This is a genomic window from Corynebacterium nasorum, from assembly GCF_022345765.1.
Lineage (GTDB): Bacteria > Actinomycetota > Actinomycetes > Mycobacteriales > Mycobacteriaceae > Corynebacterium > Corynebacterium kefirresidentii.
The window spans coordinates 230,098-397,937 of the sequence record NZ_JAKRDR010000001.1 but is presented as its reverse complement, the minus strand read 5'-3'; the positions used below and the strand labels follow the sequence as shown (position 1 = coordinate 397,937).

General features: G+C 58.0%; 152 protein-coding genes and 7 tRNA genes (1 of these 159 running past the window's edge). 53 read left to right on the top strand and 106 right to left on the bottom strand.

The annotated features are described in order from the left end of the window. Positions 1-87: 87 nt before the first annotated feature. The 7 genes from MHK04_RS01880 to MHK04_RS01850 are packed head-to-tail and all read right to left on the bottom strand — an operon-like array spanning position 88 to position 6,359. The gene (locus MHK04_RS01880; protein WP_023021516.1) at positions 88-495 is read right to left on the bottom strand and encodes a metal-sulfur cluster assembly factor; all 408 of its coding nucleotides are present in this window, start codon (positions 493-495) and stop codon (positions 88-90) included. After that, on the bottom strand, positions 496-948 hold the full coding sequence (gene sufU, locus MHK04_RS01875) for a Fe-S cluster assembly sulfur transfer protein SufU (protein ID WP_023021515.1): 453 nt from the start codon (positions 946-948) through the stop codon (positions 496-498). After that, positions 945-2,192, bottom strand: a complete 1,248-nt coding sequence (locus tag MHK04_RS01870) for a cysteine desulfurase (protein WP_239207676.1) — start codon at positions 2,190-2,192, stop codon at positions 945-947. Before MHK04_RS01870 ends, sufU begins: the two co-directional genes overlap by 4 nt. 45 nt (positions 2,193-2,237) lie before the next feature. Next, positions 2,238-2,996: a Fe-S cluster assembly ATPase SufC gene (gene sufC, locus MHK04_RS01865; protein WP_023021513.1), complete on the bottom strand. Its 759-nt coding sequence runs from the start codon at positions 2,994-2,996 to the stop codon at positions 2,238-2,240. A gap of 29 nt (positions 2,997-3,025) precedes the next feature. After that, positions 3,026-4,180, bottom strand: a complete 1,155-nt coding sequence (gene sufD, locus MHK04_RS01860) for a Fe-S cluster assembly protein SufD (RefSeq protein ID WP_239207675.1) — start codon at positions 4,178-4,180, stop codon at positions 3,026-3,028. A 5-nt stretch (positions 4,181-4,185) separates the two neighbouring features. Next, entirely contained in the window at positions 4,186-5,625 is a 1,440-nt protein-coding gene (sufB, locus tag MHK04_RS01855; RefSeq protein ID WP_023021511.1) for a Fe-S cluster assembly protein SufB, read from the bottom strand. Beyond that, positions 5,622-6,359: a helix-turn-helix transcriptional regulator gene (locus MHK04_RS01850; RefSeq protein WP_023021510.1), complete on the bottom strand. Its 738-nt coding sequence runs from the start codon at positions 6,357-6,359 to the stop codon at positions 5,622-5,624. The genes sufB and MHK04_RS01850 overlap by 4 nt, the downstream gene beginning before the upstream one ends. Before the next feature lie 269 nt (positions 6,360-6,628). Here MHK04_RS01850 and mptB point away from each other — a divergent pair, with 269 nt between their 5' ends. From mptB to MHK04_RS01825, 5 genes are all read left to right on the top strand, one after another. Next, complete coding sequence (gene mptB / locus MHK04_RS01845) at positions 6,629-8,353, top strand: polyprenol phosphomannose-dependent alpha 1,6 mannosyltransferase MptB (protein WP_239207674.1); 1,725 nt, start codon at positions 6,629-6,631, stop codon at positions 8,351-8,353. A 6-nt stretch (positions 8,354-8,359) separates the two neighbouring features. Further along, positions 8,360-9,289: an ABC transporter ATP-binding protein gene (locus MHK04_RS01840; RefSeq protein WP_239207673.1), complete on the top strand. Its 930-nt coding sequence runs from the start codon at positions 8,360-8,362 to the stop codon at positions 9,287-9,289. A gap of 57 nt (positions 9,290-9,346) precedes the next feature. Next, on the top strand, positions 9,347-10,111 hold the full coding sequence (locus MHK04_RS01835) for an ABC transporter permease (RefSeq protein ID WP_239207672.1): 765 nt from the start codon (positions 9,347-9,349) through the stop codon (positions 10,109-10,111). A gap of 69 nt (positions 10,112-10,180) precedes the next feature. Further along, entirely contained in the window at positions 10,181-11,209 is a 1,029-nt protein-coding gene (locus tag MHK04_RS01830; protein ID WP_034655361.1) for a COX15/CtaA family protein, read from the top strand. 64 nt (positions 11,210-11,273) lie between these two features. Beyond that, on the top strand, positions 11,274-12,263 hold the full coding sequence (locus MHK04_RS01825; protein WP_239207671.1) for a quinone oxidoreductase family protein: 990 nt from the start codon (positions 11,274-11,276) through the stop codon (positions 12,261-12,263). 88 nt (positions 12,264-12,351) lie between these two features. Here MHK04_RS01825 and MHK04_RS01820 read toward each other — a convergent pair whose 3' ends face one another. Continuing rightward, the gene (locus tag MHK04_RS01820; protein WP_239207670.1) at positions 12,352-13,296 is read right to left on the bottom strand and encodes a heme o synthase; all 945 of its coding nucleotides are present in this window, start codon (positions 13,294-13,296) and stop codon (positions 12,352-12,354) included. A gap of 347 nt (positions 13,297-13,643) precedes the next feature. Between MHK04_RS01820 and tkt the strand changes: the two genes are divergently transcribed. The 5 genes from tkt (at position 13,644) to pgl (ending at position 20,216) form a co-directional block, all read left to right on the top strand. Next, positions 13,644-15,716, top strand: coding sequence for a transketolase (gene tkt / locus MHK04_RS01815; protein WP_239207680.1), 2,073 nt, complete (start codon positions 13,644-13,646; stop codon positions 15,714-15,716). A gap of 29 nt (positions 15,717-15,745) precedes the next feature. Next, complete coding sequence (gene tal, locus MHK04_RS01810) at positions 15,746-16,831, top strand: transaldolase (protein WP_239207669.1); 1,086 nt, start codon at positions 15,746-15,748, stop codon at positions 16,829-16,831. Between the two features lie 99 nt (positions 16,832-16,930). Next, complete coding sequence (gene zwf / locus MHK04_RS01805; protein WP_023021501.1) at positions 16,931-18,463, top strand: glucose-6-phosphate dehydrogenase; 1,533 nt, start codon at positions 16,931-16,933, stop codon at positions 18,461-18,463. Positions 18,464-18,477: 14 nt separating this feature from the next. Continuing rightward, positions 18,478-19,413 carry a glucose-6-phosphate dehydrogenase assembly protein OpcA gene (locus MHK04_RS01800; RefSeq protein WP_239207668.1) on the top strand — a complete coding sequence of 312 codons (936 nt, stop codon included), beginning with the start codon at positions 18,478-18,480 and terminating at the stop codon, positions 19,411-19,413. Between the two features lie 41 nt (positions 19,414-19,454). Further along, complete coding sequence (gene pgl, locus MHK04_RS01795; RefSeq protein WP_023021499.1) at positions 19,455-20,216, top strand: 6-phosphogluconolactonase; 762 nt, start codon at positions 19,455-19,457, stop codon at positions 20,214-20,216. Positions 20,217-20,367: 151 nt separating this feature from the next. Here the strand turns inward: pgl and secG are convergent, their stop codons facing one another. The 4 genes from secG to gap form a co-directional block, all read right to left on the bottom strand. After that, positions 20,368-20,601, bottom strand: a complete 234-nt coding sequence (secG, locus tag MHK04_RS01790; protein ID WP_005324856.1) for a preprotein translocase subunit SecG — start codon at positions 20,599-20,601, stop codon at positions 20,368-20,370. Positions 20,602-20,784: 183 nt separating this feature from the next. Next, positions 20,785-21,567, bottom strand: a complete 783-nt coding sequence (tpiA, locus tag MHK04_RS01785) for a triose-phosphate isomerase (protein WP_023021498.1) — start codon at positions 21,565-21,567, stop codon at positions 20,785-20,787. A gap of 37 nt (positions 21,568-21,604) precedes the next feature. Next, positions 21,605-22,822 (bottom strand): phosphoglycerate kinase, encoded by a 1,218-nt coding sequence (locus MHK04_RS01780; protein ID WP_239207667.1) that lies wholly within the window; start codon positions 22,820-22,822, stop codon positions 21,605-21,607. A 119-nt stretch (positions 22,823-22,941) separates the two neighbouring features. Continuing rightward, positions 22,942-23,949, bottom strand: coding sequence for a type I glyceraldehyde-3-phosphate dehydrogenase (gap, locus tag MHK04_RS01775; protein WP_239207666.1), 1,008 nt, complete (start codon positions 23,947-23,949; stop codon positions 22,942-22,944). A 541-nt stretch (positions 23,950-24,490) separates the two neighbouring features. Here gap and MHK04_RS01770 point away from each other — a divergent pair. Next, a complete protein-coding gene (locus tag MHK04_RS01770) occupies positions 24,491-26,137 on the top strand; it encodes an L-lactate permease (protein WP_200287483.1) in 1,647 nt (548 codons plus the stop codon). A gap of 130 nt (positions 26,138-26,267) precedes the next feature. Here MHK04_RS01770 and whiA read toward each other — a convergent pair whose 3' ends face one another. The 25 genes from whiA to pyrR form a co-directional block, all read right to left on the bottom strand. Then, positions 26,268-27,257: a DNA-binding protein WhiA gene (gene whiA, locus MHK04_RS01765; protein WP_023021494.1), complete on the bottom strand. Its 990-nt coding sequence runs from the start codon at positions 27,255-27,257 to the stop codon at positions 26,268-26,270. Between the two features lie 171 nt (positions 27,258-27,428). Beyond that, positions 27,429-28,424: a gluconeogenesis factor YvcK family protein gene (locus MHK04_RS01760; protein ID WP_239207665.1), complete on the bottom strand. Its 996-nt coding sequence runs from the start codon at positions 28,422-28,424 to the stop codon at positions 27,429-27,431. A 23-nt stretch (positions 28,425-28,447) separates the two neighbouring features. After that, on the bottom strand, positions 28,448-29,329 hold the full coding sequence (rapZ, locus tag MHK04_RS01755; RefSeq protein ID WP_198010471.1) for an RNase adapter RapZ: 882 nt from the start codon (positions 29,327-29,329) through the stop codon (positions 28,448-28,450). A 40-nt stretch (positions 29,330-29,369) separates the two neighbouring features. Then, the gene (gene uvrC, locus MHK04_RS01750) at positions 29,370-31,445 is read right to left on the bottom strand and encodes an excinuclease ABC subunit UvrC (protein WP_023021491.1); all 2,076 of its coding nucleotides are present in this window, start codon (positions 31,443-31,445) and stop codon (positions 29,370-29,372) included. A 3-nt stretch (positions 31,446-31,448) separates the two neighbouring features. Beyond that, a complete protein-coding gene (locus tag MHK04_RS01745) occupies positions 31,449-31,997 on the bottom strand; it encodes a PH domain-containing protein (RefSeq protein WP_023021490.1) in 549 nt (182 codons plus the stop codon). Positions 31,998-32,070: 73 nt separating this feature from the next. After that, entirely contained in the window at positions 32,071-32,550 is a 480-nt protein-coding gene (ribH, locus tag MHK04_RS01740; protein WP_239207664.1) for a 6,7-dimethyl-8-ribityllumazine synthase, read from the bottom strand. 40 nt (positions 32,551-32,590) lie between these two features. Beyond that, entirely contained in the window at positions 32,591-33,853 is a 1,263-nt protein-coding gene (locus tag MHK04_RS01735; RefSeq protein ID WP_023021488.1) for a bifunctional 3,4-dihydroxy-2-butanone-4-phosphate synthase/GTP cyclohydrolase II, read from the bottom strand. A gap of 11 nt (positions 33,854-33,864) precedes the next feature. Continuing rightward, on the bottom strand, positions 33,865-34,479 hold the full coding sequence (locus tag MHK04_RS01730) for a riboflavin synthase (RefSeq protein ID WP_239207663.1): 615 nt from the start codon (positions 34,477-34,479) through the stop codon (positions 33,865-33,867). Between the two features lie 35 nt (positions 34,480-34,514). Beyond that, a complete protein-coding gene (gene ribD / locus MHK04_RS01725) occupies positions 34,515-35,537 on the bottom strand; it encodes a bifunctional diaminohydroxyphosphoribosylaminopyrimidine deaminase/5-amino-6-(5-phosphoribosylamino)uracil reductase RibD (protein ID WP_239207662.1) in 1,023 nt (340 codons plus the stop codon). Further along, on the bottom strand, positions 35,537-36,205 hold the full coding sequence (rpe, locus tag MHK04_RS01720) for a ribulose-phosphate 3-epimerase (protein ID WP_034655367.1): 669 nt from the start codon (positions 36,203-36,205) through the stop codon (positions 35,537-35,539). Before rpe ends, ribD begins: the two co-directional genes overlap by 1 nt. A 19-nt stretch (positions 36,206-36,224) precedes the next feature. Then, entirely contained in the window at positions 36,225-37,778 is a 1,554-nt protein-coding gene (locus tag MHK04_RS01715; protein WP_239207661.1) for an RsmB/NOP family class I SAM-dependent RNA methyltransferase, read from the bottom strand. After that, complete coding sequence (gene fmt, locus MHK04_RS01710; protein WP_239207660.1) at positions 37,775-38,725, bottom strand: methionyl-tRNA formyltransferase; 951 nt, start codon at positions 38,723-38,725, stop codon at positions 37,775-37,777. The genes MHK04_RS01715 and fmt overlap by 4 nt, the downstream gene beginning before the upstream one ends. A gap of 76 nt (positions 38,726-38,801) precedes the next feature. Continuing rightward, positions 38,802-39,314, bottom strand: a complete 513-nt coding sequence (def, locus tag MHK04_RS01705; RefSeq protein WP_239207659.1) for a peptide deformylase — start codon at positions 39,312-39,314, stop codon at positions 38,802-38,804. Positions 39,315-39,412: 98 nt separating this feature from the next. After that, a complete protein-coding gene (locus MHK04_RS01700) occupies positions 39,413-41,455 on the bottom strand; it encodes a primosomal protein N' (protein WP_239207658.1) in 2,043 nt (680 codons plus the stop codon). 11 nt (positions 41,456-41,466) lie between these two features. Beyond that, entirely contained in the window at positions 41,467-42,699 is a 1,233-nt protein-coding gene (gene metK, locus MHK04_RS01695) for a methionine adenosyltransferase (RefSeq protein ID WP_023021480.1), read from the bottom strand. Positions 42,700-42,808: 109 nt separating this feature from the next. Beyond that, entirely contained in the window at positions 42,809-44,056 is a 1,248-nt protein-coding gene (coaBC, locus tag MHK04_RS01690) for a bifunctional phosphopantothenoylcysteine decarboxylase/phosphopantothenate--cysteine ligase CoaBC (RefSeq protein WP_200287469.1), read from the bottom strand. Positions 44,057-44,186: 130 nt separating this feature from the next. Beyond that, on the bottom strand, positions 44,187-44,489 hold the full coding sequence (gene rpoZ, locus MHK04_RS01685) for a DNA-directed RNA polymerase subunit omega (RefSeq protein ID WP_005324891.1): 303 nt from the start codon (positions 44,487-44,489) through the stop codon (positions 44,187-44,189). Between the two features lie 40 nt (positions 44,490-44,529). Continuing rightward, positions 44,530-45,099, bottom strand: a complete 570-nt coding sequence (gene gmk, locus MHK04_RS01680) for a guanylate kinase (protein ID WP_023021478.1) — start codon at positions 45,097-45,099, stop codon at positions 44,530-44,532. An 8-nt stretch (positions 45,100-45,107) separates the two neighbouring features. Beyond that, entirely contained in the window at positions 45,108-45,428 is a 321-nt protein-coding gene (mihF, locus tag MHK04_RS01675) for an integration host factor, actinobacterial type (protein WP_005328460.1), read from the bottom strand. A 259-nt stretch (positions 45,429-45,687) separates the two neighbouring features. Beyond that, positions 45,688-46,527: an orotidine-5'-phosphate decarboxylase gene (pyrF, locus tag MHK04_RS01670; protein WP_239207657.1), complete on the bottom strand. Its 840-nt coding sequence runs from the start codon at positions 46,525-46,527 to the stop codon at positions 45,688-45,690. Next, positions 46,511-49,852: a carbamoyl-phosphate synthase large subunit gene (carB, locus tag MHK04_RS01665; RefSeq protein WP_239207656.1), complete on the bottom strand. Its 3,342-nt coding sequence runs from the start codon at positions 49,850-49,852 to the stop codon at positions 46,511-46,513. The genes pyrF and carB overlap by 17 nt, the downstream gene beginning before the upstream one ends. Before the next feature lie 25 nt (positions 49,853-49,877). Beyond that, positions 49,878-51,059 (bottom strand): glutamine-hydrolyzing carbamoyl-phosphate synthase small subunit, encoded by a 1,182-nt coding sequence (gene carA, locus MHK04_RS01660; protein ID WP_239207679.1) that lies wholly within the window; start codon positions 51,057-51,059, stop codon positions 49,878-49,880. A gap of 23 nt (positions 51,060-51,082) precedes the next feature. Continuing rightward, the gene (locus MHK04_RS01655) at positions 51,083-52,420 is read right to left on the bottom strand and encodes a dihydroorotase (RefSeq protein WP_239207655.1); all 1,338 of its coding nucleotides are present in this window, start codon (positions 52,418-52,420) and stop codon (positions 51,083-51,085) included. Positions 52,421-52,454: 34 nt separating this feature from the next. Continuing rightward, positions 52,455-53,411 carry an aspartate carbamoyltransferase catalytic subunit gene (locus MHK04_RS01650; protein WP_200287458.1) on the bottom strand — a complete coding sequence of 319 codons (957 nt, stop codon included), beginning with the start codon at positions 53,409-53,411 and terminating at the stop codon, positions 52,455-52,457. Positions 53,412-53,413: 2 nt separating this feature from the next. Then, positions 53,414-54,022 carry a bifunctional pyr operon transcriptional regulator/uracil phosphoribosyltransferase PyrR gene (gene pyrR / locus MHK04_RS01645; RefSeq protein WP_049360744.1) on the bottom strand — a complete coding sequence of 203 codons (609 nt, stop codon included), beginning with the start codon at positions 54,020-54,022 and terminating at the stop codon, positions 53,414-53,416. Between the two features lie 142 nt (positions 54,023-54,164). Here pyrR and MHK04_RS01640 point away from each other — a divergent pair, with 142 nt between their 5' ends. From MHK04_RS01640 to MHK04_RS01630, 3 genes are all read left to right on the top strand, one after another. Beyond that, entirely contained in the window at positions 54,165-55,508 is a 1,344-nt protein-coding gene (locus MHK04_RS01640) for a TIGR01777 family oxidoreductase (protein ID WP_239207654.1), read from the top strand. Between the two features lie 265 nt (positions 55,509-55,773). Then, positions 55,774-56,265, top strand: coding sequence for a YbjN domain-containing protein (locus MHK04_RS01635; RefSeq protein WP_239207653.1), 492 nt, complete (start codon positions 55,774-55,776; stop codon positions 56,263-56,265). Continuing rightward, a complete protein-coding gene (locus MHK04_RS01630; protein WP_239207652.1) occupies positions 56,258-56,770 on the top strand; it encodes a YbjN domain-containing protein in 513 nt (170 codons plus the stop codon). The genes MHK04_RS01635 and MHK04_RS01630 overlap by 8 nt, the downstream gene beginning before the upstream one ends. An 84-nt stretch (positions 56,771-56,854) precedes the next feature. Here the strand turns inward: MHK04_RS01630 and MHK04_RS01625 are convergent, their stop codons facing one another. From MHK04_RS01625 to efp, 3 genes are all read right to left on the bottom strand, one after another. Next, positions 56,855-57,709, bottom strand: a complete 855-nt coding sequence (locus tag MHK04_RS01625) for a PPK2 family polyphosphate kinase (protein WP_239207651.1) — start codon at positions 57,707-57,709, stop codon at positions 56,855-56,857. 109 nt (positions 57,710-57,818) lie between these two features. After that, complete coding sequence (nusB, locus tag MHK04_RS01620) at positions 57,819-58,448, bottom strand: transcription antitermination factor NusB (protein WP_239207650.1); 630 nt, start codon at positions 58,446-58,448, stop codon at positions 57,819-57,821. A gap of 11 nt (positions 58,449-58,459) precedes the next feature. Then, positions 58,460-59,023: an elongation factor P gene (efp, locus tag MHK04_RS01615; protein WP_023021466.1), complete on the bottom strand. Its 564-nt coding sequence runs from the start codon at positions 59,021-59,023 to the stop codon at positions 58,460-58,462. Positions 59,024-59,286: 263 nt separating this feature from the next. Here efp and MHK04_RS01610 point away from each other — a divergent pair, with 263 nt between their 5' ends. Beyond that, the gene (locus MHK04_RS01610) at positions 59,287-60,183 is read left to right on the top strand and encodes a GDSL-type esterase/lipase family protein (RefSeq protein ID WP_239207649.1); all 897 of its coding nucleotides are present in this window, start codon (positions 59,287-59,289) and stop codon (positions 60,181-60,183) included. Here MHK04_RS01610 and MHK04_RS01605 read toward each other — a convergent pair. The 13 genes from MHK04_RS01605 to aspS all read right to left on the bottom strand — a co-directional run bounded on the left by MHK04_RS01605 (position 60,180) and on the right by aspS (position 75,342). Then, entirely contained in the window at positions 60,180-61,286 is a 1,107-nt protein-coding gene (locus tag MHK04_RS01605) for a M24 family metallopeptidase (protein WP_239207648.1), read from the bottom strand. The two genes, MHK04_RS01610 and MHK04_RS01605, sit on opposite strands and share 4 nt — an antisense overlap. Before the next feature lie 119 nt (positions 61,287-61,405). Then, positions 61,406-61,834, bottom strand: coding sequence for a type II 3-dehydroquinate dehydratase (gene aroQ, locus MHK04_RS01600; RefSeq protein WP_200287445.1), 429 nt, complete (start codon positions 61,832-61,834; stop codon positions 61,406-61,408). Between the two features lie 3 nt (positions 61,835-61,837). Next, entirely contained in the window at positions 61,838-62,908 is a 1,071-nt protein-coding gene (aroB, locus tag MHK04_RS01595) for a 3-dehydroquinate synthase (RefSeq protein WP_239207647.1), read from the bottom strand. Between the two features lie 64 nt (positions 62,909-62,972). Beyond that, positions 62,973-63,509 carry a shikimate kinase gene (locus MHK04_RS01590; protein ID WP_239207646.1) on the bottom strand — a complete coding sequence of 179 codons (537 nt, stop codon included), beginning with the start codon at positions 63,507-63,509 and terminating at the stop codon, positions 62,973-62,975. A gap of 3 nt (positions 63,510-63,512) precedes the next feature. Further along, complete coding sequence (aroC, locus tag MHK04_RS01585) at positions 63,513-64,724, bottom strand: chorismate synthase (protein ID WP_200287441.1); 1,212 nt, start codon at positions 64,722-64,724, stop codon at positions 63,513-63,515. Between the two features lie 68 nt (positions 64,725-64,792). Then, entirely contained in the window at positions 64,793-65,185 is a 393-nt protein-coding gene (locus MHK04_RS01580) for a prepilin peptidase (RefSeq protein WP_239204059.1), read from the bottom strand. Between the two features lie 113 nt (positions 65,186-65,298). Next, the gene (locus tag MHK04_RS01575; RefSeq protein ID WP_239207645.1) at positions 65,299-66,126 is read right to left on the bottom strand and encodes a shikimate dehydrogenase; all 828 of its coding nucleotides are present in this window, start codon (positions 66,124-66,126) and stop codon (positions 65,299-65,301) included. 29 nt (positions 66,127-66,155) lie between these two features. Further along, complete coding sequence (gene mltG, locus MHK04_RS01570; RefSeq protein ID WP_239204544.1) at positions 66,156-67,349, bottom strand: endolytic transglycosylase MltG; 1,194 nt, start codon at positions 67,347-67,349, stop codon at positions 66,156-66,158. A 38-nt stretch (positions 67,350-67,387) separates the two neighbouring features. Next, complete coding sequence (ruvX, locus tag MHK04_RS01565) at positions 67,388-67,939, bottom strand: Holliday junction resolvase RuvX (protein WP_239207644.1); 552 nt, start codon at positions 67,937-67,939, stop codon at positions 67,388-67,390. Positions 67,940-67,949: 10 nt separating this feature from the next. Beyond that, on the bottom strand, positions 67,950-70,634 hold the full coding sequence (alaS, locus tag MHK04_RS01560) for an alanine--tRNA ligase (protein ID WP_239207643.1): 2,685 nt from the start codon (positions 70,632-70,634) through the stop codon (positions 67,950-67,952). 101 nt (positions 70,635-70,735) lie between these two features. Further along, on the bottom strand, positions 70,736-72,127 hold the full coding sequence (locus MHK04_RS01555; protein WP_239207642.1) for a replication-associated recombination protein A: 1,392 nt from the start codon (positions 72,125-72,127) through the stop codon (positions 70,736-70,738). 43 nt (positions 72,128-72,170) lie between these two features. Then, positions 72,171-73,385 carry a protein kinase family protein gene (locus MHK04_RS01550; RefSeq protein ID WP_239204067.1) on the bottom strand — a complete coding sequence of 405 codons (1,215 nt, stop codon included), beginning with the start codon at positions 73,383-73,385 and terminating at the stop codon, positions 72,171-72,173. Between the two features lie 124 nt (positions 73,386-73,509). After that, positions 73,510-75,342: an aspartate--tRNA ligase gene (gene aspS, locus MHK04_RS01545; RefSeq protein WP_239207641.1), complete on the bottom strand. Its 1,833-nt coding sequence runs from the start codon at positions 75,340-75,342 to the stop codon at positions 73,510-73,512. Positions 75,343-75,591: 249 nt separating this feature from the next. Between aspS and ypfJ the strand changes: the two genes are divergently transcribed. From ypfJ to MHK04_RS01520, 5 genes are all read left to right on the top strand, one after another. After that, positions 75,592-76,470 carry a KPN_02809 family neutral zinc metallopeptidase gene (gene ypfJ / locus MHK04_RS01540; RefSeq protein WP_239207640.1) on the top strand — a complete coding sequence of 293 codons (879 nt, stop codon included), beginning with the start codon at positions 75,592-75,594 and terminating at the stop codon, positions 76,468-76,470. Positions 76,471-77,187: 717 nt separating this feature from the next. Next, positions 77,188-78,300, top strand: a complete 1,113-nt coding sequence (locus MHK04_RS01535) for an LLM class flavin-dependent oxidoreductase (protein ID WP_023021450.1) — start codon at positions 77,188-77,190, stop codon at positions 78,298-78,300. Between the two features lie 2 nt (positions 78,301-78,302). Further along, a complete protein-coding gene (locus MHK04_RS01530; protein ID WP_239207639.1) occupies positions 78,303-78,962 on the top strand; it encodes an FMN reductase in 660 nt (219 codons plus the stop codon). Positions 78,963-79,139: 177 nt separating this feature from the next. Continuing rightward, complete coding sequence (locus tag MHK04_RS01525) at positions 79,140-80,549, top strand: L-serine ammonia-lyase (RefSeq protein WP_023027859.1); 1,410 nt, start codon at positions 79,140-79,142, stop codon at positions 80,547-80,549. Positions 80,550-80,559: 10 nt separating this feature from the next. Continuing rightward, the gene (locus MHK04_RS01520; protein WP_239207638.1) at positions 80,560-81,135 is read left to right on the top strand and encodes a TetR/AcrR family transcriptional regulator; all 576 of its coding nucleotides are present in this window, start codon (positions 80,560-80,562) and stop codon (positions 81,133-81,135) included. Positions 81,136-81,161: 26 nt separating this feature from the next. Here MHK04_RS01520 and hisS read toward each other — a convergent pair whose 3' ends face one another. The 3 genes from hisS to tpx all read right to left on the bottom strand — a co-directional run bounded on the left by hisS (position 81,162) and on the right by tpx (position 83,674). After that, positions 81,162-82,451: a histidine--tRNA ligase gene (gene hisS, locus MHK04_RS01515; RefSeq protein WP_239207637.1), complete on the bottom strand. Its 1,290-nt coding sequence runs from the start codon at positions 82,449-82,451 to the stop codon at positions 81,162-81,164. 5 nt (positions 82,452-82,456) lie between these two features. After that, positions 82,457-83,092 carry an MBL fold metallo-hydrolase gene (locus tag MHK04_RS01510; RefSeq protein ID WP_239207636.1) on the bottom strand — a complete coding sequence of 212 codons (636 nt, stop codon included), beginning with the start codon at positions 83,090-83,092 and terminating at the stop codon, positions 82,457-82,459. Positions 83,093-83,176: 84 nt separating this feature from the next. Next, entirely contained in the window at positions 83,177-83,674 is a 498-nt protein-coding gene (tpx, locus tag MHK04_RS01505; protein ID WP_239207635.1) for a thiol peroxidase, read from the bottom strand. Positions 83,675-83,816: 142 nt separating this feature from the next. Between tpx and MHK04_RS01500 the strand changes: the two genes are divergently transcribed. Together MHK04_RS01500 and MHK04_RS01495 are read left to right on the top strand one after the other, a co-directional pair. Beyond that, positions 83,817-84,677, top strand: a complete 861-nt coding sequence (locus MHK04_RS01500) for a peptidylprolyl isomerase (protein WP_239207634.1) — start codon at positions 83,817-83,819, stop codon at positions 84,675-84,677. 353 nt (positions 84,678-85,030) lie between these two features. Continuing rightward, the gene (locus MHK04_RS01495) at positions 85,031-85,333 is read left to right on the top strand and encodes a hypothetical protein (RefSeq protein ID WP_200287419.1); all 303 of its coding nucleotides are present in this window, start codon (positions 85,031-85,033) and stop codon (positions 85,331-85,333) included. 126 nt (positions 85,334-85,459) lie between these two features. Here the strand turns inward: MHK04_RS01495 and MHK04_RS01490 are convergent, their stop codons facing one another. The 13 genes from MHK04_RS01490 to MHK04_RS01430 form a co-directional block, all read right to left on the bottom strand. After that, on the bottom strand, positions 85,460-86,032 hold the full coding sequence (locus MHK04_RS01490; protein ID WP_200287417.1) for a DUF421 domain-containing protein: 573 nt from the start codon (positions 86,030-86,032) through the stop codon (positions 85,460-85,462). 97 nt (positions 86,033-86,129) lie between these two features. After that, a complete protein-coding gene (locus MHK04_RS01485) occupies positions 86,130-88,202 on the bottom strand; it encodes a bifunctional metallophosphatase/5'-nucleotidase (RefSeq protein ID WP_239207633.1) in 2,073 nt (690 codons plus the stop codon). A gap of 188 nt (positions 88,203-88,390) precedes the next feature. Further along, positions 88,391-90,679, bottom strand: coding sequence for a RelA/SpoT family protein (locus MHK04_RS01480; protein ID WP_239226970.1), 2,289 nt, complete (start codon positions 90,677-90,679; stop codon positions 88,391-88,393). Positions 90,680-90,766: 87 nt separating this feature from the next. Continuing rightward, positions 90,767-91,312, bottom strand: a complete 546-nt coding sequence (locus MHK04_RS01475; protein ID WP_023021438.1) for an adenine phosphoribosyltransferase — start codon at positions 91,310-91,312, stop codon at positions 90,767-90,769. Positions 91,313-91,366: 54 nt separating this feature from the next. Continuing rightward, positions 91,367-93,034: an ABC transporter substrate-binding protein gene (locus MHK04_RS01470; protein ID WP_239207631.1), complete on the bottom strand. Its 1,668-nt coding sequence runs from the start codon at positions 93,032-93,034 to the stop codon at positions 91,367-91,369. Between the two features lie 53 nt (positions 93,035-93,087). Beyond that, the gene (gene secF, locus MHK04_RS01465; RefSeq protein ID WP_239207630.1) at positions 93,088-94,248 is read right to left on the bottom strand and encodes a protein translocase subunit SecF; all 1,161 of its coding nucleotides are present in this window, start codon (positions 94,246-94,248) and stop codon (positions 93,088-93,090) included. Positions 94,249-94,250: 2 nt separating this feature from the next. Continuing rightward, positions 94,251-96,143 carry a protein translocase subunit SecD gene (secD, locus tag MHK04_RS01460; RefSeq protein ID WP_051138332.1) on the bottom strand — a complete coding sequence of 631 codons (1,893 nt, stop codon included), beginning with the start codon at positions 96,141-96,143 and terminating at the stop codon, positions 94,251-94,253. Between the two features lie 237 nt (positions 96,144-96,380). Beyond that, positions 96,381-96,743 carry a preprotein translocase subunit YajC gene (gene yajC / locus MHK04_RS01455; protein WP_239207629.1) on the bottom strand — a complete coding sequence of 121 codons (363 nt, stop codon included), beginning with the start codon at positions 96,741-96,743 and terminating at the stop codon, positions 96,381-96,383. A gap of 73 nt (positions 96,744-96,816) precedes the next feature. Next, complete coding sequence (ruvB, locus tag MHK04_RS01450) at positions 96,817-97,896, bottom strand: Holliday junction branch migration DNA helicase RuvB (protein ID WP_239207628.1); 1,080 nt, start codon at positions 97,894-97,896, stop codon at positions 96,817-96,819. A 25-nt stretch (positions 97,897-97,921) separates the two neighbouring features. Continuing rightward, complete coding sequence (gene ruvA, locus MHK04_RS01445; protein ID WP_239207627.1) at positions 97,922-98,539, bottom strand: Holliday junction branch migration protein RuvA; 618 nt, start codon at positions 98,537-98,539, stop codon at positions 97,922-97,924. Positions 98,540-98,572: 33 nt separating this feature from the next. Beyond that, complete coding sequence (gene ruvC / locus MHK04_RS01440) at positions 98,573-99,139, bottom strand: crossover junction endodeoxyribonuclease RuvC (RefSeq protein WP_200287404.1); 567 nt, start codon at positions 99,137-99,139, stop codon at positions 98,573-98,575. Positions 99,140-99,327: 188 nt separating this feature from the next. After that, complete coding sequence (locus MHK04_RS01435) at positions 99,328-100,083, bottom strand: YebC/PmpR family DNA-binding transcriptional regulator (RefSeq protein ID WP_023021430.1); 756 nt, start codon at positions 100,081-100,083, stop codon at positions 99,328-99,330. Positions 100,084-100,176: 93 nt separating this feature from the next. Beyond that, positions 100,177-101,049 (bottom strand): acyl-CoA thioesterase, encoded by an 873-nt coding sequence (locus MHK04_RS01430; protein WP_200287402.1) that lies wholly within the window; start codon positions 101,047-101,049, stop codon positions 100,177-100,179. Positions 101,050-101,378: 329 nt separating this feature from the next. On the opposite strand from MHK04_RS01430, the gene MHK04_RS01425 reads away from it, so the two are divergent. Then, the gene (locus MHK04_RS01425) at positions 101,379-102,545 is read left to right on the top strand and encodes a glycosyltransferase family protein (RefSeq protein WP_234288094.1); all 1,167 of its coding nucleotides are present in this window, start codon (positions 101,379-101,381) and stop codon (positions 102,543-102,545) included. A 14-nt stretch (positions 102,546-102,559) separates the two neighbouring features. Here MHK04_RS01425 and MHK04_RS01420 read toward each other — a convergent pair whose 3' ends face one another. The 16 genes from MHK04_RS01420 to MHK04_RS01345 all read right to left on the bottom strand — a co-directional run bounded on the left by MHK04_RS01420 (position 102,560) and on the right by MHK04_RS01345 (position 111,990). After that, complete coding sequence (locus tag MHK04_RS01420; RefSeq protein ID WP_086587568.1) at positions 102,560-103,021, bottom strand: hypothetical protein; 462 nt, start codon at positions 103,019-103,021, stop codon at positions 102,560-102,562. Then, on the bottom strand, positions 103,021-104,124 hold the full coding sequence (locus MHK04_RS01415; protein ID WP_200287399.1) for a glycosyltransferase family 4 protein: 1,104 nt from the start codon (positions 104,122-104,124) through the stop codon (positions 103,021-103,023). The genes MHK04_RS01420 and MHK04_RS01415 overlap by 1 nt, the downstream gene beginning before the upstream one ends. Continuing rightward, complete coding sequence (locus MHK04_RS01410; protein ID WP_239207626.1) at positions 104,124-105,068, bottom strand: phosphatidylinositol mannoside acyltransferase; 945 nt, start codon at positions 105,066-105,068, stop codon at positions 104,124-104,126. The genes MHK04_RS01415 and MHK04_RS01410 overlap by 1 nt, the downstream gene beginning before the upstream one ends. Before the next feature lie 40 nt (positions 105,069-105,108). Further along, the gene (gene pgsA / locus MHK04_RS01405; protein ID WP_049360666.1) at positions 105,109-105,714 is read right to left on the bottom strand and encodes a phosphatidylinositol phosphate synthase; all 606 of its coding nucleotides are present in this window, start codon (positions 105,712-105,714) and stop codon (positions 105,109-105,111) included. Continuing rightward, positions 105,707-106,306: an HIT family protein gene (locus tag MHK04_RS01400; RefSeq protein WP_408918441.1), complete on the bottom strand. Its 600-nt coding sequence runs from the start codon at positions 106,304-106,306 to the stop codon at positions 105,707-105,709. Before MHK04_RS01400 ends, pgsA begins: the two co-directional genes overlap by 8 nt. Next, positions 106,293-108,356, bottom strand: coding sequence for a threonine--tRNA ligase (thrS, locus tag MHK04_RS01395; RefSeq protein ID WP_239207625.1), 2,064 nt, complete (start codon positions 108,354-108,356; stop codon positions 106,293-106,295). The genes MHK04_RS01400 and thrS overlap by 14 nt, the downstream gene beginning before the upstream one ends. Positions 108,357-108,433: 77 nt before the next feature. Continuing rightward, entirely contained in the window at positions 108,434-109,660 is a 1,227-nt protein-coding gene (locus MHK04_RS01390; protein WP_200287396.1) for a Dyp-type peroxidase, read from the bottom strand. 2 nt (positions 109,661-109,662) lie between these two features. After that, complete coding sequence (locus MHK04_RS01385) at positions 109,663-110,265, bottom strand: copper chaperone PCu(A)C (RefSeq protein WP_200287394.1); 603 nt, start codon at positions 110,263-110,265, stop codon at positions 109,663-109,665. Further along, positions 110,265-110,831 carry a copper resistance CopC family protein gene (locus tag MHK04_RS01380; RefSeq protein ID WP_200287392.1) on the bottom strand — a complete coding sequence of 189 codons (567 nt, stop codon included), beginning with the start codon at positions 110,829-110,831 and terminating at the stop codon, positions 110,265-110,267. The genes MHK04_RS01385 and MHK04_RS01380 overlap by 1 nt, the downstream gene beginning before the upstream one ends. Positions 110,832-111,032: 201 nt before the next feature. Further along, positions 111,033-111,260 carry a hypothetical protein gene (locus tag MHK04_RS01375; RefSeq protein ID WP_023021418.1) on the bottom strand — a complete coding sequence of 76 codons (228 nt, stop codon included), beginning with the start codon at positions 111,258-111,260 and terminating at the stop codon, positions 111,033-111,035. A gap of 102 nt (positions 111,261-111,362) precedes the next feature. Next, positions 111,363-111,438: transfer RNA gene (locus tag MHK04_RS01370), tRNA-Gly, on the bottom strand. Positions 111,439-111,482: 44 nt separating this feature from the next. Further along, positions 111,483-111,554 (bottom strand) — tRNA-Val (locus tag MHK04_RS01365). 27 nt (positions 111,555-111,581) lie between these two features. Continuing rightward, positions 111,582-111,652, bottom strand: a tRNA-Cys gene (locus tag MHK04_RS01360). A 30-nt stretch (positions 111,653-111,682) separates the two neighbouring features. Continuing rightward, positions 111,683-111,758 (bottom strand) — tRNA-Gly (locus MHK04_RS01355). A 38-nt stretch (positions 111,759-111,796) separates the two neighbouring features. Beyond that, positions 111,797-111,868: transfer RNA gene (locus tag MHK04_RS01350), tRNA-Val, on the bottom strand. A gap of 46 nt (positions 111,869-111,914) precedes the next feature. After that, positions 111,915-111,990: transfer RNA gene (locus tag MHK04_RS01345), tRNA-Gly, on the bottom strand. Between the two features lie 245 nt (positions 111,991-112,235). On the opposite strand from MHK04_RS01345, the gene MHK04_RS01340 reads away from it, so the two are divergent. From MHK04_RS01340 to msrB, 5 genes are all read left to right on the top strand, one after another. Continuing rightward, positions 112,236-112,310 (top strand) — tRNA-Val (locus MHK04_RS01340). A 72-nt stretch (positions 112,311-112,382) separates the two neighbouring features. Then, entirely contained in the window at positions 112,383-113,285 is a 903-nt protein-coding gene (locus MHK04_RS01335; protein WP_034655382.1) for a DMT family transporter, read from the top strand. A gap of 72 nt (positions 113,286-113,357) precedes the next feature. Further along, on the top strand, positions 113,358-114,056 hold the full coding sequence (locus tag MHK04_RS01330; protein WP_023021416.1) for a pyrimidine reductase family protein: 699 nt from the start codon (positions 113,358-113,360) through the stop codon (positions 114,054-114,056). A 6-nt stretch (positions 114,057-114,062) separates the two neighbouring features. Then, the gene (locus MHK04_RS01325; RefSeq protein WP_239226968.1) at positions 114,063-115,058 is read left to right on the top strand and encodes a glycosyltransferase family 87 protein; all 996 of its coding nucleotides are present in this window, start codon (positions 114,063-114,065) and stop codon (positions 115,056-115,058) included. A gap of 165 nt (positions 115,059-115,223) precedes the next feature. Then, entirely contained in the window at positions 115,224-115,628 is a 405-nt protein-coding gene (gene msrB, locus MHK04_RS01320) for a peptide-methionine (R)-S-oxide reductase MsrB (RefSeq protein ID WP_239207623.1), read from the top strand. Positions 115,629-115,752: 124 nt separating this feature from the next. Here the strand turns inward: msrB and hemQ are convergent, their stop codons facing one another. Beyond that, positions 115,753-116,454, bottom strand: a complete 702-nt coding sequence (hemQ, locus tag MHK04_RS01315) for a hydrogen peroxide-dependent heme synthase (protein WP_034655844.1) — start codon at positions 116,452-116,454, stop codon at positions 115,753-115,755. Between the two features lie 213 nt (positions 116,455-116,667). Here hemQ and MHK04_RS01310 point away from each other — a divergent pair, with 213 nt between their 5' ends. Then, positions 116,668-117,261 (top strand): DUF3000 domain-containing protein, encoded by a 594-nt coding sequence (locus MHK04_RS01310; RefSeq protein ID WP_232212620.1) that lies wholly within the window; start codon positions 116,668-116,670, stop codon positions 117,259-117,261. 1 nt (position 117,262) lies between these two features. Next, a complete protein-coding gene (locus MHK04_RS01305) occupies positions 117,263-118,507 on the top strand; it encodes an HRDC domain-containing protein (protein ID WP_023021411.1) in 1,245 nt (414 codons plus the stop codon). A gap of 21 nt (positions 118,508-118,528) precedes the next feature. Here MHK04_RS01305 and dxs read toward each other — a convergent pair whose 3' ends face one another. The 5 genes from dxs to dut all read right to left on the bottom strand — a co-directional run bounded on the left by dxs (position 118,529) and on the right by dut (position 124,014). Beyond that, the gene (gene dxs, locus MHK04_RS01300; protein ID WP_023021410.1) at positions 118,529-120,454 is read right to left on the bottom strand and encodes a 1-deoxy-D-xylulose-5-phosphate synthase; all 1,926 of its coding nucleotides are present in this window, start codon (positions 120,452-120,454) and stop codon (positions 118,529-118,531) included. Between the two features lie 128 nt (positions 120,455-120,582). Continuing rightward, a complete protein-coding gene (locus MHK04_RS01295; protein ID WP_239207622.1) occupies positions 120,583-121,806 on the bottom strand; it encodes a class I SAM-dependent RNA methyltransferase in 1,224 nt (407 codons plus the stop codon). Next, entirely contained in the window at positions 121,799-122,527 is a 729-nt protein-coding gene (locus tag MHK04_RS01290; RefSeq protein ID WP_023021408.1) for a DUF3159 domain-containing protein, read from the bottom strand. The genes MHK04_RS01295 and MHK04_RS01290 overlap by 8 nt, the downstream gene beginning before the upstream one ends. 17 nt (positions 122,528-122,544) lie before the next feature. After that, complete coding sequence (locus MHK04_RS01285) at positions 122,545-123,492, bottom strand: DUF3710 domain-containing protein (RefSeq protein WP_200288992.1); 948 nt, start codon at positions 123,490-123,492, stop codon at positions 122,545-122,547. A 48-nt stretch (positions 123,493-123,540) separates the two neighbouring features. Further along, positions 123,541-124,014, bottom strand: a complete 474-nt coding sequence (gene dut / locus MHK04_RS01280) for a dUTP diphosphatase (protein WP_086587552.1) — start codon at positions 124,012-124,014, stop codon at positions 123,541-123,543. Between the two features lie 64 nt (positions 124,015-124,078). On the opposite strand from dut, the gene MHK04_RS01275 reads away from it, so the two are divergent. Further along, on the top strand, positions 124,079-124,615 hold the full coding sequence (locus tag MHK04_RS01275; RefSeq protein WP_034655386.1) for a DUF3093 domain-containing protein: 537 nt from the start codon (positions 124,079-124,081) through the stop codon (positions 124,613-124,615). A gap of 121 nt (positions 124,616-124,736) precedes the next feature. Here MHK04_RS01275 and MHK04_RS01270 read toward each other — a convergent pair whose 3' ends face one another. Both MHK04_RS01270 and MHK04_RS01265 read right to left on the bottom strand, forming a co-directional pair. Further along, positions 124,737-125,027: a DUF4193 domain-containing protein gene (locus tag MHK04_RS01270; RefSeq protein WP_023021404.1), complete on the bottom strand. Its 291-nt coding sequence runs from the start codon at positions 125,025-125,027 to the stop codon at positions 124,737-124,739. A 112-nt stretch (positions 125,028-125,139) separates the two neighbouring features. Continuing rightward, positions 125,140-126,027 carry an inositol monophosphatase family protein gene (locus MHK04_RS01265; protein ID WP_200288990.1) on the bottom strand — a complete coding sequence of 296 codons (888 nt, stop codon included), beginning with the start codon at positions 126,025-126,027 and terminating at the stop codon, positions 125,140-125,142. Between MHK04_RS01265 and ppgK the strand changes: the two genes are divergently transcribed. Together ppgK and MHK04_RS01255 are read left to right on the top strand one after the other, a co-directional pair. Next, complete coding sequence (gene ppgK / locus MHK04_RS01260) at positions 126,026-126,784, top strand: polyphosphate--glucose phosphotransferase (protein ID WP_239204135.1); 759 nt, start codon at positions 126,026-126,028, stop codon at positions 126,782-126,784. The two genes, MHK04_RS01265 and ppgK, sit on opposite strands and share 2 nt — an antisense overlap. A 200-nt stretch (positions 126,785-126,984) precedes the next feature. Further along, complete coding sequence (locus MHK04_RS01255; RefSeq protein WP_086587550.1) at positions 126,985-128,463, top strand: RNA polymerase sigma factor; 1,479 nt, start codon at positions 126,985-126,987, stop codon at positions 128,461-128,463. Positions 128,464-128,545: 82 nt separating this feature from the next. Here MHK04_RS01255 and MHK04_RS01250 read toward each other — a convergent pair whose 3' ends face one another. Both MHK04_RS01250 and MHK04_RS01245 read right to left on the bottom strand, forming a co-directional pair. Next, positions 128,546-130,312 (bottom strand): DEAD/DEAH box helicase, encoded by a 1,767-nt coding sequence (locus MHK04_RS01250; protein WP_086587549.1) that lies wholly within the window; start codon positions 130,310-130,312, stop codon positions 128,546-128,548. Then, a complete protein-coding gene (locus MHK04_RS01245; protein WP_275434179.1) occupies positions 130,309-130,593 on the bottom strand; it encodes a DUF3039 domain-containing protein in 285 nt (94 codons plus the stop codon). Before MHK04_RS01245 ends, MHK04_RS01250 begins: the two co-directional genes overlap by 4 nt. Positions 130,594-130,697: 104 nt before the next feature. Here MHK04_RS01245 and MHK04_RS01240 point away from each other — a divergent pair, with 104 nt between their 5' ends. The 9 genes from MHK04_RS01240 to galE all read left to right on the top strand — a co-directional run bounded on the left by MHK04_RS01240 (position 130,698) and on the right by galE (position 140,334). Next, the gene (locus MHK04_RS01240; protein WP_023021398.1) at positions 130,698-131,072 is read left to right on the top strand and encodes a DUF3099 domain-containing protein; all 375 of its coding nucleotides are present in this window, start codon (positions 130,698-130,700) and stop codon (positions 131,070-131,072) included. A gap of 15 nt (positions 131,073-131,087) precedes the next feature. After that, complete coding sequence (locus MHK04_RS01235) at positions 131,088-132,659, top strand: DUF7782 domain-containing protein (RefSeq protein WP_239207621.1); 1,572 nt, start codon at positions 131,088-131,090, stop codon at positions 132,657-132,659. A gap of 43 nt (positions 132,660-132,702) precedes the next feature. Next, the gene (gene dtd / locus MHK04_RS01230) at positions 132,703-133,146 is read left to right on the top strand and encodes a D-aminoacyl-tRNA deacylase (RefSeq protein WP_239204147.1); all 444 of its coding nucleotides are present in this window, start codon (positions 132,703-132,705) and stop codon (positions 133,144-133,146) included. Positions 133,147-133,502: 356 nt separating this feature from the next. Beyond that, positions 133,503-134,891, top strand: a complete 1,389-nt coding sequence (locus MHK04_RS01225; RefSeq protein WP_239207620.1) for an SLC5/6 family protein — start codon at positions 133,503-133,505, stop codon at positions 134,889-134,891. Positions 134,892-134,937: 46 nt separating this feature from the next. Beyond that, positions 134,938-136,311: an L-serine ammonia-lyase gene (locus MHK04_RS01220; RefSeq protein WP_239207619.1), complete on the top strand. Its 1,374-nt coding sequence runs from the start codon at positions 134,938-134,940 to the stop codon at positions 136,309-136,311. 146 nt (positions 136,312-136,457) lie between these two features. Next, positions 136,458-137,249 carry a helix-turn-helix transcriptional regulator gene (locus MHK04_RS01215; protein WP_324291886.1) on the top strand — a complete coding sequence of 264 codons (792 nt, stop codon included), beginning with the start codon at positions 136,458-136,460 and terminating at the stop codon, positions 137,247-137,249. A 181-nt stretch (positions 137,250-137,430) separates the two neighbouring features. Then, a complete protein-coding gene (locus MHK04_RS01210) occupies positions 137,431-138,444 on the top strand; it encodes a sigma-70 family RNA polymerase sigma factor (RefSeq protein ID WP_023021392.1) in 1,014 nt (337 codons plus the stop codon). Between the two features lie 223 nt (positions 138,445-138,667). Continuing rightward, on the top strand, positions 138,668-139,345 hold the full coding sequence (locus tag MHK04_RS01205) for a metal-dependent transcriptional regulator (protein WP_239207617.1): 678 nt from the start codon (positions 138,668-138,670) through the stop codon (positions 139,343-139,345). Between the two features lie 2 nt (positions 139,346-139,347). Then, entirely contained in the window at positions 139,348-140,334 is a 987-nt protein-coding gene (gene galE / locus MHK04_RS01200; protein ID WP_200288969.1) for a UDP-glucose 4-epimerase GalE, read from the top strand. On the opposite strand, the gene MHK04_RS01195 is transcribed toward galE, so the two are convergent. After that, positions 140,331-141,431 carry a DUF4192 domain-containing protein gene (locus MHK04_RS01195; RefSeq protein ID WP_239226966.1) on the bottom strand — a complete coding sequence of 367 codons (1,101 nt, stop codon included), beginning with the start codon at positions 141,429-141,431 and terminating at the stop codon, positions 140,331-140,333. The genes galE and MHK04_RS01195 overlap by 4 nt on opposite strands. Positions 141,432-141,673: 242 nt before the next feature. Between MHK04_RS01195 and MHK04_RS01190 the strand changes: the two genes are divergently transcribed. Together MHK04_RS01190 and MHK04_RS01185 are read left to right on the top strand one after the other, a co-directional pair. Then, a complete protein-coding gene (locus tag MHK04_RS01190) occupies positions 141,674-142,738 on the top strand; it encodes a proteasome assembly chaperone family protein (RefSeq protein ID WP_239207615.1) in 1,065 nt (354 codons plus the stop codon). 34 nt (positions 142,739-142,772) lie between these two features. Further along, entirely contained in the window at positions 142,773-145,316 is a 2,544-nt protein-coding gene (locus MHK04_RS01185; RefSeq protein WP_200288967.1) for a DEAD/DEAH box helicase, read from the top strand. 88 nt (positions 145,317-145,404) lie between these two features. On the opposite strand, the gene ahpD is transcribed toward MHK04_RS01185, so the two are convergent. Both ahpD and MHK04_RS01175 read right to left on the bottom strand, forming a co-directional pair. Further along, a complete protein-coding gene (gene ahpD, locus MHK04_RS01180; protein ID WP_049361224.1) occupies positions 145,405-145,929 on the bottom strand; it encodes an alkylhydroperoxidase, AhpD family in 525 nt (174 codons plus the stop codon). A 97-nt stretch (positions 145,930-146,026) separates the two neighbouring features. Beyond that, positions 146,027-146,620 carry a peroxiredoxin gene (locus MHK04_RS01175; RefSeq protein ID WP_023021385.1) on the bottom strand — a complete coding sequence of 198 codons (594 nt, stop codon included), beginning with the start codon at positions 146,618-146,620 and terminating at the stop codon, positions 146,027-146,029. 160 nt (positions 146,621-146,780) lie between these two features. Between MHK04_RS01175 and MHK04_RS01170 the strand changes: the two genes are divergently transcribed. After that, positions 146,781-147,725, top strand: a complete 945-nt coding sequence (locus MHK04_RS01170; protein ID WP_200288966.1) for a hydrogen peroxide-inducible genes activator — start codon at positions 146,781-146,783, stop codon at positions 147,723-147,725. An 88-nt stretch (positions 147,726-147,813) separates the two neighbouring features. Here MHK04_RS01170 and MHK04_RS01165 read toward each other — a convergent pair whose 3' ends face one another. Next, entirely contained in the window at positions 147,814-148,722 is a 909-nt protein-coding gene (locus MHK04_RS01165) for a hypothetical protein (RefSeq protein ID WP_023021383.1), read from the bottom strand. Positions 148,723-148,827: 105 nt separating this feature from the next. Between MHK04_RS01165 and hrpA the strand changes: the two genes are divergently transcribed. Then, positions 148,828-152,715, top strand: a complete 3,888-nt coding sequence (gene hrpA / locus MHK04_RS01160) for an ATP-dependent RNA helicase HrpA (protein WP_239207614.1) — start codon at positions 148,828-148,830, stop codon at positions 152,713-152,715. On the opposite strand, the gene nrdR is transcribed toward hrpA, so the two are convergent. Further along, on the bottom strand, positions 152,712-153,170 hold the full coding sequence (nrdR, locus tag MHK04_RS01155) for a transcriptional regulator NrdR (RefSeq protein WP_049361220.1): 459 nt from the start codon (positions 153,168-153,170) through the stop codon (positions 152,712-152,714). The genes hrpA and nrdR overlap by 4 nt on opposite strands. 725 nt (positions 153,171-153,895) lie before the next feature. On the opposite strand from nrdR, the gene lexA reads away from it, so the two are divergent. Together lexA and sugR are read left to right on the top strand one after the other, a co-directional pair. Further along, a complete protein-coding gene (gene lexA / locus MHK04_RS01150; RefSeq protein ID WP_023021380.1) occupies positions 153,896-154,600 on the top strand; it encodes a transcriptional repressor LexA in 705 nt (234 codons plus the stop codon). A gap of 355 nt (positions 154,601-154,955) precedes the next feature. Continuing rightward, positions 154,956-155,738 (top strand): transcriptional regulator SugR, encoded by a 783-nt coding sequence (gene sugR / locus MHK04_RS01145; RefSeq protein WP_023021379.1) that lies wholly within the window; start codon positions 154,956-154,958, stop codon positions 155,736-155,738. Between the two features lie 21 nt (positions 155,739-155,759). Here sugR and ptsP read toward each other — a convergent pair whose 3' ends face one another. Then, entirely contained in the window at positions 155,760-157,448 is a 1,689-nt protein-coding gene (gene ptsP / locus MHK04_RS01140) for a phosphoenolpyruvate--protein phosphotransferase (protein WP_200288962.1), read from the bottom strand. Positions 157,449-157,642: 194 nt separating this feature from the next. Between ptsP and MHK04_RS01135 the strand changes: the two genes are divergently transcribed. From MHK04_RS01135 to MHK04_RS01125, 3 genes are read left to right on the top strand one after another with little or no spacing between them, the layout of a single operon-like run. Then, positions 157,643-158,608, top strand: coding sequence for a 1-phosphofructokinase family hexose kinase (locus tag MHK04_RS01135; RefSeq protein ID WP_239207613.1), 966 nt, complete (start codon positions 157,643-157,645; stop codon positions 158,606-158,608). Positions 158,609-158,621: 13 nt separating this feature from the next. Continuing rightward, positions 158,622-160,727: a PTS fructose transporter subunit IIABC gene (locus tag MHK04_RS01130; protein WP_239207612.1), complete on the top strand. Its 2,106-nt coding sequence runs from the start codon at positions 158,622-158,624 to the stop codon at positions 160,725-160,727. A 54-nt stretch (positions 160,728-160,781) separates the two neighbouring features. Then, a complete protein-coding gene (locus MHK04_RS01125; protein WP_023021375.1) occupies positions 160,782-161,051 on the top strand; it encodes an HPr family phosphocarrier protein in 270 nt (89 codons plus the stop codon). Positions 161,052-161,119: 68 nt separating this feature from the next. On the opposite strand, the gene MHK04_RS01120 is transcribed toward MHK04_RS01125, so the two are convergent. The 3 genes from MHK04_RS01120 to hflX all read right to left on the bottom strand — a co-directional run bounded on the left by MHK04_RS01120 (position 161,120) and on the right by hflX (position 165,045). After that, a complete protein-coding gene (locus MHK04_RS01120; protein WP_023021374.1) occupies positions 161,120-162,109 on the bottom strand; it encodes an HNH endonuclease signature motif containing protein in 990 nt (329 codons plus the stop codon). Positions 162,110-162,240: 131 nt separating this feature from the next. Beyond that, a complete protein-coding gene (locus MHK04_RS01115; protein ID WP_239207611.1) occupies positions 162,241-163,521 on the bottom strand; it encodes a uracil-xanthine permease family protein in 1,281 nt (426 codons plus the stop codon). 30 nt (positions 163,522-163,551) lie between these two features. Next, a complete protein-coding gene (gene hflX / locus MHK04_RS01110) occupies positions 163,552-165,045 on the bottom strand; it encodes a GTPase HflX (protein ID WP_023021372.1) in 1,494 nt (497 codons plus the stop codon). Between the two features lie 75 nt (positions 165,046-165,120). Between hflX and MHK04_RS01105 the strand changes: the two genes are divergently transcribed. Both MHK04_RS01105 and MHK04_RS01100 read left to right on the top strand, forming a co-directional pair. Then, entirely contained in the window at positions 165,121-165,918 is a 798-nt protein-coding gene (locus tag MHK04_RS01105) for a hypothetical protein (protein ID WP_239207610.1), read from the top strand. 35 nt (positions 165,919-165,953) lie between these two features. Next, positions 165,954-166,559 (top strand): hypothetical protein, encoded by a 606-nt coding sequence (locus tag MHK04_RS01100; protein ID WP_239207609.1) that lies wholly within the window; start codon positions 165,954-165,956, stop codon positions 166,557-166,559. A 23-nt stretch (positions 166,560-166,582) separates the two neighbouring features. On the opposite strand, the gene dapF is transcribed toward MHK04_RS01100, so the two are convergent. Together dapF and miaA are read right to left on the bottom strand one after the other, a co-directional pair. Beyond that, a complete protein-coding gene (gene dapF, locus MHK04_RS01095; protein ID WP_239204174.1) occupies positions 166,583-167,443 on the bottom strand; it encodes a diaminopimelate epimerase in 861 nt (286 codons plus the stop codon). A 5-nt stretch (positions 167,444-167,448) separates the two neighbouring features. After that, positions 167,449-167,840, bottom strand: the 3' end of a protein-coding gene (miaA, locus tag MHK04_RS01090; protein ID WP_239207608.1) for a tRNA (adenosine(37)-N6)-dimethylallyltransferase MiaA. The gene runs 505 nt beyond the window's last position; the window shows 392 of its 897 coding nt (coding positions 506-897); the start codon falls outside the window, past its right edge — the gene reads right to left on this strand; its stop codon occupies positions 167,449-167,451.

Below are 167,840 nucleotides of genomic sequence, written 5' to 3'. Positions count from 1 at the left end.
GCCGACGCTAAGACGCGCTAACGCCCCCAACAACTGTCTCCCTAGACCGGGAAATGCGCTGCTGGAGGCGTGTGCGTAGGACGCGATTTAAACCGCGAAGCCGAGGGCCTGAAGTTGCTCGCGGCCCTCTTCCGTAATCATCTGCGGACCCCATGGTGGCATCCATACCCAGTTGATACGGACGGCATCGGCCAATTTATTGGCCTTGACGATGTCTTCCACCTGCTCAGCAATGACATCGGTCAATGGGCAGGCCGGCGAGGTCAACGTCATATTAATCATGACGATCTCCTTGCCATTGTCCTCTTCGAACCACAGATCATAGACAAGGCCCAAGTCAACAACGTTGATCCCGAGCTCAGGGTCAATGACGTCTCGCATAAATTCGGTGACGTCAAAGGCCTTGGAAATCTGCTCTTCGGTTTGCTCCGGTCGCTCGCCGCTGCCGGAGAAAGAGGAATTCTCGTTCTGATAAGGATCTACGGGATCAGTCATCTAGCTCTCCACTTCTGTTAGTGCATCGGCGGAAGCAGCCTGGAAGGCCTTCCATCCGAGGAGCGCACACTTTACGCGCGCTGGGTACTGGGACACTCCGGCGAAGGCTACGCCATCACCGATGAGGTCTTCATCGCCCTCGTCCTGGCCGCGAGAGGTGATCATCTTTTCAAACTCGGCCAGCTTCTCATTGGCTTGCGCGAGCGGTAGCCCAACGATTTCTTCAGCCATAACCGAGGTAGAAGCTTGCGAGATGGAACAGCCTTCCGCGTCATAGGAGACGTCCTCAACGGTCTTGCCGTCATCGGAAAGACGCACGCGCAGGGTCAGCTCATCTCCGCAGGACGGGTTCACATGGTGAACCTCAGCCTGATAAGGCTCCCTCAGTCCGGCGTGCTGCGGGTTCTTGTAGTGGTCCAGGATGACGTCCTGGTACATGGAATCTAGGTTCATGAGGCAACTCCAAAGAATTCGCGGGCGGCCTTGATTGCTTCCACCAGCTTATCTACTTCTTCCTCGGTGTTATAGAGGTAGAAGCTGGCTCGGGCGGTGGACTGTGCCCCGCAGGCGCGGTGCAATGGCCACGCGCAGTGGTGGCCAACGCGAATGGACACGCCGTGGTCATCGAGGACCTGGCCCAAGTCATGCGGGTGAACGCCGTCCACGGTGAAAGAAATGGCACCGCCGCGGTTTTCAGTGGTTTCCGGGCCGATGATGCGCAGGCCCGAGATTTCCTTCAGCTGGCGCAGTGCGCGCTCCGTAAGTTTCTTTTCGTGCGCGTGGATATTATCCATGCCCACTTCTTCCAAAAACTTCACCGCGGCGCCGAGGCCTACTACCTGGCTGGTCATCTGCGTGCCTGCCTCAAAGCGTGTCGGCGGCTCGGCAAAGGTTGTCTGTTCCATCTTGACAATCTCAATCATGGAGCCACCGGTCAAGAAAGGCGGCAGCTTTTTGAGCAGCTCCTCCTTGCCGTAGAGGACACCAACGCCGCTGGGGCCACACATCTTGTGACCGGAAAACGCCGCGAAGTCCACATCCAAGGCGTGGAAATCTACCGCCATGTGCGGCACCGACTGGCAGGCGTCGAGTACAACCATGGCGTCAACCGCGCGGGCGCGGCGTACCAGCTCATCGACATCCGCCACAGCACCGGTCACATTGGACTGATGGGTAAACGCAACGACCTTGACGGATTCATCGAGTTCGAGCGAATCGAGATCGATGCGACCGTCTTCGGTCATGGAGTACCACTTCAACGTAGCGCCGGTACGAGCGCAAAGCTCCTGCCACGGCACCAAGTTAGCGTGATGCTCCAGTTCGGTGATCACAACGGTATCGCCCTCGCCTACGTAGAGGTCCCCCGCGCGTTCGTCGCTAAGCACATAAGCAACCTCGTTCAGGGCCTCGGTGGCGTTTTTGCTAAAGGCGATTTCATCGCGGTCCGCGCCTACGAACGCGGCGATAGCCTGCCGTGCGGACTCATAGGCATCATCGGCTTCTTCCGCCAACTGGTAGGAACCGCGGTGAACAGGGGCGTTCGTATGCAACACAAACTCCTCTTCCGCCTTCCACACCGACAGCGGGCGCTGGGAGGTAGCGCCTGAATCCAGATACACCAGAGGCTTATCGCCTCGGACGGTGCGCTGGAGAATCGGGAACTGCTCCCTGATTGCGTTTACATCAAATCCAGACATGAATCTTCTTAGGATAGTCTCGGTTGACCGGCCGGTGGCCGGTCCTTACTTGAGGAACTGGTCGTAGCCGTCAGACTCGAGCTGATCGGCCAATTCGGCGCCACCGGTCTTGATGACGTGGCCATCAGCGAAGACGTGGACAAAGTCCGGCTTCACGTAGTTCAGGATGCGCTTATAGTGGGTAATCATCAAAATGCCACCATTGGTTTCCTTCTGGTAGCTGTTGATGCCCTCAGAAACGATGCGCAAGGCGTCAACGTCCAAGCCGGAGTCCGTCTCATCCATCACTGCGAACTTTGGCTTGAGGATATCCAGCTGCATAACCTCATGGCGCTTCTTCTCGCCACCGGAAAATCCCTCGTTAACGGAGCGAGAGATGAAGGACTTATCGATCTTCAGGTTCTCGCGGGCCTGGGTAAGCTCCTTATTCCATTCACGCAGCTTCGGTGCCTCACCGCGGATGGAGGTGACGGCGGAACGCATGAACTGGGAGACCTTTACGCCCGGGACCTCAGTGGGGTACTGCATTGCCAGGAAAAGGCCGGCACGAGCGCGCTCATCGACGGGCATGTCCAGTAGGTTTTCGCCGTCGAGCAGCACCTCGCCCTCGGTAACCTCATACTTTGGGTGGCCGGCGATGGTGTAGGACAAGGTGGACTTGCCGGAGCCGTTCGGGCCCATGATGGCGTGGATCTCGCCAGAGTTGATCGTCAGGTTGACGCCCTTGAGAATTTCCTTCGGCTCGCCGCCTTCTTCCGTCGGCAGCACTTGAGCGTGGAGGTTCTTAATTTCCAGAGTAGACATAATGTGTGTGGTTTCCTTCTATGAAAGCTTTAGGCGGAGATCTTTTCCAGTTCTTCGGAAATGCGGTCTTCCAATTCCTCAGACAGGGACTGCACCGGGATGCGGTGGATGACCTCATTGAAGAAGCCACGGATGATGAGGCGGCGGGCTTCAGCCTCTGGAATGCCGCGAGACATGAGGTAGAACAACTCAATGTCATCGAAGCGACCAACGGTGGCTGCGTGGCCGGCGCCGGTAATTTCACCAGTCTCAATCTCCAGGTTAGGGATTGCATCCGCGCGAGCGCCCTCGGTCAGGATCAGGTTGTTATTGGTCTCGTAGGTATCAGTGCCCTGTGCATTGGAGCGAATGAGAACATCGCCCACCCAGCAGGTGCGGGCCTCATTTTGCTTAGTACCCTGCAGCGCGCCCTTATAAAGAACATGGGAACGGCAGTTAGGAACGGAGTGATCCACGAGCATGCGGTTCTCAAAGTACTGGCCTTCGTCCGCGAAGTACACGCCCAATAGCTCTGCGTCGCCACCTTGCTCGGTGAAGTTCACGCGCGGCACGATGCGTACTACTTCGCCGCCAAAGATGGCGGAGTTATGGCGTAGCACGGAATCGCGGCCGAGCTGGGCAACGTGGTTGGACAGGTGAACCGCATCGTCTTCCCAGTCAACGTCAACGACAACGGTCAAGTGAGCACCATCGCCCACGATGAACTCGACGTTATCCGCGTGGGTGCCGGAGCCGACATACTTCAAAATGACGGTAGCTTCAGCGTGGTGGCCTACCTCGATGGAGGTGGCGCCAAAGGACGTTACGCCCTCGCCCTTGCCGGTATAGGTAATGACGACGGGTTCTTCGACCTGAGCCTCTGCATCGATGGTGACAACCTGGCCTTCTGGCATGGAGGTCCATGCCTGTGCCGCGACACGATCAGACGGGGTACCTACACGGCCCAATCGTTCATCATCACGAGCGACGGTCTCGGAGCTTACGCCCGGGTGCTCGCTCACGGTGACATCCTGGGCTACAGCCTCAGCAAACTCGCCATTATGCAGGCCACGGAGCTTGCGCAGGGAAACAAAGCGCCAGACCTCGTCACGGCCGTGTGGCACCGGGAAGTCCTCCACGTTGGTGGAGGTAAAGACATCACCCTTGGTGATCTCATCCGGATTGAATTCGTTCGAAGCGACCATTTTCTTTAGCCGACCGATCCTTCCATTTGCAGTTCGATGAGGCGGTTGAGCTCGAGGGCGTACTCCATCGGCAACTCCTTAGCAATCGGCTCAACGAAGCCACGCACGATCATCGCCATTGCTTCTTCTTCCGCAATGCCGCGGGACATCAAGTAGAACAGCTGCTCCTCAGAAACCTGGGAAACGGTTGCCTCATGGCCCAGCGTGACGTGGTCATTGCGGATGTCGTTATACGGGTATGTATCCGAACGCGAGATATTGTCGACCAACAGTGCATCGCATTCGACATTCGACGTGGAATGGTGCGCGTTCTGATTGACCTGCACCAAGCCGCGGTAAGCGGCGCGACCGCCGGCACGAGCCACCGACTTGGAAACGATATTGGAAGAGGTGTGCGGGGCCATGTGGGTCATCTTGGCACCGGTGTCTTGGAACTGGTCCTCACCAGCAAAGGCAACGGAGAGGACCTCGCCCTTTGCATATGGTCCGGTCATCCACACTGCCGGGTACTTCATCGTGACCTTGGAACCAATATTGCCGTCGACCCATTCCATGGTGCCACCCTCTTCTACCTTGGTGCGCTTGGTCACCAAGTTGTAGACGTTGCTGGACCAGTTCTGAATGGTGGTGTAGCGGCAACGGCCGCCCTTCTTCACGATGATCTCTACTACTGCAGAGTGCAAAGAGTCGGATTTATAGATAGGTGCGGTACAGCCCTCGACGTAGTGCACATAGGCGTCCTCGTCAACGATGATGAGGGTGCGCTCAAACTGACCCATGTTTTCCGTGTTGATGCGGAAATAAGCCTGCAGCGGAATATCCACGTGCACTCCCTTTGGCACGTAAATGAAGGAGCCACCCGACCACACGGCGGAGTTCAGCGCGGAGAACTTATTATCGCCCGCGGGAATGACGGTACCGAAATACTCCTTGAAGAGCTCTGGGTAATCACGCAGCGCGGTGTCGGTATCGACGAAGATAACGCCCTGGCTTTCTAGGTCCTCACGAATCTGGTGGTAGACAACCTCAGACTCGTACTGGGCTGCCACACCTGCAACGAGGCGCTGCTTTTCGGCCTCTGGAATGCCCAACTTATCGTAGGTGGCCTTAATGTCATCCGGGAGGTCTTCCCACGTCTGGGCCTGCTCCTCGGTGGACTTCACGTAGTACTTGATCTGGTCAAAGTCGATGCCAGATAGGTCCGCACCCCACGTGGGGATGGGCTTTTTATCAAAGATATTGAGAGCCTTTAGGCGCTGGTTAAGCATCCATTCTGGCTCGCCCTTCTTGGCGGAAATATCGCGTACTACATCTTCGTTTAAGCCGCGGCGAGCAGAAGCACCAGCCGCGTCCGAGTCGTGCCAGCCGTACTCATATGCACCAATGGAATCAATGATTTCATCATCGGTCATCTTGTTATCGGGTGCCGATTGTGCCTGGGTCATGACTCGCTCCTTTCAGTATTTGTATTAACGGGTGTCAAGGGGATGTTAGTGGTACAGATTCCGTGACCTCCAGCAATGGAAGCCAAAGGCTGTACGTGTTTGCCTAATAAAGCAGAAAAGACTTCCTGTTCCGCCTCACACAGCTCTGGATGCTCGGCCGCCACGTGGGAGACCGGACAATGGTGCTGACAGATCTGCACTCCCTGGCCGGCGCGGTCCACCGTGGCGGCATACCCGTGCTCATCCAGCACCTCGGCCAGCTTGCGAGCCACGTCTTCAACAGACTCGCCCTCTTCTATCAGAGGCCGAACATCTGCCACGAGGCGCTCAAAGCGGACTTTGGCAAAGTGTTTGACGGCCTCAGACCCGCCGACCGCGCGTAAAGCTGTCAGGGCCTCTGAGGCCAGATCATCATAAGCGTGACCGAATTGTGCGCGGCCACGATCGGTGAGGCGGAAGTATTTGGCTGGTCGCCCGCGACCAGAACCGCTGCCCGCAGAGCCGCGGGTAGCGGGTCGGCGGCGCACGACCTCCGTCAGTTCCTCTTCCACCAAGTTGTCTAAGTGCCGGCGAATTCCGGCAGCAGAAAGGCCAAGGCGTTCACCCAAGTGGGAAGCGGTAACGGGCCCGTCTTTCAACAGCAACAGCATAACTTGACGGCGGGTATCACCATCCGTGGTGCGGGATTCCTTCGCCGGCTTCGGCGTAGCCACACTACGTTGCGGACTGCTCATGCTGGGACCTCCCTTCGCGCTTCAGACACTTACTGCCGCCCCGCAACGTCCTCCCGTAGCTCCGGGATGCTCGCCGCAGTTCAACAGCGCCTTCAATATTAGACAACACTAGTGTTCCTTAATTCATTCCGGAATGCCACCATTGGCCAAACTTCGGCGTGGCACGGGGGGTGGCAACACTCCCCTAACGGCCCGACTCGACCGTGCTGCCCACGATGTGGGCGGGCCCGCTGGGGTTTAAGCAATTGATTCGCGTAAAGTCATATGCCATGACAGGCAAAATCCGCGGCTTATTTTCTGGCGTGAAGGCAGAGCTGCCGCAGCTGGGTACCGCTGGTTCCCGGTCGGCACGGTTACACGCCGAAGACACGGGGGCCGCCGAACCCGATTCTCGGTTTGATTTTGTCCCCGCCAATGCGGATGGCCTCAAGCGCACCACCACAGCACAGTGGCGGACATTTTTCATTCTGCGCTGGGTAGGCACGGTAGGCTCCCTGCTCATTGCGTTCGGCGCCCTAGGCGCCGGCGCACTCCCCGTGGTGGGCAATCCCTACGACAACGTGCCCTTCGGCTCCTTGATGTCCCGCATGCTGCAAACTTCCTCCGCCATAGTAATGGTGGGAGTAGGCCTATTGGTCTCCGCTTGGGTGTTCCTCGCCCCCTTTGTCGGAACCCCCTTGCGCCAACCTCAGGACAAGGCCACCGCCCCAGCGGGTGCTCGCCGTCTGGTGACCACGCATCAACTGTGGCAAACCTGGGCGGGGTGGGTCATCCCGTTGATTTTTACCGCCCCGCTATTCACCCAAGATATCTACTCCTACTTGGCTAATGGTTCCATCGTGGCACAGGGCATGGATCCATATTCTGCCGGGCCCGTTCAATTGCTAGGGGCAGGTAATAAGCTCGCCCGCTCCGTGCCGTTTATCTGGGCTAATTCCCCTTCCCCTTATGGCCCGGTAGCACTCGGCCTCGCAGCTGTGGTCAGCGCGGTTACTTCTAACTCCATCCTCTTGGGCGTTATCACCCATCGCCTATTGTCCATCGCCGGGATTATTGTTGCTGGTTGGGCCATAAGCTGTCTCGCGCAGCGCTGCCGGGTATCTCCAGAATCTGCACTGTGGCTCGGCATCCTCAACCCGCTGACCATCTTGCATCTAGTGGGCGGAATCCATAATGAGTCCATCATGTTGGGTTTGCTATTGGTGGGCATGGAACTGGGTCTCCGCGGCGTCGACAAGCTGGATGCCTCCCGACGCAGTGCCTACCTAGCCCTGGTAGCTTCCGGTTTTTGCCTTTCCTGTGCCGGAATGGTCAAGGTTACTGGCTTTATTGGGCTGGGCTTTGTGGGCATGGCCTACGCTCGCCGCCTCATCAACGCACACGGTACGGCACGCTGGAAGGCCCTGGCCTACGCCATCGCTTTGCAAATAATCGTTTTAGTAACAACCGTTGCTCTTATTAGCGTCTGCACCGGCATTAGCTTGGGGTGGATTACCGGGCAAGGCGGGGCGGCGTCCATTCGCTCGTGGCTTTCTACGTCCACCGCCGTAGGCGTAGGTACCGGTTTTATCGGAATGCTCCTAGGCCTTGGCGACCACACCGAAGCCATTCTCACAGTCACCCGCACCTTTGGTGTTCTCGTGGCGGTAGCCTTCATGGCCCGCATGCTCTTTGCCACCTTGCGCGGCCACATCCACCCCGTGGGAGGACTCGGCATCGCCTCTTTAGTACTGGTTATCTTTTTCCCCGTCGTCCATCCGTGGTACATCCTATGGGCCGTACTACCTTTGGCCGCGTGGGCTAATAGGCTCATTTTCCGCTTCAGCGTCGTAGCCTATTCCGCAGCGATGAGCTTCTTTGTGCTGCCGCGCGGTCTCGGCCTTCCCCCCAGCACCATCATTGTGGTCTACGTGTCAGCCGCCTGTGCCTTCACTGCTATCGCCACCCTGTGGTGGGTTGCAGTGCGGCGCAGCGGAATCCGTGTCCTAAACTAATGCCACGTGAATTCCATTTCAGCCGACCGCCCAGCCCTAACCTTGGACAACGTGGTGAAGAAGTTTGGCTCCACCACTGCCGTAAATGGCCTTAGCCTCAGCGTTGCCCAGGGCGAGGTCTTTTGTCTCCTTGGCCCCAATGGTGCCGGAAAGTCCACGACGATTGAAATGTCAGAGGGCTTTCTCCATCCCACCAGCGGCACCATCGACGTCCTAGGGCTAAACCCAAGTACCGAACCAGATAGGGTGCGAGAAAAGGTCGGTATCATGCTCCAAGGCGGCGGTTCCTATTCCGGCATCCGCGTGCTAGAAATGCTGGAGCTTTCTGCCCGATACAGCGCCCAGCCTCTCTCCCCGCAGTGGCTACTAGAAACGTTGGGGCTTGAGGGGGTGGCTCGCACCCCTTATCGCAGGCTATCTGGAGGACAACAGCAACGCCTGTCCCTCGCCTTGGCTATCATCGGACGACCCGAGTTGGTTTTTCTGGATGAACCTACGGCAGGCATGGATGCACAATCCCGGTTGGCGGTCTGGGACCTAGTCCGAGCCCTGCAGCGGGATGGCGTAACCATCGTTCTAACCACCCACCTGATGGATGAGGCGGAGTCGCTGGCAGACCGCTTGGCCATCATGGATCATGGTCAGCTGGTAGCTCACGGCACCCCCGCAGAACTTACCGCCCAGACGGAATCGGCAGGGCTTAATTTCAGCACCGACATCGACGTAGATATGGAGGCCCTAGCTGCGGCGGGGATTAATGCCACCAAATCCCGTCCCCTGCATTACCGCTTGAGCCAAGCCGGCACTCCCGAGACCATCGCCACGCTCAGCGCTGAGCTCGCCCGCCAAGGAGTCTTACTGCGGTACTTAGATGCGGCCCACCGCAATCTGGAAGAGGTATTCCTTGACCTCACGGGCCGCCACTTGCGCAGCTAGCTGCAATCCCATCTTGGGAAAATATTCAATTCATTGCGTCGAGGAAAGAAGCCATTTATGAGCACTACCTTTAAACCCGGGACCTTTACTCCCGCCCCCAAGCGGACCAGCGCCGGCGCTATGCTGCTCGCGCAAGGCACGATGGAAGCTAAGCTCATGCTGCGCCACGGCGAACAGCAACTGCTCAGCGTCATCATTCCACTGGCCATCCTCATTGGTGCGGCCCACTTGGAGTCCGTTACCAAGCACGGCCTGCACGAGGTTTTCCCCATGGTGCTTGCAGTTGCGGCCACCTCTGCGGGCTTTACCGGTCAAGCTATTTCACTTGCCTTTGACCGACGGTACGGGGCCCTCAAGCGCACCGGGGCATCCGGAGTGCCGGCGTGGGCCATTATCGGCGGCAAAATCCTCGGCGTGCTCACGATGGTGGTATTCCAAATCCTTGTCTTGGGCATAGCCGCCTTCATTTTGGGTCTGCGTATCAGCCCGGGTGGGGTGTTGCTCATGCTCCTCTCCCTTTTCTTTGGCGTCGCGGCTTTTACCGCCATGGGGCTACTGCTTGGCGGCACGCTTAGTTCAGAGATGGTGCTCGCGCTGGCCAACCTCATCTGGTTCGTGCTCCTCGGCGTGGTCGGGTGGACCCTATACTCCCAGGGATTGGGCGATAATGGCATCCTCAACGTGGTCCCCACCGTCGCTCTGGCAGGCGCCCTTACCGACGCCTCCAACTCCACCTTCCCCGGCCTAGAACTCGTTTCCTTGGCCGCCTGGCTCGCCGTGACGTCGTTCGCAGCGGCCCGTTGGTTCCGCTTCGAGGGCTAAATGTGACTTTTGTCCGGTTCCGCCCGAAACAAGAGGAATTTTTATGCCCAAAATCTCCCGACTAGTAGGATGCTATGCGTGAATTACTGGACAAAAATCAAGCGCTTCTTTAAAGAAGCCGCCCCTACGCTGCAGCAACAGCGCCTCATCGCGCTCATCCTTCTCTTATGCCAGGGTGGTATTACCGTGTCTGGGTCCATTGTCCGCGTGACCGGCTCGGGACTCGGCTGCCCTACCTGGCCCGAGTGCCAGCCTGGCTCCCTTGTCCCCATGGAAGGCGCCGCTCCTGCACTGCACCAGGCCATCGAGTTTGGTAACCGCCTGCTCACGTTCGTCGTCACCGCTGCGGCGGTAGCCGCCGTCATCGCCATGCGCATGGCACGTCGGCGCACAGAGCTTAAGGTGTATGCATGGCTCAATGTCGCTGGCATTGTGCTGCAGGCGGTCATTGGCGGAATTTCTGTCCATCTCGACCTGCGCTGGTGGTCTGTAGCACTGCACTTCCTGCCATCAATGCTCTTGGTATGGCTGGCGGCAATGCTCTATTCCCGCATCTTGGAACCCGATGACGGAACGCCACGAGCACGATTCCCCCAGGCGATTCGCTTGCTCGCTGCAGTCGCAACAATTGCCCTCAGCATTGTCCTTATCACCGGCACTATGGTTACCGGTTCGGGCGTCCACTCTGGCGATTCCGGGGTCGGAATGGAAGGCCGCTTGCAGGTGGATACCGAAGCCATGGCCGTCACCCACGCCATGTGCATGTACGTCTACCTGACGCTTACCGTTATTACCATCTTCCTGCTCTATAAGAACCGTGCCCCACAGGACGCGAAGAAGGCGGGCTGGGTCCTCATCGCCTGCATCCTTATCCAGTGGGCCGTAGGCGTCTACCAGTTCTATATGAGCATTCCGCGCTGGACTGTTCCTTTCCACATTGGGCTATCCTCCTTTGTCACGGCCTATACCGCACTACTGTGGGCACACGGCGTACGCCGTACCGATGGCACCGCGGATCTCATCACCGGCTCCCCTAGCGGCGATGAAAAGTACGCCGCACGCCAAGCCTCGCTAGAAGCAGCACGCGCGACGGCTTAACGCGCAGCGCAACCAGCCGGCCGAAGTCCTGCACTCGGCCGGCTTTTTGCGCTAGCCTGGCTATATGCACGCAATTCAGGTCACAGAAACCGGCGGACCAGAAGTACTTCGCTATACCGAAGTTCCCGCCCCCACCCCGAATGACGATGAGGTATTGGTGGACGTCATCATGGCCGGCGTCAACTACATCGATACCTACTTCCGTGAGGGCATTTACAACGCGGCCACCCCACTCATTCCCGGATTCGAAGGTACCGGGCGAGTCGTCCACGACCCAAAGGGAGAAATTGCTGAAGGCACAATGGTGGCGTGGAACCAGGCCTTCGGCTCCTACGCCGAGAAGGTCTGCGTCCCGCGCGAGGGACTGGTGGCAGTCCCAGACGATTTCCAACCTGAGGTTGCAGCATCCATGTTGCTCCAAGGCATTACCGCGCACTATCTAGCGCACGGGGTCTATCAATTGGGCGAAGGTGCTTCTTGCCTGATTACCGCCGGTGCCGGCGGCGTCGGGCAAATCCTCACCCAGATGGCATCGTCGCTAGGTGCTACCGTTTATACGGTCGTGTCCACGGACGAAAAGGAAGAACTATCCTACGCGGCCGGGGCGGATAAGGTTTTTCGCTACGGCGAGGGGCTCGCCGAGCAAGTTCGCCGCTACAACGGTGACAAGGGCGTCGACGTGGTTTATGACGGCGTCGGCAAAGCTACCTTCCAGGAATCGCTAGAGGCAGTACGCCCACGCGGCACCGTCGCGCTTTTTGGTGCCGCCTCTGGCCCGGTTGAGCCTATCGACCCACAGCTGCTGAACAAGCATGGGTCCATCTTCCTGACGCGGCCTTCCATCGGCGCATGGACGGCACAAGAAGGCGAGTTTCAAATGCGCGCCCAAGCAGTCATCCAAGCTGTCATGGACGGCGACCTACGCTTTAACGTCACGGCCTCCTATCCTTTGGCAGAAGCCGCTGCGGCTCACCGCGACCTGCAGGAGCGCAAGACTACCGGCTCCATCGTTCTGCGCGTCCAAGACGGCGACGGAGACGGGGACAAGGACTAGGTTCCACCCACCTACACCTAGAGCGCGGGAGAAAAGCAGCACTGCTTCTCCCGCGCTCTTTTTGCCCCGCTCTTGGAATGGGGCACAGTTAGAATAACGTGGCCGACCAGCCCAGCATCCGGCCCAAGGGCTCCCAGCCTAAGACTGCGTCGATGGACAAACCGATAAAGAGCACCGAAAGGTAGTTATTGGAGTAAATGAACAAGCGCATCGGTTTAACCTTGGCGCCATTTTTAACTCCCTTATGCAACCGGATAGCCATCCACAGGAATACCGCACCCGAAGCAAGCGCTGCGACCAAGTAGATCCACGATGCTGCGGGGACGATGAGTAGGGTCACGATCACCGTTCCAACGGTGTACCACACGATCTGGCGAGTGACTTCTGCTTCGCCCGCCACCACAGGCAGCATCGGCACGCCGGCTTTTCGGTAGTCTTCTTTGTACTTCATGGCCAGCGCCCACGTGTGCGGCGGGGTCCAGAAGAAGATGATGAGGAAGAGCACCACTGCCTGCCACCAGCGGTCAGGCTCTCCGGCTGGGGCATTATCCCGAATTACGGCCCAGCCAACCATGGCCGGCATACAGCCTGCGAGGCCGCCCCAGACGATGTTTTGCGCATTGCGCATCTTCAAAAACTTGGTGTAGACGAAGACATAGAAGAAGTTCGTCAACACGACGAAGAAAGCTGCGAGCCAAGAATGGGCAAGGAGGCCCAGCCACAGCACGGAAATAATAAGCATTACCCAGGCAAAAATGGCTGCGTTCCGCTTCGAAATCTTCGCTCTTACGAGCGGACGAGCCCTCGTGCGCTGCATCTTTTGATCCAACTCGTAGTCCACGACGTTATTGAACGTGTGGGCGGCGCCAGCGCCCAACCAGCCGCCGAAAATGGTCGACACGATGAGCCAAATATTGTCTGACACAGCCTCCACGCCGCGCTGCGCTTGGAGCATCGCCGGGATTGCGGCCACGAGGAGGAGCTCAATGATCCTCGGTTTCGTTAGCGCAAAATAGGCCTTGATGGTCTCCAAGGAATTCCTCCACTATCTGAACGTTGGTGAACTGTGCCTCGCGCATCTCCTGCGCGCGGTCACCCCTAGCGGTCGCACATGCCCGTGAAAAAGTTCCAGTTCTCTCACTCACATTTTTCGGCGCAGGCGCGAGAGGTTACAGACCCATGTCCGCTAGATTTGGCACACGCTTTTGCGTGCTCGCGTGCACCGCTTAGCCATGCCAGCATACCGGTTATGCCTGGCTTTCTATAATTGCGCACCGCCGGCTAAAAAATTACTAGACTTAATAAAGTTAAGTACTTTTTACCTAGACGTAAGCGAGGCTTTTCGTGTCGAAAGATAAGTTGTCCCCAGAGCTCCAAACTATGGTTGAGCGCCGTTATCCGGAGGATTGGTCGGAGCTTGACACCCGCGCTATCGACACCGTGCGAGTACTAGCCGCCGACGCGGTACAAAAGTGCGGTTCCGGTCACCCCGGCACGGCAATGTCACTCGCTCCCCTCGCCTACACGCTCTACCAGCGGGTCATTAATCACGATCCCGCTGACGTGCACTGGGCCGGCCGTGACCGCTTCGTACTTTCGGTTGGCCACTCTTCCCTTACCCAGTACATCCAGCTCTACTTGGGCGGCTTTGGCTTGGAAATGGAAGACCTCGAGCAGCTGCGCACGTGGGGGTCACGCACCCCAGGCCACCCCGAGGTCCACCACACCGACGGTGTTGAAATCACCACTGGCCCCCTCGGCCAAGGTCTAGCGTCCTCCGTTGGAATGGCCATGGCGGCGCGTAAGGAGCGCGGCCTTTTCGATCCAGAAGCCCCTGCTGGTGAATCCCCCTTCGATCACTACATCTACACCATCGCCTCCGATGGCGACCTACAAGAAGGCGTTACCGCGGAGGCTTCTTCTCTGGCTGGCACGCAAAAGCTGGGCAACTTGATCGTCTTCTGGGACGATAACCGAATCTCTATTGAAGACGATACAAATATTGCCTTCAATGAAGATGTGGTGGCCCGATATGAGGCCTACGGCTGGCACGTCCAAACGGTGCAATCTGGAGAAGATGTCGTAGCCATTGAGGCTGCTGTCAAGGCTGCTCAAGCAGAAACCGATCGTCCGTCCTTCATCCGCGTAAAGACGGTTATCGGCTACCCTGCCCCGAATAAGATGAATACCGGCGGTGTCCACGGTGCTGCGTTGGGCGATGACGAGGTAGCTGCCACCAAGGAAGTCTTGGGCTTTGATCCGGAGCGCAGCTTCCACATCGATGATGAGGTCATTGCGCACACCCGCATGTTGCGCGAGCGCGGCGCAGAAAAACACTCTGCGTGGCAAGAAAAGTTCGACGCATGGGCTGCAGCTAATCCGGAGAATAAGGCACTTTTTGACCGCATGAATGCGCGCGAATTGCCGCAAGACTTCAGTGCTGATCTACCGGAATGGGAACCAGGCGAAACTTTGGCCACCCGCAAGGCTTCTGAAGCCGCCATCCAGGCCTTGGCTGCTTCTCTGCCGGAGATGTGGGGCGGTTCTGCCGACCTTGCCGGTTCTAATAACACCGTGATCAAGGGCGCGGATTCCTTCGGCCCCGCGGCCATTACTACCGATATGTGGTCGGCTCAACCCTATGGCCGCAACCTGCACTTCGGTATTCGCGAGCACGCAATGTCTGCGATTATGAACGGTATTGCTCTGCACGGTAATACCCGCGTCTACGGCGGCACCTTCCTTATCTTCTCCGAGTACCAGTACCCGGCTGTGCGCTTGGGTTCCCTGATGTCGACCGATACCTACTACGTGTGGACCCATGACTCCATCGGTTTGGGCGAAGATGGCCCTACCCACCAGCCAGTAGAGACTCTTTCTGCCCTGCGTGCCATTCCCAACCTGTCCGTTATCCGCCCTGCGGATGCCAACGAGACTGCACAGGCATGGGCGGCAGCCCTTGAGTACAAGGCCGCGCCTAAGGGCCTGGCGCTGAGCCGCCAGGGACTACCAGTGCTGGAAGGCACCAAGGAAAAGGCGCATGACGGCGTCCGCCGCGGTGCCTATGTTCTGGTGGAAGAGTCCAAGGAGACACCAGAGGTCATCCTTCTTGCTACAGGCTCTGAGGTGCAGCTGGCTGTCGCTGCCGCGAAGGAGCTAGAGGCAGCTGGAACGGCGACCCGCGTTGTGTCCGCACCCTGCCTCGAGTGGTTTGATGAGCAGGATGACGCTTACCGCGAATCTGTGCTCCCCAGCAAGGTGCAGGCGCGCGTTTCTATTGAGGCCGGTATTGCAATGTCATGGCATAAGTACACCGGTTCCTTTGGCCGCAGCATCTCCATTGAGCACTACGGCGCATCTGCTCCTGCAGGCGAGCTCTTTGAAAAGTTTGGATTCACCACTGCAGCGGTAGTTGAGGCGGCACAGGAGTCCCTAGCCGCCGCGAATAAGTAACCCCTAACAGGACTGGATAAGGATAAAGCATGAACCATATCTCGGAACTTGCCCAGCTGGGAACCTCGACCTGGCTTGATGATCTTTCTCGCGAGCGTCTCGTTTCCGGCAACCTCAAGGAAATCATTTCGACCAAGTCCATTGTGGGCGTGACCACCAACCCAGCGATTTTCGCTGCGGCGATGACCAATGGCACCGCTTACGACGCCGAGCTGGCAACGCTAAAGGAGTCAAAGGCCAGCGCCGATGAAGCGGTATACGCCCTTGCCATTGAAGACGTTCAAAATGCGTGTGACCTTTTTGCGGATATTTACTCCTCCACTGATGGGGCAGATGGCCGTGTATCCATAGAGGTCGATCCGCGAATTTCGGATGACCCTACCGCCACACTCGAACAGGCCCGTGAGCTGTGGTCGAAGGTCGATCGCCCTAATGTCATGATCAAGATTCCAGCCACCACCGGCTCCCTCCCAGCAATTGAGGATGCCCTGGCGGAAGGTATCAGTGTCAATGTCACCCTCATTTTCTCTGTGGAACGCTACCGCGCTGTCATCGAGGCCTTCTGTACCGGTCTCAAGCGTGCCGCCGAGTCCGGAAAGGACGTCGCAACTATCCACTCCGTAGCGTCCTTCTTCGTTTCCCGTTTGGATACCGAAGTAGACAAGCGCTTGGAGGCCATTGGCAGCGAGCAAGCCCTAGCACTGCGGGGCAAGGCGGGCGTCGCCAATGCACAGCGCGCCTATGCCCTCTTCCAGGACACTTTGCTTGACGACGCCGACTTGCCAGAAGGCTCCCACCTTCAGCGTCCATTGTGGGCTTCGACCGGTGTGAAAAATCCCGATTACCCAGCCACCTTGTACGTATCTGAGCTGGCCGGTCCGCATACGGTCAACACCATGCCGGAAAAGACCATCGATGCGGTTCTCGACCAAGGCAATCTTCACGGAGATGCCCTATCGGACAGCCGCGAGACGGCAGAAGGCGTCTTTGCCCAGCTAAACGAGGTTGGCATTGATTTCGACGATGTCTTTGCCGTGCTAGAGCGCGAGGGAGTAGAAAAGTTTGTTGCCGCTTGGAATGAACTACTTGCTTCCATCGAGGAACGACTCGCGTAAACTAGCCGTGTGACTTGTGCCCCGCCGAAAATTCGGCGGGGCATTCTGCCGCTAGAATATTAGCGAGCTAAAAGCCCATAAACTCAGGAAGGATTCTTCGTGACCGACTCAGCCGCTTGGGTCAACCCCTTGCGCAATGCCAGCGACAAGCGATTGCCGCGAATCGCAGGACCCGCGGGCATGGTCATCTTCGGCGTTACCGGTGACCTAGCATATAAAAAGCTACTGCCCGCAATCTACGACCTAGCGAGCCGAGGTCTCTTGCCCGCTGGTTTTACCCTGGTGGGTTATGGTCGCCGTGACTGGGACAAGGTCGCATTTTGTGACTACGTTCGGTCAGCTGTAGTGGCGGGCTCGCGCACCGAATTTAATGAAGATGTCTGGCAGCACCTGTCGCAGGGCATCGAATTTGTCCAAGGTTCCTTCGATGATGCCGGCTTCGATCGCCTCTCCGCCCGCTTGGGCGAGCTAGACCGAGAGCGAGGAACCGGCAGCAACTGGGCATATTACCTTTCCGTTCCACCGGAGTTTTTCTCCAATATCTGCCACCAGCTGGAGCGGGTGGGCATGGCCAACTCCGTTGCAGACTCATGGCGCCGCGTCATCATTGAAAAGCCTTTCGGCCATGACCAGGAATCTGCACGCAAGCTCAATGAGATTGTCAACGCTGTCTTTCCTGAGTCCGCGGTGTTCCGCATCGACCACTATCTGGGCAAAGAAACGGTACAAAATATCTTGGCTTTGCGCTTTGCAAATCAGATTTTTGAGCCTATGTGGAATGCCCACTATATCGATCACGTCCAAATCACCATGGCTGAAGACATCGGCCTAGGCGGTCGCGCTGGCTACTATGATGGCATCGGCGCAGCTCGAGACGTCATCCAAAACCATCTTTTGCAGCTCTTGGCCCTCGTCGCGATGGAAGAACCGTCGTCCTTCGAGCCGGAAGAATTGCGGGCTGAAAAGGTAAAGGTCTTGCGCGCTACCCATGCCGTTCACCCTCTGAATAAGACCACTGCTCGCGGCCAATATTCCGCGGGGTGGCAAGGCTCCGAGTTTGTCAAGGGGTTGCGCGAGGAAGAAGGCTTCGATCCGGAATCCACAACGGAGACTTACGCTGCTTGTACCTTGGAAGTCAACTCCCGCCGCTGGGGAGGAGTACCTTTCTACCTGCGGACGGGCAAGCGCTTGGGCCGCAGAGTGACCGAGATTGCGCTAGTTTTCAAGGCGGCTCCTAACCAGCCATTCGTCGATGGTCAAACCGATGCGCTGGGCAGAAACGCGGTCGTTATCCGCGTGCAGCCGGATGAGGGTGTCACCATGCGCTTTGGTTCCAAGGTGCCCGGCTCCACTATGGAGGTGCGCGACGTCAATATGGACTTTGCCTACGCTGAGGCCTTTACCGAGGAATCCCCGGAGGCCTATGAGCGATTGATCTTGGATGCCCTCTTGGACGAGTCTTCGCTATTCCCCACCAATGAAGAGGTAGAACTTTCCTGGTCGATTTTGGACCCCATCATCGATTACTGGGCCGAAGCAGGGCAGCCCGAGGAGTACCGCGCTGGCACCTGGGGACCCGAATCCGCCGATAAAATACTGCGTCGCCGGGGTCACTCCTGGCGCCGCCCATAGGAGGGACGCAGACAATGATTATTCCATTGCCCAATACCACTACGCGTGAAATCTCCAAGAAATTAGTAGAGGCGCAAGAACATTACACCCTGACTACCGGCCGAGTGCTCACTCTAATCGTGGCGGCCCGTGAGGATGATGACCTTGAAAGCATTCTCGCTTCCGTGCGCGATGCCTCCCACGAGCACCCGTCACGAGTGTTGGTCGTAGTAACGGGAGACCCGCAGGTCGAAACCCACCTTGATGCACAGCTACGCGTGGGCGGCGAAGCAGGTGCCTCCGAGATGGTCATCATGAAGTTGCACGGTGCTTTGGCAAACCAAGACGAAGCAGTAGTCACGCCGCTGCTACTACCTGATACCCCGCTGGTCGCTTGGTGGCCTACTCTGTGCCCACCGGACCCTGCCTCCAGCTCGGTGGGAAAGTTGGCGCAGCGCCGCATAACTAACGTTGCCTTTGACGGACGCGTGACCGGCGAAGATCTTCGCACCCTATCTGCCGGGTACACGCCGGGTGATTCCGATATGTCTTGGGCTGCCATCACCTTGTGGCGCGGTGTCGTTGCCTCCGCCTTGGACCGTCATCCCCACGAGCCGGTGAAGTCGGTAGAGGTAGCAGGTCCGGCCGGCCACCCAGCCCCGGATTTCGCCGCTGGATGGTTGCTCGACCGCTTGGCAGTTCCCGTACATCGCACAGTGGCCGACTCCGAGGATGACCACTTCCCAGTGACTCATTTGCGGTTCAATCGGGAGACAACCCACGTAGACGTCGATGTCATTGACGAGCGCACGGTGCGTGTGTGTGTTCCGGGTTCGCCGGAATCCTTGGTGAGCCTCAATAAGCGCTCACAAGCTGAGGTGCTTTCTGAAGAACTGCGCCATTTGGATGCCGATAAAACCTATGCACAAGCGCTCCGTGCACTAGCCCAGGTAGACTACAGTAATCAGTAAACGGCTTTAATCTGAATCTTTGTAAAGGATAGCGATACATAATGGTAACTCTTCACCGCGTGAGCGATGTGGATGACCTTATCTCCCAGGCCGCACTGAAATTCGTGGATACCGTAGCGCGTATCCAAGCATCGGGTGGCGGCCTCCACGACGATGGTGTCGCGCGTGTTGTCCTCACTGGCGGCGGAGCCGGAATTGGCGTTCTCCACGAGTTGGCCCGTTTGGATTTCGCCGCCCAGCAGCAAGGTGAAAATTTTCCTGCTCAGCGCATCGATTGGTCGCGTGTTCACGTTTTCTTCGGCGACGAACGCAATGTACCCGTTTCCGACGCAGATTCTAATGAGGGCCAGGCGCGCAATGCGTTGCTCAACCACGTAGATATCCCAAACCAAAATATTCACGGTTTTGATCTGGGCGCGGTGTCTATGGAAGCAGCGGCAAGCGCATATGAACCAGAGTTGAAGGAATTTGCCCCTCATGGTTTCGACCTACACTTACTAGGCATGGGTGAGGAGGGCCATATTAATTCCTTGTTCCCGCATTCCTCCGCTATTCGGGAGCAAGAAGAACTAGCTGTTCCCGTCCACGATTCCCCAAAGCCGCCCAGCGAGCGCATTACCCTCACCCTTCCGGCGGTCAATAAATCCGATCGCATTTGGCTCCTTGTGGCCGGCGAAGCCAAGTCGGAAGCGGCCAAGCACGTGGTAGAGGGCGCTGCGGCCGAGGAATGGCCGGCAGCCGGCGTACACGGTAGGAAGGAAACCGTTCTCTTCCTTGCCGATGACGCTGCTTCCGAGATATGAGCAGGCAATCCGCAGTGTGCGTGCGGGCACATTGCTTTTAGCGCCTGACGCCAATCGAAAAGCGCCGGCACCGCTTCCCCACTTTCAGATCCCCTAGGAAAATTAGTGGTAGGAAGCTAGTGCCGGCGCTTTCGCTATCCTGGCTTTTCGCTTAAGCGAAGGCTTGGATCAGGTTTAGGCCCACAATGCAGGCCAGCCAGATGATAACCATCACCACGGTGTAGCGATCCAAGTTCTTTTCCACGACGGTCGAGCCGGAAAGGTTCGACTGCACGCCACCGCCGAAGAGGCTGGACAGGCCGCCGCCTTTACCTTTGTGCAGCAGCACGAAGATGGACATCAAAATAGCTGCGATGACCAAGATGATTTCCAGTGCCAAGACCATGAGGATAATCCTTATTTCTAACGTGCGCCTTGTGGTTGACTCTTGCCACCCACTAGCGCGGAATCGTACTTTTAGGCTTTGCGTCCAGCAAAGCAGTCACACCGGCCCACTGTACACGATGGCGCGGGCCGGAACCATTCCAACCCGCGCCGAACGCGAACCTGTGACAGGTGATATCTCCTGTTAGTTCAGGGCATTAGCTGCGTTGGCAGCCAACTTGGCAAACTCTTCGCCCACCAGGGAGGCGCCACCGATGAGGCCGCCGTCTACGTCTGGCTTGCTGACGATCTCCGCAACGGAATCAACCTTGACGGAACCGCCGTAGAGAATACGAATGCCTTCCGCTACCTCGTCACCGGCGAGCTCTTTCACGAGCTCGCGGATGGCGGCACAAACCTCTTGTGCGTCGTCTGCGGAGGCTACCTTGCCGGTACCAATGGCCCAGACCGGCTCATAAGCAATGACGGTCTTGGCAAGCTGCTCAGCGCTAAGGCCAGCCAAAGAATTACGGGTCTGGTTAACCACGTAGTCCACGTGAGTACCGGCCTCGCGAACGGCCAGTGGCTCGCCTACGCACACGATGGGGCTAATGTCATTATCCAAGGCTGCGGCGGCCTTTTCTGCGACGAGCTTATCGGTCTCGCCATGATACTGACGGCGCTCCGAGTGTCCCACGACTACCCAGCTGCAGCCGAGCTTGGCTAGCATTTGACCAGATACCTCGCCGGTGAAGGCGCCAGACTCATGCTTAGAGATGTCCTGCGCGCCGTAGGTGATCTGCAACTTGTCGCCTTCTACCAGCGTCTGGATGGTGCGAATATCGGTAAACGGGACCATATAGGCCACGTCGACCTTTTCGTAGTAGTCCTTAGGCAGGGAGAACGCAAACTTTTGAACGGAACCGATAGCCTCGACGTGGTCGAGGTTCATCTTCCAGTTACCTGCGATAAGTGGCGTACGTGCCATGATTTTTCCTCTCTTTTAGCAAGTGACTCAGCAGATTTTAGGCTTCAAGGACGGAGACGCCCGGAAGCTCCTTGCCCTCTAGGTACTCAAGGGAGGCGCCGCCACCGGTGGAGATGTGGCTAAAGCCATCCTCGTCCAGGCCGAGCATGCGCACGGAGGCCGCGGAATCGCCGCCACCGACAACCGAGAAGGAGCCGTTGTTTTCGGTGGCGTCGATAATAGCCTGCGCGACGCCCGCAGTACCCTTGGAGAAGGCCTCCATTTCGAAGACACCCATCGGACCGTTCCAGAAGACGGTCTTGGAAGAAGCAAGCACCTCTGCGAAGTGCTCCACAGACTTTGGCCCGATGTCTAGGGACATCCAGCCCTCTGGGATGCCGTCGAGCTCGACAACCTGGTGTTCCGCATCCGCTGCGAACTTGCTTGCGGCAATGAGATCCACAGGAAGGACCAGCTTGTCACCGAAGCGTTCGAGCAGCTCCTTGCAGTTATCAATCTGGTCTTCTTGCAGGAGGGACTCCTGGACGTTGTAGCCCTTGGCGGCCAGAAGGGTGTAGCACATGCCGCCACCGATAATGACCTTGTCTGCCTTATCTGCTAACGCCTCAATTACGCCGAGCTTATCCGAGACCTTGGCGCCGCCAAGTACTACTACGTATGGGTGCTCCGGCTTCTGGGCCACGGTGGAAAGGACGGAGAGTTCCTTTTCTACGAGCTTGCCTGCGTAAGCCGGCAGGCGCTTTGCGACGTCATACACAGATGCCTGGGCACGGTGGACAACGCCAAAGCCATCGGAGACGAAAGCGCCATTATCGGCTGCCAAAGCAACGAGCTCATCAGCAAATGCGCCGCGCTCCGCTTCATCCTTGGAGGTCTCGCGAGGGTCGAAGCGGACATTTTCCACCAACATGACATCGCCATCGTTGAGCCCGTTCGCACGCTCATGAGCGTCCTCGCCAGTGACATCGCCGGCCAAGGCAACGTACTGGCCAAGAGCCTCGGACAGAGCTTCAGCGACTGGGGCCAAGGAGTACTTAGGGTTTACCTCTCCCTTGGGGCGGCCAAGGTGCGCGGACAGAATGACCTTAGCGCCGCCTTCCGCCAAAGCCTTGATGGTGGGAAGAGAAGCGTTAATGCGACCCGGGTCAGTAATGTTTCCTTCTTCATCAAGGGGAACATTGAAATCAGAACGAACAAGGACGTGACGAGATTCGACGCCTTCCTTGAGAAGATCATCCAGAGTCTGGAAAGCCATTATTTTCTCCTTCTTAAATTCGGATTGTTCACAAGGCTGTAGATATAAGAATACCGACCGCGACACAATGCCGTTTAGGCTTGCATCGGGGCCGGACTCTCATTATTAAAGCTCTAAGTTTAGAGCTTGTCTGCCACCAGGCTAGTCATACGTACAAGCTGGGAGGTGTATCCCCACTCATTGTCGTACCAGCCCAGAACCTTAACAAGGTTGCCGTTGGAGACCTTGGTCATGCCGGAGTCAAAAATGCAGCCGTGCGGGGAGGTTACGATATCGGTGGAAACCAGCGGGTCCTCGGTATAAGCGAGGGTGTCCTTGAGCTCGCCTTCAGCAGCTTCCTTCAGGGCGGCGTTAATCTCTTCAACGGTTACGTCGCGGGAAGCGGTAAACGTCAGGTCGGTAGCGGAGCCGGTGATAACTGGAACACGCATGGCGTAGCCATCCAGCTTGCCTTCCAGCTCAGGCAGTACCAGGGAGACAGCCTTAGCTGCGCCGGTGGAGGTAGGCACCATATTTACAGCAGCGGCGCGGGCGCGGCGCGGATCCTTGTGCGGTGCGTCTTGGATGCGCTGGTCGCCGGTGTAGGCGTGGACGGTGGTCATCAAGCCCTTTTCGATGCCGAACTTGTCATTGAGGACCTTTGCCATCGGCGCCAGGCAGTTGGTGGTGCAGGATGCTGCGGAAATAACATTGTGGTTTGCCGGATCGTAGGTGTCAGAGTTAACGCCATAGACGAAGGTTGCGTCTACTTCCTTGCCCGGAGCAGAGATGATGACCTTCTTAGCACCAGCCTCGAGGTGAGCCTTGGCGTCATTGCCATTGGTGAAACGGCCGGTGGACTCGATCACGAGGTCTACGTCGTATTCGCCCCACTTGAGCTGCTTCGGGTCCTTCTCCGCGGTGACCACGATGCGGTGACCATTAACGGTAATGGATTCATCATCATGGGTAATCTCGCCATCGAAGCGGCCCAGTACGGAGTCGTACTTGAGCAGATTAGCCAGCGTACCGTTATCGGTCAGGTCGTTTACTGCAACAACTTCGAGGTTGTTGTCGCCCTGAGCGACTGCACGGAAAAAGTTGCGGCCGATACGGCCAAAGCCATTGATACCTACGCGGATAGTCACTGTATTTCTCCTCAAAGAGTCGAGTAAATGTGCGTATGGGTATGTGCGCGGGCCCTTCGATATATTCGGTGCTTGAGAAGCGCCCGAGCGTTTTCCCTTACAGTGCCGATACTACCGAGCGTTTTTTAACAGTGCAGTGCCCTAGCAGCCTTGAGAACTATCGGATGACAGATTATCCAAAAGAGCGTACACTTTGCCGATCCTTTTTATTTCTCCGCCATAAACCCGCTGGATACGCCCGAACGCGTGGGTTTATGTGGCCTTGACGCTGTTAACGTGAAATATATCACTGTATAGCTTCCAGGGTTACGCCCGCCTCTGTCCGGTCGGACATTTCCGAGCCTCAGTCCTGATGGCAACCAAGTCGACCGAATTGTTTTCGCCTCGACCATCACACGATATGCTTTCAATACTCACTGGCTCACATTCGCGTTTCAGTCCACTACATCTGTTCCAGCGCAATCGTTGGTCACCGTGAGAATGCTTCAGGTGCTCGTTATTCTTCAACGGGCAGGACCACCGTAGAACCCAAGGACGTCTCTTGTTCGAAATTAATACCTCTGCTGTGGGTGACAGCCTCGGGCTTACCGCCCTGGTGGCGATTCTCCCTCTCATCGCATTCTTTATCATGCTGCTCGGCGTCAAAGCGCGCGCACACACTTCTGGCGCCGTCGCCCTCGCAGTATCCCTTCTTATCGCCATCGTCGGCTTTTCTATGCCGGTAGATATGGCCTTGTCCTCCGCCGTGCGCGGCGGCCTTTTCGGACTACTTCCCATTGTCTGGGTAATCATTACCGCAATCTGGTTTTATGAAATCACCGTCGCTTCAGGACGCTTCGAGGACCTTCGTAAAACCTTCGACCTTCTAGGCGATGGCGATATTCGCATCCAAGCAATTCTTATCGCCTTTTGCTTTGGCGGCTTGCTAGAGGCCCTCGCCGGCTTCGGCGCACCCGTAGCCATTACCGCGACCATGATTATGGCACTCGGTGTAAAGCCCCTACGCGCAGCAATCGTAGTGCTCATTGCTAATACGGCCCCGGTTGCTTTCGGCGCGGTGGGCATCCCAGTGACCACCGCTGGCGAGGTCGCTGGACGCAGCGCTGAACAAACCCATGATATTGCCGCACTTATCTCTTTGCAGGTGCTCATCATCGCCGCCGTCGTGCCTTTCTTGATCGCCTTTATTTTGGACGGTGTCCGCGGCGTCAAGGAAACTGCGCCGGCAGCCGCAGTGATTGGCGTTTCCTTTGCCTTGGCACAGTGGCTGGCCGCAACGTTCTTTGCTTACCAGCTCACCAATGTTATCGCCTGCATCGTTTCCCTGGGCTGTGCCTTTGCCTTCCTCCGAGTGTGGAAGCCTAAGGGTGTTAAGGAGCTGCGCGAGCGCCTCGAGCTGCCCGCCGCTGAGTCGACCACTGACCTGAATGGTCGCCGCATTTGGATGGCGCTACTTCCCTACGCTGTAGTAACTATTGTTTTTGCTGTTGCTACTGCGGCCCCAGCCATCTTTGGTTTCCTCAAGCTCCACTTTGCTTGGCCTTTGCTGGATGACGCGATTATCGACGCCGACGGCAACCTTATGGACACTAGCTTCAGCTTCAATGTCTTTGGTAACCCAGGTACGCTCCTGCTGCTCTCGGGCATTATCGTTGCGGTTGTCTACCACTTCTTTAATGAAAATGGCCGCTACAGTCTCAGCTTCGGGCAGCCGGTCAGCGCTTTTGGGGACGTCGCCAGCCGCATGAAGTTCTCGGCCCTCACCATCATTCTGGTGCTGGCATTGGCTTATACGATGAACTACTCCGGCCAAACGATTGCTATTGGTGAGTTCGTCTCTTCTGCGGGCGGCATCTTCGCACTCTTCGCTCCGGTACTGGGCTGGATTGGTACCGCGGTCACCGGCTCCGATACCTCCGCCAATGCCCTCTTCGCCAACCTGCAGGTAGCAGCGGCCGAGCGTATCAGCGTGAACCCGGACCTCATGCTGGCCGCTAATACCGCAGGCGGCGTTGTGGGCAAGATGATTTCCCCGCAGTCCCTCGCTATTGCGGCCACCGCTGTAAAGATGGAAGGCAAGGAGTCTGTCATCCTGAAAAACGTAGTGGGCTACTCCGTGGTCTTCTTGGCCGTTGTGTGCATCATCGTATTCTTGATGACCAACGCCCTAGGATTCCTCGTTCCCTAGGCATCTAGCTCTCCCTGGCTAGCTGGTTTCCCCACCAGCTAGCTATCACAGAGAAAACTCCCCACAGTGACGGCTACCGCTCAGGTATCCGCGCTGCGGGGAGTTGTGTATGTGCCGGTGATTGCGGCGTTTAGGACTCTTTGAAGAGGTCGTCGGTGATCGCTTGGTTAGTATCGGGGATATCAAGCTCTTCCGCTCGCTTATCGGCCATAGAAAGCAAGCGGCGAATACGCCCGGCTACCGCATCTTTAGTCATGGGAGGCTCAGCCAAGCGGCCCAATTCTTCCAGCGAGGCCTCACGGTGCTGCACGCGCAGGCGTCCTGCATCAGCAAGGTGCTCGGGGACGTCATCACCAAGGATCTCCATCGCTCGGTCAACGCGGGCCGCCGCGGTGACTGCAGCACGAGCCGAGCGACGGAGATTTGCATCATCGAAATTGTCCAAGCGCCGGGACGTATCGTGCGCCTCTCGCTTGACGCGCTTCTTTTCCCAGCTTAATCGCGTTTCTTGCGCGCCCATACGGGTCAACAGTGCCCCAATGGCATCGCCATCGCGGACAACGACGCGGTCTTCCCCGCGGGTCTCCTTAGTTTTGGCAGAAATGCCCAAGCGGCGGGCGCAACCCACTAGGGCCAATGCCGCCTCCTGGCACGGGCACGTAACTTCAAGCGCAGAAGAACGACCCGGCTCCGTGAGGCTGCCATGGGCTAGGAAGGCTCCGCGCCACGCTGCTTCGCTATCAGCGACGGTGCCGGAAATAACCTGCGGAGGAAGCCCCACTACCGCATGGCCGGAGCGGGTAATAAGGCCGAGACGGCGCGTAAGTTCCTTCGCCCCGGTGGAAATGCGCACCGTAACTCGGGATTTCTTCGTGGTTCCTGCTGGGCCCGCTACGTGACTATCAGCGGAAATCCCATAAAGCTCATCGAGTGCAGCGATCACGCGCCGCGCAATAGCGTGGCTTTCTAATTCCAACTCATAGGCCATGTTGTCGCCGGAAATATCTAGCTCGCCGGCGAATCGCAGCATCGCGGCTAGTTCGGCAGCGCGAGCGGACTGGCGTGGCACAACGACAGCCGTCAATTCTTCTTTGACCTGGTCGGTCAATGGTGTGGTCACCTAGTTCGCCCCATTTCTTTTCTCACAGTCACAAGATATACGCACAGGCCAGGGCCACTATGCAAGGCCCGGTGCGGTGAAAGGATTTCTGCCATCATACCGCGCGCGCTCAGGCACCGCGCAGTCGGCCGAACCCGAACGACGCGAGCGATGGGACTTTGCCGAGATGTATCAGCTCCGGTTGGGATCGCCAGTGTTGCGATAGTCCGAATACAGGTCGAGGAGTGCCGCAGACAGCTTCTCCGGATCGTGTTTATTGATGCTCCGACCATTGTCATCAACTTCGCTCACATCCGCGAACGTGGCACGGGCACCAAGGGACTGGGCGGCGCGCTGGATATACACGCGCTCACTATCAGTAGGCAAAGCCGTCCCGTCCACCAGAATGCGATCAATGCGCAAATCCGGAGCGTGCTGAGAAAGCACATGCAAATGGCGCTCTGCAGAAAAACCATGCGTTTCGCCCGGCTCGGCGGAAAGGTTTAAAACAACTACGCGCAGCGCATCAGACGCAGAAATGGCTTCCACGACCTCAGGCACGAGAGTATGTGGCAATACCGAACTAAACCAAGAACCCGGGCCAATAGTAATTAGGTCCGCGCGCTCAATGGCATCGAGGACATCCGGATTTGCTTTGGGGTTTTCCGGCACGATGCGCACACGCCGGACTTGCCCCGGTGTGGAGGCAACCGCGACCTGCCCCCGGACTTGGCGCATGACACGGGGGTCGTCGTCAAGCCCGGCTACTTCCGCCTCAATCTCTAAGGCTTGGTTGACCACAGGGAATACCCGGCCCTGGGAATTAGTAAGCTCTGCGATGGTATCTAACGCGGCCTGGTAATCACCGAGCACCTCGGTCAACCCTGCAATCATTAGATTGCCCACCGCATGCCCCGCCATTGCACCGGTGCCTCTAAAACGGTGCTGCAAGGTACGCGCCCAGAGGTCACCCACCGGATCACTATTAGCCAACGCAGCTAGCGCCATGCGCAGATCTCCAGGCGGGATTATTTCTAGCTCGCGGCGCAATCGGCCGGAGGAGCCACCATCATCTGCAACAGTAACAATGGCGGAAATGTCGCCTGCTCCGCTCAATCGGGCGGACAAAAGAGTCTGATAAAGTCCATGGCCGCCTCCTAGGCAGACCATGTGTGAAGGATTGGTCATAAAAGCGTTAAAACTCCTGCGCTCTAGCCTCGAGCAATATCCCTGTGCAAGGTGCTGACGTCCAAAATGTCATTGTCCCGCAACCGTGCCGCAATAGCCTCTGCTACGGCAACGGAGCGGTGATGGCCACCCGTACAGCCCACGCCTAAAGTTATGAAATTCTTCCCTTCGTGCCGGTAACCATCCAGCATGGTGGAAAACATCCTTATGAAATTATCCACGAATTCCTGTGCCGCTGGCTGTGAGAGCACATACTGAGCAACCGGCTCATCCGTGCCACGGTATCTACGCAGCTCTGGTACCCAATAGGGATTGGGTAGGAAACGCACATCAACCACCAAGTCTGCATCGCGGGGTGAACCATTTTTAAAACCAAAGGATTCAACGGTCACATGCTGCTTTTCATTTTGCATCTCACCAAACGCCGCCTCAATAGCACGCCGGAGATCATGAATGGATAGGTTGGTGGTGTCAATAATGATGTCTGCATGAGCTCGCACGTCTGCTACTGCTTGACGCTCGCGTTGAATGCCTACCTTGAGGGTGTCGCCCTCCTGCAATGGGTGGGTGCGCCGTACTGAATCAAAACGACGAATGAGCACATCATCACGCGCATCCAAAAAGAGCACAGTGGGCTTCATATGCAATTCTGTGAGCTCTTCCATAATCTCTAGCAGAGACCCTGGAAACATGCGCGAGCGCACATCCGTTACGGCAGCAACCTTGCCCACCGGAGTTTCTTCCTGGTTGCACAGCTTAAGCAGATCCACAATGGCGCGAGGCGGAATATTATGGGCCACATAGTAGCCCTTATCCTCAAATACTTTGGCAGCGGAACTCAACCCGCCGCCGGACATGCCGGTTATCAAAATGGGTGGAGTTTCGAAATGCGTCATGCCCCTCAGTCTAGCGCTTTAAGATTCGCCGCTCCTAGGAGAATGCCCCTTATTTACCCGTAGAATCGTGCAAATTCTCGTACACGGTCTGGGCTAGCTTTGGCCCAAAGCCATCTACCTCACAGATCTCTTCCACCGTGGCGGCCTTGAGCTTTTTCACCGAGCCAAAATACTTCACCAGATCGGTGCGCCGCTGCGGACCTAGGCCCGGAACGGAGTCGAGTACTGAAGAGCGCATTCGCTTAGAGCGCTGTTGCCGATGATAAGTGATGGCAAAGCGGTGCGCTTCATCGCGAATTTGCTGCAGGAGAAAAAGAGCTTGCGAGTTTCGCGGCAAAATGACCGGCTCATCATCACCGGGAACCCAAATTTCCTCGAGGCGCTTGGCCAGGCCCACCAAGGTCACATCCACAATGCCCAACTCATCGAATACCTCTTGAGCTGCGGCAACCTGGGGTGCGCCGCCATCCACAATGAAAAGCTGCGGTGGATACGCAAAGCGTCGGCCTGCCTCGGCAGATTCTTCCGCCACTTTTTCTTCCGCGAAAGAAGACTCTTCTACTTCCTCATCCGGTTGGGCCAGCTTGTCTTCCTTATAACGCTTAAACCGACGGCGAGTGACTTCTGCGATAGATCCGACGTCATCAGAGCGGCCATCGCCCGCTGCCTCTTTAATGCGGTAGCGCCTATAGTCCGACTTTTTGGGCAAGCCATCTTCAAAAACCACCAAAGAAGCAACCACATCTGTGCCCTGAATATGGGAGATATCGGTACATTCGATGCGCAATGGGGCTTGCTCCATGCCCAAAGCCTCTTGAATATCTTGCAAAGCCGCCGACCGGGCGGTGAGGTCTCCCACCCGCTTGAGCTTGTGCTGGCGCAACTGCTCCTTGGCGTTTTTCTCCACCGTGGCCATGAGCTGTTTTTTATCGCCGCGCTGGGGAACGCGCAGGTCCACCTGGGCACCGCGCAGTTCCTCTAAGAGGGCGACGACCTGATCGGGTTCATCCGGCAGGGCCTGCACCAAAATTTGGCGTGGGATGACTTGGACACGGCGGGACTTCATGTGCGATTCCTGGTCCACCCCGCGCCGTTTTACGTCCGCAGCAAGCGCGGCGTCCTCGCGCGCCTCCTGCTTCTCGCGCTCCACTGCATCCGAATAAAACTGGATGAGGAAATTTTGTACCAATGCCGGCAGCGCGGGATCAGGCTGGCCTTCTTCCAAGGGCTCAGAGCTAGCTTGGTCACCGGCGCGTTCTACTACCCACCCGCGCTGCCCGCGAATGCGTCCGTCACGCACATGGAAAATCTGTACCGCTGCTTCGAGTTCATCCGAGTTAAAAGCAATGAGATCGGCATCTGTACCGTCGGTGAAGACCACGGCCTGTTGCTCCATGAGCTTGTCAATAGCGCCCAAGTCATCGCGCAGGCGTGCGGCGCGTTCGAACTCTAGATTCTCGGCGGCCTGCTCCATGTCATGGGTGAGTTTGCGGCGGACTGCACCGGTGTTTCCATTCATGAATGAAACGAGTTCATTGACGGTATCCCGGTGTTCTTCCTTGCTTACCCGGCCGATGCAGGGCGCATCGCATTTGCCGATATAGCCCAATAGACACGGTCGCCCAAGGCGCTCGTGCCTGTTATAAACGCCCTTGGAACAGGTGCGCATGGGAAAGACGCGGGTGAGCAGGTCTAGGCTTTCACGCACGGCCCAAGCATGGGAATACGGGCCGAAGTAGCGCACGCCTTTGCGGCGAGGGCCGCGGTAGAAAAAGGCGCGAGGAACTGTTTCTCCGACCGAAACCGCGAGCATAGGATAGGTTTTATCGTCGCGGTACATGACGTTGAAGTGGGGATCAAAGCGCTTGATCCACGTGTACTCCAACTGCAAGGCTTCTACCTCGCTGGCCACTACCGTCCATTCCACGGAATTGGCCGTGAGCACCATTTGGCGTGTGCGCGGGTGCAGCTGAGTAATGTCCTGAAAATAGTTCGATAGTCTCGCGCGCAGATTCTTGGCTTTGCCCACGTAGATTACGCGGCGGTTTTCATCGCGGAACTTATAGACGCCCGGGTCAGTGGGAATGGTTCCCGGAGCCGGGCGGTAGGTAGTGGGGTCAGCCAATTGTTAATCCTGTGGCATGTACTTAGCTTCCACGTCGCGGAAGCGGCGAACGTTGTCGATGACGGTGTCTTTGTCACCAGACTGCAAAGCCCAGACGGGAACGAACTCGAACTCGGGAAGCTCAAGACGCGCCATACGTTGGCCCACGGGGAAGGACAGCCCATAGACCACCTGCCAGGGATAAAAGCGGGTACCCACAATATTGCGGACCTCTACCCCATCCTCATTGGCGCGCAGGCGCGGCCGGTTAAGGGCAACCCAAGACAAAATGGAAATAAGGAGGCCCACGCCGGGAAAGGCGAATTTATCAATGGTGGTGACATGCGCGCCGGTAAAAGACACATCCAAGGTGATTCCCATGAAGATATGGATAGCCATAACGAGGATCACCCAGCCGATTGCCACCTTACGCAAAAAGGGCGAGGTCGCCTTAAACTCCCACGGCTTAGACGTTGTCTGGGCAAAGGGATCGGCACTGGTATAGGCCAATACTTCGGCGTCGCTAAGCTGCCGGCTTCGCTGCGGATTCTTTGGGGCCTGCGCCTCGTTCATGTGCATACTCCTCTGGAACACCCCACAGTCCATCGTGGTGATCTAGCGTGGGGCGCTGACGCATTGCTAAAAGTTACTTATCTGCTGCGTTTAGTCTACGCAACTGCAGGGCGGTATCTAAAGCCGCCATCATTGCCTCGGCGCCCTTGTTTTCTGCCGAGTCTGCAAAGCCGGCGCGATCAATGGCCTGCTGCTGGTCATTGACGGTAAGGACGCCGTTCGCTACCGGGGTGGATTCATCGAGCGCGATGCGGGTAAGCGCCTGGGTAACCGAGTCACAGACGTAGTCAAAATGCGGCGTTCCCCCACGGATAACGCAGCCCAATGCCACCACTGCATCGTATGCGCGGGCGGCCGCCTGGACAACAACGCCAAGTTCCAAGGCGCCAACTACGCGGTACTCGGCAACCTCGGCGCCATTTTCCGTAGCGGTCTCTACCGCTTGGGCGTGGAGCTGATCGCAGATCTCCACGTTCCATGTCGCAGTCACCACGGCAACGCGCAGTCCACTGCCATCTACCTGGGCAATTTCGGGTAGGCCTTCTTTACTCATTTCTTTCCTTTCGCGTGATCTCCACAGAGCTACTAAAGATCTACTTATGCGCCTCATCCCACTGGGCAACCTGCGGAAGATCGTGGCCCATGCGGTCGCGCTTCGTACGCAGATATTCAATATTATCCGCATGCGCCGGGGTTGCTAGCGGGGTGTGATGACCTGCATCCACACCAAAACCGCTCAGGCCTTCGCCCTTATGTGGGTTATTAGTCAGCAGGTTCGCGGACTCTATGCCAAGATCACGCAGGATCTGGCCGGCTACGGAATACTCGCGTGCGTCTTCGGGCAGGCCCTGTTCTAGGTTGGCATCGACGGTGTCCATGCCAGAATCCTGCAGCCGGTATGCCTCCAACTTATGCAACAGACCAATGCCACGGCCTTCCTGACCGCGCAAGTAGATAACCACGCCGTTGCCTTCCTGACTGATACGGCGCATGGACTCATGTAGTTGCGGACCGCAATCGCAGCGCCGCGAGCCGAAGGCATCACCGGTCAGGCATTCCGAATGGACTCGCACCATGACCTCACGCGCGCCGCGCAGTTCGGCGGGATCGCCTGCCACCAACGCGACATGCTCCTGTCCATCTATTTCATGGCGATAGCCAATGGCGGTGAAATGACCATACTCGGTGGGAAGCTGGGTGCTTACCTGGCGAATGACCTGGTTCTCATTATGGCGGCGCCACTCGATGAGCTGTGCAATAGAGATCATGGACAGGCCGTGCTTATCTGCGAAGCGGCGCAGCTCTGGCGACCGTGCCATGTCCGTGGGGTCATCCTCAGAAACGATCTCACACAGCACACCGGCTGGGCGCAGGCCCGCCAATCGGGCAAGGTCAATGGAAGCCTCCGTATGGCCATCACGCTCTAGAACACCACCAGGGCGCGCGCACAACGGCACCACGTGACCCGGGCGGGTGAATTCGCCCGGCGTGGTATCAGGGTTTGCTAGCCGGCGAATAGTTGCTGCCCGCGAGGTCGCAGAAATACCGGTACTACCCGTAGCTGCGTCCACCGTCACCGTATAAGCGGTGCCGCGCACATCCTCGTTGACCGCCAACATCGGCGGTAGATTCAGGCGGTTACAATCTTCTGGCAACAATGGTGCGCAGATATATCCAGAAGAGTAGCGCACCATAAAGGCCACCAGTTCCGGGGTGGCTAGCTCAGCGGCGAAAATCAGGTCGCCTTCATTTTCGCGATCCTCGTCATCGATAACAACTACCGGCTTACCAGCGGCGATATCCGCTATGGCCTGCTCAATGGAATCAAGACGGATACAATTATCACTCGCGCTCATAAGGTAGCAGTCTAGTCCTTGCCCTCAGGGGTTAGCGCTTCGGGGTGAAGCATCTTTTCTACGTACTTGGCCAGCACATCCACCTCGAGGTTGACTTCTCCTCCAACTGGCAATGCACCGTGAATAGTGTCCCGCAAAGTGGTGGGGATAAGGGATACTTCGAACCAGTCCGGCCCCACGGCGCTAACAGTCAGCGAGGTGCCGCTAACGGCAATTGAGCCTTTTTCTACGACGTACCGGGCAAGCTCGGTGGGCAAGCTAAACCGGAGGATATCCCAGTTCTCGGAGGTAGTCCGGCTCTGCAGCGTCGCGGTGCCATCCACGTGTCCTTGCATGATGTGACCGCCTAGCCGGGTGGTAGGCAGCAATGCCGGTTCCACATTGACCGAATCGCCCTCAGCTAGGCGGCCCAAAGCTGTCCGGTCGAGGGACTCCTGCATCACATCTGCGCAAAATATATCTCCAGATAGATCCGCCACGGTGAGGCATACGCCATCGATAGCAATGGAATCCCCCAGTGCAGCCTCCGCGACGGTGCGCGGGGCGCGAATGCTCAAGCGCAAGGCGTCCGCGTGCGGTTCCATACCGGCTACGGTGCCCAACTCTTGTACTAGCCCAGTAAACACATCCAGCCTTTCTCGTTATCTGCTAATCCGAGCGCCTAGCGCACATATTCAATTAGAACGTCATCACCCAGCGCCTTCATTCCCACGCGCTGGAATCGGGTGGCCCCCGCCAGAGTCTGGGTCACGGGATGGGCGAGCACGCCACGGCCTTCCCCCAGCAACAGGGGCGCAATATAGGCAGAGATAGCATCGACCAAGTCGGCCTTGAGGAAGCTACTGGCGAGTCCGGCGCCGCCTTCTACAAGGACGTCGCGTGCCCCGCTGGCGTAGAGCTCGTATAACGCTTCCTCGATGCTGTCGTAGTGCTCATATCCCAACTCGCGTAGGTTGCTTGCCGCATCGCCTGCCGATTCCAAATCTCGCTTGCCAATTACCACCCGGCGTGGCTGGTGTTCCCGCAAACTGCCGTCGCTAAACCGCGCGGTAAGTGACGGGTTATCAGCAAGCGCAGTGCCGGTGCCGACGATGATGGCGTCGCGGTGAGCCCTATCTGCATGCACCCAATCGCGCGCCCCTTCGCCCGTAATCCACTGGCTTGACCCATCCGCTGCGGCAGTAAAGCCATCCAGCGTCTGGGCGAACTTTAAGGTTACGTGCGGCCTGCGTGCTTTCATGGCAAAGAGCCAAGGCACGAGCGCATCATCGGCGTGCGGGGGCTTTTCCAGCTTGGCGACGTCCACCCCAGCCTCCGCCAACACGCGCGCTCCACCGGCGGCCTGCGGAGTGGGGTCTGCATGAAGGTAGTACACGCGAGCCACGCCGGCATCGATAAACGCCTGTGCGCACGGACCCGTGCGACCGGTATGCGCACACGGCTCCAAGGTGACCACGGCGGTGGCTCCTCGCGCCCTATCGCCAGCCTCGCGCAACGCCATGACCTCGGCATGCGCGCCTCCCACGGGCTGCGTAGCACCAACGCCCACGATGTCACCGGCAGTGGACACGATGACCGCGCCCACCGGCGGGTTGGGGCTCGTGGTTCCACGCACCTCAGCTCCCGCGGCCATTGCCCGAGACAGCGCTGCGGAAAGGGTACTCTCCTCTAGCTCCGCGCCCACTAGGCACCAGCCGCCAATTCACGCAGCTGATGTACGATCCCGGCGGGATCTTCTGCCTTGAATACGGCCGAGCCAGCTACAAAAGCATCGCACCCAGCCGCGGCGGCTTGGGCGATGGTGTCTGGCGAAATTCCGCCATCAATCTCGATGACGGTGTCGAGCCCCTGCTCATCAATGCTTTGGCGCAGCACCCGGACCTTTTCCAGCATCTCTGGCATGAATTTCTGCCCGCCAAAACCAGGCTCCACGGACATCACGAGCACCTCATCAAAGTGATGCAATTTATCCAGCCACGGTTCGATAGCCGTACCCGGCTTAATGGAAAAGGCAGCACGCACCCCTAGTTCTCGAATGCTCTGCGCCACATCCACCGCCGCCTGCTCATCGGCGACAGCCTCCACGTGGAAGATAATGGTATGCGCACCCGCCTTGGCATAGGTCTCCACCCATTGCTCGGGTTCCTCGATCATGAGGTGGACATCCAATGGTTTATTAGTAAGCCGATGGACCGTTGCCGTGATATCCGGGCCGAAGGACAGGTTGGGCACGAAGTGCCCGTCCATAATGTCCACATGGACCCAGTCTGCGGTTTCAATCGCCGCTAATTCCTCGCCCAAGCGAGAAAAATCAGCGGCCAAGATGGAAGGGGAAATAATCGGTGCGGACATGCCCACTAGTCTATCGCGATTAGTCAGCAGCGCGGCGCAGAGCCGCAAAGAACATAGCATCGGTACCGTGCCGATGTGGCCACATTTGCACGGACTTTTCGTGCCCCACATCGCCCATATCCGGAATGAGCGCGTGTGCGTCTAGCTCCGTCGCGCCGAGCTCTCGCACCGCGCGGTCGACGATGCCACGAGTCTCGCGCAAGTCTGGCGAACACGTGGAATAAATGACCACTCCGCCTGGGCGCACCAGGTTTAAGGCCGAGGATAAAAGCTCAAATTGCAGCTGAGTAAGCTCGGCAATGTCGGACTCAGACTTGCGCCACCGCGCCTCGGGGCGGCGACGGAGCGCGCCGAGTCCGGAACACGGGGCATCGACAAGCACACGATCAAACCCCTGACCCACGCCCGGATTGCGTCCATCTGCCACATGAACGTCCACAGGTAAATCACTTACCGTTTTTTCAATCAGCGCCGCACGGTGGGGGGATACCTCCACCGCGTCCACGTGCGCGGAGTCGATGCGGGCAAGCGCACCCATTAAGGCCGCTTTACCGCCGGGACCGGCGCAGAGATCCAGCCACCGACCAGTGTCTTCGCCCTCCACCGGCGCTTCACATACCGCGCGGGCGATAAGCTGCGAGCCTTCATCTTGGACTGCAGCCAAACCCTGACGTACCGGCTCCAATTGGCCGGGATCGCCGGACTCCATATACACGGCGTAGGGGGAAAAGCGCCCTTCCTCATTGCCGGTCACAAGTGCTAATTCTTCGGCCGAGATTTCCCCGGGACGGGCCACCAGATGCACCGCAGGCCTATCGGAGTCCGCAGCCAGGGCGGCCTCTAGCTCGCCCAGCCCCAGCACACGACTAAACGATTCCGCGATCCAGGTGGGATGGGCATGTTTGAAGGCAATGCCGGCGATTTCTCCCTCCGGGGCAAGCTTGTCCAGCCACGCCTTGGCCGACGTGCGGGTAATGGTGCGCATAATGCCATTGGCAAAACCCTTGGCCTTGACCTCACCGCTGGCTTCCACCAAGCGCACGGTGGTATCAACCGCCGCATGGGCCTCCACGCGGGTATAGAGAACCTGATACGCGCCCAAGCGCAAGGCATCAACCACAGCTGGAGAAATGGCTTCGAGGCTGCGCGAGGAGCATTCTGCGATGACGGCATCTACTACGCCGAGGGTGCGGAGGGTGCCGTAGGTGATCTCGGTGGCAAAGGCGGCGTCTCGCCCGGTGAGCTTTTGCTTACGCAGTGCTGTGGGCAAGATGAGGTTGGCAAAGGCATCGTCATCGCTCACCCGACGCACGACGTCGAAAGCCACCGCACGCGGCGCGTCCACACCAGCGGTCAGTGCAGCCTGAATCAGACTGCCTTCCTGGCGCTTGCCGGAACGCTGACCAGAAGCATGAGCCTGTCGACCTCTGCGGTGGCCGTTACGTCCACCATGTTGCTGCTGGTGCGGGCGGCCACCACGGCCTTTCGCTCCACCGGATTTCCGGGGGTCCTGCGGCTTGCCTTCCGGCGACTTATCACCAGATTTACTACGGGAACGGAAACCACCACTCATTGGAACTTCACCTCGGCATCCTTGCCTAGTCCGCGGGCCCAGTCGGCCGCATTCATCATTTTCTTGCCTGGTGGCTGGATTTTACCCAGCTGGACCGGCTGCGTTGCGGTACCAACAAAAACGGCGTTCTTTGCAATGTAGAGCTGCCCAGGCTCTAAGTGCTCCGGTACCGCGGCTGCTGCCTCCACGGGGCTTACTGGTCCCACTTTTACCCGGGCCTCGTCCCACATGGTCCATGCGCCAGGACCTGGGGTGTGCGCACGAATATGCCGGTCGATGGCAAAGGCAGGCTGGGACCACTCCACGCGAGCTTGTGCGGTAGAGATTTTCGGGGCATAGGTGGCCTCGCCCTGCTGCGGTTGTGCCTCCAACTGACCCGCTGCTAGGCCATCCATGGTGGCGACGAGCAGATCGCCGCCGGAATAGGCAAGGCGAGTGAGCAGGTCATCGGCAGTATCGGTGGTGCGGATTTCCTCCGTCACGGTGCCCAGCACCGGACCGGTATCTAGGCCTTCTTCAATGCGGAACGTAGATGCGCCGGTAATCTCATCACCGGCAGCTATGGCAGCTTGTACCGGTGCCGCGCCACGCCATGCCGGGAGCAGGGAAAAATGCAGGTTCACCCAACCATGCTGCGGCAGCTCCAGCAGGTCCTTGGTGACCAGATTGCCATAAGCCACCACCGGAATTGCCTCGGGTTCGAGCTCCCGCAGGCGGGCACGCAGGGCCTGCCCGTCCTCCGTGTCTGGACGCAAGCTGCTAGGAGTTAGCACTTCGATGCCATGTTCTTGGGCTACTGCTTTCACCGGGCTGGGGTGAAGGCTACGGCCGCGGCCCTTCTTAGCATCTGGGCGGGTAATTACCGCCACCACCTCATGCGAGGAGGCAATTAGCTTTTCCAAGGCCACAACGGCGGGCTCAGGGGTACCGGCAAAAATAATCCGCATGCGGGGAAACTCTCCTATTAATCTCGTTCAAACTACTAGGCTACAACGCCGTAGCGCTGCCGCCACAGTAAGCGGGCTATGAGGCGTTAAACCACTCGGATTCACGGATGGCGCGCATAACGTCTTTTCGGTCCACGGCATCGAGGCGCTGCAGGAAAAGCACTCCATCGAGATGGTCCGTTTCATGCTGGATGCACCGAGCCATCAGCCCCGCGGCCACCATGGATAAGGGGCGGCCCTCTATATCCTGACCGCTGACAAAGACGCGGTTGAAGCGGGTGGTTTGCGCGCTAATGCCGGGAATAGAAAGACATCCTTCCGGGCCTATTTGCTGCTGCGCGCCCAACGGCGTCCAGACGGGATTAACAATCGCGCCACGCAAGCCAGATTGGGTATGCGAGCAGTCATAGACAAAAATCCGTTTGAGTATGCCCACTTGATTGGCCGCCAGCCCTACTCCCCCAGCTTCGTCCATGGTCTCGAGCATATCGTTGGCCAAAATGCGCAGTCCGCGATCGAACGTGCTTACTTCTTCTGCGCGACTGCCCAGGACAGGGTCGCCGTAGATACGGATTCCGCGAAGAGACATGGCAATCACACCTTTCTGATGCGCCGAAATAAAGCCGGCCTGACAATGGAGGGTTTCCCCGTCGAGACTAGCGCATAAGCCCTAGCCACCCGATACGGCTAACCTACGTGGATAGGATCAACCACGATACGCAGTGGCAAGTCATCCTTGCGCGCGCTACGCGCCGCGTTTGCACTGCGCAAGGCGCGCCCTAATTGGGAACGAGGCCCCAGTGGGGTGCGGACCACCAGCCGCTGCGCGGGACCAAAGCGCTGGCTATCGTAGTCGCCGGGCAGGCTATGGCCCGGGGGAAGAGGAACTGGGCCCAAAACCTCCGCATGCTCCGGAAGATCCACAAGCTCAGCAAAGCCATCCAGGGAAGCATCCGCACCGTCAATGGCGGCAAAGTGCACCGCAGGTGGGAATCGCACTTCTCGCCGGGCAGCAAGCTCGGCTGCGGCCGCGCCAACCATATCCCAGCGCAAGAAATGCTGGACCACGCTAAGAGACTCATCGGCAGCCACAGTTACCCGGCCGCCCTTGAAATGCGGCTGCACTAGCGTCGCCGCCTGCGCCCACTTCGATAACGTGTCTTCAGTAGCACGCAGATCTTGGCGGTTGAGCAATGCACCAGCGTCCAAGAGCAGCGCCGCACCGTAGGCGCCATCTCGTACATTCGGTTCGGCGCCAGGGGTGGCGATGACTAGGGCCGGCGCATTATCCACTGCCTCGAGGATCTTATTTCCGCCAGAGACCACTACCCGGGTATTAGGAAAGGCACGGCCCAATTCCTCCGCGGTGCGCTCTGAGCCTAAAACGATGGCGCGCAGGCGCGGGGATCCGCATTCACTGCAGCGATGACGCGCCTCGATGCGACCGCACCAGCGGCAGGTGGGCATTCCTGTCTCCTCCGCGCCGCCCTTGCTTGGCGACGCCCCCGTCGGCGGCAGCCCCAATGGCCCGTTGCAGTGCCGGCAGCGCGCCGGCGCGCGGCATCGACCGCAGGCCAAAATTGGTGCGTATCCCTTGCGCGGTACTTGCACCAATACCGGCTCTCCCCTATCCAGCGCCTGATGGGCAGCTTGGAAGGCCTGTGCCTGAACTGAAGTGGTGCCGCCTTCTAAATCGCGAGCAATCGATAGACCGAATGGGCCTACCGCCTCAATGGCTGGGCAACGCGCCCCGATCGTTTGTTCTTTGGCGACCACATCGTGCGCCCAGCCTGACTCCACGAGGAGCTGCGTTTCCGCAGTCCGCGAATGGTTTGCCAAGACCATGCTGCAACCTTCAAAAGCAGAACGGGTGGTTAGCACTTCCCTGGCATGGACATAAGGTTTGAGGTTATCTACCAAATTATCGTTGCCATCATCGAGGATAACCGCCAGCTGTAGATGTTTTACTGGGGCGAAGGCGGCGGACCTAGTACCAATTACGACGCGCGCCTGGCCTACCAGGGCTGATAGGTAGCGGCGGTAGCGGGCCTGCGGGCCCATACTATTAGTCAGCACTGTAATCTGCTTCGCCCCTAATACCTGGCGAAGGGCGGCTTCTACCGCATCAACGCTCTTCTGGTCCGGGGCAACTAAGAGCACCCCGCCTCCGTCTAACGCCACCTTGGCCGCGAGCGCAGCTAAGGCATGCGCCCAATCATCGCCCGGGGCGATTTGCCATGCGGCACGGGCGAGCTTGCCAGACAGGATTGAATCAACGAAAGCCTCACCATGCTCATAAGCAGACCACCCCGAAAGGTCAGGCTCGCTCGTGGTACCGAGCTCCTCCCACGGGGTTTCCAAATCGGATTCCTCCGCCTTTGCGTGCCTAGGTGGAATAGCAGAGCGGATAATATCTGAGCGCACTCCGCCATAGCGGTCCGCTAGGGCGTCGATAAGCCGGGCAAGCTGCGGCGGATACACCTGGAACGGTGAGATGATGCGCTCGATAAAGCGCAGGTTACCGCCAAATTCAGAATCATGCAGGCGCTCTAGCACTATCGCATCAACCAAGCGTCCATTAAAGCGGATGCGGACCTTAATGCCCGGCTGAACGTCCTCCGAATCTGCCTCTTCTACAAGGTAATCAAAACCCCGGTCAAGGTGCGCGACCCCTAAAAGAGGCAACACCCGCACAACCGGTTTCCGGGTGGCGGGTGTTTTCTTAGGCATAAGCCCCGATTCTACAGACCGGCGGCCGCGCGCAGTGCTTCTACTCGGTTCAACTGTTCCCATGGCAGCTCAACATCGGTACGGCCAAAGTGACCATAAGCCGCAGTCTGGGCATAAATGGGCCGTAGCAGGTCGAGTTCGCGGATAATCGCGGCTGGACGCAGGTCGAATACCTGATTTACCGCAGCCTGAATATTCGCATCGCTCAGGCCTTCCTTAGCAGTGCCGAACGTCTCCACGTACAAGCCCACCGGCTTAGCACGACCAATTGCGTAGGCAACCTGAACTTCGGCGCGATCCGCCAAACCAGCGGCGACGATATTCTTAGCCACCCAGCGCATTGCATAAGCAGCGGAGCGGTCTACCTTGCTGGGGTCCTTACCGGAGAAGGCGCCACCGCCGTGACGAGCCATACCACCGTAGGTATCGACGATGATCTTCCGGCCGGTAAGACCGGCATCACCCATGGGTCCACCGAGAATGAAAGACCCTGAAGGGTTGACCAACAACGTCGTGTCTTCGGTGTAGTACTTCTCCAAGCCCGCGTCCTTAATGACCCATTCAAGGACCTCGCTGCGCAATGGGCCCTCCAGCCAAGCGCTATCAACCTCAGTATCGTGCTGAGTAGAAATCACCACGGTATCTAGGTGGGAAGGCTCATTGTCATCGGTATAGGCGAAGGTCACCTGGGTCTTGCCATCCGGACGCAGGTGATCCACGATGCCCTCCTTGCGCACCTGCGTCAGGCGGCGAGAAAGCCGGTGTGCCAAGGCGATAGGCAGGGGCATATACTCGGCGGTCTCATTGGAGGCATAGCCGAACATCAAGCCCTGATCACCTGCACCAGCGGTGTCATTTTCCTCGTCATAGTCCTCGTCATGGGCGCGGGCTTCGGTGGAGTTATCTACGCCGGCGCCGATCTCCTGGGACTGCTCACCGATGGCAATATTGACACCGCAGGTATTGCCATCAAATCCCACCTCAGAGGAGGTAAAGCCAATGGACTTTAGGGTATCGCGCACGAGCGCCGGGATTTCTACATATGCCTCGGTGCGTACCTCTCCCACCACGTGAACCTGACCGGTGGTAACCAACGTCTCAACGGCGACGCGGGATACGGGATCCTTTTCCAGCAGGGCATCGAGGATGGCGTCCGAGATGGCGTCACAAATCTTATCGGGATGGCCTTCCGTAACGGACTCGCTGGTAAAAAGACGAGTTGCCACTGCAGCGTTATCAGTCACAAAAACTTCCTTCGTTCTCACTGTTGATTCGATGCTGTGGGTTTTCTACGCCCAAGCCTCATACCTCGCAATCCTAGACCAAGCGGTCTATAAATGCAATTTTAGCTGTCTACACCCGAAACATTTCATTCACAGCCGCCAAAATCTGTGCGGCGACTACTTGTTTCGAGCCATGTTCCACCCGTTGCGGCGCGGAATCTGGCCGCAAAATCCATCCCTCATTCGACTTTTGGCCAAAGGTCTTGGCCCTACCGACCTCATTGGCCATAAGCACATCGCAGCCTTTGCGAACAAACTTTTCTTGGGCATATTCCAAGGCAGACTTGTGGGCGTCACCCGTTTCGGCGGCAAACCCCACAATCACACACTCCGCCGGAATCTCCGAGCGCTCTCGTGCGGCCACAAGCCCTTTGAGGACATCCGGGTTTTCTACCAAATGTAGGGCCGAGAGTGCGTCGTCTGCTTGCCCCTTCTTCATCTTTGACTCAGCTGCCTCCGCGGGGCGGAAATCAGAAACTGCGGCAGCCATAATGATCACGTCCGCATCACGGGCCTCTTCGTGCATCGCTTCCTCCAGTTCCCGGGTGGAAACAATGTGGCGCACCTTCGTACCGCTGGGGACAGGCAGCTGCGCAGTATTCCCAGCCACAAGGGTGACCTGAGCCCCCTTCTGGGCGGCCCATTCCGCGAGCGCGAATCCCTGCCTACCAGAAGATCGATTACCCAAGTACCGCACTGGGTCCAGTTCTTCCTGGGTGCCTCCCGCTGATATGACTACCCTTTTGTCTTGCCAGGTATGTTCAACCCGGTAACCAGCCAATTCGGTGCGCACTACCTCAGCAATCTGCTCCGGCTCCGGAAGGCGACCAGGACCTGAGTCCTTGCCGGTCAAACGGCCATGGGCGGGCTCAATAACCGTAATACCGCGCCGCCGCAAAGTAGCGACGTTGTCTTGCGTGGCGGGATTGTGCCACATCTCTGTATGCATGGCCGGAGCAATGATGACCGGGCACGTCGCCACCAACACGGTCGCCGTAAGTAGATCATCAGCCCGACCGGCGGCCAGTCGCGCGATTAGATCCGCAGTTGCGGGCGCAATTACCACAGCATCCGCCCGCTGCCCGATGTTAACGTGCTGCACCTCATCCACAGCCTCAAAAACGCTGGTGGAAACCGGGTGGCCGGACAGGGCTTCAAACGTTGCAGCGCCAACAAAGTTTAGTGCGCTTTCCGTAGGGACAACGCGCACATCATCGCCCGCCTCCTTGAGATTGCGCACAAGGTGGCACGCTTTGTAGGCGGCGATGCCGCCAGCAACGCCTACAACAATATTGCGAGAGCTATCTTTTTCAATCACACCGCACGATGGTACCTGGCGGCACAAAGAAAGGCCCCACTCGCCGCCCCGGGAAGGTGCACCCCTAGCCGGGGATACACGTCCGTGGCGACGCGTGGAGCCTACAAGCTATTGCACGCTTGTGCGCTAGCTACTTGCCTTCCTCGTGGTCCAGCAAGCCAGCGTCAATTTCGCGCAATGCGATGGACAAAGGCTTTTCGCCTGGCTCTGGAGTAACCAGTGGGCCTACGAATTCGAAGACACCTTCATCCTGCTCTTGGTAGTAGCTATTGATCTGGCGGGCGCGCTTAGCAGCGAAGATGACCAAAGCGTACTTAGAGGAAACCTTGTCCAAAAGCTCATCGATCGGGGGATCAGTAATGCCGATCGGATCATCAAATACTGGCTCCGCCTTTGCGGCTTCAGTGTTAGAAGGGGTGGTCACGTTAGTCACATGCACCTTTACATTGATTGAAGATGGTCAAAAAGGAGGTCTATGCCTGCAGGATATCACTGATGGCAGCCACTGCCTGGTCCAAATCCTCGTTAACAACGACGTGGTCGAACTCATCCTGTGCGGCTAGTTCCTCATGCGCAGTTTGCAACCTACGGTCAATGACGTCTTGCGGCTCGGTACCGCGGCCGGTGAGCCGCTCCACAAGCACGTCCCATGATGGGGGTGCCAAAAAGACCAAGTCTGCCTCCGGCAGTGCTTTCTTAACACTCCTAGCGCCCGCAAGATCAACCTCAACGAGCACTGGGCGTCCTGCGGCCAAAGCTTCCTCTACCGGCTGAGCAGGGGTTCCAGAGCGCTGCAATCCACCGTGAATATCAGCCCATTCGAGCATTTCCCCGGCGTCGATTCGCTGCTGGAAGGCTTCTGGGGTGACGAAGAAGTAGTCAACACCATCCTGCTCCCCGGGACGGGGCTGGCGCGTAGTCATCGACACGCTAAAGTACAGCCCCTCGACGTCACTGCGCAGACGCGAAACCACGGTGGATTTTCCCACTGCGGATGGCCCCGCCAGAACGACGAGGCGACCGCGTGCAGTTGCGTCAGCCATGGTTGTAACTATTCGCCGTAACCGAAACGCTCGAGGAGAGCACGACGCTGACGCTCACCCAAGCCGCGCAGACGACGGGTCTGAGCGATCTCCAGGTCCTCCATGATTTCCTTAGCCTTGACCTTGCCAACCTTCGGCAGAGCCTCGAGGAGTGCAGAAACCTTGGTCTTGCCGATGATCTCATCGGTCTCAGCCTTTTCGAGCACGTCCTTCAGGTCGGTCTCGCCGCGCTTGAGCGCAGCCTTGAGCTCAGCGCGAGCCTTACGGGCCTCAGCGGCCTTTGCGAGAGCTTCCTTGCGCTGCTCATCAGTCAACTTTGGAAGGGCCACGGGTTTCCTCCGATTCATTAGATTGATTCTGTTACGTCTAGTACTTGGTACCAGATTACGGTTGCCTAACGCAGTTTATACACCGCGGAAAGTTATCAATAACCTTCGGGCAAACCGACTTCTGGTAATCCTAGCACTGCTCATTGAACGGTGACGATTAGCGGGTCCAAAAGCACGCCTATTTTAGCACGTCACCGCACATACCTTAAACAAAGTACCAGGTAAGCAGCGCGGCCAGTAATCTGCCACGCCGCCCCTTTTAGTCCCGGAACTCCTGAGCCACGCGATTCACCGCTTTGCGCAGGTCAGCAAGAGCAGGTCCTTGTTCCAATACTGCTCGGGACACGTTCGCGAATCCCAGCGATGGCCGAGCAGAGACAATGCTGTGCACTTGCTCTGGGCCAGCACCTTGGGCGCCAACGCCTGGCAGAAGAACCGGGCCATTGAGCGCATCCAGGCGAGGTGGATTGTCCAAAGTAGCCCCAACGACTACCCCGATGTCTCCCGGCTTGTCGGCCTTGTGCGCCGCTACATTGAGCGCGGCACATTCATCGACCACTCCTTGTGCGATGGTGCTCCCCTCGCCTACTGGGACGGCTTGGATGGCACGTGCCTCCGGGTTGGAGGTAGCCGCCAAGACGAATACGCCGCGTCCGGTTTCTTCGGCCTTGCTAAACACCGGGCCTAACGCACCAACGCCTAGATAGGGAGACACGGTCACCGAATCTGCGCGCAGGGGTGAGCTATCACCTAGCCAAGCATCTGCGTAGCCGGCCATGGTCGAGCCAATATCGCCACGCTTGGCATCGGCCACGGTCAGGCATCCCACCTCGCGTAGGGACGCCAAGACGTCCTCGAGGACCGCAAACCCCTGGGAACCGAAGCGCTCGAAGAAGGCAACCTGCGGCTTTACCAAGGCAGCGGTATCGCTGAAGGCTTCTACGCAGCGCATGCTGAAGGTCCGCAGACCATCAGCGGTGGGCTCCAGTCCCCACTTTTCCAGCAGATACGGATGCGGGTCTATACCCACACAGAGGCGACCACGCGACTGTCCCGCTGCCTCAAGTAGCTCACCAAATCCCTTAGTTTTGTGGGCCATGCTCAAGCTCCTGAAGCGCGCGTACCTGCAGGTTGCCAATGCGCATCGCTTCGATACCTTGGACGGCTGCGGTTACGCCCTGCACGGTGGTTACCAGCGGGATTTCCATGTGGACCGCGGCAGCGCGGATATCGTAACCGTCGTGGCGCGCGCCTGCAGAGCCCGCAGGGGTGTTGAGAATCCAGTCGATTTCACCGTTGAAGATCTTATCCACGATGGACTCTTCGCCTTCCTTAGCCTCAGAGACCTTGGCGGCAACCTCACATTCGATGCCATTGCGGCGCAGCATCTGCGCCGTACCGGCGGTAGCGACGATGTTGTAACCCATGTTCGCCAAGCGCTGGATCGGGAAAATCAAGGTGCGCTTGTCCCGGTTGGCGACGGATACGAAGATAGTGCCCTCCGTAGGCGGCACGGCGAAGGCAGCGATTTCGCCTTTGGCGTAGGCCGCACCGAAGTTGGTAGCCAAGCCCATAACCTCACCGGTGGACTTCATTTCCGGCGACAGCAGCGTATCAAGCAGGCTGCCATCGGTCCGGCGGAAGCGGTTAAACGGCAAGACCGCTTCTTTGACTACGATCGGGTGCTCCAGCGGCAAGGAACCACCGTCATATTCAGAAGGAATCATGCCTTCGGCGCGCAGCTCCGCGATGGTAGAGCCCATCATGACGCGAGAAGCTGCCTTAGCTAGTGGAACGCCGGTCGCCTTGGAGACAAATGGCACGGTACGGGAAGCACGTGGGTTGGCCTCGATGACGTAGAGGATGTCGTCCTTCAGGGCGAACTGAACGTTCATCAGGCCCTTGACGCCAATACCCTCCGCTAGAAGTCGGGTGGAGGTGCGGACCTTTTCGATATCCTCTGGTCCCAGTGTCATAGGCGGCAGTGCACAGGAAGAGTCACCCGAGTGGATGCCGGCTTCCTCGATGTGCTCCATCACACCGCCCAAGTAGACCTCGTTGCCGTCGCAGAGTGCGTCGACGTCGATCTCGATCGCGGAATCTAGGAAACGGTCCACCAGGACCGGGTGGTCCGGGGAAAGCTCGGTAGCACGCTCGATATAGTCTTCCAGCGCCTTTTCGTCGTAGACGATCTCCATACCACGGCCGCCCAAGACATAGGACGGGCGGACCAATACTGGGTAGCCGATAGAGGAGGCAACCTCGCGCGCCTCAGCAAAGGAGGTGGCGGTGCCATACTCTGGTGCTGCCAATTCGGCTTCGTCGAGGACCTTGCCAAACTCGCCGCGGTCCTCAGCGGAGTCAATAGCTGCTGGGCTGGTGCCAACAACTGGTACTCCTGCCTCCTCCAACCGGGCTGCAAGGCCCAGTGGAGTCTGGCCGCCGAGCTGAACAATGACGCCGGCAACATCACCGGAAGCGGCCTCCGCGTGGTAGACCTCCATAACATCTTCGAAAGTCAGCGGCTCAAAGTAGAGGCGGTCCGCGGTGTCATAGTCAGTGGACACGGTCTCTGGGTTGCAGTTGACCATGACGGTCTCATAGCCCTGCTCCGAGAGCTCGAGCGCTGCATGCACGCAGGAGTAGTCAAATTCGATACCTTGACCGATGCGGTTCGGTCCGGAGCCCAGAATAATGACCTTACCCTTGGAGCCCTCCGGTGCGGGGCGAACCTCGGTCTCGGCTTCCGGATCAAGCTCATAGGAGCTGTAGTGGTATGGGGTCTGTGCCTCGAACTCGCCGGCACAGGTGTCAACGGTCTTGTAGACAGGGCGGATACCCATGCGCCAGCGCAGGCTGCGTACGCCATCTTCGCCGTTGAATTCGGGGCGGAGGGCGGCAATCTGGGCGTCGGAAAGCCCAAAGACCTTGGCCTCGCGCAGCAGCTCCTCGGTGAGCACTGGGGCATCGATAAGCTCCTGGCGGAAGGCGACCAACGTGGCCAGCTCAGCAATGAACCACGGGTCTACGCCGGAAGCCTCATGGACCTCGTCCACCGAGGCGCCGAGGCGCAGGGCCAATTCAATGTCGTACATGCGGCCCTCGGTCGGGCGCTCTAGATCCTTGAGTACCGCCTTGAGGTCACCAGCGCGCTCGCCGGCGAAGTACTCATCTGGCTTGGTCCAGAAGCCATTGGGCTTGTTTTCCAAAGAACGCATGACCTTATTGAGGCCCGCGATGTAGTTGCGGCCAATTCCCATGGCCTCGCCCACGGACTTCATGGTGGTCGTCAAGGTATCGTCTGCGCCTGGGAACTTCTCAAAGGCAAAGCGCGGGGCCTTGACAATGACGTAGTCCAAGGTGGGCTCGAATGCGGCCTTGGTTTCGCCGGTGATGTCGTTTTGTACCTCATCCAAGGTGTAGCCGATGGCGAGCTTGGCAGCCAGCTTGGCAATGGGGAAGCCGGTGGCCTTGGACGCCAGCGCGGAGGAACGGGACACGCGCGGGTTCATCTCGATGACGATGATGCGACCGTCTTCTGGGTTGACGGCGAACTGGATATTGCAGCCACCGGTATCGACGCCGACCTCGCGGATAATCGCGATACCAAGGTCGCGCATCTTCTGGAACTCACGGTCGGTCAGGGTCAGCGCTGGGGCAACCGTAACGGAATCGCCGGTGTGCACGCCGAGGGCGTCAACGTTTTCGATGGAGGCCACGACCACGACGTTGTCGTCGCCATCGCGCATGAGCTCGAGCTCGTATTCCTTCCAGCCGAGAATAGACTCCTCAATAAGCACGTTGGCCTCAGGGGACGCGGCCAGGCCGCCGCCGGCAATGCGGTCTAGGTCCTCATTATTGAAGGCCAGACCTGAGCCCAAACCACCCATGGTAAAGGAGGGGCGGACCACTACAGGCAGGCCGAGCTTGTCGACGGTCTCGTGTACCTCATCCATGTTGTGGCATACCGCGGAGCGAGCGGACTCGCCGCCAATGGAGGCGACAATATCCTTGAATTTCTGGCGGTCTTCGCCGCGCTCAATGGCGTCAATATCGGCGCCGATGAGCTCAATGCCGTACTTGTCCAGAATCCCCTTGCGGTCCAACTGAACCGCCGCATTCAGCGCGGTCTGACCGCCCAGGGTGGCCAGCACGGCGTCAATGGGGTGGCCCTCTTCTTGCTCTTTGACCAGAATCTTTTCGATGTAGTCCGGCTCAATGGGCTCGACGTAGGTGTGGTCCGCGAACTCGGGGTCCGTCATGATGGTGGCCGGGTTGGAGTTGACCAGGGTCACCCTCAAGCCTTCCTCCTTGAGCACGCGGCAGGCCTGCGTGCCGGAATAGTCAAACTCGCAGGCCTGGCCGATGACGATAGGGCCGGAGCCGATGACCAGGACGTGGTTGATGTCGTTGCGCTTTGGCATAGTTTTTCTTCCTTTTCCTGGTTGTTTACTTATTCGGGGTGTGGTTAGCCATCAGTTCTTCGAACTGATCAAAAAGCGGGTTGGCATCGTGCGGTCCAGCTGCGGACTCGGGGTGATACTGCACGGAATAGGCCATGCCATTCTTCAAAGCAACGCCCTCTACGGTGTCGTCATTGAGGCAGATGTGGGTGACCTGCGCGGGGCCAAAGTCCGTGGCGAACTCTGCGTCCTTGCTGTCTAGGTCATAGCCCTCCGGCGCCTTGAGCGCGAAGCCGTGATTCTGCGAGGTGATATCGATCTTGCCGGTTAAGTTATTGCGCACTGGAACGTTGATGCCGCGGTGGCCGAACTTCATCTTGTAGGTATCCAGGCCCAACGCGCGCCCAAGGAGCTGGTTGCCAAAGCAGATGCCGAAGAACGGAATCTTTGCCTCAAGCACCTGCTTGATGATGCCCACCATCTCATCGGCCGTAGCCGGGTCGCCCGGGCCATTGGAGACGAAGACGCCATCCGGGTTATAGGACTTCACCTTGTCAAAGGAGGTATTTGCAGGCACAACGATGGTCTCAATCCCGCGCTGGGAGAAGTGGCGCGGGGTCGCGGTCTTCACACCCATATCGAAGGCAACGACGGTGTACTTCTTCTCCCCCACGGCCTCAACCGTGTAGGGCTCATCCGTAGATACCTCCGCGGCGAGGTCAGCGCCCTCCATGGAGTCCTGGGACTTAACTTTCTCTAGCAGCTCCTCTACTGGACGCTGCGCATCCTCGCCGGAAAAGAGTCCGGCGGCGATAGAGCCGTAGTTGCGCAGGTGGCGTACCAAGGTGCGGGTATCGATGCCGCGAATACCGATGACGCCTTGCTTTTCCATCTCCTCGCTCAAGCTGCGCTCTGCGCGCCAGTTGGATACGCGCTGGGCGAGGTCGCGGATAACGAGGCCAGCAACCCAAATACGGTTGCCATGGGACTCATTGTCCTCATCATTCCACCCGGTATTGCCAATATGCGGTGCTGCGGAAACCACAATCTGGCGGTGGTAGGACGGGTCCGTCATGGTTTCCTGGTAGCCGGTCATCGCCGTGGTAAATACGGCCTCACCCAAGGTGGTGCCGGTGGCACCAAAGCCATAACCGCGGAAGGTGCGCCCGTCCGCGAGAACGAGGATTGCTGGGGTTCTATCAGTCACGTCGTGGCCTTTCTCTGCCATATAGGTGGTCTCAGTGTGCAAGGTTAGTCTTCTTCGGAGGCTGCCAAGTCAAAAGTGACGGCTCCTCGCAAAATGGTGTGGGTAACGCGGGCGCCGAACTCTTCACCTGCATACGGGTTGTTTTCGGACTGGGATGCCAGCTTGGAGGAATCAGACACCCAGTGGTGGGCTGGGTCCACAATGGTCAAGTTCGCGGGCTCGCCTTCTGCGATGGGACGGCCGTGACCCGGCAGGCGGGTGATTTCCGCCGGGCGCTCGGACATGACGCGGGCGACAAAACGCCAATCGGCCAGCCCGGTCTCAACGAAGATTTTGGCGATAACGGCCAGGGAAGATTCCAGGCCCAGCATGCCTGGGCGGGCATTTTCAAACTCCACGCACTTGTCCTCGGAGCCGTGCGGGGCATGGTCAGTGGCCACGCAGTCGATGGTGCCGTCGAGCAGCGCCTGGCGCAGGGCTTCGGTATCGCGCTCCTCGCGCAACGGCGGGTTAACGCGGAAGAGGCCATCGTAGGTGCGCAGCTTATCGTCAGTCATCAACAGGTGGTGCGGGGTGACCTCAGCGGTCAGCGGGATGTCCTGCTCCTTGGCCCACTTGAGTAGCTCCACGGTTCCCTGAGTGGACGCGTGACAAATGTGTACGCGATTGCCATAGTCGCGCGCCAAGAGGGCATCGCGGGCGACGATAGATTCTTCCGCCACGCGCGGCCAACCGCGCAGGCCTAGTTTGGCTGCGGTCTCGCCTTCGTGGGCCGAAGCACCCCCGGTCATGCGGTCATCCTCGGCGTGCTGAGCCAGCAGTACATCCATACCCTTGGCGTATTCCAAGGCGCGACGCATCAGCTGCGGGTCCTGGACGCACTTGCCATCATCGGAGAACATGCGGACCTTGGCATCCGAGCGGGCCATCATGCCAAACTCGGTAAGGGTCTTGCCCTCCAGGCCCTTGGTAATAGAGCCCACTGGGTGGACGTCGCAAAGCGCCAAGGCCTGGGATTTAGCCCACACGGATTCCGCGATGATCGGCTGATCGGTCACCGGGTTTGTATTGGCCATAGTAAACACGGCGGTGAAACCACCCTTAGCGGCAGCCTTGGAACCGGTCTCGATGGTTTCGGTGTCCTCACGGCCGGGCTCGCGCAGGTGCACGTGCATATCCACGAGCCCCGGTAGCAGAACGTTGCCCTCGCCATCAATGACCTTAGCGTCTTGTGCCGCAACGTCACCGCCAATGGCTGAAATAACGCCATCTTTAACCAGCACACTGGTGGGCTCGCCTTCGCCATACAAGCGCACATTCTTAATCACAAGTGGGGATTCCGCCGGCGCGGAAAGGCGACCGGTTTCTGGGTAAGTAGTCATTTTCTCTCCCTAAGGTTGATTGCGGGTCGCGATATTAAATGCCGGCGTTTTCGCCATTGGTCAGCAGGGTAAACAGCACGGCCATGCGGGCGTGCACGCCGTTGTGTACCTGCTGCAGGACGGCGGTTTTATCCAGATCGGCCACGCCATAATTGATCTCCATGCCGCGCAGCATAGGGCCAGGGTGCATGACAACGGCGTCTTTGTGCATTGCCGCCGCGCGGTCCTTGGACAGGCCGAAGAGGTTGGCGTATTCGCGGTGGGACGGGAAGAAACCGCCATTCATGCGCTCTTGCTGCACGCGCAGCATCATGACCACATCGGCCTCGGCGATCTCTGCATCAAAGTCATAGGACACGCGCACCGGCCAATTCTCCACCCCGAAGGGCATGAGCGTAGCTGGCCCCACGAGGGTTACCTCTGCCCCCAGCGTGTTAAGCAAATCCACGTTAGAGCGCACCACGCGCGAGTGCAGGCAATCGCCCACAATTTTCACTTTGAGACCGGCAAAGCCTTGCTCGCCCTGCAAGCCGAGTCGTTGCCGCATGGTTACCGCGTCAAGCAGCGCCTGCGTTGGGTGCTGGTGGGCGCCATCACCGGCGTTGATAACGGAGGGGCCCTTGCCCTCAGGGGCTACCCACTGGGCCAGCTGCTGCGGTGCACCAGAGGAAGGGTGACGCATGATGATCGCATCGGCGCCGATGGCGGCCAAGGTAAGGCCCGTATCCTTCAGGGACTCGCCCTTCTTTACCGAGGAGGTAGAGGCGGATAGGTTGATGACGTCCGCCGACATCCACTTGCCGGCCGTTTCAAAGGAGGAACGGGTGCGAGTGGAGTTTTCATAAAAAAGCGTATAGATGGTGCGCCCGCGCAAGGTAGGAAGCTTTTTAACTTCGCGGCCTTCGAGGGCCTCGCGGAAGCGATCCGCTTCATCCATCAGGCCGATAATTTCAGACTTATCGAGCTCCGCCATATCGATGAGGTGCTTCATGGTTATGCCTCCCCCTTCTCAGTGCCTGCGGCATCGAGGTTGACGGCAGCTCGGGTCAGCACGACTGCGTCTCGACCGTCAATCTCATTGTTATATACGGTGACGTCTTCTTCTCGCGCGGTAGGCAGGTTTTTGCCCACGTAATCCGCGCGGATGGGAACCTCGCGGTGGCCGCGGTCAACCAGGACGGCGAGCTGGATAATGTCGGGCCGGCCTACGTCGCTTAGCGCATCAAGGGCGGCGCGAATCGTGCGGCCGGAATACAAAACATCATCGACCAGGATGACAATCGCGTTATCGATACCGCCGGTAGGAATGGTGGTGGGTTGCAATGCGCGATGCGGCTTATTGAGCAAATCATCGCGGTAGAGGGTGATATCGAGGGAGCCCCATGGGACTTCTACCCCGGAAAATTCTGCGATCTTAAGTGCAAGACGCTGTGCTAGCGGCACGCCACCAGAGGGAATGCCAAGCAGAATGACCCGCGGAGCCTCCGCGGAATCGAGCGCCGTTTTTTCAATAATCTGGTGCGCGATGCGTGCAACGGTACGCGAGACATCATCGGAGCTTAAAAGCTCCAATTGCTTCGCGGTAGCGTTAGTTTCACTCATCGTGACCTCCTTCCCCGCCTCACGGTGCGGTCTTTAAAGGATGCCGATAGATGGTCTCAAAAGTGTCTATGGTGTTAGACACAAGATACTTTAGCACTCCACCCGCCATCCGGGTGAGGCAACCCAGAAAGGTACATCGACGGTGAGTTTTTCTGTACAGCACGTAGTCCCTGCACCCCGCACAGATGTCTGGGCCTGGCATACCCGCCCAGGTGCTCTCACCCGGCTCAACGCCCCGTTCGCCTTTATGACCCCAGTGCAACAAGCACAGAGCCTGGGTGATGGCACTTCGATTCTGCGCTTGCCTGGTGGCCTGCAGTGGAAGGCACAACATGTGTTGTCCCGTTACCAGGAGGGTTATTCCTTTAGTGATGAGTGCGTCAATTCCCCGCTGCGCCAGCTGACTCAGTGGCGCCACACCCACACCTTCGCCGAGGACCCAGCCGGTACCCGGGTGACGGATGAGGTGGACACGCGCGTTCCTTCCGCCGCATTGAAATCAGTCTTTGCCTATCGTCAGCATCAGCTGATTGAAGACTTTGCCTTCTTCAAGCGGCTGCGCGATGCAGGACTTAATACCCAACCATTGACCATTGCGATGACAGGTTCGCGCGGCAGTGTCGGCACGGCGCTTACCGCGCAGCTACGTACCGCCGGCCATACAGTGATCCAGCTCGTGCGTGGTAAGGCGGGCAGTGGCCAGCGCCACTGGAATACCAACCTCCCCGATCCGCACTTGCTAGACGGCGTGGACGTCCTTGTCCACCTTGCGGGCGAGCCCATCTTCGGCCGTTTTAATGAGGAACACAAGGCTGCCATTCGGGATTCCCGCGTGGGCCCTACCCGGAGCTTGGCTCGCATCGCCGGCGAAACGCCATCCGTAAAAGCCATGGTCTGTGCCTCTGCTATCGGCTTTTATGGCGCAAACCGGGGCGAGGAAGTCTTAACTGAGGACTCCGAACCGGGCGAGGGATTCTTAGCCGATGTCGTGCGCCAGTGGGAGGACGCCTGCGAACCCGCCCGCGCAGCGGGCACCCGCGTAGTCAATATCCGCACCGGCATTGCCATGTCAGGCGGCTCCGGCCTACTGCCGCTGCTCCGAGCCCTCTTCTCCACCGGACTGGGTGGCCCCTTTGGCGATGGGGAATTCTGGTTTAGCTGGGTTGCCATCGATGACCTCACGGATGCCTATTTCCGCGCCATTGTGGATGATTCGCTTGCCGGCCCGGTCAATGCGGCCTCCCCCAATCCTGTGCTCAATAAGGATTTTGTGGCTGCATTGGGCAAAGAACTCCACCGGCCGGCTATTGTGCCCGTGCCCTCCTTTGGTCCTGCGCTCTTGCTCGGGCGCGAGGGCGCCCAGGAGTTAGCCTTGGCAGAACAGCGCGTAGCCCCCACCGTGCTCACCGAGCTCGGTCATAGCTTCCGCTACTCCACTATCGACGCCGCCTTGGCGCATGAACTGGGTGGCGAAAGCCTCTGCTAGTTGCGGGCCACTCCCCGTGGACGCCCCAGACACGTTTGGCGCAGCGCCACCGGAGTGCGACGCAATTTGTCGGTCAGCCAAAGGTTGTGGGCAGTGATTCACCATCGCAGCTCTTTACGGCAACGCGCACGTACTGCACCACCCCGATATAACTTCCGAGCAAGACCTGCGGTGTTCTTCTCCTGCCGGAAAGCACGGGTGTAGTTAGGTAGGCTAGGAAGGGTTGACCTTAACCCCGATTAGTACATGGATTGAGACTGTTTAAGTGTCTGAAGAACCAACACTGTATCCCGATACGCCGGTAGAGCCCGTTACTCTCGAGCGTATTGGTGAGATCTTTGAGTCCGAAAACCTCGAGTACCGCCTAGAAGAGCAGCCTGTAGGCGAGGACGAGACCGTACGTATCCTGCGTACCGGCTTTTCCAATGTTGCCATTGCTATGCAGGTTCGCGATAACGTCCTTGTCGCCGATTCTGTCTGGCGCGGCAACGTCCCTTCTTCTGAGGGACCAAGCCTGCTGATGGTTCTCAACCAGTGGAACCAGCAGCACTTTGCACCGACCCTGCGCTTTTTCGAATCCGCAGAAAACAATCTCGCGGTCTCCGGTGTGCGCGAAGTTAATGTGGAGCACGGCCTTTCCCGAAACCAGATTGGTTCCTTTGTGATGTCCACCCTGGACTCCATGCTGCAGTCCTTCGCCTTCGTCGAGGAACATTACCCACAGCTCGTGACCTGGGAGGAGCACAACCATGACTAATGCATCTACGGAAAATAACCTGCCAGAAATCAGCCTGGACCGCGTTATCGAGGCGATGCGCGCCTTCGATATCGAGCTGACCACAATGGATGCAGATATCGAGGCGGCCACCGCTAACCTCAATGGTCTGCCTACCATGTTCGCGGTACTAGACTCCGTTGTTATCGTTCGTTGCGACGTGCCTACCGACGCCGCCTATTCCAAGGCCGACGCTGGCCTATTCTTGGCTGCAAACCAGATCAACTCGGTAGCTTTCGGTGCGCGCGCGGTTATCTCAGAGCACGATGACATGCTCGTCGTGCGCACCGAGCGCGATATCCCCGCTGCCGCTGGTATGAATGACGAGCAGCTGCAGGCAGCCTTAAAATCTGCAGTAGACGGCGTAATTCGTGGGCAGGACGCCATGGTCTCTGCTGCAGAAGAGATGGCCAAGCTTGGCTCCGAAACTGCTGGCAAGGCCAGCACGGAAGGCGATAACTCGGGTGCTGGAGATGCCACGAGTTAGCTAAGCCCGCCAAAGAACCAAGCTCCCTGAGCCCGCCGTTCCTCACATGGAAAAGGCGGCAGAAAGGGAGCTTTTTGTGCACAATTACTCGGCGTCGAGAATGCGCTGGCGTTCTTCTTCCGGATCAAAATTCGGTGCGGGCCAAGAAAGCTCTAGGTGGCGCAACGCGTCCACGATGAGGAACTTCAATGCCATGCGGGCGTACTTCTTATTATCTGTGGGGATGACGTACCACGGTGCCCAGATCTCGTCCGTTCGGCGAATGGCATCTTCATAAGCAGCCATGTACTCGTCCCAGTATCCGCGCTCCTCAATATCGGATGGGTCGTATTTCCAATATTTGTCCTCGCGTTCGGTGCGCTCAAGCAAGTTTTCTTTTTGGAACTGTGGAGAGATATGCAGGAATATCTTTAAGATCTTGACGTTTTGGCCGGCAAGTTCCTGCTCATAGTCCCGGATGGCTGCAAAACGGCAGTCCACTTCGTCTTCGTCTACCCATTTATGCACCCGCTGGATGAGCACATCTTCATAATGGGAGCGGTCGAAGGCCACAATCTGGCCCGGCACGGGGTCATGTTTGCGAATGCGCCACAAAAAGTCGTGCTCCAGTTCCTCGTCTGTCGGTTTGCCAAAGCCGACAGTTTTGGTGCCTTGCGGGTCAAAGACCGAAAAGACATTACGGATGGCACCGCCTTTGCCGGAGGTGTCCATTCCTTGTAAAACTACGAGCAAGGAAGGAGCGCCTTCTTCGTGGGCGCGGCCATTGGCAAAGAGACGCTCCTGAAGGTCGTAAAGCTCTTCATCGTAATGCCCGAAACGATCAGCTAGGTCAGATTTGGCGCCACTGAAGCCCGGTGTAGTGGTGGGGTCCACATCAGCGAGGCGGAAATTCCTCCCTGCCCTCAGGCCCAGTGCATCATGAATCTTAAATTTGCCCATGCCTACCATGGTACAAAAATACCGCCCGCAGCCAGCCTGGTATTTCAACCAAGCCAGCTGCGGACGGAAAATGGCTCACGCTAAGGGGCGCGGCTACTACTCGCCGGTATTACTGGGCCGAGTCTTCCGCTGGTGCGGAGGCCTCATCAGTTGCGGCTGCGTTGCCCGCAGTCTTTGCTGATTCGACCGGGGACACGGTATCCGTCGTGTCTTCATCCGCAGCAGTATCGTGCCCGTCTTCTTCTAGGCCCTGGTGTTCTGCAGACATTGGGCTTTCGGCGGAGCGGGACTGCGCCACATCGTCCAATACCGCGTGGATATACGGTGCCGCCTGCTCATTGGAGTACTGAGAGGCGATTTCGACGCCTTCTACTACAGCGGTAGCAGTAGGAATATCGGGATTGAAGAGCAGTTCCCAGACCGAAACGCGCAGGATAGCACGATCTACTGCAGGAATGCGGTGTAGCTCCCAGTCCTCGGAAAGGTAGCGAGAGATAGTCTCATCGATGACATCAAGCTCTTCCGCTGCCCCCTTGATAATGACCTTGGTGTACTCGGCAATCGGCGCTACCGCATTGCGATCCTCGCGCGCCAAAGCGATGCGGTCCTCCACGATGGCTACGGGATCGATGTCTCGATTCTCAGCTTCGTATAGGATGTCCGCGGCGCGGCGACGTGCACGATAGCGCGCGGTGTGCCGCTTGTAGTTAATGTCGCGCTTAGGGGTGTTATCAGACACAGCCAGATGCCCTAGTTGTTGACGCGGGAGAGGTACTCACCGGTGCGGGTATCGATCTTGAGAACATTGCCGATCTCGATAAACAGCGGAACCTGGATCTCCGCGCCGGTCTCCAAGGTGGCAGGCTTAGTGCCGCCGGAGGAACGGTCACCCTGCAGGCCAGGCTCGGTGTGCTCGACCTTGAGGTCTACGGAAATAGGCAGCTCTGCGAACAGCGCCTCATCCTCGTAGAAGGAAACTTGTACGCGCATGTTCTCCAGCAGGAAGCGAGCGGCATCGCCAAACTTCTCCGGCGGGAGCTCGAACTGCTCAAAGGTCTTCTCATCCATGACGACGTAGCTGGTGCCATCGTTGTAGAGGTAGGTCATATCGCGGCGGTCCACGGTAGCGGTCTCTACCTTCACGCCTGCGTTCCAGGTCTTGTCCACGGTCTTGCCGGAGACAACATCCTTAAGCTTGGTACGCACGAAGGCTGGGCCCTTGCCCGGCTTTACGTGCTGGAACTCAACGATCTGCATCAGTTTGTTGTCGATCTTCAGAACGAGGCCGTTCTTGAAGTCAGTAGTATCAGCCATTGCGGTTAAACTCCCGAAATTGTGGACTAAAGGTTGAAAACAATGATCAAGCCTACCGGACAACTGCCTTTCGGGGTATTACTGGTCCCCCATTTCCGCCCCACACTTCTGCCCTATCTTGGCTAAAAGAGAAACTTCCGCAGCTTGTGACCATACGCAGCAGGTGGAGAACAGACACGTAATGGTTTTTATCCAACGATAACTGGCTGTACGGTACAGTCTTGCCGTATTAATTTTTCACATTTCTACCAAGGATTTTTGCGATGCCTTTCAAGAAGCTTTCTGCTGTGGCTACCGTGACTGGCGCAGCTTTAGCAGCACTTAGCGCTCCCCAAGCATTGGCGGCGGATGCCCAAACCGTGATGTTCGGCGATTCTATCTTCGCTAACCCTACCTATGGCCAGATCGGGACAACCTCCAGCCTGTCCCCCGCAGCGGACACTGCTCTCTCGTCTGCTACCCATGGCATTGAAGACACCCCGGGTGCACCTTCCCCGCAGGGCTGCCCGCAGGGTCACAGCAATGTAGGCCGCGAACTTGAGCGGGTTTCTGGCCAGCACGTAGCCAACTACGCCTGTTCTGCCGCGAAAGCCGCCGGCCAGTCGCACCGCAAGGACTTCGAGGAGCAGATAAACGGGGCCATTGCCAATAACGATCTCAATGGTGCGACCAAGAATGTTTTGATTCAGTTCGGCGCCAACGACCTCCAGGAAATTTTGCGGCCATCGCTGTCTTCCGCCAATCCTTATTTTGACGGCATGAAGCGTTCCATCCAGCGCGTCCGTCAGGCCGCGCCTCATGCGCACATCACCGTGGTAGGGTATCCCGCCATCTCCGCCCGTAACGGCGCCGTATGCCCAATACGCACGTCTGCGCCGGGTTCCACCGACGCCGGTTTTAATCTGGATTATGCAGGCCTAGTGCGCACCGGCGAGGACCAAGTCAATAGCGCGATGTACAAGGCAGCACGTGCCAACGGTGTCCAGTACTACGACCTACGCGCCGATTCCATCAACCATGGCATGTGTGCGCCGGATAGCACACGCTGGATTTCCGGCAAGTGGGAGTACTCCGTACCGCACAACCTTTTCAACCACCTCACGCACCTGGGCAACCGCAACGTCGCCCAGCTGCTCAACTCCAAGGTGCTCAGCCACTAGGCGGGTAGCTCGGTAAACTCCTTCGTCGCGGCGGTGATGATCTTCGGCGCACCATCGGTAATGATAAGAGTATCTTCGATGCGCACACCGCCCTTGCCAGGCACGTAAATGCCCGGCTCGATGGTCAAGGTCATGCCCGCGGCCAGTTCGCCCTTCCCGGTCTGGGCGGCGAAGGGCGCCTCGTGTACGTCGAGGCCTACTCCGTGGCCAGTCGAGTGCACAAAGTAATCGCCATAGCCGGCGGCGGAAATAATGTCGCGGCAAGCTGCGTCGACGTCGGCAAGCTTAGCGCCCGGCACCGACGCTGCCACGCCCGCTTTCTGGGCGCGTAGCGCCACATCATAAATTTCTTTAGCAAAGTCATTCGCCGCGCCCACGACGTAAGTGCGCGTGCAGTCGGAGTTGAACCCCCGCAGATGCGCACCGAAGTCGATGGTCACCAAATCTCCGTCCTCGATGACCCGATCGTCCGCACCATGGTGTGGCATGGCCGAATTGGGACCGGAAGCGACGATGGTATCGAAGCTCACCCGCTCCGAGCCGAGCATGCGCATCCGGTACTCCAAATCGGCAGCCACCTGGCGCTCCGTGCGGCCGGCACGCAGCTCGCCTGCGGCCAGGAGATCCTCCAGCGCCTGACTAGCCAGCGCGGCAATTTCCTCCAGCTTTTCCAGCTCGAGTGGGTCTTTAAACAGCCGAATATCTTCAATCACGCCAGTAACGGGGACCAAGGTGACTGACTCTGGGGCCGAATCTTCGAGTTCCTTCAATTCAGATACCGTCAGGTAGTCTGCCTCAAAGCCCACGCGGACCGGTCCTTGCACATCGGCGAATTGCTGCAGGAGCACCTTGCCTACAGCGCGCCCCTGAATAGCTTCCAGATCAGGGACCTCACGGGAAATCTGCGTGGTGTAGCGGCCATCGGTAGCAACCTGTGCGGAAAGATCCTTGCGCAAAAGCAGACCACCATTGGATCCGGAAAACCCCGAAAGATAACGCACATGCGTGAGGTGGGTTACTAAAACGGCATCGATGCGCTGGCTGGCTAGTGTCGCGGCAAGCTTGCGGCGCCGGTCACTAAAGCGGGTATCTGCCAAAGCCATGATTTAAACCTCCTGGGTTGACTGCGGTGTTGAAAGTATTCACCCAGTATATCGACCTTGCCACCGCGGTCGGGCCGTTTTCTTTCCGCCCGGACGCCACGAAGCCCAGTGGGACGCTTCTATTGGCAGAGGTAGTCCACTGCCGCAACATAACCAAAGACCCCCAAGCCAGCAATCACACCGCGGGCAATCGGACTGAGATAGGAGTGATGGCGGAAGGGCTCGCGTGCATGCACATTGGAGATATGCACTTCGACGAATCCGGCTCCCTCCGCCACTTCAGCCAGGGCATCGCGCAAAGCCACCGAGGTATGGGTAAACCCGCCAGGGTTGATAATCACGGGATAGCCCGCATCCGCGGCGGCATGTACCTCTTCAATGAGCTCGCCCTCATGGTTGGATTGAAAACATTCCACCTCTACCCCGTGTTCGGCGGCACGCGAGGCAATCATGCGCTCCACATCGGCCAAGGTGGTTGAGCCGTAGACATCCGGTTGTCGCTTTCCCAAGCGGTTTAAGTTCGGGCCGTTGAGAACAATAATCTTCATCTTCTACTCCGAAATCGCGGCGTAGGCCGCCTCGAGCTCGTCCAAGTCAGGGCCTTCCAGGCGGGTGGTCTCCCCCACCCCGGTCAAGGCCACAAACCGGATTTTTCCGTCCCTATTCTTCTTATCATGGGTCATGGCCTCATACAGGTCGGCGAAATGGCCTGCCTTATACCGCGTGGGAAGCCCAATGCTGTGCAGGATCCGGCGGTGCTTTTCCACCAGTTGAGCGTCAATGAGGCCGCGGGAATGCGACAGGTGGGCGATAAACATCATGCCCACTGCCACCGCGTTGCCATGGCGCCATTCGTAGTTCTCATGGCGCTCCACAGCATGGCCAAAGGTGTGGCCGTAGTTCAGCGTTTCGCGCATACCTGACTCTTTCAAGTCCTGGCTTACCACGGCGGCTTTTACTGCAATGGAGCGCTCTATTAATTCTGGCAAGAAGCCCTGCGGGTCCACGCAGGCCCCAGGGTTGTCCTCATAGCGTTCCAGAATTACCGGGTCATGGATGAAACCAGTTTTGATAATCTCTGCCGAACCGGCAACGATTTCCGCCGCAGGCAGGGTGTCAAGGCGCTCTAGGTCCACAAAGACGGAATTCGGCTCGTGAAAGGCGCCGACAAGATTCTTCCCGGCCGCCGTATTGATGCCGGTTTTGCCGCCCACGGCGGCATCAACCATGGCCAATAGCGTGGTAGGCACCTGGATAATCTTGATGCCACGCATCCACCCAGCCGCCACAAACCCCGCCATATCGGTGGTGGCACCACCGCCTAGGCCGATGATGACGTCACGCCGGTTAAAGCCGTTCTCCCCCAGCTTGTCCCATACACCGCCAACGACGCTGAGCTGCTTGGCCGCCTCAGCATCGGGAACCTCAATGAGCACGGGCACGACCCCCTGGGTCCCAACGAGTTCCGCTAGGTGCTCGGCGGCGGCGCGCAGCGGCGGTTGGAAGACAATGCCTGCCCGGCTAGCGCCAATCTCCGCGCAGCGCTGCGCGATGTCTTCATTGAGACCGGCGCCAATGCGAACTTTATAAGGCTGCGGTCCATTAACGGCAATGGTGGGCATGGTGGTCCTTTCCGTTCGCCGCCGAGGCAGTGTGGCGAGGAACAAGTACGAGCGCAGCGGGCAGCTAAAGGGTATCGAGGAAACCGAGAATATCGCCTACTACCTGCTGCGGGGTTCGGGTATCTGTGCGCACTCGATAATCGGCAACCTCCTGGTAATACGGGCGCCGCACGTCCACTAGGTTTCGGTAATGTTCGAGGGGGTCAGCGGCTGCAAGAACCGGCCGATTGCTATCACCGGAGGTGCGCCTTGCTCCTTCTTCAGGGGAAATATCCAAAAAAATTACCGTGTGCCGCTCCAGGAGGTCACGAGTGGACTCCGTGAGCACTGCCCCGCCGCCGAGACTTACGACCCCATCGGTACGCAACGCGGCCGAAACGTGTTGCGCTTCAAGCGCACGGAAGTCCTGCTCACCGAGCTCGCTAAAGACTTCCCCGCAAGGCTTTGCTTGTGCCTGTTCAATAAGGTGGTCAGAGTCAGTAAATTCACAGCTCAGGGCATGGGATAGGCGGCGGCCAAGTGTGGATTTACCCGCGCCTGGCGGGCCAACCAAAACAACGCGTGGGCGGGGTTGGCCCGTAACGGCGGTTGGGGTGGTCATAACTTACTCCTGGTCAAAAGCAAGGCGGTCCGAAACGTATCTATCATACGCGGCAATAGCCTGAGAGGTTTCTTCGAGGCTATCTCCGCCGAATTTCTCAAGCACAGCGCGCGCAAGAACAAGGGCAACCATGGCTTCTGCTACGACGCCGGCCGCCGGAACCGCGCAGACATCGGAGCGCTGGTGAATGGCAGTTGCCTCGGCGCCGGATTCCATATCAACGGTGCGCAATGCGCGCGGGACGGTAGAGATTGGTTTCATCGCCGCCCGCACACGAAGCTGCTGCCCATTAGTCATGCCGCCTTCGAGGCCACCTGCGCGATTGGTGAGGCGGGAAATGCCCTCAGCGGTACGCACCATTTCATCGTGAGCAGCGGAGCCGCGCCGACGAGCCTCTGCGAAGCCATCACCGATTTCCACTCCTTTGATAGCCTGAATGCCCATCAAAGCGCTGGCTAATTGCGCATCCAAACGGTCATCGCCGGAAATGTGCGAGCCCAGTCCAATAGGCAGGCCATCTACCACGACTTCGACGATGCCGCCCAAGGTATCGCCTTGTTTCTTGGCGGTTTCGATTTCTGCAATCATGGAGGCCTCTGCCTCCTTATCACAGGCGCGCACGGGTGAATCATCGATAGCCTCGATGTCCGCGAACGCCGGCGCAGGGCCCTCATAAGGCTCAGAAGCCCCAATAGAAATGACGTGGGAGAGTACCTCGATGCCGAGGGTCTCGCGCAGGAAGTTGCGCGCGACGGTAGCGGCAGCCACACGCGCTGCAGTCTCACGCGCGGAGGAACGCTCTAGAATGGGGCGCGCTTCACTATGGCGGTATTTCACCATTCCGGCAAAATCCGCGTGGCCTGGACGCGGCCTAGTCAGGGCTGCACCTCGTCCAGAATTCATGGCCTTTATATTTTCTTCATCGTCCATATCCAGTGGATCGGCCGACATGATGGTGGTCCACTTCGGCCACTCCGTATTGCCAATCATTATGGCAATAGGGCTACCCAGAGTCAGCCCGTGGCGGACTCCGCCCAGCACGGTAACCTCATCAGCCTCAAACTTCATGCGGGCGCCACGGCCGTAGCCAAGGCGGCGCCGGGAAAGCTGATGCGAAATATCGGCGCGGGTAATTGGGACCCCGGCGGGCATGTGCTCCAGCAGAGAAATAAGAGCCTGGCCGTGGGATTCACCTGCAGTAGTCCAACGAAGCATGCGGGTATTATCGCACGATGAGGCCAATCCGGTATGAACTTGGCCCCGCAATATATTCTTCCACCCCCTCAAAAAGGGTAAACACAAGCCACGACGAGTGCCGCCGCCAATAACATCGCGGGGCCATGCGCGCTTTCTTTCTGCCCAGCACACACAGACCAGACGAACGTTAACAGGGACGCGCAGCCGCTCGCCGCCACCACCCCTATGAACCCAGCAGCATGCCCTACCAGCATCCCTAAGGGCACGGCCAGCTTAATATCGCCGCCGCCCACCCCTGTATGGGCCAGCCCAAGCACGAGATATATCCCCGGCCACCACAGCCCGCCCCAGTTGGCAAGTACAAGTGACAACGCAGCGGCTGGCAGCGTCAACCAGTCGGGCAAGCGGCGATGCCGAAAGTCCCACCAAGACAGCGCCGCGGCCCAAAGGCAATAAACAATTCCCCCAAAGATCAACACGGGACTTAGAGTAAAGCGAGGTACCGCCTAGCGCTCGAGGCTTCCACTCAGAGGGCGAATTGTGCAGCGTGAGCCAGACGCGAAGGATAGCCCGCACTTGTCCAGGCCTCGTTTTATTTGACAGTTTGCGACCGCCGCTGCAATTCCTCATTCAATGCATTTAGCATCTCTTCCCGCGGTGCGGCCACGCCGGTAAATTGCGCGAACTGGCTAAATGCTTGATATGCGAGCATGACATGTCCGCCGACGGACTTGTACCCGTTGGCCGCCGCGCACGTGGTCAGCGGCGTGGGCCAGGGATCATAAATGACGTCGAGCACCGGTGCGTGGGCGATGTCGAAGACGCAGTCCTCCACCGCAGCGGCGGGAACGGTGGATACAATGACATCGGCTGCGCGAGACAGTGCAGATAGGTCACCATCGAAACCGGTGAAAGAAAGCTCCAGTCCCAGCTCTTGGGCAAGTGGCCGTAGCTCGGCGCTACGGTCCGAGCGATTGAGCACGGTGACGGTAGACACTCCGCGCTCAGCCAGCGCCCACAAAGCTGGACGCGCTGTGCCCCCAGCTCCAATGAGCATCGCGTGCCGTGCGGGGGAATCCCCCAAAAGTTCTATGAGCGCGCCACGCACGCCTTCGGTGTCGGTATTGTCTGCAAACCACCCTTCTTCTTTACGCACCAGGGTGTTTGCGGAACCTATCAGCTGTGCGCGCTCGCTTACGGTATCCGCAAAGCGGAGGGCGGCGAACTTACCCGGCATGGTGACGGAGAACCCTACGAACTCAGGGGTACTCCCCCTCACCAGATCCGGCAAGCCCTCCGCAGCCGTTTCAAAGCGGGTGTAGTCCCAACCTTCGAGCCCGGCAGCCTCGTAGCCAGCATTGTGGAGCACCGGAGACAGTGAGTGCTCGATGGGGCTACCAAGGACTGCCGCACGTGGCATCGGTTCTACCTCTTCGTGGTTTTGCGACTTTATTTGGCGGGCTGCTCGGCAGCGGCGTCGCCGTTGCCGGAACCAGCGCCCTCCCCTTCGCGCTTGGAGTCAAGCACGCCGGAGCGGATGGCGTCATCAACGCGGCCCAAGTGCTCATCGTAGGTATCGGAGAAGACGGTGGTGCCTTCTTCGTCCACGGTGACAAAGAACTTCCAATTGCCCTCAGCAGGTTGCTCCATGGCCTTGATTGCATCATCCGAAGGAGAAGCAATCGGGGTATCCGGCAGGCCCTCCTTTGCGTAGGTATTCCACGGAGTCTTCTCCTCACGGGCCTTATCGGTGGTGGCCAGCTCAACGTCTTCCAAGCCATAGTTCACGGTGGAGTCAAACTCCAAGCGCATCGGCTCGTCCAGACGGTTGAGGATGACGCGGGCGACCTTGTCGAACTCACCTGCTGGCGCCTCGCGCTCCACTAGGGATGCGGAAGTAAGCAGCTCATAAGGGCTCAGACCGATAGCCTGGGCGCGTTCTTCGATCTTGGTCTCGTTGTAGCGCTTGGTAGAGCGGGTAATGAGGTCCTTCAGAATATCCTTGGCCTCCATATTGGGGTCCAGGACGTACTGGCCTGGAGCGATAAGGCCCTCAATGCGCTTAGGATCGTTGCCGCGCTTGTTGATGGCCTCGAGTGCCCACTGTGGCGCACCCAGCTCAGCAGGATCAGTTTCCGCAGCGACCTTTTCTAGGTCTTCCTTCTTCAGGCAGTTGCCATCGTTGCAGCTGACCTCAGAAATCAAGGAGTAGATGCCATAACGAACGTCTCCACCAACAACCTTGACGTCCTCCAAGGTTGCGCCGCCTTGGACTTCGAGCATGTCGACGCGGTTATTCTTATCCAATAGCGCCTCTACCGCGGCGTTGGCACTCATCTCTTCCTGCAGGCGGTAGAAGCCAGGTTGGATTTGGCTTGCGCTATGGTTCATAGACGCAGCAGAGTCAAAGGCGTCTTGGGTCTTGACCACATTCTTTTCCACCAGTGCAGGACCGAGCTCGGACATCGACGAGCCTTCCGGCACCTCCACCAGCTGGGTGGTACCGTTGCCGGTTCCCTCATAATCGGCAGAGGTATTGCCGAGACGGAATCCGATGTAGATAAGGGCGCCAAGGATAACGATGATCGACGCAATGATAACGGCAATGCCGCGCTGGCGGCGCTTGACGTGTTTCGGCTCCATCGATCGACCGAGACGTTCTTGATTACGGCTCACTTGTTTTAGTCTCCTGAGTTTGAAGGCTGATCTATTGCATCCCCTGGACGGAGAGCGTTTGCACGCCCGTCCAACCATGTCTGCAATATCTCCACCGCTGCTGCTTGGTCGATGACTTTACGGCCCTTCTTCTCGGACACGCCTGACGCGCGCAGCGCGGTGGTCGCTGCCACGGTAGTCAAACGCTCATCAGCCAAACGTACTGGTGGTGGAACTTTATCCATATTTGCATTTCGATTCAACCGACGGCGGATCCGAAACGCAATTTCTTTAGCATGTTTTACGCTTTTTGAGCCATTTCCCTGCAAATCTCGTGGCAGCCCCACGATGACCTCGACCGCCTCATAAAAATCAATCAATTCTAGGATCCGGTCGATATCACCCTTATCGCGGTCCTTAAACCCGGTTTCGCGGTGAACGGTCTCCACTGGGGTGGCAAGCGTTGCTTCCCTATTGGACACTGCTACGCCGATGCGCACAGTACCGACGTCAAGCGCGAGCCGGCGGCCCTGCCCCGGATCATCAACCCCGGGGATATCTGGTTCCACTTGTGCCACGTTCGAACTCCTACAGGGACTCGAGCATATCCTCGACGGCGGCAAAGCCGCGCTCTGCACCTGCAGCTGAAGAACCGGAGCCCTGGGCCATGTCCGGCTTACCGCCGCCGCGGCCATCAACGTACTGGCCAAATTGCTTGACGACGTCCCCGGACTTCACACCGCGTTCGACGGCCTTGTCGGTGGCTGCCACGATGAACGGGAACTTGCCCTTGTCCTGGGCGCCCAAGACGATGACGGCTTCTTCCTCGCGCAGGCGGTTACGCAGGTCCGTAGCCACGGTGCGCAGGTCCCCACCGGTGGTTCCATCCGGCAACGTCAGCGCAATAGCCTTGAAACCATTGATGTCCTTGGCGGCGCCGACAAACTCGGAGGCACGCGCAGCCAGCTGCTGCTTGCGCAGGGTTTCGATTTCCTTTTCTGCTGCCTTGAGCTTCTCAGATAGCTGAGCAATGCGCTCAGGCAGGTCCTCGGTCTGTACCTTAAGCTCGCGGGAGACTCCTTCCACCAAGGCGGTTTCCTTGGAGTAGTAACGGAAGGCATCCATACCGGAGTAAGCCTCAATGCGGCGAGCGCCAGAGCCTACGGAAGATTCACCCAGCACGGAAACCGGGCCGATTTCAGCGGAGGATCCCACGTGGGTACCGCCGCATAGCTCGATGGAGAACGGTCCGCCGATTTCTACCACGCGGACTTCCTTGCCGTAGTTCTCACCAAAGAGCGCCATGGCGCCCATGGCCTTAGCCTCTTCCAAGGAGGTCTCGATGGTGTTGACGGCAAAATTGGAGTCAATTGCCTGGTTGGTAATCAAGGCAATTTCTTCCAGCTGGGCCTGGCTGAGCTGTTCGGTGTAGTTGAAGTCAAACCGTAGGTAACCCGGGCGGTTCATAGAACCAGCCTGGACCGCGGTGGGGCCAAGCACCTGGCGCAGTGCGGCGTGAATGAGGTGCGTAGCAGAGTGAGCCTGGGTAGCGCCGTGGCGCCACTGCTCGTCGACGCCCGCCTCAACCGACATGCCCAAGTCTAGGCCGCCAGCCGTAACCGTGGCTTTGTGGACCCACAGCTTCTTGCCAATCTTTTGGACGTCATTGACCTCCAGCAAGGACTCGCCGGCCACAATGCGCCCGCGATCAGCCATCTGGCCGCCCGCCTCGGCATAAAGTGGGGTGTGGTCCAAAATGACCTCGACCTCTTCACCCTCGTGGACTTCATCGACCTTTTCTCCGCCGCGGACAAGGCCGATCACGCGGGCGTCGGAAGTAAGCTCCTCGTAGCCGGTGAAGACGGTGGGGTTATTGTCTACCCAGTCGCGGTAGAGGGAAAGGTCAGTGTGCCCGTGCTTCTTGGCCTGGTTATCGGCCTTGGCGCGGCGTCGCTGCTCACCCATGGCATCGTTGAAGCCATCCATGTCCACCTCAAGGCCCGCTTCCTGGGCCATTTCCAGCGTCAAGTCGATGGGGAAACCATAGGTATCGTGCAGCTCAAAGGCCTTCTCACCAGGCAGGACCTTTGCGGTCTTCGCGCGAGAGGTGGACTTGAGCTCCTGCACGGCATCGTCGAAGAGGCGGGTTCCGGACTCCAGAGTCTTGAGGAAGGCCTTTTCTTCGTTGACGGCCACGCGCAGAATGCGCTCACGGTTGTCCGCAATCTCCGGATAAGACGGAGTCATGGTATCCATGACCGTGTTCATGAAGCGCTCCATGGTGGCACCGGTAGCGCCCAGCAGCTTGGCGGAACGGATAATGCGGCGCAGCAGGCGACGCAGGATATATCCGCGGCCCTCATTGCCCGGGGTTACGCCATCCAAGATGAGCATCATGCCGGTGCGGGAGTGGTCCGCTACCACTCGGAAGCGGATATTGTCTTCCTGAGAGGCTTTATCGCCGTAGGTGGCACCGGTAAGTTCCTCAGCTACGTCAATGACTGGACGCAGCAGGTCTGTTTCGTAGACGTTGTCTACGCCCTGCAAAATGCAGGCCACGCGCTCGATGCCAAGGCCAGTATCGATGTTCTTCTTGGGCAGCTCGCCAACGATTTCAAAATTGCCCTTACCAATGCCCTCGCCGCGTTCGTTTTGCATGAAGACCAAGTTCCAGATCTCCATGTAGCGGTTATCATCGGCAATGGGTCCGCCGTCCTTGCCGTACTCAGGACCGCGATCGAAATAAATCTCGGAGCACGGGCCACATGGTCCAGGGATACCCATGGACCAGTAGTTATCCTCCATGCCGAGGCGCTGAATGCGCTCTTCAGGAACGCCAATCTTATCGCGCCAGATTTCGGCGGCCTCATCATCATCCAGGTACACCGTCACCCACAAGCGTTCTGGGTCTAAACCAAAACCGCCCTCCTCAACGGAGCGGGTAAGCAAGGTCCAGGCATTGGTGATCGCGCCTTCCTTGAAGTACTGGCCAAAGGAGAAGTTTCCGGCCATCTGGAAGAAGGTGTTGTGGCGGGTGGTAATGCCCACCTCTTCAATATCAAGGGTGCGCACGCACTTCTGAATAGAGGTGGCTAGCCCCTTGGCAAAGGGCGGATTCTGCTGGCCCAGGAAGTAGGGCTTGAATGGAACCATGCCCGCGTTTACGAAAAGCAGGTTAGGGTCATCCAGGATCAGCGAGGCACTTGGTACCGCCTCGTGACCAGAATTGACGAAGTGCTGGGTAAACCGTTCCCGGATCTCATGAGTCTTCACGAGCAACAATCCTAACTGTATGAGCTTTCATCTTCTATCGAGAAGTTTCTAACCCGCCCAACTTTACCCTTCGCCGCACCGCAATTTCCCTTGGGTAGGTATCAGCGCGGCCGGCGAGCGTTTTTACCGGGAGAACGCTTGCCGCGAATAATGCTGCGCAAGCGGCCTATATAGTCATAAACGCGCTTTTCAGCTCCATGATCGGTGGGTTCATAATATACGGAGCCTTCCAACTCATCGGGCAGGTATTGCTGTTCTACTACGCCGCGGGGATCATCGTGGGGGTAAACATAGCCCACGGCATTTCCCATCCGCTTTGCGCCCTCGTAGTGTCCATCGCGCAGATGCGCCGGCACGTGGCCCACCTTGCCGGCGGCCACATCTGCCTGGGCCTGCGTGATGGCGGAGATTACTGATGGAGACTTCGGCGCGGTGGCCAGATGGATGGTGGCCTGCGCCAAGGGAATTCTCGCCTCCGGCATTCCGATGAGCTGTGCGGCCTCGGCCGCCGCCACAGCTACCTGGAGCGCAGTGGGATCGGCCATACCGATGTCTTCGGAGGCATGCACTATGAGCCTGCGCGCTATAAAGCGCGGATCCTCTCCCGCTTCCACCATGCGGGCTAGATAGTGCAGCGCAGCATCAACATCGGAACCACGAATGGATTTAATAAACGCAGAGACCACATCGTAGTGTTGGTCGCCGTCGCGGTCATAGCGCACGACCGCCTTATTGACGTTGTCTGTGACCGTCTGTGCGGTAATTTCCCCGCCGTCGGCGACCGCCTCGGCCGCCGCCTCCAGGTAGGTCAATGTGCGCCGCGCATCACCGCCGGCCAAAAGAACTAGCTGCTCCAAGGCCTCGTCGGCGATCCGAATCTTGCGCTCGCCCAAGCCTCGATCGCTTTCTAGCGCGCGCTTGGCGACGCCCCTTAGGTCGTCGTCGCTTAGCGAATGCAGCTGCAAAAGCAGCGAGCGCGACAGGAGCGGCGCCACAACGGAAAATGAGGGATTTTCCGTCGTCGCCGCCACGAGCAGTACCGTGCGGTTTTCCACGGCCGCGAGCAGCGCATCCTGTTGGGTTTTAGAAAATCGATGTACCTCATCGATAAAAAGCACCGTCCGGCGCCCGTGAATGAGCTCTTGCCGGGCGTGGGTGATGACCTCGCGGACCTGCTTCACGCCCGAATCGAGCGCGGATAGACCCACAAAATTCTGCCCCATCTGGCTCGCAATAAGAGAGGCAATCGTGGTCTTGCCAGTACCTGGCGGGCCATACAAAATGACAGAGGCCTCCCCTGAGCCTTCCACTAGGCGGCGCAATGGCTTGCCAGGAGCCAAAAGGTGGTCTTGTCCGACCACTTCATCCAAGCTCTGCGGGCGCATGCGCGCCGCCAGCGGCGATCCTGCGTGGGTGGCAAAGAGGTTCTTCCCAGGCAAAGACGCGGCATTGTCCCCGGGAGTGGGCCCGCCAAAGAGTGAGTCTTGAGACACTAAAAACCTACCTCCTAGCAGTGTGCGGGCACATCAAAGTTATCTATTCATCATCCAAGCGGCGCGCAATTGCGCTGCCAAACTCTGCGATGGGTGCGCAGGCGGGGCCGTCGCAGCGCGCGGCATAGCGCGACAGCGCCTCAAAGGTTTCGTACAGATCGCGGCGTACCAGCAATTCATCTTCCGTAAACGGCCCGTGATCGGCCGGGCGCAAGATCGAATGCTGCGGATCGTGGAAGACCTCGGCTTCTCCCCTGACCAAGGCCACCAGCCCTTCAATGCCGCCTGCTTGCATGGTAGTCACGCTCGACAGCGCCCAGCCGATTAGTGAAGCCACGATGAGTCCATGGATCTCTTCCGGATCAGAAAACAGCGGCCACACGTCTGCTACCGCACGAGACCAGGCGGAGATAAAGATATCTGCCTCCTCGTCCGTAATCGGCTTAGAAAACAGGAACTGTGGGAAACCGGCAATAACGCAGGCTACATCGAAGCCCACATTGCGGAATCCCGCCCATTCATAATCCAAGAAGTGCAGGTGCTGCGAGACGATAATATTATCTGGAGAAAGGTCAAAGGGGGTAAAGGCCCGGTCTTTTCCGGAGGCCAAAGACCTGGCTGCTTGCCTTGCTAGCTCACGGAAGCTTTCGGGGGCTTCGAGCCCCGCCGTATCCAGCAAATCAAGGCCGATTCCGATGGAGCCTTCCAATGCCTCATCACGCACGGATTGGTGCGGGGCCAATTCCGGGTTCTTGCGCAACATGCGGCTAAGCAAGGTTTCATAATCCTGCTCATGCCCGGCGGTCCCCGCATGCATGTGGCCCAGTGCGCTGCCCAGCGAGCGCAGCACTCGGACGCGGTCGGCATCGGTGGATTGAACCAGGACATCGGCAAGCGTTTCGCCCTCTCCCAAGTCCGTCAAAACGATAATGCGCTTATCTAAATCATGAGCGAGCAGCACCGGGCCAGGGCGCACATCTTCAGATAACGCGGTAGTAAATTGATAAGCCACAACCTCACGCAGCATTGCGGCATCATCAACGCCATAGCCTGTGACCGGGTTGTATTTAATGACTACCGAGCGGTGAGGCAGGAAGGCGCCGGGGGCAATCCTTGCGCGCAGGACCATTGCATTGCCGGAGCCGTCCAAGCGCTCGACGCTCGACATCTCCGGGGTGCCACCAAAACGGCGCGACAACATCTCCGAGGCGGCCTTGATGACGTCCTCGGGCGATAGCACAGTATCGTTTTCATCCATAGTTCTATCCAGTATGCCCCCTCACACCAAAGCGGGGTCACAAGTTCGCCCGCAGCGAAAATGGCCACGGCCTACGATGTGCCCCGCACGGTGTGCCTTAACGGCTGAGGTTCAAGCTATCTGCTTACTTCTCCTCAGCAGTCTCTCCCGCAGTGGAACCGGCCTTGTCCTGTTCCTTCTTCTTTTCCGGCTTGTAGTCTACGCCGGTTTCCTTGCGCTGTGCGGCAGGGATTGGCGCAGGGGCGTCGGTAAGCGGGTCTACGCCGCCGCCGGACTTCGGGAACGCAATGACGTCGCGGATGGAGTCGAAGCCGCCCAGCAGGGAGACAATGCGGTCCCAGCCAAAGGCGATGCCGCCGTGTGGCGGGGCGCCATAAGAGAAGGCATCGAGCAGGAAGCCAAACTTCTCCTGAGCTTCCTCGTCCCCAATTCCCATGACATCAAAGACGCGCTTTTGCACGTCTTCCTGGTGGATACGGATGGAACCGCCGCCAATCTCATTGCCGTTGCAGACAATGTCATAAGCGTAGGCGGTAGCCTCGCCCGGGTTCTGGTCAAAGGAATCAATCCACTCCGGCTTCGGGGAGGTGAAGGCGTGGTGGACCGCGGTCCACTTGGAGTGACCCAAAGCGACGTCGCCGGAAGCGGTTGCGTCGGCAGAAGGCTCGAAGAGCGGGGCATCAACAACCCATGTAAAGGCCCAGTCGCCTTCCTTGATAAGGTCCAGCTTCTTTGCAATCTCGCCGCGCGCAGCACCCAGCAGGGCACGTGAAGACTTGGTGTCGCCAGCGGCAAAGAAGATGGCATCGCCTGGCTTAGCGCCGACGTGCTCTGCGATGCCCTCGCGCTCGGCGTCGGTAATGTTCTTAGCTACCGGGCCGCCCAATGTGCCGTCCTCACCCACGGTGATATAAGCCAAGCCCTTCGCACCGCGCTGCTTAGCCCAGTCCTGCCAAGCATCGAACTGACGGCGCGGCTGGGAGGCGCCGCCCTCCATAACCACAGCGCCCACGTATTCATTCTGGAAGACGCGGAAGGTGGTGTCCTTGAAGAACTCGGTGCACTCTACAATCTTGATGTCGAAGCGCAGGTCTGGCTTATCAGAGCCGTAGTACTTCATCGCATCAGCGTAGGTCATGCGCGGGATAGGAGTCTTAATCTCGTAGCCAATGAGCTTCCACAGCTCGGTAACGATCTCTTCTGCCAAGGCGATGACATCGTCCTGGTCTACAAAGGACATCTCCACGTCCAGCTGCGTAAACTCCGGCTGGCGGTCGGCGCGGAAATCCTCATCGCGGTAGCAACGAGCAATCTGGTAGTAGCGCTCCATGCCAGCGACCATGAGCAGCTGCTTGAACAGCTGCGGGGACTGTGGCAGTGCGTACCACGTGCCTGGCTTCAAGCGCGCTGGCACCAGGAAGTCACGCGCACCCTCCGGGGTGGAACGAGTCAAGGTCGGAGTCTCAATTTCTGCAAAGTCATGAGAATCCAGCACCTTGCGGGCCGCACGGTTAGCGGCAGAACGCAGGCGCAGGGCCTTCGCCTGGCGCTCACGGCGCAGGTCCAGGTAGCGGTACTTCAAGCGAGTCTCCTCGCCAACCTCACCCGAGGTCGAAGGATCATCAACCTGGAACGGCAGCGCTGCGGATTTATTGAGCACCTCAAGATCCGCGACATTGACCTCAATCTCGCCGGACGGCAGGTTGGGGTTCTCAGAGCCTTCCGGGCGTGGCTCTACGGTACCGGTAACCTTCACGCAGTATTCGGAGCGCAGGTCGTGGGCGCGTTCTGCCACGTCAGATTCACGGAAGACAACCTGGGCGATGCCAGAGCGATCGCGCAGGTCAATGAAGATCACACCACCGTGATCGCGGCGGCGGGAAAGCCAACCGGTTAGGGTGACGGTCTCTCCTGCGAGTTCTTTGCGGAGCTCACCAGCTAAGTGGGTACGCAGCACTGTTGTTCAATCCCTTCTGAAAATTGTGTCACTTGCGGGTCCCGCCACGCGTAAACAGCGCGCGCCAAACCAAGCACAAGACTAGGAACGTGCACAATCCTACATCCCTACCGGTACATGCAGCGTAGTAAGGTAGACGCAGCACCGCCCCGAAAGCGGAAAAGGTAGCTTCCTCCCCCTGTTTCCTTGCCCCCTTGTGTACCCATCTTCATCCTGTGTTTTAAGGGGGCCATGTGGCACTATTTAGACATGACTTTTAGATCTGGTGCCGATTTCGGCGGCAAGGAAGCTCGTTCCGGTGGCGGCGGCGGTGGCATCGCCATCGGCGGTGGCGTCGGCTCGATTGTTTTGCTTGGCCTTTTCTTCCTACTTGGCGGTAACCCCTCAGACTTGGGCGCGATTTTAGGCAACGAACAGTCTCAGTCCGATGGCGCCGCGCAGGGCGATAGCCCAGAATGCAAAACTGCAGAAGATGGCAATACCAAAGATGAATGCCTGGTAGAGTTCACCGGCCGCAGCGTGGACAACGTTTGGTCCAAGGTGCTGCCAGAACAGGCAAATATCCAATACACCGAACCGGAGCGCGTGGTCTTCCACGGTGGCGTTAATACCGGATGCGGCGCGGCATCCTCTTCTACCGGCCCCTTCTATTGCCCACGCGATGAGTCCGCCTACTTCGATACCGAGTTCTTTGATTCCCTGCGCAATTTCGGCGCGGAAAATGCCCCTTTGGCCCGCATGTACATCGTGGCCCACGAGTTTGGCCACCACATTCAAAACCTGGAGGGCACCCTCGGCTTGTCGGACTATAACAACCCCGGCGCCGATTCCAACGCCGTAAAGATCGAGCTGCAGGCTGACTGCTACGCCGGGCTGTGGGCCTCCTACGCCGACAAGGGTGACAACCCCTTGCTAGAGCCCATTACCAAAGAACAGGTCTCGGATGCTGTCGCCGCTGCCCAAGCGGTGGGCGATGACAATATTCAACGCCGTTCCGGCGGCCAGGTCCAGCCTGACTCCTGGACCCATGGCTCTTCTGAACAACGCGAGAAGGCATTCCTCGCTGGCTATAACTCCGGCAAGATGTCCCAGTGCGACACCTTGGAGCGCGGCGCTTACCGCGGCTAAAAACTACTTTTGGCCGCCGCCTATCCTCTAAGAGCCAAGACCGACTCGCCACCTCCGCTAGCCATACCGACTGTGCCGGGGCTAGCGGGTTTTCTTATCCCTATCCCAGGGCGCTGCAAGCACTCCGCGCTTGGCGACGCCCTCCCTTTCCACCTTTCTCCACACTGGCACCTATCACCATTCACCGAGCTAGTGCATTCTTGGTCGCTTTCATGACCTTAAAACCCTGCGCTCCATTGTGAACGCAAAGAACTCCTTTCCCACGCCCGCTATTACAAATCAGAGCTCATCGCTCAGCCGCACGCAGCAGTGGTACAGCAGATTTCCACCCTCCGGGACATAGTGGTGTCCCCTCCCGAGACCCTTCGCGTCCTGCAGCCGCATCGATGGGTCGCCGCGGATTTCAGCGATAAGCACAAACTCGATGCCGCCGACAGTGCGGATAGAGCGAGGTATCAAGAGCCCAGCGATCGCGCCATCTTTCTGGCCCGCACGGTAAGTGTGCAGGAACCGATGGATTGCCCATCAGAAACCGATAGCCTGGGGAACCGCCCGTGCGCAGCCGTCATCACAGAACACGGCAAAGTAAATGAGACTCCGCTGTGGTTGGTTGCACCGGCGGACCTACCGGTACTAATGGATGCCCTAGAATGGGAATGATTCGCCAGCCGTTCACACTGCGTCTTTTACCCCTGGGCACCGCAGAGAAAGGTAACCATGCAATTCGGCATCTTCAGTATCGGGGATTTAACCACTGACCCCAACTCAGGAAAAACTCCCTCTGAGGCCGAGCGCATCCGCAACTTAACGGAGATTGCACTCAAGGCCGAGGAGGTAGGCCTTGATGTCTTTGCCACCGGCGAGCACCACAACCCGCCCTTCGTGCCGTCCTCACCTACCACGCACTTGGCCTATATCGCCGCGCAGACTAAGCGCTTGCAGCTCTCGACTGCAACGACTCTTATTACTACAAATGACCCGGTCAAGATCGCAGAGGACTATGCCTTCCTGCAGCACCTTGCACAAGGACGAGTAGACCTCATGCTGGGCCGCGGAAATACGGGCCCGGTCTATCCGTGGTTTGGCAAGGATATCCAGCAGGGCATTTCCTTGGCTATTGAAAATTATCACCTGCTGCGCAGGCTCTGGCGCGAGCCAGTTGTTAATTGGCAAGGAAAGTTCCGCACAGGCTTGGAAGGGTTTACCGCGACTCCGGCGCCGCTGGATGGAATTCCACCCTTTGTCTGGCACGGCTCAATTCGTTCGCCGCAAATTGCCGAGCAAGCTGCTTATTACGGCGATGGTTTCTTCCATAACAATATCTTTTGGAATAAGGAACACACTGCTCAGATGGTAGATCTCTACCGCCGTCGTTTTGCAAGCTACGGCCACGGCCAAGCGGACCAAGCGATTGTAGGCCTTGGTGGCCAGGTCTTTATCGGCGATACCGAGCAAGAGGCTAAAGATTTCTTCCGCCCCTACTTCGACAATGCCCCGGTCTATGGACACGGCCCCAGCCTCGAAGAATTCACGGCCCAGACCCCATTGACCGTTGGCACCGTGGAGCAAGTAATTGAAAAGACCCTCAGTTTTGCTGACTGGGCCGGGGACTACCAGCGTCAGCTTTTCCTCATCGATCATGCCGGGCTACCGCAAGAAGTAGTCCTCGAGCAGATAGAAATCCTTGGCACCCAAGTAGTCCCCGAGCTGCGACGACGCTTTGAACAACGCCGTCCCAGCCACGTTCCTTCTCACCCGCCGACGCACGCTAGCTTGCTCGCTGAGCCCAATTCTTCTCACCTGCAGGTCAGCCCTGGAAAGGAACACTAGTTATGCGCTCCCTACTCGTTATTTCAGCTGGCTTATCGCAACCGTCTTCCTCTCGCCGGCTGGCAGACATGCTTGCAGAGGCTACCCGCGCCAAAATCTCCGCGCGCGGTGAAGGGACCCAGATCGACGTCATTGAGATTCGCGATTTGGCTTTCGAACTAGCTACTGCCATGACAGATCGGACTGCGTCGACGCCGGAGTTGGCCCGGGCCCAGGAGTGCATTGCTCAGGCCGATGGACTTATTGCCGTCACCCCTGTATTTCAGGGAAGCTACTCAGGCCTCTTCAAGATGTTCTTTGATACCTTGAAGCCCCATGCACTAGACGATCTTCCCACCATTCTCGCAGCTACAGCTGGTTCTTCGCGCCACTCCCTAATTTTGGATTACGCGCTTCGCCCACTGTTTAATCAACTCCACGCAAATATCGTGCCAACGGGAGTTTTTCAGGCTGCGGAAGACTTGGGCACTCCAGAAGGAGAACGCATTGTCACCCGCATTGAACGCTCTGCCATTCAGCTAGCTGACCAAATGGTTGCCCCCAGGGACAGGGTGTCTGGAATCGCTGGCGAGCTGGAGGGGTTGGGTGGCCGTTCTACTGTGCGGCTAGCCAAGGAGAACTTCATCCCCTTGGGAAAGCTCCTGAATGGATACGGCGACTAGGCCACAGGCCGCGGTCTGTACTTCGCATAGGCGGCGATTGATAGAAGGTGTGACTTTCGCTACGCTGGGCACAGAAAATTTGCCTCTCCCCTCGCTTCCGGCTTTGCCCCTTGATACGAGAAAAGCCCCTAGGAGCCAAACACATATCCACCCAGAAAGGTTCGGCACAGCTTAACTATGACAATTAGCGTCACGGACATCTTCTCCATCGGCATCGGCCCGTCCTCTTCGCACACCGTTGGGCCTATGCGCGCGGCTAAGCAATTCCTCGATTCCCTCGAGAAGCACCCGGCGAAGGTGTATACCGAGTTGCGTGGTTCTCTTTCCGCCACTGGCCGCGGGCATGCCTCTGACCGCGCGGTCATCCTCGGTCTCGCTGGCTGGGATCCACTGAGCGTGCCTATCGACGCCGAGCCGCACGCAGGTGGATTTATCCCCAGTGAAGGATCCATTTCTGGCCCCCGCGGCACGGTGGACTATGAGATCGTCTTTGATAACGAGCCACTTCCTCAACACCCCAATGGCATGATTTTTAGTGCTTGGGACGAAAGTGGCAACCTCATCGCAGAAAAAGAAGAGTACTTTTCTGTCGGCGGCGGCTTTATTCTCTCTCGCTCCGAGCTTGATGCAGAAGTCGCCGAAAGCAATGAGGTGCCCGCTGGCGTAGCCGCAGCGCAGGTTGATGACACCGTTCCTTATCATTTCACCACGGGCGAAGAATTGCTCAATCTGTGCGAGGCTCATGACAAGGCAATCTGGGAGATTGTGCTAGCCAACGAAGAAGCCTTGCACCGTGACGAGGGCGGCGCCGAATTCGTTTTGCGGCACCTTGATCTGGTCTGGGACATCATGCGGGAGTGTGTGACCGAAGGTATTTCCACCAAGGGCCTACTACCGGGAGGGTTGCGTGTGCCGCGTCGCGCCCCAAAGATGTACGCCCAGTTGCTGGAAAATCAGGATGACACCAGCTGCGGTTTCTCCGCCATGGAGTGGGTTAACCTCTATGCCCTCGCAGTCAATGAGCAAAACGCGGCCGGTGGCCGCGTCATTACCGCACCGACCAATGGTGCGTGCGGCATCATTCCAGCGGTACTGCATTACGCGCGCGATTTCCGCGCAGACTTCACCCGTTCTACCGCCCGGCGCTACCTATTGACCGCCGGTGCTATCGGCATGATCATCAAAGAAAATGCGTCCATCTCGGGAGCTGAGGTGGGCTGCCAAGGCGAGGTAGGTTCCGCCTCCGCTATGGCCGCTGCGGGTATGGCAGAGCTGCTCGGCGCTACTCCGGCGCAGGTAGAAAATGCCGCGGAGATCGCATTGGAGCATAACTTGGGCCTGACCTGCGACCCAGTTGGCGGATTGGTGCAGATTCCGTGCATCGAACGCAATGCGATCGGTGCGGTTAAATCCATCAATGCCGCACGCATGGCCAAGATGGGCGAAGGCACTCATCATGTGACCTTGGATAATGCAGTGCAAACTATGGCAGAGACCGGCCGCGATATGCTCTCCAAATACAAGGAAACCTCCCTGGGCGGATTGGCTAAGACCATGGGCTTTAGTGTGTCCCAGGTGGAGTGCTAAAACAGACTCCATGCGCGCAGATGCCCTTCACCGCCGCACAGCTATTATTGCCGCGGCGTGTCAGTTATTCCGATCCCACGGCGATAATGTCGCTTTGGATAAGGTAGCCGCACAGGCCGGGGTGAGTGTAGCCACCGTCTATCGCAACTTCCCTAACCGCGCGAGCCTTATCCGCGCTTGCGCAGAATATATGGGCGATGCCTTTGCGAGGTTCCAACAGCGTCTCATCGCTGACTTTGAGGATCCTAAGCATTCCGGCAATGATTATGTCCGCGCCTATGCCACCCATATCCTTACCATGGAGCTTAATACCCTTATCCCTGCCTTCATCCCTCAGGATTTGGATTCTCTGAGCCCCGAGCTAACCGCTCAGCGTGACCTCTTGGAGAGCAATGGGCGCAGGTTTATTGAGCTTGGGCAACAGCACGGCGAGATCGGCCCCGGAGTCACCCACCTCGAGTTCATTGTGGGCCTTCTCAGCTTGGCGCGGCCCCGCGAGGTCGATGTTGAGGCCTACCAGCCGGACCTCCAAGAAATGATTATTGATCTTTACTTGGCGGGTATTAAAAGAGGGCACCGCGCCTAAGCGCGATGCCCACCGGCTACAAAAACCTAAGCCTCGCCGTGCATTTCGCGTGTAAGGACGGAAACTAGGTCAGAGACATTGACGTCGTGCTGCTCATGCGCGGCTAGGTCCTTGAGCGCAACGGTGCCGTTTTCTAGCTCCTGCTCGCCCAGTACCAGAGCGAAGCGCGCACCTGCGCGGTCCGCACCCTTCATCGCGCCCTTGAGGCCACGGTCTCCAAAAGACATATCCGCGGAAATGCCGGCCTTGCGGATATCATTGATAAGAGTGGTCATGGTGCGCTTTGCGGAGGCACCCAGCGCCACGCCAAAGACGTCCACGCGAGAATCTACGCCTTCTAGGGTGATGCCCTCGGCTTCAAGAGCCAGCAGGGCGCGGTCGACGCCCAAGCCATAGCCAATGCCGGATAGGTCTTGGCCGCCCAGCTGGGCCATCAGGCCGTCGTAGCGTCCACCGCCACCGATACCGGACTGCGCACCAAGGCCGTCGTGGACGAACTCGAAGCAGGTCTTAGTGTAGTAATCCAGTCCGCGCACCATGCGCGGATTAATCTCATAAGCTACGCCCATATCATCCAACATGCCGGTAACGGTCTCGAAATGCTCGCTGCATTCCGCATTAAGGTGGTCGAGCATCAAGGGGGCATCGACAAGCTGCTCTTGGACTTCCGGACGCTTATCATCCAGCACACGCAGAGGATTGATCTCAGCACGGTGGCGGGTCTCTTCATCCAAATCAAGCTTAAAGAGGAACTCCTGCAGCTTCTCCCGGTAAGCCGGACGGCAATTGCGATCGCCTAAACTGGTGAGCTCGAGGCGGAAGCCGCTAAGCCCCAGCGCACGGAAGGAACGGTCTGCCAAAGCAATGACCTCGGCGTCTAGCGCAGGATCGTCGACACCAATTGCCTCCACACCCACCTGCTGGAGCTGGCGGTAGCGGCCGGCTTGCGGGCGTTCGTAGCGGAAGAACGGACCAAAATAGTTAAGCTTCACGGGCAGTTGGCCACGGTCCAAGTTGTGCTCAATGACAGAGCGCATCACGCCGGCAGTACCCTCCGGGCGCAAGGTAACGGAGCGGTCACCGCGATCGGCGAAGGTGTACATCTCTTTAGATACCACGTCGGTGGACTCGCCTACGCCACGAGCAAAGAGCGCGGTGTCTTCAAAAATGGGCAGCTCAATGTGCTGGAAGCCGGAGAGATGTGCCTGCTCCACCATGGTCTGGCGCACCTTATAGAATGCGGCCGACTGCGGTGGGAAATAGTCTGGGACACCTTTAGGAGCGGACAGGGCTTGAAACTGCTTTTTATTACTCACGGGTATTACAGTACCTCCCTCAATGTAGCGAAGAACGGATTGGTCGCCCTCTCCTTACGCATGGTTGTGGTGGGACCATGGCCGGGCAGAATGTCGAGGTTATCCGCCAAACTCCACACTGGGCCCGCGAGGGACTTCTGCATGGCTTTAGGATCCGAGTGAGGCAGGTCGGTGCGCCCAATGGCACCGGCAAAAAGCACATCACCGGTTAAGGCAAAGTCCTCAGCAATGATCATGGTGCATCCCGGAGAATGCCCGGGTGCGTGCTTCAAGCTGAAGGTGTGGCCGAGAAGTTCTAGGGTTTCCCCGTCTTGTAGCTCGCGCACATCGTTGATGGGGACCATATGAGCGGCGTCGAAAAGCTCCTGCGCCTGGGGCGAAACACCTTCGCCGCTGGCGAGCATGAACTTATCAGCGGGGTGGATATAAACAGGGATATCGAGCTTTTCGGCAAGGGATCCGGCGTCGCGGGTGTGGTCAATGTGGCCGTGGGTAAGCACGATAGCCTCATAGTCCAAGTCATGCTCTAGGACTTTTTCCATCGCATCCATGCCGGGATCGACGATAAAGGCGCGACGGCCCTCCGCAATCACATAGGTATTGGTCTGAAAGGGACCGGCAGTAAAACCGAAAATTTCCATACCCACCACCCTAGCTGCCCAGATAATAAAGAGCCGTCCGGCCCCGTCTTCGTAGATGAACCTCGACCAGCAACGCCGTGCGGCCTAGCTCAAAACATCCCACACCTTCTCGTAGTCAAGCTGGGTGACAACACCTGGAACCATTTGTGTGTGCATCACCCGGTGATTTTCATCGGCCACGACCACGGAGCGGGCAAGGAGGCCTTCCAATACGGAATCGCGTACGGTCACGCCGAACTTCTCTCCAAAATCCGATCGAAATGCGGAGGCGGCGATGACATCAGCAATGCCTTCCGCAGCGCAAAAACGCTTGAGGGTAAAAGGCAAGTCACGAGAAACGCAAAGAAGCTTAGTGTTATCTAGCTGCGCAACCTGCTCATGGAAACGGCGCAGTTGCTCCTGGCAGGAAGGGGTTTCGATAGAGGGAAAGATGGAGATAATAAGGCGCGTGCCCGCGAAAGTCTCATTGTTAATCTGACTCAGGTCCGTACCGATGAGTTCGAATTCGGGCAGCGGGTCTCCCACTGCGGGAAGTTCACCAACGGTGGGTGTTGGCGGGTCGATAAAACCTGGTTCAACCATAGAAACCAGAGTACTTATGACTTGGCTCAATAGCCATTGACTAGCCCGATTTACGTGCCCACGCTTTCTTCGAAGTATGGAACCGCTAAACTCGGTCAGGTTGAATCATGCCACCGAAAATCGCTAGAAAGGTTGACTCCCGGTGCCAAATAATAAAAAGCGCGGCGAAGAGGCGCTGAGCAAGCTCGAGCGCGAGCTAAAATCCCGCGAACGCAAGCAAAAGACACGCCCGCTGGGCGTTGTCTTCGCGTCCCTCGTAGTAATCCTCGCCTTGGTAGGCGGTATTTACTACTTGTCGACCCGCGAAGGCGACGATGAGAAGGTCCAGGCTGAGGAGTCCTCCGCAGCTGAGACCTCGCAGCAAACCCCACAGGCACAGCCCATTGCAGATAAGCGTGCAAAAGCTCTGCCGGATATCGTGACCTGTAAGTACGAGGACACCGGTCAAGATTCCAATGGTGCGACTAAGCCGAATGGAAAGGATATTTCCACCAAGGGCACCGTTACCGTTTCCTTTGAGACTTCTCAGGGCACCATTGAGATGGAGATGGATCGTGCCAAGGCGCCGTGTGCCACCAACGCAATTTCTGAGTTGGCAAAGTCTGGCTACTACGACAACACCGTTTGCCACCGTATGACCTCGGGTGGTCTCAACGTCTTGCAGTGTGGCGATCCGACCGGTTCCGGTTCCGGCGGCCCTGGCTTCAGCTTCGCTGATGAGTACCCCACCGACGAGGTGGATGAGAAGGATGCCCAGAACCCCGTTATCTACCCGCGCGGCTCCGTCGCCATGGCAAATAGCGGTCCAGACACCAATGGTTCTCAGTTCTTCCTCAACTATGACGATTCTGAGTTGACCCCGAACTACACCTACTTCGCCACCATTACCGATGAAGGTATGAAGACGATGGACAAGATTGCCAAGAACGGTGTCGAAGGCGGCCAGCCAGACGGCAAGCCAGCAAAGGAAGTCAAGATCAAGAAGGCAACCGTCAAGGCCTAGGCGCTTTAAAAGCCCTGCTTGGCGACGCCTCCCCCTGCCACCACCGCACACCCCCTAACGGGGGCAAGGGTTAAGCCCCGCGCATTCGTCACTTTCACAACGTACGGACGCGCCGGGGCTTTTACTTTCCTTAATTTAACCTGAGCCTGAATATGAGCCCTTAGCTGCAGAAACACTAAGCCTCTAAAATTCCCCTAGTTCACACTAGCCACAAGAGTAAACTTGCAGCACACAGCAGACTTTCAGATATTTCAGCGAGTAAACAGAGACCTGCCAATACTGTTGCGGAAGCCTGTCAGCCTGTCTAGTATTTGAAACGTCTTTGAACGCACCAAGCTTGTTAGGAATCAAAAATGAAGCTTTTCTCCCGCAAGGCACTCGTTGCCGGCGCAACCGCTCTGTCCATGACCTTCGCTGGCACCACCGTTGCTACCGCTGCCGAGACCACTCCAGCGTCCTCCACCGAGAACAAGGAGTCCGCCGCTGCGACCACCACCAATGGCGCTGAGCCGACCGAGGAGGGTTCCTCCATCAAGGATATGGATCCTAAGGAAATCAAGGCTTGGATCGGCGTTGTTACCTCCGTCATCGGCGCTCTGGGCACCCTGTTCGCCTTCGCAAACAAGTACCTCGACCTGCCTTTCGGCAACAAGTAAGGTCACCGCTTCATAGCGATTCTTAAGCCGCTGCATTCCAAATGGGAATGCAGCGGCTTTTTTGTAGGCTTTTGAGCAATCGGAAGAACTGCTCGACGCTAGTGCTTTCGAGTCTTAGGAATGCTTCTAGGACTCTTTGGCGTCTTCAATGTACTCGGACCCTACGAGGTCTTTGAAAAGCTCTGGATCGATTGTTTGACCGACCCTGATGACAGAGATATGACCCGTGGGCTCCAGGATCATAATCTGTACGTCCTGCATACGGCTAATGCCTGCCTTGCGGGCAGCAGAATAGATATCTGACTTAGTAATATGTGCCAGGTTCAAGTTATCCTCAACCATTTTCCCGCGAAATACTAGGAGAACTGGGCGCCGGTCAAGAAAGCGAGTCCACTTCACCACTTTGCGGATAGTACCGAACGCGGCCTCTAGAGCCATCAGAGTAGTCAAACCGATTACGCCGGCGGCCAGGGTCGGTGGATTACCCACAATGACACGGCCTGCAACCGCGCCGAACATAATGATGATGATGGCATCTGAGGCCGTCATGGAAGTAAGGACCCGGGAGCCAAATATCTTCACTAGGACCATGAAGGATAGATAAATGCCCAAAGTGGCCAATACGACAACGGGGATACGGTGCCATTCAATGCCTAGTTGATAGGTAATTTCGCGCAGGAAGAGGTCTAGAGTATCCACGGTTGATTAGGTTACCTGGCTGCTGCACGGCATACAGAAAAGGCGGAGCGATACTCCCCCGTTCAGGAAGAACCGCTCCGCCTAGCGCCGTGATGGCTTAGAGGTGGAATTGCTTGCGCAGGTCCTCAATCATCTTGCGCGCTGGGGCAGGAAGAATCTGCGGGTTCATACCCACAACCGCAACACCAGCTACCAGCGCCGCAACAATGGCAAATACTGCGCTGCCCATGGAAGAACCGTTAGAGGACAAGGAGGAACCCTTCGGCTCGGGCTTAGCACCCGGCTCCTGGGAGCCCTCGCCGCTTACCTCGATAGGCAGAGTTGCCTTTGTGCCGGCGTCAGTGGTGATTTCGAGGTTTTGCTTGCCGCTGAGGTTTTCTGGAACGGTGAGCTTTACCGTTGCACGTCCGCGCTCGCCAAATTGCGCATCGCCTTCCTGGGCAGCGTTGTCGATGTCGACGGTCTGCTCAGCGTCACCCAACTTCACGGTTGCCTTCTTGGCAATCGGCTCACCCTCGGTGGAGTAATTAAGGCTAGACAGATTGACGGTAATTTCCTTACCCGGCTTCACCTCACCTTCAACGTGGGCACCGATTTGACCTTGTCCGGTGCGGACCTCAGATTCACCCGACTTGATGTAGTCAATCATGGCCTGAGTGTCCATGTAGCCCACATCGTTTTTGTCCTTGATGGAACCAGCGTTGAAATAGCCATCGCCGCCGGCTTCTTCGTCACTAGAAGCAAGGAAGGACGACAACGCGATGGAATAATCCTTCTTCGGGTCAATCTGTTCGCCGTTGATGGTCACGGACTTTACCCGCTCACCCTTATTGGCCTTCTGGTCGTAGACCACCTGCACATTATTGGAAAGCCCCATGGCCAAGCGCGGACGGCTGCCTTCCTGCCACTGGTTTTCCAAAGCATTGATGAACTCCTCGCCGGAAATCTTTGCGGTAATCACGGAGTTACCAAACGGCTGCACCTCAAAGATGTCCTTGTAGGTAACGTCGCCACCCTTCAGGTCAGCACGCACACCACCGGCGTTCATGACACCGATCTCGATATCCTTACCTACCTGCTTGCTCATGGCATAGCGTTGGCCATCTGCGATGAAGTTATTGAGGGTGGATTCTACGCCACGGTTGGAGCCTGCCTCTGCGCCTTTGTCAGAGCCACGGAACAGGTCCTGCTTGACGTTTCCTGCAGTCTTGGAGCCTTCTACCTCGGCTTCCTTTTGTGCCTTTTCCACCACAGCTGCAATGCCAGCGTCCGGCTCGACAGCGGTAGCGTCGGTAGCATCGTACTGGCTGAGTTTGATGTCGGTTACCTTCTTGGCGGACTTGTCAAAGGTAATGTCGACGTCGTTAAGCAACTTGCCATACTCATGCCCCTGCGCCCATTGCAACGGGAGTGCACCTTCGCGCGGGACTTCGCCCTTGGTGCGCTGGTGAGTATCGCCGCCGAAAAGCACGTCTACGTCTTTACTGAAGCCCTCGGCATATTCTTGGGCATCCTCGTGGAAAAGGGCGACAACAACGTCCGCTTCGCCGGACTCCTTTAGCCGGGCGGCCTCTTCATTGGTTGCCTTTACTGGATCCGTGAAGGTAACGCCCGGGATCTTGGCCGCAGATACCTTGTACTTGGTATTTTCCGTCACGGTTCCGACATAGCCCACCTTGACGCCGTCCACGTCTTCAACGTGAGAAGGCTTAAGCAAGGGCTTGCCGTCTTTCAGCACGTTGGCACCCAAGATGGGATACGTGGAGTTCGGCTGAATGCGCTCGGTTAGATCCTCGGTGCCCTTATCAAACTCGTGGTTGCCCACTGCGGATACCTTCATGCCCATCTGATTGAGAGCCTCAAGGGTGTACTTGTCATCAGAAATTGCAGATACAAAGGCAGAGCCGCCTACGTTATCGCCCGAAGAAGTCAGGTTGAATTCCTGACCTTCATTGACCTGCTTGATTAGGGACTGCAAACGAGCCACGCCAATTTCATCGCCGGCCTTTGCTGGGTCGCCGATCTTGTCCTCCAAGTGACCGTGAATATCGGTGATATTGGTGACAGAGATGGTGGTCTTGTTTTCTTGTGCGACCGCCTGCGCGCCGAAGAGAGCTACAGCGGATACGGTAGTGGCGGCCACAAGTTGGCCGATGCGGCGAAACTGCATGGAAATACTCCTAGATTGTAGAAAGCAACAGGATAATTTATATCGCTTTACTAACAACTTGGCAGGAGAAACTAAGCTCGCTTGCTGGGGATTTACCTGGCAGAAGCCGAAAATTCATACACTGGTAACCAGCCCGAAGCCTTCGCGTTGCTTGCCCCGCCCCTCCTCGAGGGTAAGGAGAAAGCGCGCTAAGCAGTTACTCGGTAAACGTCGAAGACGCCTTCCGTATTGCGCAAGGTCGTCATTAACGTGCCCAGCTGCTTGGTGTCTGACACCGAGAACGTAAACCTAACCGTCGCAATGTGGTCATCTCCCCGGTTGGAGTTCATAGTCAAAACGTTGATGTTCTCATCACTCATAACGCGGGTGAGCTCTGAAAGAAGGCCTTGCCGGTCAAGGGCTTCCAATTGCAACGTCGCAGAGAAAGCACCGGTAGCTGAGGTCCCAGAAGACCAGGCCACCTCTAGCATGCGCTCGGGTTCTGCTTTGAGCTTTTCCGCGTTGGTGCAGTCGGCTCGGTGCACTGATACTCCGCCGCCGCGGGTTACGAAACCAAAGATGGTATCGCCTGGTACAGGCTGGCAGCATTTGGCGAGCTTGGCCATTACATCAGGGCTGCCCTCCACCAAGATGCCGGTGCCCGATGCGGAGTCCTCGGTGTGCTGGGCACGGGAATTTTCAATCTCAGACAGCGGCGTGCGCGAGGCCAAAGTGTCAATTGCATCGTCCTGGTCCCCAAACATGGCAACCAATTGATTGGCAACATGTTGCGCAGATACTTGGCCCGCGCCGATGGCGGTATACAGCGAATCAACATCAGCGTAGTGCAGCTGCTCCGCCACCTGCTTCATGGATCTGGCGGTAAACAGGCGGTGCATCGGCAGGCCGCCTCGCTGGACCTCAGTGGCTAGGGCATCTCGCCCAGCCTCCAAATGTTCTTCGCGGCGCTCTTTGGCAAACCACTGCCGCACCTTGGTCTTAGCGCGTGCAGATACCAGAAAGCCCTGCCAATCACGGGACGGGCCTGCGTTAGGGTCTTTAGAAGTAAAGATCTCAACCTTGTCACCGGATTTTAGCTTCGACTCCAGTGCTACCAGCTTGCCATTGACCTTGGCACCGATACACCTATGCCCCACTTCGGTATGTACTGCGTAGGCAAAGTCCACCGGAGTAGAACCTGCTGGCAGATTTACTACGTCACCCTTAGGGGTAAAGGCAAAGATTTGCTTAGCGGTAAGGTCATAGCGCAGGGAATCTAGGAACTCATTAGGGTCAGCTGCTTCCTTCTGCCAGTCCAGAAGTTGGCGCATCCACGCCATCTGGTCCACTTCTTCTTGGTGGCCCGAGTTTTTGCCCTTGGTTTCCTTGTAGCGCCAGTGAGCGGCCACGCCGAATTCAGCATTGTAGTGCATCTCGTGGGTGCGTACCTGGACCTCCAGCGTGGCACCACCATCGCCTAGCACTGTGGTGTGCAGCGATTGATAGACGCCAAATCGCGGCGAAGAAATATAGTCCTTAAAGCGCCCGGGCAGAGCTTGGTAGATCGAGTGAACCACGCCAATTGCGGCATAACAGCTATTGACATCCTCTACTAGGATGCGGATACCCACTAGGTCAAAAATCTCTGCAAAGTCGCGGCCACGTACGATCATCTTTTGGTAGATGGACCAGTAGTGCTTTGGCCGGCCCATAACCTCAGCTTCAATGCCGTTTTCCTTCAATGCCGCACTAACTTGGCTAATGATCTCTTTGAGCGCGCGGTCACGCGAGGGGGCGCGGTCTGCCACCATGCGCACAATCTCGTCGTACTTTTTGGGGTACAGGATGGCAAAGGATAAGTCCTCCAACTCCCACTTCACACTGGCCATGCCTAAGCGGTGGGCTAATGGAGCGATAACCTCGAGGGTTTGGCGCGCCTTTTTGGCCTGCTTTTCGGGCGGGAGGAACCGCATCGTACGCATATTGTGCAGGCGGTCGCTTACCTTAATGACCAAGACGCGCGGGTCAGTGGCCATGGCTACGATCATCTTTCGGATGGTTTCCGCCTCTGCGGCCGAGCCCAGCGCCACCTTATCCAACTTCGTCACGCCGTCAACCAGCCGGGCCACCTCGGGGCCAAAATCCCTGGTGAGGTCGTCTAAGGAGTAGTCCGTATCCTCCACCGTATCGTGCAAGAGCGCTGCCACGATGGTGGTGGTGTCCATACCAATTTCCGCAGCGATCGTAGCCACAGCAAGTGGGTGGGTGATATAAGGTTCTCCAGATTTGCGGAAAACCCCTTCATGCAGACGCTCGGCGGTGTTATAAGCACGATTGAGCAGGTCTGAGTCGGCCTTAGGGTGAAACTTGCGGTGGATGGACATCAGCGGGTCCAGCACCGGATTCACCCTGACTCGGCCGCCTGTGAGCGAACGGGCAAGGCGAGCCGACATGCTACGCATACCGCCGCCGGTCTGGCGCTTTACGGGTTTATCCATGGCCATTTCTACCGCCCTTCACAGTGCCACGGGCCATATTGGCCTCATATTCGTCTAGATCGTGGGATCTAGCTTAGACACTTCATCTTAGTCTGTGGCATTTAGCACAATGAGCGGCGGGCCGGATAAACGCTCACGCCCATTGAGGCCTTTGACTTCCAGCACAACGACGTTGCCGGCAACCTCGGCACCCGCAGACTCGAGCAGAAGTTTCGCACCGTGGAGGGTGCCACCGGTGGCTAGGACGTCGTCGACAAGCACTACGCGCTTGCCCTTGATGTCGACGCCGCTGGCCGGAATCTCCAGCGCCGCCGAGCCGTATTCCAGCTCGTATTCCTCGGTGTATACCGGAGGAGGAAGCTTGCCCTTCTTGCGGATGGCTAGGATACCCAGGCCCATCTTGTAGGCCACGGCCGAGCCGAGGAGGAAGCCACGGGCATCTAGGCCACCGATCATTTCCGCGCCCAGTTCCTCGCAGGCGGCCGCTAAGCCGTCTACGACGGTGCGAAAAGCCTCTGGGTCTGCCAAAACTGGGGTGAGATCTTCGAAGAGGATACCCTCCTCTGGGAAGTCTTGAACGAGGCGAACCTTATCCTTGAGAGCCTGTGCTGCTGATTCGTAGTGCGAACTCATAATCTTCCTTGAGAAATAATTGCGAGAGGTCGTTAACGGCCGCTGTTGCGGGTCCTACTTCTTTTCGGTTGGAGCGGTGCTACGCCAGCGATCCATATTCCAACCGATGCCCGAGACGCCAGTGTACGGCAGGACACCTTCCACGTCGCGGCGGACGAGGAAGACACGCGGCTGCGCGGAGAGCGGAATGGACGGAATATCCTTCCACAAAGCTTCTTCTGTCTTCTTAAGCTCCGCAGAGTTTTTCATACTAGCTTCGACCGCGGAGTACTCCGTCTGGGGATCTACCGGTCCAAGGAAAGCGTCGACGGTAGGTGCCCAGGTTTCTGGATCCATTTCCAGGTAGTGCTGAGACATAAACTCCGCAGACGCATCCTCGATGGTGATTCCGGCCGGCTCACAGGATGCACGGAGCTGTTCCACCATAGCTGCGTAACGCTTATCCGGTCCTAAGTAGCCGACCTTGATGGTCGTTCCATTCAGATTCCCCGCCTGCGCCAGATCGGTACCCTGGTGCTCCTTACCCACTTTGTCGAGGCCGCCGGCAACCGGGTTGGTGACGGAAACGGTGCGCACATAAGCCGGTGGCACCTCTACGCCAGAGGCCGCGGAGCTTGCCTGAGCCACCGCCTGCTGATCGACGCACGCAGCGAAGCTCTCGCGCGCCCACGGCTCGGCGAATACCCCAGCCTCAGACAGCGTCAGCGTATCCGTTAGCTCGCCTACCATTGGGGTAGCTTCATAGGAGTCCTCCCCTGACTCACTTTGATTCCGGTCAAGCCAGTCAGGGGTTGCATTGGCGGCGTCGACCACGCGCAGTGCCCCCTTATCTACCAGCTTGTGCGCATCAGCATCCGCTGGCCACACCACAACGTGGTCCTCGGTTGGCGCATCCCCAAAGTATTTTTCGTTCGCTTTGAGGATAACCTCGCCCTCATCGCCTATCTTGTCGATGACATAGGGGCCAAAAGACACTTGCAGTTTTGGATCGAGTTGATCCTTTGCCACGGAAAAGCCATACCGCCATGCCTGAGCAACTGGATCTAGCGCCTGCATATCTTCGGCTGCCAGCGCCGCATTAAGCTCCTCAAGGCTCAACCCAGCCTTTTCTGCCAGCGCATGGGCGGGCATGACCGTTCCGGCGCCAAACATATGGCGCCAGCGCTGCCCCTGATCCTTATTAAAGGTCAACGTAAACGATTTGCTGTGGGGTTCGCAGCTGAAATTCGCAATGTCATTCATCAGCGGCATATGGGAGGCGAATTCAGCCGGATGGGTGCCGGCAACGTAAGTCAAATAGTAATCATCACAGGTCACGGGAGTGCCATCGGAAAAGACGGCATCCTCGGCCAAGGTCAGCTGGACGCTGCGCTGGTCGCTGCCCTCAGCGGGCGGGAGCTCTTCCGTTTCTACTAGGTCTGCATTGGGGATCAATTCGCCCGCGGGACCAGGTACGAAAAGGCCAGGATATAGGCGCGTGGACAACAGTCCGGCGGAGCTGGCAGAACCAAAGGAGGTGCCAGCGTTGGTAGTCGCCAGACGGGAATTTACCTGGTACCCAAAGTATCCATAGGATTCTGGTTCCTGGGGCGCAGCCGAAGACTCATCCTCGCCACCCTGCCCGCTGCAGGCAGATGCAGCCAGGGCGAGTGCGGATACGCATGAAGCAAGGGCCCGCCTCCCCCTATGACGTCCTCCAGAACTGCTCTTTTCCTTAAGCATGGTTATGTGCCCTCACTTCAGCTAGCGATCCGCCTGAATTTTACTACCGGAAGTTACCTGCCTGGCCGCCACGTTGCGCCAGGGTGTCCGGTGGACTCCGCCGATTCGGCCTCATTGCCAGCCGGGGTGGACTGAGCACTTACTGGCGAAACCACGGTGCGCCCCGCTGCGGGTGCGTCATCTTCTGCAGCACCCTTCTCATCCTTACCAGCACGGTAGTCCGCTACTCGCTTATTGTGGCGCTTAATCTTCTTGGACATATTGGCGAAGGTGACAACCAATGGCGTAGCGAAGAAGATGGAGGAGAAAATACCCTCAACCACACCGATGAGCTGGATGAGTGCCAAATCGCGCAGGGTACCAATGCCCATGAGCCACACGGCCACCACGAAGAGCGCGATAATCGGCAGCGCAGAAATCACCGAGGTAGAAATCGAGCGCATGACCGTCTGGTTAATCGCCAGGTTCGTCAGCTCAGCAAAGGTCTTCTTGCGCTGTCCCTCCAGGCCTTCCGTGTTCTCGTTGATCTTGTCAAAGACGATGACCGAGTCATACATGGAGAAGGTCAGGACGGTAAGCAGACCGATAATGACAGCAGGGGAAACCTGGAATCCGAAGAGCGCATAAATGCCGGCAATAATCACGCCGTCTGCAATCAGGGCGATGATAGCGGCAAAAGCCATGTTCTTCTGCAAGCGAATGGCCACATAAACGGTGGCAGCTACCAAGAAGACCAGCATGGCGATAAGCATGCGCTGGGTAATGGCAGAACCCCAAGACTCAGATACCGTGGACGAACCGATGGCATCCGGGGTGGCCTTACCTTCTTCATCCTTCGGCTTAAAGTCCTCGTAGATAGCGGTACGAGCCGCATTCACCTCTTCTTGGCTGAGGCGTTCGGAGACAATCTCCAAGGTCTCGGAGTTGCCGGAGCCTACGATATGTACCTGCTCGGGTTCTACGCCGGTGGAATCTTCAAAGACGCGTCCTACTTCTTCTTCCTTAAGGTCCCCTGCCGGCATGGACAGCGTAGTGCCGCCTTCGAAGTCAATCGAGAGGCTGAAGCCGCGAATTAGGATTGCGGCCACGGCCGCCACGATCAGCGCGGCGGTGATGCCGTACCACAGCTTGGTGCGGCCAATGAAGTCATAACCGCGCTCATCCTCGTAGAGGCGGTCCATTCGGGAAATCTTGTGCTTAGTCGAAACAGCCATGCTTATTTCTCCTCATCTTCCGCAGCATCAACGGGACGTGCGGTTCCTGCGGCAGTATGTGCTGCCGTTTCTGTGGTGGCTGCCTCCTTGGTTGCGGAGGTTTTAGTGGAGCCTGCTTTGCGATGCCCCGAGCCGAAATAGCCGCGTTCACGACGCTCTTCCACCAAGGCGTAGATACCACCAAGGCCGTTCATCGAAGGCTTGGCTGCAGCTGGACGGCGGCCCACCAACTGCATCAGTGGTGCCATAACCAAGAAGGATACGACAAGGTCGAAGACCGTGGTCAGGCCCATGGTAAAGGCGAAGCCCTTAACCTCACCGATGGCGAGGAAGTAGACCACTACGGAGCCGATGAGGGTCACCGCGTTACCGGTCACGATGGTCGCACGAGCACGCTCCCACGCCTTTTGCGTAGCGGAGCGGAAAGTGCGTCCCTCTAGCAGCTCATCCTTGATGCGCTCGTAGTAGACCACGAAGGAGTCAGCCGTTGCACCCACACCGATGACCAGACCGGCAATACCGGAGAGATCCAGTGAGTAGCCGATCCAACGACCCAGCAGCACCAAGGCACCATAGGTCAACAGGCCAGAAGAAATGAGGAAGACGAGGGAGACGCCGGCCAGTGCGCGGAAGTAATACAACGAATAAGCCATCACGAGTACCAAGCCGACTAGGCCCGCGATAAGGCCGGCCTGCAGGGCGGCCTTACCCAGTGTCGGCGGAATGGACTCAATGGTACCGCCCGGCTCGCCATTTTCACCGGCGAAGGACAGCGGCAGTGCGCCATACTTCAAGTTATTGGCCAGGTTCTGTGCTTCCTCCTGGCTGAAATCACCAGTAATAGAGGTTGCGGACCCAACTGGAGTTGCGCCCTGGATCACCGGTGCAGAGATAACTGCGGAGTCAAGGGTAATGGCGACTTGGTCGTTGAGGTGTTCCTTGGTGAGGTCCGCCCACGTCTGGGAACCGTTTGGTCCATCTCCGGTCTTGAAAGAGAAGTTGATCTCCATTTGGCCGGTTTTGTTGTTCATACCGCCTTCGATAGGACCATTGGTATTGATCTCATTGCCGGTTAGGCGGGTGCCATTTTCATCCTTGATGCCGTTAAGAAGTGGCGCGGGCTCGAGGACGTACGGGTTGCCCTTGGAATAATCACAGGTAACAAATGGCTTAGCCGGATCGTCCGCGCCAGCCAGCGGATCGGTATCGCCCTGACAGGTCATCAGCATCGAAGCTGCGGCTTGGGTCGTCGGATCCTCGGACTGGCGGTCCTTGAGCAACATCTCCGTGATTTCATCACGGCGCTTCGACTGCTCAATGGAGTTGCTTGGCTCATCCAGGGGCTTAGCGCTGACCTTTGGAGCCTTCTTCTCCTTTGGCTTCTGTCCGGTCATCTGCGCTTCCTGCGCAGAGATGGCCTTGACGCCTTGATCCATCTGCTTGTTCGCTTCGTCTGCGCTTAGCACGCCATACTTTACCCAGCGGTTGGCCATGTCTTCTAGCTCCTTATTGAGCTTGCCCATATCCGGCATGGATGGCTTAGCCACTGGGCGGAAGAAGAGCTGCGAGGTCTTACCTACGGCCTGTGCTTGGGAAGCGTCCTCTCCTGGCACAGTAATAACCAGGGTATTGCCGTTAATGACAACCTCAGAGCCGGAAACGCCCATACCATTGACACGCTGTTCCAAGATGGTGCGTGCTTGTTTGAGCTGGTCCTGAGTGGGTTCCTCGCCTTGCGGAGCAAGCGTTACGCGAGTACCGCCCTGCAGATCAATGCCGAGCTTCGGCGTGCTTTGACGGCTACCAGTAAGAAAGATAAGCGCATAGATAACAACCACAATGAGGACGAATAACGCGATAGCGCGCTTCGGCCATTGGCGTTGGCTATTTTTCATAGCGCGACGGGGTGATGCGGACAACGATAATCTCCTGTGCTGCTTATAACAGGGTGCTTAGACAATAAATACGGCCCGACCGAATGGCGCAGGCACGTCAACAACGCACAATCGTACGTCATGAGACGGAATTTTCCTTAACGAGGGCCTGATAAGACCCAAAGTGTGATGGGGTCTACGCTCCACAAAGTTCCCACCACCTAGCAAACGCTAAGATAGTTCTCAGGAAAGGCGGGGTTAGTTCTTCCCCTCGCCGTCGAACGGAGGGACATTCTCATCAGGCAGGTTATCTTTCGTATCGCCTTGTGCTTCCTCAGCAGCCGCAGGGCGCTCGAGCTCATTGGCCTCCTGCTCGGTGCGAATCACGGCCATCTTGTCAAAAGTAACCACCACTCTTGGGGCAATTTCTAGATCCACATTCTTGTCACTGGTGCTACGCACCACGCCATGTACACCGCCCGCGGTGACGATGGAATCGCCCGGCTTGAGGGAGTTTTGTAGGGCCTGCATATCATTTTGGCGCTGGCGCTGCTTTCGCATGGCCATGAAGGAGGGAATGACGAACAGGATGCCAATAATGATAAGAATGATGATTTCCATAGCTCCCTAGTGTGCCAGACGGAAGTGGACACAAAAACCCAGAGTGCTTGACCAAGCAGGCTGGCGCCTGGAATTAAAACAGGCCAGCTGCCCCCTCAGGAGGAGTAAGCCCCAAGTGTCGCCACGCAGCGGCGGTAGCTACGCGGCCGCGTCCTGTTCGCGCAATCATCCCGGCACGCACCAGGTAGGGCTCACACACCTCCTCCACCGTCGAGGGTTCCTCGCCCACCGCAATGGCAAGGGTGCTCACGCCGACTGGTCCGCCGCCGTGCCCCTTAATCAATGCATCGAGCACTGCCCGGTCCAAGCGATCGAGGCCCATTTCATCCACGTCGAAGACCTCGAGCGCCCCTTGGGCCGCACTAAAATCAATCGAACCCGTACCGTTGACTTCAGCGTAGTCGCGAACGCGACGCAGCAGGCGGTTGGCAATACGCGGGGTGCCACGCGAACGAGAACCAATTTCTACCGCCGCATCGTGGTCAATGTCTACGTCTAAGATGTGCGCCGCACGCTTAATCACCTGAGTTAAGTCAGCTGTGTCGTAGTACTCCATTTGCGCAGTAAAGCCGAATCGATCACGCAGGGGGCCAGTAAGCATGCCGGCGCGTGTTGTAGCCCCTACCAGGGTAAAAGGCGGGATTTCCAGCGGAATGGAGGTAGCACCAGGCCCCTTGCCTACGATGACGTCAATACGGAAATCTTCCATCGCCATATACAGCATTTCTTCTGCTGGCCGGGCAATGCGGTGGATCTCGTCGATGAAAAGCACGTCACCCTCCATCAGATTAGAAAGCATGGCGGCCAAATCGCCGGCGCGTTCTAAGGCAGGACCCGAGGTCATACGCAGCGAAGTCCCCAGCTCCTGGGAAATAATCATCGCCATGGTGGTCTTACCCAGGCCAGGCGGGCCAGAGAGCAGAACGTGGTCCGGTGTAACTCCACGATTCTTAGCGCCTTTGAGCACCAAGGAAAGCTGCTCGCGCACCTTGGGCTGGCCTATAAACTCATCTAGCGACTTCGGGCGCAATGACCGCTCAAAATCATGTTCCTCGGAGTGTGCGGTCGCTTCGACGTCGCTATTGCGCTGCGAGGAATGCGCCGCGTCGACGCCGTCGGGGAGATTAAATTCGGTGCGCTCAATATCGGACATGATTGTTCAGCCTTCCTGCCTGCCGTTACTTTTTCTTACCCAGCTGCGCTAGAGCCGCACGCAGGAGGGAGGACGTATCGGCGTCGGGGTTGTCCGCATATGCCGCTTCCACCGCAGGCCGCGCTCCCTTATCAGTAAACCCAAGGCCAATGAGCGCCTCAGTCACGCTTTCTACAATGGCCCCGCCGGCTGGCGCGACGGCGGTATCGCCGCTACCTGCAGTAGAGGGCTCGCTTGGCGCAAAGGCCGCCACCTTATCTTTCAGCTCCAATGCTAAGCGCTGAGCCATACGCTTGCCGACGCCTGGGATAGATTGCAGCGCCTTGACGTCTTCCGCACCAATTGCAGCTGCGAGCTCCCCTGCGCCCATGACCGAAAGCGCTGCCAAGGCAAGCTTTGGTCCGAGCCCCGACACGGATTGCAGAACTTGGAACATCTCGCGGTCCTCATCAGCGCTAAAGCCATAAAGAGTCAGGGAGTCTTCCTTGACCACCAAGTTGGTGAGAACCGTAGCTGGTTCCCCGCGGCGCAAAGTGCCCAGCGTTTTTGGGGTGGCCAAGAACTTGTATCCCACACCTGCACAATCGATGACCCCATGGTCGAGTCCAATATGGATTACCTCTCCACGCAGTGCAGCAATCATTGGCTTCCTATCCTTTTCTCTCAGTAAATTTCTCTACCGCTTCTTAGCTTGTCCGCGCACGCCACTTGTCTTGGCTCCAAGCCCAAGACCATTCTGGTCCATCCGCGCAATGGCAGGGGCGCGCCAGCAATGACACACCGCCAAGGCGAGTGCATCGGCGGCGTCGGCAGGCTTGGGCGGCTCCGTCAACCCCAGAATACGGGTGATCATAGTGGTCATCTGCTTTTTATCGGCGCGTCCATTTCCAGAGATTGCCTTTTTCACCTCGGATGGGGTGTACATATACACCGGAATGTCGCGCTCAGCTGCAGCCAGCACCAACACCCCTACCACGTGGGCAGTTTGCATGACCGTGGAGACCTGGCCGCGTTCGAAGACTCGCTCGATCGCTACCACATCCGGCGTATAGTCATCCATCCATTCTTTCGCTGCCACTGAAAGACGCAGGAGGCGCTCCGTTAAGTCTTTATCGCTAGGGGTACGAACCACGCCTACAGAAACCGGGAGGATTGCTCGGCCGCGACCAGCTTGAACCACGGAAAGTCCACAGCGCGTCAAGCCCGGGTCAATCCCCATCACGCGCATTCCTTCTAGGTTCATCTCTCCCCCATTGTCATGTCAGCGCCTTATCGGACCGCCTACTGCCCCCATTATGGACTACACACAGGTGTTCTACAAACGTAGCAGTCCACCCCACCATAGCGAAGCGCCGGCAGCGCCTCCGGCGAGCAATTCTCGCGGAGCGCTCCCGGCGCTACATAGCCGCCGCTATTGCGGCGAAGAGGTGATTAACCCTCGTTCAACTCGGCTAGTACCTCATCGGACAGGTCCATGTTGGTGTAGACGTTTTGCACGTCATCGGAGTCTTCCAAAGCATCAATGAGGCGGAAAATCTTCTTGGCATCATTGGCATCAAGCGGCACCTCAACAGAAGCGCGGAAGTCATTATCAGAGTCATCGACCTCAATATCGGCTTCCTTGAGCGCGTCCTTAACGGCCTGCACATCCGTCGGGGCGCAGACGATCTCAAACTTCTCGCCCTGGTCCTTTACCTCTTCCGCGCCAGCTTCTAGCACGGCCATCAAAACATCGTCTTCCGTCAGCTCGCCCTTTTCTATTAGGACGTAGCCGGTACGGGTGAACATATAGGCCACGGAGCCGGATTCGCCCAAGTTGCCGCCGTTTTTAGACATAGCGGTACGCACGTCGGTCGCCGCACGGTTGCGGTTATCCGTAAGGCACTCAATGAGCATGGCCACGCCGTTGGGGCCATAGCCTTCGTACATGATGGTTTCCCAGTCGGCGCCGCCGGCTTCCTCACCGGATCCACGCTTGCGAGCACGCTCAATATTGTCATTGGGGACGGAGGCCTTCTTGGCCTTCTTGATCATGTCATCAAGGGTTGGGTTAGCCGCTGGGTCACCACCGCCGGTGCGGGCCGCCACTTCGATATTCTTGATCAGCTTGGCAAATTCCTTGCCACGCTTTGCATCGTTGGCAGCCTTTTTATGCTTGGTAGTTGCCCATTTCGAGTGGCCTGACATGTAGTCCCTTTCTAATCGGGTGCTGAAACTGGTGGCAATTATACGTGTGCTGCATGAATGCGTGAAAGCGACCCCCTTATAAGCGGGGCATATTTACACGTTGTGCCAATTGCCATGGGCGGAGCCGCTGCCCAGCTTTTCATCCAAGAAGCGCGTGAGGCCCTCTTGATTGACCAAAGCCACCAATTCGCCCTCCTCCGTAAAGAGCTTGCCGCGCGCAATTGCCGTTCCTTGAAATGCTGAGGGTGATACTTGCTCATATAAGAGCCATTCATCCACGCGAATAGGACGCAGGAACCAAATGGCATGGTCGAGGCTGGCCAACTGCACTTTCTCTCCTTGATGCGGAAGGAGCGCGGAGCGGATGAGAGTCATATCCGACATGTAGGTCAGCGCGGCGCGGTGGAAAGCCGGATCCTGCGGAAGCTCAACGGTATTGCGAAACCAGATATGACGAAATCCTGCACCGGTGCGTTCCGCTGCCACAGGGTCTCGGCCTTCCTCTGGTACCAAGCGGATATCCCATTCCTCCCACTCTTTGAGGATGATGCGGGTGGAGTAAGGCGCACCGCCACCGGAACGAGCTGTTTCTTCGGGCCCAGGTACCTCCGGCATGGGATCTTGGTGCTGCGGTCCGCAGTCCCCATCGCGATGGAAGCTCGCCATGGCAGAGAAAAGTAGCGTGCCCCCTTGGTAGGCGCGTACCTGCCGGTTGGCAAAGGATCTGCCGTCTCGAATGCGCTCGACCCGCAACTCAATCGGCCGGCTCGCGTCACCAGGCCCCACAAAATAGCCGTGCAGGGAGTGAACCTCTTTCCCGGAAACGGTGCGTTGGGCCGCGGCCACTGCTTGGCCAGCAATATGTCCGCCGAAGGTACGCTCAATCCGCGACTCCACCGCCGGGCCACTAAAGACATCGTCCGCTCCCGTTTTCTCTATGTCCAAAATCTCGCGGATGGCCGCCATCTCCACACTCCCAATGTCCTAAATCACTACCGCTAGCAATTGTCGTCCACACTACTAAAAGGCCGAGCCGCCGATTCCTTTTCTCATTATCTCTCCCCCATTTTTTGGCATAAGTGGAAGAATTTTCTAGAAGAAACTATGTCCGCCACCGAAGTGAGCGCTCTTTGAATAAAGTCTTTTGGGTGAAACGCCTCGCTTCTGTTCCTGCAGTTTGGATTGGGTGGGTTATCGCCCGCCTGTGCCTTGTATATCTACTCAAGATTGACCACAGTCCCAGGGGCGATGTCGCATATTATTTTGCGGGTATCTACGGCGACGACCCAACTCAAATGACCGAGTACCCTCATGCAGGCACGTGGCCTACGGTGCTTTTGGGGTGGCTCACCGGTGAAAATATCACCGCTTTCTATATCGGCTTTACCATCATGACGCTGCTTGTCGACGCCGCGTTTTTAGCCCTGCTGCTGCGCCACCATCCCACCCAACCGCGCGCTTTTTGGGCCGCGTGGTTCTGGGTTTTCTTCGGCACCGCGGCAGGCCATGCCTTTGTGTGGCGCCTCGATATTTTCCCCTCCCTAGCCGTCGCCGGAGCAGCCGCCCTTCTGGCTACCCATCCCCTTATTGCCTCGGCGTTACTGGGCTTTGCCACCACCATGAAGCTTTGGCCCGGAGTGCTCGCCGCAGGCTTAGTGGGCCGCTTCAATAGGTCTGCGACCTGGCAACGCCTGCTCGTCTTCTTCTGCACCATCATTGCAGTCTGCGCCATAACGGTTGCCACCTGTGGCACCGAACGCTTACTTTCACCTTTAAACTACCAGGGCGTGCGCGGACTCCAGTTGGAGTCCATCCCGGCGACCTTCCTGTTGCTGCAAGCGCATCGCCACCCCGGCCGCTGGGATTTGGGCTACGCCGCTTCCAAGAGCTTTGAGATCTCCGGGCCCGGCGTGGATACCGCCATCAGGTGGAGCACCATAGCCATCATTATCATGCTGGTGTTTGCGGTGGGATGGGCGCTCTACCGGCTGTGTGCCGGCGGATGGACCACGCGCACCACCATGGCGTTCTTTAGCGTTATGGTCTTGCTCCTTATCGCGACCAATAAGGTTTTCTCCCCGCAATACATCGTCTGGCTCGGCCCGCTGCTTGCAGTGGTGATCCGCCAGCGACTTCCACAAGGGTTTACTACCTTGCGGGTAGTCCAGCGCCTGCTAGCGGTCTGCGCCATTATCGCCGCTGCGCTGGGTACTTTGGTCTATCCGTTTAACTACGACTACATCTGGCATTACGTGGGCGAGAATATGTTCCCCGTGTATCTCTTGGTGGCCCGCAATATTCTCATCGTGGTTATGGCCATCATTGGGCTTATATGGTTTGCGCTCGAGGTGGCGCTGGCTGGAAAACTGGAACGCGCAGGAATTCACCAGCCACACGCGCCAAGCGCCCTGGCACAGCCGGTTTTACGCCGCCGAGGCGGCCGGCACTCGCTTCGGTCATAAAACCGCTCAGCAGGCTACTCAGCCAGCATGTAGTCAAAGTATTCCGGCAGCTTTGCGGTGCCGCCCAGATGGAAAAGCCGCACCGCAGGGCGCAGACGCAAAGCACGAGTATCGCTGACCGCTTCGTTATAAAAGCGGTGGGCGAGCTGGATACGCCCTTCGGCGTCGGCAAGCGCAGCGGGGCGGCGCTCTGCGGGAAACTCCCGCACAATGGCGGCAGAAAGCTCCCGCTCGGCCAGCGTGCGCGGTTCGAAGTGGCCTTGGTAAAGCTCGGTGGATTCGGCTCTTTGGGCCAGGGCCGCCAGGCCCGGTGCCACTGCCGCTGTGACCGCTGCCCTGCGGTCTAGGGCCGCCTGTAGCTGTGCCAGCGAGGCATCGGTGCGAATGTGCAGTGAGTTGAGCCGCTGAGCGGTAAAAAGCGCCCAGGACCCCACGATGATGAGCAGAAAGAGGACTAGCGCAATTTCAATGGCCATTAGCGCTTCACCCTCACCTTGGTTCCGTCCTGGACGGTTTCATAGACCTGCATAACAGCTGCTGCCACATGGTCCCAGTCATACGTGCTGGCACGCTCGACACCATTGCGTGTCAGCCGAACCCGGTACTCGGCATCATCAAGCACCTCACTTAAGACGCGCGCCAGATCTTCACTATCCTCATTGCGGAAGAGTGCGCCGGCAGGCTCATCAGAATCGGCGTTGCACACCGCGCGGAAGGCTTCAAGGTCAGAAGCAACTACTGCCGCGCCGGCCGCCATGGCCTCTACTAACACAATGCCGAAACTTTCGCCCCCAGTATTTGGGGCCACGTATACATCGGCGCGGCCGAGGATCTCGGCCTTTTCGGCATCGCTGACTCGGCCGACAAAATCTACGCCTTCTACCTCGCGAGCACGGCCGCCACCCATGATGGTAACGCGGAGGGGGTGGTCTATCTGGCGGAGCGCACGAAGCAGGATATCCAGCCCCTTGCGCGGCTCGTCGAGCCTGCCTAAGAAGACTACTTCTAAAGGATCTCCGGGGGCCTTGGCTGGGCTGCGGCGCCGTGCCTGCGCGTATACCGATGTATCCACGCCGTTGGGAATGAGGACTGGGTCTCCGCCCAATTGCTCCACCTGCCAGCGGCGCGCCATATCTGAAACCGCGATACCGCCGCGGATCTTTTCCAAAAAAGGCGCGAGGAAAGGCTTGGCAAGGGTCAAGACCAGCGAGCTCGACGCGGAGGCGTGATACGTGGCCACCAACGGTCCCTGCGCTACGGCCAGCGCGGTCATGGAAAAGCTCGGGGAATTGGGCTCATGGATGTGCAAAACATCAAAGTCGCCATCTTTGATAAAGCGTTTGACCTTGCGCGTTACCTGAGGTCCGACGGACAGGCGGGCCACCGAACCGTTATAAGCAATGGGAAAAGCCGGGCCTCCCTTGACCACAAAATCAGGCAGCGGCGTGGAGTCAGAAGCGGGGCCGATGACTTGAACATAGTGCCCTTGCTCTATATATACAGTGGCTAGATCAAGGATATGGGCTTGAACTCCGCCCGGTTCATCAAAGGAGTAGGGGCACACGATGCCGATCCGCATTATTTCTCGTCTTCCTGCCGTGCACCAGCGTGGCGGCTATCACGGGCCTTGTGCGCGGCGCGCGCTTGCCGACGCCTCTCAATATCGACATTCCACTGCGGCTGCAGCATATGCCAATCCTCCGGATGCCGGCGAATATTGGCAGCGAAGCCATCGGCCATGCGTTGCGTAGTCTCTTGTACGTTTGTTACCTCAAGTTCCGGAGACACCGATAGGCCCCAGCCCTCTCCCTTAAACCATGAGTGCACCACATGGAGGGCGGCACCAGTCTCCAGCGCAAGGCGGGCGGGTCCGGCGGCCATATTGGCCTCCTCCCCCATGAAATCTACGCTCACACCACTTCGAGTCAGGTCACGCTCGGCCAGCAGGCACACCACGCCGCCAGCTTCTAATACTTCTTTGAGGCGAGCAAAAGGCGAGGCTTCGCCCCCGGTGAGGGGAAGGACCTCAAAACCGAGGGTTTCGCGGTAGTCCACAAAGGCGTCGAAAAGCACTGCGGGCTTCAAGCGCTCTGCGACAGTGGTGAACTGGCCATAGTGGCCCACGAGGAAGACACCCGCCATGTCCCAATTACCCGAATGTGGGAGGGCCAAAATAGTGCCGCGTCCGGATTGAGCGGAAGCATCAAAATGCTCGAGACCTTCCAAGCCGCTGAGTAAGCGCTCGTGCAGGCTGGCATCGCCGTGGATAGCCGGCAGGCGGAAGGCCTCCATCCAATAGCGCATATAGGAGCGAACGGAATCGCGTACCAGCGCGCGGGTAACGTTTTCTGGCCCCACCACGCGGGCAAGGTTGCGGCGCAAGCCTTCCATTCCGCGGCCATTGCTGCTGGCAAAATCTGCGCCCCACCGAAACAGCGTGCGCGCAATGGGCTCAGGCAGCCGACGCACCACCTTCCACCCCGCGAGGTAGCCCGCCGCGGAGAGGTCTTCTTTATCCCACATGGTGTTAAAACCTCCTGGTTTTTCGGTGGTGCTCAGCGAGCTAGTGCTGCTCCTGGCGGGCAGCGATGACCATGCGCTGGCACACGGTGAAGATGGAGCCAACGGCAAGGATCCACAGCGCTACCTCGATAGCATGCGGAACGCCAAGGCCCTCAAGGCCAATGCCGCCCAAGCCCAAGATAAGCCGCTCAGGGCGCTCGATGAGGCCGCCGACCATCTTGAACCCAGACGCCTCTCCCCTAGCCTTGATATAGGAAATGACCTGGGAACATACCAAGGTGACAAAGCAAGCGATGACCGTAATGCGGGAAGAATCCGCGGAATAAATCAGCCACCACGCAATAGCGCTAAACAAGGCACCATCGGTGATTCGATCGCAGGAAGCATCCAAGGTCGCGCCAAAGGCGGTGGCTTTGCCAGTCAGACGCGCCATGGTGCCGTCGAGCATGTCAAAGGCGGCAAAGAGGCCGGATAATACGGCAGCGGAAAACAGGTGACCGGTAGGAATGAGGATCACCGAAATAGCAATGGTGACAATGGTTCCCACAATAGTGACCACATTCGGGGTCAGGCCCAGCTTTAAAAAGGCCTTCGCTATAGGTTCCACCACCACGGCGGCGGGCTTTCGCCCATGCACGCTAAGCACGCGAATCCTCCTCTTCCATCTCGCGCCAACCTTCTGCCAGCACGCGGCGTGTATCCTGCAGAAGCTGCGGTAATACCTTAGTCCCATCAAGGACAGTCATAAAGTTACTATCCCCAGGCCACCTTGGCACCACATGCAGGTGCAGGTGATCTCCCACGGAGCCTCCTGAAGCGCGACCCAAGTTCAAACCTACGTTAATGGCCTCTGGGTGAGAGACGCGTTTGAGTACCCGGATAGCCTTTTGCGCAAACTCCATCAGCTCTTGAGATTCCTCTTGCGTTAGGTTCTCAAGCTGAGATTCTTTACGGTACGGCACCACCATGAGGTGTCCAGCGTTGTACGGAAAGAGGTTTAGCAATGCATAAACGCTCTTGCCGCGGGCGATGATGAGCCCGTCTTCGTCGCTACCCTGCGGGGCGGCAACGAAGGGGTCCTCAGAGCGCTTGGCTATATAAGCCATGCGATAAGGTGCCCACAGCCGTTCTAGACGGTCCGGGTCGCCCGCGCCTGAGTCAACGAAGGTCCCCTCCACCGCTCCATTGTCGAAAGCGGCGGAGCTTTCGGTCTCGCGCGTCTTTTTAGCGTCGGGCAATGATGAGCTCTTCAGTCGGCTGCTCGTTATTGCGTTCTGCGACCCACGCAGTGATGAGTTCCACAGCCTCATTCACTGGCACACCGTTGACCTGGGTGCCATCTAGGAAGCGGAAGGACACGGCGCCGGCTTCCACATCGCGGGCACCGGCGACCAGCATGAATGGGACCTTTCCGGTGGTGTGATTGCGAATCTTTTTCTGCATGCGGTCATCGGAGGTATCCACATCGGCGCGGATTCCCTTCTGGCGCAGCTGTGCGGCAACTTCTTCAAGGTGCGGGGAGAATTCATCTGCCACCGGGATACCCACCACCTGGTGCGGCGCCAGCCAAGCTGGGAATGCGCCAGCGTAGTGCTCCAGCAGCACACCAAAGAAACGTTCAATGGAGCCAAAGAGCGCACGGTGAATCATGATCGGGCGCTTCTTTGTTCCGTCCGAAGCGGTGTACTCCAGCTCGAAACGCTCGGGCAAGTTGAAGTCCAATTGCACGGTAGACATCTGCCAGGTACGGCCAATGGCATCGCGGGCCTGGACAGAAATCTTTGGACCGTAGAACGCGGCGCCGGCTGGGTCCGGTACCAGCTCCAAGCCAGACTTTTCCGCGACCGACTGCAAGATGGAAGTCGAGCGCTCCCAAATCTCGTCGGAACCGACGAACTTATTCGGATCCTTGGTGGAAAGCTCCAGGTAGAAATCAGACAGGCCATAGTCCTTCAGCAAGGAGATGATGAAGTCTAGGACCTTGGTAAGTTCTTCTTCCAGCTGTTCTTCGGTGCAGTAAATGTGCGCGTCGTCCTGGGTAAAGCCGCGGGCACGGGTCAGACCGTGGACCACGCCGGACTTTTCGTAGCGGTAGACGGTGCCGAACTCAAATAGGCGCAGCGGTAACTCGCGGTAGGAACGGCCACGGGATGCAAAAATCAGGTTGTGCATCGGGCAGTTCATGGGCTTGGCGTAGTAGTCCTGCGGCTCCTTGACGGTATTGCCTTCTTCGTCATACTCGCCATCGAGCTGCATTGGCGGGAACATGCCATCGGCGTAGAAGTCCAGGTGGCCCGACTTCTTGAAGAGATCACCCTTGGTGATATGCGGAGTGTTGACAAAGGAATAGCCGGCCTGGACGTGGCGGTTGCGAGAGTGGTTTTCCATCTCCATGCGCACGGTGGCACCATTCGGGTGGAATACCGGGAAACCGGAGCCAATCTCATCTGGGAAGGAGAAGAGGTCTAGCTCTTGGCCCAAGCGGCGATGGTCGCGCTTTTCAGCCTCTTCCACCATGGTCTGGTAGGCCTCCAGGGCCTCCTTGGACTCAAAAGCGGTGCCGTAAATGCGCTGCAGGCCAGCCTTAGACTGATCTCCGCGCCAGTATGCAGCAGAAGAGCGGGTTAGCGTGAAGGCCGGGATGTACTTGGTGGTTGGAACGTGCGGTCCGCGGCAGAGGTCGAACCACTCTACTTCCCCGGTGCGCGGGTTGATGTTGTCATAGTGGGTCAGATCGCCAGAACCAACCTCGGCGGCCTCATCGGAGTCAGGGTCAACGTTGCCCTTGTCCTGGACCAGCTCGAGCTTGAAGGGTTCTCCGGCAAGCGCCTGCTCCGCTTCTGCAGCGGATTCGTAAACGTGGCGCTCAAAACGCTGGCCTCCCTTAATGATCTTCTTCATGCGCTTTTCAATCGCCTTGAGATCTTCCGGGGTGAAAGGCTCCGCGGTTTGAAAATCGAAGTAGAAGCCATTTTCAATGGCCGGGCCGATGCCCAGCTTGGTGCCGGGGAATTCGGCCTGCACGGCCTGCGCCATAACGTGGCCGCAGGAGTGGCGGATTACCGCGCGACCGTCTTCCTCGCAGGCGGCTACCGGGGTGAAGGTGGATTCCGTGTCGGGGGTGTGCGACAAATCAAAGAGAGTGCCGTCTTCACCGCGAACGACTACGACAGCCTCAGGGCCCTTATTGGGAAGATTGAGCTCTCGCATTGCTGCGCCCACGGCCTGGCCGGCGGGCACGGTGAAGGAATCGTAATTGACCGGTACTGCGGGAATGAGTTCCGCCATAATCGCGCTCCTTTATGCGCTCGTGCGTCGGCGGCATACCTGGCCGCGTCCGCTATTTAAATTTACGGATAGCTATTCTACAACCCTGCATACTCGCAAAGCGATTTCGCCCACCAAGATTCACGCCCATCCGCGTCGAGGGTGCCCGGCGGGCAGAAATACATAGCGGAGCCGATATGGGTCAGCCACTCATTCATCAGGTCAGATTTATCCAAACGGGCCTGGATAGGCTCGAATTGCTTGGTGGGATCCTGCTGATAGCAGATGAAAACCTGGCCGATATTGGAAAGCTGCCCATCCTTGCCATCGGGGGCCAGCTCATAGTTATACGGCCGGCGTAGGATGCGTTGCTCCGGATGATCAGCAGGTGGCGCGGCCACGGCCATGTGCGAGTTTTTATCAATCACCGGCAAGCCGTAGTCATCTACCGCATCGAAATCTGCAGCATCAAATTCTTCTTCACCGGTAAGCGGGGCGCCGGTGTCAAGCTTACGGCCCACCGCATTTTCACGGGAGGAGCGATCCAGCTTCTCCCACGTATCCACGTTCATGCGAATGCGACGCACCACCATGGCCGTTCCCCCTTGCGCCCACTTCGGCCCTTCATCGATCCACACTTGGGCTGCAAAATCTTCCTCGCTGCGCGGGTTAACGGTGCCGTCCTTTTGCCCGAACATATTGCGCGCAGTAGCGCCCTTTTCGTGGCTGCCATAGGCATTAATAAATCCCTGCTGCAGCCACTTCACACTGGCATAGTGCTCACCGGCTCGCACCATGTGGCGCAGTGCATAAGTATTCATCAACGGGTCATCGCAACAAATCTGAAGGACAATATCGCTTTGTCCCCATTGTCGTTGCAGCTCATCACGCTTAAAGGAACGCACATCTCCCAACCAGTGTGGTTTCTCCACGCCGAGCAGGGAGAATACCTTCTGGCCTAGACCGCAGGTGATGGTCAAGTTGGCGGGCTGTTGCACCATTTCCGGTTCCAGGGTGCCCAGCGGCGGCTCCCCCGTACACAGCGCGCGGGCGTCCTCGGTCCACAATTTCATCAGGCTGGCAAACCCCCGCTTGTCGACGCCCCTTTTAAAGTCAAACCCCACCAGATTCAGGTGAGCCTGCTCTGCGGTAGCAATGCCCGCCTGATGCTCGCCGTCAAAAGCCACGAGGGCGTCGGCAAGCGCAGGCTGTTCCTGTGCCCCAGCATCCGGGGAAGAGCCCTGGTTATTGCAGCCTGCCAACGCGAAGGCGCTGGTCGATACCGCAGCGCCAGTGAGAAATCCCCTTCTGCTGAACCCAGACATGGTTAGTGGTCGTGGCCTTCCTTATTGTGGGACATATCTCCGTGCTCCATGTGGGACATATCGTGGCCTTCCATATCGCCGTAGTCCTCATCCCCGGAAGGCATGCTACGCGTTTGGATCTCGCCCAGATCGAGCTCTTCGCCGCCTTCTAGCTTCACCTTAAGGTCAAGGGATTCACCGGGAGCGATGTGGTTTCCCATTTCCATGAGCATGAAGTGGTCACCGCCTGGTGCAAGTTCGTGGGACTCGCCGGCCTTGACCACCAACGGGCTCGACATTTCCTGCATCTTGCCATCGACGGTCTCATGGATCTGGTTCACCTTGGCATTAAGACTGGTGGAAAAACCGGTGATAGCGATGTCCTTATCGGTGTGGTTCACCAAGGTGCCAAAAATAGCAGTCATGTCTTTATCTTCGTTGGCACGCACGACCGCGTCTTCGAAGGTCAGGTCCTCGGCTGCGGCGGGGGAGGACTTCTCCGCAGCGCTGGAGGTGGCATCAACCTTCGACTCGGTGGAGTCATTTTGGTTCTGCGGGGAGCAACCCGCCAGGGCAAGGCCGGCCACAGTTAACCCCACAAGGGCAATGCTAGAAATCTTGGACATTATTTTTCACCTTCCGAATCAATGCGACGAGACTTGCCAATAAATAGGGCAACTACTGCGGCAATTGCCAAAACGCCGCCCACGCCCAAAATGATTTTCAGCGACATCGGCAGCCCCTCGGTTGCTTCCTGGTCTGTCGCGTCAGACTCGCCAGCCTCGGGGTTTTCGGCCCCGTCACCTTTAACGGAAAATTCCACACCACCGCGAGTAGCGTGTCCATCCGAAGACGTGATTTGGAAACCCACCTGGTAGTTGCCCGGCCCAGGGTTAACCCCCTCAGGAGTCTCAATTGTGAGGTCTCGTTCATGGAGCTGCGGTTCCTGGCTAAAGAGCTTCTCACCGGTATCGGCGTTGGTTACGGCAAAGGTGTTGAAGTCCTCTTTGGGGATGCCAGAAAACTCAAGGGTGATTTCCTTAGGGAACTCATCGAGTAGATCGCCGTCTTTGACCGAACCGCCAATAACGGAGTCGTGCGCGAATGCGGCAGGCATCGACCCGCCCAAGACCAGTGCGGCTGTGCCCACTGCTGCGGCTGTGCGGCGCAGCCAAGGTACGCGGTAGCCCATAGATAGCTCCTTTGTGATGTTGGAAAAGCACAAGTTGAATTGTCAGACATACTAGCCCCGCGACTTGCCATAGCGGCAATCACAAAAGCAGCGCGTCGAGTCATATGTCGGCTTGAACTGGGCTCGAGTTCCGCTTCCTTAATAAAAAGAGGTATTTATCACTATTTAAGCCAAGTTGACTCAATTCCAGCGGACCTAGCCTTAGGACCTCTCCCCCTGCCGGGCATTAAAAAACGGACCAGAAACCATCAGAGCAAAAATAACCAGGGCGACGCCAACACCGATGAGCGTCAAAGGCCACGCCCCGCTGCCACTGCCTCCAGCCGCATCTGCCGCAGTAAGGCCCATAAAGAAAAGCACAGTCCCCGAAACAAAAGACGCGAAGCCGCAGGCTCCAACCAATAGCGGTACCACTAGTGCGCGTGACATCTTTCCTCCTCCGCTTTGGGTTATGACTCTTCAAAGGCAAGCGTATCGCACAGCACACGGAAGGAGACAAGAAAAAGCCGCCCCGTCTCTGGGGCGGCTACATGGAGCGGATGACGAGACTCGAACTCGCGACCCTCACCTTGGCAAGGTGATGCGCTACCAACTGCGCTACATCCGCACAACAAACCGGAGTTTGCTACAGAGCCTAAAAAGAGACTCTCGTGCGCGATACTGGGATTGAACCAGTGACCTCTTCCGTGTCAGGGAAGCGCTCTCCCACTGAGCTAATCGCGCTTAATGCCCGAAGGCATTAAGAAGTTGAGGTGGAAACGGGAATCGAACCCGTGTGCACGGTTTTGCAGACCGTTGCCTCACCACTCGGCCATTCCACCGTGGCGATACCGCCTCACACAATACAGTGCTGGAGCGGATGACGAGACTCGAACTCGCGACCCTCACCTTGGCAAGGTGATGCGCTACCAACTGCGCTACATCCGCATGCGAAACCAGGCCCGGTTTCTAGGACAAAGTCCTTGTGCGCGATACTGGGATTGAACCAGTGACCTCTTCCGTGTCAGGGAAGCGCTCTCCCACTGAGCTAATCGCGCGCTATTCACTTAGAATCACTCTTCACAGGTAGCCCTTTGAAAAGCGTGGAGCGGATGACGAGACTCGAACTCGCGACCCTCACCTTGGCAAGGTGATGCGCTACCAACTGCGCTACATCCGCATTGCGCCGCAAACTTTTATTCCGTTGCGGTGCGAGAAGAAACATTATCGTGCTCCGCGCCAGTTTCCAAATCCCCAGCCCAGCGCCTTGCTTTTAACCGCCGATATTCCACGTTTGTACGTTCCCAAATCACACCGGTGTGATTCTTGTGGACCGCAGGCGCCCAGCCGCCTCCCGCTCATGAGTAGCCCTACGCAGCCAATTAGGTATTTGAATTTCAAGCGGTGTACATTTAGCCACCGCACGGTCCTATAGCTCAGTGGGAGAGCGTTCCGTTCACACCGGAAAGGTCACTGGTTCAATCCCAGTTAGGACCACCACTTCCCCGCCCAGCGCTCCTCTTCACAAGGAGCCTGGGCGGGTTACTTTGTGTGCCGGTAAAGTGTTCCGTCGTGTTGTGGATCCTTTTAGGCGTTATCGCTGGGCTCGTTTTGCCCGTACAGACCCTGGTTAATACGCGCTTGCGCTTGTCAACAGGCACGCCCTTTTCTTCTTCGCTTATCTCTTTCGCCGTGGGCACGGTGACCTTGCTCGTTATCGCCACCGCTGTCACCGGCGGTGAATTCGGCCTTTCCCGCACAGCTGGCCAACCACTGTGGATATGGTTCGGCGGTTTGCTCGGCGTAGTTGCGCTTACTGGGAATATTCTCCTATTTCCCCACTTGGGTGCCGTCCAGACCGTAGTTCTTCCCATCGCCGGTCAGATCATCATGGGGCTCGTCATCGATCACCTTGGGCTCTTTGACTCCCCTATATCCCCGCTGACCGTGGTTCGCATGCTAGGGGCTCTCATCGTCCTAGGCGGAGTAATCGCCATCGTCGCCGGCCCCGGCGCGCCCACGAAGCGTGAGGACAGTGCCACAGCGCTGTGGATGTGGCGCTTAGCGGGGTTTGTTTTTGGCTGTTTTACTGCAAGCCAATCCGCGATCAATGGTCACCTGGGCCAGATTACTGGCTCACCTGTTAGCGCGGCTTTAGTTTCTTTTAGCGTCGGGGTATCTGCCCTTGCCATTGTGAATATTGTTCTACGCTGGCGACCTCGCATTGAGCGCCCCGAGGGGAAGAACAATCCCTGGTGGATGTGGGTTGGTGGCGTCCTGGGTGCGTTGTTTGTTTTTGGCAACGCGGCTTTGGTACCACAACTGGGCACGGGGCTTACCGTGGTCGCGGCTCTGCTCGGCTCCATGCTGGGGTCCCTACTCATTGATCGCTTGCGTGGCGCCCGCGTAACGCTGCGCCAGGTAGCCGGCATTGCAGTGATACTGGTCGGCGTGATTCTCATCCGTCTGGTGTAGCCCGTCTTGCTGAGGTTATGGCGCTGTTATTGCCATGCTGGGCACTCGCCGCTCTGGCTACACTGGGATGACATGGATATCTCTTCGCTTTTGGGTCCTGATTCCCGCGGCACATTCACCATCCGTACGAATATGGTCAGCACATTGACCGGATCGGCGACGATGAACCATGTCTCAGAAGACATGGGAAATGACACCGATGGACAACTTTTTGCAGCTCTACGGGACTGGGCAGACGTGGTGTTGGTGGGCGCGCAAACGGTGCGCGCAGAAGATTACTCCGGCGTTGTTCCTAGCACCGATGGCTCGCGCCCAGCTCCTATTGCAGTGCCTTCTCGCAGCCTTGATTTCGATATCGACTCGGACTTTTTTACAGACTTTACTACCCCACCTGTCATCTTGGCCCCACACAGCAGCTGGGAGGATGAAGACATCGTTACCCGAATCGAGGCTATTGAAAGCACGGGGGCGGAGGTCTGCGATGCCGGTGAAGGAAGCGTGCGCGACTACATATCCGTCCTGAAGGATCGCGGGTTTAAGCGCGTGCTATGTGAAGGCGGACCAGGAATGATTGGGCAATTAGTGGACGCCGATGCGATTGACCAGATGTATTTGACCCTGGATCCGCATCTGTCTACCGGCGTAGAGACTCCGATGGCTACTTTTAAGGGCGAGCATTCCCACCGGCGCATGCAGTTGGAAAATGTCGCGGCCGATACGGATGGCACGGTGTTTCTGCGGTATTCCCGCACCCGCGAGGACGTAGACTAAGGGCCCGTGAATTCCCGAATCAATGTTGCCGCTTGGCCCGTGGCCGTATTGCTCGTTGTGCACCGCTTATTCATCATTGCGCGCAACGGCACGCCAACGGATGATTTCACCACCGTGTATAACGCGGTGGCGCGCATGTCCAGCAGCCAGCCGGTCTACGAGCAGGCCTATAACCACGTTGACCCGCTGTATCTGTATACCCCGGGAGCCACGCTGCTGCTTGCGCCATTAGGGCACCTAGACTTCTCACTTGCGCGAGGACTATTCATCGTGGCGAATGCGGCCGCGATCATCGCGGCACTGGCGGTGCTTACCCTTATAGTGGACCGCAAGCTCACCTCGCCCGTGTGGCCGGTATCTATTGCGCTGGCGTTTGTCACGGAGTCAGTGACCAATACGCTTGCCTTTACCAATATCAACGGCGTTCTCTTGCTGTGTCTGGCCGTGTTTTTGTGGGCCTTTTTGCGGGCCGAGCGCACCCCGTGGTTGGGCTGGGTGGCAGGCGTGGTCATTGGCCTTGCCATCGTCATTAAGCCGCAGTTTGCGCCGCTGCTCTTCCTGCCCTTGGTAAAGCTCCAGTGGCGCAGTCTCGCCGAGGGCATCGGAGTTCCGGTGATTCTCAATCTACTGGCGTGGCCGGTGGTGCCGGGCGCCAGCGGCTTTTTCGAAAAGCTGCTGCCCTATCTTTCGGAAACTCGTGACTATGCCAATTCTTCCTGGGCGGGTTTCCACGCCTACGTTAATTTTGGCGCCGGGTTGTATTGGACCGTGTGGCTGATTTTTGCCGGTCTTACGGCCGCAGCGATTCTCGGGCTTTTACGCTGGCGCAACTCCGACCCAACCTTGTGGGCACTGACCACTAGCGGGGCGATAATGGTGGGAATTTTCTTCCTGTCTTCCCTAGGCCAGCAGTACTATTCCATGTGGCTTTTCCCGCTGATGTTTACCGTTGTGCTCCCGCGCTCGGTATTTCATTCCGCGGGAGCGTGGTTGGCGGCATAACACATTTAGCCTGCGGTCTCGTGGGCGTCTACAGCGCACCCGGATGCTGGACGGTGGATGAATTTTTTCACGGCCACGGCAGGATGGGCGCTGCTTATCGTCGCAATTTTCGCTACGGTCGCTGGCTGGTGGCGTGCCGCGCGCAGAGCGGTTTAGACTCGGCCCATGACCGATTTCAAGCTCATTGCTGATACCGAATGGCGCCAGCGCTTAAGCCCCGAGGAATACTATGTTCTGCGTGAGGCAGGTACGGAGCCGCCCCATGTAGGCGAGTACACCAATACCACTACCGAGGGTGTCTATTCTTGCCGCGCGTGTGGAGCGGAGCTTTTCCGTTCCACGGAAAAGTTTGAGTCCCATTGTGGCTGGCCGTCTTTCTTCTCCCCGCTTGCCGGAGACAAGATCATCGAGCGAGAAGATAACTCGCTAGGCATGCGCCGAGTAGAGGTCTTGTGTGCCAACTGCGAATCGCACCTAGGCCACGTCTTTGAGGGCGAGGGCTACGACACCCCTACTGACCTTCGCTATTGCATTAACTCCATTTGCCTTGACCTGGAGGAAAACCGGTAGAAGGTGGCACCGCTTAAAGGGCCTCGACACAACTTACACCCCGTCACTAGCCTGGCTGCCAGGCTAGTGACGGGGCGCAGCCCGGGACGTCGCCAAGCAGGGCTTTTGCTGGGCGACGCTTCTTTTAGGGCAGTACTGCAATGAGTTCTGCTACGTCCTTGACGCGACGGCCGGTGTGGAAAGGAATTTCCTCGCGCACGTGGTGACGGGCTTCGGTATAGCGCATCAGGTACATCAGGTCGACGATACGGTGGAGCTCATCCGCCTCAAAGGCCAGAATCCACTCGTAGTCACCCAACGCAAAAGCCGGTACGGTATTAGCTCGCACATCAGGATAATCACGCGCTTGCATGCCGTGCTCCATAAGGATGCGGCGGCGCTTTTCCTCGTCCATGGTGTACCAGTCATAGGAGCGCACGAAGGGATAGACCGAGATCCACTCCTTTGGCTCCTCGCCCATGATGAAAGACGGCAGGTGCGACTTATTAAACTCCGCTGGACGGTGCAAAGCGTTGCCTACCCAGGTCACTTCGCTAACCTGGCCCAAGGTGGTCTCGCGGCGAAAGTCCCCAAAGACCTTCTGCAGGTCAGAGAATTCCTCGGCGTGCCACCAGATCATAAAATCAGCAGAATCGCGCATAGCCGTGAGGTCATAGATACCGCGCACCGTCACTTTGCCAGCCTCTTCAACGTCGGCGAAGAACTTCTGCGCTTGGGCGATGATTTCCGCTCGCTCGGTGCCGAGCGCCCCCGGGATCACCTTAAAAACTGCGTGCTGGGAATATTGCTGAACCGCATTGAGTTCCTTGTAGTCTAGCTTCGCCATTGCGTTCTCCTTTGCCAAAGCCTCTGGGTAATCGGACATATCCATCATAAGTTGGATATGAAACCTTGTCACTTCCCCCGCCGCGGGGATGCCGACACGCTCTCGCATCGGCGCGCCTCCCCCAGCTAGAGGCTGGGAAACTATAGCTTGAACGTCGTGAGCAATTCCGAATCGACCACCCCACGCAGCGCCGAGGCTTCCGCCCCCACTCCTTTGCACAGGCAAGCGGAAAGCCACGAACCAGCTACCCCCGCCGCATTCACCCAAGCAGTGGAGTCAATGCACGCGGCCGACCTGCGCCCCGAGATAACCCTGGGCTCCATTCGCCCACCGCAGCGCCTTGCGCCGTTTAGCCACGCTATCGGCCTCGAGGTGGGAGGCGAAGACAACCCAGACATCGTGCCCACTGATGCGGAAGGCGATGCATTTGGCCGCCTTATCTTGCTCCACGATCCGGGTGCTGAGGAAGCCTGGGAGGGCGCTATGCGCCTTGTGGCGTATATTCAGGCCGATATGGATGATGCCGTAGCAGGAGATCCGCTCTTGCCCGATGTGGCTTGGCAGTGGCTCAATGAAGGCCTAGAAGAGGAAGGCGCCGACCACACCAACTTGGGTGGCACCGTCACCTCTACCGCGTCCGTTCGATTTGGGGAGATTGGTGGCCCACCGCGCGCCTATCAAATTGAAATGCGTGCTTCGTGGACCGCTGAAGGCCTCGATCTGGCGCCTCACGTGCAGGCTTTTGCAAAGGTATTGGCTAACGTTGCCGGCCTCCCTCCTGAGGGCGTTACCAAGCTCGGCCACTAGAATGCCAGAATTGCGCAGCCGGCCGGTAGAGGGCATCCCGGCGGTCCTTGCTACCCGGGATGAATTCACCGCTGCCGCCGCACGCCTAGCTGCAGGTACGGGCCCGTTTGCCATCGATACTGAACGCGCCTCTGGTTATCGCTACGATGACCGCGCCTTCGTAGTTCAAATTCGCCGCTGCGGCGCAGGCACCATGCTTTTTGCCCCTGAAGGCCATCGCGCGGAGCTCACCGCTGCCCTCGCCCCAGTACTCAACGGGGCGGAATGGATAATTCATGCCGCGCATTCGGATTTGCCCTGCCTAGGGTGGCTTGGGCTATTCCCCGGCTCCATCTTTGATACCGAGCTAGCGGCGCGGCTCGCTGGTTTCGACCGCCCGAATCTGGGCACAATGGTTGCAGAGCTTTTTGATATCGAATTAGAAAAAGGCTACGGCGACGCTGACTGGTCAACCCCGCAGCTCAGCGAGGAACTCAAGGCCTATGCCGCACTAGATGTGGAGCTGCTCCTCGAGCTTGCCGATTCACTACGCGATATCTTGGCCGAACAAGACAAAATGGATTGGGCGCTAGAGGAATTTTCCTCCATTGTCCGCGAGCATGCCGGTGATACTCACCCGCAGCCACCTACTTGGCGCGACCTAAAGGGAGTCTCCAACCTGCGCAACGGCAGCCAGCTTACCGCCGCTCGTGCGCTATGGCTCAAACGGGACGCAATAGCTCGGCGCACCGATACTGCACCCGGCCGGGTTTTAGCGAATAAGACGCTGGTAGAAATTGCGCGCGCTCTCCCCACCTCTGGCAGCGATTTGGCCCGCATCAAGGGTTTTCCCCGCCGGCGCAAGGGGGCCACCGCCCGCTGGATGGCGGTGCTAAACCAGGCGCGCGCCATTCCCCCGCACCAGCGGCCTCGCGTGCACCGTACCCCGCATCCGGTCCCTTCCAAGACCATCTGGACTAAGGACTACCCTGATCTCTGGGAGATATATCAAACTATTCGCGCCGACATCGCGGAACTAGGCGATGATCTTGGAATGTCCTCCGAGCTTATTATCCGCCCCGCCACCGTGCGCGCCGCAGTATGGGCGAAGGTAGGGGTACGTGCTGATAAACGCCACCGCGGACCTGATTCTGTTGCCGGTTCCATCCGCCAGCCAGACGACGTCGCTGCGTTTCTCCGCGCGGAAGGCGCGCGCGAATGGCAAATAGAATTGACCGCCCCGCTTATCGTGGACGGTCTTTTCTAGAAGATATTTATCAGGACAGGCCTAGCCTTCATTTCCCAGCTCATTGGCATCAGCAGTGAAGTTTTCTACCCACTCGCTAATCGAGGCCGCCATAAGTTCAGGGGTAAGCCCGAATTCCTCTAGGACCTCGCCGCGCGAGCCGTGCTTAGGGAAGTATCCCGGAACGCCAAGTCGGCGCACAGGGGTATTTACCTCGGCTGCGCTGAGGGCTTCAGAAATCATGGAGCCAATACCGCCGCGTACAAGGCCGTCTTCTGCCGTAACCACCAGATCGTGGTCAGCGGCGAGTGCCACAATAGAACTTGGAACCGGCACAACCCAACGCGGGTCAACGACGGTTACGTTAACGCCTTGCTCTCCGAGCAGCTTCGCTGCCTCGATGCTGCGCGCGGACATGGCACCGATAGAGACGATAAGCACCTCTGGGGTGTCCTCGCCAGCGTCGGCTTCGCCGTAGTGGAGGATGTCGACGCCATCCCCCAAGGTTTCTACCGCATCCATATCCGGCAGCAGGTTGCCTTTAGGGAAACGAACTACGGAGGGGCCGGATTCGATTTCTAGCGACTCCCGTAAGAGCTCCCGCAGGCGCGCGCCATCGCGCGGGGCGGCAATGTGTATGCCCGGTACGATGCTCATCAGCGCCATATCCCACACACCATTGTGTGATGCTCCATCGGAACCGGTAACCCCGGACCGGTCGAGCACGATGGTTACTGGCAGCTTCAGCAGCGCAATATCCATAATGACCTGATCCACGGCTCGATTTAAAAAGGTGGAATATACCGCCACGACCGGGTGCATACCCCCGAGCGCGAGACCAGAGGCGGAGGTCATCGCGTGCTGCTCTGCGATTCCCACGTCAAAGAAGCGTTCAGGAAAGCGCTCTTGGAACGGCGTGAGCCCAGTCGGCCCTGCCATGGCAGCGGTAATGGCCACAATGTCTTCGCGTTTTTCAGCAGCAGCTACAAGCTCTTCTGAAAAAGCTGCGGTCCAGCCAGGCTGCTTAGTTCCTTTTGCCACACCGGTGACCGGATCAATAGCACCGGTTGAGTGCATCTGATCCTTTGGCTCATTGACGGCTGGGGCAAACCCATGGCCCTTTTCAGTAACCACATGCACAATGATGGGTCCGTCATAATCGCGGGCATAGGTCAGGGCATGCACCAAGCTATCGATATCGTGCCCGTTAATGGGACCGATGTACTTCATGCCTAGTTCCGGGAACATCTCGGTTGGCAAGACCGTAGACTTGACGCCTTCTTTCATGGCATGCAGGGCATCGAAGGCTCGCTCGCCTACCCAACCCATTTGTTTCAGGCGGCGCTTGCCCTGCTCCATAAGTTCGTCATAGCCGTGCTGAGAGCGGATACGACCAAGATTTTCCGAGAGGCCACCGATGGTGGGCGAATAGCTGCGGCCATTGTCATTGACCACAATCACCGCATTGCGGTCCTTGTCCTCGGAGATATTGTTGAGTGCCTCCCAGCACATACCGCCGGTCAGGGCGCCATCACCAACGACGCCGATAACGTTGCGGTGACCATCGCCGCGGATTTTAAAGGCCTTTGACAAGCCATCCACCGTAGACAGCGAGGCCGAAGCGTGCGAGGACTCGGTCCAGTCATGCTCGGACTCGCCGCGGTCCGTGTACCCCGAAAGACCATCTTTTTGCCGCAAGGTATCGAATTGATCGGTGCGACCGGTAAGCATTTTATGCACATAAGACTGGTGCGAGGTATCAAAAATAATGGGCTCGCGCGGGGAATCAAATACGCGGTGCAACGCTATGGTCAGTTCCACCACGCCCAAGTTGGGACCCAAATGTCCGCCTGTGACGGAAACCTTATCAATGAGACGCTGCCGAATCTCTGCCGCAAGCTCTTCAAGCTTGTCTGCGGACAGTGCCTTGAGATCCTGCGGCGAGTTAATGGTATCCAAGATAGTCATGGAGCGGCCTTCAACTCCTTCTGTGCTTAGTTCTTCTTTTCTACCGTACCCGCGGCGGGCGGTGAATATTATATTCCGGCTAGGGCGCGGCACCGTACCCGGCCGCGCCTGGGCACCTATGCGGCGCATTAGGCAGGGGTAATGAGCGCAATCGTTTCGAAGTGATGCGTTCCGGGAAACGCGTTAATGAGCGCCATTTTTCCAATCCCGTACCCGTGTTCGTCCCAGTAATGCAGATCGCGAGCAAAGGTGGCTGGGTCACATCCCACGTGCACGACCGCTTGGGGTGCAGCGGCCGCCACGGAACGAATCACGTCTTTGCCTGCGCCGGTGCGTGGGGGATCGAGGACTACAGCGCCTGGTTTAGGTAACTGCGCAGCAACCTGCTCCACCTTCGCGGATTTTAGTTCCACATCGCAGTCCGCCAGGCAGGGCTGCTCCGCTGCCGTTGCCGCTGGCGAATAATCCACGGAGATGACCTTGCCCTGCACGGCTGCTGCCAGTGCTGGAACGAAAAGCCCAACGCCGCCATAAAGATCCCAGGCGGTACGTTCCTGGTACTCACGTTGACCGAGCCACTCAGTTACCAGCTGGGTATACGCTGCCGGCGCCTGACTATGGGCTTGCCAAAAGGCAGTGGCGGGGAAGCTAAACGTCCTACTACCCACATGTTCTTGCACTTGGCCGCTGCCTTCTACCACCTCACGGATGGTCTCTACGCGGCGTCCGCGCGGGGCTTTGCGGGTTTCTACTACATGGCGGTCTCCCGCGCCATCGACAACAGCAATGACCTCTGCACCTGGGGTAAAACGACGTGCGCCTTCTCCGACGAGGCCGTCTGCCAATCCCGGAGCCAGCTGCGTACAGGCGGCTGCCGTAACGAGCTCATTGGACCGACGCTCACGGGTTCCAGCACGCCCTTGCTTGTCGACGCCCCACCGAACCCGAGTGCGCCAGCCCCTCACCGGCTCTAGGGTGTGTTGTTCAATGTCTAGGCCCGCACTGGTTTTAACGCCAGTGCGGCGCAGCTGCTCCGCTAAGATTTCTGCCTTAATCCCAGTTTCGGCCGCAGGATCTAGCTCTGCAAAATCGCAGCAGCCTGCCCCTTGTTCCGCAGCTGGGCACGACGATGGCACGCGCAGCGCACCCGGGGTCACTACACTGTCCAGGTCCGCCTTAATGAACGACTTCTTGACTCGGCCGGCCTTAGCCTTAACGACGTCTCCTGGAAATGCGCGTGGAACAAATACAACTCGCCCATCAGGCGCCTGGCCGATTCCTTCCCCGCCGTGTGCCATGCGGTCAATTCTCACCTCAAGAATATCGCCCCGGCTAATCGTAGGTTCAGTCATTTTCTACCTCGGCCTCTTGTAGTGGTTCTGGTTGTGCCTGCGTACGCTCACCCGCGCCTGTAGCTTCCTCCACAGCTGTGTCCGCGCGCCGCACCATCCACACGGTAAGCGCCGTTACCAGAAGGGTCAGGGGCCATCCCATTAGGATTCTGGTCACTCCCAATGCTGTAGTTGCATCGGCATCATAGATGGCGCGCTGGACAATAAAACGGGCGAGAAAGATTACCGCCCACCCACCGGTAGCTATGGCATAGGCCCGGCGCGCTGGGGTAATCTTCTGCCACTGCATTTCCTCGCCGTTAATCCCCTTCCAGATAACGCCCACCGCGGGCCACCGGAATAGGATCGAGAGTACGGCGGCAATGCATAGCGCCAACGACATCCAGATACCGTACAAGAAATACCCTTTGGCATCACCGGTAAACCAGGCGATTGCCGCACACAGAGCGACGCCCAAAAGCCCCGATATGGCTGGCTGAAGGGTCTCTTTGCGAAGCACCCTCCAGATAGCGATAGCAACGGCTACACCAAGCGCCGCTCCGAGGGCTGGGCCCAGCCCAAAAAAGTTATTGACTGGAATCAGCACAAGGACCGGCAAGGTAGCGGAAACGAGCCCGGATAGCCCACCCATTTGTTCCAATAGGGTGGGTTCGGCTTGAGACTCATTAGCGTCAAGGTTCTTTGCGTCCTGGGAGGACTGCGGCGAGGAAGAATGTGTCACGTGGTTTACTGCTTTGCCTAGTCTTTGGAAGTAGGTGCAGAACCCTCATCGGGGTCCTGCGGGGACGATCCATTCTCCCCCTCCTGTGGGGTGCCGCCCAAATCGCGCAAGTGCTGTTCCGCCTCTGCTTCTGCTGCAGGGTCTGGACCGCCAACGCCGTTTTCTGGGTGGTTCTGGGCATTAGCGGCTGCCTGCTGCTCCTGCTGGCGCTGGTCCATGGCCTGCTTGACTTGCTCTACGAGCTGCTCGGGCATGATGACCGGCAAAGCGTTTCCGGCCAAGATGGGGTCTTCTCCACGGTAGACAAAGGTGCGCGCGGCTACCTCGCGGGCCATTTCTGCCAGGTCAGCTTCCATTCCTGCCGGTGCCGCCAGCGTCATGCGCAGCATCCACCGTGGGCCATCTGCACCGATGACGCGAACCTGGCCATTGTCGTTTTTACCCACGACCTCAGCACCCCACGGGCCTGGCTCGGTAGTAACGGTGAGACCGTCGCGGCTCATGCCTTCCCTGATCTCCTCGACGGATTCTGCCCACTGGCCCGGCTTGCGTGGGGCGGCAAAGGCTACGGGGGTAATTCGGCCCACCTTGGTTACGATGTGCAGCATCCGCGGGCCTTGCTCGCCCATTTCTACTTGTACCTGGGATTCCTTTGGCAGTGGGATGCGCAGAGAGCCCAAATCTAAAATGCCGATGGAAAAGTCGCTGAAATCGAAAGTTTCGATATCTACGGAGTCACCATCAAAGGGGCCGGTCTGACCGTTGATAGCGTCATGGGCAAATTCGCGTGATTCATTGCCAGAAGCGGCCGCGGCATCGGCTGCGGTATCTTCTACCGGAGGATATGATTCCTGGGCATCTTTATCCACGGACTCGGGGCCCACCGGCTTTTCGCCCTTTGCTGCAGGCTTTGCCTGCTCCTTCTTCGCATCCTCGTTCTTCTTGCCAAAGGGCCAGATTCCCATGGTTGCTACATCCTTTCTAGAAGTTTCGTTAAGTCTCTATTGCTTTAGCTACACGCCGGTAGAGCCATAGCCACCGGCTCCCCGGTCGGTGTCATCCAATTCTTCGACCTCAGCAAATCCCACTAGTTCAACGCGCTGGACCACGAGCTGAGCGATACGCATTCCGCGTTCGATTTCGATTGGGGTATGCCGGTCGTGGTTGATAAGGCAGACTTTGATTTCCCCGCGGTAGTCAGCATCCACTGTCCCCGGAGTATTAACTACCGAAAGCCCTTGTTTAGCAGCCAACCCGGACCGTGGATGAATCAAACCGACTGTTCCTAGTGGCAGCGCAATTGCAATCCCGGTGCCTACAAGGGCGCGCTCGCCGGGTTGCAACGTAAGTGCTTCTGCTGCGTAGAGGTCCGCACCAGCGTCGCCGCGATGGGCGCGTTTCGGCAGCGGAAGCTCCTTGTCTAGACGCTTGACTTTAATATCGCCGAAAGGGCTTTCTGGCTGAGAATATGGAAACGAGTCAGTCACCTGGCCAATCCTACCTGCCTTAGCAGGTTCATTCTGTGGTGCGTGTGGACTAGACTAGCTAGACGTGTCTGATACATCTGCTTCTTCCGCAACTCCGGCACCGTCGAGCTCCGCTTCTGCACAGGGCACGATGGCCCCTCAGGTGCTCTACCGCGAACGCCAATGGGTGCCTTGGTACTTTTGGCTTTTTGCCGCCGGCATCGTGGCACTTACTTCTGCTACCGCCGGGCTAAACCGCTCCATGTGGTGGACCATTATTCCTGCAATACTCCTTGGCGCCATCGCCGTGTGGGTACTTATTACGTGGTCCAATACGGTCATCGTGGTAGAGCGTGACCCAGACGGAACGCGTTGGCTCTCAGTCAAAGACGCCCAACTACCCAACGACGTGGTCTCGCGGTCTATCACGGTTCCCAAATCTGCACGGCGTAATGCGCTAGGCCCGCAATTCGATCCCGCGGCGTTCTTGGTCTCCCACGCTTGGGTGGATGAGCACGCCATGATGGTGCTCAATGATCCTGAGGACGATACCCCTTATTGGCTCATCGCTTCGAAGGACCCAGAAGCTTTACTCCATGCCTTCCTGCCGGAACAGCACTAAATTTTAAAGATTTTGTAGGCATCCTCGAACCGGCAGATTCGAGACGGCCACAACACCAAACCCCGCACTCGGCTTTAAGCAAGTTGCCGTGTGCGGGGTTTCTTTACTGCTGCGACTTCCTTTAAGCACAGTCCTTACAGATAGGCTGGCCATCCTCATCGTGGGAATAGCGCTTATTGGACTGCACTAGGAAACAAGAGCCGCAAGTAAACTCGTCTTCTTGGCGGGGAACTACCTCAACATTGAGCTCCTCACCGGTAAGGTCAACTGTTGGCGGCTGGAACGATTCGACGATTTCTCCGTCATCGTCCATGCCGTTGTTGTCGCTTTCAGCGGCTTTGAGCCCCTCTAGGGAGTCAGTTTCGAGTTCATCTTCCGCGCGCCGGCGCGGTGCGTCATAATCGGTGGCCATAATGCACGCCCCTAATGGTCAAATTGCTTTAAGGAATGGGTAATTATCGATCGCGCATAGTAAAGCACAAATGGCTAGATGTCATCTCACCGGCCGTTAGCGTGGAAAACTATTACCCCCGCAACGCGCCTGTGGCGTTGTGTGCTGCCAAAAGTTCCTCAAAGGCGGGGGCCAAATCTGCCCCCGCGGCCCAGGTAAGTTCGCCCTGAGCAGACCCCTTCTCAAAGCCTGGATGGTGCACCACCGCGCCTGCTTCGCGGGCAATAATTGCCCCGGCGGCAAAATCCCAAGCATTGATGCCGTGCTCAAAGTAGGCATCAACCGTGCCCTCAGCTACGCGACATAAATCCAGCGCGGCAGCACCGATGCGGCGAATATCTCGTACCTGGGGCAAGAGCTTGGTGAGCAGCTCGGCTTGCGCTGCTCTCCGTTGGGCATCGTATCCGAAGCCAGTGGCTACCAATGCCAACGCGGGATTTTTGGTGTGGGCGCACTGCAATGGGTGCGCCTTCCCGTCCGGGCCGGTGACCGTGGCGCCCTGACCGGCCGCGGCTGCATAAGTGCGCCCGCGGGCCACGTTGACCACCGCGCCAGCTACCAGGCGCCCCTGATATTCCGCACCGATAGAAACTGCAAAATCCGGCACCCCGTAGAGGAAATTTACGGTGCCATCAATCGGATCCACTATCCAGGTAACACCGCTGGTGGATTCCACATTGGCGCCTTCTTCCCCAAAGATTCCATCCCCTGGGCGTTGGGTACGAATGGTGGTGGCAATGAATTCCTCTGTGGCGGTGTCGACCTCAGTTACCGGATCCACATCACTGGACTTGGTGCTGGTATGCGCCGCGATGCCATCACCGGCGACAAGCTCTGCGCGCCGGGCGGCAATTAGTTCGGCCGCTCGCGTGGCGGTAGAGACGGCAAAATCCCGCAATTGGAGAAAATCGATGTGCTCAGTCATGCCAACTATTGTGCCTTCTTCTACACTGTCGGGCATGACTACTCTTTCTGGACATTCTTTTGGCGTCGATGTCGGCGGTTCGGGCATTAAGGGCGCAGAGGTGGACCTTGCCACCGGCGAATTCGTGGGCGAGCGTATGAAAATCGCCACGCCGCAGCCATCGACTCCGCACGATGTTGCCAAGGTGGTAGCCCAGATCATCCAGGAAAAGCAGTGGGAAGGCCCAGTAGGCATTACCCTGCCTTCCGTTGTCCGCAACCAAGAGGTAGAAACGGCAGCGAATATTTCCAAGGAATGGATTGGCATTAATGCTACAGAGCTATTCGCTGATTACTTGGATGCGGATTTTGCCGTGCTTAACGACGCCGACGCGGCGGGACTAGCCGAGGTTGCCTACGGAGAGGACATCGCCAAGCAGGGCTCCGTAATCTTTTTGACTCTGGGGACCGGCATTGGTTCGGCCTTCTTCTTGAATGGTCAGCTCTTTCCCAATACCGAGCTAGGGCACATGCTGGTGGGCGATGATGAAGCCGAAAGGATTGCATCTTCGGCCGTCAAGGACCGCGAAGGGCTCAAGTACAAGCACTGGGCTAAGCGGTTAAATAAGGTCCTTGCGGAGTATGAAAAGCTTTTTAACCCGCAGGCTTTCCTCATTGGGGGTGGTATCTCGCGCAAGTTTGAAAAGTGGGGCCCGCACCTTGACATTGCCACCCCCGTCAGGCCTGCACAATTGCGCAATCGTGCAGGGATTGTTGGTGCCGCAATGGCGGCGGTAGAGGGCTTGAAACCATAAAATTTATGCACTGCTGGTGACCCTATCCACCGGCAGAGTAGAAAGATCCTCTATACTGGGCGGTCGATCCTAAGTTAAATAGCTCTAAGGCGTGTCTGGCCTGCATAAGGCCACAGCGCGTTAACATCACAGTGATGGACGAGCACCCAGCTAGGGCGCACTGAGCTGTTTTAATCAAGAAGTAAGTCGAAAGGGCGTACGTGGCAGCCACTGAATCTTCAGACCAGGCACTCGGCGAGGGCGAAAACGCCGCCGGGGCATCTACTCCTGCAAAGAAGACCGCCAAGAAGACGGCAAAGAAAACCGCGAAGAAGACGGCTAAAAAGACGGCCAAGAAGACCGCTAAGAAAACAGCCAAAAAGACTGCGAAAAAGACCGCTAAGAAGTCGGCCAAGAAGACCACTAAAAAGTCTGCTAAGAAGGCCACGAAGAAGACGGTCCGCAAGTCCGCGGCGAAGAAGCAGGAATCCCCCGCTGAGTCCGAAAAGCAAGCACAGCCGGAGGTAGAAGAAGAGCTCGACGAGGACGAGCACGACGAAGACGTCGACTTCGATCCCACCAATGCGGACATCGAGGAAGATGATGACTTCGCAGGCGGTGAAGATCTCGAGGACGAGGACCTCGAAGAGGACTTGGACGAAGACGATGAGGACGATGACGAAGAAGAGGACTCCTCCTCCGTCTGGGACGAGGAAGAATCCGCTGCACTGCGTCAGGCACGCAAGGATGCGCAGCTGACTGCCTCTGCTGACTCCGTTCGTGCCTACCTCAAGCAGATTGGTAAGGTGGCCCTGCTCAACGCCGAGCAAGAGGTTTCCTTGGCCAAGCGCATCGAGGCTGGTCTTTACGCACAGCACCGCATGGATGAGATGGAAAAGGCCCGCGCCGAAGGCGATAAGGCCGCTAAGCTCTCCCCCATGGAAAAGCGCGACCTGCGCAGCATCGCCCGCGATGGCCGCAAGGCCAAAAACCACCTGTTGGAGGCGAACCTGCGTCTGGTGGTTTCCTTGGCAAAGCGCTACACCGGCCGCGGCATGGCTTTCTTGGACCTCATCCAAGAAGGCAACTTGGGACTTATCCGCGCTGTGGAGAAGTTCGACTACACCAAGGGCTATAAGTTCTCTACTTACGCCACGTGGTGGATCCGCCAGGCTATTACCCGCGCCATGGCTGATCAGGCTCGTACCATCCGCATCCCGGTCCACATGGTGGAAGTCATCAACAAGCTGGGCCGTATCCAGCGCGAGTTGCTGCAGGACCTGGGCCGCGAGCCTACCCCGCAGGAGCTGGCAAAGGAGATGGATATCACCGAGGAAAAGGTGCTCGAAATCCAGCAGTACGCCCGCGAGCCCATTTCCTTGGATCAGACCATTGGCGACGAAGGCGACTCCCAGTTGGGTGACTTCATCGAGGACTCCGAAGCCGTTATTGCGGTCGACGCTGTCTCCTTCACTTTGCTGCAGGATCAGCTCCAAGACGTGCTGACCACCCTCTCCGAGCGCGAAGCCGGTGTGGTGCGCCTGCGCTTCGGCTTGACCGATGGCATGCCGCGCACTTTAGACGAAATCGGCCAAGTCTACGGCGTTACCCGCGAGCGCATTCGCCAGATCGAATCCAAGACCATGTCGAAGCTGCGCCACCCCTCTCGCTCCCAGGTATTGCGCGATTATCTCGACTAATCGTTTTACGTGGACAAGAACAAAGCCCGCACCTTTCTGGTGCGGGCTTTTGCGTAGCTGCCCTCAGGCGGTTGTGGCCAAACTACCACTTGCGCAGGTATTCGATGCGCTCGCGTAGCTGCTCAGCGTTGCACAGCGCGGTGGGCGGTCCACCGCAGGCCTTGCGGACCTCGGTGTGAATAGCACCGTGGGGGCGGCCAGAGCGTTGGGCGGCGATAGAAACCACCGTGTTGAGCTCCTTGCGCAGCTGGCCTAGCTCATCGACGACTCCGGTATCGCTTGACTCAGCTTCCACAGCCTTCTTCCGCGAGGCCGGGGCATAGTCCATGCCATAGAGCTTGCGACGGTGAGCCTCCTCGGCCTCAGCCGCGCGCCGCGCCTTTTCCTCCGCCTCGCGGCGGTCCATTTCCTCAGATTGCTTCTTGCGCAGCAGATCCTTGACTTGGTCTGCATCGAGCAATCCGGGAATACCAAGGAAGTCGGCTTCTTCATCCGTGGTCATGTCCCCAGTGTTGAACTGAGAACCGTTATAAAGCAGGCCTGAGAACTCTGCCTCGGCACCAAGCGACTCATAAGACTTCTCCAGCATGTCCGGTTCGGTCTTCTTCTGATTCGCTTGCTCTAGCAGCTCATCGTCCCAGCCCTCCTTGTCCGGCTTTTCCTCACCCAAAACGTGATCGCGGGACTTTTCCATATTTTCGGCCAAGCCCAGCAAGACAGGCACCGAGGGAAGGAAAACGGACGCCGTCTCACCCGGCATGCGCGAGCGCACGAAGCGGCCGATGGCCTGGGCGAAAAAGAGAGGGGTCGATGCCGAGGTAGCATAGACGCCCACCGCTAGGCGCGGGACGTCGACGCCCTCGGACACCATGCGGACTGCCACCATCCACTCATCGGTGGACTCCGAAAATTCCTGAATGCGGTCCGAGGAGCCGGGATCATCAGACAAAATCACCGACACTGGTGTATTGGAAAGCTGCTTGAGGATCTTGGCATAGGCGCGTGCGGTCGTCGTATCCGATGCCAACACGAGGCCACCGGCATCCGGCATATTGCGCCGCATTTGCATGAGCCGGGTATGCGCTGCCTGCAGCACTGCAGGGATCCATTCGCCCTTGGGGTCCAACGCGGTGCGCCACGCACGGGCGGTTTGCTCCGCATTCATAATGTCACCCAAGCGCGCGGCATGTTCCTCGCCAGCCGAATCCCGCCAGCGGGCCTCGCCGGAGTAAGAGAGGAAGACAACGGGGCGCACGACGCCGTCGGCAAGCGCATCGCCATAGCCATAGGTATGGTCCGAGCGAGAGACCTTGTGTCCCTCCCCGTCGTCTACATATTGAACAAAGGGAATGGGCGAGTCATCGGAACGAAACGGCGTACCCGTCAGCGCCAAGCGATGGTTAACGTCATCGTAGGCCTCCTTGACACCATCACCCCAGCTCTTGGCATCACCGGCGTGGTGAATCTCATCCAGGATCACCAAAGTGCGCCGGGCAGAGGCCACCGCGCGGTGCTTGAAGGGGTGCATTCCTACCTGCGCATAGGTCACCACAATGCCATCCATCGAAGGATTGACAGCAGAAGAATTGCTAAACGCAGGATCCAACGCTAAACCTACTCGCGCGGCAGCGCTAGACCACTGGGTCTTGAGGTGTTCGGTAGGCACCACCACGATAACGCGTTCGACCGTGCGGTCTTCCATAAGCTCGGTTGCGATGCGCAGCGCGAAGGTAGTTTTGCCGGCGCCCGGAGTCGCCACCGCCATAAAATCCTGCGGCTTAGTGGCGAGGAATTTATCAAGGGCGGATTGCTGCCAAGCGCGAAGGTTAGTCTTTTTAAAAGTCCTCACTTGCGGCGCAGACCCTTATACACACGCTCACAATCGGGGCATACCGGAGAACCCGGCTTTGCCTGCTTGGTCACCGGGAAGGTCTCGCCGCATAGGGCAACGACATACTTGCCGTTGACCGCGGAATCGAGGATGTGATCCTTTTTGACGTAATGGAAGAACTTCGGCGTGTCATTATCCGTCGTCGAAGTGTCTTCACGAATATCTGGCCGTTCAATTGTCTTCGTAGTCGTAGTCACGTCCTCTATTTTGCCGCATCGGCATCGAACTTTGCGAGTCATGCGTCTACCCTTGGAGAACATGGACACCTCATGCACGCCAGCCACTGCGCCCCTTTCCCCATATCGAGGGATGACTACCGCGCGCGAGGGGAGCCGAGTTTAGGTTGTTTGGCAAAAAAGAGCGCTACCTCATCACAGATGCCAAGCTCACGCCTGGCCAGGACCGTAAGCGCCGCGAAATTCAGTACGGAATCTTCCAGTTCTTGCGCGTTCCTTCCTTGCTCATCGCCGGCTTTTTCCTCTATATGCATTGGTGGCTGCTAGCCGCAATCGTTGTGGGCGTGACTTTTCCCCTCCCGTGGATCGCCGTGGTAATTGGGAACGGCCGAGGAGAAAAGAAGGATAAGCGCGAAAAGAATGTGTACAAGCCAGCCGTAAATCGGCAGCTTTATGGCCAGACACACGCACCACAGGTCTCCAGCGGCACGGCGCGGCCGATTGAGGCTAAACACGACATCATCGACCACGAAGAAGAGTAAAGGAATCCTGCCCACATGACGACTACTTTTGGACCCGATTTCGATGCCGCGGCACTGGCCACGTTGGCCCCTGAACTTGCGGACGTCTTTACCGCCGCAGGCTTTACCACCGATGGCGTGGCCGGGTACCTAGGGCCGGAGGTTACTGAAGCCCTATTCCGCGGCGAGCCGGCACCTGTTTCGCTAGCCGCGCACAGCGAATCTCAGATGGACTTGTTGATCCGCTTTTTCCTCCTGCACGAGCACCTGCCTGCCACGCTTTTGGGTGAGGCCGTAGGAGCGCGCCTGGCTACCCAGTTGCTGGATGCCAAGGTTGCGCTTGCCGACGCCCACGGCATGGCCTACATTGCCCTCGACATCCGCCCCCACACCATCGTGGGCGCTAACCGGCTCATCTTCTCCGACGTCGATGCCTCCCTCGTGGATCACGTACCCGGCCCTGACCATGTGCTGGGAGTAGGCGCGGCGAGTCTCTCTTTGCTGCAGTCCACGCCAGTAAGTCCAGTCAGCAGCGTTCTCGATCTGGGCACCGGCTCGGGTGTTCAATTGCTGGGGCAAATCGAATGCGCAGAAAAAATCACCGCGACCGATGTGCATGAGCGTGCCTTGGATTTGGCCACGGCCACCATCGCGGCCGCTGGTGAGGGCGACAAAGTGGAATTGCTCCCTGGGTCATGGTTTGAGCCCGTAGCTGGTCGCCGCTTTGACCGTCTAGTAGCTAACCCGCCTTTTGTTGTAGGCCTTCCCGAAGTGGGCCACGTCTACCGCGATTCCGGATTAAACCTCGACGGAGCCAGTGAATTGGTTGTCTCTCAAGCCACCGATCACCTGACGCCCGGCGGAACCGCTCACCTTCTGGCTGCATGGGTACACACCAGTGGCGAAACATGGCAGCAACGCGTTGCTTCCTGGTTGCCGGATAAAGGGATCGCCGCCTGGGTCATTCAGCGCGACGTTGCCGATCCCGCACTTTATGTGTCCACCTGGCTCGAAGATGAATCCCTCGATATTCGCTGCCCTGAGGGGCAAGAGCGCTCTCGCGCCTGGCTCGAACATTTCCAGGAACACGAAGTAAACGGCATTGGTTTTGGTTTCGTAGCTATTCAACGCATCGGTGACGATGAGCCTGCAGATATCTTGGCCGAAGAAATGCCGCAGGCCTTCAGCGATCCGCTTGGCCCCGAAGTAGAAGAATACTTTGCCCGTGTGGCGTGGCTGCGCGATCTTGTGCCGGGAGAACTGCAGGGAAAGCACTTCCAAGTAAGGACCGGCTTGGCACGCGAAGATATCGGCACCCCAGATGAAGATTTGGGACAGGGATTCACCCGCGCCGCCTTGCGCCTAACCCGCACAGACGGCCCGCGTTGGAGCCACGAGGTAGATGAACACATTGCCGCAATTGTCGCTGGTCTCAACCCACAGGGTCTGAACCTAGAAGAGACAATTGGGCTGTATGCGGCGGCGCACGGATTCGATGAGGAAGGACTCACCGCCGCTGCCCTCCCCGCAGTCATCGATATGGTCCGCCACGGTCTGCTTATCCCAGCAGATCTCCTCTTGGACACCGGTTCAACGAACCTTAGCTGATACCGCATTTTCAACCCACTGGATAGATAAGGAGAAGTAAGCGGTGCGCGCAGTTTTGACTCGAGTTTCAGAGGCCACAGTAACCGTCGATGGAGAGACCGTCGGGGCCATTGATTGTCCCGATACCGGCGGTCTTCTCGCGCTCGTCGGCGTCTCGCGCGAGGATATGGATGATTGGCAGCCTCGAGCAGAGAAAATGGCGCGCAAAATTGCAGAACTGCGCATTCTTGACGGCGAGGTCTCGGTGATCGATGCCGCAGCTCCGGTACTAGTAGTGAGCCAATTTACTTTGTATGGTCGCACTGCCAAGGGGCGACGCCCTTCATGGGCGGATGCCGCGCCAGGTCCGGAAGCTGAGCCGGTTGTTTCAACGATTATCAACCACCTCAAGGAACGCGGCGTGTCAGTAGAAACAGGCCAATTCGGGGCTAAAATGCGCGTCTCCTCTGTAAATGAAGGCCCTTTCACCGTTTTAGTTGAGACGTAATTTGCGCGCCCTTCTCCCGCCCCAACGATCCTCAAAACGTATTAAGCAGTACTTTCATTAGAGCACTTGTGACTAGTGCCACTCTCGGTGAAATTATATGGAACAAGCCATAAAGAACGGCAGATTGCAAATTTTTCGAGAGTGATAAATGCCCTACCTGTAGTGCAATAATTTATTATCATCCTGCAAGTTTCTGTTCTATACTGAAGGCACAGCGAAGCAAAAGGGCTGGACAAGCAGGATGAGAGAACTTTTCTCAAGGTCCTACTAACGCAAAGTTGAATGAGAATCTTTTTCTCAGTCACGGTTGCAGAAGCCCAAACGCTTCGGCCGACCAACTAGATGTAGGAAAGAAAATGTCCCACTCACTCAAGCGGCGCAATTCAGCCCAGCACCCAGAAAACAGGGCAGAAATGCCCGAAACCCCCAAGACAGCCGCACCGGCTCCTGGCATCGACACCCCCTTCGATGGCCAGAAGGGCGCACCGAAGTGGAATAAGGAAGACACCGTATGGATGCTCTCCCTGTTCGGCACCGCCATCGGCGCCGGCGTCCTCTTCCTCCCCATCAACGCCGGTATCGGCGGTATCATCCCGCTGCTCATCATGACGGTCGTAGCACTGCCTATGACCTACTGGGCTCACCGCGGAATGACCCGCTTGGTACTGTCCAGCTCCAAGCCAGACGGTGACCTCACGGACGTCGTCGAAGAGCACTTTGGCAAGAAGGCCGGTGTTCTCATGAACATCCTGTACTTCCTGTCGGTCTACCCCATCCTGCTGGTTTACTCAGTCACCATCACCAACACGGTCAACTCTTTCCTGGAGCACCAGCTCGGCGTTACCCCGCCGCACCGCTGGCTAACCTCTCTCTTGCTCGTTGGTGGACTCATCTTGATTGTCCGCATGGGCAAGGACGTCGTGGTTCACGTCATGTCCTACCTGGTATACCCGTTCATCGGCATCCTGGTTCTCCTTTCCCTTTACCTCATCCCGAAGTGGAACACCGCACTCTTCGATTCCTTTGACCTAAACGTTGCTCGCGAAGCCTCTGGTCACGGCATGGGCGTTACCCTGATGCTCTTGGTTCCGGTTATGGTCTTCTCCTTCAACCACTCCCCGATGATTTCTTCCTTCGCCGTTGACCGCCGCCAGACCTACGGCAAGTTCGCAGAAGCCAAGTCCCGCAAGACCCTGCTCCGCGCTGAGATCCTCATGGTCGTCGTGGTTATGTTCTTCGTCTTCTCCTGCGCCCTGAGCCTCTCCCCGGCTGATATGGCAGAAGCTAAGGCACAAAACATCACCATCTTGTCCTACCTGGCCAACCACTTCGATACCCCACTTATCCAGTGGATTGCTCCTATCATCGCCATGATTGCAGTTGCTAAGTCCTTCCTTGGCCACTACCTCGGCGCAGCCGAAGGCTTCGAGGGCCTCATCGTCAAGGGCAGCAAGAACGCAAGCAAGGATGACGCACAGTCTGCTCACAAGCTCGACACCATCACCCTCATCTTCATGCTGGTTACCGCTTGGCTCGTCGCTTGGGCTGACCCGTCCATCCTGGGCATGATTGAAACCCTGTGTGGCCCAACGATTGCCATCATGCTCTTCATCATCCCGATGGTCGCTATCCACAAGGTTCCTGCTCTCAAGCGCTACAAGGGCAAGGCTTCCAACTACTTCGTCTTCTTCATGGGCCTCGTCGCCCTAGCAACCATCATCTACTCCATCGTCCACGCCTTCTAAGCCCCGCCGTAGACGAGAAATTCGCAGAGGATTCAAGGAAAGAACAATGTTCATCAGCATCTTCGATATGTTCAAGATTGGTATCGGCCCCTCAAGCTCACACACCCTAGGGCCAATGAAGGCCGGCAAGGCTTTCGTAGACGAGCTCAAGGAAAAAGACCTCTTTGACAAGGTCACTCGAGTGCAGGCAAATGTCTACGGTTCCCTTTCCCTCACGGGTATCGGCCACTCCACCGACAAGGCCATCCTCCTCGGCTTGGCCGGTGAAGAGCCAGAGACCGTTGATATCGACGGCATCTCCGAATTCATGAAGAACGTCCGCAGCAGCGAGAAGCTCATGCTGGGCGGCACCCACGAGGTAGAATTCCCCAAGGACGGCGGCTTCTTCTTCCACGACGAATACCTCCCGATGCACGAAAATGGTATGTGTCTTATCGCCTTCGCCGGCAAAGAGGACATCCTGCACAAGACCTACTACTCGGTCGGCGGCGGTTTCATCGTCAAGCAGGAAGACTTTGCAAAGCGGCAGGACGTCAAGGTTGATATCCCCTTCCCATATGCCAGCGCTGCAGAAATGCTCGAACTGTGTGAAAAGAACGATATGACCCTCCCCGAGCTGGGCTTGGCCAACGAATTGGCACTGCGCTCTGAAGAGGAGGTCAATGAGCACCTGCGCAAGGTTCGCGATGTCATGTACACCGGCATCAAGCGTGGTTCCTCCACCGATGGTCCGCTGCCTGGTTCCCTGCTCGTTCCGCGTCGCGCGGCTGCCCTTAAGCGTCGTCTTGAGCAGTCCGAACCGCACGATGGTTTGAACATCCTCAGCTGGGTAAACATGTTTGCACTGGCTATCTCCGAAGAGAATGCAGCCTGCGGCCGCGTTGTTACCGCTCCTACGAACGGCGCCTGTGGTGTCGTCCCCGCAGTCCTGGCTTACTACGACAAGTTTGTCGAGCCAGTTACCACGGAGATGTTCGCTGACTACATCTTCGCCTGCAACCAGATTGCTTCCCTGTACAAGATGAACGCTTCCATCTCTGGCGCTGAGGTCGGCTGCCAGGGTGAAGTTGGTGTGGCGTGCTCCATGGCTGCCGGCGGACTCGCCCAGCTCATGGGCGCTACCCCAGAGCAGGTATGCATCGCAGCTGAGATTGGCATGGAACACAAGCTTGGCTTGACCTGTGACCCAGTCCTCGGACAGGTTCAGGTACCCTGCATTGAGCGTAACGCCGTTGCTGCGGTCGACTCCATCACCAGTGCTCGCATGGCGTTAGAGCGTGAGAGCAAGCCGTGTGTTTCTTTGGACGAAGTCATCTGGACCATGTACAAGACTGGTAAGGATATGAATGCCAAGTACAGGGAGACCTCACAAGGTGGTCTGGCCCTAGCAGTTCACCCACCAGTCCCGGTGTGTGGATAAAGACCACCCTGTAATGAAGCGATGAGCCGGGTGAGCACAGCGCTAAGCCGCTAGTGTTCACCCGGCTTTCTTCGGACTATTCCCTTTCTTCCACCGAGTCGCTTCCGTGTGGTACCTTCGCTATAACCTGACAGGAATTAAAGGACATGCTTCAGCTAATGAATCTTCCTAGCGGCAGTGCCTCCGAAGAAAACTTCCTCGAGCAGTATATTCCCCTCGTCGAATTCCTCGGTAAGGCAATGGGCCCCAACACCGAAATCGTGCTCCACGATCTCGACGTTCCCGATAAATCCATCATGGCCATCGCCAATGGGCACATCTCCGGCCGGCAACTTGGCGGCCCGGTGACCGACTTCGCTCTATGGTTTATGAAACAGGGCGATGCCGCAGCAATCCCCATGATGACCGGCTACCGCGCCGTCAATGCGGAAGGCAAGATTTGCCGCTCCTCTAGCTACTTCATCCGAGACGACTCCGGGCATATGCGCGGCATGCTGTGCATCAATGTTGATGTATCCGAATTGGTACACATTCGCGATGCGGCCGCAGCACTCATCGGCAAGGCCGATGATCCCGCATTCGATAAGTCAAAGGCTTTCGGCGGCTACCCAGGTGAAACTGAGCTACCCAACCGCCCCGTTGCAGTACCAGACCCAGTTCCAGATAAGGAACCGGTAGAGGAAGAAGCGGACAAGGAAGGAGTCAGCGAGTCTTTGCGTTCCAACGTGGAACACCTTCTGGACTCAATGTTGGACTCCGCCATTTCTAACCAAAACACCCCTGCCCCTCGCATGCAGCGCGAGGAGCGCCTCGAGGTGGTCTCAGATTTGGAGGATGCGGGATTCTTCCTTCTTAAGGGAGGAATTGCCGCAGCGGCAGAGCGGCTAGGTGTTTCCGAACCCACCATCTACCGCTATCTCGTACAGGTACGCGGATAGTACTTCTACGTACCTGTCCCATCGCAGAGCGCGGCGTTCTCCGTGGCACATCTCCCCCGAAAAGGTGGAGTCGTACCACGGGGAACGCCGCGTTTTATCAATTCTTTCCACATTGGGAACTAAATCTCTAAAGACTCCGTTGTACTTTGTGAAACCGGCGACAAATTCAGGAGGCTTCACTATGACGAAGACATCTGCCACCACCGCCAAGGGCGCTTCAGCTGCCACTACTAATGAAGAACAGGAAGTAGATCGCGGATCTCGCCGCAACCAAACCAACGACAACCCCTCTGCCGACCTCGTTCGTGTTTATCTCAACGGCATTGGCAAGACCGCACTGCTCAGCGCGGAAGATGAGGTAGAACTCGCTCAGGCCATCGAAGTTGGACTGTACGCGGAGTACAAGCTCAATAACGCTGAAAAGCTCACCCGTGCAGAAAAGCGTGATCTTAAAATCCTCGCCCGCGAAGGCAAAAAGGCACGCTCCCACCTGCTTGAAGCCAATCTGCGCCTCGTGGTTTCGCTGGCAAAGCGCTACACCGGCCGCGGTATGCCATTGCTGGATCTCATCCAAGAGGGAAACCTCGGCCTCATCCGCGCGATGGAAAAGTTCGATTACGCCAAGGGCTTTAAATTCTCCACGTATGCCACGTGGTGGATCCGCCAGGCAATTACCCGCGGCATGGCTGACCAGTCTCGCACCATTCGCCTCCCAGTCCACTTGGTAGAACAGGTCAACAAGCTGTCCCGCATTAAGCGCGAGATGTATCAATCCCTGGGCCGTGAAGCTACCAATGAAGAGCTTTCGGAAGAATCAGGCATTGACGAAAACAAGATTGAGATGCTGCTGCGCCAGTCACGCGACCCAGTCTCTCTCGATATGCCGGTAGGTACCGATGAAGAAGCTCCTTTGGGTGACTTCATTGAAGACGCCGAAGCTACCGATGCAGAAACCGCGGTCGTAGCCTCCATGCGTCATTCCGATATTCGCGGAGTGATTGACACCTTGGAAAAGCGCGAGCAGGACGTAATTCGCCTGCGCTACGGCCTCGATGATGGTGTTCCGCGCACCTTGGATCAGATTGGCCGCCGCTTCGGTCTTTCGCGCGAACGTGTACGCCAAATTGAGCGCGAAGTTATGGCAAAGCTGCGCGATGGCAACCGCGCCGATCGCCTGCGCGAGTACGCTCTTTAATCTGGGCTGGCAGCGCTCCGCGCCCAGTCCCCCTCCCCGAGTCCATTCGGCACAATACTGCCACGGGCTCGGGGTTTGGCGTTAGAAAGGCAGCGGCTTAGTTCGACGCGGCGAGCAAGGGCTTAGGTAGGCTAATCTGGACTGCAGAGTCTAGAAAGCGCTTTCCCGTCCTTGGTCGGGAGATTAGCCGCGAAACTGTATTCACACAGAAAGGTATGCCCACGTGAGGGACCTAGTTGATACAACGGAGATGTATCTACGCACCATCTACGAGCTAGAGGAAGAAGGTATTACTCCTCTTCGCGCCCGCATCGCGGAGCGTTTGGAGCAGTCTGGGCCTACGGTTTCTCAAACTGTAGCTCGCATGGAACGCGACGGCCTTTTGCACGTGCGTACCGACCGCAGTTTGGATCTCACGGACAAGGGCCGCGACCTGGCTACCGCAGTCATGCGCAAGCACCGTTTGGCAGAGCGTTTGCTTACCGACGTCCTCGGGCTCGACATCGCAAAAGTTCACGACGAGGCCTGCCGTTGGGAGCATGTGATGAGCGAAGAAGTAGAAAAACGCATGGTCGCGGTTCTCGATGATCCAACCCGGTCACCATTCGGCAACCCTATCCCGGCGCTGTCTGCACTGGGCTTCGATGCTCCGCAGCCGGACCAGGGCACCCGCGCAGTCGATCTCCCCAATGGTGATGAGGTCTCCGCCACCGTCATCCAGGTCAATGAGATTTTGCAGGTTGATGATGGCACCTTCCAGGAACTCACCGCTGCCGGAATCCGCGTGGGAGCAAAGGTATCGGTAGTCAATAACAGCGGCACGATTACGTTGTCGACACCGGATGGCGGCAGCGTCGTGCTTTCCGACGACTTGGCGCACGCAGTGCGCGTGGAGGTATAACCATGAAACTTCTTGTCACCGGTGGCGCCGGCTATGTCGGCAGCGTGTGCGCCGCTGTATTGGTCGAACAAGGCCATGATGTAACCATCATTGACAATTTCTCCACCGGAAACCGCGAAGCCGTTCCAGAAACAGCCCGCGTCGTCGAGGGCGACGTGGCGGATAAGGCCGCCGAGGTCCTGGGAGAAGGTGGTTTCGAGGGTGTCATCCACTTCGCGGCGCGCTCGTTGGTGGGCGAATCCGTGGAAAAGCCCGATGAGTATTGGCAGCACAATGTCGTTACTACCCTGACGCTGCTCAATGCCATGCGGGATAACGAGGTCAAAAATCTCGTCTTCTCCTCCACCGCTGCAACCTACGGTGAGCCGGACCAAGTGCCGATTACAGAGGATATGCCAACCCAGCCCACCAATCCCTATGGTGCAACCAAGCTTGCCATCGACTACATGATCACCTCTTTCGCCCACGCCTATGGATTGGGGGCGACCTCCCTGCGCTACTTCAATGTGGCTGGAGCCTACAGAAACATCGGTGAGAACCGCGAGGTAGAAACCCACCTCATCCCCATCGTGTTGCAGGTGGCCTTGGGCCACCGCGATAAGATCTTCATGTTCGGTGATGACTGGGATACCGCAGACGGCACCCCAGTGCGTGACTATATCCATATCCGTGATCTGGCCGATGCCCATGTGCTTGCTCTCGAATCCAATGAATCTGGTAGTCACCGCATTTACAACCTGGGTTCTGGTGATGGCTACTCCGTCAAGCAGGTCATTGAGATGTGCCGCAAGGTCACCGGCCACGACATTCCTGCTGAGGTGGCTCCGCGCCGCGCAGGCGACCCCGCCACCCTCATCGCTTCCTCAGAGAAGATCAAGCGGGAGCTCGGATGGAACCCCACCCGCACGGATCTGGAAACGATCGTTACCGATGCATGGAATTTCACCCGCCAGCTAGGCGATAAGGCACATTCAGCGAAGCGGGCCTAGCCTCCGAAGCTACTTTGCGGGGCATCGGCGCCAAGCCCCGCCGCGTCGCGGGCTAGCTCACAGCCATGGCAGAGGCTCGTGACCAACCGCCTTCCCATGCCGCTGCGATACCCCTGCGCTATGAGGCGCCCCAAATTATGATGGGGCGCCTCTTCTACTAGTACAGAAAGCGCCGGACCCGCATAAATTCCGAATTCATGGGATACCTGGCTAGCTGCGTATAAGGCTAGGGCGTTATAGCGGATGGACCCCTGGAATGTACGTGCCACCGCTAGGAGGAGGTCCCCTGCTTCCCGCGGCGCAGACACCAGCTCTGTGATGACCAGGTCACGGGTCCACGTGGTAGACATCCACATGGCTGCTGCACACAGCAATTCCTCATTTTCCAAAGTCTCCTCCAGCGATTCCACCTCACTGAGCACGAAGCGGACATCAGCGATAAGGCGCTTGACCACCTGCACTGGATCTGAAGTTTGGTAACCGCGCCCGGCGCGCAGTTGGCGGGCGATTTCTCTGCAGCATCGCTCCATTGCGCTAATTTCTTCTTTCCCAAAGTATGGGTTGTGGTCCTTAAAACGCTGAACCAAGTCATTGCGGCTGAGTTCAGGAAGCATGCCATTATTCACGCACTCACGCATGGAGTGGCTCGTCGATATGGCGGGAATGGTTCCTTCCATCCAATTCTGCAGCGGGCCCTCGCCGTCCTCGGACGCGTGGCCAAAAATGAGGTCGTAGGCGGTATCAGTAGATAGCTCTTCGGCCAGCCAACAGGCGTCAATGCCCACACCAGAGCGATCCTGAAAGCGGTAGAGGGAGTGCATGATATCCCATAGATCTTCTTCTTGGCGTTGAGAGAGAACGAAACCAAAGATGCTTTCGGGGTTGCCGCAGTGAAATGCATCCATCACTTCTTGCAAGGCGGCAGGGACATCGTTCAGATTGAGGCGGGCTACCGGCCCCATACTGTATCCGCGTGGGCTGGGCTGGATGGAGATGAGGATGACTGATTCGGAGGGGAAGAATCCGAGAATTCCTGGGATATTGGCGAGGATATCGCCGGGCGTACGAATGGGCTGAGTTGGTGTTGAGATGTGCATAGCCCCAGCTTCAGCCACGCGCGCAACCATGTATAGGACAAGCATCGAGAAGTGGTAAGAATCTGGGGATAGGCGGGGTGAGGGGGCGTCGGCAGGCGGCTTGTCCACACCCCGCCCGGGATTGCGCTGGCAATGTGCGGCGATTTGGGGCACAATCAGTTATTTAACCTCCCAGTGCGCGCGGGAATACTGAGCCCGCCTGCGGCGTTGGGGTAGGTAAGAAAGCAAGGAGGTAACACAACATGCACGAAGAAGATCGCCGCATGTATGAGCTGGAGTATCCAGCCCCGGTGATTAGGGATGATTCCGGTGACGGACAAGGCCCCACCATGATTGTTGCCATGCACGGCTATGCAGACGCCGGCCAGGCCATCGAGGCTAGTGCGGACCATTTGAAGGCAGCTTTGGAAGGCCGCCAACTGGCCTCGTTTAACTCTGATGAGCTGATTGATTACCGCTCGCGCCGGCCAGCCGTCACCATCGATAAGGATCGGGCGCTAGAAATTGAATCGATGGACCTGGGTATCAAGGTCCTGCGCGATAATTCCGGCAAAACCTTCCTACTGCTGTCTGGCCCAGAGCCCGACATGCGCTGGGAGGCTTTTACCACTGCTGTGGTCAAGCTGGTGGAAAAGTTCAATATCAATGACACCATCATGCTCTATGCCGCACCTATGCCAGTTCCACACACCCGCCCCACGGTGGTCACGGCGCATGGCACTTCCTCCCGTCTGACTGAGCATATGTTGTCGATGGATTCCACCATGATGGTCCCCGGCTCTGCTGCACTGTATCTGGAAAAAGCACTGGCGGATAAGCAGCGCACCGTAGCCGGATATACCGTCCACGTGCCGCATTATCTTGCGGCTTCGCCCTACCCGCAAGCCACGTTCCAGTTATTGGATTCGGTAGCTCGGGCCGCGCACCTCAATATTCCTTTGGGCAGCATCGAGGCTGATATTTCCCGCGTAGAAAACCAACTGGAAGAACAAGTTGGTGGCTCGGATGAGATAGAAAGCGTGGTTCAGCAACTCGAGCAGCAGTATGACGCCTATATGGAGCGCTACCGCAAGGAACACCCGCAGGCTATCATGCCCGGCGAGGAAGCTGTGCCTACCGGCGAGGAAATCAGCGAGGAGTTCCAAGCCTTCTTGGCTTCTTTGGATAAGGAAGAAAGCCAGCAGATCATTAACTCTGACATAGATGAACGCGAAGATTCCGCCGATGGCGAGGACCCTCAAGCCGATAGAGGCAAGGATGATCCAGATTCCGCTCAGGGCGATGGCGACTTAGGTGACGATATCTAACTAACCCACCCTCATCACCGCTAAGGTGGTGGGGGTGAACTTATCTCAGCTGCTGCCAGATTTATCGGAAGTGCCCGAGTCCCTCGTAGATGAGGCGATCTGGGATACCTTTACCTCGTGGACCACCGGCCGGGGCATTAATTTGTATCCAGCGCAGGAGGAGGCCTCGCTGGGGATCTTGGCCGGCGATAATGTCATCCTCGCTACCCCGACTGGCTCCGGAAAGTCCATGGTGGCCAATGCCGCACACTTTATCGCCTTGGCCCGTGGCCAGCGCAGTTTTTATACGGCACCCATCAAGGCTCTAGTAAGTGAGAAGTTCTTTGCTCTCTGCGATATCTTTGGCGCGGAAAATGTGGGCATGATGACTGGTGACGCCACCGTCAACGGCAATGCCCCCATCATCGCCGCTACGGCTGAGATTGTGGCTAATATTGCGCTTCGCGATGGCGCCGAGGCCAATATCGACCAGGTGGTGATGGACGAGTTCCACTACTACTCCGAACCGGACCGCGGCTGGGCCTGGCAGGTGCCGCTGCTGGAATTGTCCAACGCGCAGTTCTTGCTTATGTCCGCCACCCTGGGCGATACCACATGGTTGGAAGAAGACCTTAGCCGTCGTACCGGCCGCGCTACCGACCTGGTTGCTGGTACCACGCGCCCCGTGCCGCTGGATTTTTCCTATGTCTTTAGTGCGGTACACGAGACCATCGAAGAGCTCTTGGCCGATAAGAAGGCCCCCATCTACGTGGTGCACTTCTCGCAGCGTGAAGCGGCCGAGCGCGCCCAGGCGCTCACCTCTCTTTCGGGGATCATCACTAAGGAAGAAAAGGAAGCGATTGCCCAGGAAATCGGTGGGTTCCGCTTCACCACTGCCTTTGGCAAGGATTTATCCAAGCTGCTGCGCAAGGGCATCGGCATCCACCACGCGGGCATGCTGCCCAAATACCGCCGTTTAGTAGAGCGCCTGGCACAAAAGGGTCTGCTTAAGGTCATTTGCGGCACCGATACCCTGGGGGTGGGCATTAACGTGCCCATCCGTACCGTACTGATGACGGGGCTGGCTAAGTTCGATGGACAGCGCCAACGCATCCTCAAGTCGCGCGAATTCCACCAGATTGCTGGGCGTGCCGGCCGCGCCGGCTATGACACCGAGGGCACCGTGGTGGTCGAGGCCCCCGAGCACGAGATCGAAAACGCTAAGGAACGCCGCCGCATCGGTGATGACCCCAAGCGCTTGAAGAAGCTAAAGAAAAAGTCCGCTCGAGAGGGCGAGGTTTCGTGGTCCGAAAAGACCTTTGCGCGCCTTACTGAGGCTGAGCCTGAGCAGCTGACGTCTCAATTCCGCGTCTCTAACTCGATGCTGCTTAATGTATTGGCGCGGCATGGCAACGGCTATGAACACATGCGCCATCTGCTGCGGGACAATCACGATAATCGCAGCAAGCAGAATAAGGACATTCTCACAGCCCTCGACCTTTTCCGCGGGCTGGTGGATTCTGGCGTAGTGCAAAAATCCACCAAGGGCTTGGATATCTACGGCCGACCCTATCATTTGGTGCGAGAACTCCCCCGCGATTTCGCGCTTAACCAACCGCTGGGACCATTCGCCCTAGCCGCGCTCTCGCTGCTGGATCCGGAGGCGGACACTTATAACTTGGACGTTATTTCCGTATTCGAGTCCATCCTGGATGACCCGCGTCAGGTGCTCATCGCCCAGCAGAAACAGCGCCGTGGCGAGGAAATTGCCGCGCTGAAGGCGGATGGAGTGGACTACACCGATCGTATGAATATCGTGGAGGATATCACCTGGCCCAAACCGCTCGAGGAGCTTTTGGAGCAGGCCTACGATACTTTTGCGGAGACTAATGCCTGGGTCAAGGAATTTGAGTTGCGCCCCAAGTCCGTAGTCCGGGACATGCTCGAAAATGCAATGACCTTCTCGGACTTGGTGGCCACCTACGGCTTAGCCCGCTCCGAGGGCGTGATTTTGCGTTACTTGACCGATGCCTGGCGTACCCTCAAGCAATCCATCCCCGATGAGTACAACACCCCGGAGCTCGAGGACATCGTCATCTGGCTGGGTGAGCTTATCCGCCAGGTGGATTCCTCGCTTGTCGACGAATGGGCGCAGATGGCCGGCGAAGACTCCCCCATCGACCAAGACACTGTGGACCGCGAGCTTGCCTTCGGCGTGGAGGACCCCACCGCTCTTACGGCCAATCGCCGCGCCTTTACCATTATGGTGCGCAATTACATGTTCCGTTTGGTGCAGCTTTTCGCGCTAGAAAAAGAAGACCGCTTGGCGGAGCTGCTCGATTACCTGGACGAGGTGCCGGGCTTCGGCGCTATCCTAGATGATTACTTCGATGAGTATGATGACATCGATTCCGGCCCCGAGGCCCGCGGCCCGGAGTTTTTCCGCCTAGGCGATACTGACTCGCGTGCGTGGTCCGTGCGCCAGATCATCAAGGACCCAGACGGCGACCACGCCTACCAGTTCGTCGCTACGGTAGATCTCGATGCCTCCGATGAGGCTGGCGAAGTCCGACTGTCGGACCTGCGCGTGGAGTACTAGCCAGCCAAAACGACAAAGCCGCCCTAGCTGCCACGCCCCGAGTGAGGGGGACGTCGGCAAGCGCGAGGGCGGCTAAAGGCCGGCTATTTTAGCGTGCGGCCTCAATCTGGACAGCCTGTGCCACAGCCTGAACCACGGCAGCGACCTTGACGGCCTCCCAGACCTGCTCCTTGCTCAGACCAGCCTCGTTGAGCTCGTGAGCGTGAGCACCCAGGCAGTGCTCGCAGCCATTGATGGCGGAGACTGCGGTATTCCACAGCTCGAAGTTGGCCTTGTCCACGCCTGGCTTGGAGATGATGTTCATGCGCAGGCCAAACTTTACCTGTGCGTAGTCATCGCCCAACCAGCCCTTGGCGCGGTAAGCAACGTTATTCATCGCCATGACGGTGGCTGCGCCGTAGGCTGCCTCGATAGCCTCCTCGGAGAGGTGCTCTTTTGCTTCCTCAGCGATTTCTGCCAGCACGGTGTCATTGCGGGTTGCTGCGGCCGATGCCAGCAGGCAGCCCCACAGCTGCTCTTCGTCCAAGTCCTTGGAACGGGTCAGCGCACCGAGGTTGAGCTTCTGGTCCTTGGCGTACTCCGGCAGTGCAGACTTCAGATTATCAATAGACATAGCTTTTCTCCTTTTAGGTTTTGATAGGAATTTACTGCGCTGGATTTAAAAGGAAACCCCGCCACGAAAGCGGGGTTAACCTGCATCTCAGTGAGATTTAGAGCGCGGACTGAACGACGTCCATCTTGTTGATGTTCTTGGTGGGGTCGTTCTTCTCCCAGTTGCAAGCGCAGACCTCTTCGGACTGCAGGGCGTCGAGCACGCGCAGAACCTCGTCTACGTTTCGGCCGACAGCATCCGGGGTAACGGAGACGAACTGGATAACACCATCCGGGTCGATGATGAAGGTAGCGCGGTCAGCAACACCATCAGCGTTTTCTACGCCCAGTGCGCGGATGAGGTCGTGGCGCACGTCAGAGAACATTGGGAATGGAACTTCCTTCAGCTCCGGGTGGGTTGCGCGCCAGTTGAAGTGAGCGAACTCGTTATCGGTGGAGCCGCCGAGGATCTGGGTATCGCGGTCCTGGAACTCCTCGTCCAGCTTGCCAAAGGCAGCGATCTCGGTCGGGCAGACGAAGGTGAAGTCCTTCGGGTAGAAGAAGACGACCTTCCACTTGCCCTCGTACTTGTCCAGGGATACCTGCTCGAAGTAGTCCTCCGGCTGGTTAGCGTTGACGTCGTGCAGATCGCCACCGGTCAGGGCAGTGAGGTTGAACTCTGGGAACTTCTCGCCGACGGTCAAAATAGGCATAGTCTTCAACTCCTTTAGCAAAGGCTTTTCCTCTAAGTTTCCTGCCGCTTGGCGTACAAGCAGCGGGGCCGGACCGTGTCCGGCCCAACACGATCAGTTATACCATCTTTTCGGCTCGCGTCAATAGCAAATCCTATAGGTGAGTGTTAGAGTGATAGGCATGCATAATAAAGAGTATCGCCCTACACTTGCTCAGCTGCGTACCTTCGTCACCGTTGCGGAAAACAAGCACTTTGGTACCGCAGCCGCCAAGCTCGAAATTTCCCAGCCCTCCCTCTCCCAGGGCCTCGTTGCCCTCGAGCAGGGCTTGGGCCTGCAGCTTATTGAGCGCTCCACCCGCAAGGTCATCGTCACCTCGGCTGGTGAGACCCTCCTCCCCTACGCCAAGGCAACGCTTGAAGCAGCCGATACCTTCCTCGCCCACGCTCGCGGCGCCAACGGCACCCTTGCCGGCCCACTAACGATCGGCGTTATCCCCACCATCGCCCCCTACATCCTCCCCGATCTGCTCTCCATGCTTGCCGAGGCCTACCCGGATCTCCAGCCGCGCTTCGTCGAGGAGCAAACCCAACACCTCATCACCCGCCTGCGCAACGGCAACCTGGACCTAGCCATCATGGCCCTTCCTTCCGAGGCCACCGGCATGGTCGATAGCCCGCTCTACACCGAGAAATTCTCCATTGTCTGCCCGCCCGATCACCCCATCGCCGGCCGTGAGGACGTCGAGCTTGCGGAACTCAAGGACCTGGATTTGCTGCTGCTTGACGACGGCCACTGCTTGCGCGACCAGGTAGTCGACCTTTGCCGCCACGCCAATATCAACCCGGCCGAGGCCACCAATTCGGTCACCCGCGCCTCCTCCCTGACCACCATCATGCAGCTGGTCATGGGCGGGCTGGGCTGCACCCTCGTCCCAGAATCCGCCCTGGCAACCGAATGCCACGGCAAGGATGTAGCCGTAGCCCACTTCGCCCCCGACGTCACAGCCGAACGCGAGGTCGGCCTCGTATTCCGCTCCTCCGCTGCCCGCGCCGAGGAATTCCGCGAATTCGGCACGCTCATCACCGCCGCCTATAACAAGGCGATTGAGCGCTCCCGGCAGTAATCGTTCACGGCAAGCCCCACGGGGGCGTCGCCAAGCACACCAAAGGCCACCGCCCCTAACTGGAACGGTGGCCTTTAACTGTGGTGCGCTACGCCTGCGGGAGAGTATTGCGCCCCGCGCACTGGCGGAACATGTGCGCCTGTGCCAAGAGCGTAACCGGATACGCCACGATAAGGCCGATGCCCAAAAGCAAGAAGCCGGCAACAATGATGAAAAAGTTCAAAATGGCAAGCAGCAACATCTGGCCATAGTTGTCCTTGCCTGCCTTAAAGCCATTCTTTACTGCTTCGCCAACGCCATCGCCGTCAGCCGCAAACCACTGCATCAGTGAGAAAAGTGGTTGAATAAAGAAACTAATCACCAAAAGTACGCCCATGATGCCCATGACGCTTAATACTGCCGCAACTGCTTCTTCCTCCGTGAGATTCTCGGCGTCACCAAGCAGCCCAGTGACGGTTCCACCTACTACAGAGAATACAATGAACATCGACACCGCCCCGATGACGAGCATGATGACCAGCGGCTGCCACCAACGCACGTTCTTAAACAGGTAGCCCCAACCGGTGCGAGAGTCATCAATCTGGAAAAGCGCCAGGCGCATAACTACCAGCGACAAAACAAGGCTTAGGACAGTCGAAATGAGTTGAGAGACCAAAGAGCCTGCGGTTGCCTGACCCGCGCCGGAGTCGCCCGCAGCATTGATGCCAGCTGCAATAACAACAAAAACAATGCCTAGCGCAAAAAGCGCTAGAGATCCCAAAATCCACAGCTTCCAATTGCTAAAGACGGTCCTAAACGCCCAAGAAACGGCGTCTACGGCAGAGACCTTGCCGGTATATGGGCGCTGGCCTGCTTGGTAGCCCACATAGCCCTGGGTGTTTTCTTCATGGCTTCCGCCATAGGACGGAAGCTGTCCGTAGTTTGGTCGGTCCTCGGGGTGATCGGTCGGTTCGTAGCGCGGAAAATCATCATTTCCACCCGAATACGGGTTCGTCATAACCGGGGTTCCTCCTTAAGGAATGCGAATCAGTGCATGGATAAGTATTTTCACTTTAACAACTTTTCCTCATTTCAGGCGGGCAGGTAAACTCTGTGCCTAGTCATGACTATGAATGAAACCCCTTCCCGCGACGAGCTTTTCGCCGCACTCGAAAATGTCACCTTGGCCGAAGCCCGCTCCTTCCGCCGCCGCCTGAAAAAGGCCCGTGCCCCGAAAGCGCTCCAAGAAATCGGCGCTGAAATCCACGCTGCGGCTGAGCGCGTCGCGCTTACCGACGCCGCCGTCCCCACCATCACCTACCCCGACGCCCTCCCCGTCACAGCCCGTAGAGACGACATTGCCGAGGCCATCCGGGATAACCAGGTAGTCATCATTGCCGGCGAGACCGGCTCCGGTAAGACCACACAGATCCCAAAAATCTGTCTTGATCTGGGCCGCGGCCGCCGCGGACTAATCGGACATACCCAGCCACGCCGCATTGCAGCACGCACCGTGGCCGAACGCATCGCCTCAGAACTGGACCAAAAGATTGGCGAATCCGTCGGCTACGCCATCCGCTTTGATGATCGCGTCTCTGAGACCACCGCGGTGAAACTCATGACCGATGGCATCCTACTCGCCGAGATGCAGCGTGACCGCTTCCTCAACAAGTACGACACCATCATCATCGATGAGGCCCACGAGCGCTCCCTCAACATCGACTTTTTATTGGGCTATCTCAAGCGTCTTTTGCCCAAGCGCCCCGATCTCAAGGTCATCATTACCTCCGCAACCATCGATCCGGAAAGCTTCGCTGCCCATTTTGCCGACGCCGACGGAAACCCTGCCCCCATTATCGAGGTCTCCGGCCGCACCTACCCGGTAGAAATCCGTTACCGGCCCCTCGAGTTCGAGGCCGGCGGAAAGGTGGTGGACCAAGACCCGCTCGACGGTTTGACCGAGGCAATCGAAGAGCTGATGCACGAAGGCGACGGCGATATCCTTTGCTTCTTCCCTGGCGAACGCGATATCCGCGATGCCATGGAGGCCATCGAAGGCAAGAAGTGGAAAAACGTCGAGGTCACTCCCCTCTTTGGCCGCTTATCTAATCAAGAACAGCATCGCGTTTTCAGCGAACACCGTGGCCGCCGCATCGTGCTGGCCACGAATATTGCAGAAACCTCGCTTACTGTGCCCGGCATCCGCTATGTGGTTGATACCGGCACCGCCCGTATCTCGCGCTATTCCACGCGCACCAAAGTCCAGCGCCTGCCTATCGAGCCTATCTCGCAGGCCTCCGCCAACCAGCGCTCCGGCCGCTGCGGCCGCGTTGCCGATGGCATCGCCATTCGCCTCTATAGCGAACAGGACTTTGAAAGCCGCTCCGAATTCACCGACCCAGAAATTCTGCGCACCAACCTCGCCAGCGTCATCTTGCAGATGGTCTCGCTCAAGCTAGGCGACATCGAACAATTCCCGTTCATCCAACCGCCCGAGCACAAGGCCATCCGCGATGGCCTTAACCTCCTGCACGAGCTCGGCGCTCTCCACGACAAGCAGGATAAGCCCACGCTGACCGCCACTGGCCGCGACCTAGCGCGCATCCCGCTAGATCCCCGTATGGCACGCATGCTCATTGAGGCCAATACCAACGGATGCCTCGATGATGTCATGGTCATCGTCGCCGCCATGACCATCCAGGACGTTCGCGAACGCCCCCTTGATTTCCAGGCCCAGGCCGACCAAGCCCACGCCCGCTTCAAGGACAAGTCCTCGGATTTCTTGTCCATGCTTAAGCTCTGGGATTACATTAAACAAACCCGCAACGAGCAATCCGGCAATAAATTCCGCAAACGCATGAAGCAGGAGTTTCTCCATTACATGCGCATTCGCGAGTGGTTCGACCTGGTGCGCCAGCTCAAGGACGTCGCCAAGCAGCTGGGCTGGACATACCAGGAAGGTACCGAGCGCCGCGCCGATGATATCCACATGTCCCTCCTGTCAGGCTTGCTGTCCAATATCGGCGCCCGCGATGGCAACTCCAAAGAATTCCAAGGCGCGCGCAACACCCGATTCCTGGTATTTCCTGGCTCCGCCTTGGCCAAAAAGCCGCCGGAGTTCCTCATGGCCGCCGAGCTGGTGGAAACTTCCCGCCTCTGGGCACGCGACGTCGCCACCATCGATCCCGCCTGGGTAGAAAAGCTGGGCGCAGACCTGCTCAAGCACAACTATTCCGAGCCCACCTGGTCCCGCAAACGCGCCGCCGCCATCGCTCACCAGAAGTCCACACTCTACGGTGTACCCATTGTGGCCGACCGCACCGTGCCCTACCACCGCGTCGATCCCACCGCCGCGCGCGATATGTTCATCCGCAACGCGCTCGTTGCCGGCGACTGGAATACCCACCACGCCTTCTTCAAAACCAATGCCCAAGCGCTTGACGACGCCGCCGCATACGAAGAAAAAGCCCGCCGCCGCGGCCTCATCGTAGACGAAGACACCCTCTTCGACTTTTATGACCAGCGCATCCCAGCAAATGTAACAACCGGCCGTCATTTCGACTCGTGGTGGAAAAAAGAACGCCGTCGCAACCCTGAATTGCTGGATTTTGATCCGACAAAGCTCATCGATGACTCCCACGAGGTCACCGAAGACTCCTTCCCCGACCACTGGAGAAAGGGTTCCATCGACTACGAACTAACCTATAAATTTGAACCCGGCGATCCACTCGATGGCGTTACCGTGATGGTACCCATCCCCATGCTCGCCGGCTTAGATACCGAAGGCTTCGATTGGCTCGTACCCGGCCTGCGTCTCGAGCTCGTAACCGAACTCATCCGCAGCCTGCCCAAGGCCCTGCGCCGCACTGTTGTTCCCGCACCCGAATTCGCTGAGCGCGCCATCGACCGCCTCGTCCCTTATGAAGGCACCATCACCCAGCAGCTTGCCGACGTCCTCCATGAACTCGGCGGCCAAGGCATCAACGCCACCGATTTCCAGCCCGGCAAGCTGCCGATGCACCTGAGGATGAACTACGGTGCCATCGACAAGCGCGGCAAGATCGTCGACTCCGACCGCGACCTCGCAGCGCTTATCCGCCGCCAGTCCGGGCATATCAAATCCTCTGTGTCCCGTGTCTCTCGCACCGCTGAGTCCACCGCTGTCAGCGAGTGGACCGACGATACTCTAGGTGCCATCGATGACACGGTTACCACCAACGTCGACGACCACGAAGTCACGGCTTACCCCGCCCTCGTCGCCACAAAGGACGGCGTTGAACTCAAGGTACATCCCACCAAGGCCGCAGCCGATGCCGCTATGGTTACCACCACCCTTACCCTGCTTATGCGCGACATTGCGGTCAATACTGCACAAATGGTCAAGGGCCTGCCGCTGCAACAACGCGTCGCCGTCGACTCCTATCCCCACGGCGGCGCCGATGGCCTGGTCAACGACGCCCGCGTCGCTGCCATACGCGACCTGATGCTAGAGGCCGGCGGACCCGTCCGCACTCCTTCCGCTTTCCAGAAGCTCAAAGACACCATCAAGCCCCAGGTTCCGGGCCGTGTGCGTCAAGCGGTGGTGGCTATCGCCCCAGGACTCGCCGAGTATTCCAACCTGCAAGCCGAACTCGCCCACTGGGACGGTGCGGCCATCGATGACATGCGAGAGCAATTGGAGTTCCTCCTACCCCGTAATGCCATCACAATCCATGGCATGTCCCACCTGCGTCATCTACCGCGCTATATCCAAGCCATGCGCATTCGCTTAGAGGACATGAACCTTGACCCTGACCGCGACGCGGACCGCCAGGCCGAGGTCGATAACGCCAAGGCCTACCTAGCCAACCGGCTGCGCAGCCTACCACCTGGCCGCGAAAAGACGCGCGAAGTCAAGGACATTCGCTGGATGGTGGAGGAACTTCGCGTTTCACTATTCGCCCAACGCCTCGGCACAGCTCACGCCGTGTCGCTCCGCCGCATCCAGAAGGCCGTTGACAAACTGCGCTAGAAATCCTCTCGGTCGCGCCTACGCATGAGACGAATTTCAGATTCGAAATCATCAGCGCTTTCAAAGGACTTGTAGACCGAGGCAAAGCGCAGATAAGCCACCTCATCAAGATCGCGAAGCGGTTCCAAGATGGCCAGGCCAATCTCATTCGCGTTGACCTGAGAGGAACCATGCCCGCGTACGGTCTCTTCCACTTCTTGCGCCAGTTTTTTCAGGGCATCGTCACCCACATCTCGCCCCTGACAGGCGCGCCGTACGCCGCGAATCAGTTTATCTCGACTAAAAGGTTCCGCGAGTCCGTTCCGCTTGACCACCAACAACACGGCCTTTTCGACCGTGGTAAAACGCCCCTTACACGAAGCACACTCACGCCGGCGCCGAATCGACGCTCCAGCATCGACGACGCGGGAGTCAATGACACGGGATTGCTCATTATGGCAGAAGGGGCAATACACAGAGGTCCTTTCACTGACGTTGTTACCCCAGTAGTTTACTCGCCCAGCAGTCCGCCCAACTACCGAGCATAAGGCCACCGCCTCACTAATGCACTACAGCAGCCTCGACCTGTTGAATGTCTGAGGTCGGCGGTTGCGGTGCACTACTTCCTTCCGCCCCTGCCAATCCGCCTAGGAGCGTGCCCAAAAAGACCGCGATTCCAAACACGCCACCTAAAACGTAGTTACCTGTGTTCGACTTCACCGCGCTACGTTGAGCTCTCTGTGAAAGACCGTCGCCCCCGCCAGATTTCACTCGATTCGAACGATATGTCGTTCGATCTTCTACGCGGAGAGTTCGAACATACCGCGAATCACCGCTCCCTCGCGCCGCGCGAGGGGCATATCGATCCACGTCCCATACAGATGCGGGAGAAACCACTAGAACGTCTGCAGAATTACGCTTTGCCAGGTCATTTCGAGAATTAATAAGTAGAGACATGTTTTTCCTTTCGACGACCGAACTCACCATAGGCATCCCACTGGACACTTAATTTGAAACAGTCGCCATAATGTTCGATTTAGTTGGTACGTTCGATTTATAGCACCGCTTCGAATACTTGTCCACCCGTGGACACAAATCTCGAACATCTGTACTTTTCGTGCTACAAATGACTTGTGGCACTCTAAATCCGCCCACTAATAGACCGACAACGAAGTCACCCGACCCTACGTAGGAGCCAGCAATGGGCCGCAAGCCAAAAAAGTCCGCCGAGAAGACCGATTACGCATCCCTATCCGACCGTCAACGACGAATCCTCAATGTCATTAGTGACGCCGTCATGCTGCGTGGCTACCCACCAAGCATTCGCGAAATCGGCGATGCAGCAGGCCTGCAGTCCACATCCTCAGTTGCCTATCAGCTGAAGCAATTGGAAGAAAAGGGATTTCTCCGGCGCGACCCAAATAAGCCGCGTGCCGTAGATGTTCGCCATCTCAACACAGACGAAGGCACCAAGAAGCCTGGCCGCAAGCCCGCTAAGCCCGAACAGCAGGTTCCCGAGGACGCAGGCGCTGTGTCTTATATTCCTGTGGTCGGTCGCATCGCTGCGGGAGCACCCATTACCGCTGAGGAAAACGTCGACACGTACTTCCCCATGCCTGACGAGGTTGTCGGCAGCGGCGACCTATATATGCTGCAGGTAGTCGGCGATTCAATGAAGGATGCAGGGATTCTCGACGGTGACTGGGTGATTATTCGCTCCCAGTCAGTTGCTGAGGAAGGCGAATTTGTCGCAGCGCTGCTGGACGGTTCCGAGGCCACCGTTAAGGAATTCCACCGCGATTCCTCGGGCGTATGGCTACTTCCCCACAACGATGCTTACTCGCCCATTAATGGCGATGATGCAGAAATTATGGGCAAGGTTGTATCCGTGTTCCGCAAACTTTAAACACTCACCCAGCCTCACTCCGCCCCGCAACGGCCGCCCCAGGCCGTGCGGGGCTTATTTGTGCGCATTTCTCATTAATATAGCCTCTCCGCCAGCCACCCCCATTTTGGCGCCATTTTGGACCCAGACAGCAAAGGAGACGAAAATCCCACTTTCCCACTTTTTGTCTTGACCAGCTATTTTCATACTTCGCGGCACGGCGATAGCTGTGCAAATTTTTGCTTTAGTCCGGTTATTCCCGATTTTTGAGACAATGGACTAAGAAAAACAACATCGCGGGACTTTCCTATCCACAAAATCCGGGAATTTTTACCCCCGCTACTCCCCGCGGTGTGCTTAAGTCCAAGGAGGAATAATGTACGCAGAAGAGCGGCGCCGCCAGATAGCGTCTCTCACCGCCGTTGAAGGTCGCGTCAACGTCACTGAGCTATCCGAGCGCTTCGAAGTCACGGCCGAAACCATTCGACGCGATCTAGCGGTGCTGGATAGAGAGGGCGTCGTCCATCGCGTGCATGGCGGCGCGGTAGCATCCCAGTCCTTTCAAACTGCGGAACTTACCCTAGACACCCGGCAGCGTTCCGCCTCCGGCGCGAAAGCCGCCATCGCCCGAGCTGCGCTGGATTTTCTTCCCCACGGCGGCGGCAGCATTTTCCTCGACGCGGGAACTACGATTAATGCATTTGCTGAGCTGATAGGACAGCAATACCCCCAAGGCCAGTTCAACATCGTCTCCAATAGTCTGCCCATCGCCTTGTCCTTAGCAGGCAGCGGAGTACCGGACGTCCAGCTGCTTGGCGGCACGGTTCGCGCGATCACCCAAGCTGTCGTCGGCGACACCGCCCTGCGCACGCTAGCGCTCATGCGCGCCGACGTCGCCTTCATCGGAACCAATGCCCTGACCCTGGATCACGGGCTTTCCACGGCCGATCCCCAAGAAGCAGCCATCAAGTCTGCCTTTGTCACCAACGCCCACAAGGTCGTAGTGATGTGCGATTCCAGCAAACTGGGCAATGACTACTTGGTAAGCTTCGCCCCCGCCGCTGATATCGATGTCGTCATCACTGACGCCGCAGCCCCCGATTCCTTTGTGGAGGCGCTGCGCGAGCACGAAATTGAAGTCGTACTCGCCAGCGAATAAATCCCGCTCCTTCGCCTCAAGCTAGGCGAAGGATGCCATGGTTTCTACCACTGCAGTACGGGCGGCATCAGGGCTTTCCGCATCCAATGCCACCTCAGCGAGCTGTTGGCACTGTTCCAAGGTAATTTCTGCCAACTGTGCGCCTACGCCTGCTACTGCAGTAGACGCTGCGGACAGCGAATTCACGCCCAAGCCCGTAAGCACGCAGGCCAGCATGGGGTCGGCCGCTGCTTCTCCGCATACGCCTACCGCAACGTTATTGGCCTGGCCCACAATGCAGGTGTGCTGGATAAGTCGCAGCACGGCCGGCTGCCACGGGTCGGTCAGGTAGGCCAACTGCGGGGACAGACGGTCTGCAGCCATCGTGTACTGAGTCAGGTCATTGGTGCCGATGGATACGAAGTCGAGGTGCGGCATGATTTTATCCGCCATAAGCGCTGCGGCGGGAACCTCAATCATGGCGCCAGCAGTCAGGCCGCGTTCACGACACAAGTTGGCAAACCACTGCGCTTCGGTAGAAGTGGCAACCATGGGAGCCATCACCCACGTAGAGGCTTTATCATCACGGGCTTCGGCAGCCTGCGCAATTGCATCAAGCTGCCGGGTCAGCAAAGCTTCATTATCGCGCGCGATACGCAGACCGCGAACGCCCAATGCCGGGTTTTCCTCAGAGCTTAGCGTGGCATAAGAAATTGGCTTATCGGAGCCTGCGTCCAATGTGCGCACAACAACCTTGGATTCGGGGAAGGCCTTGAAAACCTTTCCGTAGATCTTTGCTTGTTCCTCCACGCTCGGCTCTTCGCTGGCCGAAAGGAAGGACAACTCCGTGCGATACAGGCCGATGCCTTCTGCCTGAGACTCCGAAGCGATGCGGGCGGCATTGCCATCAGCAACATTTGCCAGCAGCTGCACGCTGTGACCGTCCTTGGTCTTAGCTGGTCCGCGCCACTGAGCAACGCGTGCTGCACGCTCACGGTATTCAGCAACGGCCTTGGTGGAGGTCTCCGCATCAGCACCACAAGTCACGGTTCCTACTGCGCCATCGACAAATACCAGCGTGCCGCTTTCAATGTCGCCAAGCGAAGCGCCCACCGCCACGATGCACGGAATGTCCAATTGGCGCGCGATGATGGCCGTATGGCTAGTGGGGCCACCGAGCTCCGTAACAAGGGCTTTAATGTGTTTGGTATCTAGCGTTGCGGTATCGGCCGGGGCCAAATCATCTGCAAACAAGACGGCCTCGCCATCTACCAAAGGGAGGCCTGGCTCATCCTCACCACGTAGCTCAGCGATGACGCGGTCGCGTACGTCCTTCAAGTCGGTCGTGCGCTCGGCCATCACGCCACCAGCGGCTTCGAACATGGTGACAAACTTGTCAGTCGCGCCAACAGTGGCAAATTCCGCATTCCTACCGGTGCGGATATTCTTGCGCACTGTTTTGTGCCAGCCACGGTCCTTGACCATACCGGCGGTTGCAGTGAGAACCTCGGCCGCTTGGCCCTCTGCGGCTGCCGCGCGCTTCTCCAATCGATTAGCAACCGTATCTACGGCCGCAAGAAAGCGGTTGTACTCGGATTCACTCGCTTGCTCTGGGTCAATGCTTCCCTCGGTAGGCAGGGCCGGGCGAGGGCGGACCCACACGGCTTCGGCGTAGGCGACTCCGGCAACGACACCGGTGCCTTTGATTGTGGACTCAGACGCGTTTTCCATGAGCATACTTCCTTCGAAGATAGCGGTTATTGACTTCCAGAACACCACAAAACGGATAGAAAAGCAATGTATACCACAGTTTTCTGTTGACTTTCGGACACATTCGGACAAGAATCAACATTAAGGGCGGGCCATTCCCAAAGGTTCTCTCCAGCGGCGTTCGGCCCCAATATATAACCTGTGAAAGGGACAACTTGATTCTCACGCTGACCCCCAATCCCAGTATCGACGCCACCCTCGTACTCAGCGGGCCTTTAACTTCCGGTGGTGTCCACCGTGCCAGCGAGGTCACACAGGTTGCAGGCGGCAAGGGCGTAAACGTCACCCATGCCGTGCACCTAGCCGGCGAGCAAACCCTGGCACTTTTTCCGTCCCACGACTCCGATTCCTTCCTGAATCTCATCCACGCGGCCGGATTGCCTTCTTCGGCTACTGCTATGGATGGCTCCATTCGCGTCAACACCACCATCACCGAGCCCGACGGCACCACCACCAAGGTCAACGGCCCAGGCCCCGTGCTTTCCGACGCCGATGCCCAAGCCATTACCTCCACCCTCACCGCCCGCGCCCTCGCGGCCGACTGGGTGGTGCTGGCAGGTTCCTTACCGCGCGGCGTGGACACCGATTGGTATTGCGAGCTCATCTCCGCTGTCCGTGCAGCCGCACCACAGGCCCGCATCGCGGTAGATACCTCCGATGCTCCGATGCTGGCCATCGGGAAAAATCTCGAGTCTTCGGCACCCGATCTCATAAAGCCCAATGGTCTAGAGCTCGGCCAACTCACCGGCACCGACGGCCGCGAGCTGGAAACACAAGCCGCCCGCGGTGACTATTCGGGAGTGGTTAGCGCGGCACGCGACGTCGTCAAGCGAGGCATCGCAGAAGTGCTCGTCACCCTCGGTGGCGCCGGTGCCGTACTGGTTACGGCTGAAGGAGCATGGGCTGCCACTCCCCCTCCAGCCACCGTGAAATCCACCGTAGGTGCTGGAGACGCAGCGCTCGCCGGATACCTTCTCGGCCGCACCGCTGGTAAATCTCCGGCCGCAAGCCTTGCCCGATCCGTGGCCTACGGGACCGCGGCTGCATCCAAGCAAGGCACGCAATTTCCTCGTCCTGAAGAAATAGATATCGCTAATACCACCGTTAACTCGCTAGCCTAAGGAGCGCCCCAAAATGGCTTCCGAACTCATTACTACGGAACTTGTCGCCCTTGACGCCGACTTTGGCGACAGTGTTGACTCCGTCATTACCAACCTAGCCACGCTAGTCCACGACACCGGCCGAGCCACCGACGTCGCCGGATTGGCCCAACCTGCCATCGACCGCGAGACTAAAGCCGGCACCGGCGTACCCGGCGGTGTTGCCATCCCGCACTGCCGTTCCGAGGCTGTCACCGAACCAACCCTCGCATTCGCCCGCCTAGGCCGCGGTGTAGATTTCTCCGGCCCTGATGGAGACGCCCAGTTGGTCTTCCTCATCGCCGCTCCGGCCGGTGGCGGCAAGGCTCACCTAAAGATTTTGTCCAAGCTAGCCCGCGCCCTTGTCCGAAAAGACTTCCTCGAGGCACTGCGCAGCGCCCCCACCAAGGAAGAAATCGTTCGCCTTGTCTTGGATGTAGTCAACGCAGAAAAGCCAAAGAAGAAACCGGCCACCGAGTCGGCTGCCCCCGCCGCTGGTGCCGCCGGTACAGGCTCCTCCGCCGCCTCCAACGGCTCGTCCTCGGCCGCGACCCCAACTACCGCGGATTCTTCGGACAACGTCACCCGCATCGTGGCCATCACCGCCTGCCCTACCGGCATCGCCCACACCTACATGGCGGCCGACGCCCTCACACAGACCGCGGCCGAACGCGATGACGTAGCGCTGACCGTAGAAACGCAAGGTTCGTCGAATAATGAGTCCGTCTCCCAAGCCGCCATCGATGCGGCCGATGCGGTCATCTTCGCCACGGACGTTGGCGTACGCGACCGGGAGCGATTCGCTGGCAAGCCGGTAATTGAGTCTGGTGTCAAGCGCGCTATCAACGAGCCTGGCACCATGCTCGACGAGGCCGTCGCCGCCGCCCGAAACCCCCACGCGCACAAGGTATCCGGCACCGCTACCCGGGCCGATGCAGAAGAAGAGGGAAAGTCTCTCGGTTGGGGCAAGCGCATCCAGCAGGCCATCATGACCGGCGTATCCTATATGGTTCCATTCGTCGCGGCCGGTGGTCTTCTGCTTGCCCTTGGCTTCCTTTTTGGCGGCGCCGATATGGCAAACGGTTGGCAGGCATTGTCAACGGACTTTTCACTAGGCAATCTTCCTGGTCATGACGTAACCGTGGACGGCGAACTTATGCATTTCGAGCGCTCCGGGTTCTTGCTGTATCTCGGTGCTGTTCTTTTCGCCATTGGCCAAGCAGCGATGGGCTTTATCGTTGCTGCTCTTTCCGGTTATATCGCTTACGCGCTCGCCGGCCGTCCAGGCATCGCCCCAGGCTTCGCGGGCGGCGCGATCGCGGTTACCCTAGGTGCTGGTTTTATCGGTGGCCTGGTAACTGGTCTTCTGGCGGGCTTCGTCGCTTTGTGGATTGGCAATTGGAAGGTACCACGCTGGCTGGGCTCGCTTATGCCAGTTGTCATCATCCCACTACTGACCTCGCTCGTCGTCGGCCTTGCGATGTACCTACTGCTGGGCGCACCGCTGGCAGCCATCATGGATGGCCTGCAGAATTGGCTTTCGTCGATGTCCGGTTCCTCGGCCGTGCTCCTAGGAATCATCCTCGGCTTGATGATGTGCTTTGATTTGGGCGGCCCTGTCAATAAGGCGGCTTATCTCTTCGCTACGGCCGGACTTTCTACCGGCGACGAGTCCTCCATGCAGATCATGGCCGCGGTTATGGCCTCCGGCATGGTTGCACCGATTGCGCTCTCCCTGGCCACGTTCATCCGCAAGTCGCTGTTTACTCCGGCCGAGCAGGAAAACGGCAAGTCCGCTTGGTTGCTGGGCCTGTCCTTCGTCTCGGAGGGTGCCATCCCGTTCGCCGCGGCCGACCCCTTCCGCGTTATCCCTTCGATGATGGCCGGCGGCGCGGTGACAGGCGCGGTTTCGATGGCCTTGTCGGTCGGCTCTCGAGCTCCACACGGCGGTGTGTTCGTCCTCTTCGCCATCGACCCGTTCTGGGGCTATCTCGTCGCTATCGCGGCCGGTGTGGTTGTCTCGACCGCAGCGGTGCTGGCAATGAAGCAGTTCTGGCCTAATAAAGCCGTCGAAGAAGCTGCTCAGAACGTGGCGGCATAAACCAAACACTCGTACACTGGATTGCAACAATCCCCATAAGAAAGGATCTTTTCCATGGCTTCCAAGACTGTAAAGGTAGGTTCCTCTGTAGGCCTGCACGCACGTCCCGCCTCCATTATCGCGGACGCAGCTGGCGAGTTCGACGAAGACATCTTCCTCAACCTCGTTGGCGATGACGATGAAGATGAGACCGATGCGGCCTCTTCTTTGATGATTATGGCTCTTGGCGCAGAACAGGGCGATGAGGTTACTGTTACTTCCGACAACGAAGAAGCGGTAGAAAAGATTGCTGCCCTCATCGAAAAGGACCTAGACGCTTCCTAAGCCCTAAAACGGTTCGCTTTAAAGCTCCCCGCCTGTGTGGTGGGGAGCTTTTCGCTTGCCGACGCCACCTATCCCCACGGTGGCACCCAGCTCACCTGCCCGTTTATCCGGGCCAGCCGTCCTCTGCGAGGTGGGGCATTGGGGGCATCGTCATTGACTCCATTATGGTAGGGACAACAAGTCGCGAGGTTCGCAGCGTTAGTCTCACCGCCGTGCTTCCACGCCTTCAGGTGGTGGACCTGGCATTCATCCGCGGGAAAATTACAGCTCTCCCACGGGCACACCGGGTTTAGCGCAGCCGCCATCAGCCGCTGCTTGTCGTTGGCTAGCCGCGAGGTTCGATAGAGGTTTACCGGCCCCTCGTGCGGGTGAACGAGTGTGACATAGCCGTGATCGCTTAGTGTCCGCGCCACGAGCTCCGCTCCCGTCATTTGAGCGCCATTGGTCAACTGCAGGGTAATTTCTTCGCCCCCACCGTCGACTATTCGGTCGAGCTCATCGAGGGTGAGCACTACCTGTGTCGTTACCGTCGTGCGTGCTGCATTCGCTTTCCCGAAAAAGAGGTCTTTGGCAGATTCCAGCGGCTTATTGGCATCCAATGCGGCGTGCATATCTGCTACATCGGCTGAATCCCCAGTAATGGTCAGCGACCACGGGCCGCCGGAACGACGGGTAATGCGCACGCCTTTTTCCGGTGTGCGGCGCGGGCGCAGCTCGCGGACCAAGGCCCGAGCACGCTTTTCTAGTGCTGTAGCACTGCCACGAAAGGCACACAGTTCGCAGCGTAGGGTCCAGGCATCTCGCTGCGTCGGCAAGCGCAGGGCGTATTTTTCAATGAGCAGCAGCACGTCGAGGGAATGAGTAGTCTGTCGCGCTGCTCGCTGTTTGGCAGAAAAGCCGCACTTGCCAAAGTAAGTATCGCACAGTCGTAGCAGGTCACGCGCGGCAATGTCGGAAGCACCTTGCGCGATGAGCTCGCGATCACTGAGCCCTTGAGCGGCGGCGACGATGTCCATTCCGGCGCTCATGGCGTCTAAGTATGCGTCCAATGCGGTCATGCCGCTGAGTTAAACAGCCCGCGCAAGCCCACGCGAGCCAGGTACAGGAGCGGTGTGGATAACCCGCGTTGCCCCGTCAACAAAATTGCCCGCCGCGGGCGCGCGGCGGGCAATTATCCACAGCAGAAAAATTAGTACTTGGCGGCGTGGCCTTCGCCGACGGAATCGTATAGCTTCTTCATGAGCGGATAGGCGACGATAATGCCCACTGAACCCCACGCGATGCCTTCCAGGGAAACCCCACCAACGCTGAGAGTCAGGTTGCCGATACCCGCGATGAGCGCCACTGCGGCCGCGGTCAGGTTAACCGGGTTGTTGAAATTGACCTTATTGTCCATCCAAATGCGCACACCCAACATGCCGATGAGCCCGTAAAGCACGATGCAGGCCCCACCAAGAACGCCGGTAGGAATGGTGAAAATCAGCGCGCCAAACTTCGGCACGAAAGCCAGAAGGATGGCGGTAAATGCTGCTACCCAGTACGCGGCGGTGGAATAGACGCGGGTAGCGGCCATCACTCCAATATTTTCAGCATAGGTCGTGGTGCCAGAGCCGCCGAAGCCGCCAGCGAGGGTAGATGCGAGGCCATCGGCGATAAGGGCGTCACCGGCCAAGTCATCGAGATCGCGCTTTGTCATCTCGGAAACGGCCTTGACATGGCCGACGTTTTCCGCGATGAGGACCACCAGCACGGGAAGCGCGACGGCAATGGCGGAGACGTTGAAGGAAGGTGCGTGGAATTGCGGCAGGCCCACCCACGGGGCGGCATCAATGGCCGCGACGGCGTCATCGCCGAGGTTGCCGGTGAGAGCGGCGAAAATCCAGCCCACGACCACGCCGAGGAGAATGGACAGGCGCGAGACCATGCCGCGGCCGGCGACGGTGGCCAGCAGGATTACCAGCAGCGTCACTGCCGCCACGAGCGGCTGAGAGGCGAAGTTCTCGGCCGCATTCGGCGCCAAGTTCAGGCCGATAAGTGCCACAATCGCACCGGTTACGGCCGGTGGCATGACGGCGTCCAACACGCGGCGACCGGCGAACTTTACGGCGACGCCCACCGCGGCAAGGACAAGGCCAGTAACCAAAATGGAGCCGGCCTGCGCGGCGATGCCGTACTGCTGCGACGCCGAAAGAGGTGCGATGAACGCGAACGAGGAGCCGAGGTAGGACGGCAACCGGTTGCGCGTGATAAGCAGGAACAAAATTGTGCCGAGGCCGGAAAAGAGCAGCGTCGTATTGACGGGGAATCCGGTCAAGGTGGGAACCAAAAGCGTAGCTCCGAACATGGCCACCACGTGCTGCATACCGATGCCGATGGTGCGGCCCCAGCTGAGTCGTTCTTCCGGCGCCACCACCGCGCCTGGGGCAATCTTTTTACCGTCTCCGTGGACGGTCCAACCTTTTAAGCTCACGAGCCTTAATTATGGATCACCGGAGCTGGTTTAGGAAACTTCCTCCACGATGAATTCAGCGAGTTCACGGGCGGTGGGTGAGGGAAGGCGGACGTCGACAAGCGTGCCATCGGCCGTATACTCCTCGTGGCGCACCGTGCCCTCGGCGTGCACGCGTGCCACCACATCCCCGCGCGTGAAGGGAACCTGCAGCTTAACGTGACTATCGCGGGAGTTGAGGAAGAGTTCCACACGCGCGGTAAGCTCGTCGATTCCCTCACCGGTACGGGCAGATACATAGACGACGTCCTCATGGTCAAGGACGTGGCGCAGCTCAGCAAGCACCAGCGGATCGGCCTGGTCGATCTTATTGATCACGATAATTTCGGGCGGGGCCTGCTCCCCTGTCTCAGAGACGATGTCATAGATGACCTGATTGACCGCCTCAATCTGTTTTAGTGGGAACGGGTCTGAGCCATCGACCACGTGCAGCATAATATCGGCGGCTAGTACCTCTTCCAGGGTGGATTTAAAGGCCTCGACCAGCTGCGTGGGCAGGTGGCGGACGAAGCCGACGGTATCGGTGAAGACGACCTGGCGGCCGTCGGCAAGCGTGGCACGGCGAGTGGTGGGGTCCAATGTGGCAAAGAGCGCGTCTTCCACCAATACCCCGGCGCCGGTCATGGCGTTAATGAGGGAGGACTTTCCGGCATTGGTGTAGCCCGCAATAGCTATCTGCGCAATGGTTGAGCGTTGGCGCTTGGAGCGCTTTACTTCACGTGCGGTCTTCATGGCGCGCAGTTCCTTGCGCAGGCGGGCCATCTCCGTGCGGATACGTCGACGGTCTGTCTCAATTTTGGTCTCACCGGGACCACGCAGGCCCACGCCGCCGTTGGAACCAGCGCGGCCGCCTGCTTGGCGCGAGAGGTTGCCACCCCAACCACGGGTATGCGTATACAGGTATTCCAACTGCGCCAATGAGACTTGGGCCTTACCCTCTTTTGATTTCGCATGCTGGGCAAAGATGTCAAGGATGAGCATGGTGCGGTCAATGACCTTGGTGTTAAGCGCACGCTCGAGTGCGGTGAGCTGGCCGGGGTTAAGCTCACCATCGCAGACCACGGTATCGGCACCGGTGGCCTCGACGATATCGCGCAATTCCTTCACCTTGCCGGAGCCGATGTAGGTGCCGGAGTCCGGCTTATCGCGCTTTTGGTAAATCATCTCCACTACTTCGGCGCCGGCGGTTTCGGTAAGCGCGGCCAGCTCGTCCATGGTGGCTTCCACTTCGGCCACGGTGCCTTCGGTCCACACGCCGACCAAAATGACTCGCTCGAGGCGCAGCTTTCGGTACTCCACCTCGTAGCCATCGGTAGTGTCCTCGGCGCGGATGGTGGTCTCACGGGTAACGCGGCGGAAGGCATTGCGCTCTGCCAGATCGAGGTCACCGGTGGTGGGCGTCGCCTCCGGCGTGGCCGGGGCGTCGTTATCGCGAAAGGCGCGGGCGAGGAGATCGTCGTTATTATGCTGGGAAAATTCGGTCATACTACCTTTCATTTTTGCATGTTGCGGCCGAAAGCGGGAATTTCGGATTCTTAGCTGGGTGGACAAGGCGATACAATGGCGGGCATGAACGTTAAGGACACTGGGGTGAAGCAGAATACCGAGATGCAGGCCATTGGCCTCAATTTCGAGCGCTGGCAGGATGCGGTCGAGGCGGCCATCGCCAGCGACCGCTTAGCCGTTACCGGTGAGGTGCGCGGTGGCCAGCTCATTCAGTTCACCGATCCGTCGGGCGCGCAGCTTAATATCCTCGCGGTAGAGCCTTTTGCCACCTTCATCGGCTTCGATGCCGTCACGCAAGGGTTTGCCCACGTGGAGATGGTCAACGATGTCCTGGCCCTGCTGGAAATCATCGATCCTTTCGGCACCACCATCGCCCAGGCCACCGCAAACCTGGCGCAGGGGCCTTTGCTTGTCGACGAACCCTTGCAGCAGTGGCAGCAAATTTCCCTAACCGCCATGGGGCTGGATGTGCGCACCTACGATTCCGCCGCTGCCTATGAGGCGGCCGAGGGCGAGTTCCCCGCGCTCTTCGAATCCGCGGGGGCCAAGGTTATTTCCTCCGGCTCCGGTGCCAAGGTCCCGACCCCTGCCGCCTCCTTTGCCGCACGCGTCATGGAATCTGAGTGGCGCACCAACGAGCTGACCGGGGAGAAATTCGCTCACTTCGTCATGGATGGCCTATTCCCCTTCGATCTCTGCCTGCCAGTGGGAGCCGGCGAGCTGCCGGCGAAGGACTCTATCGTGGCCGGTACCGCGATGCTTACAGCGTCTATTGAGCTGCCCAGCGGCGGTTGCGGCGATGGCGCTGGCTGCGGTTGTGGCTCCGGTGGCTGCGGCTGCGGCGGCCACTAGAACGGACATAAAGGCCTGGTGAAATAGCTGTGTGGATGCCCTTCCCTGAAAATGCGAGGAACCGGCGGGTAATGGTTCTCGTGCTGATCCTGGTGGGATCAGTGGCGGTTGTGGCAACCCTGAAAGTCCCCGGGGTTTTCATTGCAGCGCTGCTCATCGCGGCGGCGCTGCTTATGCTGCATACCCGGCCGGATGCCTCGGAGCAGGCAGCACTGCGCAGTTCTATTCGCCTTTCGGCGGAAGACATCGAAGACGTCCTGGCGGAATACGAGGACTTCCGCTCCTCCGCGGACGCAGAGAAAATGGCTGACCGCACGCTCTATCGGCCGGCGCTTTTAGATTTGGATTGTTCCGACCCCACCATCCAAGCCTTCCATTACGAGCTTTCCGGCGTCCGGCGGTTCCTGCGTCGGTTGAACTTGCGCGTTAATGCGGAAGAAATTAGCACCAACGAGTTGGAATCTTTGCTCAGGGTCACCGATGAGCGCGCCCGCGAACTGAAAGAAACGTGGTTGTCTGCCCGCCGTGCTGCCTTCGCGCTCGGGCCGAAGTATGAAAAGAACGAAGTAGAAAATCGCGCGCTGCGCCGCCAAGAACTCGAAGAGCAAGCCTTCGAGGAAGGCGAAGGGCGCAGCGCCTAAACACTAGCCAGACACGAGGCGGTCTACAGCGAGGTCTCGCCGGTAGCGACGATCGCGGAAGGTCCGGTCAAGCGCGAGCCGCCCTCGTAAATATCGACGATAACTTCCCCGCCCGGTACGTGTACGTGCACGGTGCCGTGGGGGGTGCTGGTGTGGTCAACGGCGGCGTCGGCAAGCGCGGCGGTCGCTGCCGCCACAGTGCCGGTGCCGCAGGAGCGAGTCTCTCCTACTCCGCGCTCGAAGACACGCATGTGCACGTGGCCGTCGCACAGTGGAGTCACCAGCTCGACGTTTACGCCATCCGGGAAGAAAGCCGCATCGACAACGGGTTGCTCCAGCGTCTTTGCCGCGAGCTCCTTAGCCTCCAGCCCCGGCAACACGGCCGCCAGGTGGGGATTTCCCATGTCTACGCCCAAACCGGCATATTTTTCCCCCGCCATGGATGCGGTGGACACGCCAATTACTTCGGCCGGGCCCATCTCCACCGTGACCTCGGCCGCGTGTGCATCACACGAATGGACAGTAACGAGCTTGGCGCCCGCCCGAGTGCCGATGGTGAACTTATCTTCGTCCACTAGGCCGCGCGAGCGCAGCCAGTGGGCGAATACGCGGGTGCCGTTGCCGCACATTTCGGCCACGGAGCCATCGGCGTTGCGGTAATCCATGAACCAATCATAGGGCGCAATGCCCTCGGCCAGTTCGGCGATTTCACCTGCTGCGAGCAAAGCATCGGCGCGCACGACGCGCAGCAAACCATCGCCTCCGATACCGGCGCGACGATCGCACAGCGCCGCTACGCGCTCGGGACTAAGCGGCGTGGCAGCCGCGTGGTCTTCCACGATGACGAAGTCATTTTCAGTTCCATGACCCTTGGCAAATTTCATGTTCCCTACCCTAGCGCGCGCAACGCCTGGGCGGCCGTATCGCCTGCAGCATCCAGCCATGTAATGCGCTTATCGCGGTTGAACCAGGAGCGCTGACGGCGCACATACCGCCGCGTCCCGGTAATGGTGCGCTCTACAGCCTCATCCCACGTGAGTTCGCCGCGCTGGGCTTGAAATACCTGGGCATAGCCGATGGCGCGGCCAGCGGTGGAATCAGCCACCAAGCCTTGTCCTTGGAGATTCTCCACTTCCTCGATGAGCCCACGTGCAAACATCTGGCGCGTGCGCAGTTCAATGCGCGGATTCAACCAGTCCGCGGTGGTGCGCAGCCCCAAGAGGCGGGTTCCCCACCGCGGCGGGGCATCCTTCGGCGGCTGGCTGGCTTTAAAGGGCTTGC

Excerpts from the sequence above, each read along its gene's own strand:
- pgl (WP_023021499.1), top strand. The coding sequence starts at position 19,455 with ATGGTAACTCTTCACCGCGTGAGCGATGTGGATGACCTTATCTCCCAG.
- gmk (WP_023021478.1), bottom strand. The coding sequence starts at position 45,099 with ATGGCTGACGCAACTGCACGCGGTCGCCTCGTCGTTCTGGCGGGGCCA.
- mptB (WP_239207674.1), top strand. The coding sequence starts at position 6,629 with ATGACAGGCAAAATCCGCGGCTTATTTTCTGGCGTGAAGGCAGAGCTG.
- thrS (WP_239207625.1), bottom strand. The coding sequence starts at position 108,356 with ATGGCGGAACTCATTCCCGCAGTACCGGTCAATTACGATTCCTTCACC.
- MHK04_RS01630 (WP_239207652.1), top strand. The coding sequence starts at position 56,258 with ATGACTAATGCATCTACGGAAAATAACCTGCCAGAAATCAGCCTGGAC.
- sugR (WP_023021379.1), top strand. The coding sequence starts at position 154,956 with ATGTACGCAGAAGAGCGGCGCCGCCAGATAGCGTCTCTCACCGCCGTT.
- MHK04_RS01780 (WP_239207667.1), bottom strand. The coding sequence starts at position 22,822 with ATGGCTTTCCAGACTCTGGATGATCTTCTCAAGGAAGGCGTCGAATCT.
- MHK04_RS01435 (WP_023021430.1), bottom strand. The coding sequence starts at position 100,083 with ATGTCAGGCCACTCGAAATGGGCAACTACCAAGCATAAAAAGGCTGCC.
- MHK04_RS01495 (WP_200287419.1), top strand. The coding sequence starts at position 85,031 with ATGAAGCTTTTCTCCCGCAAGGCACTCGTTGCCGGCGCAACCGCTCTG.
- sufD (WP_239207675.1), bottom strand. The coding sequence starts at position 4,180 with ATGGTCGCTTCGAACGAATTCAATCCGGATGAGATCACCAAGGGTGAT.
- msrB (WP_239207623.1), top strand. The coding sequence starts at position 115,224 with ATGACCGATTTCAAGCTCATTGCTGATACCGAATGGCGCCAGCGCTTA.
- secD (WP_051138332.1), bottom strand. The coding sequence starts at position 96,143 with ATGAAAAATAGCCAACGCCAATGGCCGAAGCGCGCTATCGCGTTATTC.
- MHK04_RS01590 (WP_239207646.1), bottom strand. The coding sequence starts at position 63,509 with ATGACCACCCCAACCGCCGTTACGGGCCAACCCCGCCCACGCGTTGTT.
- ppgK (WP_239204135.1), top strand. The coding sequence starts at position 126,026 with ATGACTACTCTTTCTGGACATTCTTTTGGCGTCGATGTCGGCGGTTCG.
- MHK04_RS01850 (WP_023021510.1), bottom strand. The coding sequence starts at position 6,359 with ATGAGCAGTCCGCAACGTAGTGTGGCTACGCCGAAGCCGGCGAAGGAA.
- carB (WP_239207656.1), bottom strand. The coding sequence starts at position 49,852 with ATGCCAAAGCGCAACGACATCAACCACGTCCTGGTCATCGGCTCCGGC.
- MHK04_RS01800 (WP_239207668.1), top strand. The coding sequence starts at position 18,478 with ATGATTATTCCATTGCCCAATACCACTACGCGTGAAATCTCCAAGAAA.
- sufB (WP_023021511.1), bottom strand. The coding sequence starts at position 5,625 with ATGACCCAGGCACAATCGGCACCCGATAACAAGATGACCGATGATGAA.
- MHK04_RS01270 (WP_023021404.1), bottom strand. The coding sequence starts at position 125,027 with ATGGCCACCGATTATGACGCACCGCGCCGGCGCGCGGAAGATGAACTC.
- MHK04_RS01715 (WP_239207661.1), bottom strand. The coding sequence starts at position 37,778 with ATGAGTGGTGGTTTCCGTTCCCGTAGTAAATCTGGTGATAAGTCGCCG.
- MHK04_RS01870 (WP_239207676.1), bottom strand. The coding sequence starts at position 2,192 with ATGTCTGGATTTGATGTAAACGCAATCAGGGAGCAGTTCCCGATTCTC.
- dxs (WP_023021410.1), bottom strand. The coding sequence starts at position 120,454 with ATGACTATCTTGGATACCATTAACTCGCCGCAGGATCTCAAGGCACTG.
- MHK04_RS01485 (WP_239207633.1), bottom strand. The coding sequence starts at position 88,202 with ATGCAGTTTCGCCGCATCGGCCAACTTGTGGCCGCCACTACCGTATCC.
- MHK04_RS01575 (WP_239207645.1), bottom strand. The coding sequence starts at position 66,126 with ATGCCACGTGCGGCAGTCCTTGGTAGCCCCATCGAGCACTCACTGTCT.
- MHK04_RS01295 (WP_239207622.1), bottom strand. The coding sequence starts at position 121,806 with ATGACTGAACCTACGATTAGCCGGGGCGATATTCTTGAGGTGAGAATT.
- aroQ (WP_200287445.1), bottom strand. The coding sequence starts at position 61,834 with ATGAAGATTATTGTTCTCAACGGCCCGAACTTAAACCGCTTGGGAAAG.
- secF (WP_239207630.1), bottom strand. The coding sequence starts at position 94,248 with ATGGCTGTTTCGACTAAGCACAAGATTTCCCGAATGGACCGCCTCTAC.
- MHK04_RS01420 (WP_086587568.1), bottom strand. The coding sequence starts at position 103,021 with ATGGCCATTGAAATTGCGCTAGTCCTCTTTCTGCTCATCATCGTGGGG.
- MHK04_RS01410 (WP_239207626.1), bottom strand. The coding sequence starts at position 105,068 with ATGTGGGATAAAGAAGACCTCTCCGCGGCGGGCTACCTCGCGGGGTGG.
- MHK04_RS01305 (WP_023021411.1), top strand. The coding sequence starts at position 117,263 with ATGCCAGAATTGCGCAGCCGGCCGGTAGAGGGCATCCCGGCGGTCCTT.
- MHK04_RS01625 (WP_239207651.1), bottom strand. The coding sequence starts at position 57,709 with ATGGGCAAATTTAAGATTCATGATGCACTGGGCCTGAGGGCAGGGAGG.
- MHK04_RS01225 (WP_239207620.1), top strand. The coding sequence starts at position 133,503 with ATGTCCCACTCACTCAAGCGGCGCAATTCAGCCCAGCACCCAGAAAAC.
- MHK04_RS01430 (WP_200287402.1), bottom strand. The coding sequence starts at position 101,049 with ATGGCGGCCATCCGCGAGATTTTGGACATAGAGAAAACGGGAGCGGAC.
- MHK04_RS01470 (WP_239207631.1), bottom strand. The coding sequence starts at position 93,034 with ATGCTTAAGGAAAAGAGCAGTTCTGGAGGACGTCATAGGGGGAGGCGG.
- MHK04_RS01655 (WP_239207655.1), bottom strand. The coding sequence starts at position 52,420 with ATGACTACTTACCCAGAAACCGGTCGCCTTTCCGCGCCGGCGGAATCC.
- MHK04_RS01605 (WP_239207648.1), bottom strand. The coding sequence starts at position 61,286 with ATGGCTTTGGCAGATACCCGCTTTAGTGACCGGCGCCGCAAGCTTGCC.
- MHK04_RS01285 (WP_200288992.1), bottom strand. The coding sequence starts at position 123,492 with ATGGGAATCTGGCCCTTTGGCAAGAAGAACGAGGATGCGAAGAAGGAG.
- dapF (WP_239204174.1), bottom strand. The coding sequence starts at position 167,443 with ATGAAATTTGCCAAGGGTCATGGAACTGAAAATGACTTCGTCATCGTG.
- MHK04_RS01700 (WP_239207658.1), bottom strand. The coding sequence starts at position 41,455 with ATGCCTAAGAAAACACCCGCCACCCGGAAACCGGTTGTGCGGGTGTTG.
- MHK04_RS01745 (WP_023021490.1), bottom strand. The coding sequence starts at position 31,997 with ATGAACGAGGCGCAGGCCCCAAAGAATCCGCAGCGAAGCCGGCAGCTT.
- sufU (WP_023021515.1), bottom strand. The coding sequence starts at position 948 with ATGAACCTAGATTCCATGTACCAGGACGTCATCCTGGACCACTACAAG.
- MHK04_RS01535 (WP_023021450.1), top strand. The coding sequence starts at position 77,188 with ATGCAATTCGGCATCTTCAGTATCGGGGATTTAACCACTGACCCCAAC.
- pyrR (WP_049360744.1), bottom strand. The coding sequence starts at position 54,022 with ATGAGTGAAACTAACGCTACCGCGAAGCAATTGGAGCTTTTAAGCTCC.
- galE (WP_200288969.1), top strand. The coding sequence starts at position 139,348 with ATGAAACTTCTTGTCACCGGTGGCGCCGGCTATGTCGGCAGCGTGTGC.
- MHK04_RS01550 (WP_239204067.1), bottom strand. The coding sequence starts at position 73,385 with ATGGATGAAAACGATACTGTGCTATCGCCCGAGGACGTCATCAAGGCC.
- MHK04_RS01830 (WP_034655361.1), top strand. The coding sequence starts at position 10,181 with ATGCTATGCGTGAATTACTGGACAAAAATCAAGCGCTTCTTTAAAGAA.
- tal (WP_239207669.1), top strand. The coding sequence starts at position 15,746 with ATGAACCATATCTCGGAACTTGCCCAGCTGGGAACCTCGACCTGGCTT.
- yajC (WP_239207629.1), bottom strand. The coding sequence starts at position 96,743 with ATGGAAATCATCATTCTTATCATTATTGGCATCCTGTTCGTCATTCCC.
- MHK04_RS01375 (WP_023021418.1), bottom strand. The coding sequence starts at position 111,260 with ATGTCACGCGCACTAGTGGTACCGCTATTGGTTGGAGCCTGCGGCTTC.
- MHK04_RS01330 (WP_023021416.1), top strand. The coding sequence starts at position 113,358 with ATGGATATCTCTTCGCTTTTGGGTCCTGATTCCCGCGGCACATTCACC.
- MHK04_RS01215 (WP_324291886.1), top strand. The coding sequence starts at position 136,458 with ATGCTTCAGCTAATGAATCTTCCTAGCGGCAGTGCCTCCGAAGAAAAC.
- MHK04_RS01190 (WP_239207615.1), top strand. The coding sequence starts at position 141,674 with ATGCACGAAGAAGATCGCCGCATGTATGAGCTGGAGTATCCAGCCCCG.
- aroB (WP_239207647.1), bottom strand. The coding sequence starts at position 62,908 with ATGCCCACCATTGCCGTTAATGGACCGCAGCCTTATAAAGTTCGCATT.
- MHK04_RS01425 (WP_234288094.1), top strand. The coding sequence starts at position 101,379 with ATGACCGAGTACCCTCATGCAGGCACGTGGCCTACGGTGCTTTTGGGG.
- ypfJ (WP_239207640.1), top strand. The coding sequence starts at position 75,592 with ATGACTTTTAGATCTGGTGCCGATTTCGGCGGCAAGGAAGCTCGTTCC.
- mltG (WP_239204544.1), bottom strand. The coding sequence starts at position 67,349 with ATGGAGCCGAAACACGTCAAGCGCCGCCAGCGCGGCATTGCCGTTATC.
- ruvC (WP_200287404.1), bottom strand. The coding sequence starts at position 99,139 with ATGAACCTAGAAGGAATGCGCGTGATGGGGATTGACCCGGGCTTGACG.
- MHK04_RS01165 (WP_023021383.1), bottom strand. The coding sequence starts at position 148,722 with ATGACGAACCCGTATTCGGGTGGAAATGATGATTTTCCGCGCTACGAA.
- MHK04_RS01175 (WP_023021385.1), bottom strand. The coding sequence starts at position 146,620 with ATGCCTATTTTGACCGTCGGCGAGAAGTTCCCAGAGTTCAACCTCACT.
- ahpD (WP_049361224.1), bottom strand. The coding sequence starts at position 145,929 with ATGTCTATTGATAATCTGAAGTCTGCACTGCCGGAGTACGCCAAGGAC.
- MHK04_RS01125 (WP_023021375.1), top strand. The coding sequence starts at position 160,782 with ATGGCTTCCAAGACTGTAAAGGTAGGTTCCTCTGTAGGCCTGCACGCA.
- MHK04_RS01130 (WP_239207612.1), top strand. The coding sequence starts at position 158,622 with ATGGCTTCCGAACTCATTACTACGGAACTTGTCGCCCTTGACGCCGAC.
- MHK04_RS01220 (WP_239207619.1), top strand. The coding sequence starts at position 134,938 with ATGTTCATCAGCATCTTCGATATGTTCAAGATTGGTATCGGCCCCTCA.
- MHK04_RS01735 (WP_023021488.1), bottom strand. The coding sequence starts at position 33,853 with ATGAGCGCGAGTGATAATTGTATCCGTCTTGATTCCATTGAGCAGGCC.
- rpe (WP_034655367.1), bottom strand. The coding sequence starts at position 36,205 with ATGTCCGCACCGATTATTTCCCCTTCCATCTTGGCCGCTGATTTTTCT.
- carA (WP_239207679.1), bottom strand. The coding sequence starts at position 51,059 with ATGGCAGAGAAAGGCCACGACGTGACTGATAGAACCCCAGCAATCCTC.
- ptsP (WP_200288962.1), bottom strand. The coding sequence starts at position 157,448 with ATGGAAAACGCGTCTGAGTCCACAATCAAAGGCACCGGTGTCGTTGCC.
- MHK04_RS01530 (WP_239207639.1), top strand. The coding sequence starts at position 78,303 with ATGCGCTCCCTACTCGTTATTTCAGCTGGCTTATCGCAACCGTCTTCC.
- ruvB (WP_239207628.1), bottom strand. The coding sequence starts at position 97,896 with ATGTCCGATATTGAGCGCACCGAATTTAATCTCCCCGACGGCGTCGAC.
- MHK04_RS01210 (WP_023021392.1), top strand. The coding sequence starts at position 137,431 with ATGACGAAGACATCTGCCACCACCGCCAAGGGCGCTTCAGCTGCCACT.
- MHK04_RS01510 (WP_239207636.1), bottom strand. The coding sequence starts at position 83,092 with ATGGAAATTTTCGGTTTTACTGCCGGTCCCTTTCAGACCAATACCTAT.
- def (WP_239207659.1), bottom strand. The coding sequence starts at position 39,314 with ATGTCTCTTCGCGGAATCCGTATCTACGGCGACCCTGTCCTGGGCAGT.
- MHK04_RS01380 (WP_200287392.1), bottom strand. The coding sequence starts at position 110,831 with ATGGGCTACCGCGTACCTTGGCTGCGCCGCACAGCCGCAGCAGTGGGC.
- MHK04_RS01245 (WP_275434179.1), bottom strand. The coding sequence starts at position 130,593 with ATGACTCGCAAAGTTCGATGCCGATGCGGCAAAATAGAGGACGTGACT.
- ribH (WP_239207664.1), bottom strand. The coding sequence starts at position 32,550 with ATGAGTAAAGAAGGCCTACCCGAAATTGCCCAGGTAGATGGCAGTGGA.
- MHK04_RS01195 (WP_239226966.1), bottom strand. The coding sequence starts at position 141,431 with ATGCACATCTCAACACCAACTCAGCCCATTCGTACGCCCGGCGATATC.
- MHK04_RS01170 (WP_200288966.1), top strand. The coding sequence starts at position 146,781 with ATGCATAATAAAGAGTATCGCCCTACACTTGCTCAGCTGCGTACCTTC.
- MHK04_RS01880 (WP_023021516.1), bottom strand. The coding sequence starts at position 495 with ATGACTGATCCCGTAGATCCTTATCAGAACGAGAATTCCTCTTTCTCC.
- MHK04_RS01385 (WP_200287394.1), bottom strand. The coding sequence starts at position 110,265 with ATGTCCAAGATTTCTAGCATTGCCCTTGTGGGGTTAACTGTGGCCGGC.
- MHK04_RS01525 (WP_023027859.1), top strand. The coding sequence starts at position 79,140 with ATGACAATTAGCGTCACGGACATCTTCTCCATCGGCATCGGCCCGTCC.
- sufC (WP_023021513.1), bottom strand. The coding sequence starts at position 2,996 with ATGTCTACTCTGGAAATTAAGAACCTCCACGCTCAAGTGCTGCCGACG.
- hemQ (WP_034655844.1), bottom strand. The coding sequence starts at position 116,454 with ATGGCGAAGCTAGACTACAAGGAACTCAATGCGGTTCAGCAATATTCC.
- MHK04_RS01100 (WP_239207609.1), top strand. The coding sequence starts at position 165,954 with ATGCCCTTCCCTGAAAATGCGAGGAACCGGCGGGTAATGGTTCTCGTG.
- fmt (WP_239207660.1), bottom strand. The coding sequence starts at position 38,725 with ATGCGGATTATTTTTGCCGGTACCCCTGAGCCCGCCGTTGTGGCCTTG.
- MHK04_RS01650 (WP_200287458.1), bottom strand. The coding sequence starts at position 53,411 with ATGAAGCACCTCATCGATATGGCGGAGCTCGATAAGTCTGAAATTATC.
- MHK04_RS01265 (WP_200288990.1), bottom strand. The coding sequence starts at position 126,027 with ATGCCCGACAGTGTAGAAGAAGGCACAATAGTTGGCATGACTGAGCAC.
- MHK04_RS01610 (WP_239207649.1), top strand. The coding sequence starts at position 59,287 with ATGCCTTTCAAGAAGCTTTCTGCTGTGGCTACCGTGACTGGCGCAGCT.
- MHK04_RS01835 (WP_239207672.1), top strand. The coding sequence starts at position 9,347 with ATGAGCACTACCTTTAAACCCGGGACCTTTACTCCCGCCCCCAAGCGG.
- tkt (WP_239207680.1), top strand. The coding sequence starts at position 13,644 with ATGGTTGAGCGCCGTTATCCGGAGGATTGGTCGGAGCTTGACACCCGC.
- MHK04_RS01120 (WP_023021374.1), bottom strand. The coding sequence starts at position 162,109 with ATGACCGCATTGGACGCATACTTAGACGCCATGAGCGCCGGAATGGAC.
- tpx (WP_239207635.1), bottom strand. The coding sequence starts at position 83,674 with ATGGTTGAACCAGGTTTTATCGACCCGCCAACACCCACCGTTGGTGAA.
- MHK04_RS01480 (WP_239226970.1), bottom strand. The coding sequence starts at position 90,679 with ATGGATAAACCCGTAAAGCGCCAGACCGGCGGCGGTATGCGTAGCATG.
- pyrF (WP_239207657.1), bottom strand. The coding sequence starts at position 46,527 with ATGGCCCACAAAACTAAGGGATTTGGTGAGCTACTTGAGGCAGCGGGA.
- hflX (WP_023021372.1), bottom strand. The coding sequence starts at position 165,045 with ATGACCGAATTTTCCCAGCATAATAACGACGATCTCCTCGCCCGCGCC.
- MHK04_RS01235 (WP_239207621.1), top strand. The coding sequence starts at position 131,088 with ATGACGACTACTTTTGGACCCGATTTCGATGCCGCGGCACTGGCCACG.
- tpiA (WP_023021498.1), bottom strand. The coding sequence starts at position 21,567 with ATGGCACGTACGCCACTTATCGCAGGTAACTGGAAGATGAACCTCGAC.
- MHK04_RS01390 (WP_200287396.1), bottom strand. The coding sequence starts at position 109,660 with ATGTCTGGGTTCAGCAGAAGGGGATTTCTCACTGGCGCTGCGGTATCG.
- MHK04_RS01825 (WP_239207671.1), top strand. The coding sequence starts at position 11,274 with ATGCACGCAATTCAGGTCACAGAAACCGGCGGACCAGAAGTACTTCGC.
- efp (WP_023021466.1), bottom strand. The coding sequence starts at position 59,023 with ATGGCTGATACTACTGACTTCAAGAACGGCCTCGTTCTGAAGATCGAC.
- MHK04_RS01415 (WP_200287399.1), bottom strand. The coding sequence starts at position 104,124 with ATGCGGATCGGCATCGTGTGCCCCTACTCCTTTGATGAACCGGGCGGA.
- secG (WP_005324856.1), bottom strand. The coding sequence starts at position 20,601 with ATGGTCTTGGCACTGGAAATCATCTTGGTCATCGCAGCTATTTTGATG.
- ruvA (WP_239207627.1), bottom strand. The coding sequence starts at position 98,539 with ATGATTGCTGCACTGCGTGGAGAGGTAATCCATATTGGACTCGACCAT.
- MHK04_RS01105 (WP_239207610.1), top strand. The coding sequence starts at position 165,121 with ATGGCGGGCATGAACGTTAAGGACACTGGGGTGAAGCAGAATACCGAG.
- aroC (WP_200287441.1), bottom strand. The coding sequence starts at position 64,724 with ATGCTTCGTTGGACTACTGCAGGTGAATCCCACGGCCAGGCTCTTATT.
- hrpA (WP_239207614.1), top strand. The coding sequence starts at position 148,828 with ATGACTATGAATGAAACCCCTTCCCGCGACGAGCTTTTCGCCGCACTC.
- MHK04_RS01475 (WP_023021438.1), bottom strand. The coding sequence starts at position 91,312 with ATGAGTTCGCACTACGAATCAGCAGCACAGGCTCTCAAGGATAAGGTT.
- lexA (WP_023021380.1), top strand. The coding sequence starts at position 153,896 with ATGGGCCGCAAGCCAAAAAAGTCCGCCGAGAAGACCGATTACGCATCC.
- MHK04_RS01760 (WP_239207665.1), bottom strand. The coding sequence starts at position 28,424 with ATGACCAATCCTTCACACATGGTCTGCCTAGGAGGCGGCCATGGACTT.
- MHK04_RS01520 (WP_239207638.1), top strand. The coding sequence starts at position 80,560 with ATGCGCGCAGATGCCCTTCACCGCCGCACAGCTATTATTGCCGCGGCG.